This is a genomic window from Burkholderia sp. LFS061, from assembly GCF_047978125.1.
GTDB lineage: Bacteria > Pseudomonadota > Gammaproteobacteria > Burkholderiales > Burkholderiaceae > Burkholderia > Burkholderia pyrrocinia_C.
Map to the genome: position 1 here is coordinate 115344 of NZ_JBFPFS010000002.1, position 217040 is coordinate 332383.

The window sequence follows — 217040 nt, forward strand, 5'->3', positions numbered from 1 at the left end:
TCCGCGAGATGGCCGAGGCCGAGCTGGTCGAGCGCGGTCTGCACGCGGCGCTTCTGTTCGGCGGGTGCGACGCGGCGCAGCTTCAGCCCGTAGCCGACGTTCTCGGCGACGGTGCGGTGCGGCCACAGCGCGTACGACTGGAACACAAGGCCGAGCGAGCGCTGCTCGACGGGCAGGTCGACGCGCTTCGCGCCGTCGAAGAACACGCGGTCGTCGAGCTGGATGCGGCCGTCGGACGGCTGTTCGAGGCCGGCCACCGCGCGCAGCAGCGTGGTCTTGCCGCTGCCCGATGCGCCGAGCAGGCACACGACTTCGCCGGCCTTCAGTTCGAACGACACGCCCTTGAGGATCGGATTGGCGCCGTAGCTGAGATGCAGATCGTCGACGATGAGCTTATCCATGAAGTTTCACTCCGAAACGCAGGGCCACGCCGAGACCGGCGCCGACCATCGCGATGTTGATGACAGAAAGCGCGGCAACCTGGTCGACGGCGCCGGTCGCCCACAGCGACACGAGCAGCGCGCCGATCACTTCGGTGCCGGGCGACAGCAGGTAGACGGCCGTCGAGTATTCGCGCTCGAAGATCATGAAGATCAGCAGCCACGCGGCGAGCAGGCCGAAGCGCACGAGCGGCAGCGTCACGTCGAGCGACACGCGGCTGCGCGTCGCGCCGACGCTGCGGCCGGCTTCCTCGAGCTCGGGGCCGACCTGCAGCAGCGCGCTCTGGATGAGCCGCATCCCGTATGCGAGCCACACGACCGTGTATGCGATCCAGATGCTCCACATCGAGTTCTTCAGCTCGCGCAGGCCGGGGACGAACAGGAAGATCCACAGGAACGCGAGACCGGCGAGCAGGCCGGGCACCGCGCGCGGCAGCAGCACCAGATAGTCGAGCAGCTTGGTCGCCCAGTCGGGGCGGCGATGGCCGGCGAACGCGACGAGCGAGTAGAAGCCGACCGCGAGCGCACCGCCGATCACGCCGATGCCGAGCGTGTTGACGATCGCGCGCACCAGGTTGTCCTGCTCGAACAGCTCGATGAAGTTCGACAGCGTCAGCACTTCGGCGAGCGCGACGCCTTCGCCCCAGTTGGTCACGAACGCGCGCAGCACGATGCCCGAGATCGGCACGATCACGGTCAGCATCAGCCACAGCGCGACGATCGCGAGCGCGACCCAGCGCCACACGCCGAGCGGCAGCACCGTCGCGCGGCCGGCCTTGCCCTTCACCGTGACGAAGCGGTTGGCGGTTTTCAGCAGGCGGCGCTGCAGCAGCACGAGCGGGAACGTGATCGCGACGATGCACACCGCGACCGCGGCCATCAGGTGATACGACGGCACGCCGAGCTTGTTGGTCAGCTTGTACAGGTAGGTCGCGAGCACGAGGTGGCCTTCCGGATCGCCGAGCACGAGCGGCAGCCCGAACACCTCGAAGCCGAGGAAGAACACGAGCACGCCGGCGAACAGCAGCGCGGGCATCGTCATCGGCAGGCTCACGTCGAGCGCGACGCGGAACGGGCGGGCGCCCGTCACGCGCGCGGCTTCCTCGACGTCCGAGCCGAGGTTGCGCAGCGCGGCCGACGAATACAGATACACGTGCGGCACGTGCGTGAGGCCGACGATCACGGTGATCGCTAAGATCGAATAGACGTTCCAGGGCACGTTTTGCACCCCGAACAGTTCCTTGAACCACACCGAGTAGAAGCCGACCGGGCCGGCCGCGACCACGTAGCCGAACGCGAGCACCATCGGCGACACGAACACGGGCGTGAGAAGCAGCGGTTCGAGCCAGCGGCGGCCGGGCAGGTCGGTGCGCACCATCAGGAACGCGAGGATGCCGCCGAGCGGGATCGAGATGAACAGCATCCCGCCGGCGATGATGAACGAGTTCTTCACGGCCGACCAGAAGTCGGGATCGCTGAAGATGAAGCGGAAACCTTCGACGCCGAGCGTCTTGTTCGCGTCGAAGAACGGCGCGGACAGCAGGCTCTGGAACAGGATGAAGCCGAGCGGCAGCGCGACCGCGATGGTCAGTACCGCGACGACGATCCAGCGCAGCATGCCGGCGAGCGGCTGCAGGCTGTTGACCGGCAGCGGGGGAATCGCGCCGCCTTGGCCGGTGGTAGGCGCCACGGCCGGCGCCGTTGAGCGTGTGCTGGTTGAAAGCATGAGTTCGCCCCTGCGGCCATCCGGATGGCCGCCTCTAGGAAGTCGGTAAGGGGAAGCGGCCGCCCGCGCGATGCGTGGCGGGCGGCCGGCAGTCAGCGGATCAGCGCTTGATCGCCTGCTGCCATTGCTTCAGGAAGGCAAGGCGCTTCGACTGGTCGAGATAGACGAGCAGGCCGGTGCCGATCTGGATCGGCTTCAGCGAATCGCCGAGCTCCTTCGTCAGGCTCGCGGCCGACGTTTCGCCCGTAACGTCCGCGCGGATCGCGTACAGGTTCGCCTGGTTCGCGATCAACGTCTGGCCGCGCTTCGACAGCAGGTAGTCGACCCACAGCTTCGCGGCGTTCGGGTTCTTCGCCTTCTTCGAGATCGTCGCGAGGCGGCTTACGACCTGCGTGTAGTCCTTCGGAAACACGTAGCCGATCGACTTGTCCTTCTTCGCCTTCGCGTACGCATACGAACCGATGATGTTGTAGCCGATCAGGTTCTCGCCCGACGAGATCCGCTCCATCATCGCGCCCGTGCTCGACTGCAGCTTCGGGCCGGTCGCGCCGATCGCCTTCACGAGTTCCCACGTGACCTTCTCGTTCACGTGTGCGTCCTGCGTCAGGTAGTTGAAGCCGACGCCCGATTTCTCGATGTCGTAGGTCGTGACCTTGCCCTTGAACTTGTCGGGTTGCGACGTGAGCAGCTTGATCAGGTCGGCGCGCGTTTTCGGCACTTCGTTTTCGGGAATCAGGCGCTTGTTGTAGACGATCGCGAGCGGCTCGAAGGTCGTGCCGTACGCCTGCTTCTGGTATTGCGCCCATTGCGGCACGTTCGGGCTTTCGGGCGAATCGTAGGACGCCATCAGGCCGTCGTTGACGAGCTTGACCTGCAGGTCCATCGCCGAGCTCCACAGCACGTCGGCGCTGGTGCTGCTCGCCGCGTTCTCGCTGATGTAGCGGTTGTACAGCTCGGTGCTGTTCATGTCGTTGTACTCGACCTTGACGCCGTACAGGCTTTCGAAGTCCTTGATCAGCGGACGCACGAGGCCCGTGTCGGTCGTCGAGTAGACGATCAGCTTGCCTTCCTTCTTCGCGGCGTCGATCACGCCCTGGTAGTTACCCGGATACCCGGCCGGAACCTGCGCGACGGCGCTGCCGGCGGCAGTGCCCAGGACGATCGCCAGCGCGGCGGCGAGGTGCTTCGGTGCAAACGGCATGTCTTCCTCCAGTTACCCATAGATGTTGTTCGAGTGACGCGGATGTTAATTGCGAGGCACTTTCAGCCTGCTTTCATTCCGGTTCACAATCGCGTCCTTTGTGTCATGGATTTCCCGAGGTCGAAACGACGGAGGCCGCGGTTTTCGCGGCGCGCGGGGCGGTTTGAAAAGGAAAGGCAGCGGGGTGCCGCCGGACGCGGCAACGATGGCAAAGGCGGCTATGCGGGTTGCGCCAGCAGCTTTGCGAGGATCCGGCCGCCATGCCGCGCGTGCGCGGCCGTCAGTGCCGAATATCCGACGACGACACCCGCTTCGCACTCGGCGCTTCGACAGAATCCGCGGATCGTCTGCAACGCGATGCCGGCCGCGTGGGCCTGCGCGACGTACGATGCGTGGTCCATCCCGGGCGCTGCGGGTTCGCAGGGGCGGCGCAACCGGTGTTTCCGCGAGGCGTCGACATGGAAAGGATCATGTAATGTAGCGGCCTGTCGCTGACCTTACCGGAATCCCCATGCGTGTGCTGCTCGTCGAAGACAATCCGAACCTGGCCCAGTCGCTGAACGACGCGCTGAGCGCCGCGCGCTTCGCGGTCGATCACATGGCGGACGGGGAGGCGGCGGACCACGTGCTGCGCACGCAGGATTACGCGCTGGTGATCCTCGATCTGGGGCTGCCGAAGCTCGACGGGCTGGAGGTGCTGCGGCGGCTGCGCGCGCGGCGCAATCCGGTGCCGGTGCTGATCCTCACCGCGCACGGATCGGTCGAGGACCGCGTGAAGGGGCTCGATCTCGGCGCCGACGACTATCTCGCGAAGCCGTTCGAGCTGACCGAACTGGAAGCGCGCGCCCGCGCGCTGATCCGGCGCAGCCTCGGCCACGAGCACTCGCGCGTCGAATGCGGGCCGCTTTCGTACGACAGTATCGACCGCAGCTTCCACCTCGCGGGCGAACCGCTGTCGCTCACGCCGCGCGAGCGCTCGGTGCTCGAGGTGCTGATCCTGCGCAACGGCCGCGCGATCAACAAGGAAACGCTGTCGGAGAAGATTTTCGGGCTCGACGAGTCGGTCAACGCCGACGCGATCGAGATCTACGTGTACCGGCTGCGGAAGAAGCTCGAGAACACGGGCGTCGCGATCGTCACGCTGCGCGGGCTCGGGTATCTGCTCGAAGCGAAGGCAGTATGAGTTACGACCCCCGCGCTCACTGGCGTTCGCTGCCCCCCAAGGGGGGCGCACGGCTTCCTTGGGGCGGCCCGGCGGGAGCCATGGTGACCCGCCCGAACCTGCGCACGCAGGTCGCGTTGTGGCTGCTGCTGCCGCTGCTCGGCCTGCTCGCGCTCGACTCGTGGCTCACGTACCAGCGCGCGATGAGCGCCGCGCACGTCGCGTTCGACCGCACGCTGTCGTCGTCGCTGAAGTCGATCCGCGAAGGCGTGCGGCTCAACGACGGCGAGATCGAGGTCGACCTGCCGTATCTCGCGCTCGAAATGCTCGAATCGAGCGACGGCGGCAAGATCTACTACCTGATCCGCGAGGACAACGGCCGCACGATCACCGGCTATCCGGACCTGCCGCTGCCGCAGGGGCGCGACGCCGGCGACGGCGCGCTGTTCGTCACGCGCTACTACGACGTCGTCTATCGCGGCGAGCAGTTGCGGATGGCGGCGCTGCGCATACCGGTGCATGACGTGCCGACCGCGCAGTCGCGCATCGTGTGGGTGATGGTCGGCGAAACGATCGAGGCGCGCCAGGCGCTCGCCCGCGAGATCCTGGTGGGCTCGCTGCTGCAGGAAGGGCTGCTCGTCGTGCTCGCGCTCGGGATCGTGTGGCTCGGCGTCGGGCGCGGGCTGCGGCCGCTGAACCGGCTGTCGGCGACGGTCGCCGCGCGCAGCGAGGACGACCCGACGCCGCTCGACACCGGCGCGATGCCGAGCGAGCTTGCGCCGCTCGTCGATTCGATCAACCAGTACATCGGCCGCACGCAGCGGATGCAGGTCGCACGGCGCCGCTTCTTTGCCGATGCGGCCCATCAGTTGAAGACGCCGCTCGCGGCCGTGCAGGCCGGCGTCGAGCTCGCGCTGCGGCCCGACGAGCAGCCGCGCGCGAACGGTCACCTGCGGCGCGCGAACGGCGCGGTGCGGCAGGCCGCGAAGATCGTCCAGCAACTGCTGTCGCTGTCGCGGCTCGATTCGGACAGCGGCCATGCGGTCGCGCACAAGCCGGTCGCGCTGCATCGCGTCGCGCGCAGCGTGACGCTCGACTGGTCGCCCGTCGCACGCTCTCGCGACATCGATCTCGGCTTCGAGCACGAGGCCGACGTCAGCGTGCACGGGCAGTCCGACCTGCTCGGCGAAATGATCGGCAACCTGATCGACAACGCGATCCGCTATGCGGGCGACCATGCGGTGATCACGGTGCGCGTGTCGCGCGACGGCGAACAGGCGCGGCTCGACGTGATCGACAACGGGCCGGGCATTCCGGCGGACGAGCGCGACGCGGTGTTCGAGCGCTTCCATCGCGGCAGCAAGACGCAGACGGTCGAAGGGACGGGGCTCGGGTTGTCGATCGTGCGGGAGATCGCACGCGTGCACCAGGGCAGCGTGACGCTCGCCGATGCGGCGGGCGGCGGGCTGGTCGTGACGATCCGGCTGCCGGCGGCGAACGATGCGGAGCCGCGCGTCGCGTGACGGCGGGTGTTGTACGACGAGGATCCGCGCACCGAGTCACTGCTCCGCAAGCGTGATTTGGCGACCGTTGTCGACCCGTCACGCACGTTCCGGCACGAACCGCCGGCGTCGGCCTGCGAGCCGGATCGTAGGCTTCGCGGCTTCGCAAGCTACAGAATTCCGCGAGCGCGCCTCAATCGCCGAACCCGATCTCCGCTTCGACCGTCTGGCCGACTTCGAGCCACGCGCCGGCGCCTTCGACGACGATCGCGTTGATGCCGAACGTCAGCGCATCGTCGTAGTTCGGGTTCGCGCGATAGGTCTGCATCGTGTCGGTCGGTTCGTGCGGCCATGCGGGATCGGGCGCGCCGGTGACCTGGTCGATCGTCGGCATCGGGCAGCGCGTACACAGCTTCACGAGGCGCAGCCGCACCGGCGTCGCGCCGTCGGTGTCGAGGTGTTCGACGAAATCCTCTTCGTATGCATCGAGATCCGACACGACGATGTTCGGGCGGAAGCGGTTCATCGGGATCGGCGGCGCGCCTTTCGCGACGAGCCGCGCGTTCAGGTCGTCGAGCGACGACTGGCCGATCACGAGCAGCGGATAACCATCCGCGAACTGCGTGTGCGTGTCGATCTCGCCGGTCCATTTGCGGTTGCAGCCGCGGCGTGCGTCAGGCCCGAAGCGCGCGAGCCTGGTGGGCATGCCGAGGAATTCGGTGAGCCATGCGGCCGGTTCGGCGCCCGTGTCGATCGCATCGACCGTGTCGCGCCAGACGGTCGCGGCCATTTTCGGCGTGGCGGGCGTCACGTCGCCGTCGAGTGGCGTGCGGATCTCGCGCATGCCCGGTGCGTTCAGCACGAGAGCATCGCTGTCGAGCGCGGTGCGGATCAGCGCGAGGCGCGGGTGCGTGCGCTGCGTGATCATCTGCCCGTCGGGATCGGTGATCAGCCAGTGGCGGTCGTATGCGAGGCCCGTTTCGAGCAGTTGCGCACGCGGCAGCGCGATGCCGGCGCAGGATTTGATCGGGTAGACGAAAAGTTCGCTGATGGCTGGCATGGCGCTGGCTTCGAATGACGTGGAGGATCAAAGCGCGATTGTGCCAGATCGTGCGGAAGCCGTTCGGGCGGTTGCGTACCGCCGGGCGGCCGGTCATGCGAGCGGGAAACCAGCGTCGAAGGTCGTGCGCACGTCGAGCGGCTGGCGCAGCAGCCCGGCCTTCAGATAGAAGTCGGCCGTGCGCTGCTGTTCGGCGATCACCGTCGCATCGATCGGCAGCCAGCGCGTGTTCCGCCGCTCGAACTGCAGCTTCGCGGCTGCCGGCGGAATGCCGATGATGCGTGCGAGCGCCGCGGAATACGCGTCGACATGCCGGTACGACCAGGCCTGCGCGCGCACGACGCGCCGCAGGAAATCGTGCAGCACGTCGCGCTTCGACGCGATCGCCTCGTCGGTCGCCGCAAGATAGCTGAGGCCCGACCACAGCCCGCGGCCGTTGACGAGCACGCGCGCTCGGCCGCTCGTTTCGGCGAGCGCCGTGTAAGGTTCCCACGTCGCCCATGCGTCGATCGATCCGGTTGCGAGCGCAAGCATCGTGTCGGCCGGCGGCAGGAAGCGGAACGACACGGCATCGGGCGGCAGGCCGGCCGCGTCGAGCGCCTTCAACGTGACGAAATGGCCGATCGAGCCGCGCGTGGTGCCGATGCGCTTGCCCTTCAGGTCGGCCGCGCCTTTCAGCGCCACGTCGGGCCGCACGAGCACGGCCGTGCCGTATGGATCGGAGCGGTTCGCGCCGATCACCTTGATGCGTGCGCCCGACGCGAGCGCGAAGATCACCGGCGCATCGCCGATCGGCCCGCAATCGACGGCGGCCGCGTTCAGTGCTTCGGCGAGCGGCGCGGCGGCCGGGAACTCGGTCCATGCGATGTCGTACGCGAGGCCGTTCAGTTCGCCGGCCGCTTCGAGCAGCGCGCGCAGCCCGCCTTTCTGGTCACCGGCGCGCAGCAGCGGCCGTGCGCCCGATTGCGCGCGCAGCGCGGCTGGGGCCGCGGCGATCGTGGCGAGGGCGCTCGTCTGTGCGAGGAAATGGCGTCGGGTCGGATTCATCGTGAAGTTCGGTCGATCGAAAGAGAGGTTCGGGAACTCAGTGCGGAAGCCCGGCCTGCACGTCGCGTACGGGTTCCGCGTCGACGCGCAGCAGCAGCGCGGTCAGCGGGTCGCCGTTCGCGGCGGCCGCGGCCGGCCGCGCAGCGGCATCGGAACGACACAGTAGGTCGGCATCCGACCAGCCGGCGCTGCCCGGCAGCGCGCGTGCCCGCAGCCAGCCGCGCCGGTCGGCGAGCAATTGCGTGCCGCCGAGCGCGTCGGGCGCGACGCCGGCAATCGTCGCGAACGCGAGCCATGCATCGGGCGTCGACGCGACGCAGTTCGCACGCGTATCGGTTGCCGGCGGCACGGCCGCGCCGTGTGCCGTGACGAGCAAGGTTTGCCAGCGCGCGTCTTCCGGCGGTGGCGTGGCACCCGGCGCGAGCGCGACGATCCGCACGCGCTGGCCGTCGCGCCAGCGATCGAGCGGTTGGGGCGCCGCGCTGCCGCAACGCACGTCGAGCGCCGGCAGCGGGACGGGCACGGGCCACGCGCCTTCGGCCTGCGCGCCGCTGCCTGCAGAGAGCGCTTTCAGGTAGTCGAGCACGGCCCACGTGTCCTGCGGGCCGAGCGTCGCGGCGAAGCCGGGCATCGTCGGTGCGCCGTGTTCGTCGTGCGTGCCGTGGCGCACGCGCCAGAACAGTTCGCCGTCGAGGCGACGGGCGAGCAGCGAGCCGGCAAAGGTCGGCGGCCAGTGCGCGAGCGTGGCCGCGAGCGGGCCTTCGCCACGGCCGTCCGCGCCGTGGCAGGCCGCGCAGTGTTGCGCATACAGATGCGCGCCGCGCATCACGTTCGTCACCGAAAACGGCGCGGGATCGCGCTGGAAACTCGTCGGCACGGCGGGCGCGAGCCACAGCGACGACGGCGGCCACGGTGCGAACCATGCAACGGCGAGCGCGGCGATCGCGGATGCGAAGCGCCGTTTGCGCGAAGCGAGCGCGATGCTGGCGAGCACGACGGCCAGCGCCGTCGCCGCACAGGCGAACGCGAGTTGTCGCGTGAGTCCCGCGTCGATGCGCAGCGTCTCGAGCGCGATCCGGTGTGTCCACGGCCATGCGGCCTGACCGTCGGCGTCGCCGGTCAGGCCGAGTGCGTGCAGCACGCGCGCCAACGCGACTTGCGCGCGATACAGCAGTTGCAGGAATGCGAGCGCCCAGTCGGAGAACGGCGGCGTGTTCATCGCACACGTCTTTGCCGTGCAAAGGCCAAGCGTCGAACGGCACCCTGCATCTACCAGCTCGCATCCAGCCCGAGATGCCGCAGCGCATCGTGGCGCAGTTCGGCGAGGCGCGGGTCGCCGCGATGGCGCGGGTAGGGCAGGTCGACGTGCAATTCGGCGACGATCCGTGCCGGACGCGGCCCGAACACGATCACGCGCTGCGCGAGAAACAGCGCTTCCTCGACATCGTGCGTGACGAGCAGCGCGGAGAACCCGTCGCGTTGCCACAGCGCGGTCAGCTCGGCCTGCATCGTGAGCCGCGTCAGCGAATCGAGCTTGCCGAGCGGCTCGTCGAGAATCAGCAGGCGCGGATCGTTGACGAGCGCACGGGCGAGCGCGACGCGCTGCGCCATCCCGCCGGACAACTGATGCGGAAATACGTTCGAGAATTCCTGCAGCCCGACGCGTGCGAGCGCATCGTCGACGCGATGCTGCGCGACACGCGCCACGCCGCGCGCTTCGAGGCCGAGCGCGACGTTCGCACGCACGCGTCGCCACGGGTACAGCGTCGGGTCCTGGAACACGACGATGCGTGACGGATCGGGGCGCTCGATCGGTACGCCGTCCTGCGCGATCGTGCCTTGCCGCGCGGCGTCGAGGCCCGCGACGAGGCGCAGCAGTGTCGATTTCCCGCAGCCGCTCGGGCCGAGCAGCGCGACGAATTCGCCGGCCGCGACCGACAGCGTGACGTTGTCGAGCACCGGCAGCGGGCCGCCGGGGCCGTCGAACGCATGGCTCACGCGGCGGATGTCGATGCGCGCGCCGCGCGGCGCCGTGATGGTGGACGAAGCGGCGGGCGAAGCGGCAACGGACGGTTCGAGTACGGCGGCGCTTACCATTTGACGGTTCCTTTCTGCCACGCGAGCACGCGGTCGCGCACCGCGAACAGCAGCGCGATCAGCCCGGAAAACAGCAGCGCCATCACGATCAGCGCCGCATACATGTTCACGTACGATGCCCAGCCCTGCGCCCAGCTCAGGTACCAGCCGAGCCCCGACTTGACGCCCATCATCTCGGCGACGACCAGCACCGTGAACGATGCGCTCAGCCCCATGAAGATGCCGACGAACACGTGCGGCAGCGCGGCCGGAATCGCGACGCGCAGCACCAGGAAGCGCGCGTTCGCGCCGAGCGTGCGCGCGACGTCGTAATACTGCTTGTTGACGCTCGCGACGCCCGACCACGTCAGCACGGCGACCGGGAAGCCGGTCGACAGCGCGATCAGGAACGCGGCGGCCGAATAGCTCGACGGGAAGAAGTAGAACGTGAACGGCAGCAGCGCGGTGGCCGGCACGGGGCCGAGCATGCGCAGCACCGGATGCACCCAGTAGCCGATCCGGCGCGACCAGCCGATCGATACGCCGACGGCAAAGCCGACCGCGACGCCGTACGCGAATCCGAGCGCGAGCAGCTTCAGCGTGTTGCCGGCGCTGCCGAGCAGTCGCGGCCAGTCGTCGACATACACCTCGATCAGCGCCTGCGGCGGCGCGAAGAACGGTGTCGGCAGCCAGCCGGTTTTCGCGGTGACGATTTCCCATGCGGCGAGCACGAGCGGCAGCGCGACGAGCCATGGTCCGGCCGGACGCACGCGCGCGAGCCGCGTGCGCGTCGCGGGAACGAAATGGCCGAGCGTCGCGACGACGAGCAGCAACGCGGCGATCGTCCATGCCGCCGCGCCGAACGTGTCCGTATATGCCCAGTCGGTGAAGCCGACGACGCGGTTCGGCCACAGTTGCGTGAGCGCGCCGAGCGCGGCCCACGCGAACGCGGCGACGATGCCGGTCGGCCAGGTGCGTGCGCGGCGGGCGTCGGCGGCCAGCGTGGCTTCGCAGGCCGTGCAGGCGATGCGGGCGGACGCAGTGGACGCAGCGGCGCCGTCGGCCGGTGCCGATGCGGCGCGCGCGGGGGAGGCGTGTTCGATCGTCGACATCGCGTCACCCCAGCACGTTCGCATAGACCTGTTGCGCGAAGCGCTGCGGGTCCGTGCTTTTCTTCAGCACGCTGATGCGGCGGAAATCGTCCGCATAGAACGCGATTTCTCGCTGCAGGTCGACGTTGGTCGGGTGATGCGTGTAGGTGAGCGTCGCGTACAGCTTGCGCAGGTCGTCGGGGCTGATCTTCGGCGAATACTTCGCGAATACCTTCGCGGCTTCGTTCGGGTTGTCGTGCGTGTACTCGGTCGCCTGCACGATTGAACGCGCGAGCGCGGCGGCGGCCGGCCGGTCGTTGCGCACGAGATCGCCGCGCGCGCCGATCACGCAGCACACCTTGCGCGCGTATTCGCCGGACAGGTTGGTCGCGAGTTCCGTATACGCGCCGTTGCTGCGCTTCTCGAGCAGGAAGAGATTCGGGTCGCCGTCGGCGATCGCGTGGATCTCGGCCTTGTCGACCGCGACGCCGAGCAGGTCGGCCGGATACTGCCGCCACGTGATGTCGCGCTCGGGATCGATCCCGTTCTTCGCGAGCAGGATCGAGAAAAAGTGCTTGCCGGGCGCGGCGAGATCGCTGACGCCGACCGTCTTGCCCTTCAGCGCCTGCAGCGTCGTGACGCCGGCCGCCTTCGCGCCGACCAGCCGCACGCAGCCGCCGTGCGAGCTGCCGATGATCTTCACGTCGAAGCCGGCTTCGAGCGGTTTAAGCCAGCGATGGATCATCCCGACCGCCGCGTCGGCCTTGCCGGTCGCGATCGATTCGAGCAACTGGTCGGTCGACCCGCTGTAGTTGATCAGGTCGACCTTCAGGCCGTTCTTCTCGAAGAAACCTCGCTCCTGCGCGACGACGATCGGCGTCAGGCAGAACGCGTTCTGGTTCCACGCGAACGTGAGCCTCTTCAGCGGCGGCGCGGACCAGGCCTTGCGGCCGAGCGTGATCGCCGGCGCGGCGAGCGCGGCGGCGCCGGCCGCGCGCAGCAGCCGACGGCGTTTGTCGTCGTGCGCGATGGCCGGCGCGGGTGCGGTGGGGTGGGTCATGGTCTGGTCTCCGGTCTTGCGGAAAGGCGCTCAGTCGAGCAGGTCGGGTTCGTCGGCGACGACGCGCGCGAACAGGCTGTCGAACGCATGCAGTGCGCCTTCGGGGCCGCCGATCTGGCTATGCGTATGGCGGGCCGTCGCATGATCGATCGGCTGCGGCGTGCCGGCCGCTTCGGCCAGCAACTGCGTGTGCGCGGCGTTGTCGAGCGCGATGTACCACCACGCGGCGGCCTCGACCGTCGGGCCGGCCGTCAGGATTCCGTGGTTCTTCAGGATCACGCCCTTGTGCGTGCTGCCGTCCGGTTTTGAAAGCGCGTGCGCGATCCGCGCGCCTTCGCTCGTGTCGACGACCATCCCCGTGAAGTCGTCGAACAGCGCGTGATCCTCGTAGAACACGCACGCGTCCTGCGTCAGCGGATCGAGCGGGCGGCCGAGCGTCGACCACGCCTTGCCGTAGGTCGAATGCGTGTGCGCGGCGGCGACGACGTGCGGATGGGCTTCGTGGATCGCCGCATGGATCGCGAACGCGGCCTTGTTCAGCGGCCGCGTGCCGATCGCGGTTTCGCCCTGCGCGTTGACGAGCAGCAGGTCGGACACCTTGATCTGCGAGAAATGCACGCCGAGCGGATTCACCCAGAAATGGTCGGGCAACTCCGGATCGCGCGCGGTGATGTGGCCGGCGAGCCCGGACGCGAAACCGTAGCGCGCGAACAGGCGGAATGCGGCCGCGAGCCGTTCCTGCCGGTGGCGGCGTTCGGCGGCGACGTCGTTGCGCGGCGCGGGCGGGTCGAACCAGAAATGCTGGCGCGGCGCTTCGGCGAGCACGAGTCCCGAGGCGGTACGGACGGGCGTGGCGAGGACGGCGGACATGGCGTGCGGCTCCGTTGGCGTCATGCGGCGCGCCGTGCCGCGTCGCGTTCCGCGACAGCGCTGCGCACGCGCGGAATCAGTTCGCGGCCGTAGTCGATCGCGTCTTCGAGCGGATCGAAGCCGCGGATCAGGAACGTCGTCACGCCGAGGTCGTAGTAGTCGAGCAGCGCGTCGGCGACCTGTTCGGGCGTACCGACGAGCGCCGTCGAGTTCGAGCGCGCGCCGGTGAGCTTCGCGATCTCGGTCCACAGCCGCTTGTCGACGCGCGAGCCGCGTTCGGCCGCGGCGAGCAGGCGGCGCGCGCCTTCGCTCTGCTGCGGGCCGCCGGCGCCGAGGCCGGCCGCTTCGCGCAGCCGCCGCGTTTCGTCGAGGATGCGATGCGCGCGCGCCCACGCTTCGTCCTCGGTCGCGGCGAGGATCGGGCGGAACGATACGGAGAAACGTACCTGCCGGCCGTGCCGAGCGGCTTCGGCGCGCACGCGCGCTGTCAGGTCGCGCACCTGGTCGAGCGATTCGCCCCACAGCGCGTAGACGTCCGCGTGCTTGCCGGCCACCGCGAGCGCGGCTTCCGATGCGCCGCCGAAGTAGATCGGTACGTGCGGCTGCTGGAACGGCTTCACTTCCGAAAAACCCTGCTTGAACCGATAGTGCGCGCCGTCGTGATCGAACGGCTGTGCCTCGGTCCAGATTCGCCTCAGGATGCCGAGGTATTCGTCGGTACGCGCATAACGCGCGTCGTGGTCGAGGAAATCGCCGTCGCGCTGCTGCTCGCTGTCCGAGCCGCCGGAGATGAAGTGCACGGCGAGCCGGCCGCGGCTGAACTGGTCGAGCGTCGCGATCTGCCGCGCGGCAAGCGTCGGCGCGGTGAAGCCCGGGCGATGCGCGAGCATGAAGTGGATGCGTTCGGTCGCGGCTGCCGCGAACGCGATCGTCAGCGTCGCCGACGGGCCGGTCGAGTGATGCGGCACGAGGATCCGGTCGAAGCCGGCCGTTTCATGGGCGCGCGCAAAGTCGCGCACATAGTCGGGATCGACCACGGGGCCGGACGGCGGGTGGATTTCCGACTGCTTCTGGCTCTGGATCATGCCGATGAATTCGACGCTCATCTGGGTCTCCGGTGCAGGGATGGCCCGGCGCACGGCCGGGCAGGAATGGAGCGCAGGTTAACGCCGCGATCATGCGGAATGGAAATAATCAATCCCGATTTGAATATCAGATTTGCATGGTTTGGGTGGCTGTGGGTTGCGCATACGCTGTGGGCTCACGAACGATCGGGTGGGCGCGCGTTCAACACCGTTCAACGTCGCCGACTTCACGCGGAACCGAGCCGCGTGACGATCGATCACCGCTATTGCGGCTTTTGTCGCGGTGGCCGCCTTTGTGTCGCCTCTGCGTCGCCTTTGCGTATTACCCAGGGAATCTGTCTCGATGTCCGCCAGCCTTGCCGCTTCCTCACCGACGCCGCAGCCGCCTTCGCTGCGCCTTCTGCCTGCCGACGACGCCGACGATGCAGAAGACGCGCGCGTCGCCGCGCTGCTCGACCGCCTCGCCCCCGAACTCGCCGCCGACGCCACGCGCAACGACGTCGACGGCCGCTTTCCGCACGAGAACTTCGCACGGCTGCATCGCGCGGGGCTGATCGCGCAGGTCGTGCCGCGCGAACACGGCGGCGCGGGCGCGACGCTCGCGCGGGCGAGCCGGATCGTGGCCGCCGTCGCGCGCGCCGATCCGGCGACCGCGCTGGTGCTGACGATGACGTATCTGCAGCATCGCGCGCTCGGCCGTGCCGACAGCCGCTGGCCTGCCCAGGTGCGGCGCGCGGTGTTCGACAGTGCGGTCGCGCAAGGCGCGCTGATCAACGCGCTGCGCGTCGAGCCGGCGCTCGGTTCGCCGTCGCGCGGCGGCCTGCCGGAGACGGTCGCGCGCCGCGACGGCGACGGCTGGCGGTTGTCCGGCCACAAGCTGTACAGCACCGGGATTCCCGCGCTGCGCTGGCTGGCCGTGTGGGCGCGCACCGACGAACCGGAGCCGCGGGTCGGCGTGTTTCTCGTGCCGCGCGACCGTGATGCCGACGGCGACCGCATCCGCGTGATCGAAAGCTGGAATCACCTCGGCCTGCGCGCATCGGGCAGTCACGAGGTGGTATTCGACGATATGCGGCTGCCGGCCGACCACGCGGTCGACGTGCGCGCGCCGCACGCGTGGGCCGTATCGGCCGGGACTCATGCGGATGCCGACGCGCACGCCGACCAGCACGCGTGGATGGTCGCGCTGCTCGGCAGTCTGTACGACGCGGTGGCGCGCGCGTCGCGCGACTGGCTGCTCGGATTCGCGACGACGCGTGCACCGAGCGGGCTCGGTGCGCCGCTCGCGACGCTGCCGCGGGTGCAGGAAGCGGTCGGCGAAATCGAGGGCTGGCTGTACACGAACCGCGTGCTGCTCGACGATCACATCTCACGCGCCGACGCCGGCAACGCGCCGTCGGTCACGACGAGCGGCCTCGTCAAGCGGACCGTGACCGAGCACGCGATCCGCGCGGTCGAGCAGGCGCTGAAGCTGTCGGGCAATCACGGGCTGAGCCGCGGCAATCCGCTCGAACGCCACTATCGCGACGTGCTGTGCAGTCGCGTGCATACGCCGCAGGACGACGCGATCGCGGTGACGGCGGGGCGTGAGGTGCTCGAGGCGGCGAGTCGGGGTGACACGAAAGCGGACGCGCGCGGGGCGTCGCGCAACGAGGTCGAACGCAGCCGAAACGATGCGTGAGCGGTGCAGCGCTGCGGGGGAAACGAACAGGGCGGCGCGAAGCAGACGCCGCCCCGTACGGTCATGCAGCCTTGCCGTGCGCCTGCTCGGGCAACGCGAACGCCGCGCGCGCATGCGCGGCGACGGCCGCGAGCGGCGCGTCGAAGCGCGCGGCATCGTGCCGGCGCAGCAGCCACAGATCGATCTGCGGCTTGAAATCGGCGAGCGGCACGATCTCGAGCGCGTCGCGCAGCGGGCTGCCTTCGACGAGCGGCTGCGGCATCAGCCCGATGCCGAAGCCGTTCGCGACGCTCTGCAGTTGCAGGTCGCGGCCGTAGGCGTCGAGCGTGACCGGCATCGGCAGGCCCTGCGCGTCGAGCGCGCGCCGCAGGCCCGCGCGAAAGCCGCAACCGTCGGGATTGAGCACCCAGCCGCGCGCGTGGCAATCGGCGAGCCGGTAGCTGCGGCGCGGCCAGTCGCCCTTGCGGCCGACCGCGACGAGCCGCGTGGCCAGCAGCCGTTCGCCTTCGACGTACGGCGGCAGCACCATCTCGCGCGCGAGGAATACGAGCGCGGCATCGAGTTCGCGGCGTGCGACGCGCTCGACGAGCATGCCGCCCCACGCGGTCGTGACCTGCGTCGCGAGCGCGGGCCACTGCGCGGTGAGTTCGGCGATGAGCGCGGGCAGCATCAGTTCGCCGAGCCCCTGCGTGAGCCCGATCCGGAATTCGCCGGCGGGCGGCTGCTGGCCGGCCGTCAGTTCGCGCAGCGCATCGACTTCGCGCAGGATCGCGCGACACTGCTCGAATACCTGCCGGCCGATGTCGGTCGGGCGCGGCGGCTTCGTGTTGCGATCGAGCAGGATCACGCCGAGCGCTTCCTCGAGATTCTGCACGCGCCGCGTGATCGCGGGCTGCGTCATCCCGAGCTCGGTAGCGGCCTGGCTCAGGGTCTGGCAGCGGACGACCGCTGCAAAAGCGTCGATATCGCTAATTTTCATGTTTGTTCTGCATGGTCTTTCGGGTGCATCATGACGATCCATCATATTCGGCATCATATTCGAGGAGGCAGCCGATGAGTACGCTTTCGTTGCATCAGACGCCGCTGCGTCCGTTCGTCGACGGTCTGGGCGCGCTGCTCGCGTCCGGCGCGAACGAGGCGCGCATCCTCGACGAGGGCGGCACGCTGCTCGCCGCGCTCGTCGAACACGACGACTGGCTGCCCGACGCATTCGCGCAGCCCGATCCCGCGCGTTATCGGCAGTACCTGCTGTATCTCGACCCGGACGAGCGGTTCTCGATCGTCAGCTTCGTGTGGGGGCCCGGCCAGACGACGCCGATCCACAACCACACGGTGTGGGGGCTGATCGGGATGCTGCGCGGCGGCGAGTTCTCGCAGCCGTACCGGTTCGACGAAGCGGGCAAACCCGTGCCGGCGGGCGAAGCCGTGCGGCTGCAGCCGGGCGAGATCGAGGCCGTGTCGCCGCGCATCGGCGACGTCCATCGCGTGACCAACGCATTCGACGACCAGGTATCGATCAGCATCCACGTGTACGGCGCGAACATCGGCAAGGTCGAGCGCGCGGTGTACCTGGACGACGGCACCGTGAAGCCGTTCGTGTCGGGCTATTCGAACGCCTGATGCAGCGCCCGCCGGCGTGGCCCGTTGCGAGCGTGCACCGGCGGGCCCGAGATTCATCCGTTTCGCTTTCTTCACCGACTTCAACAGAATCCGACAGAGACACCGTGACGCAATCCGCCGATTCCACCTTCCGCTTTCCCGTCGCGTCGTACCAGGATGTACGCACGCGCCTGCTTGCCCGCGACGAGCTCGCGCTGATCGACGTACGCGAGGAAGATCCGTACGCGCAGGGCCACCCGCTGTGGGCCGCCAACTTTCCGCTGTCGAAACTCGAACTCGACGCGTGGACGCGGATTCCGCGCCGCGACACGCCGATCGTCGTGTTCGGCGAAGCGGGCGGCGAGGATCTCGCGCCGCGCGCGGCCGCGAAGCTCGCGCAGCTCGGCTATACCGACGTGCGGCTGCTCGACGGCGGCCTCGCGGGTTGGCTGGCCGCGGGCGGCGAACTGTTCATCGACGTGAACGTGCCGAGCAAGTCGTTCGGCGAATGGGTCGAGGCCGAGCGGCATACGCCGTCGCTGTCCGCGCAGGAAGTGCGGGCGCTGATCGACGCGAAGGCCGATGTCGTGATCGTCGACGCGCGCCGTTTCGACGAATACCAGACGATGAACATCCCGACCTCGACGAGCGTGCCGGGCGCGGAACTCGTGCTGCGCGTGCGCGCGCTCGCGCCGAATCCGCACACGCAGGTGGTCGTCAACTGCGCGGGCCGCACGCGCAGCATCATCGGCACGCAGTCGCTGGTCAACGCGGGGCTGCCGAACCCGGTCGCGGCACTGCGCAACGGCACGATCGGCTGGACGCTCGCCGGCCAGACGCTCGAGCGCGGCGCGGCGCGACGCTTTCCGGACGAGATCGACGCGACGCAGCGCGCCGAGGCTCGCCAGGCTGCACGCGCGGTGGCCGAACGCGCCGGCGTGCCGCGCATCGCGCTCGCGGACGTCGCCGCGCTCGACGAGCCGGGCCGCACGCTGTACCGCTTCGACGTGCGCACGCCGGAGGAATACGAAGCCGGCCACCTGCCGGGCTTCCTGGGCACGCCGGGCGGCCAGCTCGTGCAGGAGACCGACCATCACGCGGCCGTGCGCGGCGCGCGGATCGTGCTCGCCGCCGACGACGGTGTGCGCGCGGACATGACCGCGTCGTGGCTCGCACAGATGGGCTGGGATGTGCGCGTGGTCGAACCGGCCGGCGCGGCGGCGTTCGGCGAGCGCGGCCAGCCGCCGCGCGACGTGCCGGCGCCGCCGCCCGCGACCGACGTGTCGCCCGCGACGCTCGCGGGCTGGTTGAAGGAAGCCGCGCCCGGCGAACTGGCGATCGTCGACGTGACGGCCAGCGCGAACTACGTGAAGCGCCATATTCCGGGCGCCTGGTTCGTCGTGCGCGCGCAGTTGCGCGACGCGCTCGCGGCGATTCCGCCCGCGAAGCGCTACGTATTCACGTGCGGATCGAGCCTGCTCGCGCGGTTCGCGGCGGACGACGCGCGCGCGCTGCTGCCGGCATCGGCCGACATCTTGGTGCTGACCGGCGGCACGGCCGCCTGGATCGATGCCGGATTGCCGCTCGAAAGCGGCGAGACGCGGCTCGCGTCGCCGCGCGTCGACCGCTACCGGCGCCCATACGAGGGCACCGACAATGCGGCTGCCGCGATGCAGGCGTATCTCGACTGGGAATACGGGCTGGTCGACCAGTTGAAGCGCGACGGCACGCACCACTTCAGCGTGATCTGACCGCTGCGGCGGAACCGGGCGCAGCGGCACGCAGTGCGCCGCGCCTGGCTCCGCACGTCCCGTGCATTCAGCGCTTGAACGTATCGACAGCCGTGCGGCCGACTGCCGGATCGTCGGTGAAGAAGCCGTCGATGCCCGCGCGCAGGTAGGCCTGGATCTCGCGCACCGAGCCGGCCGTGTTGCGCGTGGCCGGCGTGCCGCCGTCCTTCAGCGACGCGGGCAGGAAGTTGTTCTCCGGGCGGAACGTGTACGGATGCACGACGAGGCCGGCCTCATGTGCATAGCGCACGTACGGCGTCGGCTGCTGCAGCGTGCCGTCCGCGGCGACCGCGATGATCGACGTCTTGTACGGGCCGACGCCGTTCGCATAGGTCGCGATCTCGCGCATGCCGTCGCGCGTCGACAGGTCGCCGTAGGTGCGCTTGTCGTTCGCCTTCACGAAGTCGTACGGGCGCTGGCCGGCTTCGTCCATCAGCTGCACGAGCTTCCAGTTGGGCTGGCTCGACTTGATCCGGTTGCGGATCGTCTTCAGGTTCGCGACCTCGAACGACTGGATGTAGACGGTCGCCGTGCGCGACGTGTACGAATCCTTCAGCAGCGCGTCGACGAGGCGATCCTCGAGCGGCAGGTCGATCGACTGGAAGTAGGTCGGATGCTTGGTTTCCGGATACAGGTGAATCGTGCGGCCGGTCTGCGCGGACATCTGCTTCGCGAGCGCGACGATCTCGTCGAAGGTCGGAATCTCGAACTGGTCGTTGTATGCGGTGTTCGCGGGGCGGATCTGCGGAATGCGCTCGCGCGCACGCAGCGTCTTCAACTCGGCGAGCGTGAAATCCTCGGTGAACCAGCCAGTCAATTGAGCGCCGTCGATCGTCTTGGTCGCCTTGCGGCTCGCGAACTGCGGCAGCGCCGACACGTTCGTCGTGCCCGAGATTTCGTTCTCGTGGCGCGCGACGAGCACGCCGTCGCGCGTCGACACGAGGTCGGGCTCGATGACGTCCGCGCCGTCTTCGATCGCCTTGCGGTACGACGCGAGCGTGTGTTCGGGGCGCAGCGCGCTCGCGCCGCGATGGCCGACCACCTGGACCTTCGCGGAAATCGGCTGCGTGGGATCGGACGTCAGGTTGTCGTCGCCGCCGCACGCAGCGAGCAGGAAGGCTGCGGCACAGGCGAACGGGACGTAGCGCAGGGCGCTCGGGCGCGTGAAGAACATGTCGATGAACCTTCGAAACGGGAGTCGGAAAAAACGGGAAAGGGTGCTCGCTCCGCCGGCGCGGCTGTCGTGCCGCGTCGTATGGGATCGAACGGGACGCGATCGTCGCATCGAATAATTACATATGTATTACTTCTGCCTTTCCGTTTTGTTCGGGGCTGCGATGACGGCGGCGGGGAGCGGCGCGGCATCGATGTGCGTGCCGCATTCCGGCCGTCTTGGGCAGGCCTTGCGCCGGATGCACTAAACTTGCGGGAATTTTGCATCGCAGCGCCCGGGCCGACGCCCGCGCGGCGCGACGATGCGGCGACTCGCGAGCCGGCGCGGGCGCCCGGCGCCCGTGTGCGTCCGGGGCCCGCGCCGGCCGATTTTTCCCGACCCATGACGACCCGAACCGATTCCGCCTACCTGCTCGGCGACCTGCTGAAGAACGTTTCCCGCTCCTTCTACCTGACGCTGCGCGTGCTGCCCGACGGCATGCGCGACCCGGTCGGGCTCGCGTATCTGCTCGCGCGCGCGGCCGACACGATCGCCGACACCGCGCTCGTCGCGCCCGATCGCCGGGCCGCGTTGCTGACCGACCTGCGCGACGAGATCGAGCGGCTCGGCGACGGCGCGGCGCTGTCGCGTTCGCTCGACGACGTGACGCGGATGCAGACGGATTCGCACGAGCACGTGCTGCTCGGCTCGATGGAGCCGATGCTCGCGCTGCTGCGCGCGCAGCCGGACGCCGACCGGGCGTCGATCCGCAAGGTCGTCGCGACGCTGACGTCAGGCATGGAATTCGATCTGCGCACGTTCCCGGACGAGCAGTCGGGGCAGGTCGCGTCGCTGCCGACGCGCGACATGCTCGATCGCTACACGTACCTCGTCGCGGGCTGCGTGGGCGAGTTCTGGACCGACATGACGGGCGCGCACACGCGTGCCGCGCGCGGCTGGGATTTGCCGGGCATGCGCGAGAAGGGCATCCGTTTCGGCAAGGCGCTGCAGATGACCAACATCCTGCGCGACTGCGCGAAGGACCTGCGCATCGGCCGCTGCTACCTGCCCGACGACGTGCTGCGCACGCACGGGCTCGGCGTCGCCGACCTGATGCAGCCCGACGCGTCGGCGCGCGCGCGCGGCGTGCTGGTCGACCTGCTGCGCATCGCGCTCGACCAGTATCGCGATGCATGCCTGTATACGCTCGCGATTCCGCGCCGCTTCGTGCGGCTGCGGCTCGCATGCCTGTGGCCGATCATGATCGGCCTCGAAACGCTCGAACTGCTGGCCGGCCACGATGCGTGGCTCGCCCCGGCGAAGCCGGCCAAGGTGCCGAGAAAACGTATCTACCGGATCATGGCGTCGTCGCTCGCGCTGGTCGGCTCGAACACGGCGATCCGTGCGCGGATGACCGCGCTCGCCGATGCGGTGAACGCGCGGCTCGTCGCGCCGGCATCGCGTTGAATGTCGCCGGCGCGCCGCGCCGGCATCGTCCTTCGGCCCGCGTTCGCCGGGCCGCTCCCGTCCGATCTCCCGCGCGCGGACTGAAACGTTTTCATGATTTCGTTTCGCGAAATGTGGGTGTCATGAACGTCAGCGATCCTGCGCGGCGGCGTGAATCGCGGCGTCAGCTGCGATCGCGCATTTGTAAGACGATTTTTTGCCGAAGGCGTCTGACGACATGAGGCGGTCGCGTTGCACCCGTAAAAATGTAAAGCTAGGGTTTTCACCGGGAAATGCCGGGAATGCCCGCCGCGTAAGCGTTTTCAGGTGTTATGTAACTGCTTGGTGAACCCGCGCGTTGCGTCGATCATACGATGACCGACTGCGCGTGTTGGGAAATAATCGGTAATCCGTCAGAATTGCGCCGGCATGTACTCGCACATGTGTCAGTCATAAAACCACACCAGAAAAGAAATCATTCTTTGAGGACGGAGAATCAATGAAAAAGCGCGTCGCTTTCGCCATGACGGCAGCGGGCCTTGCAGCCGCTACCGCCGCCCACGCCCAGAGCAGCGTGACCCTGTACGGTATCGTCGATAACGCCATCGCTTACCAGAACAACTCGTCGGCGACCAGCGCGGTCTCGGGTGGTCACTCGAAGGTGCAGATGGCCACCGGCATTTGGGCAGGCAGCCGCTTCGGCCTGAAGGGCAGCGAAGATCTCGGCGGCGGCACGAAGGCGATTTTCCAGTTGGAAGCCGGCTTCAACGCGAACAACGGTTCGTCGCAGTGGACGAACGGCATCTTCACGCGCCAGGCGTGGGTTGGTCTGACCAACGCAACGTACGGTACGCTGACGGCCGGCCGCCAGTACACCGCGTACTACACGCTGCTGTCGCCGTATAGCCCGACGACCTGGCTGACCGGTTATTACGGCGCGCACCCGGGCGATATCGACTCGCTGGATACCAGCTACCGCGCGAACAACTCGCTCGTCTACATGTCGCCGAAGTTCTACGGCTTCACGGTCGGCGGTTCGTACTCGCTCGGCGGCGTGGCAGGCAGCTTCAACCGCGGCTCGACCTGGAGCGCGGCAGTCCAGTACCTGAACGGCCCGGCAGGCATCGCAGTCGGCTATCAGCGCATCAACAACGCGACGCTCGGCGGCGGCGTGTGGGGCGCGAACTCGACGGCACAAAACGGTCTGGATTCGGCCGGCAACGGTGCGGAGCAGGCCGTGTCGTCGATCAACGGCGGCTACAAGACGGCACAGTCGCAACAGCGTCTCGCCGTGACGGCCGGTTACCAGTTCACGCCGGCGTGGGACATCTCGGTGTCGTACTCGAACGTCCAGTACATCCCGGGCACGCTGTCGGCATTCCGCAACACGGCGATCTTCAACACGGCTGGCGCCGTGCTGCACTGGAAGGCATCGCCGCAGTGGGACTTCGCGGCAGGCTACTCGTACACGGCGGCAACGCAGTCGAACGGTGTTTCGAGCTCGGCCAAGTACCACCAGGTCACGCTGTCGCAGTACTACAGCCTGTCGAAGCGCACGGGTCTGTACGCGGTTGAGGCTTGGCAGCACGCTAGCGGCAACACGATCAGCGGCCTTACCGGCGGCATCGTTAACGCAACGACGTCGATCGGCGACGGCGTGGGCGCGGGTTCGAAGCAGAACCAGATCGGCGCCGGCGTCGGCCTGATCCACCGCTTCTGATGTCGCGCGGCGCGCGAGCGCCGCTCACGGCATGCGGTATGAAAAAAACCGGCCTTCGGGCCGGTTTTTTATTTATGTTACGCGTTGCGCGTAGCGTATTGCGGGTTCAGTCATCGGCGGGCATCGAACGGAAGCGGGCGGCGACGGAAGCCGAGCCCGACAAGCACGCCGCTCACGCGGTGCATGGCGTGCAGACCGGCGGTGTCCGGCCGGTGCCAACGCCATCCTGCCGGTCACTTCGCGGCATCATCCACCCAGCTCCCCGCCAGCGCCTGGAACAGCGCCGCCGTATCGGCAAGCCGATCGGCCTGCGCGCGGGTACGGTCGAGCGTCGTCTGCAACGTCTGCCGCTGCGCGTCGAGCAGGTCGAACGTGCTGATCCCGCCCGCCGCGTAACGGCCGCCGGCAATCGCGTTGCGTGCCGCCGCTTCCTGCGCGGCCGTGTCCCGCGCCTGCAGCTCGGCCGCGTCGTGCTCGACCGCGCGCATCGCGTCGGCTACCTGCTGAAGCGCCTGCAGCACGGTTTCCCGATAGCTCGCGAACGCGGCGTCGTACGCCGCTTCGGCCGCGCGTTTCTTCGCGCGCAGCTCGCCGCCGTGAAAGAGTGGCTGCGCAAGACCAAGGCCGACGTTCCATACATTCAACCCCCTCACGATATCCGCGATGCGCGTGCGTTCCGAGCCGATTCCCGCCGAAATCGAAAAACGCGGATACAGGTTCGCGGTGGCCACGCCGACGTTCGCGCTCGCCTGATGCAGCATGGCTTCCGCTGCGCGGATGTCGGGCCGTTCGCGCGCGAGCGTCGACGGCAGCGTGACGGGCAGTGTCCGCGGCAGCACGAGTGCATCGAGCGTGAGGTCGGGCAGCATCGCGCTGGACGGCGGCGCGCCGAGCAGGATCGCGAGCCGGTGGCCGGCCTGCGCGAGGCGGGCCGCGAGCGGCGGCAGCGATGCCTGCGTCTGTGCGAGCAGTGCGCGCTGCGCATGCACGTCGGCCTGCGACACGCCGCCCGCCGCGAAGCGCGCTTCGACGATGCGCGACTGCCGCGCCTGCGCGTCGACCAGTTGCTGCGTGAGCGCGACCTGCTGCGCGAGCGACGCGCGCAGGATCGCGGTGGCGACGACGTTGCCCGCGAGCGTCAGGCGCGCGGCGTCGAGCGTGTACGACTGATAGTCGACCTGCGCGCGCAGCGCTTCGAGCGCGCGCCGGTTGCCGCCGAACACGTCGAGCACGTACGACACGCTGACCGACGCGTCGTACAGCGTGAACGGCCCCGGATTCGGCACGTTGCCCGGCAGCCCGAACGCGGCGATGTCGACCTTCTCGCGCATGGCGGACAGGTTCGCGTCGACACGCGGCAGCATCGTCGCGCCGGCTTCGGCTGCATGGTTCTGCCGCGCTTCGTCGAGCCGCGCGCGGGCCTCGGCGAGCGTCGGGCTGTTTTGCCATGCGGTGTCGACGAGCCGGTTCAGCGGTTCGGAGCCGAACTCGGTCCACCAGCGTTGCGGCGTGTGCGCGGCCGATGCGAACGTCTGCGCGTCGCCGGCCGGGCCGCCGGCGGCCGCCGTCGTGACGGGCGGCTCGTCGCGCGTGTATTGCTGCGTGGCCGGCGCGTCCGGCGTGCGGAAATCCGGCCCGACCGCGCAACCGGCGACGAGCAGCGCAGCGGCGGCCAGCGTAACGCCGCTTGCAGCGATGGTGGCGCGATGCGAAGCCGGTTTCATCGTGCGGCCCCTAATCGAGCGTGCGCCGGTAGAAGCGCAGCGCGATGCCCATCACGACGACGGTGAACAGCGCGACCGGCCACACGGACGGCCACAGGTCGGCCCAGCCGTTGCCTTTCAGCAGGATGCCGCGCACGAGGCGGTTGAAATAGGTGAGCGGCAGCAGGTTGCCGATGAACTGCGCCCACTTGGGCATCCCGGCGAACGGGAACATGAAACCGGACAGCAGGATGTTCGGCAGGAAATAGAACACCGCGAGCTGCATCGCCTGCAACTGGTTCTGCGCGAGCGATGACAGCGTGATGCCGACCGTCAGGTTCGCGGCGATGAACAGCAGCGCGGACAGGTAGATCGCGAACACGCCGCCGACGAACGGCACGACGAACACGAACCGCGCCGCGGCGAGGATGATCGACACCTGGATCAGCCCGATCAGCACGTACGGGACGATCTTGCCCGTCATCACCTCGAGCGGCCGCACGGGCGTCGCGAGCAGGTTTTCCATCGTGCCGCGCTCGCGTTCGCGCGTGATCGCGAGGCCCGTCATCATCACCATCGTCATCGTCAGGATCACGCCCATCAGGCCCGGCACGACGTTGTACTGCGTGATGCCTTCCGGGTTGTACAGCCGGTGCAGCACGACGTCGAACGCGGCCGGGCGGCCGTTCTTCAGGTGCGCGAGCGGCCCCGTCAGGTCCTTGTCCGCGACGGGCTGCACGAGGCCCGGCAGCGCGCCGATCGCGGATGCGGTCGCGACGGGATCGGTGGCGTCCGCCTCGACGAGCAGCGACGGACGCTCGCCGCGCAGCAGCCGCCGCGAGAAATCGGCCGGCACGCTCAGCACGAACTGCACGTCGCCGCGGGCGAGCGCATGCCGGCCGGCCGCTTCGTCCGGCAGCGTCTCGACGATGTCGAAGTACGCGGAATTGCGCATCGCGGCGATGAAGCTGCGCGCGAACGGGCTCGAATCGGCGACGATCACCGCGGTCGGCAGGTGTTTCGGATCGGTGTTGATCGCGAAGCCGAACAGCGCGAGCTGGATGATCGGCACGCCGACGATCATCGCGAACGTCACGCGGTCGCGGCGCAACTGCAGGAATTCCTTCAGCACGATGCTCCACCAGCGCGCGACCGAGAACGATTCGCGCAGGCCCGCCCACGCGTTCATGACGATGCTCCGCCGGGCGGCCCGGACGCGCGGCCCATCATGTAGATGAAGACGTCCTCGAGCCCGGTGTCGATGGGCGCGACCCGCAGCGACGTATCGTCGCTCGCGACCCGCGCGAGCGTCGCGTCGAGCGCGGTGCGATCGCGGCCGCTCACGTGCAGCGCGGAACCGAACACGACGGTTTGATCGACGCCCGGCATCGCGCGCAGCCGTGCGGACAGTTCGGTCAGGTGCTCGCCGGTGATCGTGCGGGTCGACAGGTGCTGCGACGCGATGATCTCCGCCGACGTGCCTTGCGCAAGCAGTTCGCCGGACGCGATATAGGCGAGCTTGTGGCAGCGCTCGGCTTCGTCCATGTAGTGCGTGCTGACGAGCACCGAGATCCCTTGCGCGGCCAGCCGGTGCAGTTCCTCCCAGAAGTCGCGGCGCGCGGCCGGATCGACGCCGGCGGTCGGTTCGTCGAGCAGCAGCAGTTCGGGTTCGTGCAGCATGCACGCGGCCAGCGCGAGGCGTTGTTTCCAGCCGCCCGACAGCGCGCCCGTGAGCTGGTCCGCGCGGCTCGCGAGGCCGAGCCCGTCGAGCGCGCGCGCGACGGCCGCCTTGCGGTCGGGCATCCCGTACACGCGCGCGACGAAATCGAGGTTCTCGCGGATCGACAGGTCTTCCCAGTACGAGAAGCGCTGCGTCATGTAGCCGACGTGCCGCTTGATCTGCGCGCTGTCGCGCACGATGTCGTAGCCGAGGCAGGTGCCGCTGCCCGAGTCGGGCGTGAGCAGGCCGCACATCATCCGGATCGAGGTCGTCTTGCCGCTGCCGTTCGGCCCGAGAAAGCCGAAGATCTCGCCGCGCGCGACGCGCAGCGAGACGTCCTTCACGACATGCTTGTCGCCGAAGCGCTTGTTCAGGCGATCGACGTCGATCGCATACGGAGCGGCCGGCGCGTTCATTGCACCCTCACGGCGACCGGCTGGCCCGGATGCAGCGCCGGCGCGTCCGCGACGGCGGGGCGCGCCTCGATCATGAACACGAGCTTGGTCCGGCTCTCGTTGCTGTAGATCACGGGCGGCGTGTATTCGGCCTCGCTCGACACATAGGTGATGCGTGCGGGCAGGTCGGCCGCGCAGCCGTCGCAGCGGATCGCGACCGCGCGCCCCGGTGCGAGCGATGCGATGGCGGCTTCCGGCACGAAGAAGCGCACCTTCAGGTTCTGCGGCGGCAGCATCTGCACGACCGGATTGCCGGCCTGCACCCATTCGCCGACGCGGTACAGCGTGTCGTACACGCGCCCGGCGGCGGGTGCCGCGACGCGCTTCTGGTCGAGCTTCCATTGCGCTTCGGCGACCGCGGCTTGCGCGGCGTCGACTTGCGCGGCCTGCGCGGCGACCTGCTGCGCGCGGCCCGGCAGGCGCGCGACATCGACCTGCTTCTGCAGTTCGCGCATCTGCGCGGCAGTGGTTTGCGCGGACGTGCGCGAATCGTCGAGCTGCTGCTTCGACAGGCCGCCGGCCGCGTACTGGCGTTCGTCGCGCGCGAGTTGCGCGGCGGCCCGTGCGGCCTGCGCGGTGGCCTGCGCGAGTTGCGCCTGCGTGACTGCCACTTCCGGCGGGCGCTTGCCGGTCTGCAGGTCGGCGAGCTGCGCGCGTGCCGCGGCGAGCTGATGCCGTGCCTGCAGCAGCGCGGCCGTTTCGTTCGCGGCTTCGAGCGAGAACGCGGGCGTGCCGGCGGCGACGGCCTGGCCGCGTGCGACCGACAATTGCGTCAGCGTGCCCGATTGCGATGACGACAGGTACACGAATTCGCCTTCGACATAACCCTGGTAAGTCGTGCCGTTGTCCGTCGATCGTCCGCAACCGGCGAGCAGCGCGAAGGCGGCGAGCGCAAACGGCAGCGCGCGGGCCGCGTTCACGACGGCCTCCGCGGCGAGCGCGTCCGCGCACGCGGCGTGGCGGCCGGCGGCCGCAGGCCGGAACCGAGCAGCGCGCGGACATGCCGGTGCAGCACGTCGCGATCGATCGGCGGCAGGCCGCGCGCGCTTTGCCACAGCTTCGCGGTCGCAAGCGGCAGCATCACGAGCGCGATGATCGAATGGAACAGGAACGCGGGTTCCAGCGCAGGGTTCAGCGCACCGACGTGCTGCGCGGCGCGGATGCGTTCGGCGAAACGCCCGACATGCTCGAGCGGAATGCGCCGCAGCATCCGTTCGCGCAGCAGCCCGCCTTCATGGACGATCTCGCGCAGCCAGATCGACGGCAGCCACGGCATGCGATGCGTGACGTCGAAGAAGCGGTCGACGAGTTCGGCGACGAGCGCGAACGGATCGTTCTCGATCTGCGGCTCGGTCGGCCGCCACACGAACGCGATGACCTGCGCGAGCCGCTCCTCGACGATCGCGTCGAGCAATTGCTCGCGGTTCGTGAAGTAGTAGTGGACCATCGCGGACGTGACGCCGGCGGCGGCGGCGATCTGCGCGACCGTCGTCGCGGCGATGCCGTGCTCGGCGAACAACTGCATCGCGACGTCGAGCATGTGGTCGCGCAGGTCGAAATCGTCCACCGACGGGCGGCGCCCGCGCGGCCTGGCGACGGTGGATTTCGCGTTCATGCAGACGACGCTAATTGATGAGTTAGTTAATTTCAAGGAAGGGTTTTCGCCGGCGTTGATCGAGATCAGACGCGCGTCGAATGGCGGCGCGGACGCGCGGGAAAGCGGCGCGCGCGGCCGAGGGCAGTGTGCCGGCGGCGGAGTGTAGGGAGCGGCTAATGGGGAACGGCGGAGGGGGGCGAAAGGCGTCGGCGAAACCGCACGGAACCGGCGGGAAAACCGGTCGAGAAACGGAGGCACGGACCGCACACGGCACGCACCCCCGAAACGTCGTCACTGATCGATCGGCGACTTCAGCGGCGCGTGTTCGCCGGTCAGCCCGAACACGACGAGCTGCGCGGGCTCGGTCGCACTCGCGTTGCGCGACACCTGGTGGCGCGAGCCGGGCGCCTCGTACCAGCCTTCGCCGGCGCGGTAGCGATGCAGCGGGCCGCCGTTCACCTGCGACAGCACTTCGCCTTTCGACACGACCGCGAACACCGAGCCGAGGTGCCGGTGCGCGTCGGAAGCCTGGCCGGGCGCATAGTCGACGGTCGCGACGACGGCGAGCTTGCCCGGCGCTTCGGGCACCGCCTGCTGCATGATCGCGTGCACGTTGTCGCCGGCGTCGTGCGCATGGGCGGCGGCCGGCAGCGCGGCGCCGAGCGCGAGCCCCGCGCACAGGGCGGCTCGCTGGAGCGTGGAGCGGATCATCGTCGTCTCCTTACTCGGGCATCTTGCGGAACGCGATCGCGAAGCGGTTCCATGTGTTGATCGTCGCGATCAGCATCGACAGGTCGAACAGCTCCTCGTCGCTGAAGTGCGGCTTCACGGCTTCCCAGACGGCGTCGGGCACGTGATTGCCGGCCACTAGCGTCAGCGCCTCGGTCCATTCCAGCGCCGCGCGTTCGCGCTCGGTGAAAAACGGCGTTTCGCGCCACGTGACGACGGTCGCGAGACGGCGGTCGGTTTCGCCGCCCTTGCGCGCGTCGGTCGTGTGCATGTCGACGCAGAACGCGCAGCCGTTGATCTGCGATGCGCGCAGGCGGACGAGTTCGGCGAGCGGCTTCTCGATCGAGCTCTTCGCGATGAAGTCCTCGGCGTTGCGCATCACCTTGATCGCATTCGGGCTGGCGGTATAGAAGTTCAGGCGCGGTTGCATGGCAGGTCCTTTTTCGGTTGGTGCGCACGGCGGCGCGACAGGACCCACTTTAAGATCCGAATTGGCCTGCTTGAATAGCCAATTCTGTGGAAATTCAGGTAACCAGTGCCGGGCGGCCGACACGGCCCGAATCCAGCAGCCCGGCCAGTTGCGCGAGCGCCGTGTCGATGCGCAGCGTGTCGATCCCGCCATAGCCGAACAGCAGCCCCGCACGGACCGGCACGCCGACATGGAACGCAGAGATCCCGTACAGGCCGATGTCCTGCTCGCGCGCCGCGCGCACCAGCGCCGCTTCATCGGGCCCCGGCTTCAGGTATGCCGCGAGGTGGATGCCGGCGGTCGGCACGATCGCGTCGAACCACGGCGCGAGCTCGCCGCGCAGATGCGCGATCAGCATCTTGCGGCGCGCGTCGTAATGTTTCTGCACGCGCTTCAGGTGCCGCGCGAAATCGCCTTCGAGCATGAAGCGCGCGAGCGCCGCCTGCGTCAGCGTGCAGGTGTGCCAGTCGACGATCTGCTTCGCCTTCGTGAGCGCGCCGCGCAGCGCGCGCGGCGGAATCGCGTAGCCGATCCGCAGTTCGGGAAAGATCGTCTTCGAGAACGTGCCGACGTACGCGACGAGGCCCGTGCGGTCGAGGCTCTTCAGCGATTCCACGGGCCGGCCTTCGAAGCGGAACTCGCCGTCGTAGTCGTCCTCGATGATCACCGCGCGGCGGCGCTGTGCCCATTCGAGCAGCGCGATGCGCCGCTCCAGCGTCATCGGCATCCCGAGCGGGAACTGGTGCGACGGCGTCACGTAGACGAGCCGCGCTTCGGCGGGCAGCCGTTCCGTGACGAGGCCGTGCGCATCGACCGGCACGCCGATCACCGTCGCGCCGAGCGACGCGAACGCGGCGCGTGCCGGCGGATAGCCGGGGTCCTCGACCGCGACCACGTCGCCGGGCCGCACGACGACGCGCGCGAGCAGGTCGAGCGCCTGCTGTGCGCCTTGCGTGACCAGCACGTCGTCCCAGCTGCACGCGACCGCGCGGCTGAACGCGACATAGCGTGCGATCGCGCCGCGCAACTGCGGATCGCCGGCCGGGTCGTGGTACTGGCCGGGGCCGCGTGCCTGCTGGCGCAGCGCGTGAAGCAGGCAGCGCCGCCATGCATCGAACGGGAACAGCGTCTTGTCGGTCACGCCGCCGCGGAAGTCGAAGCCGGGCGAGTCTTTCGGCGCGGGCATCGCGAGCGCGTCGGGGAGGTCGTTCCACAGCGCGCGTGCGTCGACCGCGTCGATGCGCGGCGTGTCCTCGACGAGCGACGGCGTCGGCATGGCCGCGGCGTGCGGCACGCGCGCGAGGCCGTCGGCGACGAACGTGCCGTCGCCCGCACGCGTATTCAGGTAGCCCTCGGCGACGAGACGCTCGAACGCGTCGAGCGTCGTCTTGCGCGATACGCCGAGCTGCTTCGCGAGATCGCGCGTCGACGGCAGCCGCGCGCCGCCTGCCAGGCGCCCGTCGACGATCGCGGTGCGCAGTTGCCGGAAGATTTGCCCCGTCAGGTCGTGACGGCCTTCGATGCGGATCGCGATGTCCATCGCAGTGGTTACCTCGATTGATGCTGATTTGCCGGAATCGGTGTACCGCCAGTATGCCGCCGGCGCGCGGACTCGGGTTGGCAGGATGTTGCGCCCGACACCCATCCGCCCATCCGCCGCATCGAACGCCGTCCGATTGGACCGCCTCCCGCCGTTGCCTTACGATCCACGGGAGCCACGACAATCCCAGACTCACCCCGAACCGGAGTGCCCCCATGCTGTCCGAAGACGAACTTGCGCTGCTCGACGCGATCCGCGCCACCGGTAGCCTGTCGCGCGCCGCCGCGCGGCTCGGCAAGGCGCCGTCGACCGTGTCGCACGCGGCGCGCCAGCTCGAAACGCGTTTCGACGCGCTGCTGTTCGACCGGCGCGGCTATCGGCTGCAGCTCACGCCGGCCGGACAACTGCTGGCCGACGAAGCGGCGCGGCTGGCGCTGGACGTCGCGCGGCTGACGCAGCGCGTGCGGCAGGTCGCGAGCGGCTGGGAGGACCGGCTGTGGATCGTCAGCGACGAGGTGCTGGAGTTCGACACGCTGCTGCCGGTCATCCGCGCGTTCGACGCGCTCGATTCGGGCGTGTCGCTGCGCTTCACGCACGAAGTGCTCGGCGGTACCTGGGAAGCGCTGCGCGACGGTCGTGCGGATCTGGTCGTCGGCGCAACCAACGAGCCGCCGGCAATCCCCGGCTTCAAATGGTTCGAACTGGGCGCGATGGAGTGGGTGTTCGCGGTGTCGCCGCGCCATCCGCTTGCATCCGTGAGCGACGTGCTGACGCGCGACGCGATCGGCGCGCATCGCGCGGTCGTCGTCGCCGATTCGTCGCGGCGCGCGGCCGGCCGCGCGTATGGCCTGCTCGGCGGGCAGGCCGTGCTCGCGGTGCCGTCGATGCGCGCGAAGATTCTCGCGCAGCGCGACGCACTCGGCGTCGGCTGGGTGCCGCGCCGGCGCGTGGCGTCGCTGCTCGAGCGCGGCGAGCTCGTCGAGAAACAGACGGCCAACCCGCGCGAACCGAACGTGCTGTATGTCGCGTGGCACGGCGATCGCGACGGCCGCGCGCTGCAATGGTGGCTGGAGCAATTGCGCGAGCCCAGACTCGCGCAGCGCCTGCTCGACGGGATCGACGTGACCGGCTGAGACGGAAAACGACGACGGAGCGCCCGCTCGAACACGTTCGACGATTTCGAACATGTTCGCCGCGCGCGTCGTACGGCAACACAGGTCGCCGCGCGCATCCTGTGTTCACGGTCAACTCACCGGTTCAAAGGAGAACATCATGCAACGCTTCGAAGGAAAGACGGTCCTCGTCACGGGCGGCAACAGCGGCATCGGCCTGGCGGCCGCCAACGCATTCGCGGCAGAAGGCGCGCGGGTCATCATCACCGGGCGCGACGCGCAGACGCTGGAAGCCGCGCGGCAAACGCTCGGCGAAGGGGCGCTCGCGATCCGCAACGAGGCCGGCAGCGTCGCGTCGGCCCGCGCACTGGCGGACGCGATCGCCGCCGCGGGCGCGCGGCTCGACGCCGTGTTCATCAACGCGGGCGTCGCGAAACTCGCGCCGTTCGCCGACAGCGACGAGGCGATGTGGGACCTCGTGTTCAACACCAACGTGAAGGGCGCGTATTTCCAGATCCAGTCGCTGGTGCCGCTGCTGAACCGCGGCGCATCGATCGTGATCAACGGTTCGATCAACGCGCACATCGGGATGCCCGGCTCGTCGGTGTACGCGGCGAGCAAGGCGGCCGTCAATTCGTTCGCGAAGACGCTGTCGACGGAACTGCTGCCGCACGGCGTGCGCGTGAATGTCGTGAGCCCGGGGCCGGTTCAGACGCCGCTGTACGGCAAGCTCGGGCTCGATGCGGCGACGCTCGACGAGACGGCCGGGAAGATCAAGGGCCTCGTCCCGATCGGCCGGTTCGGCACGCCGGACGAAATCGCGTCGACGGTGCTGCACCTCAGCGCGCCGGAATCTGCGTTCATCGTCGGCGCGGAGATCATCGCGTCGGGCGGGATGGGATTGCTCTGAGCCGTAACACCGGCGGGGACCGCACCGGCCGACGCATCGCCGGGCGGACGGTCCCCGTCGCATGCGGGAAGGGCGACGCGCTCTCTCGAACCGCACCTACCGCGCCGCGCAGGCGTTACGCGTATCGCCGCCGGCTTCGAGCTGCGTCACCGTGAGCCCCGAGAACGTCGCGCGGCCGTGCTCGGCAAACACCGCGACGCGGTCCGCGTCGAGCGGCGGAAAGATCAGGTCGGTGAGCGTGACGCGGCCGCCGTTCGCAAACACTTCGACCGACCCGCGATCGACGACGATTTCGAGCCGCAGTTGCCCGTGTTCGAGCGGCAGGTCGACGATATGCTCGCGGCTGAACGTGCCGGCGAAATTCGCTTCGCCGGACTGCGAGCGGTCGAGCGTCAGCGTGCGTTTTGCCGTGTCGTACACGATCCGGGTGCCGGTCGTGCCGTCCGCCGAGCGCCGGACGATCAGGCCCGCGCGCGCCGCGCGCTGCGGCGCAATCGTCACCGTGATGCGTTGCGCGACGCCGCGCGTCGCCGCCGACAGCTCGCGCGTGGCGGACTCGACCGCGAGCTCGCCTTCGTGCACGGCGGGCCTGCCGTCCGCCCACGCGTCGAACGCGGCGGCCGGCGCGGCGACGAGCCGGGGTTCGCCGTCGATCGTCTTCAGCGCCAGCTCGCGCGGCAGGGTCGTCGCGCCGCGCCACGGCGTGGTCGGCACTTTTGCCGCGTAATCCCAGTTGCTCATCCACGCAATCGCGACCGGCCGAGTGCCGGGCGCGCCCGAGAAGGTGCCTGCGGCATAAAAGTCGGCGCCGTGATCGACCCAGCGGAACCGGGCGGGATCGGAACCGGCCGGCGCGACGCGATCGGGCGTGAACGTGCGGCCGTCGAAGTCGCCGACGAAATACATCGCGCCCGAGCCGCCCGCGATCGACCACGGATTCACATTGACGATCATTACCCACTTGATGTGTCGGGGATCGCCGTCGAGCGGCAGCGGCACGAGGTCGGGCATCTCCCACAGTGCGCCTGCATGCGGCACGTCCGGCAACGTGAAGTCGCTCAGGAACGACCAGTGGATCAGGTCGTCGGAGCGATAGAGCTTGACGACCTGCGCGTCGGCGACGACCGTCGTCATCAGCCAGTAGTGTCCCGGCGCGTACCACGACACCTTGGGGTCGCGGAACTGCTTCGATTCGGGATCGAGCGTGAGCACGGGGTTGTGCGCGTAGGGCTGCCACGTCGCGCCGTGGTCGACGCTGTAGGCGAGCGACTGCGCCTGCGTGCCGGGCGCGTGGCCGGAGCCGTCCTTATAGACACTCGTGTAGAGCGCAACCAGCGGTGTCTTGCCTGGCGACCCGAGGCCCGACGTGTTGTGCGTATCGGCGACGATCGAGCCGGAGAAGATTTCCTCGGTGGCGTTCGCGCGCATCGCGACCGGTTGCTCGCGCCAGTGGACGAGATCGGTGCTGGTCGCATGGCCCCACGACATGTTGCCCCAATCGTTGCCGAGCGGGTTGTACTGATAAAACAGGTGGTAGCGGCCATCGTCGTAGACGAGGCCGTTCGGATCGTTCATCCAGTTGCGCTGCGGCGTGTAATGCAGCGCGGGGCGCCATTGCGGCGTGCCGTTTTCGGTCGATGCGGCGCAGGGCGCGGCGGCGGCCTGCGTGCAGGCCGCGCCCGCCGCACAGGCGAGCAGCAGCCGGGCGATCCGGAAGGAAAAGCGGAAAAACGTCGATCTCATGCGGGGTTCCGTGCTCCGACGCGCGAAGCGGGAAAGGAGGGCGCGTGCCGCTTGCAAAGGCGGCACGCGCGATCTGCGGAAGAAAAAAAAGCGGCGCGCACGCGACACGCGCGATATGCGCCGCCTCAACGCTTACGGGCGGTGCCCGCCGCGGCCGTTACGGGCGGGTGCCCGGGCCGTCGTTGTGGTCGGCGCCCGTCGCCGGCAGGTTCGCCGGGATATCGCCGTAACCGCCGAGCCCGCCGCGTCCGTACGCGCGGTCGACCGCCGTCGACGTGCCGTTGATGTTGACCTTCACCGTCGGCGCGAGCGTGCCGCCGCGCCGCGGGCCGATCGCATCGATGAACGACTCGACGAGCCCGCCCGGCATCACGTAGTGCGAATACGACTGGAATTCGCGCGGGTTCTGGTTCGGATCCTGCGAATACGGTGCGCCGGCCGGTGCGGAGAAGTCGGTCGGGTTGCCGAGCACGAGGCCGCTGCCGCCGTTCAGCGGCAGGAAGTCGCTGCGGATGCCGTTGCCGACGAAGCCGTACACGCCGTCCGGCCCGTCGACACCTGCGGCCATCGTCGTCCGATGGCTGATCGTGAACAGGTAGTACTTGCCATCCTTCAGGTAGATCTGCGGGCGCTCGGTCTGGTCGTCGACGCAGTTCGCCGACAGGATCGGCGGCAGGAACTTCCATTCCGTCAACTGCGGGTTCGTCGCGACCGCGAGGCCGACATTGGCCTTTTGATACACTGCGCCCGAATTCATCACCGCGTTGAGATCTTCCTTGTACGGATCGTTCGGCGCGTAGCCGAGATCGGCCTCGTTGCAGGTGCGTGCGCCGCGCTGGCCGCCCGTATTGCCTTCGAACACCATGTAGGTCTTGCCCGGGTGCGCGGGATCGGTGAACACGAACGGATCGCGGAACGAGAAGTAGGTATTCTGCTGGCCGGTCTGGTAGTAGTTGCCGTCCGGCTGCAGCAGCGCCTTGTGATCGTCGAAGCCGCTGAACCACACGTGCTTGTCGTCGGCGTGGATGTGACCGTCGGCGCGCGTGATGATCGCCTGCGGCGGCGTGATGTCGGCACCGCCGGGCGCCGAGCGGTTGAACGACGTCGCGGTGTAGTAGAGGCTGACATTGTCACCGTGCGTGAGGCGCGCCGAACCCGACCATTCGGCGTTGTTGGTCATCGGCGCGGTGCCGAACACCTTGGCGCTCGCGCCGTCCGGGAACAGGTGGCCGCCCCAGGTCCAGCCGCCGTTGGCGGGGCGCTGCGACGCGGGGACGCCCGCGCGGCGGTAGAAGAAGCCGATGCGCGCATGGACGTGGCGGTCATCGAACGTGTAGCCCGCATGCGGATCGGCGGTGAGCGAGAAGATCACCTCCCAGCCCTTGTAGCTGAGCTGGTTCGCGCGCAGGTCGGCCAGCGGCCAGGTATCCCAGACCCACACGTTCGAGTTGATCAGCGGGAAATCCTGCGGGATGTCCGGCATCGTCAGCGCTTGCGGCAGCGAGTTCCTGTCGGCGCCGGCCGTATGCGACTGTGCGACGATCTGGCGGATGTCCGCGCGGGTCCAGCGCATCGTGAAGTTGCCTTCGGGATCGTAGGCCTGCTGCGTATGCGGCGTGGGCGCGGGGGCGCCGGCGCTCTGCGCGTGCGTAACGGACGAAGCGGACGCGAAGGCGGCCAGTGCCGCGCCAGCGAACAGCAAACGTTTGGCCGCAGTCGCGCGGCAAAAAGGAAAGTGTGTCATCTCGGCGTTGTTTCAGTTGACGATGAAAGGGAACGGCTGAAGGTGGCATCGATGTCCAAACCGGTTTGGATACTATTTCAAACCGGTTTGGAACGCAAAAGATATTTATTTGGCGGTAATGCTTACCAAATGGAAATAATTACCCGCTTGAGGCGTCCGGGCATCCGGCGTCCGGGCATCCGGCGTCCGGGTATCCGGGCGGCCGGGCGGACCGGCGAAAACGAGGAGCGACGGTGAAGGTGAATCTGAAGGCGCTGTCGGATGCGCTCGGGCTGTCGCGGACGACGGTCAGCCGTGCATTGAACGGTTACGACGACGTCAGCGAGGCGACCCGGGAGCGCGTGGCGAAGGCCGCACGGGAAATGGGCTATGTGGCGGACCCGACCGCGCGCCGGCTCGCGACCGGGCGGGCGGACGTGATCGGGATCGTCTATCCGTTCGGCGCGGGCGATCTCGGCGATCCGCGTTTCGGCGAGGTCGTCGCGGGCATCACCGAGCGGCTGGCCGAGCGCAATCTCGATTTCATCATCGCGTCTGCGCGACCGAATGCGGAACTGGACACCTATCGGCGGATCGTCGACGGCAAGCTCGTCGACGGGCTGATCGTCGCGCGCACGCTGGTCGACGATCCGCGCATTGCGTACCTGCAGTCGAACGCGTTTCCGTACGTCGCATACGGCCGCACGCAAACGGCCGAGCCGTATGCGTGGTTCGATTTCGACAACGAGGCGGGCGCGCGCGATGCCGTCCGCCGGCTGACCGGTTTCGGACATCGGCGCATTGCGATGATCAGCGCGCCGCTTGCGCTGAATTTCGCTGCGCAGCGTCGCGCGGGCTATCTGTCGGCATTGCGCGAGGCCGGTATCGAGCCGGATCCGGCGCTGCTCGTCGAGTGTACGTTTACGCACGACGGCGGGCTGCAGGCCGCGCGGGCGCTGCTCGCGCGCGCCGAGCGGCCGACGGCGCTGCTGGTCGACAACAACATCGCGGGCGGCGGCGCGTTTCGGGCGCTCGTGGACAGCGGGCTGCGGCCGGGGCAGGACATGTCGTTGATCGTCTACGACGGCGTGCCGCCGGACATCGCGCATCCGCAACGCGTGACGGCCGTCATCCAGCCGACCGGGCACGCGTCGGGACGCGCGCTGGCGGAATTGATGCTGAGGCGGCTGGACGACGGTGCATGCGGGCATCGACTCGAGGCGCCGGTAATCGAGGCCGGCGATACGGACGGTCCGTTGCGCGGCTAGCCGGCGCGACGGACACGGGCGGGGCGCGATCGGTGGCGGACGTTGCCGGATCGCGCCCGGTCGAAAAGGCCATGACGACGGCAGGGGCGAATGGCCATTTACTAGACGACTGGTCTAATCCGTGGATATCATGCGTCCTCGTGAATGCGACGACGTCCGCTGGCGCGTGCAACGAAGACGCGAAATTGCCATTTCGCGCTGCGATGCCGATCGTGCAGGGTACGCCGTCGTTTTATTTGGGATTTTTCTAGACGACTGGTCTAATAGGCGCGCACGGCATTCGGATACGCGAGTCGCACGTTGACGCGCCATAGCGGACTAACCGACAGGCGTGTCGCGCCGACCGCCCCGGTTGCGCGGCAGCGTTCCCGTCCATTTTCGAAGGAGAGTTTCGATCATGAAGATTCTGGTTGTCCTGACCTCGCACGACACGCTCGGCGATACCGGCAAGAAGACCGGCTTCTGGCTCGAGGAGCTGGCCGCGCCGTACTACGCGTTCAAGGATGCGGGCGTCGAGCTGACGCTGGTTTCGCCGAAGGGCGGCCAGCCGCCGCTCGACCCGAAAAGCAGCGATCCGTCCGCGCAGACCGACGCAACGCGCCGCTTCGACGCCGATCCGGCGGCCAAGGCCGAACTCGCGTCGACGCGCAAGCTCGCCGACGTGTCGGCCGACGATTACGACGCGGTGTTCTACCCGGGCGGACACGGCCCGCTGTGGGATCTCGCCGAGGATCTGCATTCGATCGGCCTGATCGAGCGCACGCTCGCGGCCGGCAAGCCGGTCGCGGCCGTCTGCCACGCGCCGGGCGTGCTGCGTCACGTGAAGAACCCGGCAACCGGCGAATCGGTCGTGCGCGGCAAGCGCGTGACGGGGTTCACCAACAGCGAGGAGGCGGCCGTCGAGCTGACGGAAGTCGTGCCGTTCCTCGTCGAGGACATGCTGAAGACCAACGGCGCGGAATTCGAGCGCAGCGCCGACTGGGCGCCGCATGTCGTCACCGACGGGCTGCTGATCACGGGGCAGAACCCCGCGTCGTCGGCGCCCGCGGCCGAGGCGCTGCTCGCGAAGCTCGGCCGCCGGTAAGCATCCGGCGCCGGCCCGGCCGGCGCCGTTCCGTATCCGTCGCCGGGCGCAGCCGCCCCGACGACGGCCCGAATCGTTCCGCCGTGCGCATCGCCCGGCGAGTTCCCAGTCGTTTTGCAGAACCAAGCAAAGGAGTCGTGGATGTCTGCCCTGTTCGAACCGTTCAAACTCAAGGATGTCACGCTGCGCAACCGCATCGCGGTACCACCGATGTGCCAGTACGTCGCCGAAGACGGCGTCGTCAACGACTGGCATCACGTGCATCTGGCCGGCATCGCGCGCGGCGGCGCGGGCCTCGTGATCGCGGAGGCGACCGCCGTGTCGCCGGAAGGGCGCATCACACCGGGCTGCGCGGGGCTGTGGAACGATGCGCAGGCCGAAGCGTTCGCGCCGTCGGTCGCGGCGATCAAGGCGGCGGGCTCGGTGCCCGGCATCCAGATCGCGCACGCAGGCCGCAAGGCGAGCGCGAACCGTCCGTGGGAAGGCGACGACCATATCGCCGATGGCGATCCGCGCGGCTGGCAGACCATCGCGCCGTCGGCCGTGCCGTTCGGCGCGCACCTGCCGAAGGTGCCGCGCGAAATGACGCACGACGACATCGCCCGCGTGCAGGCCGACTTCGTCGCAGCGGCGAAACGTGCGCGCGACCTGGGCTTCGAATGGCTCGAACTGCACTTCGCGCACGGTTATCTCGGCCAGAGCTTCTTCTCGGTGCATTCGAACCACCGCACCGACGAATACGGCGGTTCGGCCGAGAACCGCGGCCGTTTCGTCGTCGAGACGCTTGCGGCGGTCCGCAAGGTATGGCCCGAGCATCTGCCGCTGACCGCGCGCCTTGGCGTGATCGAATACGACGGCCGCGACGAAGAGACGCTCGCCGAGTCGATCGCGCTTACGCAGCGGATGAAGCGGGAAGGGCTCGACATGCTGAGCGTGTCGGTCGGCTTCTCGACGCCCGATGCGCAGATTCCATGGGGCCCGGCGTTCCTCGCGCCGATCGCCGAGCGCGTGCGCCGCGAGGCCGGGCTGCCGGTGTCGTCCGCGTGGGGGATCGACACGCCGCAACTGGCGAACCGCGTGGTTGCGGAAGAACAGCTCGATCTCGTGATGGTCGGCCGCGCGCATCTGGCCGATCCGCACTGGCCGTACTACGCGGCGAAGCAGCTTGGCGTCGAGCGCCCGTCGTGGACGCTGCCTGCGCCGTACGCGCACTGGCTCGAGCGTTACCGGATCGCCGACAAGGTGGCCTGAGCGGACGCGGCAACATTGCGCCGCGGCGGCCCGCGTGTGACGCGCGCCGCCGATCCGGTGCCGATGGATAGAATGGCGGTTCGTGCAGGCCGGTTGCCTGCGCGAACCGCCATTTTTCCATTTCGACAGAGGTGCCATGGACGCACATGTGCCGTCGTCTCACGAGGCCGCCGCGCAGCCGCGCGCGCAGCAGATCGCTCGCGTCGCGCTGTATGCGGCGCTGCTGGTGCTCGCGCTGTGGGTGATCCGCGACTTCATTCCCGCCATCGCGTGGGCCTGCGTGATCGCCATCGCGATGTGGCCGCTGCTGAAACGCTTCGAATCGCACCGGCTGTTCCGCAACCGGCCTACGGTCAACGCACTCGTCATCACGGCGGCGATCTCGCTGCTCGTCGTGCTGCCGATCGCCGTCGCGGCAACCCAGGCGATCGGGCAGGCGCACGACCTGCGCGAGTGGCTGCGTACGATCCAGGACAACGGCATTCCGCTGCCCGACGTCGTCAGCCGGCTGCCTTATGGTTCGGCGCAGGTCACCGAGTGGTGGCAGGCCAATCTCGGTCATCCGCTGCATGCGGCCAGCGCGATGCACGGCGTCAACAGCGAGAAATTCCTCGCGTTCGGCCGGCAGTTCGGCACGAAGCTCGCGCATGCGCTGCTCGAATTCGGCTTCATGCTCGTCACGCTGTTCGTGATCCTGCGCGCGGGCCACAAGCTGTCGGGCGCATTGCTGCAGGGCGGGCAGCGCGCGTTCGGGCGCAACGGCGCGGAACTGATCGAGCGCATGGTCAAGGCCGTGTACGGCACGGTGACGGGGCTCGTGGTCGTCGGGCTCGGCGAGGGTGCGCTGCTCGGCGTCGCCTATGCGCTCGCGGGCGTGCCGCATGCGGCGCTGCTCGGCCTCGTCACGGCAATTGCCGCGATGCTGCCGTTCTGCGCGCCGATCGTGTTCTGCGGCGCGGCGCTGTGGCTGTTCGTGCAGGGCGCGACCGTATGGGCCGTCGTGGTGGCGGTGCTCGGTTTCGTCGTCGTGTTCGTCGCCGAGCATTTCGTGCGGCCGGTGCTGATCGGCAGTTCGGCGCGGCTGCCGTTCCTGCTCGTGCTGTTCGGCATCCTCGGCGGCGCCGAGACGTTCGGCCTGATCGGGCTGTTCGTCGGCCCCGCGCTGATGACGGTGCTGACGATGCTGTGGGCCGAATGGATCGCGTGACGATGCCCGCCGTCGCGCCGATTCGATGGATCGGCGCGAAGGGATGGGGGCGCGTGCAAGCATGCGCCGGCCGCAACGATCGGCAACGATCCGGCTTGCGCACGGGGCATGCCGGGCAGGGGTTTGCATACGGATCTCTACATTTCTTTTCGATCCGGACCCAAAGGTCTAGTAGCATGGGGCTTTCGATCACGCCGGCATGGCGCGGCAGAATTCCCCAAGCATGCGATTGATTTCGATGTCCCGTCCCGCGGCGACGCTATCCCTGGCGGCCGGCTGCCTGATGTTGCACGGCTGCGCGTGGTTCGACCCGTGGCTGCCGTTCTCGTATTCGCGTACGCCGCTCGCGCGGGCCGCGTCGCGGCATGGCGCGACGCGCGCCGATGTCGTACGCGCCGGCGGCAACCCGCGCAGCGTATGGATGGTCCGCAACGGCAGCGGCGTCTGCTACAACTACTTCATCGAGCACGGCAACGATCACCGGCCTTACTTCGTCGTATTCGACAAGGCCGGTGTCGTCACGCAGTACGGCTTCGATACCTGCATGGACGCCGATCGCAAGGGCACGCTTCAGCCGGACAAGGCCGCTTCGCGCTAGCGCGAAGCGGTGCGCCGCGCGTGAGCGGTCAAGCGAGCGTGTCGACCACGCCGCCGTCGACGCGCAACGCCGCACCCGTGGTCGCCGAAGCCTGCGGCGAGCATACGTACACGACCATGTTCGCGACTTCCTCGGGCGTCGCGGGTCGCTGGATGATCGAGCTCGAGCGATGATCGCGCACGAAGTCCACGGCCACGTCTTCGACGCTGCGGCCCGTTTTGTCGGCCGTTTCCTTCAGCAGCGCGCGCACGCCTTCCGACAGCGTCGGCCCCGGCAGCACCGAGTTGACGGTCACATGGGTGCCGGCCGCGAGCTTCGCGAGGCCGCGCGAGATCGACAGTTGCGCGGTTTTCGTGAACCCGTAGTGAATCATGTCGACCGGGATGTTCAGGCCCGATTCCGACGAAATGAACACGATGCGCCCGGCATTGCGTTCGATCATCCCCTTCAAGTAATGCCGCGCGAGCCGCACGCCGGACATCACGTTCATCTGGAAGTAATGTTCCCATTCGGCGTCGTCGATGTCGAAGAACGCCTTCAGGCCGTAGATGCCCGCGTTGTTGACGAGGATGTCCGCATCGGGCGTGTGCTGCGTGACGCGCGCGACGCCGGCCGCGTCGGACAGGTCGGCGGCGACGCCCTCGAAGCTCGCGCCGGGCACGGCGGTGCGCAGTTGCGCGAGCGCGGACTGTACCGATGCGTCGCTGCGGCCGTTGACGACGACGCGCGCACCGGCGCGCGCGAGCCCTTCGGCGCTCGCGAGCCCGATGCCGGCGGTGGAGGCGGTGACGACCGCGGTCTTGCCTTTCAGATCGATGTGCATGAGCGTGACGGGAGAGGAGTGAACGGGAACCGCCGCGCGTGTCGCGGCGGCCGGATTTCAAAGCTTAGGCGAAACGGCGCGATTCGGCTTCGAAGCTGCAAAGCGCGGGTTGCATCGGCCCGCGCAGTCTTGTACGGTGAGCGTTCGCTGCCCGAACCAGGAGCCCGCCGCGTGAGCCGTATCTCCAACCGATCCGCCGTACCGTCGCCGTTCTGGCGCGATGCCGCGCTGCCGTTCATCGAGGCGCGCACCGTCGACGACGGGCGCGCGATCTGCTACGCGAAGCACACGCACGACACGTTTTCGGTGGGCGCGATCGTCGGCGGTACGAGCACTTACGTGAACGGCGCGACGAACGCGCATGTCGGGCGCGGCGTGCTCGTGATCATCGATCCGGAGCAGGTGCACGCGTGCAATCCGTACGGCCCCGACGCATGGGCGTACCGGATGGTCTACGTCGACGTTCCATGGCTCGCGCGGCTGCAGCATTCGCTGGGTCGCGATCCGAACAGCGATTTTCACGGGTTTTCGCCGAAGTTGACGGAGCGGCGCGACCTGTTCGCGCAATTTGGCGTCTTCTACCGCGCGCTCGTGTCGCCCGGCATCGATCCTCTCGGCAAGGAGAGCGCGGCGGTCGAATTCTTCACGCAACTGCACGGCGCGCTCGATCGCGAGCTGCCCGATCCGCGGCCGGGAGACGACAACGCAAAGCTCGCGCGCGCGGCCGACTACATCGCCGCGCATTGCCGCGAGGGCGTGACGCTCGATGCGATCTGCGCGGCCGCCGACCTGTCGCCGTCGTACCTGATCCGTGCGTTCAACGCGCGCTACGGGATGACGCCGCATGCGTTCCTGATCGATCGCCGCGTGCAGTACGGCCGCACCGAGTTGCGCCGCGGCCGGCCGATCGCCGACGTCGCGCTCGACGCGGGATTCGCGGACCAGGCGCACTTCCAGCGCGCGTTCCGGCGGATCGCGGCCGCGACGCCCGGGCAGTATCGTAGCGCGATGAGCTGAGCGCCAGGGCGGCGGAGTGTGGAGTGCGCTTGCGCCGTCGCTGCGCCGAGGCGCCCGATCTGCGGGCCGGCCGGCTAGACGTCGAGCAGGAAAAGCGCGCTGCCCGCGAGCAGCAGCGCCATCAGCCGGTTGAACATGCGCATGCGCCGCGCGTTCGCGAGCCGGTGCCGCAGCGACGCGCCCGCATAGCCCCAGCACGCGATCGACGCGAAACAGATCACCAGATACAGCGCGGCGAATTGCCAGACCTGCGCGCGGTCGCCATCGGCCGCATACGCGCCCATCGCGGCCACGCACGCGAGCCACGCCTTCGGATTCAGCCACTGCATCGCCGCGCCGGCCGCCGCCGACGGGCCGGCTACGTTCGGATCGGCCGACAGCCGGCCGTCGTCGAGCGCGAGACGCAGCGCCATGTACAGCAGGAACGCGATCCCCGACCACTGCGTGGCGGTCGTCAGCACAGGCCAGCGCACGAGCGCCGCGTGCAGGCCGAGGCCGATCAGCAGGAACAGCGCGACGAAGCCGAGCGTCGCGCCGGCCGCATAGCGCAGGCTCGCGCCGAGGCCGTGGCGGGCGCCCGCGCTGAGCGCGACGATGTTGACGGGACCGGGCGTGATCGACGACGCCAGCGCGAACGCGGCCATCGAAACCAGCATGCTCATTGATTGTCTCCATGCGAATGTCAAAGTCGCATCGAGACTAAAGAAGCCGCGCGTGTCGGTATTGAAGAAAACTGCCCTCGGCGTCGCTGTCGGGATTCACGTCACGCTGAACCGGTCGCAGCGCTCACCGGCGACCGAAAGTCGTTGGACGCACCGTTGCAGCCGCAGTCGTCGAGTCTCACGTCACGGACGGGCGGTAGTCGCGAGCGCGTCGAACACGTCGGCTTCCGGAAGCTGCAGCCACGACTCCGGGCCCGCATCGATTTCTTCGACCGTCAGCAGACACGCATCGAGTTCGCGACGCAACCGGACGTGATCGATCGACTGCCCGATGAACACGATCTCCTGCCGGCAATCGCCTGTCGGCTCCTCCCATTTTTTCAGCACGCCGTCGCGACGATAGTCGTCGTGCGGCCAGTCTGATTGAGGAACGAATCGCCACCATCGCCCGACGTAACCCCACTGGAACGCGCCGCCCGTTTGCACGAGCATGGCGATGTCGGCATATCGGTGCGCAGCCCAGACATATCCCTTGCAGCGAAGCAGTCGGCCGTTGGCCCAGGGGCGACGCAGCCACGCGAGCAGGCGCGCCGGATGAAACGGCGCACGTTCGTGATAAATCCACGATGCGATCCCGTACGCATCGGATTCCGAGGGGCGTTCGTCGACCTGCATGCGTTGCATCCATCCCGGCGATTCGACGAGCGCCGGGAGATCGAAACGCCGCGTATCGAGGACGTCTGACGGATCGATCTCGCCGTGCTGCATCGGCAGGATTCGCGCGGACGGATTCAGCGATGCAAGGATGGCGCTCAGCCTGTCGAAACCTGCGTCGCCGATCCGGTCGAGTCGGCTCACGAGGATCACGTTCGCATATTCGACTTGTTCGATCAGCAGGTCCGACAGCTTGCGCGGCGGACCGGAATCGCTGCCGTTCGCGAGCGTGGCGTCGCGCGTGACCGGTTCAGCCGACGCGATCATGTCCTCGAACGTCTCGCCGTTGACCACCGTGACGAGCGTGTCCAGCCGCGCGAGTTCGCTGAGGCTGAAACCGTCGCGGTCGAGGAACGCGAACGTCTCCGCAACCGGCATCGGCTCCGAGATACCGGTCGACTCGATCAGCAGATAGTCGAAGCAACGCTGCCGCGCGAGCGTGCTGATCTGCTCGAGCAGATCGGCGCGCAGCGTGCAGCAGATGCAGCCGTTGCTCATTTCGACGAGTTCGTCCTCGCCTCGACGTAGCTCGACGTTGCGGCGCACGTCGTCGGCGTCGACGTTCACTTCGCTCATGTCGTTGACGATCACGGCGACCTTCAGGCCGGCGCGGTTGCGCAGGATGTGGTTCAGCAACGTCGTCTTCCCGGCGCCGAGGAAGCCGGACAGCACGGTGACCGGAATCCTCGGCGGTGCGGCGGCCGGCGCTTGTCGATTTCCCGGCGTCGTCATGCGCTCTGCCCGGACGCGCGATCCAGGTAGCCTTCGAACAGGTCGACCACAACGTAACCGTCGTCGGCGGCGGCGCCCCACAGATCCTTCACGCGGAACTCGACATGATAGGTCGGCTGATGCGCGGCTCCGGTGTCGCCGTGGCCGATCGCGTCCGGGAAGGGCCACGATTCGGTCGTCCGGTGCAGCACGACGCCTTCCTTGCCGCGAACGTAGCCCGGCGCGCGGATGTGTCCGCTGACGTATTCGTCGCGAACGACGACGCGATCGCCGACCTCGAACCGCGTCGAGTCGGGCGGTGCCGCCCGGCCGCCGGATTTCGGCGGGTTTGCGAGCCGGAAATGCGAACCGAGCGCGCGGTCGAGCTCATCCTGCGTGAGCACGCCGGTTTCGACGAGCAACGTGGCCGTCGCGATCACGTAGCGCTCGTAGTAGCGCGTGCCGACGTGCTGGCGCACGTCGATGCGTTCGACTGCGTGACGTACCTCGTCGACGCTGAATTTTTTCAGTTGGTCCACGCCGACGAACATCAGGCTGTACGCGAGATGCTCCCAGTCTTCCTTGAAGACCGGCTTGTAGCCGAGACTGTCGATCGTGTGCGGCACCGGGCCGAAACCCTGGAATCCGCCGAGGTCGTGAAAGCCGTCCATATGTGACTCCGAGATGAAGGTCGAAAGCGAAACGTGGTGCGAGTCAGTGCACGCGTGGTAGCGCCACGCCGATCAGCACGTCCTTCGTGACGAGCGTGCGCAGTTGTTCCTCGGTCATGTGCTCACTGCCGGCCGGCCGCACCGGCAGCACGAGATAGCGGCTTTCGGCGGTCGTATCCCAGACCTTCACGACGACGTCGTCGGGCAGGTCGGTGCCGAGTTCGCGCAGCACCGTGCGCCCTTCGCGGACGAGTCGCGCACGATATTCGAAGCCCTTGTACCACTCGGGCGGCAGCCCGAGCACCGGCCAGTTCGTGCATGAGCACAGGCTGCAGACGATCACGTTCTTCAGCGCCGGCGTGTCTTCGAGCGCGACGATGTATTCGCCCTGCGGCCCGGTGTAGCCGAACTGCGCGCACGCGGCCGTGCCGTCCTTCAGCAGCAGTTCGCGAAACGCCGGGTCGACCCACGCGCGCGCGACGATGCGCGCGCCGTTGGCCGGATCCCAGGTCGTGGACATCAGCTCGGTCAGGCCTTCGATATAGCCGTCGGGGATCAGGTTCTTCTCTTTCATCACGCGAAACAGCGCCCAGGCACGTTCGCCGGGCGTCGAGGCTGTTTCCGCGGAAGGGATCGCGCTCATCGTGGGGTTCCTTGTGGTGGTTCGGGTTGACCGCCGCCATCGCGTTGGTACTGCCGTGGCGGGGCGTGGAAGCGTGGTGTCGGTCACGCTCGACGAGCAGGGTAAGAAGAGAAAAAGCGCGGTTCTTTGCCGGCACGGATCGGAAACTATGCTGAGACGGCCCCGTGGCGCGGCAGGGGCCGACGCGCAACGGAGGCACGGCGATTCGTGGCATCGACAGCGCGCCCGGCACGCAACCGCGGCGGCCGGCGCACGTTGTGCGACCGCCGTATGGCACGGGTCGCGGAGGTCCGCCACAGCCAATTTCTTGTTCCGCCGGAAAACAGAAATGCGGATTTTGCCTTTCTATTCTCACCCTCAAGCGACGGTCGTTCGATGTCGCGAATCGCCGGTACTCCCGCAGTAACGGCGGAACAACAGTCAGCCAACACCCCGCGATTCCACCGTCCGGCAACGATTCCCGTTCGTCGTACGTCGAGCGCGGCGGTGTCTGCGCATCCAGGTGAGGAGCATGATGGACAACGTCAACAGAATGAAACTGAAGCGAATCGCGCGCTGGATCGGCTTGTCGCTGATGGTCGTCGCATCGCATTACGCGGGCGCGGTCGAGGTCGATCCCGGCGATTACGAGCAGTATCCGGCCGGCGCGACGATCGGCGTGCTGTACTACAACTACTCCGCGACGAACGCCTACTACGCGAACGGCCACCGGACGTCGGATTTCGACCTGCAGTCCAATATCGGCATCGCCCGCCTGCTGCATGTATTCCAGCTCACCGACAGGCTCACGATCGATCCGCAGGTGTTGCTGCCGTTCGGTCACGTCAGCAGCTTCGGCAACGCCGGCGCGCTTGGCAGTACGAACGGTGTCGGCGACGTGATCCTGACCGCACCGTTGAAGTTCCGCCTGAACGACGCGAAGGACGTCGTCGCCGCGACGGTATACGTCTACGCGCCGACAGGGAGCTACGACCAGAACCGCGGTCTCAATCTCGGCGCCAACCGCTGGTCGCTCGATTTCCAGGCGGCCTACATCAAGCACTTTTCGCCGCAGTGGGCGCTCGATCTCGTCGGCGACGCGATCTGGTACGGCAACAACACGTCGTACGGCGCGAGCGGCACGACGCTGCATCAGCGGATGAGCTACAGCGCACAGGCGATGGTGCGTTACATGCCCGATCCGGGCACGTCGCTCGGGATCGGCATCACGCAGCTCTGGGGCGGTGAAACGAGCGTGGGCGGCGCGGACAACAACGACGCGCTTCGCACGACGCGCATGCGGATCACCGCGGCGAAATTCGTGACGAAGTCCGATCAGGTGCAAATCCAGCTCGGCACCGATCTGAGCGTGCGCAACGGCCCGAAGAACAGCCTGCTCGCCGGCCTGCGTTACGCGCACATCTTCTGACGACCCGCGTGCGCCGGGATACGCCCGGTGCATCTCGCTCCGTGTCCCCAACGTCGATACCTCGACATCCGATTCCCTTTCAAGAGAGGTCACGCATGGAATCCGCCATCGACAAACACCTGATCTGCCCGCGGACGCTGTCGCGCCGCGTCGCCGACGATTACCAGCCGCCGTTCCCGATGTATGTCGCCCGGGCCGCCGAAGACCTGAGCCAGGTCGTGATGGGCTATTTCGGCGTGCAGTATCGCGGCGCCGACAAGCGCGCCACGGCGCTGGCCGCATTGCGCCGGATCGTCGCCGATTTCGGTGCGCAGGACGGCCCGAACAACTTCGATCTGACACAACACACCGACGACCAAGGCTACGAGAACCTGATCGCCGTCGGCTACTGGCGCGATCCGGCCGCGTATGCGCGCTGGATTGCGTTGCCGGCACTCGTCGAATGGTGGGCCTCCGACGCGCGTCTCGCGGACGGGATCGGCTACTTCCGGGAAATCGTCGCGCCGCGCGCCGAGCAGTTCGAGACGCTCTACGCATTTACGAGCGATTTCCCCGGCGTCGGCGCGATCATGGACGGCGTCAGCGGCGAGATCGAGGAGCACGGCTACTGGGGATCGATGCGCGACCGGTTCCCGATCTCGCAGACGGACTGGATGCGCGCGGACGGCGAGTTGCGCGTCGTCGAGGGCGATCCGGCCCGTGGCGGCCGCGTGGTCGTACTGGCACACGACAACATCGCGCTGATTCGCTCTGGCCAGGACTGGCGCGCGGCCGAGCGCGACGAGCGCCGACTGTATCTCGAGGAGATCGAGCCGACGCTGCGCAGCGGGATGGAATTTCTGCGCGACAACGGCGCGGACGTCGGCTGCTACAGCAATCGCTACGTGCGCTCGATCGATCTCGACGGCAACGTGCTCGACGAGAGCTACAACATCGGCCACTGGCGCTCGCTCGACCGCCTCGAGCGCTGGGCCGAATCACACCCGACGCACCTGCGGATCTTCGTTACATTCTTCCGCGTCGTGACCGGGCTGTCGAAACTGCGGCTGTATCACGAGGTTTCCGTCTTCGACGCCAAGCATCAGGTTTACGAATACGTGAACTGCCATCCGCGCACCGGACTGATGCGCGACGCCGTCACCCGCTGAATCCCGCCGGCGCCGGCGGTGCCGCTTACCGAACTGGAGAACGTCGATGGCCATCAAACGCCCGACTCGCGAACAACTGTCCGACATTGCAGCCGGTTTCGGCTTTCATGTCGATTCCCGCCAACTCGCCGAATACGACGATGCCCTGCAGGCGAACTTCGATGCGTACGACGCCATCGACGCGCTGCCCGACTATCTGCCCGTCGTCGCGTATCCGCGCACGCCCGGCTACCGCCCGGAAGGCGACGAGAACCGTTACGGCGCGTGGGCGCGCAAGAGCACGATCCACGGTGCCGCGGACGGCAAGCTGCGCGGCAAGACGGTGGTCGTGAAAGACAACATCTGCGTTGCCGGCGTGCCGATGCGCAACGGCGCGAGCACGTTCGAGGGCTACGTGCCCGACGTCGATGCGACCGTCGTCACCCGGGTGCTCGACGCCGGCGGCACGATCGCCGGCAAGTCGACCTGCGAGTACTACTGCTTTTCCGGCGGCTCGCACACGAGCGCGTCGGGGCCGGTGCACAATCCGCGCAAGGCAGGGCACTCGTCCGGCGGCTCGTCGTCAGGCAGCGGCGCGCTGGTCGCGAGCGGCGAGGTCGACATGGCGCTCGGCGGCGACCAGGGCGGCTCGGTCAGGATCCCGTCCGCCTATTGCGGCGTCTACGGGATGAAGCCTACGCACGGGCTCGTGCCGTACACCGGCGCGATGCCGATCGAGGCAACCGTCGATCATCTGGGGCCGATGACGAGCAACGTGCTCGACAACGCGCTGCTGCTCGATGTCATCGCGGGCGACGACGGACTCGATCCGCGCCAACGGGCGTTGCCGCCGCGCGCCGATTATCTCGGCGCGATCCGCGACGGCATCGCGGGACTGCGGATTGGCATCCTGCGCGAGGCGTTCGGGCTCGCGAATTCGGAGAAAGTGGTCGACGAGGCCGTGCTGGCCGCCACGCACCGGTTGCGCAAGCTGGGCGCGAGCGTCGACGAAGTGTCGGTGCCGCTGCATGCCGCCGGCACCGCGATCTGGCTGCCGATTGCGGCCGAGGGTGCGACGCAGCAGATGATGAAGGGCAACAGCCACGGTTTCAACTGGGGCGGCCTGTACGTGACCGGCATGATCGATCATCACGCGGGCTGGCGCGAGCGGGCCGATGAGTTGCCGGATACCGTGAAGGTGACGATGCTGCTCGGCGAATATTTCACGAGCCGGTATCGCGGGCGCTACTACGCGAAGTGCCAGAACCTCGCGCGGCGCTTGCGATCGGCTTACGACGCGGCGCTGCAGTCGTACGACGTATTGGTGATGCCGACCGTGCCGATGCGCGCGTCGAAGCTGCCGGAGCCCGGTTGCGCGATGTCCGAGTCGCTGACGAGGGCGTTCGAGATGCTCGCGAATACCGCGCCGTTCGACGTGTCCGGGCATCCGGCGATGTCGCTGCCGTGCGGGGTAGCCGACGACCTGCCGATCGGGCTGCAACTGGTCGGGCGCCGTTTCGACGAGGCGACGCTCTATCGCGTTGCGTATGCGTATGAACAGTCTTCCGACTGGCGTCGGACGACATGCTCATGACATGCCCGGAGCGGTAGCGCGTCGCCGCCGCGCCGCGTGTCGGTCCGACCGGCAACGCGGCGTACGCGGTCATCGATTGGACAATGCGCTTTTGAACGGGCACGCTACCGGCTGCGTGTTTGCTAACCCATGTGGGGCACGACCATGACGATGCGTCCTTTCCCGCGCGCCGCAAGCGGCGACGCGCCTGGTCTGGCGTCCGACAGCCCGCTGGACGAACGGACGAACGCGGCCATCGAGGTGCCGACCGACGGCTCGGTCAGCCAGCGTATCGAATTCTGGCGCGAGACGATTCTGCGCCTGTTCGCGGACGTGCAGATCGCGGCCGTGCAGAAAGCCGATTTCTTCGGCCGAGTGCGGCAGCGCAAGTGCGAAAAGATGCGAATCTCGGAAATCCACGCGAGCGAGCAGGCCGTGATTCGGCGTTATCGCCAGGCGCGCAGCGAGTATGAGGACAAGTATTTCGGAGTATTGATGCTCGAGGGCAGCCAATCGGTCGAGCAGGACGGCAAGATCGTCACGCTGCGCCCCGGGGATTTTGCGATCTACGACGCGACACGGCCTCACCACCTGCAGTTCGGCCAGTCGTGGCGCGAGATCGTCGTCAGCATTCCCCGCGCGACGCTGAACCAGCTCGTCATCGGGATGGAGCACCGCACGGCGTGCCCGACGCAAACCGGGGAGGGCGTCGGCAGCGTCATGCGTGCGTTTCTCGAGCAGATGTCGTCGCAGATCCGTAGCGTGACCGAGGACGAGATGCGGCAGTTGTCGGATACCGCGATCACGCTGATCGCGATGACGCTAGGGGGCATGCAGCGCAACGACCTCGCGCAATCGAGGATGAAGGCGTTGACACTGACGCGTGTGAAGCGGCATGTGCTCGAGCACCTGCACGATCCGGAGCTGAACCCGATGATGATCGAACGGTCGATCGGGATTTCGTCGCGGTACATCAACAAGCTCTTCGAGGCCGAGGAGACGTCGCTGATGCGTTACGTATGGAACCTGCGGCTCGAACGGTGCGCGCAGGATCTCGCGAATCCGCAATGCGTGGCGCTGCGCGTGTCCGACGTCGCATTGCGCTGGGGATTCAACGACATGTCGCATTTCAGCCGCGTGTTTCGCGAGCGGTTTGCGATGTCGCCGCGGGCGTGGCGCGAGCAGGGTGGCAAGCCACGCGCGTAATGCGTCCCGGGCCGCGTTCGTGGCCGGCAAGCGCCGATCGGAGGCGGCCGGACGTCGACAGGCGCGGCCGCCGTCAATGCAGCGCGCGTGGTGCGTGGGCCGGACGCGAAGCGGCCGAGTCGGCTGCGTCGGCTGCGTCGGCCGCGCGTAGCGGTCCGCCCGCGCGGGGTTCCGTCGACACCGAGAAGCCGAACGTATTGATGCCGCCCGAGCACGCGACGAACACGCCGCCGCCGTGCATCTCGGCCACGGCCTTGACGATCGACAGCCCGAGCCCGTGGTTCTCCTTGCTGTTCGCGCGCGCTTCCTCGAGCCGGTAGAAGCGCTCGAACACGTGCGAGCGCTGCACCGGATCGATCGGCTCGCCGGGGTTCGACACGGCCATCTCGACGAGCGTGTCGCGGCGCGCGATCGTCACGTTCACCGTCGCGCCGGGCGCCGAATGCTGGATCGCGTTGATCAGCAGGTTCGTCATCGCGCGGCGAAACAGCGACGGATCGACGGCAGCGCGCGCATCGCCGTGCAGTTCGGCGCGCAATTGCGCCTCGTCGAGCGGGATCTCGAGGAAATCGAGCATGCGCCGCACCTCGTCGGCGAGCGACACGTCCTTCAGGTCGGTCGCGCGTTCGCCGCGATCGCTGCGCGACAGGAACAGCATGTCGTTGATGATCACGCGCAGCCGCTCGAATTCCTCGAGGTTCGACTGCAGCGTCTGGCGCATCCGGTCGACCGAGCGATCGCGGCTCGTCAGCGCGACCTGGGTCTGGCCGATCAGGATGCTGACCGGCGTGCGCAGCTCGTGCGCGACGTCCGCGTTGAAGGCCTCGAGCCGCGCGTAGGTTTGCTGGATGCGTTCGAGCGCGCCGTTGAACGAGGTGGCGAGGTCGCGCAGCTCGGCCGGCAGCGCGTCGGTGTGCAGCCGCTGGCGGCGGTTCGTGGCGCTCACGGTTGCCGCATCCTGCGACAGCCGGTCGAGCGGCGCGAGCCCGAAGCGCGCGACCGCGCGGCTCAGCAGCAGCGTGATGACGGTGGCGGTGGCGATCAGCGCCGCGAGCGTCAAGCCGAAGCGGCGCAGCATCCGCTGCGTGCGCTCGCACGAACTGGCGACGATCAGCTTCAGCGTCGGACGCTCGCCGTTGCCGGCGACCGTGACGGTCTTCGTCATCACGTCGTAGCTGCTGTCGTTGAGCGCGTAGCGCTGGAACGCGCCGAACGGCGGATCGACGGGCACGCCGTTCACCGGCGTACCGAAGCGAAATGCCGGGTTCGTGCTGTCGACCTGATAGCGCGTCGAGCCGTCGGGCGGTTCCAGGTCGGCCAGCTTTTCCTGCATGAGCCGCCCGCGTGTGGCCGTCGTCGCATGCGACACGATCATCTCGGCGACTTTGGCGCGTGTATCGAGCGTCGCGCGCAGCTCGGCGAACAGCTGGCGTTCCATCATCACGAACAGCCCGCAGCCGACCAGCGTGAACACGAGCAGCGACACGATGCCGAACATCGCAGACAGCCGCAGGACGATCGAGCGTTTCATGCCTGCCTCTCGGTGTCGCCGTCCTCGCGCGCCTCGAGCACGTAGCCCATCCCGCGGATCGTGTGCAGCAGCTTGTCCGCGAACGGGCCGTCGAGTTTCGCGCGCAGGCGCTTGATCGCCGTCTCGACGACGTTCGCGTTGCTGTCGAAGTTCACGTCCCACACGAGTTCGGCGATCGTCGTCTTCGACAACACCTCGCCGCTGCGCCGCGCCAGCACGCCGAGCAGCTGGAATTCCTGCGCGGTCAGGTCGAGCCGCGTGCCGTCGCGGGTCGCGCGGCGGCCGATCAGATCCACGCGCAGGTCGCCGATCGAGATCAGCGTCGATTCCTGCACGCGCGCGCGGCGCGTCAGCGCGCGCAGCCGTTCGATCAGCTCGAGGAACGAGAAGGGCTTGGTCAGGTAGTCGTCGGCGCCGCCGCGCAGCCCGCGCACGCGGTCGTCGACGCGGTCGCGCGCGGTCAGCATGATGACGGGAGTCTGCTTCTGCGCGCGCAATGCACGCAGCACGCCGAAGCCGTCGAGCTTCGGCAGCATCACGTCGAGCACGACCACGTCGTAGTCGAATTCGACGGCCTTCCATGCGCCGTCCTCGCCGTCGAGCGCGGTGTCGACGACCCAGCCTTCCTCGGTCAGGCCGCTCTTCAGGTATTCGACGACTTTCGGTTCGTCTTCGACGATCAGCACTTTCATGTTGTTGTTCCGCGTAACCGGGTTAGGGGCCGACGCCCGCGGTGCGCTGCGGGCCGGCTGCCGCGACGTCGGACGGCGCGGGGCCGCTCGTCGCATCGCCGTCCCAGCCGCCGCCGAGCGCCTTCGCGAGAAAGACGACGAGCGCCGCGCGCTGGCCCTGGATCTGCACGGCCTGGCGCTCGCTCGTCAGCAGTTGCTGCTGGGCCGTCAGCACGTCGATGAACGGCGTCAGGCCGCCCGCGTAGCGGTCCTGCGCGAGCGACACGAGCTTGCGCGCGTCGTCGACGGCCGCCGATGCCTGCCGCGCGGCGTCGGCCAGCACCGACAGGCCCGTCACCGCATTTTGCACCTCCTGGAACGCGGTGAGCACGGTCTGCCGGTAGCTGGCCTGCGCGGCGGCATAACCGGCCTGCGCGAAATCGACGCCGGCCTTCAGCTTGCCGCCTTCGAACAGCGGCTGGCTGACCGACGCGCCGACCGACCACAGCAGCGCCGGCACGGTGAACAGGCTCGCGAAGCGCGTCGCATCCCAGCCGATGTCCGGCGACAGCGCGATGCGCGGGAAATACGCGGCGCGCGCGACGCCGATCTGCGCGTTCGCGGCCGCCATCGCGCGCTCGGCCGACGCGACGTCGGGGCGCCGCTGCAGCAGGTCGCTCGGCATGCCGGTCGGCAGTGCGGGCGCGTTGATCGGCACCACGCGCGGCGGCAGCGAGAATTCGGGGGCCGGCGTGCCGACCAGCGTCGCGATCGCGGTTTCGACCTGCGCGCGCTGCTGGATCAGCAACTGTGCCTGCGTGCGCGTCGCGTCGAGCTGCGAGCGCTGCTGCAGCAGGTCGAGGCCCGACACGGCACCGAGTTCGTGGCGCGCGCTCACGTAGTCGAGCGCCTTTTGCTGCAGGTCGATCGAGCGCTTGACGACGTCGATCTCGCTGTCGAACTCGCGCAGCGCGAAATAGCTCGACGCGAGATCGGCGGTCAGCACGAGGCGCGCGTTCGCGAAATCGTCGTGCGCCTGCTCGGTGCTCGCCTGCGCGGATTCGACGCTGCGCCGCACGCGCCCGAACAAGTCGAGCTCGTAGCTGACGCTCGCGCCGACCTGAATCTCGTTCTGCACGGTCGACATGCTGTGCGTCGCGTAGTTGGTCTGCGGCCGGTCGGCGGAGATCTTGAAGCGCTGGCCGCTCGCGGTCAGGCCGACCGCCGGATACTGCGCGGACGCGACCGATGCGAGCGTCGCCTTCGCCTGGTCGTAGCGCGCGGCGACGGCCTTCAGGTTCTGGTTGTTGCGCAGCGCGTCGGCTTCGAGCGCGTCGAGCTGCGGATCGCCGAACGCGGTCCACCACGCGGGATCGAGCGGCGCCCGGGCCGGCGCGGCCGGGTGCCAGTACGCGTCGGCCGGGTCGAGCCGCCACGCGGCCGGCGTATCGACGGCCGGGCGCCGGTAGTCGGGGCCGACCGTGCAGCCGGCGAGGGCGGCTGCCGCCATGACGGCGGCGAGCGCCGCAGGCCGCACGCGGGCGCGCATCGCGATCACGACTTCGCTCCCGCGACGGCCGATGCGGGTTTGGCCGCCGGCGCCGACACGACGACCGGATCGCCGTTCGCGAGCGCGTCGCTCGGGTTCGCGACCAGGCGGTCGTTCGGCGTGATCGGCCCGTCGACTTCGAGCGTCTGTCCGATCGTGCGCACGACCGTCACCGGTTTCAGGCGGACCTGGCCGTTCGCGTCGACGGTCGCGACCGTCGGGCCTTCGGCGCGGAACAGCAGCGTATTGGCCGGAATCTGCAGGCGGCCGACCGGCGTCATCGGCAGCGTCGCCTGCACGTATGCGCCGGGCAGCAGCCGTGCATCCGGGTTCGGCAGCGTGATCTCGATCTGCAGCGAACGCGTCGCGACATCGATCGACCCGGACGTGCGCGTGATCGTGCCGTCGAAGCTTCGGCCCGGCAGCTCGGCCTGCGCGACGCTCACGTGCTGGCCGACCTTCACCTGCTGCGCGTACGCCTGCGGCACCTGAACGTAGAGGCGCAACCGGTCGGCCTGCACGACCGTGAACAGCGAGCGGCCCGCGTTGCCGGAGCTGACGAGATCGCCGACGTCGACGTTGCGCTGCGTGACGATCCCGTCGATCGGCGCGACGATCCGCTGGAAACCCTTCAGTTCGGTGAGCCGGCGCATGTTCGCATCGGCCGCGGCGAGGTTCGCGGTGCCCTGGTTGAATGCGCCCTGGCGGTCGTCGAGTTCCTGCTGCGACACCGCATCGCGCTGGCGCAACTGCTGCGCGCGGTCGAACGACGTCTTCGCGAGCGCGAGCGCCGCCTGCGCCTGCTGGCGCTGCGCGGTGGCCTGCGCGAGCTCCTGGTTCAGTTCGGGCGTGTCGAGTTCGGCGAGCACTTGCCCCTGCTTCACGTGCGCGCCGATATCGGCCTGCCAGCGCAGCACATAGCCGCTCGCGCGCGCGTAGATCGGCGCCTCGACGAAGCCGCGCAGCGTGCCCGGCAGCGTCAGCTTGCCGCCGGTGGCCGCGTCGGCCGGGCGCACGACGTTCACGTAATGGCGCGTGTTCTGCTCGGCGATCGCGTCGAGCCGGTTGCGGTTCAGCACGTTGACGACGATCGTGCGCGCGGCGCCGGCGGCCAGCAGCACGCCGATCACGATCAGCACGATTCGCCCGCGCCGCGACACCGACGTGCGCGTCGGCAGGTGCATGCCGTGTTCGTCCACCTGGATGCCGACGGAGCTGTGATGTTTCTCTTCCATGAGTTGACCGGGTCTATAGGCGAAAGTCAGTGTCCGGCCTGGCGCGCGCGCCGGCGGGCCAGCCGCGAATGCACGCCGCCGAACACGAGCGGCACGAACAGCAAGGTCGACACGGTTGCGAACAGCAGCCCGCCGATCACCGCGCGGCCGAGCGGCGCGTTCTGCTCGGCGCCTTCGCCGAGACCGAGCGCCATCGGCACCATGCCGATGATCATCGCGAGCGCGGTCATCAGCACCGGCCGGATCCGCGTCGCGCCGGCCTCCAGCGCGGCCGTGAGCGGCGGCGCGCCGGCCGCGAGACGCTGGCGCGCGAACGACACCACGAGAATGCTGTTCGCGGTCGCGACGCCCACCGTCATGATCGCGCCCGTCAGCGCGGGCACGCTCAGGTGCGTGCCGGTGACGAACAGCATCCACGCGATGCCGGCGAGCGCGGCGGGCATCGCGCTGATGATGATCAGCGGGTCGAGCCACGACTGGAAATTGACGACGATCAGCAGGTAGACGAGCACGATCGCCATCGCGACACCCGCGCCGAGGCCGATATACGACGTGCGCATCGTCTCGATCTGGCCGCGCATCGTCAGGTCGGTGCCGCGCGGCAGGCTCGCGCGCATGTCGGACACGATGCGGTCGATCTCGCCCGCGACCGAGCCGAGGTCGCGGCCCTCTACGCTCACGTACAGGTCGATCGCCGGCCGGATGTTGTAGTGCGTGATCACGGCCGGATTCGCGGCGGTGCGCACCTGCACGAGGTTGCCGAGCAGTTGCAGCGGCATGCCCGTGCGGCCGCTGGCCGAGATCGGCGTGCCGAGCAGGTCGTCGACCGACGAGATGTCGTATTGCGGGGTCTGGATCTGCAGCGGGTACTGGACGCCCGTTTTCGGGTTGATCCAGAACGACGGCGTCGTCTGCGAACTGCCGGACAGCGAGATCAGCATGTTCTGCGCGACGTTCTGCGCGGAGAGATTGAGCTGCTGCATGCGCGTACGATCCATGTCGGCCAGCAGGGTCGGCTCGTCGTTGCGTTGCAGCACGTGCACGTCGACGGCGCCGGGGATTTGCCTGACCTTTTTCATCAGGTTGCTCGCGATAGTCATGTTACTCGCGAGATCGTTGCCGAGCACCTGCACGTCGATCGCGGCTGGCTGACCGAAGTTGAGGATCTGCGTGATGATGTCCGACGGCTGGAAGAAGAATTCGACGCCCGGGAAGCGTTCGGGCAGCAGCTTGCGCAGCGTCTGCACGTAGTGCGTGGTCGCGCGGTGGCCGGGCTTCAGCGCGATCAGCAGCTCGCCGTCGAGCGTGCCGATGGTGCCGGCATTGCTGTACGACAGGTTGATGCCGCTGACGGGCAGGCCGAGGTTGTCGACGATCGCGCCGAGTTCGTCGGGCGGCACGACTTCGCGGATCACGCGCTCGACCCGGTCGGCGAGGCGCGCGGTTTCCTCGATCCGGTAGCCGGTCGGCGCGCGCATGTGCAGCCGGATGTTGCCGGAATCGGCATTCGGGAAGAAGTCGCGGCCGAGCGCGAACACGAGGCCCGTCGACAGCACGCAGAAGCCGAGGAAGCACATCGCGTAGAAGCGGCGGCGCACGAGCAGCATGCTGAGCAGCACGATGTACCACGCGCGCAGCCGCTCGAACGCGTTGTTGAACGCATGATGGAGGCGCGCAAAACGCGACGTCGCATGATCGGGGCCGGTGCTTGCCTGCTGCGGGCGGAACAGCAGCATCGCGAGCGTCGGCACGAGCGTGCGCGACAGCACGTACGACGCGAGCATCGCGAACACGACGGCTTCCGCGAGCGGCACGAACAGGAAGCGTGCGACGCCCGTCAGGAAGAACATCGGCACGAACACGATGCAGATGCACAGCGTCGACACGAACGCGGGCACCGCGATCTCGCCGGCGCCTTCGAGGATCGCCTCGTGCAGGTCCGTACCGAGATGCAGGTGCCGCTCGATGTTCTCGATCGTGACGGTCGCGTCGTCGACCAGGATCCCGACCGCGAGCGCGAGCCCGCCGAGCGTCATGATGTTGATGGTCTCGCCGAGCGCCGACAGCGCGATCAGCGACGTGAAGATCGACAGCGGAATCGAGATCGCGATGATCAGCGTGCTGCGCCAGTTGCCGAGGAACAGCAGGATCATCATCGCGGTCAGCACGGCCGCGATCAGCGCCTCGTGGATCACGCCCTGCACGGCCGCGTTGACGAACACCGACTGGTCGAACAGCGGCGTGATCGTGAGCCCTTCGGGGAGCGTCGGGATCACCTTCGGCAGCAGCGCCTTCAGGTCCGACACGACCTTGAGCGTCGACGCGTCGCCGCTTTTCAGGATCGACACGAGCACGCCGCGCTGGCCGTTCTGGCGCACGACGTTGGTTTGCGGCGCGAAGCCGTCGCGCACGGCCGCGACCTCGCGCAGGTAGGTCGTCGCGCCGTTGACGGTCTGGATCGGCAGGTTGTTGATGTCGGCGACCGTATCGGCCGACGCGTTCGTGTCGATCCGGTATTCGGTCTGGCCCATCTTCGCGGTGCCGGTCGGCAGCACGAGATTCTGCGCGTTGACCGCGTTGACGATGTCGGCCGGCGTGAGGCCCTTCGCGAGCAGCGCCTGCGGATCGAGATCGATCGCGACCACGCGCGTGCGGCCGCCGTACGGGAACGGCACCTGGGCACCGGGAATCGTGATCAGTTGCGGGCGCAGGAAGTTCAGCGCGATGTCGGCGAGCGACTGTTCGCTGAGCGTCGTGCTCGACAGCCCGAGCTGGATCACCGGGATGCTCGACGCGGAATAGGTGATCACGAGCGGCGGCGTCGCGCCCTGCGGCATCTGCCGCACGATCGCCTGCGCGGACGAGACCGTCTGCGCGATCGCCGTCTGCACGTTCGCGCCGGGCTGCAGGAACACCTTCACGACCGCGATGCCGGGCAGCGACGTCGACTCGACATGCTGGATGTTGTTGACGGTCGTCGTCAGGATTCGTTCATGCACGGCCGTGATGCGGTTCGTCATCTCCGTCGCGGAGAAGCCGCTGTAATTCCAGATCACGCTGATCACGGGGATGTTGATCGCGGGCAGCACGTCGACCGGCGTGCGCATCAGCGCAAGCGGCGTGGCCAGCACGATCATGATGGCCATCACGATGAACGTGTAGGGGCGCCTGAGCGCGAGATTGACGATCCACATGGAGGCAGCGGGACAGGCGGTGATCAGGCGTCGGTGAGGGGAACCCGAATGATAGGCGTCGGCGTGGAACGGGTTACTGTCGCGAAACTGGCGGGATTGTCAGGTTGGGCGCGCGGACGCCGCCGGCCGATTCCGCAGATGAAATGCGCGCGCATGCCGCGACCGGCGAACCGCCGCGGCACCGGATGCGCGCGTCGTGCCGGCGACGGTTTCGCTCATCGCGCCGCGCTCAGATCTGCTCCATCCCGAAACGCGCGAGCGCGCCCAGATCGACGACCTCGATCTGGTTGTACGCGAGCCGCAGCGCGCCGAGCTTCTCGAGCTGCTGCAGCGCCTGATTGATCCGCTGCCGCGACACGCCGACGAGCATCCCCAGTTCCTCCTGCGAGATCGACAGCGACGGGCCGGTGTCCGGGTACAGGTCCGGATTGAAGAGTTGCGCGAGCGCCTGCGCGACGCGCGCATCGACGTCGAGCAGCCGGCTGTTCTGGATCGACGCGATGAATTCGCCCATCCGGTTGTTCAACTGGTGGATCACGAAGCGCGTGAACGGCAGGCTCGTGTCGAGCAGCGCATGGAACGTGTCGACCGGCACGAACAGCACGGTCGAGCGCTGGATCGCGACGACCTCGTACTTGCGCAGTTCGCGCTTGATCACGCTGCCTTCGCCGAACCAGCCGCCCGACGGCACCCCCGAAAACGTGCAGCCGCGCCCCGACGCGTTGAAGATCGCAAGCTTCAGCAGCCCGCGATGCACGCCGATCCAGTATTCGGACGGCGCGAGCCGGTGCGCGATCACGTCGCCGGCCTCGCACTGCTCGACATGCGACTGCGCGAGCACCAGCGCCTGGTGTTCGGGCGCGAGCGTGCGGAACCACGCGCACTGGCCGAACAGCGTCGACAGCGCCGGCAGCGGGCCCGGTTCGGGAAGCGCGTCGGCCGGGTGGGCGGCCGCGTCGGGCGGCGCAACGTGGTGATCGTGCATGGGTGCGGGTTTGCGAGGTTAGGGATAACGCGCGGTGCTCGAAAGGCACTCTGTCGTTTCGATGACAGACGGCTCACAATAACGCCCGTTAGGCTGTCGGCAATTGAACCACATCAAAGCGATCCGGGGTGCATGCACACCGGTCGACAGAACACGGGAGACAGGATCATGACGCAGATGTTCGAGGCCGGGCTCGGCCGCCGCGATGCCAATTACGTACCGCTCACCCCGATCGACTTCCTGGTCCGGACGGCGGAAGTCTACGGCGAGCGCCTCGCGATCGTGCACGGCGACGTGCGGCGCACGTGGGGCGAGACCTACACGCGCGCGAAGCAGTTGGCGAGCGCGCTCGCGCAGGCCGGCGTCGGGCGCGGCGACACCGTCGCGGCGCTGCTGCCGAACATCCCGGCGATGGTCGAGGCGCACTTCGGCGTGCCGATGGCCGGCGCGGTGCTGAACACGATCAACACGCGGCTCGACGTGCCGTCGGTGATCTTCATGCTGCGTCACGGCGAGGCGAAGGTGCTGATCGTCGACACCGAATACGCGGAGCTCGCGCATCGCGCGGCGCTCGAGGTGCCGGGCCTGAAGATCGTCAGCGTCGCCGATGCGATGCCGGCCGATCCCGAGCGCTTCGCGGGCGCGATCGACTATGAAGCGTTTGTCGCCGGCGGTGACGCCGACTACGCATGGACGCCGCCCGCCGACGAATGGGACGCGATCGCGCTGAACTACACGTCCGGCACGACCGGCGACCCGAAGGGCGTGGTCTACCACCATCGCGGCGCGTATCTGGCGGCGATCAGCAACATCCTCGAATGGGACATGCCGAAGCACGCGGTGTATCTGTGGACGCTGCCGATGTTCCACTGCAACGGCTGGTGCTTCCCGTGGGCCGTCGCGGCGCGTGCGGGCGTGAACGTCTGCCTGCGCAAGTTCGACGCGAAGACCGTGTTCGACCTGATTCGCAGCGAACGCATCACGCACTATTGCGGCGCACCGATCGTGCAGAGCGCGATCGCGAACGCGCCGGCCGAATTCCGCGAAGGCATCGACCATACGGTGCACGCGATGGTCGCGGGCGCGGCGCCCGCGCCGGCGGTGATCGCGAAGATGAAGGAGATCGGCTTCGACCTGCTGCACGTGTACGGGCTGACCGAGGTCTACGGCCCGGCGACCGTGTGCGCGAAGCAGGCGCACTGGGAAGCGCTGCCCGATGAAGAGCGCGCGCGGCTCAATGCGCGCCAGGGCGTGCGCTACCACCTCGAAGCGGGCGCGACGGTGCTCGATCCCGACACGATGGCGCCGGTGCCGGCCGACGGCGAGACGCTCGGCGAGATCATGTTCCGCGGCAACATCTGCATGAAGGGCTACCTGAAGAACCCGCACGCGACCGACGAGGCGTTCCACGGCGGCTGGTTCCATACCGGCGATCTCGGCGTGCTGACGCCGGACGGCTATATCCGCATCAAGGATCGCCGCAAGGACATCATCATCTCGGGCGGCGAGAACATCTCGAGCATCGAGGTCGAGGACGCGCTGTACCGGCATCCGGCCGTCGCCGTTGCGGCGGTGGTCGCGATGCCCGACCCGAAATGGGGCGAGGTGCCGTGCGCGTTCGTCGAGCTGCGCGAAGGCGCGCGCGCGACCGAGGAGGAGATCGTCGCGCACTGCCGGCAACTGCTCGCGGGCTTCAAGGTGCCTAAGGCCGTGCGCTTCGGCGAGCTGCCGAAAACGTCGACCGGCAAGATCCAGAAGTTCCAGCTGCGCAATGCGGTCGGCTCGGACAAGGCGATCGACCTGGCGGGCGACAAGAAGTAGGCGGCGAGCGGCCGCCGCCGGTCGACGTTCATGCGTCGCGTTCGAGCCGGAACACGCTGACGGCTTCCGACAGTTGCGCGGCCTGGTCGCGCAGTGCGACGGCCGCGCGTTCGGCGTCCGAGATCAGCGTCGCGTTCTGCTGCGTGGTCTCCCCGATCTGCGTGACGGCCTGGTTCACCTGCTCGATACCGGTCGATTGTTCTCGCGACGCGGCGCTGATCTCGCCGATCAGCGTGCTGACCTGATCGACGCGCGCGACGATGTCGCGCATCGTGCCGCGCGCCGCGTCCGCGATTCGGTACCCCTGTTCGACGGTCGTCGACGATTCGGCGCTCAGCGCGTCGATTTCCTTGACCGCGGCCGCGCTGCGCTGGGCGAGCGCGCGCACTTCGGCCGCGACCACCGCGAAGCCCTTGCCGTGCTCGCCTGCGCGCGCGGCCTCGACGGCTGCGTTCAGCGCCAGGATGTTGGTCTGGAACGCGATGCCTTCGATCGCGCCCGTGATTTCGGCGATCCGGCGCGTTGCGCGGCCGATTTCGTCCATCGTCGCGACCACGCGCTGCACGGCCTCGTCGCCGTCGGTCGCGGCCGCCGATGCGTTCGCGACCAGCGCGTTCGCTTGCGCCGCGTGCTCGGCGTTCTGCTGCACGGCGGCCGTGATCTGCTCCATGCTGGCCGCCGTCTGTTCGACGCTGCTCGCCTGTGTCGCGATCCGCGCGGCGATGTCGCCGCTGCCGGCCGCGATGCCGACCATGCCGCGCGCGATGTCGGCCGAGCCGCTGCGCACCTGCGCGACGATCCGCGCCAGGCCGTCGCCGATCCCGTCGACCGCCTGCACGAGCCGGCCGATCTCGTCGTTGCGCGTGGCGCCGCGTGTCGTCTCGCCGTCGCGGATCCGCACGCTGAGGTCGCCCGCCGCGTAGCGTTCGGACGCGCGTGCCGCCGCATCGAGCGGCCGGCTCACGACGCGCCTCACGACGACGACGAACAGCGCCGCGAACGCCGCGACGAGCACGGCTGCGATCATCAGGAATCGATCGCGGAGGGTGCGCATGCCGGCCAGCAGTTCGTCGTCGATCGCGATGCCGCCGACCAGCCACTGCCACTGCGGAACCGTCGTGAACGACATGAATTTCGCGGTTGGCCGGCTGTCGTGCGCGGCCGGGTCGGCCGACGTATACGCGAGCCGGCCGTGGCCGGCCGCGAGCATCTGCGTGTACGGCGCGCGCGCGTCGTCGGCGCGTTGGCCGGCTGCATCGGGATGGACGACGAAGGTGCCGCGCGATGCGCCCGGCGAGGCGTCGAGCACGAAGTAGTAGCCGTTCTCGCCGACCTTCAACGCACGGATGCCGTCCTGGACGACTTGCAACTCGGCGCCGACGTCGAGCCCGACGAACAGTGCGCCGATCACGCGGCCGCTTGCATCGGTGACCGGCTTGTACTGCGTGATGTATTGCCGGCCGAACAGTTTGGCAAGGCCCGTGTAGCTGCGCCCGGCGACGAGCGGCGCGTACGCGGGGCTCGCGCGATCGAGGCGTGTGCCGACCGCGCGTGCCCCGTCCTGTTTCTTCAGCGACGTCGTGATGCGCACGAAATCGTCGCCGTCGCGCGCGAAGATCGTCGCGATCGCGCCGCTTTTCTTCAGGAACTGGTCGGGAATCGAGTAATCGAGGTCGAGCGGCTGGCCGCCCGCGGACAGCGTGGGCGCGGCGACGCCGCCGATGTCGACGGTGCGCGCCGGGTCGAGCGAGAAATCGGCCGGCAGGAAACTCGCGAACAGCGACATCGCGCGACTGGCTTCGGCCGACAGCGCCTTGTCGAACATCTCGACCATCGCACGGATCGACTGCTCCTTGTCGGCGATTCGCGCGTGCGCCTCGTCCGCGAGTTGCTGGCTGGCGAAATGGGCGAGCGCCCACGCGAAAACGGTGAACAGCAGTGCGACGAGCGTGCACGCCAGCGCGGCCAGGCGCGCGCCGACGCTCACCCGGCCCAATTGGGTCAATCTCATACGGCATCCTGAGTGGGGTGGGAGAGGGGCGGAACGCACGCGTCACCGCAGACTGTAAGGAATACGGCAGCTTCGGCGGATTCTTTAGCGTTGCGAAGCCGGTGGCGGCGCAAGCGGGCGCCATCGACGGAGGAAAGGTCGCGTCAGTACCGTCAGTACGTCACGAGCCACGCGACGGCCAGGTAGCGGCCGACCTTCGCGAGCGTGACGATCGCGAGAAAGGTCGGCAGCGGCTCGCGCAGCACGCCGGCGATCATCGTCAGCGGATCGCCGATCACCGGCGCCCAGCTCAGCAGCAGCGACCAGCGGCCGTAGCGCGCATACCAGCGTTCGGCGCGTGCGAGCGCGGACGGCTTGACCGGAAACCAGCGGCGGTCGCGGAAGTGCTCGATGCCGCGCCCGAGCGCCCAGTTGATCGCGGAGCCGGCGACATTGCCGAGGCTCGCGACGAGCACCAGCGCCCACACAGGCTCGCGCCCGGCGAGCAGCAGGCCGGCGAGCACGGCTTCGGACTGGAGCGGCAACAGGGTCGCGGCGACCATCGACACGGCGAACAGGCCGCCGTAAGTGAGCAATTCGGACATCGCGCGATTGTACCGGTCGAGCGCCGACCGCTCCGGGTCACACGGTTAGCGGCTCAACGGCTCAACGGCTCAACGGCTCAACGGCTCAACGGCTCACTGGGCCGGCGGTTCACTGGGGCAGGCGGCATCGGCGGTCCCGAACACCAGATTCGAGATCACCGACTTGTCGCCCGGTTCGTCGTTGAGCGTGCTTGCGAGCAGCTCGCCCGCGAGTTGCCGCGGCGAAAACACCGTGTCGGGTTTCGGCAGCCGCAGCCGTTCGAGGTTGCGCTGCTTGCTCAGTTCCAGCCGACCATGATCGCGCCCATCCCGACGAGCAGCCCGCCCGTCACGCGGTTCATCGCGCGCATCCGCGCCGGCCGCCGCAACGCGCGGCTCAGCCGGTGCGAGAACAGCGCCATCGACGCGACGCCGCCCGCGAACAGCAGCGCGAACGTTGCGGCGAGCAGCAGGTATTGAAGGTTCAGGCTCCAGTCGGCGTTCGGGCTGATGAACTGCGGAAAGAACGACGGAAAGAACAGCAGCGTCTTCGGATTCAGGCCCGACGTCGCGACGCCGCGCCAGAACAGCGCGCGTCCGGTGTCGGCGTCCTGCGGGACGATCGTGGCTCCAGCTCCAGCCCTGGCTGCGACTTCCGCCGATGCGGCGGGCGCGTTGACCGGCGAGCGGCCGAGCCATTGCTTGCCGCCGAGCCACACGAGATACGCGGCGCCGGCCCAGCGCAGCACGGTGAGCGCGTGTTCGTCGATGTGGACCAGCGAATTCAGGCACAGCGCGGTCAACGCGAGTTGCAGCAGCACGGCGAGCGTGCCGCCCCACACGCACGGCAGCGCGCGGCGCCAGCCGGCGCGCAGCGCCTGGTTCATCGTGAGCAGGTTGACGGGGCCGGGCGCGTAGATGAGAACGACGGAAGCAGCAAGGAACGACAGATAAAGCCTGAACGACATGACGGGAAGTGCGAGAACGGGGATGCAGGCACCGGCTCCGCACGCGGTCGGATAGGCGTGCGGGCGGCGGGGAATCGCATGCCTGCTTGTCCGGCACCGCAACTCGTGATTGCGGCCGTGCGTCCCGGTGCGAAGGGGTTGTCGCGGGGAGCGTGCCGGGCAACAGGCATGGTGAAAATGTATCAAGCGAGCCGGTTAAAAGGCTTCCTGTTTTCCAGTAAAACGGCCCGAAACCGGAATCTTGTTCAGATAGAATGCTGATTTTCAGTAGAAGATTCTTTTCATCATGGCTATCCGCGAACGCACGCCGAAAACGCTCGACAATCAGGACCGCAAGATCCTTGGTGCATTGCAGAAAAATGCGCGGCTGTCGAACGCCGAACTTGCCGAACAGATCGGCATGTCGACGACCGCGTGCTGGAACCGCACGCGGCAGCTCGAAGTCGACGGCTACATCGACGGTTACGTCGCGCTGGTCAACCAGCGCATGCTCGGCTACGCGGACATCGTGATCCTCGAAGTCACGCTCGATCGCCACGAAGACGACGCGCTCGCGCGTTTCGGCGCGGAACTGGCCGCGCTGCCGGAAGTGCTCGAGGCGTATCTGGTGTCGGGTGAATACGACTACTGGATCAAGGTCGCCGTGGACGGCACGGCCGGCTACGAGCGGTTCCTGCGCGAAAAGCTGTACAAGATCTCGAGCATCCGTCACAGCCGCTCGATGTTCGCGCTGCGCTGCATGAAGGACGTGCCTTCGATCCAGGTGTGAGGGGGCGGAGAAGGGGCGCGGCCGTCGTTGAAACGACGGCGCATGCAACTGCGCGATGGCGCGGAGAAATCCGGCGATCCGCCGCCAGGGACGGCGTTCGGCGTGGAACCGCACGCGGGTAGACAAAACGGATGAATCTTCCGTCCGCAACGATCCGGCGCAATCGCGCGCCGACCGGATAACGGTAGCCGTCCGGGCCGCCTGCGGACAAAACCGCGCCGATACCGATCGGTGCCGGACCTCAAACCGACCTCAACGCTCCCGAGGCGGTGAGCGCATTCAACCCCGGGGCAAGCCCGGCCAGTTTCCGCGTGGCCTGCCAGATATTCTTGTGCCGGACGCAGCGACCTCGCGGCGTGCGTCCGCACAAGCGGATCCGGCAGGTCATCGCGCCGGCTGGCGGCTGATCGTTCCGTTCAGCGCGGAAGGCGCGCGTGTGCTTCGGCGATGACTTCGCAGTTCTCGAGGTGGAGCTGCCAGGCTTCCGCAAGCAGCTCGCCAACACGTGCGAGCCAGCCAGTGGATTGGGTGGAACGATCGGAGACATTAGACGTTTGCATGACGAAGCCCCATATAGGTGGCGAGTTAGGGATAACCCTAATCATAGCGAAACGTCTCCGCGTTGTGAAATGCGATTTCGTTATATGAGAATTACTGACAATTTGTGTTGCCGCTGCGCAACATGAATTGGGGCGGTCCGCCAGGTCGCGGCCACGCGTGACCTGGCCGTGGCAAGCACGGCCTTGCAAGGAGAAAGGAGCGGGAATCGAGCGACGGAGAGGAAGGCGGCGATGCGGCGATTACCGGCCGATCCACCCGAACCGCCACGACAGTCGCCGCGTCGCGGCGAGCAGCGTCTGAGCGAGGTCGCTGTCCGGCCCGCGCGGGAAGCCGCGCGACGAGCCGATGATCGCGATCACGAGCCGGATGCTGCCGGTGTGATCGAACACGGGCGCGGCGACCGTCCCGATGCCCGGCACCGGCGCGTCGAACGCGAAATCGAGCGCGTCCGCGCGGATCGCCGCGAGCCGCGCGCGGAATGCATCGTCGGCCTGGGCGGGGCCGCTGCCGGCGAGGCGTACGGGCTCGTTGGCGAGCAGGTCGGCCAGTACGTCGTCGGACATGCCGGCCGCGAAGATCCGGCCGATCGCCGTATTGACGAGCGACATCACGGTGCCGACCTGCAGGCTCACGTGCTGCGGCCGCGCCGATTCCTCGAGGCGGATCACGGTCGGGCCGAGCGGCCCGAGCGTCGCGGCGGCCACGCTCATGTCGGTCGCGGCGGCCAGCGCGACGATCTCGGCTTCCGCGTCGCGCGTCGGCGACACGCGCTGCATCGCGATCAGGCCGAGCGCCTGCCCGAGCGGGCCGCCGTCGAAGCAGCCGGCGTCGTCGCGGCTCAGCAGGCCGATCTTCTGCAGGCTGACGAGATGCGGAAACGCCTTCGCCGCCGGCATGCCGGCCGCCGCCGCGAGATCGCGCAGCGGCAGCGCACGGCCCGCCGATACCAGCGCGAGCAGCAGCTCGCCGGTGCTGTCGAGCGCGTTGATTCCGCGCTGCGCTTTCGCGTCGTCGGCCAGCGCGGGCGGCACGCGCGGTGCGCCCGCCGAGGGGGCGGGCGGCGGTTCCGAAACTGCCGCGCCGAGCGACGCGGTGGCCTGCCGCGCCGCATCGCGCAACGCGGTCGCGATCGGGCCATCCCAGCCGACATCGATCGACCCGCTCGAACCGATCACCGTCAACGCGAGCTGCAGGCGCCCGTGCGCGTCGAATACCGGCACGCACATCGCGCTGACACCGGGGCTCGGCAGGTCGACGCTGCGTTCGATGCCGCGCGCGCGGATCGCGTCGAGTTCGGCCAGTTGCGCTCCGGCATCCTGCGTGGGTTGCGTGCTTTCGGCGCCCGCGAGCGTATCGCCCGCGCCGGCATGGCTGGCCGCCATCGCATCGGTTTGCGCAGGATCGCCGAACGCGCGGAACACGCGGCCGGTCGCCGTCGTGTCGAGCGACATCACCGAGCCGACGTGCAGGTTCACGTGCAGCGGATAGCCGCCGTGCTCGATGCGCACGATCGTCGGGCCGAGCACGCCCGGCACCGACAGCGCGACGCTCAAGCCCACCGCTTCCGCGAGCCGAGCCGCGTGCGGCAGCGCCGCGCGATAGGCCGGCTGGCGCTCGATCGACATCAGCCCCAGCCGCAGCGACAACGGGCCCGGCTCGTAGTTGCCGGTGATCGCGTCGCGCTTCACGAGCGCGAGCCGCGTCAGGCTGACGAGATAGGTGTGCGCCTGCGCGGTCGACAGGTCGGCTGCCGCTGCCAGCTCCGACAGGCCGAGCGGCTTGCGCCGGCGCGCGAGCGCGTCGAGCAGCCGGCCGCCGACCTCGACACTCTGGATCCCGCGCTGCGCCTTGGGCGGCGCGTCGTCCGCGCTGACTTCGTGGTTCTGCACGCGATGATTCTTCCGTTGACGAAACCCCGCATGGTATCCGACGCCATTTATCGCGCCAGCCCGCAGGTTTACCCGTATTGGACAATAGCAAGTCTATTTGTCATTGACAAATAATCGATCGGGGACGATGATCCGTTCACACCCCTCAACACATGGCTCGCAGCCACGGAACGCAACATGGCCAAAGCATTCGCCTCCCAAGCCGATCTGGAAGAGAAGAAAGTCACGTGGACGAAGCTGTCCGAGAACGCGTACGCGTACACCGCCGAGGGCGACCCGAACTCGGGCGTGATCATCGGCGACGACAGCGTGCTGATCGTCGACACGACCGCGACGCCCGCGATGGCACAGGACCTGATCGCGAAGATCCGCAGCGTGACCGACAAGCCGATCAAGCACGTGGTGCTGTCGCATTACCACGCGGTGCGCGTGCTCGGCGCGTCCGCGTATTTCGACGAAGGCGCGCAGCACGTGATCGCGAGCCGCGGCACCTACGAGATGATCGTCGAGCGCGGCGAGGCCGACATGAAGTCGGAGATCGAGCGCTTCCCGCGCCTGTTCGCCGGCGTCGAGACGGTGCCCGGCCTGACCTGGCCGACGCTCGTGTTCGAGCGCGAGATCACGCTGTTCCTCGGCAAGCTCGAAGTGAAGATCATGCATGTCGGCTCGGGCCACACGAAGGGCGACACGATCGTCTGGCTGCCGTCGCAGAAGGTGCTGTTCTCGGGCGACCTCGTCGAATACGACGCCGCGTGCTACTGCGGCGACGCGCAGCTCGAACAGTGGCCGGCCACGCTCGAGGCGCTGCGCGCGCTCGGCGCCGAGAAGCTCGTGCCGGGCCGCGGCCCCGCGCTGCTGAATCCGGCCGACGTGAACAAGGGCCTCGACTACACGAAGGATTTCGTCACGACGCTGCTCGCGCAGGGCCGCAAGGCCGTGGAGCGCAATCTCGACCTGAAGGCGTCGATGGCGCTCACGCGCGAAGCGATGGATCCGAAGTTCGGCCACGTGTTCATCTACGAGCATTGTTTGCCGTTCGACGTGTCGCGCGCGTTCGACGAGGCGAGCGGCATCGAGCATCCGCGCATCTGGACTGCGCAGCGCGACAAGGAAATGTGGGCCGCGCTGCAGGACTGAGCGGCACACGGCGGCGGGGCGTTCGTCTGAACGCGTCGCCGTTTCCCTGAGGGCTGCGGGTTCCGCTGCGGCGTTGCGCCGCGGTTCCGGCAGCCGTATCCGGTCTCACAAGAAAGCAGGGCGCATGCACGCCCTCGGAGACTGCTGCGCACTCGAATCGCGCGGCCCGTTTGGAGAGAGACATGCCCCAATCGCTTCCCGCCGAAGCGACGCTCGCGCACACGAGCGCTTCGGTATCCTCATCGACGTCGGAATCCGGCGACGCGCTGCTGTTTCGCAAGATCGCGTGGCGGATCGTCCCGTTCCTGTTCCTCTGCTACGTCGTGTCGTTCCTCGACCGCATCAACATCGGCTTCGCGCAGTTACAGATGAAGCACGATCTCGGCTTCAGCGATGCGATGTACGGCCTCGGCGCCGCGGTGTTCTACGTCGGCTACGTGTTCTGCGAAGTGCCGAGCAACCTGCTGCTCGCGCGTTTCGGCGCGCGCCGCACGTTCACGCGGATCATGCTGCTGTGGGGCATCGCGTCGACCGGGATGATGTTCGTGTCGCAGCCGTCGCATTTCTACGTGCTGCGCTTCCTGCTCGGCGTGTTCGAAGCCGGCTTCTTCCCCGGCATCGTGCTGTACCTGACCTGGTGGTTCCCCGCGAACCGGCGCGCGGCGGCGATCTCGGTGTTCTTCGCGGGCGTCGCGGTGGCCGGCGTGCTCGGCGGCCTGATGTCGGGCTGGATCATGCGCGACATGAGCGGCGTGCTCGGGCTGCACGGCTGGCAATGGATGTTCGCGATCGAAGGCGCGCCGGCGATCCTGCTCTCGTTCGCCGCGTTCACGTTCCTCGTCGACCGGCCGCAGGACGCCGCATGGCTCACGTCCGATGAAAAGGCGCGCGTCGCCGCGCTGTGCGCGGACGGCCGCGGGCACGGCGGCGCGCACGACGGGCGCAGCCTGGCGGCCGCGCTCGCGAACCCGCGCGTGTACCTGTTCGCGTTCATCTATTTCTCGCTGACCTGCGCATCGCTGACGCTCAACTTCTGGATGCCGCTGATGATCCGCGACTTCGGCGTGACCGACGTCGTTGCCGTGAGCCTCTACACGGTCGTGCCGAATGCGGTCGGTGCGGTCGGGCTGATCCTGATCGCGCGCCGCTCGGACCGCACCGGCGAGCGCCGCAGGCACTTCGCGTGCTGCACGATCGGCGGCGGGCTCGCGCTCGCGGCGCTGACGCTGCACCTGCACAGCTTCGCGGCGATGCTCGCGTGCCTGTCGATCGCGGCGACGCTGATCTTCGCCGCACTGCCGATCTTCTGGGCCGTGCCGACCCGCTACCTGTCGGGCAACGCGGCCGCGGCCGGGATCGCGCTGATCAGCAGCATCGGGATCACGAGCGGCATCGTCAGCCCGTGGGTGATCGGGATCATTCGCACGCGCACGGGCAGCATGGATCTCGCCGTGTACCTGCTGGCCGCGCTGCTGGTCGCCAGCGGCGTCGCGCTGATGCTCGGCGTGAAGGGCGGCGATGCGCTCGTACGAGCGGAAGCTCAACGTTGATCGTGAGGTCGGGCAATCGCGCGGCTGGTGTTGTCGCCGTCCGGTTCGACGCGGGTGGCCCGTACCGCTTCGATTACGCCCGATATACCTCGATCCGGTTGCGGCCGCGTTGCCCGACAGGGAGCGGGGCGGGCGGCGTCCCGTCGGCCGCCAGCACGTGTTGCGTGCCGGCTTCGGCGTGCGCAACGAAAGCGCCGGCCGTGCCGAAATGCGCACGCGCGACGCGGCAGACGGTCTCCAGCTCGGGCGGCGCAAACGCCGGCTGACCGTCGGCCGAACCACGCGCGGCGGCCGGCGCGTCGCCGGCCTCGGTGATGAACATACGGAACCGCATGGTCGAATTCCGCAACGGACGATTGCCAAGGTGTTCGGCAAGCTTGCCGCCTTCGATCCGCAGGATGTCAGACGCGATCAGCGCGCCGCCGCATAGCGCGGCGCCGGCGTATCGGTCGACAGGTGCGGCGCCATCGTCTGGCGCGCGGCCTCGTACGCATTCCATTCGTCGGCCGCGTGCAGCGACGGAATCGTCACGAGTTCGCCGCGATCGAAGCCGACCAGCGCCGCGTCGACCATGTCGGACGCCGACATCACGATTTCCTTCGGCAGGTGCTCGAGCGGCAGGCCGCCCGTCTGCCAGAAATCGGTGGCCGTCGCGCCGGGCAGCACGGCCTGCACCTGCACGTCCTTGCCGGCGAGCTCGTGGTGCAGCGACTGGCTGAACGCGAGCACGAACGCCTTGCTGCCGCCGTACACGCCGTTCAGCGTTTCCGGCGAGATCGCGACGATCGACGAAATGTTGATTACCGCGCCGCGGCCACGGGCGACGAAGCCGGGCACGGCTGCATAGGTGAGGCGCGTGAGCGCGGTCACGTTCAGGTCGATCATCCGCGTCATCGCGTCTACGTCGCTGTCGAGCAGCGGGGCGTGCGTGCCGACACCCGCGTTGTTCACGAGCAGCGTGATGCTCGCGTCCTGCTTCAGCTTCGTTTCGACGGCGGCGAGTGCCGCGCGGTCGTTGAGGTCCGCATCGACGATCTCGACGCTGCGCCGCGTGTCGTTCGTGATGCGCTCGGCGAGGGCGGCCAGCCGGTCGCGGTTGCGCGCGACCAGGATCAGGTCGTAGCCGCGGCGCGCGAGCCGGTCCGCGTAGATTGCGCCGATGCCCGACGACGCGCCGGTAATGAGGGCGGTACCGCGATGTGCTTGAGTCATGATGTCGCTCCGTTTTCGATGAAGTGGCCGAATGGCGTGAATGCATTCTGGCTTCGAATCGCTGCGACACAAATGACGTAGATGGGTATGATTCAGGACATCGGGCCGAAGACACGCCCGGGACTGGAGAACACGCATGCACCGAATCGGCTTTCTGATCAGCGACGGTTTCCAGATCATGGCGCTCGCCGCGCAGTCGGTGTTCGAGTACGCGAACATGGGAGCTGGCGAGCCGTTCTACGTGATGGACAATTATTCGGTCGATGGCGGCGACGTGCGCTCGTCGCTCGGGCTGTCGGTCGCCACGCGCGCGCTGCGCGGGCGGATCGCCGTCGATACGTGGATCGTCGCGGGCGTCAACGATCCGCTCGCTGCGCCGGCGCCGGCCGGCGTGGTCGCGTTCCTGCGCCGCACGAACGCACGCGCACGGCGGATCGCCGGCATTTGCACGGGCGCGTTCGTGCTGGCCGAGGCGGGGCTGCTTGCGCAGCGCCGCGCGACGACGCACTGGGCGTTCGGCCGCGACATGCAGCGGCACTACCCGGAGATTCGCGTCGAGGAAGACCGGATCTACATCGTCGACGGGCCGATCTGGACGTCGGCCGGGATGACGGCCGGCCTCGACCTCGCGCTCGCGATGGTGGAAAAGGATCTCGGCGCCGATGCCGCGCGCTCGGTCGCGCACAAGCTCGTGATGAACCAGCGCCGGGCCGGCGGCCAGTCGCAGCATTCCGAAATGCTCGATCTCGCGCCGAAATCAGACCGGATCCAGAACGCGTTGAACTACGCGCGGCAGAACCTCGGCCGTGCGCTGACCGTCGAGGATCTGGCCGATGCCGTCCACCTGAGCCCGCGGCAGTTCAGCCGCGTGTTTACGCTCGAAACGGGGCAGTCGCCCGCGAAGGCGATCGAGCGGCTGCGGCTCGAAGCCGCGCGGCTGATGATCGAACAGAGCCGCCATCCGCTCGACGTGATCGCGAAGGAGAACGGTTTTCGTGATCGCCGCCATATGCGCGAGGCGTTCGTGCGCGGGTTCGGCGTGCCGCCGCAGGCCATGCGGCGCGATGCACGGGCGGACGAGCGGGAAACAGGCTGACGCGTGGGCGCGAGCCGTTCGTCGCGGGCCGGAAAAATGGCGCAGAATCTCGCCGATATTCTTCGCGAGGAGAAACGATGCACACCGCCCCGTTCAACATTGCGATTCCCGATCACGCGCTTGATGACCTGCGCCGGCGCCTGCGCGACATGCGCGCACCGATGCTGACACCCGCCGGGCCGTGGCAGCAGGGTGTCGAAGGCGCGTGGCTGCGCGAACTGACCGCGTACTGGGCCGAACGCTTCGACTGGCGTGCGGTGGAGCGTGCGCTGAACCGGCTGCCGCAGTTCGTCGCAGATGCAGGCGGGCAGCGCGTGCATTTCATCCATCGACACGGCGTCGGGCCGAGGCCTTATCCGCTCGTCGTCACGCACGGCTGGCCGGGCTCCGTATTTGAATTCGACGCGCTGATCGATCGCCTCTGCGACCCGGCGGCGTTCGGCGGCGATCCGGACGATGCGTTCGACGTCGTCGTGCCGTCACTGCCGGGCTTCCTGTTCTCGCCGGCGCCCGCGGCACCCGGCATGTCGGCATTTCAGGTCGCCGACCGCTGGGCGGCGTTGATGTCCGGTCTCGGATATCGACGCTTCGGCGCGCAAGGCGGTGATCTCGGCGCAGGCGTGTCGATTGCGCTCGGCGCGCGACACGCCGACGTGGTGGACGGCATCCATCTGAACTACCTGCCCGGCAGCTACGAGCCTCCGACCGACGCGGCTTCGCCGCTGACCGAGGACGAACGGGCCTTCGTGGCGCAGCGCGGCGAGTGGGCCGCGCTGGAAGGCGGATATGCGCATATGCATATGACGAAGCCGCAGACGCTGGCCGTCGCGCTCAACGATTCGCCGGCCGGGCTGGCCGCGTGGATCACCGAGAAATTCCGCACGTGGAGCGATTGCGACGGCGACGTCGCACGGCGGTTTTCGCACGACGTGCTGCTGACCGGAATCTCGCTCTACTGGTTCACCGGCTGCATCGGCTCGTCAATGCAGATGTATTGGGAAAACCGGCTGCAGCCAATGCGCTTCGCGGCCGGGCAACGCGTGGCGGTGCCCGTCGCGTTTGCGCGTTTTCCGAAGGAAATCAGCCACCCGCCGCGCAGCTGGCTCGAACGGGTGTTCGACGTCGTGCAGTGGACCGACATGCCGAGCGGCGGCCATTTTGCTGCGATGGAAGAGCCGGATCTGCTGGCCAACGATATTCGGCGATTTTTCCGGCGTTTTCGGTAATGCGCGGGTAGGCCGGGGAAGCTGGCGAAGTGCGCAGGCGTCCATCCGCGCATTAGCGAGAGCCGGCACCATGCGGATCGTGACGCGACGATGCCGCCTGTCTTACCGTGTGACGAACGGTGCCGCGTCGTCCGGCGCCGTACGCGCATGCTTGCGCTGGCGCAGCAGCGCGACGCGGCAGTTCTCGCGCGCGGTCTCGCGGCCGTCGTCGTCGAGCAGCACGAGATCGCCGCGCATCACGTTGAGCGTGATCACGTCCTCGCCCGGCGCGCCGAGCGTTTCCGGCGTATGCACCGAGCCGGCCGGTTCGAGCACCGTCGAGCCGGCGTGCGCGACCCAGTCGTACTCCAGGTAGCGCCACGCACCCTGCAGCGTATGGACGAACACCTCGCCATCGTGACGATGGCGCGGCAGCGTGCCGCCGGCCGGCATCTTCAGCAGCGCGGTCAGCGTGTCCTCGGCCGCATTGATGTGCAGATACTTGATCGCCAGCCCCGGCAGGTCGGCGCTCATCGGCAGCCACGGCAGCGCATCGCCGGGCAGGCACGAGATCGGCGGCAGGTCGGTGGGGAGCGGGGCGGACGGTTGCGTCATGGCGGGGCGGCGGAGCGGAAATGGGGAGCCCGCATTATCGCAGAGCCGGATCGCGCGGCCGAACGGCGGTGGTTCGCATGCGGCGCACGGCGCTGCCCACGCTGCCCGCGCCGCCGTTCCCGCGCGGCGCGGACCGTCGCGCCGGCTACGCTTTCACGTCGTGCGCGGCTTCCAGGCACGACTGGAACAGCAGCGCGGCCCGCGACGGCCGCGGCGAGCGCCGCAGCAGGCTCACGAACCGGCACCGGTAGTTGAACCGGTGCGGCGCGATCGGCTGCATCAGTCCCTTGTTTTCGAAGCTTTCCGCGTAATGGTCCGGCAGGAAGCCGAGATAACGGCCGGACAGGATCAGCGTCGCGATCGATTCCTGGTCCGACGCGGTCGCGCTGCGCGTGAGCTTCGCGCGATGGCTCAGTTCCATGTTCGGCGAATGGAAGCCGAGCCCCGCGAACGCGTGGTTGCGGATCGTCGTCCACGTGAGCTTGCCGTGCGGCGCATCGTAGAGCGGATGCTGGCGGCCGCAGTACAGCAGCATCCGTTCGTCGAACAGCTCCGAATACACGAGGCTGCCCGAGTTGCGGTGCGCGGGAATGATCCCGACCTGGTAGCTGTCGTCGATGATCCCGCGCTCGACCTCGTTGATCGACGCGACATGCAGGTTCAGCGCGACGTCGGGTGCTTCGTCCGCGAATCGGCGGATCGCGTCGCCGAGCCGCGCGTTCGGGTTGGTGGCCGTCTTGTCGAACACCGCGATGTGCAGTTCTCCGCCCATCCTGTCGTGAATACCGTCTATCCTGCTGCGAAAGGCCTCCATCGACGCGAGCAGCCGCAGCGTCTCCTCGTACACCGTCTGCCCCTCGGGCGTCAGCGTGAAGCCCGCGCGGCCGCGCCGGCACAGCACGAGGCCGACGCGCGTTTCCAGATCCTTCACGTGCCGGCTGATCGTCGAGATGCCGATATTCAGTTCCAGTTCGGCCGCCGCCATCCCGCCGCACTGCACGACGCCCTTGAAGACCCGCAGCAGGCGCAGATCCATGTCGCTGAGCTGCCCGAGCAGCGCGCGGCTCTTCGGTTTCTTTGCTTGCATAGTTGAGCAAGTGAACATTGATATTGCGATATTGAAGAGACTAATTGTCGTCCCGACAATGTGCAACATCATCACAAGAAGGAGGGGCGCGCCGCGCCGACCGACATGACCGACATCACCACCGCGCAGCAGGACGACACGACTATCCGCACCGACGCCGCCTGGCTCGACGCGCACTGGATGCCGTTCACGGCCAACCGCCAGTTCAAGGCCGATCCGCGCATGATCGTGTCGGGCAACGGCGCGTATTACACGGACGCCGAAGGCCGCAAGATCTTCGACGGCCTGTCGGGCCTCTGGTGCACGGGCCTCGGTCACGGCCGCACGGAAATCGTCGAAGCCGTGAGCCGCCAGGTCGCGCAGCTCGACTACGCGCCGGCGTTCCAGTTCGGCCATCCGAAGTCGTTCGAGCTCGCCAACAAGATCAAGGACCTGACGCCGGCCGGCCTCGACTACGTGTTCTTCACGGGTTCGGGCTCGGAAGCGGCCGACACGTCGCTGAAGCTGGCCCGCGCGTACTGGCGCGCGAAGGGCAAGGGCACGAAGACGCGCCTGATCGGCCGCGAGAAGGGCTACCACGGCGTGAACTTCGGCGGCATCTCGGTCGGCGGGATCGGGCCGAACCGCAAGCTGTTCGGCCAGGGCCTCGACGCCGATTTCCTGCCGCACACGCAACTCGCCGAAAACAGGTTCTCGCGAGGGATGCCCGAGCACGGCGCGGAGCTGGCCGACCGCCTGCTCGACCTGATCGCGCTGCACGACGCATCGAACATCGCGGCCGTGATCGTCGAGCCGTTCTCCGGTTCGGCGGGCGTGGTCGTGCCGCCGAAGGGCTATCTGAAGCGGCTGCGCGACATCTGCACCGCGCACGACATCCTGCTGATTTTCGACGAGGTCATCACGGGCTTCGGCCGTGCCGGCGCGATGACGGGCGCCGACGCGTTCGGCGTGACGCCGGACATCCTGAACTTCGCGAAGCAGGTGACGAACGGCGTGCAGCCGCTCGGCGGCGTGATCGCGACGAAGGAAATCTACGACACGTTCATGGCGGCAGGCGGCCCCGAGTACATGCTCGAATTCCCGCACGGCTACACGTATTCGGCGCACCCGGTCGCGTGCGCGGCCGGCGTCGCGGCGCTCGACCTGCTCGTGAAGGAAGACGCGGTGGCCCGCGTGCGCGATCTCGCGCCGCATTTCGAGGCGGCCGTGCACGGGCTGAAGGGCCAGCGCCACATCGCGGACATCCGCAACTACGGCCTCGCGGCCGGCCTGACGATCGCGGCGCTGCCGGGCGAACCGGCACGGCGCCCGTACGAGATCGCGATGCGCTGCTGGGCGAAGGGCTTCTACGTGCGCTACGGCGGCGACACGATCCAGCTCGCGCCGCCGTTCATCTCGGAGAAGCGCGAGATCGACAACCTGGTCAACGCGCTGTCCGACGCACTGAACGAAGTGGACTGAGCCGCGGCCCGCCCCCAAGCGACAACCGAATTGACGAAAGAGCCAGACAGATGAAACATGACAGCAAGGTGACTTCCACCCTCGGCCACCTGATCGATGGCAAGCGCGTCGACGGCGGCAGCCGCGTCCAGCCGGTGTTCGACCCGGCCACCGGCGAATCGGACAAGAGCGTCGTGCTCGCCGACAAGCTGACCGTCGAAGCCGCGATCGCGTCCGCGCAGGCAGCGTTCCCGGCGTGGCGCAACACGCCGCCGCTGAAGCGCGCCCGTGTGATGAGCCGCTTCAAGACGCTGCTCGAGGAGCACGCCGACGAGCTGTGCGCGCTGATCACGGCCGAGCACGGCAAGGTGCTCGCCGATGCGATGGGCGAACTGCAGCGCGGGATCGAGAACGTCGAATACGCCAGCTACGTGCCCGAGCTGCTGAAGGGCGAGCACAGCAAGAACGTCGGCCCCGCGATCGATTCGTGGAGCGAGTTCCAGGCGCTCGGCGTAGTGGCCGGCATCACGCCGTTCAACTTCCCGGTGATGGTGCCGCTGTGGATGTGGCCGATGGCCGTCGCGTGCGGCAACACGTTCGTGCTGAAGCCGTCCGAGCGCACGCCGTCGTCGACGCTGCGCATGGCCGAGCTCGCGCTCGAGGCCGGCCTGCCGCCGGGCGTGCTGAACGTCGTGAACGGCGACAAGGAAGCGGTCGACACGATCCTGACCGACCCGCGCGTGAAGGCCGTGAGCTTCGTCGGCTCGACGCCGATCGCCGAATACATCTACTCGACCGGCTGTGCGAACGGCAAGCGCGTGCAGGCGCTCGGCGGGGCGAAGAACTTCGCGGTCGTGATGCCCGACGCGGACATCGGCAACGCGGTGAACGCGCTGATGGGCGCCGCGTACGGCTCGTGCGGCGAGCGCTGCATGGCGATTCCGCTGGTCGTCGCGATCGGCGACGAGACGGGCGACCAGGTCGTCGCGGGCCTGAAGGCGGAAATCGACAAGATGAAGGTCGGCCCGGGCAACGGCGCGGGCATCGACATGGGCCCGCTCGTCACGCAGCAGCACTTCGAGAAGGTGACGGGCTTCGTCGAAGCGGGCGTGGCAGCGGGCGCGACGCTCGTCGTCGACGGCCGCGGCGTGAAGGTCGACGGCCATGACGGCGGCTACTACCTCGGCCCGTGCCTGTTCGACAACGTGAAGCCCGGCATGCCGATCTACCAGCACGAGATCTTCGGGCCGGTGCTCGGCGTGATCCGCCTGAAGTCGCTCGACGAGGCGATGGCGCTGATCGACGCGCACGAATACGGTAACGGCACGTGCCTGTTCACGCGCGACGGCGAGGCCGCGCGCTACTTCAGCGACAACATCCAGATCGGCATGGTCGGCATCAACGTGCCGCTGCCGGTGCCCGTCGCGTACCACTCGTTCGGCGGCTGGAAGCGTTCGCTGTTCGGCGACCTGCACGCATACGGCCCGGACGCCGTGCGGTTCTACACGAAGCGCAAGACGATCACGCAGCGCTGGCCGTCGGCCGGCGTGCGCGAAGGGACGGTGTTCAGCTTCCCGTCGAACCGCTGACGCGCATTTCGACTGCATGCGTCGCCGGCCTGTCGGCTGGCGATGCAAGGCGGCCGGCGTGAAGATGCGAAGGCCCGCCCCGATCGACGACGATCCGGGCGGGCTTTTTTACGTCCGCGCCGGTTGCGCGGACGGCGGCGCAATAACGCTTACGGCGCGACCACGTGCCACATGTCCTTGAAGTTGTCGCCGTTGCGGTCGCCCTGTTTCATGTCTTTCGAGAAGAAGTACAGCGGCTTGCCCTTGTACGCCCATTGCGGGCTGCCGTCGTCGCGTTTCACGATCGTGTAGGGGCCGACCGGAACGTCGGTCGCGCTGGCCTTGTACGGCGGCCAGAAGGTTTCGCACTGGCCCGTGCACGCGCTGGTGCCGGCGTTGGGCTTGTCCTTGTCGAAGGTGTAGACGGTCATCCCGTTCGCGGCGACGAGCGCGCCGTTTTCGACTTTCGTGATCGAGCCTTGGGCCAAGGCCGAAGCGGATGCAATGGCGAGCAGGGCGGAGCTGACGAGCAACGCGGCTTTCATGAATGCCTCCTGTAATCCGGTGGGCGGCCGCGATCGTGCGCACGGGCGAGCGGGCGCGACGATCGCGATGAATGGTGCCGGAACGCGGTGCCGTTGCCGCCGGTGCGAGCGACTCAGGGTCGGATGGCAGCGAACGGGGCGCTTCATTCACGATAGGCGGTTTTTGGCAGGGCTGCGAGAAAGTCGGGGGCGCGTGTCGGCGACGCGTAGGCGGCGCGCAACGGTGCTGCGAGTGCCGTCGCATCCGGTATTCGGGATCCGTCCCCGAGCCTGCGCGGCGTGTGCCGATGCGTCAGCGCCGTGCGCGATTGATCAGCGCGACGCCCGCGATCACGAGCGCGCGCGGCCGACGATGTCGAACCGTGCGATGACTGGCCAGCAGGCTGATTCAGTGGGTATCGGGCGGGGTGGCGCCGTCAGCGAAACGCCGGTGCCGACGCGAGCGCCGTCAGCACGACCGGCATCGCGAGCGCCGCGGCGACCGTCTGGAATGCGGTGATGCCGGCCATCAGCGGCGCGTCGCCGCCGAGCTGGCGCGCCATGATGTACGACGCCGACGACGTCGGCAGCGCCTGGAACAGCAGCGCGACCGTCAGCGCCGCATCGCCGAGCCCGAACAGGCGGCCGGCCGCGAGCGTAATGAGTGGCATCGCCATGAACTTGAACGCCGACGCGACGCACACCGGCTGCAGCCACGCACGGGCCGCGTCGAATTTCAGCGCCGCGCCCACGCACAGCAGGCCGAGCGGCATCGACGCGGCGCCGAGCGCGCGCACGGCCGGCTCGACGGCACCGGGAAACGCAACACCGCCGGCCTGCATCGAGATTCCGAGCGCGCACGCGACGACGAGCGGATTCGACAGGATCTGCCGCACGAGTGCGCCCGCGCCGAGCCGCGTGTCGCCATACCGCGCGAAGACCAGCACGCACATCAGGTTGACGGTCGGGACGATCGCTGCGACGCACACGGCCGCGAGCGCGATGCCTTGTGCGCCGAACAGCCCGGCGGCGAGTGCGGTGCCGACATAGTTGTTGAAGCGCACCGCACCCTGGAACACGGACGTGAAGCCGGCGCCGTCGACCCGGACGAACCGACGGACCAGCAGAAGAAGCGCAGCGGCGACGGCGGTCGAACCGACCAGCGCGGCCGCGAGCGGTAAAATGGGCAGCGCTTGGAGTCGCGCGTTCGCGAGGCCGTCCGCGAACAGCGCCGGCAGCAGCACGTAGTAGCAAAGGCGCTCGGCCTGCGGCCAGAACACCTCAGCGATGAAACCCGTGCGACGCAGGCCGTGGCCGAACGCGACCAGCAGCGCGACCGGCGCCAGCGCGAGCAGGATCGGGCCGATCATCGGCGCGCCTTCATGCAGGCTGCGTGCAGCGGCTGGCAGGCGGAGCGGCGAAACGACGCGGGAATCCATCCGGCGGGCAACATGGCGACTCGCAATCGAAAGAGTGACGATGCCGCCAAGTTAACACGCGAAATCAACAGGAATAATTGTTAATTATCGGGCGTTCAATGAGAAATTCTCATCGATGACGCGGTGACTTCAGCGGCCAGCGCGCGTGCGAAACGCTCGGCCGGACGCGACTGGTGTTCGAGCAGCACGATCGCGCGCCCCATCTGCGGCTGGCCGAACGGCAAGCGCGTGACGGGCGGCAGGCGCGCGAGCGTCGCATCGGGGAGCGCGACGATCGCGGCGCCGAGCCCGCGTGCCACCATGCGTGCGATCGTTTCCGCGCTGTCCAGCACCATCTCTTCACGCACGCGCACGCCGATGCGGCGCAGCTCGGCCGCGATCATGCGGCCGGCCCAGGCCTGTGCGTCGAAGCGGATGAACGGCAGAGCTTCGAGCAGCGTGCCCGCGTCGCGTTCCGCATGGTCCGGCGGCGCGAGCAGCCAGAAGCGATCCTCGTACAGCGTCGTCCACGTCAGCTCCGCCGGATGCGGGCGCACGGGGCGCGTCGTGATCGCCGCATCGAGTTCGCCGGCCGCGACGCGGTTCGCCAGCTCGGCCGACATACCGGCCGACACGTGCACGCGCAGCGACGGATGTGAGTTGCGCAGCGCGAGCAGCGCGTCGGGCAGCGGGCCGGACAGCGCGGTCTGGATCGCGCCGATCCGCAGGCGGCCGACGAGCTTCTTCTCGTCGCTGAGCGCATCGGGAATCCGGTCGACCATCGCGAGCACCTGCTCGGCCTGCGCGAGCAGGATGTTGCCCGCTTCGGTGAGCACCGGTTGCCGGCGCGAACGGTCGAACAACTGCACGTTGTATTCGCTTTCCAGTGCCTTGATCTGCAGGCTCACCGCCGACTGCGTGAGCCCGATGGCTTCGCCGGCGCGTGCGAAGGTCCGGTATCGTGCGATGGCGACCAGCGTTCTGAATGCGCGTAGTGACATGGACGAAGTGTGGTGGGCGGCGGGGCCGGCATGCGGATTGCTCGCGCGACGGCGGCAGCGTTTGCGTGACACGCTGCACAGGTGCGGCGAGGTCGGCGAGAACCAGCGGAACAAGCGGAACAAGCGGAACAAGCGGAACAAGCGGAACAAGCGGAACAAGCGGAACAAGCGGAACAAGCGGAACAAGCGGCCGGCGAGTTCGCGGACATCATGCCTGTGCCCGTCGAATCGGGCAACCGCGGCATTGCCGGCTTACGATGGAAAGCGCGGGCTGCCGGCCGATTCGGGTTCGCGTGGATGGCCACGGACGCGTTCCGCCGAAACATCTGCACCGGTGCGAGCGAGGCTCACGCCGATTCTTCGAGGAGGGCACGACGATGCTTCAGAACCCGGGCGACGTTGCGCGCGCGAGCTACCGCGCGTATGCCGACAAGAACCGCGACGCGATCGAAGCGCTGATCGCAACGGATTTCCATTTCACGAGCCCGCTCGACAACCGGCTCGACCGCGACACGTATTTCCGGCGTTGCTGGCCGAACAGCGTGACACTGGCGCGCTTCGATTTCGTCGAAGTCGCCGTTCACGGCGAGCACGTATTCGTCGTGTACGTGGCGGAAACGAGTAGCGGCAAGCGGTTCCGGAATGCGGAGCGGTTGCGCGTCCGCCACGGGCGGATCGTCGAGGCGGAAGTGTATTTCGGCTGGAACGTGCCGCACGATGCGCCCGACGGCGGCTTCGTCGAACCGCGCGGTTGAGTGGAGGACGCGAGCGGGCCGTGCATTGCGAAACGGCTCACCAATGCGGGATCGGCCGCCGCCGCGTCACACCCAGAGCCGATACATCCAGAACGATTCGTCGTCGATGAAGCGTTGCGTGAATTCGCTCGGCGAGAATCCCGTGATGCGCTTGACCTCGCGGCTCAGGTGCGCCTGGTCGGCGAACCCTTCGTCCAGCGCCAGCGTGGCCCAGTTGAACGCGGCGCCGGCTTCGAACCGGTCGCGCGCCGCGAAGAATGTGCTTTCCGTCCTGACGAGCGCCTGCCATTCGCGCAGCGATCGGCCGCTGTAGGTTGCGGATTCAACCCGTCGATGCAACACACTTGAGGCTGCATAGCAGCGAGGAGCGTTGCAATGAAACAGAGGCGGCGGATCTACTATACAGACAGTCAGAAGGCGTTAATGTGGGAGCGCTGGCGCAAGGGCGAATCGCTGCAGCAGATCGCCCAGTTGTTTGATCGAAACCATTCTTCGGTACAAGGGATCCTGGCCGAAACAGGCGGCATACAACCGAAGCAACGGCACCGTTCGAGATTGGCACTGACCTTTGCTGAGCGGGAGGAGATCTCGCGCTCAGTGGTTGCTGGTGATTCGATGCGCGCGATTGCAAACCGGCTCGGACGTGCCCCATCCACTGTTAGTCGTGAGCTCAAGCGGAACGGAGGTATGCAGAGTTATCGGGCGCACAATGCTGACGAACTTGCTTGGGAACGAACCCGTCGCCCCCAAGTCTGCAAGCTCGTCAGGAACCGAGAACTCGCCCAGGTCGTGGCAAGCAAGCTCCGGTTGCAGTGGTCGCCCGAGCAGATCGCCGGTTGGCTTAAGCACGTGTACGCGGTCAACAGAGACTATCAGGTGTCGCACGAAACCATATACCGCAGCCTCTACATACAAGCGCGCGGCGCGCTCAAAAAGGAATTGCTCGAGCATTTGCGGCGCTCGCGAGCCATGCGCCGTTCGCGTCATCACACGATGAAGACCGACGATCATGGCCGAATCTGCGACACCGTCCCGATTAGTGAACGCCCCGCGAACGTTGATGATCGTGCGATACCGGGCCACTGGGAAGGCGATCTGCTGTTCGGCAACGCGAACAGCCAGATCGCCACGCTCGTCGAGCGTCAGAGCCGCTTCGTGATGCTGGTGAAGGTCGCCAGCAAGGACACGGAAACGGTCGTCAATGCGTTGATCCGACACGCCGGCAAGCTTCCTGATGAACTATACAAATCACTGACCTGGGATCGGGGCAAAGAGATGGCCGATCACACACGCTTCACCGTGGCCACCGACATAAGGGTCTATTTTTGTGATCCGCAGAGCCCTTGGCAACGTGGCTCGAACGAGAACACAAATGGGCTCCTGAGACAGTATTTCCCCAAGGGGACCGATCTCTCGGCCTATTCGCAGGCCAAGCTCAACGCCGTAGCCAGACGGCTCAATGAGCGTCCGCGAAAGACACTAAACTTCGATACACCGGCTGAGCGATTTCATCAATTCGTTGCATCAACGGGTTGAATCCGCAGTCTTGATGCGCCGTTCGACCTGACGCGGGCTGCGCGTGCCTCGCCACTCGCGCGCTTGCAGCGCGAGCCGCTCGACCCAGCTGCGCCCCGCGTTGCGCAGCGATGACAGCGGCGTCGAGGGCCGAAGCGCCTGCCAGCGGGGCGCGAGGTGGCGATCGATCGCCGCCAGCGCGTCGGCGTCGCGATCCGCGCCGATCAATGCATCGAGCAGCGGGTGCCAATCGCGGCCGAGGCACGCGTGCGCGTCGAGCACGCGGTCGTGAATGCCCGGCAGCGCGATGCCGAACAGCGTCCGCGCCGCATCGGCGGTGAAACAGATCATGCCGATCAGCCCGCCCGTCGGCGCCCACGCGACGGTGGGGGCCGAATGGCTGCCCGACAGCGTCGCGGCCGCGCCAAAGGGGCGCCATTGCGGGCCGTCGGCCGTGGGTTCGATGAAGCCGACGTCGAGATCCCGATACCACGACACGCAGACGAGCGGCGTGGCCGGAAAGTGCGAGAGTCGCTGCGCGTCGCTCAACGCGAGGCCGCGCGTGTCGTACAGGACGATCGCGACCACCGCGCCCTGCAGCGCGGCCGGCGCGGGATGCAGCCGCGCATGCGGCGACTGTCCGCCGCTTTGCACACGGGGCGCGCGCGCAAGCGGATCGGGGCATGACGGCGGGATCGATGGCGGTCCTGAGAACATGACGCCGGAGTATAGGGACCGGCCGCACACGTGTCGATGTCGTTTGCGTTCAAGACCGCCGGCTCGCCGATGCGGACAATCCGGCGCATGAACACACGATCCTCTTCCCAATGTCCATTCCATGCGGGCACCGCTGCGCCGGCGCCCGTGCTTCACCCGCCCGGCGTATGGCCGCCGGGGCCGCGTGCCGGCCTGACGGGGTGGGCGCTGCTGCGCGCGATGTCACGCGACCTGATCGGCACGCTGGCCGGCTGGCAGCGCGATTACGGCGACGTCGTGCACTTGCGCGTGTGGCCCGAGCACGCGGTGGTCGTGACCGATCCGGCGCTCGCGCGCGAGCTGCTGGTCACGCATCACGATGCGTTCGGGCGCTGGGAGCGCGCGATCCGCGTCTTCGCGCAGGTCCACGGCCATAGCGTGCTGGTTGCCGAGGGCGATGCGTGGCGCGACAAGCGGCATGCGTTGCAACCGAACTTCATGCCGAAGCCGGTTCAGGCGTTCGTTCCGGCGATCGCGGCGACGGCTGGTCATGCACTCGCGCAGTGGCCCGCGCGCGATCCGGACTGGCCGATCGAAAGCGCGCTGACGTCGTTGGCGATGGACGTGATCATGCGCACGATGTTCTCCGATACGATCGGCGACGATGCGCGTGCGGCCGAGGAGGCAGTGCGGGCGGTGAGCGCTGCGGCCGACGCAGAGTTCTATCAGCCGGCGAGCACGCCGGACTGGATGCCGTGGAAGCGCGGCAAGGCGCGGGCAAAGGCGGTGCTGAACGGGCTGATCGACCGGCAACTGCGTGCGCGCGTCGACATGCCGGAGCGTACGTGGCCCGACGATCTGCTGTCGCGCCTGTTGCGGCTGCATCGGGCGGATGGTCGGAAATGGCCGCTGCAGGCCGTGCACGACGAATGCATGACGGCGTTCCTGGCCGGCCACGAGACGACGGCCGGGGCGCTGACCTGGTGGGCATGGTGCATGGCCACGAATCCGGCCGTGCAAGCCGCCGCGCGCGACGAGGTGTCCCGCGTGCTGGGCGGTCGAGCGCCGTCCGCCGAGACGCGATCTTCGTTGCGCTATCTGGCGCAGACGCTGGACGAAACGCTGCGCCTGTATCCATCCGCGCCGATCCTGATCAGCCGCCGTGCATCGCGGCCGGTCGCGCTGGGCGCATGGCAGTTTCCCGCGCGCACGCTGTTCATGCTGCCGCTGCAGCTCATGCATCTCGACGAACGATGGTTTCCGGAGCCGCATGCGTTCCGTCCGGAGCGCTTCGCCGAAGATGCGCCGGCACCGCCGCGCGGCGCGTACATGCCGTTCGGCTCGGGCCCGCGCGTATGCCTCGGGCAGCATCTGGCGATGACGGAGATGACGGTTGTGGCCGCAATGATCCTGCAGTGTCATGTGTTGTCGGTGCCGCCCGGCATGACACCGCCGCGCGCGGTGTTGAACGTGACGCTGCGGCCGGAGCGGGCGCTGCATCTAGCGATCGAACCGACGGGGCTGACGGCCCATACGGTCTCCGCATGATGTGGGCATAAGCGGTCGATTCGACCTGGCCTGCATCGCGCGGGCGATTGCCGTTTGTGCGACGCGGGGTCATCGAATCGTCGGAATGTGAATGCGTGCCGGCAACTGCTTGCGGCGCCACTGGCGCGGCGTCGCGTAGCACCTATGCTTGAAGGGCCCAGGCCGGGCGGAGCCCAAGGAGGATGGTCATGCGCATGCTTCTCAACATACGAATCCCTCACGAGCCGTTCAACACGCTGGTGCGCGACGGCAGCGTCGGCGACGTGATCTCGCGAATACTCGACGCGGTCAGGCCGGAGGCCGTGTATTTCACGGAGCAGAGCGGCGGGCGCGGGGCGGTCGTGATCGTCAATCTGGATGACCCGTCGCAGATCCCGGCGCTCGCGGAGCCGTGGTTCCTGATGTTGAATGCGGACTGCGAGTTCCGCGTGGTGATGCTGCCGGACGATCTCCAGAACGCCGGGCTCGCGCAACTCGGCGCGAAGTGGAAGTAGCAGGACGCTGCGCATGACCGTGCCCCTGCCCGAAAACCGGGCGGGCGGCATGGCGCGGCGTTCGCGTGCCGGCTATTGCGCAGACTGTGACGGCTCGACGTTTGCTGCTTGCCTGTCTTTCGGCCGCAGCAGCAACAGCAGGCCGCTCAGCGCAGCCGCGCCCAGGAACATGAAAAAACACCGTTCGTTCCACACGGTCAGACTGTCGGGAGCAACGCCTCCGGCACTCCCGGCCGCGGCACCGGCTTCCAGCAGGAACGTGAAGACCGCCGGCACCGGCGCGGAACCGAGGTAGGCCAGGAACGCGAACTGCAGCCGGCCGCGCGTCAGGATCGACCAGACATCCTTCCCCATCAGGCAGGCGACCAGCAGCAGCGGCGGCACGAGCACGATCGATGTGGCGCTGATGGCACACAGAAGCAACCAGCCGAGTCCGACGAGCGGAATGAGCGACATGGATCGGGATTCCTGTTTCCGGGCAACTTCGTTGTCGATGGAACATCCGCGTGTGCTTCACCGGATGACCACGGATTGCGGCGCTTCACGGATATTGCACGATTCCGCGCCCGTTGCCATCCGTGCTGCACGATGCGCTCATCCCGCCGCATCTTCTCCCAGCGCCTGGATGAACCGCGAAAACAGCTCGGGCTGCGACGAGATCCCGAGCTTCGCGTATAGATGCCGCCGATGCACCTTCACCGTTTCCGGCGAGATCGCCAGCCGCTCGGCAATCGCCTTCGACGAATTGCCGCGCAGCACCATTCTCGCGATCGACATCTCGCGATCGGTCAGCACGCCCGCGCCGAAGCGCGCGAGCGCCTGCTCGACGCGCGCGCCGAGATCGGCGTCGGGCGTCGAGCGCGCGGCGTCGCCCACCAGCCGCCAGTGCTGCCGGATCGTCGCGAGCACCCACGGCATCGCGGCCGTCAGCTTGCCGAGCGGCTCGACTTCGAAGCGCGCGGCCGCGCCGAGCGACAGCGACAGCAGCGTGTCGGCGTTCGGCCGCACGAGGATCTGAATCTCGTCGTCGCCGACCGCATCGCGGAAGTAGCTCAGGAAATACTCGCTTTGCCGGAACAGGTCGGGCGCGACTTCCTCGAGCCGGTAGCAGCCGTCGGCGAGCCCGTCGTGCGCGGCCTGCAGGAACGGGTCGAGCAGATATAACCCGTTCAGGTAAAGCGGCACCGGCGACGCCGTATCGGTGCCGCCGGTGTCGTATTCGTCGAGCACGAGCGGCACGCCGTCGCGGCCGATCGCGGTCGCGAGCGCGTTGTCGAACGGCGCCATTTCATTGAGCAGCAGCACCAGGAACCGCCAGAAACGCGGCTGGCCGAGGTGATCGATTGCGCGGCCAAGCGCCTGGTGCATCGCGATTTCGGAAAAGAGACGATCCATACCACCACCGGAAGGGCGTAACACGAAGGGGGAATAGCGGTCCTGAAATTGGCTTCCTAGACTGCCACGCAATCAATCGGGCCCGAGTATGGGTGTTCAAAAAAGTGCAGCACAGGAGAACGAGATGGCGATGATGTCGGAATCGACGGGCACGCTGCAAGCGGCGCCTGCAACGGAAGACGCGCCGCGCGCGCTGTCGCAGACGCTCGGCGTGCGCGACGCGGTGATGATCACCGTATCGGGCGTGACCCCCGCAAGCTCGATCTTCGTGATCGCGCCGTTCGCGATCCAGCAGGCCGGCAGCGGCGCCGTGCTGTCGTTCCTGCTCGGCGGCGTGCTCGCGCTCGCATTCGCGCTCTGCTATGCGGAACTCAGCGCCGCGCACCGCAGCGCGGGCGGCGAATACGTGATGGCCAAGCGCGTGTTCGGCACGCTGCCCGGCTACCTGACCTTCATCACGGTGCTGTCCGTCAGCGTGTTCATCCCGGCCGTGCTCGCGAGCGGTGCCGCGCCGTACCTGAACAACGCGCTCGGCACGCACTTCGGCAACCAGTCGGTCGCGCTGACGATCGTGCTGCTCAGCTACCTGCTCGGCATGCTGAACATCAAGACGAATGCGTGGATCACCGGCGCGTTTCTCGTCGTCGAGATCGGCGTGCTGATGCTGATCGCGGGGCTCGGTTTCGGCTCGATGCATCGCGGCGCCGACGTGCTGGTCGCGCCGGTCGTCGCGAGCGGCAACGCGCTCGTGCCGGCCACGCTCGCCGCCATCGTGCCCGCGATCGGCACGGCGATCTTCTGCTACAACGGTTTCGGCTCCGCTGCATACCTCGCCGAGGACCTGCGCGGCGGCAACCGCAACGTCGCGAAGGCGGTGATCTATTCGCTGCTCGTGATCCTCGTCGTCGAACTGGTTCCGCTCACCGCGATCGTGCTCGGTGCGCCGTCGCTGACGGAACTCACCAAAAGCGCCGACCCGATCGGCTATGTCGTGCGTTCGCTGAGCAACCCGGCCGTGTCGCGCGTGGTCAGCGCCGGGATCTTCCTGTCGGTGTTCAACGCGATCATCGCGATCGTGATCACGATGGGCCGCCTGTTGTACAGCAGCGGCCGGCACGCGCTCTGGTCGCGCACCTGCAACCGTGCGTTCTCGACGATCCATCCGCGCCTGGAATCGCCGTGGCTCGCGACGATCGCGCTCGCGGTGCCGTCGGCGGGGCTCGTGTTCGTGTCGAGCCTCGACGAGCTGACCGCGTTCACGGTCGACCTGCTGCTGCTGATTTACCTGGTCGTCGGGCTGGCCGCGCTCGCGAGCCGGTTCGTGCGCCGCGACGTCGAACATCACTACCGGATGCCGCTGTGGCCCGCGACGCCGCTCGTCGCGGTGGCGGGTGCCGCGTACACGCTCTACACGACGCTGGCGACGGCGACGAAGCCGACCGACCTGATCATCATCGCGGGGCTGCTGGTTGCCGCACTCGTGATGTATGTCGTCTGGGCACGTCACAGCGAAGCATTCCGCGCGCTCTGAACGCCGGATCGTCACGTTGCAGACCGAAACACCGAACCATTGAAAGACTGGAGGAATTGCATCATGCGCACGAGGGATCTCGGCATCCGCATCGGACTCGGCACGCCGGGCCGCTTCAACGCGATCACGGACGTTCCGGGCGTACGGGTCGGACATTGCACGCTGAACGTCGAGAACGGCGACGCATCGATCCGGACCGGCGTCACCGTCATCGAGCCGCGCGCGGGCGCCGCGCACGATTCGCCGTGTTTCGCGGGCGTGCACGTGCTGAACGGCAACGGCGATGCGACAGGGCTCGAATGGATCCGCGAGGCCGGCCTGCTGACGACGCCGATCGCCTATACGAACACGCACAGCGTCGGCGCGGTGCGCGACGCGCTCGTCGCGAACGAGCGGGAAGCGGCGGCCGGCCGCGTGTACTGGTGCATGCCGGTCGTGATGGAAACCTACGACGGGCTGCTGAACGACATCTGGGGGCAGCACGTGAGCGCCGCGCACGTGCTGCGCGCGCTGGCCGCCGTGCAGTCGGGGCCGGTCGCCGAAGGCGGCGTGGGCGGCGGTACGGGCATGATCTGCCACGAGTTCAAGGGCGGCATCGGCACCGCGTCGCGCGTGCTCGCGGCCGATGCGGGCGGCTGGACCGTCGGCGTGCTGGTGCAGGCGAACTACGGCGTGCGCGAGATGCTGCGCGTGGCCGGTTATCCGGTCGGCGAAGTGCTGCGCCACGTGCATTCGCCGTTCCGCGTGCCCGACGCGACAGGCGAGGCCGGCATGGGCTCGATCGTCGTCACGATCGCGACCGACGCGCCGCTGCTACCGCATCAATGCACGCGCGTCGCGCAGCGCGCGAGCGTCGGGCTCGCGCGCGTCGGCGGCGGCACCGAGGATTCGAGCGGCGACATCTTCCTTGCGTTCGCAACGGGCAACGACGGGCTGCCGGCGGCGAACTACGGCAGCAAGGGCGCGCCGACCACCGGCGTGAAGATGGTCAACAACGACCATATTTCCGCGCTGTTCGTCGCGGCGGCCGAGGCGGTGGAGGAAGCGATCGTGAATGCGCTCGTCGCGGGCGGCGACGTCGAATCGCGCGGTGCGCGGGTCGAAGGGCTCGGGCAGGCGCGCCTGCTGGATGCGTTGCGCGAAGTGGGGTGGCGGCCGGGGCGCGGCGCCTGAAACGGCATGCGCCGCTTCAATCGAAGCGGCGTGGAGCGGGGCGGTGCAGCGATCGGCCGGTCCGCCGCCCGCCCGCGGACTGGATGCGGGCGATGCGGGCCAGGCCGTGACGACGCGGCGTCATGCTCAGCTGCCGAAGTAGATGTTGCAGAAGCTGACGGGGCCGACACAGGCGTTCGGGTCTTCCTGCTTCGACTGCGAACGATCGACGCGGCCTGCGGCCTTGACGGCTTCGGTGCGATTCGCCTGTTGCGGTGCGGCGTCGGCCGGCGCCGGCTGTGCGTGGGCGACAGCGGCGGTCAGCGACAGGGCAACGAGGGCGAGGTGCAGCGGCTTCATTTTGTTTCTCCTGGGTGAGTGCCAGTCTCGCTGGCAGTGAGGAAACTATAGGCTCGCACTGCTTAAAGATTAATCACCGCGCCTGTAGAGCTTATTTCCATTCGGAACAAGGATCCCGTTGCACGCGCATCGATGTTCAATGGCGGCGCCGGTTGAACGGCGCGTCCTTGTCGAGCAGCGCGCTGCGCATGAAGTGCAGGCAGCCGACGATCCGCTGCATGCGGCGTCGCTCGTCGGGCACGGCGTACCACGCCTGCAGCGTGTGCTGAGCGGCGCGGATCGCGAGATTCACCGATTTCAGCGTGCGCGCATGGTGGCCGGGCGTCGGATCGTCGAAGAAGCGCGGCAACTCGTGCAGCACCGCGTCGATCGAACCGGTCCAGCGCAGCATCTGCGGCGGTTTCGCTTCACAGAACGCGTGCAGTTCGTCGCGCAGGTCGATCACCGCATGGCCGACCTCGAGCGTCGACAGCATCCAGCGCAGCGCGTCGCGATGCTGCCGCGTGCGTCGCACGAGCATCGTGCGCAACTGCGCCATCAGGTCGTGCGTGCTCGACTGGAAGCGCTGCGCGAGGCCGTCCGGCGCGCCTTCGCACGCAAGCGTGACCTGGCGGCGCAGATCGTGCGCGATGCGGCCCGTGAGCCAGGGCATGTGGGTGGGGAACACGACCGCGAACACGAGCGAGCACGCGAGCATCGCGACGACGACGGCCAGCCCGTTGTTGATGAGCACCTCGGGCGTATACGCGATTGCGTTGTCGGGGCCCGCGAGCAGGCAGAAGAACACCGCGAAGCCGATCCCGTAACCGGACAGGCCCGGCCGCATCGCGAGAAACGCGCCGAGGCCGAGCACCGGCGCGAGCGTTGCGCACAGCAGCGGGAAGCCGTCGATGTTCGGATACACGTAGCACAGGAACAGGTAGCCGACGGCAGTCGCGAACGCCGCGCCGACGCCCATCTGCGCGACGAACTTCGGTGCGCGCGGCGACGTCGAGCTGAGCGCGCACGCGATCGCGGTGGCGATTACCGCGAGCGAGCCGCTCGGCCACTCCGACGCGATCCAGAACGCGCTCATCGCACCGACGGCGATGACCGTGCGCAGGAACGCGAAGCCGACGAAGAACGAATTGGTCTTCACCGCGTAATGCGTGACGGAGCGCTCGAATGCGTGATCGTCCTGGTCGAGGGATGCGTAGGTATCGGCGTAGCCGAGATACTCGCCGATGAAGCGGTACAGCAGCTCGATCGCGGTATCGAAATCGAGCAGGCCGCCGGCCGCGTGTTCCTCGATGGTCCGCCGCGACGCGCGCGCGGCCTTCGGCAACGCGCCATGGAAGCGGCGCAGTTCGAGCAGCGCACCGGTGGCCGGTGCGATGCCGTGCTGCCGCTCGTCGCGCAATGCGGCGAACCGCTGCGCGAGCGCGTCGACGTGCGGCGCCAGCGCGTCGAGCACCGCGTCGGAGCCGTTCGCGCGCAGGCGCTTGACGAGCTGGTGCAGCGCATGCAGCCGCGTGCATGCGTTCATGAACTCGCTGTTCAGCCGTGCGAGCCGCCGGCTGCGTGCGCGAATGTGCGGATCCTCGAACGACGCGAATGCGCGGTTCGCTTCGAAGCCGACGATGTCGTCGACGAAATCGGCGAAGCGCCGTTCGAAATCGCCGCGTGCGACGTCGCCCGCGAGCGCGCCGGCCGTGAACGCCGCGAACGTCGTGTGGCGCGTGTTCAGCGAGCGCATCAGCGCCTTCGCGGAACTGAGCGGCAGGATCAACGCGCTGACCGCGCCCGAGCATGCGATGCCGAGCGCGACTTCCGCGGCGCGCGTGAGCGCGGACTGGAACAGCGTCTGCGGCGTCATCACCGCCGGCAGGCCGATCAGCGCGGCCGTGTAGCCGGCGAGCACGAAGCCGTACCAGCGGAAGTGGCGGTTGCGCACCGCCAGCGCGATGCAGCCGCCGATCCACAGCGTGATGCCGGCCATGTACAGTTCGGGCTGCTGCGCGAACAGCCCGCCGAGCGCGAGCGCGGCGACGAGGCCGGCCGCCGTGCCGAGCATGCGGTAGAAACTCTTCGCGAACACCATCCCCGACAGCGGCTGCATCAGCACGAACACGGTCGTCATTGCCGTGCGCGGCTGCGACATCTCGAGACGCATCGCGATACCCATCGCAAGGAGGGCCGCGAACACGGTCTTCGCGAGGTGCAGCCAGATCAGCCCGTCGCTGACGGCCCAGTCGCGTGCCGCGTCGCCGAGCGGATCGAGCCATGATCGCCATCGTGCCGGTTCGATGGAAGGTCGCTCGATCGCAGGTTGTGGCTTCATGAAAAGAGGGGGCCCGTGCGGGGCCCGGCGAAGTGCCGCGGCCCGTCGAAACGGGTCCATTCGACTGATGAGGCGCCGATTGTAGGAGTGCGGCGCCCGCGCATTAACGCAGCTATGGGGAAACGATAGTTGCAGCCGGAGTAACAATCTGTCGCATTCAGTGGAGGAAAATAGCGCCTCCGCTACAGGTTGCTCACAGGAATGGATACCCTACAAAACATGCGGGTGTTTTCGCGCGTCGTCGAGACCGGCAGCTTCACGGCCGCCGCACAATCGCTGAATTCGACGACGGGCGCGATGTCGCGCGCGGTGTCGGAGCTCGAGGCGCGCCTGCGCACCCGTCTGATGAATCGCTCGACGCGCCGCCTCGCGCTGACGTCGGCCGGCGAAAGCTATCTGCGGCGCTGCCGCCAGATCCTCGCCGACGTCGACCGCGCGGAAGAAGAGGCGAGCTGCGCGCACGAACGGCCGGCCGGCGTGCTGCGCATGCACAGCTTCGCGAGTGTCGGCCATCACTATGTATTGCCCGCGCTGACGCGCTATCACGCGCAGTTCCCGGGCGTGTCGATCGAACTGTCGCTGTCGCAGCGCATGCCCGACCTGTTCGACGGCACGAGCGACATGGCCGTCGTGACCGCGTCGTCGCTGCCCGATTCGGAACTCGTGTCGCATCTGCTCGGTTCGACGTTTAGCATCCTGTGCGCGTCGCCCGACTATGTGAAACGGCACGGCGTGCCGGCCCGTCCGCAGGATCTCGCCGCACATGCGTGCCTGACGCTGTGTACGCCCGCGTTCCCGACGCACGAATGGGTGCTCGAAGGGCCCGAAGGCGTCGAGCAGATCCACGTTGCCGGGCCGGTGCAGACCAATACGGCCGAATCGCTCGCACTCGCGATCCGCGACGGCATCGGGGTCGGCATGCTGCCGCTGTACTCGGCGATCGACGCACTGCGCGACGGCACGCTCGTGCGCGTGCTGCCCGCGCATATCCTGCAGAAGATGAACGTGTATGCGCTGTATCCGTCGCGCCGCTTCGTCGACGCGAAGGTGCGGACTTGGGTCGAGATGCTGCGCGCGCAGGTGCCGGGGATGATCGCGCGCGACGTCGAGATGCTGAACGCGATCGACCGCGAACCGCAGGCGGCCTGAGCGCCGGGCGCGCAGCGGGAGGTCGATGCGTTGCGTGGGCCGGTGATCAGGCTTCTTCATGCAAACGCGACATGCGCGCCGCCCGCAGCACACGATTCATGCGGGCGGCGCGCTTCATCACATCGTCACAGCGCGGGTTTCGCCGCCGTGCCCGATTCGGTTGCCGGCTCGCCGGCCGGGCCGTATGCGGCCTGCGCAGCCTTCCGTTGCGCGAGACGCTTCGCCTGCAGTCGTTCCTGTGCCGCCATGATGTCTTCCGGATAGTTGCCGGCTTCACCGCGCGCCGGGTTGTAGCCGACCGACTCGAGATCGACCAGTTCCTGCAGCACCTGCGCGCGCGTGACGGGCGACTTCGCCGACTGGGCGAACGACAGGGCCGGTGCGACAAGCAGGACGGCAGCGGCGGCGGTAACGACGAGCGATTTCACGAGGTTCTCCTGGGTGAGGGGTAGACGTTCGGTTCGACGCGCGATGCGCGCCCCGGACCTTCGATACGAGTCTACGCAGCGCTTGTGCGCGCAAAAACCCCGATTCCAGGCAGGCTGCCTTCCAGATGGAACAACATTGACGCGCGCCGCTCGCAGCGACCGAACCCGCGTGCGAACGCGGGTTCGTTGCCGGCGGGCGACGTTGCGTCACATCGGTCAGAACCGCGTGCGCATGCCGATCGCGCCGACGATCTGGTTCGGCGTGCTCGACGCGCCGCCCGAACCGTTGATGAACGCTTGGTAGCCGCGTCCCGACGCATGCTGGTACATCGCTTCCGCATACAGGTCGGTGCGGCGCGACAGCTTGTACACGGCCTGCAGGTCGACCTGATGCCACTTCGGATCGGTACCGTGCTTGCTGTCCGGGTTCGACACGCTGGCGTCCGTGTACACGTAAGCCGCACCGAGGCTGACCGCCGGCGTCACCGCATAACGCACGTTCACGTCGTAGTTGTTGAACGCGACCTGGCCGCTGGAGCCGAACGAGCCCGTGTTGTCGTACTGCGAGCGCGTATAGACGAAGCCGACGGTCGCCGGGCCGAACACGTAGCTGACGCCGCCGCCGTACGAGCGCATGCGGTCCGAGCCGATCGACCAGCCGCCCTGGTTCACGCTCTTCGCCTCGGCAGAATCGGTCGCGCCGGGGCTGGCGCTCGTCGAGCCCTTCGTGCCGTTCATCTGCAGGTACGCGCCGGCCAGCTTCAACGGGCCGTTCGTGTAGCTCGCCGCGACGCTGTACGCGCGGTTCGCGCTGAAGTTCGTCGAGTTGGAGAACGCGTACATCGCGCCGACCTTGAAGCCCGCGACCGTATCGCTCGTGTACTTGACCGCGTTGTTGATACGCAGCGAGTGGTTCAGGTTGTCGTTGTCGAACGGATGCGCGAAGCCCGCATCGCCGAAGTCGCCGGCCGTCGCGGACAGCGGCGCGACGAAGTCGACCATCGTGTCGTACTGGCGGCCGAGCGTCAGCGTGCCGTAGCCGTTACCGCTCAGGCCGACATACGCGTGGCGGCCGAACAGCTTGCCGTCCTGGCCGAGCGCGCCGTTGTTCGCGTTGAAGCCGTTCTCCAGCACGAACAGCGCCTTCACGCCGCCGCCGAGATCCTCGGTGCCGCGCAGGCCGAAGCGGCTGCCGTTGATCGTGCCGGTGGTCAGGCGCCACAGCGATGCGCCGCCGGCGTTGTTGGTATAGGCGATGCCGGCGTCGATCAGGCCGTACAGCGTGACCGAGCTTTGCGCGTGGGCGAGCGGGGCGAACAGCGCGGCCGCGCAAGCGCCGGCGATGAGGGTTTTTTTCATGGTGAAGCTCCTGCGTGTGGGACTGGGAACGAAAGTTCGGCGCAAGTATAGGAATGCACGGCGCGCGCAAGGCCGCCGGCGCGGCGAGCGCACCTTTCCGGATCCGGCAAAAGTCCTTCACAAAACTGACACGACGCGCCGAGCGCACCCGAGGCCGGCCGTTTTTGCGCGATGGCCTGCACGCGGCATTCGCCCGGCGCGACCCGGCTGTCGCGCCGTTGCAACATGCGCGGGACGCGGCACGGCGGTTGATCCGCACGGCCGACGCGCGGAGAATGAGCCGCTCGTGCCCACGACCGGAGACACACGATGCCCCAGCCCGACCGCCATCCGCCGATCAGCGCCGCCGTGTACTACCGCGATCCGGGCGTCGCGCTCGAATGGCTGCAGCACGCGTTCGGCTTCGCATGCGGCATCGTCGTCCGTACGCCCGAAGGCGAGGTCACGCATGCGGAGCTCACGCATCGCGGCGGCGTCGTGATGATCGGCGGACACTGGGCCGATTTCGTTGCGAGCCCTCAAGAGATCGGCGGCAGGAACACGCAAAGCGTGCACGTGCAGCTTGCCGACGGCCTCGACGCGCATTGCGAACATGCGCGGCAGGCCGGAGCGGAAATCCTGCAGGAACCGGCCGACCAGTTCTATGGCGACCGCACCTATCGCGCGCGCGATCCGGAACAGCACGTATGGACGTTCGGCCAGCACGTGCGCGACGTGACGCCCGAGCAGGCGGCCGCCGAAACCGGCCTGACGTTCGAAGGCTGGTCCTGATGCGCGGCGCGTGCGCGCATCGATGCTTTTCATCCATAGATTCGGCGTGAACCGGAGCGCATCGCTTATCCGGATCGACCGGGTTGATGCGGAACGCGGTTGCAAGTTGCTCGCGCTATATATTCATGAAATGCATGAGTCGATTCGAAAAATACGTTTGTCGCATGAGACGCGCGAGCCTACGATGCGGTCCTGATGACGGCGCGCGTGTTGCGCGCCGTCCTTTCGATCCCCGTTCGCCGACCTCATGCGCCTCGATCTCCCGTCCGCTCCCGCATCCGCTTCCCCGCCCGCCAGCCCGTTCGCGCGCGTGGCCGTCGTCACGATCCTGACCGGCGTCGGCGCGGGCTTCGGCGGCATGCTGATCGCGTTGCTGCTGCATGCGATCCAGCACGTTGCGTACGGTTACAGCATCGCGCACGTGATCGGCACCGAGAGCTTCCTCACCGGCGTGACCGGTGCCGATCCGCTGCGCCGGCTTGCGGTGCTGATCGTCGGTGGGATCGTCGCCGGCGGCGGCTGGTGGGCGCTTTACCGGTACGGCCGGCCGCTCGTCAGCATTCGCCGCGCGGTGCGTGCGGCCGATCCGCGGATGCCGTTCGTCAGCACGACGATCCACGCGCTGCTGCAGATCGTCACCGTCGCGCTCGGTTCGCCGCTCGGCCGCGAAGTCGCGCCGCGCGAGATCGGTTCGCTGCTCGCCGGGCAGCTCGCGCATCGCGCGGGGCTCACGCCCGGCGACTGCCGGCTGATGGTCGCGTGCGGCGCGGGCGCGGGCCTCGCGGCCGTCTACAACGTGCCGCTCGGCGGCGCGATCTTCGTGCTCGAAGTGCTGCTCGGCACGTTCGAACTGCGTGCGCTGATCGTCGCGGTCGTGACGTCGGCGATCGCGGCGGCCGTCGCGTGGATCGGCCTCGGCAACGAACACCAGTACACGGTGCCGCCGTTCGTACTGAGCGCGCCGCTCGTCGCATGGTCGATCGTCTGTGGGCCGCTGTTCGGCTTCGCCGCGTACGGCTTCGTGCGGCTCACGACCCGCGCGCGGGCGAACGCGCCGAAAGACGGGCGGCTGCCAGTGCTCGCGCTGGTCAACTTCGCGGTGATCGGCGTGCTTGCGATGCGGTTTCCGCAACTGCTCGGCAACGGCAAGGGGCCGGCGTCGCTCGGCTTCGACGGCACGCTGACGATCGGACTCGCGGCGACGCTGCTCGTGCTGAAGGTGCTGATCGAGGCGGGCAGCCTGCGGGCCGGCGCCGAGGGTGGCCTGCTGACGCCGGGCCTCGCGAACGGCGCGCTGCTCGGCGTCGTGCTCGGCGGGCTGTGGAGTCTCGTCTGGCCGGGCGCATCGATCGGCGGGTATGCGCTGATCGGCGCGACCGCGTTTCTCGCCGCGTCGATACAGATGCCGATCACGGCGGTCGTGCTGCTGCTCGAATTCACGCGCGCGAATCACGACAGCCTCGTGCCGATGCTGCTTGCGGTGGCCGGGGCGCTTGTTGCGTACCGGTTTGCGCAAAGGCAGGCCGAGCGGCGGGCGAAGGCGATTGCGATGGTGGGCGAACACTCGGCGGCGACGCGCTAACTTAGCAACGAGGCGCGCGAGACGTTGGGCGGCCGGTCGCTGACGCTCGACGCGCTGGTGGCGAAGTATCTCGCGCGCGATTACCGGAATCCCGTGGTCGAATCGGAAGTCAAGGATGTGAAGTTCGACTTCCTGAAGTGCGTTGACCTGTATCACGGCAAGGAGCTCGACGCCGCGGCGAAGCAACTCGTCTTGCGCCCGAACAGCACCTATCGCACCGAGAACCCGCGGAAGCCGCAGCAGTGATCGAGCGCCGCTGCGCAATGCAGCGGCGTGCCGTTTCCATATCGCGCTCGCTATTCAAGCGTCCTGATCGAATTGCTGATGCCGCGCGCACAGTCGATCACGGCCGGCGCAAGCTTGCGGCGCGCGTCGTCGAACGTCCAGCGGCTCGTCGGCGCGACCACATGCACGGCCGCGACGGGCTGCCCCTGGCTGCCGAGCACGGGCGCCGCGATCGACATGTCGCCGATGAACAGTTCTTCCTGATTGGTGGCGTAGCCTTCGTGCCGCGCGCTGTCGAGCAGCGCGACGAGTGCGTCGAGCGCCGTGACCGTGCGCGGCGTATGCGGCGTGCGTGCCATGCCGTCGAGCCGCGCGCGCGCATCGTCGGGCGGCAGCGCGCTCAGGAACGCGCGGCCGCTGCCGGTGCAGTACATCGGGATGCGGCTGCCGATCGGCATGTGGATCGGCACGAACTTCGTCGACACGAAACGCGCGACGTACACCATCTCGTCCTCGTCCGGTTCGGTGAGGTTGGTGGTTTCGCCGGTCAGGTTCGTGAGCTCGGACAGGAACGGATTCGCGACGTCGATCAGCGTATCGGCCGCGAGGTAGTTGAAGCCGATCCGCATCACGTGCGGCGTGAGCTGGTAACGCCGCGTGACCGGATGCTTGCGGATATAGCCGAGCTTCTCGAGCGTATAGACCATCCGCTGCGCCGAACTCTTCGTCATCCCCGCCGCGTCGGCCACTTCCGCAAGCGTCATCGTTCGCCGCTTCGCGCTGAACGCGCGCAGCACGTTCAGCCCTTTCTCCAGCGACTGGTTGAACAGCAGGTCGTTCGACTGATCGGGCAAAGTTTCCATGAGCAGGGGCTTGATCGATTCGATATCGAATCATATCGTATCGAATATCGATACGCAAAAATCTATTTGCGATATTTTTGATTCGTTTTAAGATCGGGTCATCGTCGCAACGTCGATCGGCGACTGGCGGCGCACCGGATTATTCGAGAAGGGGACACCATGGTTTCGTTCATCAAGCAGTTCGGCGCACTGGCCGCCGGTTTCGCCACCTGTATCGCAATCTCCGCGGCATCGGCGGGCGCCGTCGCGGCCGAGCCGACGCTGAAGGTCGGCGCGACGGCCACCGGCGTGCCGTTCACGTTTCTCGACGTCAAGAGCAATTCGATCCAGGGAATGATGGTCGACGCGATCACCGCGGCCGGGAAATCGGCCGGTTTTCGCGTCGACGTGCAGCAGACCGTGTTCTCGGCGCTCATTCCGTCGCTCACCACGCAGAAGATCGACATCATCTCGGCCGCGATGCTGAAGACGCCGGCGCGCCAGCAGGTCGTCGATTTCTCCGACACGGTCTATTCGTTCGGCGAAGGCCTGATCGTGAAGGCGGACGACCCGGGCCGCTATACGTCGATGGACGATTTCAAGGGGCAGGTGGTCGGCGCACAGGTCGGCACGGCGTTCGTCGATGCGCTCAACAAGAAGGGCATCTTCAAGGAAGTCCGGACCTACGATTCGATCGCCGACATCATGCGCGACGTCGCGCTCGGGCGCATCAAGGCCGGCTTCGCCGACCAGCCGATCGTCGCGTACCAGATCGAGCACGGCGTCAACCGTCAGGTGCGGCTCGTGCCCGAATACCAGAGCGTCGTGAAGGGGCAGGTCTGCTTCATCGTGCGCAAGGGCGATACCGCGACGCTCGAGCAGCTCAACGGCGCGATCCGCAAGATGAAGGGCGACGGCACGCTGCAGCAGATCCTGCAGAAGTGGCACATGAGCTGAGCGCCGGCCCCCGGTTCCACGCCGGTATCGCCCGCGTCTCGCGGGCACCCGCCGCGGCGGCCCGTTCGGCTGTCGCATAGGAGACCTCATGTTTTTTCAGAATGCGATCGATTTCCTGCCGATCCTGTTGAAGGGGGCGGTGGTCACGATCGAGATCACGGCATGCGCGTTCGTGCTCAGCTCGGTACTGGGGCTGATCCTCGCGCTGCTGAAGGTGTCGCGCAACCGCGCCGTGTCGACGGCCGGCAGCACGATCGTCAACGTGATCCGCGGGCTGCCGATCATCGTGCAGCTGTTCTACATGTACTTCGTGCTGCCCGATCTCGGCGTGCAGCTGTCGGCGTTCCAGGCCGGCGTGCTCGGCCTGGGCATCGCGTACTCGGCCTACCAGGCGGAAAACTTCCGCGCCGGCATCGAGGCGATCGACCGCGGCCAGATCGAGGCCGCGCACGCGATCGGCATGCGCGGGCCGATGATCATGCGGCGCGTGGTGCTGCCGCAGGCGTTCCGCATCGCGCTGCCGCCGTACGGCAACACGCTCGTGATGTTGCTGAAGGATTCGTCGGTCGCGTCGACGATCACGGTCGCGGAGATCACGCGGGCCGGCCAGTTGATCGCGTCGTCGACGTTCCAGAACATGAGCGTCTATACGCTCGTCGCGCTGCTTTATCTCGCGCTCGGCTTGCCGCTGATGTTCGGCGTGAACCGGCTCGGCAAGCGGCTCGCGCTGAGGAGAGGCGCATGATCCGGATCGATTCGATACACAAGCGCTTCCAGCAGCACGCCGTGCTGAAGGGCGTGAGTCTCGACGTGCGGCAGGGCGAAGTCGTGTGCCTGATCGGGCCGTCCGGCTCGGGCAAATCGACCGTGCTGCGCTGTATCAACGGCTTCGAGACCTACGACGAAGGCTCGATCACGATCGACGGCGTGAAGGTCGATGCGCATTCGAAGCGTATCCACGAACTGCGGATGCGGGTTGGCATGGTGTTCCAGCGCTTCAATCTGTTCTCGCACCGCACGGCGCTCGAGAACGTGATGGAAGGCCCCGTGCATGTACGGCGGGTGCCGGCCGCGCAGGCGCGCGAGCGGGCCCGCGCGCTGCTCGACAAGGTTGGGCTCGCGCATCGGATGAATGCATACCCGTCCGAGCTGTCGGGCGGCCAGCAGCAGCGCGTCGCGATCGCACGCGCGCTGGCGATGGAGCCGCAGGCGATCCTGTTCGACGAGCCGACGTCGGCGCTCGACCCCGAACTCGTCGGCGAAGTGCTCGGCGTGATGCGCGGGCTCGCGCGCGACGGAATGACCATGGTGGTCGTCACGCACGAGATGGGGTTCGCGCGAGAGGTGGCCGATCGCGTGTGCTTCCTGCACGACGGCACCATCTGCGAAAGCGGGCCCGCGCGCGACGTGCTCACGCAGCCGACGCATCCCCGCACGCAGGAATTCCTGCGTCGCCTGCTGGCGTCGGACGGCGCCGCCAACCCGGATCGACCATGAGCGAAAGGAAATCGGCACCCGCATGGCCCGACTCACAGTGGCCGGATTCGCTGTGGGCGGCGACCGCCGCGCCGGCGCCTGACACCCCAGCGCTCGATGCGTCCGCGTCGTGCGACGTGGCGATCGTCGGCGCCGGCTTCACGGGTCTGTCGACCGCGCTCCACCTGGCCGAACGCGGCGCCAACGTGCGCGTGATCGACGGCGCGCAGCCGGGCTGGGGTGCGTCGGGCCGCAACGGCGGGCAAGTGATCCCCGGGCTGAAATACGACCCCGACGAACTGATCCGCCGGTTCGGCGACGAGGCCGGCGAGCAGCTTGCCGGCGTTGTCGGCGGCGCGGCCGACACGGTGTTCGACCTGATCGCGCGGCACGCGATCGATTGCGATGCGCGTCGCCACGGCTGGATCCAGCCGGCGCCGACTGTCGCGATGCTCGATACGGTCGCGCGCCGCGCGCAGCAGTGGGCCGCGCGCGGCGCACCGGTCGAAGTGCTCGGCCGCGACGACGTCGCGCGGCGGCTCGGCACGCACGCGTACGCGGGCGGCTGGATCGATCGCCGCGCAGGCAGCGTGCAGCCGCTCAGCTATACGCGCGGCCTCGTGCGTGCTGCGCAGGCGAGCGGGGCGGTCGTGCACGGGCTGACGCGCGCCGTCGGGCTGACGCGTGCCGACGGCCGTTGGCGGATCGCGACGGCCGGCGGTGCGACGCTGTCGGCGGATCGCGTCGTGATCGCGACCAACGGCTACACAGACGGGCTGTGGCCCGGCTTGCGCCAGTCGGTGATCGCCGCGAACAGTTTCATCGTCGCGACGCAGCCGCTCGCGCCGGATCTCGGTCGCGACATTCTCGCTGGCGGCGAGGTCGCATCGGATGCGCGGCGCCTGCTGCTGTATTTCCGCCGCGACTCGGCCGGCCGCCTGCTGATGGGCGGCCGCGGCCCGTTCGCGGAGCCGCGCGCGACGAGCGACTGGCGCCATCTCGAGCGCGCGACGACGCTGCTGTATCCGCAACTGAAGGGTGTCCGGTTCGAATACCGCTGGGCGGGGCGCGTCGCGATCACCGCGGATTTCATGCCGCACGTGCACGAGCCCGCGCCGGGCGTGACGATCGCGCTCGGCTACAACGGCCGCGGCATCGCGATGGCGACGACGCTCGGCAAGCATCTGGCCGCGCACCTGTCCGGCGATGCGCAACTGCCGCTGCCGTTCCGGGTCACGCCGATCCGGCCGATTCCGTTTCACGGGCTGCAGCGCTTCTACATCGCGGCCGGGGTGGCCTGGTATCGGCTGCTCGACAGCCTTTCCTGACGGGCGCGGGCGCGGGTCGCCATCGGTCGTCCGATCGGGCAGAATCGACACTCCCAGTTTCCGACGACGGATGCCGCATGACCGACTCGATCGATTCCCCCGGCCGCCGCGCATACGCGAGCTTTGCGCAACGCTATGCGGACATCGCGCCGACCAAGGCGCACAACGCGCTCTACGAGCGTCCGGCGACGATGGCGCTGCTCGGCGACGTCGACGGCCTGACGGTGCTCGACGCCGGCTGCGGGCCCGGCATCTGCAGCGAGCACCTCGCGCGCCACGGCGCGACCGTGCATGCATTCGACGTCACGCCGGAGATGGTCGCGCTCGCGAGAACGCGCTGCGCGGGCCTCGCGGTCGATGTGGTGGAAGGCGATCTGGAGGCGGCGCTCGACTGGCTGCCCGACCGCCGTTTCGACAAGGTGCTGTGTTCGCTGGCGTTCGATTACGTGCGCGACCTCGAAGCGCCACTACGCGAATTCCGGCGCGTCGCACGGCCGGGTGCGACGCTCGTGTTCTCGATGGCGCATCCGATGCGCGACTGGATGGACGAACGCACGCGCGGCGAGGGCACGTATTTCGACACGTCCCGGTTCGGCTTTCACTGGTCGGGCTTCGGCGAACCGAAGCCGTATGTCGAAGCCTGGCGGCGGCCGCTCGCCGACATTCTGAACGCGGTAGCCGACAGCGGCTGGCGGCTCGACCGGTTCGTCGAACCCAAGCCGCTGCCGGAGATGAAGGCTGTGTCCGAACGACTCCATGCGGAGCTGTCGCTGGCACCGGCCTTCTCCTTTGCATCCGCGCGCGCCGCTGACGCCGCGCGGCGGTCAACCGGCGCTCAATGTTTCACCGGCTCGTCGTTCAGCGTGCCGAGAAACGCTTCGATATCCTTGATATCCTGCGCCGTCATCGCGGGCGTGTCGCCCGGCTTGCGATCGAACGGTGCATCGGTCACATCGACGTTCGCGCGATACTTCGGCGGGATGTCGTCGTACTGGTCGATCTTGCCGTCCGCGCCGCGCGAATAGAACTTCTGCGGCGAGATGCTGCGCTCGTTGTAGAACGCCATCACCTGGTCGAGCGTGTGGAACACGCCGTTGTGGAAGAACACATGGCGCGTCGTCGAGTTGCGCAGCGTCGGCGTGAGGAACATCCCGCAATACTGCGTCTGGTCCTTCAGGTCGTCACGGAACGGCCCGCACACGCCGAGATCGTAGAACGCCGCGTTGCGGTTCTGCGCAAGCTGCTTGTTGCGCGGCGCGCCGAGCGCCTCGTACTGGTAGTCGGTAAACATCGGCGGCAGCCCGTCCTTGCCGGGCTTCGACAGGTGGCAGCCTGCGCAATTCGCCTTGTCCGGATCGTTGAACAGGCGCAGCCCGCGCAGCTCGGCCTGCGACAGGCGCGCACGGCCTTCGAGCCAGCGGTCGTACTTGCTGTTGTACGGATGGAACGACGGATCCTCGACCTGATACCGCGCGATCGCGAACATCGCCTCCGACACCGCGAGCTGCGGGCTGTCGAACACGCGCACCCCGAACAGCTGCTCGAACTGCGCGCGGTGCGACGACTGCGCGAGCTTGTGCGCGACGTCGTCGATGCTCGCGTTCGCCATCTCGACCGGATTCAGCAGCGGGCCGAACGCCTGCTGCTGCAGCGTATCGGCGCGGCCGTCCCAGAACATCCCGCCCTGCGGCACGAGCTGCGGCGCGGCCGACGTACCGGCCACCTTCTGCGCCTTGACGACGCCGGCCGCCGCCGCGGCCTGCTGCGCGACACTCGGCGCGGCGTCGTTTTCACCGGCATCGGGGCCGATGCTGAAGTTCGGCTGGCGGTACAGATACATCAGCGACGGCGGCGGGCGATACCCGTGCTGCGTCATCGCGAGGCCGCCCGGCTGCACGTCGAGCGCGTTCGGCGGGCCGTACGCATGATCGGGGCTGTGGCACGACGCGCACGACTGCTTGCCCGACGCGGACAGCGACGGATCGACGAACAGCGCCCGCCCGAGCTGCGCGACCGCCGACAGCGGCTGCGCGGCGGGCCGCTGCAGCACGACCGGATGCGGATTCGCGCCCGTCCAGTCGGCGACGACGGTGCCGATCGCCGCGGGCACCCGCGCGGGGAACGCGACCGCGAATGCGCCATAGCCGAGCACGGCCGCGCCGAGCACGAACGCCGCGCGGCGCAGCAGGCGGGAAGGGGAGCGTGGCGCGGGGGTGCCGGAGGCGTCGGGAGACGGGAACGCGGGGCGAGCTGTCATGCTGTCAGTCGGAAATCGGGCGCCGCGCGAAGCGGCGCGTTAAATGGAAACGGCCGGCGCGTGATGCGCCGGCCTGCGGTCAACGGAAGCCGATCAGATCGACGGTGCCGCGCTCAATGCAGTACCGAGCGTCGGGTCGAGGTACAGCGGCGTCGTGTTCGGCTTCGACGTGAAGTCGAACAACCCGCGCAGGTCGCCCGCCGTCGCATCGAACGAGCCGCCGCCGATGCGCTGGCCGCCGAGCCAGTTGTCCTCGATGAAGCGTACGACCGATGCCTGGTCGATCATCGTGTGGTCGACGTAGTTCTGCTTCGCGTACGGCGAGATCACGATCAGCGGAATGCGCACGCCCGGGCCGCAGCGGCCGTTCACGGTGCCGCCATTCACGCCGGTGGTGCCGCCCGTGCCGCACTTGCCGTTGCCGTTGACCTGGTCGACGGCGTCGGACGACGAATGGGTCGGCGCCGCGTACACGTGGTCGTACCAGCCGTCCGAGTCGTCATAGGTGACGATCACGGCCGTGTTCTGCCAGTCCGGCTGCTGCTGCAGGAAGTTGACGACCTTCGTCACGAACGCCTGCTCGTCGAGCGGATCCGAATAGCCCGCGTGCGCATCCTGCGCGGCCGGCGCCTTCAGGAAGCTGACCGACGGGAAGTTGCCGGCCTTCACCGCGGCGAAGAAATCGTCGCTGTCGTACTGGTGGTTCGCGGGTTCCGCCGTCTTGCCGTCGGTCTGGACGCTCGAACCGATCGCCGCGATCGAGCTCGGGCGCGTGTGCTGCGGGTTCGACGTCGACGCGTAGTACTGGAACCAGTTGTGGTGCGGGATGTAGTCGGCCGTCGCCGCGTTCACGGCGGTGGCGACCGTGCTGCGGCTGCAGCCCGTCGTGCCGTTGCCGTTGGTCGTCGACAGGTTGAAGCCGCCCATGAAGCCGCCCCACGTGATCTTCGCGCCGTTCAGCAGATCGCCGATGTTCTTGCCCGTCATCATCGCCTGGTCGGTCGTGCTCGAGCACACGTCGAAGCCGGGGTCGACGTCGTTGATCATCGTGAAGCCGCCCTGGCCGTCGTTGATGTAGTACGAGGTGGCTGCGAGCGTCGAGGGCTGCTTCGACGTCTTGACGATCTGCATCCCGTTGGTCTGCCCCGACACGACGTTCAGCGCGCCCGGTGTCGACGGGCCGTAGACCGTCGTGTATGCGTTGTCGCTCATCGCGAAGCGCTGCGCGTAGTTCCACAGCGCGGTCACGGTGTTGCCGTCGAAGTAGCCCATCACCTGGCCCTTCGTGCCGAACGCGCCGGCGCCGCCGGACGAGCCCTTGCCGGTGTATTTCGGGAACAGGTCGGCGAGGCCGTTGTCCTCGGCCTGCTGCTCGGCCGTGTACGCGTGGTTCTGGTCGGCGGTCGCGGCCTGCGTGCGGTCGAGGCGGAACGGGTTCGCTGCATCGGTGCCGTTGGCCGTGTTCGTGAAGTTCGGGTTCGCGGTGAGCAGCGTGCCCGTCAGGCCGTTGGGCGTCGGCGTGCCGGGCTTCGCGGTGAACGCCGGTTCGCCCGACGGGTTCGTCGCGTTCGGGTAGGTGCCGAAGTAGTGGTCGAACGAGATGTTTTCGCCGTAGATCACGACGACGTGCTTGATCGGCGTGGCGGTCTGCAGCGCATCCTGCGACGACACCGCGGGCGTCGACGTCGGATCGTCGCTGCCGCCGCAGGCGAACAGCGCAAGCGCTGCGGCTGCGCAGGCGGTGACGAGCAAGGCTTGACGGAACATCGGGAAACTCCAGGTAAGGCCTTCGATGGTGGAGAGCGGCCCCGTCGCCGTGTCGGTTCGGCGCGGAGCTCGCGAGAGAGCACGCGCATTGGAACAGTCGCGTATGAAGATATGGGGACGGAGCGGTTTCGCGACGGTTGCGCTGCGGTATCGATTCCATTACGGCGCAACGCGGTGCGAAAGAGAACGGAAAGGGGCAGACCGCGCGCAACCACGAAGACACATTTCGCGGCGCGCGGGGCCGTTGCCGTGAATGCCGCGCGAGGCGGGCGAGAGGGTGCCGCCGGCCGGTTCGCGCGTAATGCCGTGGTTACCGCGTTTTTGACAATCGTGTGACGTATTCATACGATGAACGCCCTGAGGCGACGATTTCATGTTGCCGACCGTTACCGAGAATTCAGCATGCCGATCCCCGTTCTGTTTGCTGTCCTGTGTGCGGCGTTCCTGCATGCGTCATGGAATGCACTCGTGCGCAGCAGCGGCGACCGGCTGCGGTCGGCCACGGTGCTGCAAATCGCGATCGGGCTGTTCGCGCTGCTGTTCCTGCCTGCCGCCGCGCCGATCACGCCCATGGGCTGGCTCTGTGTCGTCGCATCGGCCGTGATCCATGTGGTCTATACGTTGCTGCTGGTGCGCGCCTACGAGCACGGCGACCTGACCGTCGCATACCCGGTTGCGCGCGGCACCGCGCCACTGCTCGTCACGCTCGGCGCGGCGGCGTTCGCGGGCGAGCACCTGAACGCCGGCGCGCAGGGCGGGCTCGTGCTGATCTGCGCGGGCATCATGGCGATCGGGCTGGAGGGCGGGCGTGGCGCGAAGCACCGGATGACGCAGGTGCTGCCGACCGCGTTCGCGACCGGCGTGTCGATCGCGGCCTATAGCGTGGTCGACGGGATCGGCGTGCGGGAAAGCGGCAGCACGGTCGGCTATACCGCGTGGATGTTCGTGTTGACGGGCATGATGATGGCCGCGTACTACCGGCTGCGCGCGGGGCCGCTGCGGCTGACGCAGGATGTCGGCGAAACGGCGAAGGCTGCGTGCGGCGGCGTATTCGCGGCGCTCGCGTACGGCATCGTGATCTGGGCGATGGAACGCGCGCCGATGGGGCCGGTGTCGGCGCTGCGTGAAACGAGCGTGGTGTTCGCGGCGCTGATCGCACGCGTGTATCTCGGCGAGCGGCTGACGCCGCGCCGTGCTGCGGGATGTGCGGTGATTGCGGCGGGGGCGCTGCTGATCAGTGCGTTCGAGGCGGTGCGGTGAAGGCGGCTGCCGGGCTCGTCGGGTGCCTGGCGCGCCCGAATCAGCTTTCCACCGGCATCGCGCTCGTGCACTTGATCTCGTCGAGGCACACGCTCGAATGCACGCCGCTCACGCCGGGAATCCGCATCAGCGTTTCGAGCAGGAACTGCGACAGCCCCTTCAGGTCGTGCGCGACGACCTTCAGCACATAGTCGATGTCGCCCGTGACCGAGAAACACTCCTGGATCTGCGCGAGATCGGACACCAGTTTCTGGAACTTCGACAGGTCGCGGATATGCCCGCGCTCCATCGTCACATGCACGAACGCGGTGACGCCGAAGCCGAGCGTGTCGGGGCAGAGCCGGGTTTCGTAGCGGCGGATCGCGCCGATCTCTTCCAGCCGCCGGTGGCGCCGCAACGTCTGCGCGGGTGACAGGCCGACGGCCTTCGCCAGATCGAGGTTCGACGCACGGCCGTTCTCCTGCAGGATCGAAAGCAAGTGGCGATCGATGCGGTCGAGAACCGGTTCAGGCATTTTTATTTCCTCATTTGTCTCCTGGATGCAATCTTATCTCATAATGTAGGGTTTGCATGAACGGGTTACGAAACCCGATTTCGCCGTCGCGACGCTAAACTGACGCCGGATTTTCGTGTGTGGCCGCAGCAATGCGGCGTGGGCGACAAGTCGGCGGCCGGTCTGGCGGGCACGCCGACGCGAATCGGGCGCCGCCACGCGAAGATTGCAGTCCCCAACCCGGCGGCTCCACGAACGCCGCCGGCACAGCGAAAACAGCGCCCGGCACACCGAGGCGCGCCGCACCGCTTCAGGCGGAGGCGGACAGAGTGGAGAAGACATGGTTTCTGGAAACGAGAGCGACGGCCTGAAGCGCGGGCTGAAGAACCGGCACATCCAGCTGATTGCGCTCGGCGGCGCGCTGGGCACGGGGCTGTTCCTCGGCATCGCGCAGACGATCAAGATGGCCGGCCCGTCCGTGCTGCTCGGCTATGCGGTGGCCGGCATCGTTGCGTTCTTCATCATGCGCCAGCTCGGCGAGATGGTCGTCGACGAGCCCGTCGCAGGTTCGTTCAGCTACTTCGCCAACAAGTATTTCGGCCACTTCACGGGCTTCCTGTCGGGCTGGAACTACTGGGTGCTGTACATCCTCGTCAGCATGGCCGAACTGTCGGCCGTCGGGATCTACGTGCAGTACTGGTGGCCGGGCGTGCCGACCTGGGTGTCGGCGCTCGTGTTCTTCGTCGTCATCAACCTGATCAACCTGACCAGCGTGAAGTCGTACGGCGAGACGGAATTCTGGTTCTCGATCATCAAGGTCGCGGCGATCGTCGGGATGATCGGCTTCGGCGGCTGGCTGCTCGCCAGCGGCAGTGCCGGGCCGGAGGCCAGCGTCAGGAACCTGTGGCAGCACGGTGGCTTCTTCCCGAACGGCGTGTCGGGCCTCGTGATGTCGATGGCCGCGATCATGTTCTCGTTCGGCGGGCTCGAACTCGTCGGCATCACGGCGGCCGAGGCCGACGATCCGAAGCACAGCATCCCGCGCGCGACCAACCAGGTCATCTACCGCATCCTGATTTTCTACATCGGCGCGCTCGCCGTGCTGCTGTCGCTGTATCCGTGGGAGAAGGTCGTCAGCGGCGGCAGCCCGTTCGTGCTGATCTTCCACGCGCTGAGCAGCAACCTGGTCGCGAACGTGCTGAACGTCGTCGTGCTGACCGCCGCGCTGTCGGTCTACAACAGCGGCGTGTACTGCAACAGCCGGATGCTGTTCGGCCTCGCGCAGCAGGGCAATGCGCCGAAGGTGCTGTGCTCGGTGAACAAGCGCGGCATTCCGCTCGCTGCGCTCGGCGCGTCGGCGCTCGCCACCGGCGCGTGCGTGCTGGTCAACTACTTCATGCCGGGCAAGGCGTTCGAGGTGCTGATGGGCCTCGTCGTGTCGGCGCTGATCATCAACTGGGCGATGATCAGCCTGATCCACCTGAAGTTCCGCCAGGCCAAGCGCGCAGCCGGGGAGAAGACTTCCTTCCGCAGTCTGGGCTATCCTTTCACGAATTACCTGTGCCTGGCATTCATGGCCGGCATTCTCGTCGTGATGTACCTGACGCCGGATCTCCGCCTGTCGGTGTACCTGATCCCGGTATGGCTCGCGGTGCTCGCGATCGGGTATCGATTCCGTCAGAAGGATGCAGGCTATGCGGTGCGCGACGGCGCGTCCGCAGGCTGACGCAGGCCACCACCGACCATTCTTCCAAACGAGACCGATTCAAGCCATGTTCGAACACATCGACGCGTACCCGGGCGACCCGATCCTGACGCTCAACGAGAACTTCCAGAAAGATCCGCGCGACCGGAAGGTCAACCTGAGCATCGGCATCTACTTCGATGCCGAGGGCCGGATTCCGGTGATGGGCGCCGTGCGCGAAGCCGAAACCGCGCTGCAGCGCGAGAGCGGCCCTAAGCCGTACCTGCCGATGGTCGGCCTGGCCGCGTATCGCGACGCCGTGCAGGCGCTCGTGTTCGGTGCCGATCACCCGGCCCGCGCCGCCGGCCGCATCGCGACCCTGCAGACGCTCGGCGGCTCGGGCGCGCTGAAGGTGGGTGCCGATTTCCTGAAGCGCTACTTCCCGGACGCGCAGGTATGGCTCAGCGATCCGAGCTGGGAAAACCACCGCTTCATCTTCGAGCGCGCCGGCTTCACGGTGAACACGTATCCGTACTACGACGAGGCGACGGGCGGCCTGAAGTTCGACGCGATGCTCGCGGCGATCGACGCGCTGCCGGCGCGCAGCATCGTGCTGCTGCACGCGTGCTGCCATAACCCGACCGGCGTCGACCTCGACGAAGGCCAGTGGGAAAAGCTGATCGACGTGATCGAGGCGCGCGGCCTGCTGCCGTTCGTCGACATGGCATACCAGGGCTTCGGCGCGGGCCTCGATGCGGATGCGTTCGCGGTGCGCGAGCTGGCCCGCCGCGGCGTGCCGGCGCTGGTCGCGAACTCGTTCTCGAAGAACTTCTCGCTGTACGGCGAGCGCGTGGGCGGCCTGAGCGTCGTCTGCGAGGATGCGGCCGCGGCCGAGCGCGTGCTCGGCCAGTTGGCCGGCGCCGTGCGCTCGAACTACAGCAACCCGCAAACCTACGGCGCGAAGGTCGTCGCGGCCGTGCTCGGCACGCCGGCGCTGCGCAAGCAGTGGGAAGAAGAGTTGTCCGCGATGTGCCGCCGCATCGCGCGGATGCGCCAGTCGATCCACGACGGCCTGCGCGACCACGTCAGCGGCGAAGCGCTCACGCGCTACGTGAAGCAGCGCGGGATGTTCACGTACACGGGCCTGACCGAATCGCAGGTCGACGCGCTGCGCGAAGTGCACGGCGTGTACATCCTGCGTTCCGGCCGGATGTGCGTGGCGGGCCTGAACGACTCGAACGTCGGGATCGTTGCCGACGCAATCGGCAAGGTGCTGAAGAGCGGCGTCTGATCGTTGCGCGCCGGGCGCGCAACGCTGTCGGCCGAACCGGCTGTCTCCCGTCGCGGAGGCAGCCGGTTTTTTGTTGCGCGGCCGCGATGCGTGCTGCCAGGCTGACGCGTGGCCAGGCGCGGCGGTACGATCACGGAATCGGACACAGGGCAGAGGAGCGACATGGGCATCCGGATCATCCAGCTCGGCACGCCGCGCGCGGCCGGCGAGGGCCTGCGGATCGGGACGGTGCGGCGGCCGCCGCGCGGCGTTCCGAAGGCGGAATTCGCGTCGCGCAACTACTATGATGTATGGTTGCCGACGCTGTCGCCGAGCCCCGAGCTCGTCGCGCAGGCGCAGGCGGCCGAAACGGACGCCGAATGGAACGCGTTCAAGCGCCACTTCCGCGCGGAGATGGCGCATGGCGATCCGGCAAAGGTGCTGGACCTGCTGGCGGCGCTATCGGCGACCACCGCGTTCTCGATTGGCTGTTACTGCGACGACGAGCGCCATTGCCACCGCAGCGTGCTGCGCGAGCTGCTCGCGGAGCGCGGCGCGGCGATCGAGCCCGATGCGGGCTGAAGCGGGCTGAATCGGACTGACGCGGCGGCACGATACCGCACTGCGATCGTGCGGTGCAGCGAACCGGTTGACGTGGGTCAAGCGGGCGGCCGCGCGCGCCACTATGCTCTCGTCATGGAGTCATCACGACAATGACAGGCGGACAGATGCAGATTACCTTCCCGCCCGAGCCGGCCGAATATTGCGCGCGCGACCTGGTCGTCGCGTTTTCGGCGCTGGTCGACGGACGTTGCGTGCAGTGCGCGGTCACGGCCGAGGCACTGGAAGATCATTTCGGCGCGCCGTCGCTGCTCGAACGCGACCTGCTGGCCGCGTTCGACGCGCACCGGCCGGCGATCGAAGCGATGGCACGACGGATGCTCGAGGAAATCGGCGGCCGGCCGGTGCTGCTGCACAGCGGCCACTTCCGGCTCGGCGATTGACACCGCAGGAGGGGATATGACTCTGCAGGGCAACATTCACGAACGCGACTGGTCGGTCGAAGTCGAGACGCGCCCGTGCGAATCGGGGGAATTCCGCTGCCGCGTGTCGGTCGAGCACGGCAGCGGCGCCGGGCGCTTTCATCATACGTTCGAGCACAGCCATGCGTATCCGACCGAGCGCGAGGCGATGATCGAAGGGCTGCGGGCCGGAATGACGTGGATCGAGATGAAGACGTCGCAGGTATTCAACGTATGAACGGTGCCGCGCCGACAGAGGTGCGGACAGACTTATCGGCAGGCCAGCGATCGAAGAATCCGCGCCACGCCACGGGAAATACGCACCGCCGCCTTTCGGCGCGGGCGGTGCATGCAAGGCGGTCGACGAGCGGGCGGCCCCGTCAGGAGAAACGACATGGGCGTGGGCATGCAGATCGCCTGCCTCGGATTCACGGGTTCGGCCGCGATCGAAGCCGAAGCCGGCGCGCAACTGGTGCGGCTCGAACGGTTTCGCGCGCTGATCGACGGCTGTCATCTCGCAATCGAATCGCGCGTGGCGGCCGACGGCGCGCGCACATACGACGTGCGGCTCGACCTGGTGTTTCATGACGAGGCGCTCAGGCCGCTGCCGCCGTGCAGCGGCGATGACGTGGACGATGCGCTGCACCGCGCGTTCGCCCAGGCCGAACAGGCGCTGATCGCGTGGCAGGCGGGCGGCGGCAGGGTGATGCTGCGCGACGCGGCGACCACCGATGGCACGGCTCGGTGACGCACGGCGCGCGATGCCGCGCGGACGATGCCGGCGCGTACGTCCGACCCGAGTCAGACCCGCGCGAGCGCTTGCGCGTCGATGATGCGCACGCGCTTGCCGCGTGTTTCGACCAGTGCTTCGCGATGGAAGCGCGAGAACATCCGGCTGACCGTTTCCAGCTTCATCCCGAGATAACAACCGATTTCCTCGCGCGTCATCCGCAGGTTGAATTCGGTCGCCGAATAGCCGCGCGCCTCGAAGCGCGACGACAGGTTCAGCAGGAAATGCGCGACGCGCTGTTCGGCCGACATCGTGCCGAGCAGCAGCATCTGGCTCGATTTCCGCACGATCTCGCTGCTCAGCATCTGATAGAGGAAGTGCTGCATCGGCTTGATCTCGCGGCACGCCGCTTCGAGCGCACCGAACGGAATGACGCACACGACGCTGTCTTCGAGCGCGATCGCGTCGCAGCAGTGCTGGCCGCTGCCGATGCCGTCCATCCCGAGCGTGTCGCCGGCGATCTGGAAGCCGGTCACGTGTTCGCGGCCGTCGCGATGCATCATCACCGTCTTGACCGAACCCGCGCGCACTGCATAGATGCTCTGGAACGGATCGTCGGTGCGGAACAGCGCGTCGCCCTGGCGAACCTGCCGGGTCGTGCAGATGATCGCGTCGAGCCGGCCGTATTCGGCGGCCGTCAGTTGCGGCGGCAGGCACACCGAGCGCATCGCGCAGGCCGAGCAGCGTGCGGCGGGATGTTTGGCGGCGTCGGCGCGCGTGACCGCACGAAGCGGAGTCGTCGGCCGGGGCGCGACGGGGACGTCGGCGGGGCAGGCGGTGGCTGTGGACATGAGTCGCTCCGGCACGTCAGGGGCGGTGCACGCGAGCGTGCACCAGGGATTCGATGACACGGCACGCGGCGTCGAATTCGACGGTCTTGTCGAAGAAGTAGTCGGCTCCGGCCGTCGCGCATGCCTCTCTGAATGCCGGCGCCGAATGATTCGTCAGCACGATCGTGACGATGCGCGGCGCGGCCTTCGACAGCATCCCGATCAGGTCGAGGCCGCTGCCGTCCGCGAGCCGCAGGTCGACGATCACGACATCCGCCCGGCTGCCGCGGATCTGCGTCCACGCGTGCTGGCCGTCTTCCGCTTCGCCCACGACGGCGACGCCGCGAATCGCGCCGACGAGCAGCGCGATCCGCTGCCGGACGGCGACGGCGTGATCGACGAGAAACACCCTGAGCGTGGCGGGCGACAAGCTGGCATTCATGCCGGCAGTATCGTGTTGCGCCGCCAAAAATGAAATCGGCCGAATTGGAAGTTGGTGTAGGCCGCTTCGACGCGTTGTAGGGCGTTTCCTACAACGCGTACGGGAAAGTGTCGGAGCGCTCCGGATGTTGCAACGCCGCACCGGCGCCGCGCGCGCGGCCGGTGGGCTTCGCTGCCGGGTCAGCCGGCCCGGCGCGCGTCCAGCGCATCGCGTGCGGTGCGGCACGCGGCGAGATCCCACGCGGCGCAGCCGACGCTCTTGAACAGCAGCGGTCCGCCGACGGCGAATGCGCCGCCCAGCACGTCGGCGAGCGACGCGACCTGCTGCCAGTCGACCTGCGCGACGATCAGGTCGCCGGCCTCGTGGCGCGCGCCGGCCGGATCGTCGACGACGAGCCGGCTGCCGCGCACCGTGTTCGCATCGATCTCGGCCGCATCCGCGGTGAACGCGCCGACGCCGACCACGAGCCGGCCTTCGCGCGCGGCTTCACGGTAGACGGGCGTGCGGCTCGTCGTCAGCGTGACGACGACGTCGATCGCATCGGGAATCGCGTCGCCGTCGAGCGGTGCGAGCCGCGGCGCCTGCGCGCGGTGCGCGGCGCAGAAGGCGGCCGCGCTGTCGGCGCTGGTGCCGCGCACGTGAAGGCGCGCATCGGGAAAGATCGCCGCGAGCGCTTCCGCGTGATTGGCCGCCTGCTTGCCGGTGCCGATCAGCAGGATGTCGCGCGGCGCGGCGCCATGCAGCGCGTCGATGCCGAGCGCGGTGACGGCCGCCGTGCGGCGGCCGGTGACCGTCGGGCCGTCGAGCGCGAAGCGCATCTCGCCGGTGGTCGCGTCGTACGCGGTCACCTGGCCGAGGATCGTCGGCAGCCCGCGCGCGCCGTTGCCGGGGCATACGTTCACGAGCTTGTGGGTGGCAAGGTCGCGCGCGCTCGACGGCATCGACAGCATCACGCCGCCGGCCTGCAGCGGCACGACCAGGCGTTCGGGGCTGACGATCTCGCCCGCCGCGTACTCGGCGACGGCCTGCCTGAGCGTGGCGAGCAGCGCCGGGTAGTCGAGTAGCGCGGCCGTATCGGCCGCATCGAAAACGGGAATCCGGGAAAGGGCGGTCATCGTGTACGTCGCAGGCGTCGGTGAACGTGGACGACGGGCGCATGACGCGCCCGCCAAGGGGGCTGCCGGATACCGTGACACGGTGGCAGTGTGGATCGAATCTATACCACTTTCCATCGCACCGGCAACCCGGAAAATAAACCGAAGCGCCGGTTTTGGTTCTAATATCTGTCCAAAAGGGTCGCCGTGGTCTCGATGCCGGCGCCGCTCCGGTATAGTGCGAACCCATTCCAAGTCCACGCCCGCGACCGGGCAGGAGCCATACGATGATGTCCGCGCGTCCCGAATCACTCGAAGGCGGTTTCAGGCCGCTGCAGATCTACGAGCAGGTCGCCGAGAAGATCCGCGACGAGATTCGCGCGGGGCGCTACGCGGCCGATTCGCGGCTGCCGTCCGAGCGCGAGCTCGCGGTGCTGTTCCAGGTCGGCCGGCCGGCCGTGCGCGAGGCGCTCGGCGCGCTGCAGAACGAAGGGCTGGTGTTCACGAAGCGCAATTCGGGCACCTACGTCGTCGCGGCGCCGCTCGACGTGCTCGCGGAACGCGGCGACACGCGTGCGGCGTCCGAGGCCGACTTCAGCCCGACGTCGACGCTCGACGTGCGGCTGATCCTGGAACCCGCGATCGCGCGCCTCGCTGCCTCGCACGGCCGCGCCGACCCGGGCGCCGAGCGCTATCTCGCGCAGATGGAAACCATCACCGACGTCGACGATCCGCATCAGCGCGCGCTGTGGAACGAGAGCGACCGGCTGTTCCACCGGCAACTCGCGCTGATGACCGGCGACCCGCTGATCGTGAAGATCGCGGACGAGGTCGCGAAGACGATGGACCAGCCGCTATGGAAGCGGCTGAAGGACGACGGCATCTACGACGCGGGCCGGATCCGGCTCTACGTGTCCGAACACCGGCTGATCTACGAGGCGATCGTGTCCGGCGATGCCGATGCGGCTGCGTTCTATGTCGAGCAGCATATCCGCCGCGTGCGGCGCGACATCGCGCCGAAGTGACGTGCACGGCTTCGTTCTGGTCTGAAATATGACCAGAATAGCGAAAATTATTTTGAAATTGCTTGCGATGTGACCACGCGTGTCCTACATTGGTTTCACACAAAACCAATCAGGAGACATCATGCGATACCTCGTTACCGCGCTCTCGGTGGCCGTTGCCGCCGGCGCGCTGACTTCCGCGCACGCGCAGGAAGTCGTGATGATCGGCCATTCGGCGCCGCTGACGGGTCCGCAGGCCGCGAACGGCAAGGACAATGAAAACGGCGCGCGCCTTGCCGTCGACGAACTCAACAAGGCCGGCGTGAAGGTGGCCGGCAAGACCGTCACGTTCAAGCTGATTTCAGACGACGACCAGGCCGACCCGAAGGCCGGCGTGCAGGTCGCGCAGAACCTCGTCGACAAGGGTGTCGTCGCGGTGCTCGGGCCGTACAACTCGGGCGTCGCGATCCCGGCATCGCGCGTGTATTCGAATGCAGGCGTGCCGATCCTGCCGGTTGCGTCGAATCCGGCGCTCACGAAGCAGGGCTTCAAGAACATCTTCCGGATCGGCGCGAGCGACGAGCAGCTCGGCGGCACGATGGCCACGTTCGCCGCGAAGACGCTGAACGCGAAAACCGCGGCCGTCGTCGACGATCGCACCGCGTACGGGCAGGGCGTCGCCGAGCAGTTCATGAACATCGCGAAGGCGAACGGGATCAAGATCGTCGACCAGGAATACACGAGTTCGTCGGCCACCGATTTCCTCGGCATTCTCACCAAGATCAAGGCGGGCAACCCGGACGTGATCTTCTTCGGCGGTTATGCGGCGCAGGGCGCGCCGATGGCCAAGCAGATGAAGCAGCGCGGGCTGCGCGCGAAGCTGCTCGGCGGCGACGGCATCTGCTCGGCCGACATGGGCAAGGTGGCGGGCGATGCGGCATCGATCGTCTACTGCGCGCAGGGCGGCGTCGCGCTCGAGAAGACGCCGGCCGGGCGCGAATTCCTGAAGAAGTACCACGACGCCTATCACACGGACACGCAGGTCTACGGCGTCAACTACTACGACGGCGTGAAGCTGCTCGCCGACGCGATGGTCAAGGCCGGCACGACCACCGACAAGGCGAAGCTGATCGCGCAGCTCGCGAAGTCAAACTATGCGGGCGTCGCGGGCACCTATTCGTTCGACGCGAACGGCGACCTGAAGGGCGCGCCGACGTCCGTCTACGTGATCCGCAACGGCCTGCCCGAGCCGTACGCGAAGTAACGGCCAAGCCCGCCATCGGACGGCGGCCCGGCCGCCGTCCTTCGTTTCAACGCATTCGACCGAACATGAAAATTTCCCGATCCCTTTCCACCGTCGAAGTCCATACGGGCGGCGAAGCGTTCCGCATCGTCACGAGCGGGCTGCCGCGCCTGCCTGGCGACACGATCGTCCAGCGCCGCGCATGGCTCAAGGAGAACGCCGACGAGATCCGCCGCGCGCTGATGTTCGAACCGCGCGGCCACGCCGACATGTACGGCGGCTACCTGACCGAGCCCGTGTCGCCGAACGCCGATTTCGGGGTGATCTTCGTGCACAACGAAGGCTACAGCGACCATTGCGGGCACGGCGTGATCGCGCTGTCGACCGCCGCGGTCGAACTCGGCTGGGTGCAGCGCACGATGCCGGAAACGCGGGTCGGCATCGACGCGCCGTGCGGTTTCATCGAGGCCTTCGTCAGGTGGGACGGCGAGCATGCGGGGCCCGTGCGCTTCGTCAACGTGCCGTCGTTCATCTGGCGGCGCGACGTGTCGGTCGATACGCCGTCGTTCGGCACCGTGACCGGCGACATCGCGTATGGCGGCGCGTTCTATTTCTACGTCGACGGCGCGCCGTTCGACCTGCCGGTGCGCGAAGCGGCGGTGGAAAAGCTGATCCGCTTCGGTGCGGAAGTGAAGGCCGCCGCGAACGCGAAGTACCCGGTCATGCATCCGGAGATTCCGGAAATCAACCATATCTACGGCACGATCATCGCGAACGCGCCGCGCCATCCGGGCTCGACGCAGGCGAACTGCTGCGTGTTCGCGGATCGCGAGGTCGACCGCTCGCCGACCGGCTCCGGCACCGGCGGGCGCGTCGCGCAGCTGTACCAGCGCGGGCTGCTCGCGGCCGGCGACACGCTCGTCAACGAATCGATCGTCGGCACGATCTTCAAGGGGCGCGTGCTGCGCGAGACGACGGTCGGCGACATCCCGGCCGTGATCCCGGAAGTGGAAGGCAGCGCGCATATCTGCGGTTTCGCGAACTGGATCGTCGACGAGCGCGATCCGCTGACCTACGGTTTTCTCGTGCGCTGAGTAGCAGCGCCGATCGGCCGCCGTCGCGCGGCCACCCGGTTGTCGTACCAGGCCTGGCGCGTCGTTCCCGTTGCGGGGGCACGCGCCTTTTTTGCGTGCGGCCGGTCGCGAAGCCGTGCGGTGTGCGCCGGCGCAAGGCCGCCACGGCCGGCGGGCCGCGCGAGTTTTGGTACGATGCACCCTTTTCAGCCGAGCTCCACCCGCGTGAATCGCCGAAACGTGTCGTCAGTGCGTGACTTCTGTGCCAGCTGGGTTGCGCGCGCCCAACCCGTCGCGGCTGCCGCCGTCGCGAGGGTCAAGCCTCTCGCCGCCGCCGCGTGGCAGCATCTCCGTCGTCCCACGCGCCGCGGCGTACTGCTCACGGCGGCCGGCGTGCCGGTGCTGTTCGTGCTGTACGTGATCGCGCTGATCCCGTTCACGCCGGGCATCGGCGACATCCGCAAGGCGCGCGTCGACCAGCCCGCGCAGGTGCTGTCCGCCGACGGCAAGCTACTGGCCGAATTCAAGCCGTCGAACCGCGAGTGGGTGCCGCTCAAGCAGATCTCGCCGCACATGGTCGACGCGCTGATCGCCACCGAGGATCATCGCTTCTACGAGCATCACGGCCTCGACTGGAAACGCACCGCGTCGGCCGCGCTCCATACGTTCTCGGGCAGTCGCCAGGGCGGCTCGACGATCACGCAGCAGCTCGCTCGCAACCTGTATCCGGACGAGATCGGCCGCGCACCGACGCTCACGCGCAAAGTGAAGGAGGCGATCACCGCGCTGAAGATCGAGGCCGTCTACAGCAAGGACCAGATTCTCGAGACCTACCTGAACACGGTGCCGTTCCTGTACAACGCGTACGGCGTCGAGATGGCCGCGCGCACCTATTTCGACAAGTCGGCCGACGAACTCGACGTGCTCGACAGCGCGACGCTCGTCGGAATGCTGAAGGGCAACAGCTACTACAACCCGGTGCTGAACCCCGAGCGTGCGCTGCAGCGGCGCAACACGGTGCTCGGCCAGATGGTGAAGTACGGCAAGCTGTCGACGGCGCAGTTCGCGCAGTTGCAGCGCAGGCCGCTGCGCATCGATTTCGAGCGGCAGAAGGAGCCGCCGGGGCCGGCGCCGCATTTCGCGCAGCAGTTGCGCAAATGGCTGATCGCGTGGGCCGACCGCAACGACTACAACATCTACTCGGACGGATTGATCGTGCGCACGACGATCGATTCGCGGCTGCAGCAGATGGCGACGCAGGCGCTCACGCTGCAGGGCAATCAGTTGCAGGGCATCGCGAACAACGCGTGGAGCGGCCGCGACGGCTGCGGCACCGACAACGAGGTGTTCCGCACCTTCATGCGCGAGTCGCCCGAGTACAAGGCCGCGCAGGACGCCGGCAAGGACGACGCGGCCGCGATGAAGCTGCTCGCGGCCGACCGCGGCTTCATGCGCGCGCTGTGCAAGACGAAGACCGACGTACAGGCCGGCTTCCTCGCGATCGATCCGCGCGACGGGCAGATCCGCGCATGGGTCGGCAGCCGCGACTTTACCAACGAGCCGTTCGACCACGTCGCGCAGGCACGGCGCCAGCCGGGCTCGACGTTCAAGCCGTTCGTCTATGGCGCCGCGTTCGCGGGCGGGATGAAGCCGGAGGACACGTTCATCGACCAGCCGGTCGAGATCCCGCTGAAGGGCGGCGAGATCTGGCGGCCGAACGACGACGTGCCGCCGACGGGCAAGCCGATGACGCTGCGCGACGCGGTCGCGCTGTCGCGCAACCGGATTACCGCGCAGGTGATGGAGAAGGTCGGGCCCACGGCTGTCGCACGGCTCGCGCGCGATATGGGCGTGCGCGAAAGCCCGCTCGAACGCGTGCCGTCGCTGGCGCTCGGCACGAGCCCGGTCACGTTGAAGGAGATGGTCGCGTCGTACGCGACGATCGCGAACGGCGGCCTCTACGTCGAGCCGCAAATGGTGACGCGCATCGAGAACCGCCAGGGCGACGTGCTCGCCGAGTATGCGCCGGCGCCGCCCGAGCGCGCGCTCGACGCCGAAACCGACAAGACGCTGCTCGACGTGATGCGCGATGTCGTGACGCGCGGCACGGGCGGCAGCATCCGCACGCGCTTCGGCATTCGCGGCGATGTAGCCGGCAAGACGGGCACGACGCAGGACAACGCGGACGGCTGGTTCATCCTGATGCAGCCCGGCCTCGTCGCCGGTGCGTGGGTCGGTTTCGACGACGGCCGCGTGACGCTGCGCAGCGATTACTGGGGGCAGGGCGCGCACAGTGCGCTGCCGATCGTCGGCGATTTCTTCCAGCGCGCGCAGCGCGCCCGGATCGTCGACACGAAGGCGAAATTCGATACCGAGCCGTCGCCCGGCTGGTTCGCGTCGCTGCGCGAGCGTGCGACGGATCTGTTCGACACGTGGTTCAGGCCCGAGCCGACGAAGGCGCCCGCGCCGGTCAGGACGCAGCGCATGGAGCCTTCATCGGAGGCCGACGAAGGCGCCGCATCGGCCGCGTCGGCGGCATCGGCGCCCGAAGCGGCGTCCGGCGGCATCGTCGAGGAATGGATACCGGCGTCCGAAGTGGCCGCATCGGCCGCCGCATTGTCGCCAGGCGCATCGCAACCGCAGACAGCGCAGCCCCCGGCAGTGGGCGCAAGTACGACGAGCGACGGCAGTGCGGGCATCGGTGCTGCGCCGGCCGCCACGCCGGCCCAGCCACCCGCGCCGGTCGCTCCCGACGCGACGGGCGCCTCGCAGTAACGAAGCCGTTCAGATTTCGCGCGATGCTGCCGTAATCATGTTGTCACGACAGTTCGCGCGGTCGTTCCGCGCCTCTCCGATGCGACCTCCCACCGACTACGTCGCGCTAGCGCGCGACGACCTCTGCGTTGGCGTTCCGCTCGGCTTCGATCTCTACGATGCCGACGGCGCCGCGCTGCTGCCGGCCGGCACGACGCTGAGCGATGCCGCGCAGCATGCTTTCCTGTTCGACCATTTCCGGCCCGTGCGCATGCGCGATGACGCCGATGCCGAGCCGCGCGCGCATGGCGCGGTGCCGCCCGCCCCGCGCATGGGGCTGTCGGCCGGTGCCGCGATCGGCATCCGCCGCCGGGTCGGCACGACACGCGGACTGCAGCGCTTCCGGCTAATCGGCGTCGCCGCGTCGGGCGCGCTGTTCGTCGAGCCGCAGCCGGCGGCCGTGTTCGACTTCGCGCGCGGCGACGACATTGAAGCGGTAGCGATCGGCCGGGCCGCGGTGTCCCGTTTCGGCGCGACGGTCGAGTCGGTGCAGGAGTCGGGCGCCGCGCGGTTCATGATCCTGTCGCCGCCCGGCTTCGTCGACCGGCTGCGTACGCGCGCGGAGCCGCGCGTGCCGGCGCGGATCGCGGCCTGCTGCACGGGGGGAGCCGACGGGGTGGAAGGCATCGGAATGGTGCACGACATCAGCCTGAGCGGGCTGTCGATCGCGGTCGACCGGACGATCGCCGCAAGCGGAGAGCCGTTGCGCGTGCTGCTGCCGTACGCGGCGGGCGACCGCGTCGAGCAACTGGCGCTCGACGGCACGGTGCGGGCCGTGCATGCCGATCCGGCGGCGCCGGCACTGACGCTGCATCACGCGGCGTTCGGCGAGACCGGCGCCGACGATCTGGTCCGCCTCAAGGCCCTGCTGTTCGACAGGCTGATGGCGTCGGCGGACATCGATCAATCGCGCTGACGCGTGGGCCGCGCGCGCCAGATGCTGTATCGCAGCATTCGGCGTATGAATGTCGACAATCGTCTGATGATTGAGGCTATTCCGGCGAAATTGTACGGTTTCCGTCAACAGTGAATTTGCGATTTAAGTATTTACCCTGATAGTCACCCCTCCTAGACTTCTACTCATGCGCAACGACCCCGAGTCCGAAGCGCCTGACAAAACAATCCTGGAGGTAACGCATCATGAAATCGCTGATCAAGGCAGTTGCACTGGCCGCCCTGGTGGCCGCACCGGTCGTCTCGTTTGCCCAATCGAACCAGCAGCCGCTGACGCGCGCGCAAGTGCGCGCCGAGCTGGTCCAGCTCGAAAAGGCCGGCTACAACCCGAACGACTGGGTGAACTATCCGGAAAACATCCAGGCCGCGCAGGCAAAGATCGCCGCAGCGCAGAACACCGGCGCGCAGGCTGACGCAACGGGCTACGGCGCGAATGCCGCCGCGACGTCGCAGTCGGGCCAGCGCGTGGTCGTGCCGGCCGCCGCCGATCGTTCGTCGGTGTACTTCGGCCACTAAGCGGGCCGGCGCCCGCAACGGTGCCCGGTTTGCGGTTTCCCCAAAACCCGTGCACGGTATCCGTGTACGGGTTTTTCGTTTCCGCATGACCGAATGAGCCGGGGCGAGCGCGGTGCGCCTGCCTGGCATTACGACGCGGTGCCCGCGCGGCGGGCACGAGTCGCGAGCACGACCGCGACGCCACCGAGGATGGCGGCCGATGCGAGCGCGAGCCGCCAGGTCGGCTGTTCGGACAGGAACAGCACGGCGCCGCACGCGGCGATCGGCGGCACGGACAACTGGATTGCCGCGGCGCGCATGGCCGTGAGGTGCCGCAGCGCGGCATACCAGACGACGTAGCCGAGGCCCGAGGTGAGCGCACCGGAAAGCACGGCAAGCGCGACGCCGGCCGGCGTCACGCGCATGCGGGCGGCGAGCGCGACGCTCAATGCGAGCGCCAGCGGTGCGGCACGCAGGAAGTTGCCGGCGGTCGCCGCGACCGGATCGGCAGGCTTGCGGCCGCGTATCGAATAGATGCCCCATGCAATGCCGGCGACGGTCATCAGCGCGGCGCCTTGCGGCGTCGGCGCCGCGAGCCCAGGCGACACGAGATACAGCAGCCCGCCGAGCGCGACACCGAACCCGGCCCAGCCCGCCGGGGCGAACCGTTCGCCGGCGCGCCATCCCGCCGCGAACATCGTCAGTTGCACGGCGCCGAACAGGATCAGCGCGCCGGTTGCGGCACTGACGGTCAGGTACGCGAACGAGAAGCACGCGACATAGGCGAACAGCATCGCCGCCGCGGGCCAGTCCGCGGGCGGGGCGGGCCGTCGCGCACCCGCGCGCGCAACGATCGCGAGCATCAGCGCGCCCGACACGAGGCGCAGGCTGCCGAAGCTGGCCGCGTCGATCCGCCCGGCCTGCAGCGCGAGCCGGCACAGCAGCGAATTCGACGCGAAGGCGAGCATCGCGACGGACGTCAGCGCGGCGACCCGCACGCCCGGCCGTACGTGCAGCGCGAATGCGGAGGCGGGCGGGCGCATCGCGGGCCTCACGCGTGGTTCGCGACGATCAGCATGGCCACGCCGAACAGCGCGGCGCCGAGCGGCGCCGTGAGCTGCCGCCCCCACGCCGCATTCTTTTCGATGGCCATCAGCGCGGCGAGCGACAGCATCCAGCCGAGACTGCCGGCGCCGACGACGAACATCAGCAGCATCAGCGCCCAGCAGCACCCGACGCAGAAGAGCCCGTGGCTTGCGCCCAGCGCAAATGCGTTGCGCAACGGCGTGCGGCCGCGCCAGCGGCTGATCACGAAACTGAAAGGGGTGCGGCACCGGTCCAGGCAGTGTTCCTTCAGCCAACTGAACTGAAATGCGCCGGCGAGCGCAAACACGGCCGCGCCGATCAGCCAGCCGCGCCACGCGAGCGCCGGCACATGCGCGACGCCCGTCAGCACCAGTGCATGCAGGCCGTGCGCGACGAGGCCGAATCCGCTCCACACGACGACGTAGCCTACGCCGACGAGCGCGAGCAGGCGCGCCTGGTCGGGGCGGTTCGCGACGACGCGCGCGAACGCATTGAACAGCGCCAGCGTCGTCGGCAGCATCATCGCAAGGATCATCAGCGTCCAGGCGGCCGCGTCGAGCACGGCCGGCAGCCATAGCGCGCCGCCCGGCAGCGCGCGACAAAGCGCGCTGAACGGTTCGGAGGCGGCACCGTCGCCGTGCTCGAGATAACGCCCGTACGGACTGCGCGTCCACGCCCACAGCGTGATCCACGCGAATCCAACCAGGCTCGTGAGCACGAGCGGAAACAGGCGCCGATGCAGCGACGCTGCCATGGCCGTTTCCGTGCGATCGCGATTCACGCGTCGAACAGGAACGTGCTCTGCAACGCGTTGTGATTCTTCAGATCGACGTCGATGCCGATCGCCGCATTCTTCGACCGGTAGACGGGCGCCTTGCCGACGAACACGGGGGCGCCGGGCACGGTCGAGAACACGGTGTCGGTCAGCGTCGTCTGCGCGCCGCTCGGGCCCAGGTACGGCTCGAGTTCCGCGTGATAGTCGGTGCCGATCGACAGCGTGCCGCGCGCGCCTTCGACGTCGAACCGGATCGGTGCGCGCTCGATCGACACGACCTTGCCGATCAGTTTCGCGAGTTCGGCGATCGGGCCGCCGGCCTGTCCCGTATAGACCTTGAGGAGCGCCTGCTCCTGCTCGTCGGACGCCGTGTCGCTGACGTAGATCGCAGCCGTCCAGTTGCCTTCCAGGATATTGCCCGGCACGCGGCACACCGCGGCGATCGTGTTGCCGCCGACGTCGACGCCGTCGACCGTGCCCTTGTCGACATGCCATGCGACGATGGTGTCGCACACGCCGAAATCCGGATCCTCGCCGATCCAGCACGGGCACAGTACGCGACAGTTGCAGACCTCGAGCAGACGGCCTTCCAGGTGATAGCTCATGATTTCCTCCAGAGAGCGACGGCGATCGCGCGTTGCGCAAGGCAGAGGAAACCGGCTGACGAAACGTCACGCCCGCTCGGCGGCACGAACGCGAAATGCGCTGAGAAATGCGCGGAAGCGGGACGGGATGGACGCGATAGCGCTGGCCTGAAGCGGCGTATCAATTTTTCCAGTGTAGGTGCGCGTGGATGATATGCAAGCCGACGCGCGAGCATGATGCCGGCTGACAAGCGGACGCGCGTGCGCTAGCATCGCGGACGGTGTCGCCGCGCGCCGAGGCGCGGCAGGGGCGTCATGCTCCGCACCGGCTTCCACGACTTCAACGAACAACAAGGAGCATCCATGCGTGTCTTGACCGGTCTGCTGTGCTCGCTGGCACTCGCGGCGAACGTCGCCCATGCACAGGCGAATTGTGCGGACGCAACGGATCAGGCGACGATGACGGCGTGTGCCGATCGCGCGTACAAGAAATCCGACGGGGATTTGAACCGGACCTACCAGGCCGTCACCGCGCGCCTGCGCGATGCACGGCCGCTTGCCGACAAACTCGTGAATGCGCAGCGCGCGTGGATCGCGTACCGCGATGCCGAGTGCAGTTTCTCCAGCGCGAACGCCGAGGGCGGCAGCGTGTATCCGATGGTCGTATCGACCTGCCTCGACGATCTGACGAAAGCGCGTACGGAAACGCTGAAGGCCTATCTGTCCTGCGAGGAAGGCGATCTCGCATGCCCGGTGCCAGCCAGGTAGGAAAAGTCACGAACCGTTACCGGCCGCATGCCGCGCGGCCGGTCAAGCCGCCATCCGCTGCTACACGTCGTCCGTTACACGTCGTCCGTTTCGTCGAGCAGCTTGTGCCGCATCGCGTAACGCACCAGCGCCGCTTCGTGCGGCATCTGCATCTTTTCCAGAATCCGCGTCTTGTAGGTGCTGACCGTCTTCGCGCTCACGCACAGCGCGTGCGCGATCTCGGTCAGCGTCTGGCCGGCGGCGATCCGTCGGAACACGTCGAATTCGCGATCGGACAGCCGCTGGTGCGGCAGCGTCTCGGCCGGCTCGTTCAGGCTCTGCGCGAACTGCTCGGCCATCGCGAGGCTCACGTAGACGCCGCCCGACGCCACCTTCGTGACCGCGCCGACCAATTCGGCGCTCGCGCTTTCCTTCGTCAGATAGCCTGACGCACCCGCGCGGAACGCGCGTACCGCATATTGCTGTTCCGCGTGCATCGTCAGCACGAGCACGCGCAGCGCGGGCTTCTCGTCCTTGATCTGCTTGATCAGTTCGACGCCGTTGCGGCCCGGCATCGACAGGTCGAGCACGAGCACCTGCGCGGGCGTCGAGCGCACGAGCGCGATCGTCGACGGGCCGTCGCAGGCTTCGCCGGCCACCTCGAATCCGCTGGCGTTCTGGAGGATGTGCCGCAGACCGTCGCGCACGAGCGTATGGTCGTCGGCGATGAGCACCTTGATCATGTGATGAGGGTTTCCTGTTGGACGGTACTGAGCGGTAACGCGACGGTAATCGAGAAACCGCGCGCGAGCGCGGTGTCGATCGTCACGGTACCACCGAGCATGTGCGCGCGTTCGCGAATGCCGATCAGGCCGAACGATTTGTCCTCGTGGACCGTGCCGCCCGGCGCCGCGCCGCGGCCGTTGTCCGCGACGCGCAGCACGCAGAAGCCGTCCTCGATGTCGAGCCGCAGCGCGACGCGCGTCGCATCCGCATGGCGCGCGACGTTCGTCAGCGCTTCCTGGACGATCCGGAACAGCGTGGTCGCGCCCGCGCTGGTGAACGTAAGGCCGCCCGTTTCGATGTGACGCTCGACATCGATCCCGTAGCGGTTCGTGAAATCGTTCGCGAGCCATTCGATCGCGGGCACGAGGCCGAGATCGTCGAGCATCACCGGCCGCAGGTCGGCCGCGATGCGCCGCACCGACGCGACCGTCGCGTCGATCAGCCGCCGCATGCCCTGCAGGTGCGACAGCATGCCTTCGTCCGGCTGCGCGCGGCCGGGCACGCGCAACTGCTGCTCGACCACCGACAGGTCCATCTTCAGCGCGGTGAGCTGCTGGCCGAGGTCGTCGTGCAGCTCGCGCGCGATGCGCGTCTTTTCTTCTTCACGCACGTTCTGCAGGTTCGCCGACAGTTCGCGCAATTCCTCGCGCGATTGCTTCAGCGCATTCTCGGCGCGCAGCCGCTCGGTGATGTCACGCAGCATCACCGTATAGAGCTTGCCCGACGCGTCGCGAATCTGCGAGATCGACGCCTCGATCGGAAATTCCTCGCCGCTGGCGCGCAGCCCGAACAGCACGCGCTGGCGGCCCATCTGCCGCTCGGAAACGCCCGTCACGCCGAACTGGTCGACATGCCTCGCGTGCGCGGCGCGGAACCGCTCGGGGATGAAGCGCGACAGCGGCGCGCCGATCGCCTCCATCGCGGACACGCCGAACACCTGCTCGGCCATCGGATTGAAGATCACGACCGTCTGCTTCTCGTCGATCGTGATGATCGCTTCCATCGACGAACGGATAATGCCCATCATCCGCGCTTCGTTGAGGATGCCGCGGCTGCTCGCGCCGGAATCGGCCGTGGCGCCGGACCGGCTGCGCATCAGCGCATGGACGAGCGCCGCGAACGCGAACGACGCGATCAGTCCGGCGGCAAGCACGGTGCCGGCCGCGCGCTGCGCGCCGGTCGCGCTCGGGCGGCCGTCAGCGGAATAGGCGAGCGTCAGCACGGTGCCGCCGAAATTCAGCACGTCGGTGCGCCGTAACAGGTCGGGCGAAGCCAATGCCTCGTCGGTCGTCGTTTCGACGCTGGCGATCGCGCGCGGATCACCGCCGGCGGTCATCCACAGGTCGATTCCGCGTTCCGCGTCGAGTGCGCGCTCGACCAGGCGCCGCGGGCTCAGCGCCGCGAACAGCATCCCGTCGGCGCCGGCTTCGCGCGTGCCGGACGGCGTGGCGGCCGCATGCGGCGAGGTGCTCACGGGCAGGAACAGTGTGAGGGTGCGCGCGTCGCGGGACGTGTCGTCGTCGGCCGGGTGAACGCCGAGCGCGATGTCGCCGGTTTGCAGCGCGCGCGCCAGCGGCGCCGCGTCGGACGTGCCGAAGCGCACGACGGGCGAACTCGACGGGGGCGCGCTGAGCGCCGCGGCCGCGAGCGCGCCGCCCGGCATCGGTTTCGAGCCGGCGAGGGCGCTGCGTGTCGCGGGCGGCAGCGGCACATAGCCGATCTGCCGGACCGGCGAGCGGCCGCTGTCGAGATCGAGCGTCTCCGCATACCGGCGCCATTGCTCGGGCGTCATTTCCGGGACGAGGCTGAATGCGCCGCGCGCGCCTTCGAGCACGGCGACGCCGGACTGCAGCTCGTGGCGCAGCATCGCGGTCACGTGCGTCGTGCGGCGCTCGAAGCGCGTGCGGACGGCGCCTTGCCACTGCTCGCGCACCAGCAGCGCGACGCCGAGCGACAGCACCGCGCCGGCGCACAGCGCGACGATGCCAGCCGCAAGCGGCTGGCGTAACATGCTCTGGAGGCGCGTGGGCCCTCGGGAATCACGCGTCGGGGTTCCACTGGCGGTCATTCGATGGCCATTCTGTTGTCGGGGCGGCCCGCAGCACTCGGGCAGCGCGGCAAAACCGGGCAAAACTCGCACCGGCTGCGTACAGCGTCTATTTTGAAGATGAAATTGTGCGCGTTTTACACGTTTTATGTAATAGGGTCGGCTGAAAATGCGGCAAACGGCACGGAGCAGCGGGTGCGCCGGCCGCGCTTGACGCGCGTCAACGAGCGCGTCGGCACGTGGGGCAGACTGTTCGGCAGGCGAGCCGGCACCGGGCCGGCTTGCGGTAACGGGCCGTCGTCGTACAACGCGCGACGCATGCCCGGTCGGAGGAACGGACCATGTACAAGCGGATTTTCGTCGGGCTCGACGGCGGCCCGAGCGCGCGTCTCGCGCTGAACGAGGCGATCCGGATCGCGGCGGCGTCCGGCGGCGAGGTCACCTGCGCGTATGTCGTCGAGCATCGGCCGCAGCTCGTCGACGTCGACGCGGGCTTCGCAGCCGAGCGCGATGGCGATGCGGCGGCCACCGCCGCTGCGACGCCGGTGCTCGACGCTGCGAAAGCGGAGCTCGCTCAGCAGCACGTGCCGGGCACCGTGCGCGCGCTCGACGCGTACGGCGAGGATGTCGCCACGGTGCTGATGCGCACGGCGGCCGAAACCGATGCCGACCTGATCGTAATGGGCACGAGCGGGCGGCACGGGCTGCGCCGGCTGTTGCTCGGCAGCGTCGCGGAATCGCTGCTGCGCACGGCCGACCGGCCCGTGCTGCTGGTGCGGCACAGCGAGCCGGGCGCGCCGGCGACCGCGTGATGCATGCGGTGCGTTGCTGACGCATGAGCGGTTGCGGGCAGGAGACTGCCGCCCGCCTGTGCCGGATGTCTGCCTGATGGAACGCGCGACGCGCTGATCGGCGCAGCGCGCGTGAGTGCGTCTGTCGCGTTCGACGCATGCGTCGTCCGGACGAGAGGGCGCCCCGGATGCGCACGCATAGGCGCCATTGCACGCCCGCGGGTTGCATCCCGACCCGCAGTTCTGGCAGCATCGACCGTGTCCGCTTCCTCGCCGCGCGCATGGCCGCGGCGATCGACGCAGCGGCATCCGGCGGCACCCGGTCGCATCCGCGACGAACCGGGCCGTAGCCGGATGCCGGTTTCTCACGTTACCGACGTCATCCGCCATGCCGATTTCCGCCACCGACCTGATCCGCCAGTTCGACCTGCAGCCGCACCCCGAGGGCGGCTATTTCCGCGAAACCTACCGTGCGGCCGATTCGGTCGTGCGTCCGGCCGACGGCGCACCGCGCGCTGCATCGACCGCGATCTACTACCTGCTTTGCGACGGCGCCTATTCGTCGTGGCACCGGATCCGTTCCGACGAGGTCTGGCATTTCTACGCAGGCGATCCGCTCGAAGTGTGGGTGCTCGACGAGCGCGACGGGCTGACGATCCACCGGCTCGGCAACCCGCTCACGCATCCGGGCACGGTGTTCCAGACGGTCGTGCCGGCCGGGCGCTGGTTCGGTGCGCGCTGCGCGTCGCCGGAGCATGTCGCGCTGGTCGGCTGCACGGTTGCACCGGGGTTCGAGTTCGCGGAATTCGAGCTGGCCGACGCAGCCGCGCTGGCTGCCGCGTTTCCCGACTACGCGGAGCATGTTGCAAGGCTCGCGCAGCGCCCGGACGCGTAACTTGGTGCAGCCGTCGGCCTGAAGCCCGTGACGGTCGCGTGTGTTCCGCGCGATCCCGGTCAAACCCGTTTAGAATGCCCGTGATGCACAAGGTCTGCTGCGGACGTGCCGCGGCGGCCGTTGCGCAGCCGGTCCGACGGCCCCCGTCGCGCGGCCCGCATGTCTTCCAGGAGCGCCGCCGTGTGGCACTTTCCCATTGCAATTCCATCGTCGCTCGGCCCGTGGGCCGTGTTCGCGAGCGTGTTGATCACGCAGCTCGGCGTGCCGGTGCCGGCCGTGCCGATGCTGATTCTCGGCGGCACGATGGCGGCAATGGGGCAGGCGTCCTGGGCCAGCATGTTCGCGGCGGCGATCGGCGCGACGATGCTCGCCGATTCGCTGTGGTTCTTCATGGGCCGCACGCGCGGCCGGCGCCTGCTGAACGGCCTCGTGCGCTTCTCGCTGTCGCTCGACACGACGCTGCGCTTCGCGCGTAACGTATTCGAAAGATACGGCGCGCCGCTGCTCGTGCTGTCCAAATTCCTGCCGGGCCTCGGCCTCGTGTCGGCGCCGCTGCTCGGCACGACCGCGATCGGCGTGGGCGTATTCCTGTTCTGGGATCTGGCCGGCGCGTCGCTGTGGGCCGCGTTCTGGCTCGTCGGCGGCGCGGCCATTCACGACCAGATCGTCCAGTTCGTGCTGTGGGTGCGCGCTAGCGGCGGCACGATCCTCGACGCGTTCCTCGCGATCTTCATCACGTTCCTGCTGTACCGCTGGGTGCGCCGCGTGCAGTTCCGCCGCTATCTCGCGCAGGTACGCATCTCGCCGCCGCAGCTCGTCGAGATGATGACGTCGGACGAGCCGCCGCTGATCTTCGACGCGCGGCCGCGCGCGATCCGCGAACGCGAGCCGTACCGGATCGCCGGCGCGGTGCCGGTCGATCTCGACTCGCCGGATCTGCTCGACCCGGAAATGCTGAAACGGCCGATCGTCGTCTATTGCGTGTGCCCGAACGAGGCGACCGCGAAGCGCCTGATCGCGAAGATGCAGCGCAAGAAGATGATCCACAACATCCGCGCGCTGAAGGGCGGCCTCGATGCGTGGGAGAAGCACGGCTATCCGGTCGAGCCGCTGCCGGCCGATCTCGATTCGTCGCGCTATTTCGTGCGCCCCGAACACGGCGCGCTCGAAGGCGAATATACGGTGCGCGCGACGCTGTCCAAATAAATGCGTGCGCGGCGTCGCGCGCATTCGAATTCCGCCAGCAGTTACACGCATCGCGATTTTGCGAAAATCGGCTGGCGTGAAACCTCCGATCATTCATATAATCCCGCCTGCATATTGCTGCGCATGATCGCGCACATTCGACGCGCGTTCGTTCGCGCCGAAAGCGATTGATCCCGTTGCCGCTCGTCACGCGCACAGCCGCGTCGCACGGGCCGCACGGGCGTATTCCGTGAAAGGCCCGATCCGTTTTCCGGATTGTTCAGGAGAATACGGATAATCCGCGGCGATTCCAGTCGGATTGACGCAGTATTCGTGTCGTTTCTCATTCTGAAAACGACGGCGGAGATTATTTCGTTTTCGGCTGCCGGGATCGGCATGAACGGTCGCGCATTGACATCGACACAATGACGGCGGCCCGCGCGCGGCTGCCAGGAGACGGACTTGAAACAACCAGAAGACCAGTTGCACCGCGGGCTGGAAGAGCGGCACATCAATCTGATGGCACTCGGCGCGACGATCGGCGTCGGCCTGTTCCTCGGCTCGGCCACCGCGATCCGCACGGCCGGCCCGGCAATCCTGCTGACCTACCTGCTGGGCGGCATCGCGATCTTCCTGATCATGCGCGCCCTCGGCGAGATGGCGATCACCAATCCGGTCGCCGGCGCGTTCAGCCGCTACGCGCGCGACTACCTCGGCCCGCTCGCGGGCTACCTGACCGGCTGGACCTACTGGTTCGTGTGGATCGTCACCTGCATGGCGGAAATCACGGCGGTCGGCGTCTACATGCACATGTGGTTCCCCGGCGTGCCGAACTGGATCTGGGCGCTCGCGGCGCTCATGGCAATGGGTTCGGTGAACTTCATCGCGGTCAAGCTGTATGGCGAATTCGAGTTCTGGTTCGCGTTGATCAAGATCGTCACGATCGTGCTGATGATCGTCGGCGGCGGGTTGATGATCGCGTTCGGCATCGGCAACGGCGGTGTCGCGACCGGCATTTCGAACCTGTGGGAGCACGGCGGCTTCATGCCGAACGGCATCGGCGGCGTGATCGCCGCGCTGCCGATCGTGATGTTCGCGTATCTCGGCGTCGAAATGCTCGGCCTCACGGCCGGCGAGGCGCGCAACCCGGAGAAGTCGCTGACGAAGGCCGTGAACTCGGTGTTCTGGCGCGTGCTGATTTTCTACATCGGCGCGCTGTTCGTGATCATGTCGCTGTATCCGTGGGACCAGATCGGCACGCAGGGCAGCCCGTTCGTGATGACGTTCTCGCGGCTCGGCATTCCGGCCGCCGCCGGCATTATCAACTTCGTCGTGCTGACCGCGGCGCTGTCGTCGTGCAACAGCGGCCTGTTCAGCACCGCGCGGATGCTCTACAACCTCGCCCAGCAGGGCCAGGCGCCGGCCAGCCTCGGCCGCGTGAACCGCAACGGCGTGCCGGTGTACGGCGTGATCGTGTCGGTCGCGCTGCTGCTGATCGGCGTGCTGCTCAACTATCTCGCGCCGCAGCACGTGTTCACGTGGCTCACGTCGGTGTCGACGTTCGGCGCGATCTGGACGTGGTGCGTGATCCTGATCGCGCAGATGCGCTTTCGCCGCACGCTTTCAGCCGACAAGATCGCGCGCCTGCCGATCCGCGTGCCGTTCTATCCGCTGGGTTCGTACATCGCGCTCGGGTTTCTCGCGTTGGTCGTCGTGCTGATGGCGTTCACGCCCGACACGCGCGTCGCGCTCGTGATCGGGCCGGTGTGGATCGTGCTGCTCGGCATCGCGTATGCGCTGTTCTACGCGAACCGTCCGGCGGCATCGGTGCCGACGAAGTCGTAAGCGGTACGGGCAGGGGCTGCGCGATCGTTGATCACGATCATGCGCGCGTGGGCCGGACGCCCTATGCTGAACGCATTGCTTGTCCGCGCTTCGCGTGGTCACCCGGCGATCCCCGCGACCGCGCCAGCCGTTCGGCCGCCCGGCCGTCGCGCGCCGCTTCCGCGCGAAGCTCCCGTCGTCGTTCCGCGACGACGCGCACGCACGGAGGCCTTCGCCATGCAGCCTGCTCATTCCATCCCGACGCTCGCGCGAATCGCGCTGGCCGTCGATCCAACGCCCGAATCGCTGGCCGCCGCGCGCTACGCGCGCACGCTTCTGCGCCCCGGCATGCGATTGCGCATCGTCTGCACGATCGACAACCCGCGCCTCGTATTGCCCGACATCCCGCGCATCGACGCGCTGCTGACGTCGGCGCGCGAGGACATGATCCGCGAGGCGCAAGCCACCAACGCGCGGATCGCGGCGCTGTTCGACGACAGCGGCATCGAGGTCGAGCAGGTCGTCGTCGATACGTCGGTCACGGGCGGCACGGTCGCCGATGCGCTGGTGAACGACACGCTGGCGTGGCGTGCAGACGTGCTCGTGGTCGGCGCGAATCCGCATCACGGGCTGCTGCGGCTCGTCGAAGGCGCGATGTCGGACACGCTGACGACACGCGCGCGCTGCGCGCTGCTGATCGTGCCGGCCGGCTATGCACGTCCGTCGGACGGCACGCTGCAGCGGCTGATGTTCGCGGTCGACGGCAGCGAGCCGTCGCTGCACGCGGTGCGTGTCGGGCTCGGCTTCGCGGCGCCGACGACGTTGCTGTATGCGGCGTACGTGATCGATCGCGCGGTTCGTCTGACGGATTTCGTGCCGGTGCGCGCGCTCGAGGATGCGTACCGGGCGGAGGGCGAGGATGCACTGGCGAAGGTCGGTCCGCTGTTCCATGCGACCGGTAACCCGACCAAGCGCGGTATCGTCGAAACGCGTCCGACCAGCGACGACGTGGCCCATGCGCTGATGCGCGACGCCGTGCACTGGCGTGCGGAACTGCTGGTGGTCGGCTCGCACGGCCGGCGCGGCATCGCCGCCTGGCTGATCGGCAGCGTCGCGCGCCGCGTTGCGCACCTCGCGCAAGTGCCTGTCTTGCTCGTGCGTGGGGCGGAGTGACTGGCGCGCTGTCACGCACGAAGCGGGTTTCGGTTGACCTGCATCAGAAACGTCGTGCGCATCGCGTGAGATATTTATGGAGCATCCGCCGACGCGGCCGGTCTGTCGTGCAAATGTAATGACAGTCGCGCATGAACGCGGGCATCGATCGACGGCGCGTTGGTCGCCGACCCATCCTTTTCAGGAGCCGCGCCTCGCCTTGCATGGCGCATCGTCCGACCCGGAACTCTCTGGCACGAGGGTAGGCAGCGGACCGCTGCCTTGGAGGACGGGCGGGGTGCGAGTCACCCCGTCCGCTTTCCGCATTGCCGGCCCCGTCAGATTTCTTTTCCCCGCAGGAACTGTCGTGAATGCTGCCGTGTGGAACGGCACGTCATGGCACGTCATGGCGCGCGGTCGATGCGGGCCGGCGGATGCTCGCGGCATGCATGGCATCGCCGTACATGCGCGGCACGCTGCAGGCCCTGTAGAAGCCAGGCCATCGCACGGCCCCGTGCCGTGCCTGCTAGAGGGTGCGAAGAATGGACCGCAGAGTGTGCCGGCGGCCGGCACCGCGGCGTACATGCGGATGCGGGCGTCGGCGCACGACATGCAGCGGTGCGCACACGCCGCATGTGCGATTGCGCAGCCGGTTCGCATGCGGCCAGCCGGGGCGCGCCTTGCGGCGCGACTCCGAAACGGCCGGCGCGTCGTCCGCGGCCCGCGCGCAGAGTGCCGCGGCGAACCGTTGCAGCGCGAGTACCGACCCCGCGACGCTCTGGTATTTTTCGCGGCCGATCTGCCCGTCGAGCGTGACGAGCAACCCGGCTTCGCGTGCGAGCGCGAGCAAGGTGTCGAGATCGTCGGACGGACGGATGCCGGCCGACCCGGCCCGGGCGGGCAGGGCGCGCGCATTGCCCGACGCGTGCCGCTGGCCGTCCCGGCCTGCGAAGTTGCGATGTGTCATGGTTGGTCTCCTGCGCCGGACCCCGCATGCCGGCTCGATGGCCGGCTGGGCGATGACCCGGTATGAACGCCTTGTTCATGCCATCAGTATCGGGCGGCGACAACGCGCTGCCAAGCAGCGTGCGCTGAAGTCGCTGTCAGGCATTGCGCGGTGCGTATCGGAATCCGCTGACACGCGTGGCGGCCGATCGGCGGGTGCGGTGCTATCTGCCGTGATCCGCGCGTTCGTTCCGACGAATGAGCGGGGTGCCGCAGACGTCGCTTGACGCATGATTTCGGCCGGTCTAAGTTTCCCAACTGCATCGGCGTCGCGCGGCGTTCCATCGTCAGCCCGTCGACCGGTGCCGCGCCCGGGGTGGCGTGGCAGGGCTTCCAGTTTCGTTCGCGGGCGGTTTGCGCCGCGAACCGGGCGCGGCCGGTCCGGAGACGGATCGGCACGGCGGCACGCAACGTGCCGTTGATCGCGCGCAAATATGCTCCGGCGCATCGCACGCCGCGCAGCCGTCCAGTCTCTAAACTTCCAGTACCGTCTTCTTTTCGTTCCTCGACCGTCAGGAGTTCGTCGATGTCCAAGGACAATTTGCTCGATTCACTCAAGGAAGCCGCCCAACAGCGTGCGATCGGCGCAGACCAGTTGCGCGCGATGCTCGACGACGAAGTGCGCGCGCTGTCGTCCGGCGCGCGTGTGCACGACTACATCCACGTGTTCGCGATCCGGCACCTGCGCGAACGGATGCGCCAGCAGGACGATCTCGACAGCGACACGCGGGCCGATACGTCGCCCGCTGAATCCGATCCGCGCCCGAGCCACCGTCTATGACGGGCGCTCGCCGCGGCTGACGCGGCGGGCGTTACCCGATCCGTCGCCGGGCCGCGGTCAAATCCCGCTCGACCTTCACGCATGCGGTCGACGGCGAGCCGGCCAACCCGAAACGCCCGGCGATTTCCGCGCATGAGGCCGTCGTCACCGTCGACGCGCCCGGCGACCTGCGCGCGGGCACCGGTCAGGCACCGCAGTCTCCTGACGATCCGCCGACAGCCGGCGGCGTTTCGTCATACATTTCGCTGAATTGTCGCAACGGCCTCAAGTAAGCGGCGCGATTGCCGTTTACCCGGTGAACTGGTCCACCGCGCGTTCGCGCTCCCTTACCGAGTCGTTGCCATGTTCTCCTCCATCCGCGCCCGCATCCTTGCCGCGTGCGTCGCCATCGTCGTATTCGCGCTCGTTGCCACCACGCTGATCAACTACTTCATCGCACGCTCGTACAACGACGACGCGATCGATCGCAACCTGACCTCCGTCGCGAGCGGCCACGTGGTCGGGATCGCCGACTGGGTCGCCACCCGGAGCCGGATGATCGCGTCGCTGCAGGATGCCGCGCTGGCGTCCGATCCGCTGCCTGTGTTCAAGCAGATGGCCGCGGCCGGCGGCTTCACGAACGTCTACGCGGGTTATGCCGACAAGGCGTTCCGCTTCTCCGACCCGACCGGCATCCCGCCCGACTACGATCCGACCGGCCGCCCGTGGTACAAGCAGGCCGCGCAGGCCGGCAAGCCGGTCGTCACGCCGCCTTACGTCGACGCCGGCACCGGCAACCTGGTCGTCACGTTCGCGGTGCCGATCCTCCGCGACGGCGCGCTGAAGGGCGTGGTCGCCGCGGACGTCGCAATGGACAGCGTGATCGCGAACGTGAAGTCGATCCACCCGACGCCCGCGAGCTTCGGGATGTTGATCGACAGCAGCGGCCATGTCGTCGCGCACCCGAACCCGAAGCTCACGCTGAAGCCGGTCGCCGACGTGTCGCCCGAGCTCGGCGCGACGAGCGCCGCGTCGATCGCGGCCGCGACCGCGCCCGTCGAGGTCAGTGTCGGCGGCGACGCGAAGCTGGTGCGCGCGCGGCCCGTGCCGGGCACCGACTGGTACGCGCTGGTGCTGCTCGACAAGACCGAGGCGACGGCCGGGATGCGCTCGCTGCTGACCGCGTCGCTGATCACGCTGATCGTGATCGTCGGCGTCGCGTCGCTGATCATCGGCGCGATCACCGCGACCGCGTTCCGCCGCCTGTCGCTGGTGCGTCAGGCGATGGCCGCGATCGGCTCGGGCGCGGGCGACCTGACGCAGCGCCTGCCGGCCGACGGCCGCGACGAAGTCGCCGACATCGCGCGCTCGTTCAACAGCTTCATCGACAAGCTGAACGACGTGATGCGCCAGATCCGCGACGCGAGCGAATCGGTGCGCACGGCTGCGAACGAAATCGCGGCGGGCAACCAGGACCTGTCGTCGCGCACCGAATCGGCGGCGGCGAGCCTCGAGGAAACGGCCGCTTCGATGGAAGAAATCACGGCCACCGTCGGCCAGTCGGCGGCAGCCGCCGGCCAGGCCGACGAACGCGCGGCAGCCGCGTCGCGGATCGCGTCGCACGGTGGCGTGGTCGTGTCGGACGTCGTCGCGACGATGGGGAAGATCGAGGAAGCGTCGGGCCGGATCGGCGACATCATCGGCGTGATCGACGGGATCGCATTCCAGACCAACATCCTCGCGCTGAACGCGGCCGTCGAAGCGGCGCGCGCGGGCGAGCAGGGCCGCGGCTTCGCGGTCGTCGCGCAGGAAGTGCGCAGCCTCGCGCAACGCAGCGCACAGGCCGCGCGCGAAGTGAAGGTGCTGGTCGAATCGACGGTCGCGAGCGTGTCGGCCGGGTCCGGGCAGGTGCGTCAGGCCGGCGACACGATGCGCGAGATCGTGTCCAACGTGTCGAACGTGACGACGATCATTTCCGAGATCACGCACGCGGCGAACGAGCAGACGCGCGGCATCCAGGAAGTGAATCGCGCGGTCACGCAGCTCGACGAAATGGTGCAGCAGAACGCGGCGCTCGTCGAACAGTCGACGGCGGCCGCAACCGCGCTGCAGTCGCAGGCGAACGCGCTGGCGACGACGGTCGGGCAGTTCAAGGTCGCATGACGCGGCACGCCGGATGCGCGGCCGTGCCGCTCAGGAGCGGCCTCGGTCGCGCATCAGCGCGAGCCGGTTGTAGAGCGTCTTCAGGCTGATCCCGAGCGCTTTCGCCGCGCGCGGCTTGTTGCCGTCGAAATGACGCAGCGTCGCCGCGATGAAGCGCTGCTGCGCATGGTGCAGCGTCGCGCCGAGCGGCAGCGCCATTGCGCTCTCCGACGTGCGGTCGGGCGGCATCGCCAGCTTCGGCAGCGCGACGTCGATGCCGTCGTCCGCCAGGATGTACGCGCGCTCGAGCGTGTTGTGCAGCTCGCGCACGTTGCCGGGCCACGAATACGCGCGCAGCGCCGCGATCGCCGCGTCGGTCAGCCGCTTGTGCGAGCGGTGCCGCGCGTTCAGCGTATCGACGAATTCCAGCGCGATCGTCTCGATGTCGCCGTCGCGCTGGCGCAGCGGCGGCACGTACAGTGCGAACGCGGCGAGGCGATAGAACAGATCCTCGCGCAACCGGCCGTCGCGCACGGCGTCGGCCGGATTATGGCGGGTGGCCGACACGATCCGCACGTCGAGCGGAATCGGCTCGGTGCCGCCCACCCGCACGATCGCGTTCGACTCGATTGCCCGCAACAGCTTCACCTGCAGCGCCGCGGGCATTTCCGCGATCTCGTCGAGCAGCAGCGTGCCGCCGCGCGCGGCTTCGAAAAAACCTTCCCGCTGCGCGATCGCGCCGGTAAAACTGCCTTTCTCGTGCCCGAACAGTTGCGACTCGGCAATATCGGGCGGAATCGCGCCGCAGTTCACGGGAACGAACGGGCCGTCCCGCTGCGCGCTGAGATCGTGCAGCCGGCGCGCGACGATATCCTTGCCGACCCCGCTTTCGCCGGCAATCATCACGCTGGCGCGGGTCGGAGCGATTTTCTCGATGCGGCCGAGCAGCGTGCGCATCGCGGAGGACCGTCCGGATAGCCGGCGGCCGTCTGCGCGCTGCTTCGACCGGTTTGCGGGTTCGACCATCGGCGTTAGCGGGCCGTTTTGAAAATCGGCATCACGTGTTCCGTTCATTGCAATATTTATCATCGACAGCGAAACGGCCGCGAAGGTGCCGCTGAATAGGAATTTCCAATGTGTGCGGCGTGAGCGGAAGGAATCGCCCATCGGTCTTTCCGCAAACCCGTGGAACGATCCACCGGCGCCTTTTTACAGAAACCCGATGAAAAAGCCGGTTGCGATTGCATTCCTCCCGGGCGGACCGCGACTTCGACCGGTGCAGGACCGGCTGCGGCCGAACAGACTGCCGCCATGACGCCGGTCCGACCATTCTCGGTCCGGACACCGCCCCAGGTCCGCATCGGGCATGTTGCTTGCTGATACCACCATGCTCGCTCGGCACGCTCGACGACAATGCCGGATGGCCGACAAGCGGCACGATGCCGCGCGACGGGAGCCGGCGCGATGCAAGGATGCAATGAGGACCCTGAACCGTGAGCTGTTACGGCAGGGTGCATGGGTCGTGCTGGCCATCGGGCTGGCGTCCGCGCTGCAGGCGTGGGCGATTCGCGTCGTCGGCGAGCACGCGCCAATTGCGCCGCTGCCTTTCTATGCGGCCGTTGCGGCTGCTGCGTGGCTGACGTCGTTCGGCGGCGGCCTGGCCGCGACCGTTACGAGCGTGGCCGTGATCGGCATGCTGTGGTGGCGCGATGCGCCGCTGGCCACATTGCTCGCGCAGGCCGGCACGTTCGTCGCGATCGGCTTCGTCGAGTGCGTGCTCGTGACGGCCGTGAAGCCATTGCTCACGAACGATCGTCCGCGTCTGCGCGAAATCGACGACGACGGCCACGGCAATGCCCGCTCGCCGCGCCGCGAGCCCGCGCCCGCCGCTCGGGCGCCTGACGACAGCCAGCTGCGCCGTGTGGTCGACGCGTCGCCCGATGCGATCGTCGGGGTCGACGCCGCGCGGCGAATCACCAGCTGGAATCCGGCCGCGTGGCGGATCTTCGGGATCGACGCGGCGCAGGCGACCGGGCGCGACATCGTTTCGATGATCGCGCCGCGCTGGTTGCGGCGGCATCCGGTGCCCGCATCGTTCGCGAACCTGCATGCGCCTGTCGGGCCGCTCGACGTGCTGTGCGTGCGCGGCGACGGCGGCCGCTTTCGTGCGACCTTTGCCGCGTCGCCGATCATCGATGCGCAGGGCAACTGCATGGGCCTGTCGATGACGCTGAGCGAAGCGCGCGAACGCCGCCGCGACGAGCGGCGCGATCTGCGTTCGCTGCGCGGCGCGCGCGACGCGCGTGCGCAGGCCGACTCGTCGAACCGGCTGAAGGACGAACTGCTGGCCACGGTGTCGCACGAGCTGCGCACGCCGGTGAACGTGATCTACGGCTGGGTCGAGGTGCTGCGCAACGTCAACGGGCAGGGTTTCGCGCAACAGGCGATCGACGCGATCGATCGCAGCGCGCGATCGCTGTCTCACATGGTCGGCGACCTGCTCGACGCATCGTCGCTCGCGACGGGCCGGCTGCGCCTCGAACACGTGCCGGTCGATCTCGTGCGCGTCGTGGGCGACGCCACGCGCGAACTCGACGCGACGGTACGGGCGAACGGGCTCGTGCTGTCGACGGAGTACTCGATGCCGACCTGCGTGATTTCGGCGGACGGCGAGCGCGTGCGCCAGATCCTGTCGAACTTGCTGTCCAACGCGATCAAGTTCACGCCGCCGGGCGGGCGCATCACCGTGTCGCTGACGCGAGCGGGCGAGCACGTGCGGCTGTCGGTCGCCGATACGGGGCAAGGCATTGCGGCGGAATACCTGCCGCACCTGTTCGAGACGTTCAACCGGCCCGAAGGCGCGTTCGCTTCGCCGAAACGCGGCCTCGGGCTCGGCCTGTCGATCGTGCGCAACATCGCGCAACTGCACGGCGGCGACGTCGTCGCAACGAGTGCGGGCGCCGGACGCGGGACGACCGTGACGGTCACGCTGCCGGCCGGCTGGGACGCAGACGATCCGGTCGCACAACCGGTGCGCACGACGGGCCGGCCGGCCGCGGCCGCGCTCGACGGCCGGCGCGTGCTCGTCGTCGACGACGACGCGACGTCGCGCGCCAGCCTCGCCGCGGCACTCGAAACGATGGGCGCGCAGGTATCGACCGCGCAGTCGGGGCACGATGCGCTCGACGTGGTGGAACGGCATCCGCCGAGCGTCGTGTTGTCGGATCTCGCGATGCCCGACGGCGACGGCTTCTGGCTGCTCGACCGCATTCGGCATTTGCCGAGCGGCGGCGGACACCTGCCGGTCGTCGCGGTCACCGCGCACGCCGACAAGGCCGACCGTCACCGCGTGCTGGCCGCCGGCTTCGACGCATATCTGTGCAAGCCGGTCGACATGCCGACGCTGGCGAGCGTGATCGTCGACGTCGCGCCGGACGATTCACGCGACGGGAAAGTGCGCGACCGGTAGCAGCGGATACAGCGGGCGCATGGAGCAACGGCGCAGGACCGATTTCCTTACGTCGGCCGAGCGTCCCGAGTGACGGAAAACGCGCGGCCGGCCCGCTCCGTCTCGCATACGGAGGTCCCCGGATGAAAACGAACCGGATGAACCGGGACGAACGCCGGCCGGCGGCAGGCGCGCTGGCCGCCGCCGGCGCACTGGCGTTCGCGCTCTCGCACGCGCAGGCGCCGCCTGCTTCGTCGGTGCAGGTCGCGCCGGGCGTCGTCAGCCCCGGCCCGACCGCCGACGAGGCCGCCATGACGCAGCGGCCGACCGGCATCGATGCCGAATTCGTCGACAAGGCCGCGATGCTCTGCAAGGTCGAACGACAGGCCAGCCAGCTCGCGCTCGACCGCTCGTCGAACCCGGACGTAAAGGCATTCGCGCGCCGGATGATCGACGATCTCACGCGCATCGCCGCCGAATTGCGGCAGCTTGGCGCGCAAAAGGGCGTACCGGTCCAGACGCGGATGCTTGTCGATCCGGCAGTGACGGCATTGCGAACGAAGGATGGCCGCGCGTTCGACACGGCCTATGTCGCGCTGGCGGGCCCGCGCGCGCACGAGGCGGCGATCCGGCTCTACGAAGCCGAGGCGCGCAACGGCCGCGATCCGCAGCTTCGCGCATTCGCGGCCCGCGCGCTGCCGACGCTGAACGCGCATCTGGCCGCCGCGCGGCGGCTCGCGCAGACGGTGGCGGCCGCGCACTGAATGGCGTTGCAGCCGGCCGATTTCAACGCCTGCGCCGGCCGTCGTCCTCGGGGCCGCCCGGCGACGCCTCGTAAGGCGGCGAGTCGAGCGCCGTTTCGCCTTCCTCGATCAGCCAGTACGGCGCACTGCCATAGTACGCATGCAGCGCCTCGGCCCAGGCCGGATCGGCCATGGCCGGCCAGCGGTTCCTGTCGAAGCCGGGTGCTTCGCGCACCTGCTCGGCGGCAACGGGCAGCACGAAGCATTTGCGCTCGACGTCGAGTATCAGCGCGTTCCACGGCACCGCGAGCAGCTTGTCGCCGCTCCCGCTCCCGCTCCCGCCGCGCGACGCGACGACCGCATATGCGATCCGGCCGGAACGCACGTCGAGCATGATGTCGGTGACCTTGCCGATGTCGTCGCCGTCCACCGTCAGCACGCGATCGCCTTCGAGCGTGCGGGCGGCCATCACGTCGGGCCCTGGCCCGCCCGCGGGCGGGCGGCGGCCGGCGCCGACAATGCGCGCGGCGTCGCGCGACGGTTTGTCCGTTGTCATCGAGAACCTCCTGGTCGAAACGGCAACCCGGCGCACGCGCGAAACGCGTGCGTGTGCGTGTGCGCGTCGCACCCGGGCAGCGGGCCGTCGTGCGGAACGAGGGACGCGCGTGTCAGCGCCGACGCGGCAGCGACACGTCCTCGAGCGTATTGGCGAGCTCGTCGCGCTCAGGGCCGCCCGCGCGCGTTGCGATGTCGCCGAGCGACACGATGCCGACGAGCCGCAGGCTGCGGTCGAGCACGGGCAGCCGATGCAACTGCACGTCGGCCATCCGCTGCTGGACATCACCGACGCCGTCGTCCTCGACGCACCACTGCACGGGTGCGGATGCGACCGCAAGCACGGGCGTATCGGACGAATGGCCGCGCGACAGCGCCCGCACCGCGAGGTCGCGATCGGTCACGATCGCGACGAGTTCGGTGCCGTCGCAAACGGGCAGCACGCCGATATCGAAGCGCTGCATCAGTTCGGCCGCATGGCGAATCGTATCGGTCGGCGCGACGCACACCACGTCGCGCGACATGATCTCGTTGACGCGATACATGAAGCCTCCTTCGTGAGCGAATCGATTCGGGAGCAGATACCGTGCCGCACGCGCTCCGCGCACGCCGGCCCTTGTCGGCCGGACGACGGAGAAATTTGCCAGCCCGCTTGTACATCTTCCACGGCGGCAGTCGCGAACGGGCGGCAAGCGATGTCAGTGGCCGATGCCGGTCATCGCGACGATCGCGAGCACCACGGCGCTTTCGATCGCCGCCAGCGTCGCGACGCCGGCGGCGCCGCTGATTTCATGCCATCGGCGTTCAAGGATCTTCATCAGATCGCTCCGGATTTCGCCGGCCCGCCGATGCGCCGCAGCGCATCGCGAGCCGGGTGCCGCCGTCAGCCGTGATCGCGGGGCGGGGAAGGGACGTGCGGCGCACGACGTTCGTGCTTGCCGGACGGCTTGGCGGGGTCGATACGCGTCGCACCGCCGACGGCGGGCGGATCGCTGGCCGGGAACGTCTCCTCGAGCCCTTCGTCGATGCGCTCCTCCGTCTTGTCTTCGGGCGGCGGGCGGGACGTGGCGAGCCTGAGCAGGCCGGCAGCCGGTGACACGGCGTCGCGGCGGCCGGGGGCGTGAACGTTCATGGTCGAACCTCCTTGTTCGTTGATGCGGGCGCAAGCGCCGTGCCTGCGCGGCATTGGCGGCACGACGCTTGCACGCCGGGGGGACGCCGGCCGGTGCGACGGGCATGACCCGCGCGCCGCCGGCGTGGACGAGAGGACATCGTGATGAATGCAACCAAGGAAAGGATACGTTACGACGCAAACGTATGCGGCGGCGATTTCGGCCACGTACGCGAACGGTTCGACGCGTGGAAGCGCGAATCGCTGGTCTATCGGCCCGAACGGCACATGTTCGACGGCAAGGACGAGGTGCGCGAGCTGAACGACGTCGTCTACGACGGTCCCGAACGCGCGCAGCGGGCGCTCGTCGCGCAATGCTCGCCGCCCGATCCGTTCGCGCTCGCGGTGCGGCTGATCGCGGAAGGGCGCACGATGTGGCTGGTGATGGCGGCCTACGACGACTGACCACACGGCAGCGTCAGGCCGGATCGGGCAACGGGCACGCCGCTTGCGCACGGCCGCAGCGCCATCGAGATGTGCGCCGTCGCGCAGGAGTGACATGAAGACGCCATTCACGTTGCACCGCCCCGAACCGACACCTGACGTCGACCCCGATCCGACGCAGCCCGGGCACGACGATCCCGTCGATCCGCCCGTGCCCGAGGGGTTGCCGCACGGCGATCCGCCGTCGCACCCGCCGCCGATACGGATGCCGGGCGGGCGCGGTGCGCCGCAACCGGCCGCACGACCACTGAAAGGAGGACCATCATGGACATTCACGTGCAATCGCCAGACAAGCGCGCGATCGCTCAGGTGCTGGGCCGCTATTTCGAATCGCGCTCGTTGCGTTATCACATCGAGGAGTTGCCGGGCGGCGTGCTGCATATCGGCTTTCGCGCCAGCGGCCGCCCGGTCGCCGTCACCGTATCGTTCGACGATGCCGCATACGACACCTATACGCACTGGGATACCAGCCAGAAACAGCTCGCGCTCGGGCGGCTCGCGGACGGCTTCTCGCGGATGATGTCGACGCGCAGCCCGGCCGCGCTGGCCGGCGACTATCACGTCGAGCGTTTCTGATCCGGCAACGCTTCACCCATCCATTCCGGAAAGCGGCAAAGTGCCCGCGCGCAGCGGGCGCTTTGCGTCTGCGCGCGCGTCGCGTAGGATGTCCGTTAATTCAGCGCACGCTACGTTCGCGCCGCAGGCCGCCCTGCCAGCCGCTGCAGCGGAAGAGGCTGCGATGCGCTTTTCCTCAGGTTCGTTTCGCGCAACCGACGGAGACCGCCTTGATGACCGTTGCCCGCCCGTTACTGTCACCCGGCGCACGCCGGTTCGTATCCGGCTTGTCGGCATGCGCGGCGCTTGCCGCGGCCGGCGCCCGCGACGCGTCGGCCCAGACACCTTCGCCGCTCGGCGAGTGGCAATACTCGGCAGGCGTGCCGCTCGAGAAACTGTTCGATCCGACCGTCTCCACCTGGCAGGTCAGCGTCGGCGCCGCGATGACGCTGCAGCCGCGCTATGCGGGCTCCGACCGCTATCGCGTGATGGGCGGCCCGAATCTCGACATTCGCTATCGCGACCTGTTCTTCCTGTCGACGGGCGAAGGGCTGGGCGCGAACGTGCTGCGCGGGCCGAACTGGCGCGTGAGCCTGTCGGTCGGTTATGACCTCGGGCGCCGCTCGGCCGACGATCTCGGCCACCTGAACGGCCTCGACAACATCAACGCGGCGCCCGTGATGAAGCTGGCGGCCGATTACGTGATCTCGAAGGAATTCCCGCTCGTGCTGCGCGCGGATGTCCGCCGCAGCATCGGCGGCTCGAACGGCTGGACCGGCGATTTCTCCGCGTACATGCCGATGCCCGGCAGTAACGAAAACTTCTTCTGGTTCGCGGGGCCGACCGTCTCGTTCGCCGACTCGCGCTACATGAACAGCTGGTTCGGCGTGAGCCAGGGTGCCGCCGCTCGCTCGGGGCTGCCGGCTTATTCGTCGGGCGCGGGGATCAAGTCGGCTGGCCTGGGCGTGACGATGGTCTGGTTCGTGAACAAGCACTGGTTCGTGACGATGGACGGCGCGATCGAGCAGCTCGTCGGCCGCGCGGCGCGCAGCCCGATCACGCAGCAGTCGACCAACGGCGTGTTCGACATGTCGGTGAATTACCAGTTCTGATCCAGGTGTCTGGCCGGGCGGCGGCGTGCGGCAATTCCCGTCACATTTGATATGATTCCGACCTGTACAAACGTACAGTGATCGATTCCCGTGACGCCTGCTTCGCCGACGCCCCCGGCGTTTTACTACCTGACCAATTTCGAACGCGCGCTGGCCTGGCTCGGCGAGCGTTACGACGATCTGCTCGACCATCGGGAGCAGGCGTTCGTTCGCGATTTTGCGTCGCTGCCGCAGGCGTCGCGCGCGCTGCTGGTACGGATGCTGATGCGCAGCGGGTCCGACTTCCGCGCAAGCAAGCTCGCGTACGACGAAATCGGCTGCACGCTCGATGCGGCCGCGCCGCTCGTCGCGCTCGGCTGGGTCGATCCGGCGCCCGCGCTGACGCTCGACGAGCTGTTCGCGCTGTCGACCAAGGCCGACCTGCTGCGCATCTTCCCGTCGCTGGCCGCGCATGCGGGCGAGCGCAAGCCCGAATGGCTCGAACGGCTGCGGCCCGCGCACGATGCCGCGCAGCCGCTCGACGCGTGGTGTGCGCAGGCCGGCGACCGCGTGCTGCGCGTGACGGTCGGCGCGCTGTGCGACCGGCTGCGCCTGATGTTCTTCGGCAATCTGCATCAGGACTGGAGCGAATTCGTGCTCGCCGATCTCGGCGTGTTCCAGTACGAAAGCGTGCCGATCGCGCCATCGTCGCGTGCGTTCCAGCAGCGCGACGACGTCGACGCGTATCTCGCGCTGCAGATGTGCCGCGACGCGCTCGACGCGTGGCCCGACGATCTGCCGTTCGACGACCTGCTGCGCGCGATCGACGCGGTGGGCTGTGCGCAGCCGTGGCTCGCGACGCGTCGCGCGAAGCTGCTGTTCGCGCTCGGGCAGACCTGCGAGCGCCGCGCCGACTGGGCCGCCGCGCTCGATGCTTACACGCGCAGCGCATGGCCCGGCAGCCGCCATCGGCGCATCCGCGTGCTCGAGCGCTGCGGGCGCGACGACGACGCGCTCGCACTGGCGCTCGATGCGCGCGGCGGTTTCGAGAGCGACGAGGAGCGCCAGCGCGTCGAGCGCATGCTGCCGCGCCTGCAGCGCCGCGTCGGCCAGCGCGTCGAACGCGCGGCCGCCGCGCCGGACGTGCCGCGCGAGACGCTCGTGCTGGCGCGCCCCGACGCGTTCGTCAGCGTCGAATTCGCGGTGCGCGACCATCTCGCGCAGCCGGCGTCGACGGTCCATTACGTCGAAAACACGCTGATCAATTCGCTGTTCGGGCTGCTGTGCTGGGAGCCCGTGTTCGCGGCGGTGCCCGGCGCGTTCTTCCACCCGTTCCAGCGCGGCCCGGCCGACCTGCACGCGCCCGATTTCGCCGCACGCCGCGCGGACGCGTTCGCCGCCTGTTTCGCGCAGCTCGATTCGGGCGCGTATCGCGACACGATCCGCCGGCATTACTCGACGAAGGCGGGGCTGCAGTCGCCGTTCGTGTTCTGGGGCGTGCTGACGGACGAACTGCTCGACGAGGCGCTCGCGTGCCTGCCGCCCGAGCACCTGCGGCTGTGGTTCGCACGCCTGCTCGCGGATATCCGCGGCAACCGCTCGGGGCTGCCCGATCTCGTCCGCTTCTGGCCCGGCGAGCGCCGCTATGAACTGATCGAGGTGAAGGGCCCGGGAGACCGGCTGCAGGACAACCAGACGCGCTGGCTCGCGTACTGCGTCGCGCACGGCATGCCGGTGCGCGTCGTCGATGTCGAGTGGGCCGGCGCGGGCGGCGCGCAAGCCGACGCGGCGAGGCTGTCCGCGTGAGCTACGTCGTCGCGGTGCGGGCAATGTGCGAGTTCACCGCGCGGCGCGGCGATCTCGACCTGCGCTTCACGCCTGCGCCGACCGCGCTCGAAGGCATCGCCGGCCACGGCGCGGTCACGTCGAACCGCGGTGCGCGCTACGAAACCGAGATCGCGCTGACGGGCACGTGGGGCACGCTCACCGTGCGCGGCCGCGCGGACGGCTACGATCCCGTGGCGAACCGCATCGAGGAAATCAAGACCTATCGCGGCAGCCTCGACGCGATGCCGGCGAACCACCGCGCACTGCACTGGGCGCAGGCGAAGGTCTATGCGCACCTGATGTGCGACGCGCGCGGCCTCGCGGAAATCGACGTCGCGCTCGTGTATTTCGACATCGTGTCCGAGCGCGAGACCGTGCTGACTGAAACGCTGGACGCGCACACGCTCGCAGCGTTCTTTGCCGAGCAGTGCGCATGCTTCGTCGGCTGGGCCGAGCGCGAGACGGCCCATCGCGCGGCGCGCGATGCGGCGCTGCGCGCGCTCGCGTTTCCGCATGGGCAGTTCCGCAGCGGCCAGCGCGAGCTGGCGGTCGCCGTCTATCGCGCTGCGCGCGACGAGCGCTGCCTGATGGCGCAGGCGCCGACCGGCATCGGCAAGACGCTCGGCACCGTGTTCCCGCTGCTGAAGGCGTGCGGCGAGGGCGAGCTCGACCATGTGTTCTTCCTCACCGCAAAAACGCCCGGACGCGCGCTCGCGCTCGAAGCGGCGACGACGCTCGGCGCCGGCACGCCTGCGCTGCCGCTGCGCGTGCTGGAGCTGGTTGCCCGCGACAAGGCGTGCGAGCATCCGGACAAAGCGTGCCACGGCGAATCGTGCCCGCTCGCGCAAGGTTTCTACGACCGGCTGCCGGCCGCGCGCGACGCGGCGATCGGCGCCGGGCTGCTCGATCGCGATACCGTGCGCGCGGCCGCGCTCGCGCACGACGTCTGCCCGTACTACCTCGCGCAGGAGCTCGCACGCTGGTCGGACATGATGATCGGCGACTACAACTACTACTACGACGGCAGCGCGATGCTGCACACGCTCGCGCAGCAGAACCAGTGGCGCGTCGGCGTGCTCGTCGACGAAGCGCACAACCTGCTCGACCGCGCGCGCAAGATGTACAGCGCGTCGCTCGATCCGTTCGCGTTCGCGGCCGCGCGCGAAGCCGCGCCCGCGGCGCTGCGCAAGGCGTTCGACCGGCTCGGCCGCGCGTGGGGCGCGGTCAATCGCGCGCAGGCCGAACGCTATGCGGCCTATCCGGACATTCCGGGCCCTATCGTATCGGCCGTGCAGAACCTCGTCGCGGCGATCGGCGAACACCTGACCGACGCGCCGCGCGCGAACGGCGACGCGCTGCTGCGCTTTCATTTCGAGGCGATCCAGTTCGGCGTGCTCGCCGAAGCCTTCGACAGCGCGTCGATCTTCGACGCGACGCTGCACGGCGAGCCGATGCCGCGCCAGCCGGCGCTCGACGGCGTCGCGTCGGCCAGCCGGCGGCGCCGCGTCCAGTCGACGCTGTGCGTGCGCAACGTGATCCCGGCCGGATTTCTCGCGCCGCGCTACGAAGCCGCGCGCGCGACCGTGCTGTTCTCGGGCACGCTGAGCCCGTTCCATTTCTACCGCGACACGCTCGGGCTTCCCGGCGATACGGGCTGGCTCGACGTCGACGGGCCGTTCCGCGCCGAGCAACTGACGGTGCGCGTCGCGAGCCACGTGTCGACACGCTGGCGCGACCGCGACCGTTCGCTCGAACCGATCGCCGACCTGATCGCCGCGCAATACGCGACGCGGCCAGGCAACTACCTTGGTTTCCTGAGCAGCTTCGACTACCTGGGGCGCGTGGTCGCGCTGATGCAGACGCGCCATCCGGACGTGCCGGTATGGGCGCAGGCGCCCGGCATGGCCGAAAGCGAGCGCGATGCGTTTCTCGCGCGCTTCGACGCGGGCGGGCGCGGCGTCGGCTTCGCGGTGCTGGGCGGCGCGTTCTCGGAAGGCGTGGACCTGGTCGGCGAACGGCTGATCGGCGCATTCATCGCGACGCTCGGGTTGCCGCAGGTCAACGATGTCAACGAGCAGATGCGGCGCGCGATGGACGCGCGCTTCGGCAACGGCTACGACTACATGTACCTGTATCCGGGCTTGCAGAAGGTCGTGCAGGCGGCCGGGCGCGTGATCCGCACCGAGCACGACGAAGGCGTCGTGCATCTGATCGACGATCGTTACCGGCGGCGGGAAGTGCGCGATCTGCTGCCGCGGTGGTGGCGGATCGGGTGAAGGGAAACAACCCGGCGGGAGGACTGCCGGATTCGGTGCCGGGGTGTGATCCGTCGCGCAGCAATGTAGCGGTGCAGCAAGCCCGTTCAGCGCGGACGAGACGCTACAGCACGTTCAGCATCGCCAGCGCGGCTTCCTGCAGGTGCGGCAGTACGCGCCGCACGGCAGCATCGGTCGTCTCCGTGCCGATCGGCATGTTCGTGCTCAGCGCGGCGACGACTTCGCCGTGACGATTCTTCAGCGGCACCGCGATCCCGCGCACGCCGACCTGCAATTGCTGTTCGATCGCCGCAAAACCGGCGTCGCGCGCGTGGTCGACCTGTTCGAGCAGGCGCGCCTTGTTGGTGATCGTGTGCGGCGTGAACGGCGGCAGTTCGGTATCGTCGAGCCACGCTCGCACAGCCTCGCGATCCGGATGATGGGCGAGCAGCACGACGCCCGGCGACGTCAGCGGCGCCGGCACGCGCGCGCCGAGCACGAAGCCGGTCGTCATCACGCGCGACACGCCGTTGCGTGCGATGAACACGAGTTCCCAACCGTCGAGCACGCTCACGTAAGCCGATTCGTTCAACGACGCGCTCAGTTGCTGCAGATACGGCTGGACCGTGCGCGGCAGCCGCGCCGAGTCGAAGTACGACCAGCCGACCCGCAGCACACGCGGCGTCAGGCCGTAAAGCTTGCCGTCGGTGTAGACGTAGCCGAGCGATTCGAGCGTCAGCAGGTAGCGCCGCGCGGCCGTGCGCGTGAGGCCGGTCCGCGCGGCGGCCTGCGTGGGCGTCATGCGCGCGTGCTGGCTGTCGAATGCTTCCAGGATCATCAGGCCTTTTTCGAGGCCGGCAATCCAGTCGCGTCGGTCGAGTTCGGGCTTTTTCATCGTCGGGAAGCGGTGCCGTCATGCGCGGTGATCGCGCGGGAGTGGGCGATTATCGCGCAGATCGAACAGGCTGCGGGCACGCAGCCGGTCGCATGGTTCGGGCTTGTATGATTCGGCGCAGGATTCTCGGCACGAGCGTGGGGAAATGAGCGTCGACAACAACCGAATCACGCGCCATCTCGCATACTGCGCCGTGGCGCTGGCGCTGGCGGCATTGCCCGCGCATGCGCAGGCGGCGCCGGCCACGCCGGATGCGTGGGCGCTGGCCGTCAAGGAGACTATCGGAACACGGTTGATCGCGCCGACTGGCCCCGGTCATCCGCAGTCTGGATAGAATCGCCGGTCCGACTGGAACAAAAAATGAAAATTCGCGAATCCGCTCTCGCCGTGCTCGTCGCGGCCATGCCGCTGCTTGCCGCGGCGAACCCTTCGACGGGCGCGGCACTCCCGAAGCCAACCGTCGACATCCGCGCATGGCCACGCATGCCGTCGCCGGCATTCGGCTGCACCCTCGAAAAGACTTTCGACTATCGCGACAAGCGCTTCAATTGCACGCTGAAGAAGTACCGGAATACCGGCGACGCGTGCAGGAACACGACCGCATATTACGAAGGCCCCGCATTCCCCGACCGGCTCGCGGCCCGCGTGCATCCGCTCGCGACGAAAGTCGATCTGGACTGGGAGCATGGCGACCTGCAGATGGTCACCGTGACGCTGAAGGGAACCTGGAACGAAGCGGACGTGCGCAAGGCGTTCGGGTTGCCGCGCGCGGAAGGGCGCAAGCTGACCGAGGCGGAACTGCGCAAGCAGCCGGCCAACCTGATGGACACGAGCATCCAGTATCCGTCGAGCCCGGCCGACGACGGCCTTGGCAGGCGGCCGAGCGATCCCGCGCACGGGACGACAGCCGTGATGCTTTACGGCTTCGACCATATGGGAGCGGGCGACGTCGAGTGCGGGGAGGGAGAGTAACGCCTGGAAGCGAAGCGGCGATCCTTCAACGCGCGCCGCTTGCCGGGCAGTTTGCCGACGCCGGCCGGGGAAGGAGGGAGGACGGATGCGGCGCCGACTTCACGCGAGCCGCACCCGCCGGAGCGGCATTATTCGCTGCTCGTCCACTCGACGTTCGCGCCGACCGAGCGCAGGTTCTCGACGAAATGCGGATGTGCGCGGCGGATCGGCAGCGCGTTCATGATTTCCGAGCGGCCTTCGATGCTCGCGGCCACCATCAGCAGCGCGATCGCGACGCGGATGATGTACGGGCTCTCGACGCGCGCCGGCGTCAGTTGCAGCCCGCCGAACGTGATCAGCCGGTGCGGATCCGACAGCAGCACGTGCGCGCCGAACTTCGACAGTTCGCCGGACCAGCCGAGCGCACCGTCGTAGACCTTGTTCCAGAACATCGCGCTGCCTTCCGCGCGCACGCCGAGCGCGATGAAGATCGGCAGCAGGTCGACCGGCAGGTACGGCCACGGCGCGGCTTCGACCTTGGTCAGGATGTTCTGCGTGAACGGCCGGCGCACGCGCAGCGGGCCATCGCGTTCCGCGCGCGACCAGCCGTCGCGGTGCGTGACGTTGACGCCGAACTTCGCGAACGTGCGGTCGATCAGCGGGAAATGCTCGGGCGACGAGTTGCGCACGGTGATGTCGCCGCCCGTGATCGCGCCGAGCGCGAGGAACGTCGCGATCTCGTGGAAATCCTCGGCGAAGCGGAATTCGCCGCCGCCGAGCTTGCCGCCGCCCGTCACGCAGAGCCGCGACGTGCCGATGCCTTCGATCGTGACGCCGATCATCGCGAGGAACTGGCAGAACTCCTGCACGTGCGGCTCGGACGCCGCGTTCATCAGCGTCGACGTGCCGTTCGCCGCCGTCGCGCACAGCGCGAAGTTCTCGGTGGTCGTCACCGACGCGTAGTCGAACCAGTGATCGTTGGCCGTCAGCGGGCCGTCGGTGCGAACGATCAGCGAATCGGGCGTGCGCTCGATGTGCGCGCCGAAGCGCTCGAACACCTCGACGTGCGGATCGATCTCGCGCACGCCGAGCGTGCAGCCTTTCACGTCGTTCTCGAGGCGCGCGACGCCGAAGCGCGCGAGCAGCGGCGGAATCAGCATGATCGACGAGCGCATCGCCTCGGGCAGCCGGTGGACGGCCGGATCGAACTTCGTGTTGCGATGGTGGAGTTCGAGCAGGCCGGTCGTGAAGTCGACCGACACGTCGCTGCCGAGCGTGCGGAAGATGTCGAGGATCTTGCGCACGTCGGTGATGTCCGGCACGCCGACGAGGCGCAGCGGCTGATCGGTCAACAGGGTGGCGCACAGGATCGGCAGGACGGCGTTCTTGTTCGCGGACGGCTTGATGTCCCCGCGCAGCGGAGTGCCGCCGTGGACGATGAGATTCGACATGATATGGGGGCGTATCGGTGACTGACGTAGGCCCATATGATGCCATTGGTCGGCGGGCGGCGTGGAATGTTCAGCGGGGAAAAGGGGAATCGCCGCGCGTGATTGACGGTGTTTGACGTTGGGCGGGGGACCGCCGCTCGGCCGGCGGCCGACGCGGAGAAATGGCCGGCCGCGGATCGGGCCGGCCACGTGCTCACTTCGTCACTGCGCCGCGCGCATCCGCGCGGCAACCACCAGCGAGATCAGGCAGCCCGCCGCGAGATAGCCGGCGACGAGGTGCCACGAGCCGCCGGCGAGACTGACCAAGCCGACCGCGATGAACGGCGTGAACCCGCCGCCGACGACGCTCGCGAACTGGTAGCCGACGCCCGCGCCGCTATAGCGGTATTCGGCGCCGAACAGCTCGGTGAACAGCGGCTGCTGGACGCTCACGACCATGTCGTGCGCGGCGTTCGCGAGCAGGATCGAGAAGATCACGATCCACGCAATCGACCGCGCCTCCAGCGCGATGAAGAACGGCACCGCGGACGCGAGACCGATCAGCGCGCCGATCAGGTAGATGCGGCGCAGGCCGTAGCGGTCGGCCAGCCACGCGAAGCACGGGATCGTCACGCAGCTCACCGCACCGACCAGCAGGCCGACGTTCAGGAACAGGTCGCGCGACATGCCGAGGTTCGTCGTCGAATAGCTGAGCGCGAACGCGGTGACGATATACATCGTGAACAGTTCGGCGAGACGCAGCGCGACGATCAGCAGGAACGCCTTCGGATGGCGCGTCAGCGCTTCCAGCACCGGCAGGCGCAGCTTGCGGTTGCCGTGCTCGACCTTCTCGACGAACTCCTGCGATTCGTCCATGCTCTTGCGCACCCACAGCCCGACCAGCACGAGCACGATGCTGAACACGAACGGCAGGCGCCAGCCCCACGACTTGAACGCGGCTTCGCCGAGCGTGTGGCTCAGGATCGACACGATGCCCGTGGCCAGCACGAGCCCGACGCCGTAGCCGACCTGCACGCCGCTGCTGTAGAACGCCTTCTTTTGCTTCGGCGCGCTCTCGACGGCCATCAGCGCCGCGCCGCCCCATTCGCCGCCGACCGCGAAACCCTGGATCGCACGCATCAGCACCAGCAGCACCGGCGCCCACCAGCCGATGGTCGCGAAGGTCGGCAGCAGGCCGATCGCGACCGTCGACAGCCCCATCAGCATCACCGTCAGCACCAGCATCCGCTTGCGGCCGAGCCGGTCGCCGTAGTGGCCGAACACGACGCCGCCGAGCGGCCGGAACAGGAAGCCGACGCCGAACGTCGCGAACGCCGCGAGCGTGCCCATCGTCGGGCTGACTTTCGGGAAGAACTCGGAATTGAATACCAGCGCGGCGACGATCCCGTACAGCAGGAAGTCGTACCAGTCGACGACGGCGCCGACGAAGCTGCCGAGCGCGGCCTTGCGGGCCTGGCTGCGCGCGCGGGTGCCGGCGGCGACGTCGAGGGTGTCGAAGGTTGGGGGCATGGCGGTGTCTCCTGGTACGGCGCATCGTGGAATCGTGGCGGCGCCGCGTCCGATGCTGCATTGAAGTCGATGAGTGAACGGAGAATAGGGTGCGCGCCGCACGGCGGCAATCGGCCAATCGGGCAAAGTGCGCGATTATCGTTCAATATCGTGCGATTATCGAACGCTTTTCGGGTTTGCACTAGGCGGCGCGACGATATCCCGTTCGGCCAGGGTGTGCCGTCGTGAACGATCTGGTTAAAATCTGCAGCATGAAAACTCGCCCGCTCGGGGCGGATGCCCGGTCGCCACATCGGCCGCGCATGCCGCCCGCGCGGGGCGCCATCCCCCTCGACCGCATGCCCCCGGAGACTGGAATGCCCGGCAATTCCCACCCCCTGTCCAGCGATACGCCGTCCGTCGTCGATCCGGTCGCCAATCCGCTCGGGATGGCCGGCCTCGAATTCGTCGAATTCGCGGCGCCCGTGCCGGAAGCGCTCGCGCAACGCTTCGAGCAGCTCGGGTTCAAGGCGATCGCGCGGCATGTCAGCAAGAACGTCACGCTGTACCGGCAAGGGCAGATGCATTTCCTGATCAACGCCGAGCCCGATTCGTTCGCCGCACGCTATGCGGAGGAATACGGGATGGGCGTCTGCGCGATCGGCTTGCGCGTGGCGAATGCCCGGCGCGCGTTCGAGCGCGCGATCCAGCTCGGCGCGTGGGCGTTCGAAGGCGAAAAGGTCGGTGTCGGCGAGTTGAAGATCCCGGCGATCCAGGGCATCGGCGATTCGCACCTGTATTTCGTCGACCGCTGGCGCGGGCGGGACGGCCAGCGCGGCGGGGTCGGCGACATCTCGATCTTCGACATCGATTTCCGGCCGATCGACATCGCGACCGCACACACCGATCTCGACTGCGCGGGCGTCGGCCTGCAGCAGGTCGACCACTTCACGCAAACCGTCGGCGCAGGCCGCATGCAGGAGTGGCTGGATTTCTACCACGACCTGCTGCATTTTCGCGAGATCCACCAGATCGACGCGCACTGGCATGTGTCGGAGGAATCGCGCGTGATGGTGTCGCCGTGCGGCGCGGTGCGGATTCCGGTCTACGAGGAAGGCACGCGACGTACCGAGCTGATGCACGCGTATCTGCCCGACCATCCGGGCGAGGGCGTCCAGCACGTCGCATTGTCGACTGACGACATCCTGTCATGCGTCGATGCGCTGCGCGCGAACGGCGTCGAATTCATCGAGCCGCCCGCACGCTATTACGACGACGTCGATGCGCGGCTGCCCGGGCACGGCGTCGATCTCGACGCGCTGCGCAGCCGCGCGGTGCTGGTCGACGGCGAGATCGGCAGCGACGGCGTGCCGCGCCTGTTCTTCCAGACCTTCGTCAAGCGCCGGCCCGGCGAGATCTTCTTCGAGATCGTGCAGCGCAAGGGGCACCACGGGTTTGGCGAAGGGAACCTCGCGGCACTCGCCCGCGCGCGCGACGCGGGCTGAGCGGCTCGCGGCGGCCGTCAAACCTCACGCGGCACTTCCCGCCCCGAGCTTGCGGCTCTGGCGACGCATGCCGTCGAAGATCGCGTCCGCCACGTCCGCCGGAAAATTCGCCGGGATCTGCGCCGCGACTTCGGCAATCGCGGGTTCCGTGCGCGCGGCGACAGCCGCCATCGCCACGCGCACGTCGTCTTCGGTCAGGCCGACGCGCCGCCCCTGCGCGATCCAGTGACGCGGCTGGATCTCGCCGATCACGTAGTGCCGGTTCTTCCCGCACACGGCCATCGCGAGCCGCGCGCGGCGCGGCGGCAACTGGTTGCGGCGTGTACCGATGATCGGATGCGCGGACAGCACGTCGTACAGCGGCGTGCTGCGGTACGTATTGCCGGGCAGGTGCGCGATGCTGAAGTTCTTCGCATGGCCGTCGATCGCCGCCAGCACCCAGAACACGAGCTGTGCGACGAAGAAATTCATCCTGTCGTGCGCGGCGTCGGTCGAATTCGCGAGGATGCCCATGATCGTATCGATGCCGGGGCCGCCGTCGGATTCGTATTTCGCGCCGGACGGCGTGCCGGTCGCCTGGCACATGTCCTCCTGCGGCAGTCGCAGGATCCACGTGCCGTCACGCGAAGGACGCCGGTCGAAGCGCTCGACGATCAGTGCCTTCTGGTCGTCGAACCGGCCGATCTCGCACGGCGCGACCGGCAGGCCGTATGCGGCGACGAGCTTCGAGCACAGCCATTCGTTCTCGACGGACGTCCGCATGTCGGCCTGCATGTTCCCGACGCGCCCGAGCGGCAGCTTGAAAATGTGTGTCGTCGGCGTGCTGCCCGACGGCCGCAACCAGCGGTTGCGTTGACGCAGCAATGCGGTCTTTTCCTGCGCGCCGGCGATCGACAGGCGCAGGTCGCCGTCCGGCTCCGCGCGGCCGGGCAGCGGAGCGGCGGTCGCGTGGCGCAGCACGTCGGCGACGGCTGCGTCGTCGAGCGCCACGCCGTCGATCGTCTCGAGGTCAACGGGCATTTCGCCGGGCGGCAGCATCTGGATCGCGCCGACGCAATCCCGGCCGATCGACGCGAGCAGTTCGAACGGTGCCGTCGATCCGAGCCGGTAACGCTGCGCGATGCGGCGGCGGATCGGCTCGCTGTCCGGCAGCAGGTTGTCGAAGTAGTCGGCGACGATCGCGCCCTGGTGCGGCTGGTTGCCGGGCGTAAAGGGCAGCGACAGCGATAGCGGCCGCCCCTGGGGATCGTCGAGCCAGCCCGGCAGGTAGACGAGGCGCTCGACGCCGCGCCGGATTTCCCAATAGCCGACCGGAATGCCGTTCATCCACAGGTCGAGCCGGTCGTGGCGGGCGCGTGACGCCATCGTCACCAGTCCTCCCGTTTCGAGACCCGTGGCTTGCCCGGCGCTGCTGTCGCCGGCCGCTTGCGCGCGGCGCCGGTCGTGGTTTTGGTTTGAGCTTTTGCTGCCGTTGCGCCGCGCGCCGGGTCCGGCATGCGCTTTTTCGCGGCCGGCTTGGGAGCCGCCGGCCGTGCATCGGTACTGGCTGGTCCCTCCGATTCGTCCTGCGCGCCCAGGTCGAGCGTCATACGAACGCCAAGCGTGTTCAGCACCTTGAAAAGCCGTTCGATGCTCACCGCCGACGGATTGGCTTCGAGCTGCGCATAGGATTGCTGCGTGACGCCCAGGCGGGCGGCCAATTGCGCCTGCGTGAGCCCCGCGGATTTCCGGAAACCGACGAGTATCGGGCGCAACTGGGTCAGGGTCTGGACAGGAAAGGCCATCGGGCGCTCCGCAGGATGACAGGCGATCGTTTGTAATCTGAAAATACAGTCTATGGCATGTATTGTAAAAATACAAACCTGAGGCTGTATTTCGTGAAAACAAGCGATAGCCTGTTACGCGAAAACCGGACCAACCCTCCTGCCGGCACCGCGATCCCGCAGCCGGCCGTATTGATTCGATCGTCGACGGGCTGGTTGGCAACCCAGGCTCGGCCTATTCATCGCCAACCGGGCGCGCGATGGAGGCAAGGAGGGGCCAGCGCGCTTCGATTCCACACGCCACACTGATCTTCGGCCATCTCGACATTATAGAAATAATGTCAAATAAATAGACTGCAAGAATTGGATATTTAACGGTTTACGTTATATTATTTACGAAATTCCCGACGAAACCACACCGTGTCCGATCTCTCCGCCGACGAACCCCGCCTGACCGCCGAAATCGAGCGCCTCAAGGCCGACTTCCCGAAAACCCGCGAGCTATACCGCGAGGTCTGCGCGCTGCTGTTCTTCCGTTTCGGCATCACGCCTACCGCGAACCGCCTGTACCAGCTCGTCCGCAAGGGCAGCATGAGCACGCCGACGGCTGTCCTCGGCGAGTTCTGGGCCGAGCTGCGGGAAAAGAGCCGCGCACGGATCGAACATCCTGACCTGCCGGCCGATCTGCAGGCGGCAGCCGGCGAGCTGGTCGCGGCGTTGTGGAATCGTTCGAGCACCGACGCGGCCGCCGCGCTCGACGTATTGCGCGCGGAAGTCGAAGCCGAACGAACGGCGGCGAAAGCGGAAGTCGCTACGCTGCAGGCCGAACTGGCCCGCACCGAAACCGCGCTCGAACAACGCACGGCCGCGCTGCTGGCCGCGCAGGTGCGCATCCAGGAACTGGAACAGGCGAGGGCGGCCGACGACGCATCGAGGCGCGCGATGCAAGCGGAAATCGAACGCCTGAAAGCCGACAACGCGGAAGGCGACCGCGCACTTGCGCAGGCGCGTGCGGATTTCACGACTCAACTTGACCGGCTGCGCGACGACGCAGGCCGGGCCGAGGAACGCTTGCGCGCATCGGAGAAGCGCGCGCTTCAGGAGATCGATCGCGAACGGCTCGCCGCCGCACGGCTGCAAAAGGAACTCGACGCGACGGCATCGCGCGCCGAGCAGCGCGATGCGCAGCAGCGGAAGGATGTCGCCGCGCTGCAGGCGCAACTCGGCGATGCACTGCATCGATGCGGGGTGCTTCAGGGGCAGCTCGACGGCGCGCAGGCGACCGATGCGGCGCGCGCCAAGGAGCTCGATGCGTTGAGGCGGGAGATGACGGTGCTCGCGCGCCGGGCACCGGTGCGCGGCACGAAGGCGGCTCCGGCCGCGCAGCGAAGCGAGCGGCGGGCGCGCACGAGGAAACGCGCCGACGAAGCGGCGCGCTGACGGCGGTCGATTGTCCGGTCGCGATCGGGTAAAGTGCCGCTCAACATGTCGGTCCGGCGTTGCTAGACGACCGGTCTAATCGTTGCTACCATACGCCATCATGAATGCATCTTCAGGCGCGGAAGTCCGCCAGCACATCCTGAACATCGCGAAGCCGATCATGCTCCACAAGGGGTTCTCGGCGGTCGGTCTGAACGAGATTCTCGCTGCGGCGGGCATCCCGAAGGGCTCGTTCTACCATTACTTCGGCTCGAAAGAAGCATTCGGCGAGGCACTGCTCGAAGCGTATTTCGAAGGTTATCTCGCGCATCTCGACAACCTGCTCAAGCATCAGGCCGGCACGGGCGCCGAACGCCTGATGACGTACTGGGGCAACTGGCTGCACACGCAATGCGCGGACGATCCGGAGGGCAAGTGCCTCGCGGTGAAGCTCGGCGCGGAAGTGTCGGACCTGTCGGAAGCGATGCGCGCGGTGCTGCGGCGTGGCACGAGCCAGATCATCGAACGGCTCGCGGGCGGCATCGAGGCAGGGCTTGCCGATGGCTCGCTGCGTGCGGTCGACGATCCGCCGCACACGGCCGCGATCCTTTACGAGCTGTGGCTTGGCGCAACGCTGCTGGAAAAGATTCACCGCAACCGCAAACCGCTCGAAAGGGCGATGATCGAAACGCGGCGCATGCTGAACCTGCCGCCGGCCGCGCATGACGGAGCGCAGCCGTAACCCGGGCGCGCTTCGGCGCGCCTTGTTTTTGCCCCGATTCTAGACGACTGGTCTACTTATCCACGCATGACGAATACCTCGCTCCGCGTTACGCTGTCCCGATTGTTCCAACCGCACGCGTGCAATCACGCCGGCCTGACCGCCGACGCCGCCACGCGTGCGCGCCTTCTGTCGGTCCATCCCTGATCCGATCGTGCCCACGAAGCACGTTTATTCCTGTTGACGGAGACACTCTTATGCCGCAAAGCAAAACCGCAAACCGCCAGATCGTCCTGACGTCGCGCCCGGTCGGCGCGCCGACGCCGGGCAACTTCCGCACCGAATCCGGCAACGTGCCGACGCCCGGCGCCGGCCAGGTGCTGCTGCGCACGGTCTGGTTGTCGCTCGACCCGTACATGCGCGGCCGGATGAGCGACGCGCCGTCCTATGCCGCGCCGGTCGAACTCGGCGACGTGATGGTCGGCGGCACGGTCAGCCGCGTCGTGTCGTCGAACCTGCCCGCGTTTCGCGAAGGCGATCTCGTCGTTGCCGGCGCCGGCTGGCAGGACTACGCGCTGTCCGACGGCCGCGACCTGATTCCGCTCGGCCGCGATTTCGCGCATCCGTCCTACGCGCTCGGCGTGCTCGGCATGCCGGGCTTCACCGCGTACACCGGGCTGCTGAAGATCGGCGAACCGAAGGCCGGCGAAACCGTGGTCGTCGCGGCAGCCAGCGGCGCGGTCGGCTCGGTCGTCGGCCAGATCGCGAAGCTGAAGGGCTGCCGCGTGATCGGCGTCGCGGGCGGCGCGGACAAGTGCGCGTACGTGACCGACACGCTCGGCTTCGACGCGTGCGTCGACCACCGCGATCCGGCGTTTGCCGCGAAGCTGAAGGACGCCTGTCCGAACGGCATCGACGTCTATTTCGAGAACGTCGGCGGGGCCGTGTTCGACGCAGTGTGGCCGCTGCTCAACGATCACGCGCGCGTGCCGGTGTGCGGCATCATTGCGCATTACAACGACGCGGCATACGACGACACCGCGGTGTCGACCGGCCGTGATCGCGTGCCGGCGCTGATGGGTGCGATCCTGCGCAAGCGCATCCGCGTGCAGGGTTTCATCATCCTCGATCACTATGCGACCGGCTATGCGCCGTTCCTGAAGGAGATGAGCGAATGGGTCGCGCAGGGCAAGGTGAAGACGCGGGAAGATGTCGTCCCCGACCTCGCCGACGCACCGGAAGCGCTGATCGGCCTGCTGGCCGGCAAGAATTTCGGCAAGGTCGTCGTGCGCGTGGGCCCGGACGAACTGGCCTGATGCTGCGGCACGGCAACACAAACACACCGAGGTTGCACGCTGGCGTCACGCGACGCCGGCTTGTGGCATGCTCGATTCCGTTTCGAAAGGAGTGACAAGATGGCGCTTCACGTGATTGCTTCGCTGTTCGTGAAACCCGAACACGCTCAGGCCGCCGAGGCCGAACTGCGCAGCCTGGTCGTCAAGACGCGCACCGAACCGGGCAACCGGCGCTACGACCTGTTCCGCGAGCAAGACGGCTCGCCGAACTTGCACCTGTACGAAATCTACGACGACCAGGCCGCATTCGACGCGCACCTCGCCAGCCCGTATTTCGGCGAATTCCGCACGAAGTCGGCCGACTGGTTCACGGCACCGCCGGTGATCAAGGTGCTGTCGGGCATCGACGTGGCCGAGTAACGACGCAGGACCACCGCCGCGGCTCGTCCCTCCCGGGCCGCGCGGCATCCGTTGCGCACCCGCGACGGCAATGACAACGACGACCCCGCGCGGCGCGCCATGCGCGCCGCTTCCCCAATACAACGGCCCCGGAGGCTGAATGGTCACCCTCAACATCAACGGCGAAACCCGCACGGTCGACGCCCCCGACGACATGCCCTTGCTCTGGGTGCTGCGCGACGTCGTGGGCCTCACCGGCACGAAGTTCGGCTGCGGGATCGCGCAATGCGGCGCGTGCACCGTGCATCTCGACGGCGTCGCTGCGCGCTCCTGCGTGCTGCCGGTCGCGGCCGTCGCGGGCCGCAGGATCACGACGATCGAAGCCGTCGGCGCCACGCCGGCCGGCCACAAGGTCCAGCAGGCGTGGCGCGAGCTCGACGTCGTCCAGTGCGGCTACTGCCAGTCGGGGCAGGTGATGGCGGCCACCGCGCTGATTGCATCGAACCCGAACCCGAGCGACGCCGACATCGACGCGGCGATGGCCGGCAACATCTGCCGCTGCGGCACGTACAACCGGATTCGCGCGGCGGTCAAGCAGGCCGCGAAGGGGGCTTGACATGTCGCGAGGACTGATCGAAGCAGGCAAGGCCGCCGGACAAGCGGCAGGCGCCGGCGTGTCGCGCCGCGGGTTTCTCAAACTCGGCATGTCGCTCGGCGCGGCGGCTGGCGGCGGCTTGCTGCTCGGCTTCAGCCTGCCGGCGGCGGGCGACGACACGCGTCGTTCGGTGATCGGCGGCGACGGCGATGAAACCGCGCGTGCGGGCGTGTTCGCGCCGAACGCGTTCGTGCAGATCGACCGCGGCGGCAAGGTCACGCTGGTGATGCCGAAGGTCGAGATGGGACAGGGCGTCTATACGGCACTGCCGATGCTGATCGCCGAGGAACTCGAAGTGCCGCTGTCGAGCGTGACGCTCGATCATGCGCCGCCGAACGAGAAACTGTTCCTCGATCCGCTGCTCGGCGGCCAGCTCACCGGTGGCTCGACGTCGGTGCGCTACGCATGGGAGCCGCTGCGCCGCGCGGGCGCAACGGCGCGCACGCTGCTGGTCGCGGCGGCCGCGAAGCAATGGAATGTCGATTCGGCATCGTGCCGCGCCGCGAACGGCGAAGTGCAGCATCCGCCGAGCGGCCGGCGCGCGTCGTACGGCCAGTTGGCCGACGCCGCGGCGAAGCTGCCGGTGCCGAAGGATGTCGTGCTGAAGAAGCCGGAGGATTTCAAGCTGATCGGCACGCCCGCGAAGCGGCTCGATTCGCCGGAGAAGGTCGACGGCACCGCGCAGTTCGGGCTCGACGTGCGCCTGCCGGGCATGCTGTACGCGGTAATCGTGAACAGCCCGGTGTTCGGCGGCACGGTTGCGAGCGTCGACGACACGGCCGCGAAGAAAATTCCGGGCGTGCGCCAGGTCGTGCGCGCGGACAACGCGGTCGCGGTGGTCGGCGATCACACGTGGGCCGCGAAGCGCGGCGCGTCGGCGCTCGTCGTGAAGTGGAACGAAGGCGCGGACGCGAAGGTGTCGACGAAGGACATCGTCGCCGATCTCGCGCAGGCCGCCGCGAACGGCAAGGGCGCGGTCGCGCGCAAGGACGGCGACGTCGGCAAGGCGTTCGCGAACGCGAAGACGCGCATCGACGCCGTCTACGAGCAGCCGTTCCTTGCGCACGCAACGATGGAGCCCGTGAACTGTACGGTGCACGTGCGCGGAGACGGCTGCGAGATCTGGGTCGGCACGCAGGTGCCGACGCGGGCGGTCGACACCGTGCAGCGGCTCACGAGCTTTCCGCCGGACAAGATCGTCGTGCACAACCACCTGCTCGGCGGCGGCTTCGGCCGGCGCCTCGAAACGGACATGATTGGCCAGGCGGTGAAGATCGCCAAACAGGTCGGCGCGCCCGTGAAGGTGGTCTGGACGCGCGAGGAGGACATCCAGCACGACATGTACCGGCCGTACTACTACGACCGGATCTCGGCCGGCCTCGACGCGAACGGCAAGCCGGTCGCGTGGCAGCACCGGATCGTCGGCTCGTCGATCCTCGCGCGCTTCGCGCCGCCCGCGTTCAAGAACGGCGTCGATCCCGACGCGGTGGAGGTCGCAACCGACCTGCCGTACGACCTGCCGAACCAGTTGATCGACTACGTGCGGCAGGAGCCGTGCCACGTGCCGACCGCGTTCTGGCGCGGCGTCGGGCCGACGCGCAGCACCTTCGTCGTCGAGAGCTTCATCGACGAGCTGGCCGCGCAGGCCAAGACCGACCCCGTGCAATACCGCCGCTCACTGCTCGGCAAGACGCCGCGCGCGCTCAACGTGCTCGACGTCGCGACGAAGGCAGCCGGCTGGGGGCCGTCGCTGCCGAAGGGGCAAGGGCGCGGCGTGTCGGTGATGCACGCGTTCGGCAGCTTCTTCTCGATCGTCATCGACGTCGCGGTGGACGACGGCGAGGTGCAGGTCAAGCGCGTCGTGTGCGCGGTCGATTGCGGGATGTTCGTCAACCCGAACACGATCGAGGCGCAGGTGCAGGGCGGCATCATCTTCGGGATCACGGGCGCGCTGTACGGCGAGATCACGATCGAGGACGGCCGCGTCGTGCAGAGCAACTTCACCGACTACCGGATGATGCGAATCAACGAGACACCGCCGATCGAAGTCCATCTGGTGAAGAGCGGCGAAGCGCCGGGCGGGATCGGCGAACCGGGCACGGCCGCGACCGCGGCGGCGCTGTCGAACGCGATCTTCGCGGCAACCGGCAAGCGGCTGCGCAAGCTGCCGGTCGGCAACCAGCTGAAGACGGCCTGAGGGGAGGAGACGAACATGCGAAACCTCACCCTGAACACGCTCGGCGTATCGCTGCTCGCACTGTCCGCGCTGCTGGCCGGCACGGCCGCGCACGCCGCGCAAACGGCACCGGCCGACAGCGCGCTCGTGGCGCGCGGCGCATATCTCGCGAAAGCCGGCGATTGCGTCGCATGCCATACCGCGCCGCGCGGCACGCCGTTCGCGGGCGGCCTGAAGATGGTCACGCCGATGGGCGCGATCTACACGACCAACATCACGCCCGATCCGGACACGGGCATCGGCGGGTACACGGAAGCCGAATTCGCGAGCGCGCTGCGCCGGGGCGTCGCGAAGGACGGCCATCGTCTGTATCCGGCGATGCCGTATCCGTCGTACGCGAAGCTGAAGGACGACGACGTGAAGGCGCTGTACGCGTACTTCATGCACGGCGTCGAACCGGTGAAGCAGGCGAACCGGGCGGCCGACATCCCGTGGCCGCTCAACATGCGCTGGCCGCTCGCGTTGTGGAACGCGGTGTTCCTCGACACGACGCCGTATGCCGACAAGCCCGGAAAGGATGCGACGTGGAACCGCGGCGCGTATCTCGTGCAGGGGCTCGGGCACTGCGGGTCGTGCCACACACCGCGCGGTGTCGGCTTCCAGGAGAAGGCGCTCGACGAAGGCGGCTCGGCGTTCCTGTCGGGCGCGGCGATCGACAACTGGTTCGCGTCGAACCTGACCGGCGAGCACAACACGGGGCTTGGCCGCTGGAACGAGGCCGACGTCGCGCAATTCCTGAAGACCGGCGCGAACCGGCACGCGACCGCGTTCGGCTCGATGGTGAGCGTGATCAACCACAGCACGCAGGCGCTGAGCGACGACGATCTGGCCGCGATTTCCCGCTACCTGAAATCGCTGCCGGCCGCGGGCGGCACGGGCGCGCCGCCGTACAGCTACGATCCGAAGCCGACGCAGGTGGTGCTGGGCCGGCCGGCAGCCGACCCGGGCGCGAAGGTGTATAACGCTTACTGCCTGCATTGCCACGGCGTGGACGGGCGCGGTTACGCGCCGCTGCTCGCGCCGCTCGCCGGCAATCCGAACGTGCTCGAAACCGATGCATCGTCGCTGATCAACGTGACGCTGAACGGCAGCGACACCCTCGTGATCGACGGCGTGCCTTCCGCGTATCCGATGCCGGCGTTCTCGAACCAGTTGAACGACCGGCAGATCGCCGACGTGCTGACGTTCATGCGCGCCGGCTGGAACAACGGCGCGCCGGCCGTGCAGGCGGCGGACGTCGCGAAACTTCGCAAGGCGACGGCGGCCGCGCACTGAGCGCGGCCCATGCGGAACGACGGCAGGCCGGTGTGCCTGCCGTCTGCACCGCCGGGTGGTTGTCAGCCCCGGCGGCTTTGCTCTTTCTGTCAACCGGCGCGCGGCCGCTCGCGGCAGCGCGCGTTTTATCGACGCAATGTAGGGGTGTCTGGATGGCTAACGTGACTTATACGGATACGCAACTGCTGATCGACGGCGAGTGGGTCGACGCCGCGAGCGGCAAGACGATCGACGTCGTGAACCCGGCGACCGGCAACACAATCGGCAAGGTGGCCCACGCGGGCATCGCCGACCTCGACCGCGCGCTCGCCGCCGCGCAGCGCGGCTTCGAAACGTGGCGCAAGGTGCCCGCGCACGAACGCGCGGCGACGATGCGCAAGGCGGCCGCGCTGGTGCGCGAGCGCGCCGACGCGATCGCTCAGTTGATGACGCAGGAACAGGGCAAGCCGCTCACCGAGGCACGCGTCGAAGTGCTGTCGGCGGCCGACATCATCGAATGGTTCGCCGACGAAGGCCGCCGCGTGTACGGCCGGATCGTGCCGCCGCGCAACCTCGGCGCGCAGCAGACGGTCGTGAAGGAGCCGGTCGGCCCGGTCGCCGCGTTCACGCCGTGGAATTTCCCGGTCAACCAGGTCGTGCGCAAGCTGAGCGCCGCGCTCGCGACCGGCTGCTCGTTCCTCGTGAAGGCGCCGGAGGAAACCCCCGCATCGCCGGCCGCGCTGCTGCGCGCGTTCGTCGACGCAGGCGTGCCGGCCGGCGTGATCGGCCTCGTGTACGGCGATCCGGCCGAAATCTCGTCGTACCTGATCCCGCATCCGGTGATCCGCAAGGTCACGTTCACGGGTTCGACGCCGGTCGGCAAGCAGCTCGCCGCGCTGGCGGGCCAGCATATGAAGCGCGCGACGATGGAGCTTGGCGGGCACGCGCCGGTGATCGTCGCCGAGGATGCCGACGTCGCGCTCGCGGTGAAGGCCGCCGGCGGCGCGAAGTTCCGCAACGCGGGGCAGGTCTGCATTTCGCCGACGCGCTTCCTCGTGCACAACAGCATCCGCGACGAATTCACGCGCGCGCTGGTCAAGCATGCCGAAGGGCTGAAGATCGGCAACGGCCTCGAGGAAGGCACGACGCTCGGCGCGCTCGCGAACCCGCGCCGGCTGACCGCGATGGCGTCGGTGGTCGAGAACGCGCGCAAGGTCGGCGCGAGCATCGAGACGGGCGGCGAGCGGATCGGCTCGGCAGGCAACTTCTTCGCACCGACCGTGATCGCGAACGTGCCGCTCGAAGCGGACGTGTTCAACAACGAGCCGTTCGGCCCGGTCGCGGCGATTCGCGGCTTCGACAAGCTCGAGGATGCGATCGCGGAAGCGAACCGTCTGCCGTTCGGGCTGGCCGGCTACGCGTTCACGCGTTCGTTCGCGAACGTGCACCTGCTTACGCAGCGTCTCGAAGTGGGGATGCTGTGGATCAACCAGCCGGCGACGCCGTGGCCGGAAATGCCGTTCGGCGGCGTGAAGGACTCGGGCTACGGGTCGGAAGGCGGGCCGGAAGCGCTCGAGCCGTACCTCGTGACGAAGTCGGTGACGGTGATGGCGGTTTGACAACAGGTTGAGCGTAGTGAGGCCGCCGCTTCCACGTATGGGGCGGCGGCGTTTTCTTGGCGCGTTGCCGACGGCGAACCTCAGCGGGCCGGCAGAATGCCTTCAAAGACGCCTTTCACTGCCTTCTGCTGGTCGGGGTTCAGATTTCCGTAGGTTAGCGGAACCCTGCCGCATTCGGCGACCTTCGCGCTTGCGACCTTTCCTTTCGCGACTGCCCATTCGGCCGACAGATTGCCTTCGAATATCATGCCGAAGTCGCTATTGGCACCTGCCGCCTGGCCCCAGCCGTCCACCATCATGGTTTTCTGCGCTCCGCCCCACGCGATCGGGTGCTTGCCGTTCTGCGACTCACCGCGGTTCTGGCAGGACTCGGCATTCGGCACGCAGTGGCCCCCGATGATTTGCGCCGGCGTGGCCTTCTTCACGTCGGCCAGGTCCATCAACATGTAGTTCTCGAGGTTGACCAGATAGTCGCGATTGCTTTCGGCGATCAGGATCGCCGCCATCGCGTTGCCGAGCGCCTGATCGTTCGCGTCGGTTCCACTCAGGCCGCCCGAGTAGACCGTCTTCATCGCGTTGAGCAGGTCCGCCGGCTTCCTGTCTTTGGTGGCCTTGGCAAACATCGTCGGGTAGTCGCTGGCGAAACACGTGCTCGGGTTCCCGTTCGCGCGTCCCCAGAAGTGAATGTAGTTCGAGTATTGCCCGCCTCCACACTGGCGATAATAAATGGCCTGGTTCATCGAGAAGAACTGACTCTGGTTTCCGGCTCCCGCGCATTGAGACGCCGCGAGACGCAGGAACTTCAACGGGCTCACGACATTGCCGAAGTAGTTGCGGGTGCCGGGACCGTCCGCAGGAAGGTGATCGTTCGCCCCGTCGCAACGTTTCGGGTCGGGCGGGGGCTTTACCGGCGTCAACGGCGTACCCTCGATGGAGGCGGTGACTCGCGCGTTCGCGACCTTGAGCGCGGCTTCGCGCAACACCCCCGACGTCACGTAGAGCTGCGATCCGCGCATGTCGACGGCATAGCAGGCGCTCGCCCCCTGCGCCTGCGTGGCGAAAGAAAGTGCGGCGGCAAACGAACATGCGGCGATCCCCAGGGTGCCGCCGATAAAGTTACGATCGATATCCATGAACGGGCTCCAGTGATTTCGTGAATGGGAGAGGGCCCACGAGCGGGCATGCGTCAGCGATAAGCAGGCGCACGTAGACGGCTTATGGGCCGAAAGCGCTGCCCGGCATCATGGGGTGAAGGACACAGGAGGAAGGGACGTTCGGGGCGAGCTGTTGTGATCTGCCCGGGAAGCGGAGAGGCGCTGTGCCGCTGTGCGTTAGTCACGCCCGAGCGGTATTACGGGCCGCCGGCCCATTGGCTATTCTCTGATCGATACGAGTATCGGGATTTCGCGGACGGCAAGGCGCGCGTAATGGAGAAATGACGATTGCGCCATAGGCTATTCAACTGCCTCGCCCACAAAAATGCGGTCAGGTTCGTTCCTTTTTTTGTCGTGACGAGCGACGTCCGCGGTAAAGCGAACCCGGACTAGTCGAGTGACTGTCATTGCGGGGGGGGCGGTCCATCGCCTATTCTCTGACCAGTACGAATATCAGGATTTCACGGACGGCAAAGGCGCCTGTAATAGAAGAACGGAAAATGCGCCATACGAAACGGAGATCATGCTGACAGAACTTGCAACAATCCCCGAGCGACGCCATTTGATTGAAACAGTCTTCCTGTGGTTCGGCGATCGGCTTGAATTGAGCGATCAGCAAACGATCGATACAGCTTTCCGGCACCCAGGTCAAAACCTGGCACTTTCAACAAACAACGAAAAAGAGCAGCGGGACGCAGTTCAGGCATTAACCACCACTACGGAGATATCTTCATGGCCAACTCGATAGCGAATCAATTCGTCGATTGGTGTTCGGAATTTCACAATCCGCCGTGGCAAGCGAACGACAGCATCGCGATTGCCCCCGGCGTGACGACCGTATTCGATCTGCTGACGGCCGACGGCGTGTCGCCCGCTCTCAACCCGCAATGGCAAGGTTCAGGCGCGAGCCTGTTCATTACGGCCTTGGGTGGAGTAGAGGCCAACCAGGGCGGCAACGGCTACTGGTGGGTGTATTTCGTCAACGGCCAGATGCCCGACGTCTCATGTGCGGTCTACACGCTGCAACCCGGCGACAGCGTGGCCTGGGACTACAAGCACTACTCGAGCGGCTTGAAGCAGGCGGTTCATCCGCCGCTGGTTTGACGTTCGTCACGCGATCCATGCGACGCGGCCGGCATCGGCCCCTTCAATGCCGGCCGCTCCCCCGATAGCTTTCCACTTCCGCGTCGTACGCCGCCAGAAACGCCTTGCCGAACACCGACGCGAAATCGTCCTCGATCGCGAACACCGTATCGCGATGGGTCGCCGCGTAGCGATCCCACATCCGCGCCTTGTACAGCGCGGGCACGCGCTTCTCGTACCAGCGCATCGCATCGTCGCGTTCGCGCAGCCGTTGCGGCGAAAAACGCGTCAGCAGATCCATCAGCGCAGCGCGCATGCCGGCGACCATGCCGATCTGGTGCGCGTGCAGATCCTGGAACGCATCGCTGACCGCGCTCTGCGGCGACATGAAGCCCGGCAGCGGCAGCCCGAACATCTGCCGCAGCACCGCGCCGCCGTCCGGCAGCAGTTTCAGCGGATTGTTCTCGCGATCGAGCAGCATCGTCATGTGCGCCTTCACCTCGCGCTTCAGGATGCTGCGCGACGACAGCAGCTCGACCGTGCCGTTGGCGAACAGCGCCAGCAACTGGCCCGCGATGTAGAGCTGTTCGGCCGACCATTGATGCGATTCGGCGGCCGTATCGAGCCCCGCGCCTTCGAAGAACGCGTTCAGCAGTTCGTCGGGTGTCGGCGGCGCCGGCGCACGCGCGGCATGCGGCGCCGGTTCATCGGCCGGACGCACGTCGGCGCGCGCGGCTGCCGGCTGCACGCGCACGTGCTGCGTCCACTCGGGCGCGTGGTCCGCCTGCGTCGCGGACGACGCGTCTCGATCCGCATTGCCGCGCTCGGCCGACGGCGCCGAGCCCGGCGTGCCGATATCGCCGGACGACTGCGCGAACAGATCCAGCGGATCGGTCGATAGCTGATTCAGGTCGCGCTGCGACGGTGCGGATGGCACGGCGTGCTGCGCGGCACGGTTCGCCGGCTGCGCTGCGTCGGCGCGGGCAGGGCCGCCCGGCCTGGCGCCGGTATCCGCCGCCTTGCCGCGCGGGGCGAGACGGTCCTGGAGCAGCCCCCACAGCCGGTTGCCCGCGCCTTTCGTGTCGTCGCGCGAAGGCGAAGGTTGTGCCGATCCGGCGGCCTCCGGCGCGCCGCGCCCGTCGACGTGCACGCCGGTATCGGGCGCCATGTCGATGACCGGCGCGTCGCTGCCGTCGTCGCGTTCCGCCCTCAGCACGTACGGCCCGATGCGGATGATGTCGCCGGTATTGAGCGGGCGTTCCTGCGCATAGCCGACCGGCTCGCGATTCACCTCGATCGTCGACACGCTGCTCAGGTTCTTCAGCAGGCACGCGTCGTCGCCGACCTGCAGCAGCGCCTGCAGCCGCGAAATCTGCCGCGTGTCGTCGCGCAGCACCAGATGGTTGTCGCTGGCCCGGCCGATGGTGCCGCCCGGCGGGTGAAACACGACGGCGTCGTAGGAGTCGTTTTCGACCGGTTCACCGGCATGTTCGATCACGATCAGTTGCATGTCATACGTCGCTCGGTGGATGAAGCGCTCGCGTGGAAACCGGTTCGTTCAGGATGACGACGCATGTCTGCGGCGCGCGAACTCGAACGCGGGCCCCCAGACCGGATGCCCCTTCTCGGCGGCGGACAGGTCGAAGCGCGGGTTGAGGTCGAGAATCTTCGAGAACTCGGCGCGGCACTGCATGACGCGGTTCGTCACGCAATAACTGAACGCGAGGAGCTTGTGCGCGGCAACCTGTGTGTCGGTGTCGGCGCCGTCGATCTCCTTCGCGCGGCTCAGCAGCGCGATCGTGCGCCCGTAGTCGCCGGCGGCGTACGCGGCGCGCGCGCTGTCGACCGTCGCATGCGCGGCCGACCGGGTCGGGGACGTGCTGCACCCGCCGACCCCCAGCAACAAGGCGCCGAGGAAAATAACGAGCAATGAACGGCCTTTCATTTTTGAAATGAAAATTCGGCGTAATTGGAAGGTGGCGCACAAGCGCTGTTGGATTCTAGTGCCAATCATCGGCATCGATGCCGCTGTTACGTTTTGTTTCAACTGGACGATCCGATTCCATTTTAATCTGAAAATAGACTACGAATTTCATCACTTGTTAATCTGGGAAAGCGACCTATAGTTCGCTGTGTTTTTCGGATTCGTCAGTTGTTTTGTCAGCGCTCGGCAATGCACAAAAAACCGGACCGTCCGTTCGGGCGGCACGAACAGCCTGGCACACCATCAGCGTCGCGAGCATCCCTTGCCCGGCGGCCGGCTGGCTTGCGCCCCACGCCCATCCGACAGGTGTCCATGCAATAGAACCGGGCCGCCACGGCGAACCGGCCGGGTAAGTTTTTTCGATTAATAACCAATATCGATTCAATTGCCTTTCATCTCGATAATTCAACTTTCATAAACCCAGGATGATTTGCCCCGGTTTTATAGATAAAAATTTTCCGGAAAAAATTTCAGCGGAAGGATATGCCAACCACACAATTACCGGTCAATTAATTGTCCCTTTTTTAATCCGATCAACCGGTTTCGAACTCGGAAACGGGCGGATGGCTATTGGGTGGCGAGGGTGGAATATGCAATGGCGGCCGAGCAGTTTCATCGTATGGGGATGCGTATTGCTGTTTCCGGGGTGCGGCGCGACGGAGCACGCGGCCGCGGTGCCGTATGCGATCACGGTCGACGTTGCGCCGGACGTCAACCCTGACATGAATCGCAAGCCTTCGCCGATCGTGCTGAAGGTGTTCCAGCTTCGCGCGGCGTCGGCGTTCGACAGCGCGGATTTCTTCTCGCTGCAGGACAAGCCCGGGAACGTGCTCGGCGCGGATCTGCTCGGCACCGACCGCGTGATCCTGCGGCCGGGCGAATCGCGCACGCTGCACTATCGCGGCAACGTCGAGGCCGGCGCGATCGGCGTCGTCGCCGAATACCGGATGCTCGAAAAGAACCGCTGGCGGCTGACGGTGCCGCTGCCGCGCGCGAAGCAGCTCAACCTCTACAAGTTCTGGCAGACGTTGCCGGGCGAGCTGAAGCTGTCGATCGCGGTCCGGAACGGCGGCATCGCACTGAACGACGCGCAGGGGCGCCCATGACCGAACCGACGATGTCCGCGACGCCGGTCGCGGCCCTCCGCCAGCGCGTGGTGTGGACCGAGGGGATGTTCCTGCGGCCGCAGCATTTCCAGCAGCTCGAACGGCACTGGGAACGCTACGTCGCGCTGCGCTGCCTGCCGCTGCAGGGGTTCTACTGGGGCTTCGATGCGCTGGAAATCGATCGCGAGCAGCTCGCGCTCGGCAAGGTCGCGCTGCGCGCCGCGTCGGGCGTGATGCGCGACGGGACGCCGTTCGACCTGTCGCATCCGGACGATCTTCCCGAACCGCTCGACGTACCGGCCGACGCGAAGGATCAGCTCGTCGTGCTCGCGCTGCCGCTGTGGCGCGGCGGCGGCGAGGAGGTGTCGTTCGGTGCAGGCGCAGGCGTAGGAGCACGCGCCGGAAACGTCGCGAACAACGCGAACGGCGGCAATGGCGCAAACGGCAACGCCGACGTCGCACGCTACGTCGTGCGCGAATACGAAGTGGCCGACGCGAACGCGGTCGCGCTCGGCCCCGCGCTGCTGCAGACGGGGCGCCTGAACGTGCGGCTGATGCTCGAAGCCGAGCTGACCGGCGACTGGCATGCGCTCGGCGTCGCACGGATCGTCGAGCGGCGCACCGACGCGCGGCTGCTCGTCGACGAAGGCTACATTCCGCCGCGGCTCGTCGCACAGCGCGATGCGGTGTTGCTGGCGTATGCGCGCGAGTTGCACGGGCTGCTCACGCAACGCAGCGAGGCGCTCGCGGAACGGCTGTCGGAGCCGGGGCGCGGCGGCGTGTCGGAAGTCGCGGACTTCCTGCTGCTGCAACTCGTGAATCGTTATCTCGCGCTGACCTGGCATGCGCAGCAGCACGTGTCGACGCATCCGGAAGCGCTTTTCTGCGACTGGCTGAAGCTCGCATGCGACCTGAGCACGTTCACGGCCGCCGGCCGGCGGCCGCAGTCGCTCGCGGTCTACGTGCACGACGACCTGCGCACGAGCTTCGCGGAACTGATGACGGAACTGCGCCGGTCGCTGTCGACGGTGCTCGAACAGAACGCAATCCAGATCGAGCTGCGCGACGCGGGCAACGGCATCCGCGTCGCGACGCTGGCCGATCCGGCGCTGCGCGACAAGGCCGGCTTCGTACTCGCGGTGCGCGCGGACGTGCCGGCCGACAGCCTGCGCGCGCGCTTTCCCGCGCAGGCGAAGCTCGGGCCGGTCGAGCGGATCCGCGATCTGGTGCAGTTGCAACTGCCGGGCATCACGATGCGCCAGTTGCCGGTCGCGCCGCGGCAGATCCCGTATCACGCGGGTCATACGTACTTCGAGATCGACAAGGGCAGCGACCTGTGGAAGCAACTGGCGCGCTCCGGCGGTCTCGCATTTCATTTCGCCGGCGAATTCCCTGGGCTCTCGATGGAGTTCTGGGCGATCCGCGGGTGAGGGCGGGCATCGCGATGAATAGTTCCTCCGATTCGATCGCCACCGGCGCAGGCGCGGGCGGCTTTGTGCCGCCGAATCCGGGCGGCATGCATCCGGCCGCCGCATCCGGTACCTCCGGCGCGACCGGGCCGACGGCCACGCAGCCGCGGCCCGGCCGCTGGGCCGCGAGCGGCACGAACCCGCTCGTCGCGGCCGCGAACCCGTTGCTCAACCTGGTGCCGCAGATCCGCTCGACCGTCCATCATCCGAATCCGGCGTGGCTGCGCGAGCATCTCGTCGTCGAGATCCGGCAGTTCGAGGCGCGCGCGCAGGAAGCCGGCGTGCCGTCCGAGGCGATCATCGGCGCGCGCTACTGCCTGTGCACGGCGCTCGATGAAGCGGCCGCGCTGACGCCGTGGGGCGGCAGCGTATGGTCGTCGCACAGCCTGCTCGTGTCGTTCCACAACGAGACGTGGGGCGGCGAGAAGTTCTTCCACCTGCTCGAACGCCTGTCGCAGCAGCCGCGCCAGCATCTCGACCTGCTCGAGTTGCTGTATTTCTGTCTCGCGCTCGGTTTCGAGGGCCGCTATCGCGTGCTCGACAACGGCCACGCGCAGCTCGATGCGCTGCGCCGCCAGCTCGCGCAGACGATCCGCTCCGTGCGCGGCGAATTCGATCCCGCGCTGTCGCCGCACTGGCGCGACGTCGTCACGCGCGACGTCGCGCGCCGCTTCACCGTGCCGCTGTGGGTGTGCGTGGCGCTCGCGCTGCTGATCGGCTTCGGCGTGTTCGTCGGGCTGCGCATCGCGCTTGCCGGGCATTCGGATCGACTGTTCGCGTCGATCGACGCGCTGCACGTGCCGAAGCTGCAGCCCGCGCAGGCGCCGCCGCGCCCGGCGCCTGCGCCGCGCATCGCGAAGTTCCTGGCACCCGAGATCGCGGCCGGCCTAGTGTCGGTGCGCGACGACGCCGATCGCAGCGTGATCGTGCTGCGCGGCGACGGGCTGTTCAAGTCCGGTTCGACCTCGGTGATCGACCGCTACGTGCCGGTGCTCGCGCGCGTCGCCGACGCGCTGAACAAGGTGCCCGGCAACGTGCGCGCGACCGGCTATACCGACGACACGCCCGTGCATACCGCGCGCTTCGCGTCGAACTGGGACCTGTCGCGCGAACGCGCCGAAGCCGTGCGCAGCATGATCGCCGCGCGGCTCGACCATCCGGAGCGGCTCGCGGCGGAAGGGCGCGGCACGCTCGATCCGGTCGCGCCGAACGATTCGCCCGCGAACCGCGCGCTGAACCGGCGCGTCGAGATCACGCTGCTGCCGGCGCCCGGCAGCGCCGCCGTTGGCGCGACGCAGGGGGCCAACTGACATGAACCAGGCTGTCGCGCGTTTCGTCCGGCCGTTGCCGTCGCGGGAGATCTGGACCTTCGCCGGTCTCGTCGTGCTCGCGTGCTTCGTGTGGCTCGCGGGCCCGCTGTTCGCGTTCGCCGAGATCCGGCCGCTCGAAAGCGGTTGGGCGCGCGGGCTGACGATCGCGGTGCTGTTCGCCGCGTGGGGCGCGCGCGTCGCGTGGCGAAGCTGGCGCGCGGGCCGCCTCAATGCGCAGTTGCTGAACCAGTTGCGCGAGGCCGCGCCGGGGCCGGCCACCGCCGACGATCCGGCGAAGGCGCAGCTCGACGAGTTGCGCAGCCGTTTCGACGAAGCCGCGACGCTGCTGAAGAAGGTCCGCTTCGGGCAGGCCGATGCGGTGCGCAAGGGCCTGCCGCGCTGGTTCGACCGGATGTCGCGCCAGTATCTGTATCAATTGCCGTGGTACGTGTTCATCGGCGCGCCGGGCTCGGGCAAGACGACCGCGCTCGTGAATTCCGGGCTCAGCTTTCCGCTCGCCGAGCAGTTCGGCCGCGCGGCGATTCGCGGCGTGGGCGGCACGCGGCACTGCGACTGGTGGTTCACGAACGACGCGGTGCTGATCGACACGGCCGGCCGCTACACGACGCACGAAGGCAACCGCGCGCTCGACGAAGCCGAATGGAAAGGCTTCGTCGACCTGCTGAAGAAATACCGCACGCGCCAGCCGCTGAACGGCGCGATGCTGACGATCAGCGTGGCCGACCTGCTCGGCGCGTCGGAAGCCGAACGTACGCAGCACGCGATGGTGCTGCGCAAGCGGCTGCTCGAACTGCGCGCGCAGCTCGGCATCCGGTTTCCCGTGTACCTGCTCGTGACGAAGGCCGACCTGCTCGCGGGCTTCGCCGAGTATTTCGGCGGCTACGGCCGCGCGGAATGCGCGCAGGTGTGGGGCTTCACGTTCCCGCTCGCGCAGAGCGAGGCGCCCGGCTTCGACCTGCGCGCGGCATTCGACCGCGAATACCGGCTGCTGCACCAGCGGCTGAACGACGGTCTGCCCGAACTGCTCGCCGCGCAGACCGATGCACGCCAGCGCGAGATGACCTACCTGCTGCCGCAGCAGATCGCCGACCTGCAGGACATGCTCGGCCAGTTCGTCGCCGAGGTGTTTTCCGTATCGAGCTTCGAGCCGATGCCGATGCTGCGCGGCGTCTACCTGACGAGCGGCACGCAGGAGGGCACCGCGTTCGATCGCGTGATGAGCGGCATCAAGCGCTTCCTGAAGATCGAGGGCGTGCCGCCGGTCGCGCAGGTCGGCTCGACCGGGCGCAGCTTCTTCCTGAAGTCGCTGCTGCAGGAGCACATCTTCCGCGAAGCCGCGCTCGCCGGCAGCGACCTGCGCTGGCATCAGAAGCGGCGCGTGCTGCGGATCGCCGGCTACGCGCTGCTCGCGCTCGCATGCGTGGCCGTTCTGGCCGCGTGGCTGCGCAGCTATTCGAACAATCGCGCGTATCTGGACCAGATCGCCGCCCGCGTGCCGGCCGTCGATTCACGGATCGCCGGCGCGAAGTTCTCCGACGCGGCCGACATCGCGCGGCTGCTGCCCGTGCTCGATGCGCTCGGCGGACTCGCGAATGCGGGCGGCGTCGACCTGCAGCATCCGCCGCTCGCATATCGGTGGGGGCTGTTCCAGGGCGAGAAGATCGACGAGGCCGTCGATGCCGTGTACCGGCGCGCGCTCGACGACGTGCTGCTGCCGATCGCCGCGAGCCGGATGGAGGCCGCGCTGCGCGACGCGCGGCCCGACGAAACCGACTACGCGTATGCGGCGCTGAAGGCGTACCTGATGCTGTACGACAGCGCGCACTACGACCCCGCGTTCGTGCAGGCCGTCGTCGATCTGGAGATGGAGCGCTCGCTGCCGCCCGATTTCTCGCCGGCCGAACGTTCCGCGCTGCGCGCGCATCTCGCCGCGCTGTTCGGCAACCGCGTCGCGGTATCGCCGTATCCGATGAACGAGCGGCTCGTGGCCGACGTGCGCGACCGGCTGCGGCAGGTGCCGTTCTCGCAGCGGCTGTACCGGCAGCTCACGCGCACGCTGCGCCCGGCGACGTCCGCGTTCGACTTCAGCGTCGCGCGCGCGGTCGGTCCCGACGCGACGCTGGTGTTCCGGCGCCAGGGCGGCAAGCCGCTGTCGGAAAGCGTGCCGGGCCTCTATACGCGCAACGGCTATCGCAACGTGTTCGCGCCGCGCCTGGCCGGCGAAGTCGAAGCGTACGGGCGCGAGGAAGTGTGGGTGCTGAACCTCGGATTGTCGGAGATCCCCGGGCCGAACGACGCGGCCGCGTGGGCGCGCGACATCCGCCAGCTCTACCTGAACGACTACCTGAAGATCTGGGACGACTATCTCGCGGACATCAAGCTGCAACGCACGGCGACGCTCGCGCAGAGCATCCAGGTGGCGCGCGCGCTGTCGTCGGCCGATTCGCCGCTTACGCGGCTGATGGTCGCGCTCGCGCGCGACACGGCGCTCGGCGATGCGCCGGGTGGGGCGCGCAATCTCGCTGCGCGTGCGCAGGACAAGGTCGACGAGGCGCGCAGTTCGCTGTCGCAGATCTTCGCGGGCCAGGCCAGCGACGCGAATCCGTCCGCGACGGCGCCCGCGAGCCCCGAGCAGATCGTCGACAGCCACTTCGCCGGCTTGCGCGCGTTCGCGCCGGGCAGCGGCGACCAGGCGCAGGGATTCGACGCGGTGCTGAAGTCGATCGACGCGCTGTACACGTACCTGACGGCCACCGACGACGCGCTGCGCAGCGGCGCGCAACCGCCGCCGTCCGACGCGCCCGCGCGGCTGCGCGCGCAGGCCGGCCGCCTGCCGACGCCGTTCCGCGAAGTGCTCGACGACCTGTCGAACGTCGCGAACGGCAGCGTCGCGACCGTCGAGCAGCGCAGCGTCGCGCTGCGGGCCGGCGCGAATGTCGGCGACTTCTGCCGGCAGGCGATCGCGGGCCGCTATCCGTTCGCGCGCGGATCGTCGCGCGACGTCGCGCCGGCGGATTTCGCGCAGATGTTCGCGCCGGGCGGGCTGATGGACGATTTCTTCCAGAAGAACCTGCAGTCGATCGTCGATACGACGTCGCACCCATGGCGCTTCGCGAACCGCAATGCGGACGCCGATCCGGCGGCGGCCGCGATGCTCGCGTCGTTCGAGAAGGCCGCGGTGATCCGCGACGCGTATTTCGGCGGCGGGGCGCGCACCGCGCAGTTGAAGGTGCAGATCCAGCCGCTCGAAATGGACCCGTCGATCACGGAGATGGTGCTCGACGTCGACGGGCAGATCGTCCGCTACGCGCACGGCCCGCTCGTGCAGAGCGCGGTGGACTGGCCGGGCCCGCGCGGCAGCAACCAGGTGCGGCTGCAGGTGTCGGCGCAGGCCGGCGCGGCCGACGGTTTCACGACCGGCGGGCCGTGGGCGCTGCACCGGCTGTTCGACCGCGCGGCGGTATCGGCCGGGCACGGCTCGGACCAGATGATTGCGCGCTTCACGGTCGACGGCAAACCGATCGTGCTGCAGGTGAATGCGGGCAGCGTCCGCAACCCGTTCAGGCTGGCCCAGATGGAGTCCTTTACATGCCCTCCGAAGCAATGAGCCCCACACCGCCGCTCACGAGCACGGCCGGCGACGCGCCGGCCTGGTACGGGAAGATTCCCGGCGCCGGCGACTTCGTGAACAGCCGGCTGCCGCATGCGCTCGCGCTCTGGTGGGAACGCTGGCTCCAGCAGGGGATGGCCGCGATGCGCCAGCGCGGCGCGGACGAGATCGAGCGCCATTACACGGTCGCGCCGGTCTGGAATTTCCTGATCCCGACGGGCGCCGGCGCGTCGTGCGTGCAGCCGGGCTGCCTCGCGCCTAGCTGCGACCGTGTGGGGCGCTACTACCCGGTGATCGTCACGCTGCCGATGCGCGCGGCCGATTACTGGAACGGGCTGCCGGACGCCGCCGACGCGTTCTACTGGCAGGTCGGCCATGCGCTGCTCGACGCGATCCGCCATGCGCGCGCGCCGGGCGATCTCGAACGGACGCTGGAACGCGTGCGGCTCGTGCCGGGCGGCGGCAGGTACGCGGAACGCGTCGACGGCATGCCGGCCGCGCTGCCGGAGCAGCCGGCGCCGGCCGCGTGGCCGGGGCTGTCCGGCTATTTCGATCCGCACGGCGGCACCAGCTTCTGGTGGACCAACCGCGCCGACGGATCGCCGCTGCGCACGCATGCGCATACGGGCACGCCCGACAACGCGCTGTTCCTGACGCTGTTCGGCGGCGGTCAGCAGCCCGGCTGAAGCGCGGCGGGCAGAAGACACACGGTTTCATGAGGTGGACATGAAGGACGCTGGATCGAGAGACAACGAGTACGACACGGCGACACGCGGCGACGCATCCGAATTCACGGTGCGGCCGCTGCCGCTCGGCCATCGCCTCGGTGAACTGCAGCTCGACGAGGTGCTGGGGATCGGCGGTTTCGGGATCGTCTATCGCGCGTTCGACCGCACGTTGCGGCGCGCGGTCGCGATCAAGGAGTACATGCCGTCGATGCTCGCGACGCGCGGCGGCGACTACACGGTGTCGCTGCGTTCCGAGCGGTTCGCGCAGGCGTTCGACGCGGGGCGCGGCGCGTTCCTCAACGAGGCGCGCCTGCTCGCGCAATTCGATCATCCGGGGCTCGTCAAGGTCCTGCACTTCTGGGAAAGCCACGGCACCGCGTACATGGTGATGCCGTTCTACGAGGGGCGCACGCTCAAGCAGCTGCTCGACGGCGGCATGCGGATCAGCGAGACGCAACTGCGCAACATCGTCGGCGCGCTGCTCGGCGCGCTCGACACGCTGCATCGCGCGCAATGCTTCCATCGCGACGTGGCGCTCGACAACGTGCTGATCCGCCCGAACGGCAGCGCGATCCTGCTCGACTTCGGCGCGGCGCGCAAACGGATCGGCGATCTCGTCGACGACGGCGCGATGATGATCAAGCCCGGTTACGCGCCGATCGAGCAGTACACCGACGATCCCGCGTTCAGCCAGGGGCCGTGGACCGATCTCTATGCGCTCGGCGCGGTGATGCACACGATGATTACCGGCGAACTGCCGCCCGCGGCCGTCGTGCGCAGCATCAAGGACACGTACCGGCCGCTCGCGTCACGCGAGTTGCCGGCCGGCGAGGTGTACAGCCCGGCGTTTCTCGCGGCCGTCGATCATGCGCTGCAGCTGCGGATTCCGGATCGGCCGGAATCGGTCGCGGCGTTCGCGGCGGAACTCGGGTTGCGGGACTTCGACCGGACGGGCGCCGGGTATGGCGCGGCGGTCGTGCCGCCGGTGGGGGACGCGGGCAGCGGCGGGGAAGGGAAGACGGAGGCTTCGGTGGGTTCCGCTGCGGCGGGCATCGCGTCGGCTGCTGCTGGTGCTGCTGCGATTGGCGCGGGCGGGACGGCTTCGGGCAAGACTGTGTCGGATGTGCAGTCGTCGACGCCTGAGCGTCAGGACGGTATGTCGACACCGACGGACACCGCATCTGCTTCATCTGCCGTGTTCGGCGCCAAGCCGGGGGTGGGTGCGCCTTCAACGTCGAAGACCGCTGCGCAGGGTGCCGCGATTGCGGCAACGGGCGCGCTGGCATCGTCGGCCTCGCATGCTTCGCAGCCCGCAGCGAAGCCGGTCGAATCCGGTGCGCCGAACGGAAACGCCGAGCGTGCAACTGAGCCAGCCCCTGCCAGAACCGATACGCACCACGAAGCAGATACGCGATCCACACGTGCCGACGCAGACATCGGCAAGCGCAGCGCAGCGGATTCCGGGAACACGAACGGGAACGCGTATGCGACTGCCGGCGCCGACGATACGACCGCACCGCATTCCGCCGCATCGGCATCGAGCCGGGCATCCGCGCCGTCCGGCACCCAACGCAGCCACTTACTCGCAGGATCGCGCCGCCGCATACCGGCCTACGTCGGTGGCGCGCTCGTCGCGCTGATCGCCGTCGGCCTCGCCGCGACCTATCTGTCGCGTCCCGCGCGCGTTGCCGACGAGGCCGCACCGGGCGCGAGCCAGCCGCAGGCCGGCACGTCGTCGCCCGCCAGCACGCCGGACACCACGCTGGCCCAGCGCGGACCGACGCCGATCGTCGTGCCGCCGTCGAGCCTGCCGGCCGGATCGTCGGCTCAGGTCCCGCCGCCGCCCGTTGCCGCCGCGCCGGCCAGCACATCGGCCGTAGACGCCGCCGCAACCACACCGCAGGTCGCGACCACCGTCACGAACCCGGCCCCGTCGCAATCCGGATCCAGTTCGACCATCGCGCCCGCCGGCAGCCTCGACACGTCGGAGCGCGTCGTCAGCGTGCCGCCGTCGGCAGCGGCCGCATCACCGGCGACGACGCAGGCCCCGGCGCCGAAGCCGCCGTCGGAAACCGATGCGGCCGTCGCCGCCGTGAACGTGCTGCCTGCCGAACAGCGTCCGCCGAAGACGCAGGAAACCGTCCAGGTGCGCTTCAACGTGCGGCCGTGGGGCGACGTGTACGTGAACGGCGCGCGGCGCGGCGCGAGCCCGCCGCTGCGCTCCGTGTCGCTGACGCCGGGCGTCTACCAGATCGAGATCCGCAACGGCTCGCTGCCGCCGTTGCACCGCACCGTTGCGGTCGATTTCGGCAGCAAACCGATCAATATCGACTATGCATTCGAATGACATCAGCCAGGCGGCGCTGGCCGCCGTCGCGCTTTCCCCGGGGCCGCCCGGCGTATCGTGGGCGACGCCGCGCGCCGACCTGATCGGCCGGCTGCTCGCGGACGTCGCGCCCGATGCGCCGTGCGGCGCGAATCTCGAATACGACGCCGAGTTCCTGCAGTTGCAGGAGCGCGCGACGCCGCGCGCCGAGCAGCAGTACGGCGACACCGTGATCCCGGCCGAGGCGCCCGACTGGGGCGCGGTCGAGCGGCTGGCGCTTGCGCTGTCCGCACGCACGAAGGACCTGCGCGTCATTGCGCACCTCGCGCGCAGCTGGATCGAGCAACACGGCGTGCCCGGCTATGCGGACGCGCTCGCGGTCGTCGCGAACCTGCTCGAGCGCCGGTGGGACGACCTGCATCCAAGGCTCGACGCCGACGACGAACCGGACCCGACACCGCGGATGAACGCGCTCGCCGACTTGGCCGGCGCGCACGACTGCGCACGCGCGGCACGCCGCCAGCCGCTGTTCGACGGCGGCCCGAGCGTGCGCGATGCCGAACGGCTGCTCGACGGCCGCGACGAAGCCGGCGGCCGCGCAAGCCTGATTGCCGCGCTGTCGGCCGTGCGTGGCGATGGCACGACGCCACTCGACGCTGCGCGCGCCGCGTTGCAAGCGCTGGACACGATCCGCGCGTGCGTGATCAACAAGCTCGGCCGCGAGTGGGCACCCGATGCGGGCGATGCGGAGAAGGCGTTGCAGCGGATCGCGCGCGAAGTGCCGGTGCCCGAATCGCAGCCAGGCGCGTCGGACGGAGCGAACTTCACGCCGCAGGCCGCATCCGGTGACGCATCGCAGGCCGGCACCGTGCCGGCCGCGCCCGCTGCGATGCCGAACGCGCATGCATGGCGCGATGCCGAGCTAACGAGCCGCGACGACGTACGGCTCGGCCTCGACAAGATGTGCCGCTATTTCGAGCTGCACGAGCCGAGCCATCCGGCGCCGCTGCTGCTGCGGCGCGCGCAGCGGCTGCTCGCGCTCGACTTCTACGAAATCATCCGCGATCTCGCGCCGGAGAGCCTGCCGAAGCTGGACCTGCTGAGCGGCGAGCGAAGCGAATGAACCGAACGAGGGAAGCCGCCACGCGGGCGGCGGCAACGTACCGCGCAACCTGATCGACGTGAAGGAGTGGACGATGACTGACAGAACCAAGGCAGCGGGCAGCGGACAGAAGTTCATCGCGCGCAATCGGGCACCGCGCGTGCAGATCGAGTACGACGTCGAAACCTACGGCGCCGAGCGCAAGGTGCAGCTGCCGTTCGTGATGGGCGTGATTTCGGACCTGGCGGGCAAGCGCGCCGAGCCGCTGCCGGATCTGCCGGAGCGCAAGTTCCTCGAGATCGACGTCGACAACTTCGACGAGCGGATGAAGTCGGTCGCGCCGCGCGTCGCGTTCCAGGTGCCGAACACGCTGACGGGCGAAGGGATGCTCAACGTCGACATGACGTTCGAGCAGATCGACGATTTCTCGCCGGCCGCGATCGCGCGCAACGTCGACGCGCTGCGCCGGCTACTGGAAGCGCGCACCGAGCTGTCGAACCTGCTGTCGTACATGGACGGCAAGCACGGTGCCGAACAGTTGATCGAGCGCGCGATCAACGATCCCGACCTGCTGAAGACGCTCGTGCGCAATCCGCACGAATCCGCGCAGCGCGGCGATGCGACCCAACCGGAGGCCCGCGATGAATGACCCCGTCCAAACCCGCGCCGACACGCGCGACGCCGCGCAGCCGGCCGTCGCGCACGACGAGTTCGCCGCGCTGCTGCAAAAGGAATTCAAGCCGAAGACGGCCGAGGCGCGCGAATCGGTGGAGCGCGCGGTGCGCACGCTCGCGCAGCAGGCGCTCGAACATACGGTCGGCATGACGACCGACGCGTACGGCAGCGTGAAGCAGATCATCGCGGAGATCGACCGGAAGCTGTCCGACCAGATCAACCAGATCCTGCATCACGAGGAGTTCCAGACGCTCGAAGGCGCGTGGCGCGGCCTGCATTACCTCGTCACGCATACCGAGACCGACGAGCTGCTGAAGATCAAGGCGCTGCCGGCATCACGCAACGAGGTCGCGCGGATGCTGAAGCGCTACAAGGGTGTCGCGTGGGATCAAAGCCCGCTGTTCCGCAAGATCTACGAGGAGGAATACGGGCAGTTCGGCGGCGAGCCGTTCGGCTGCCTGGTCGGCGATTTCCATTTCAACCACAGCCCGCCCGACGTCGAGATGCTCGGCGAGCTGTCGAAGATCGCGGCGGCCGCGCACGCGCCGTTCATCGCCGGCGCGTCGCCGGAGCTGATGCAGATGGATTCGTGGCAGGAGCTGTCGAACCCGCGCGACCTGACGAAGATCTTCCAGAACACCGAATACGCGGCGTGGCGCAGCCTGCGGCAGTCGGAAGATTCGCGCTACGTCGGCCTCGCGATGCCGCGGTTTCTCGCGCGGCTGCCGTACGGCGCGCGCACCAATCCGGTCGACGAATTCGACTTCGAGGAAGATACGGACGCCGCGAACCACGCCCGCTACACGTGGGCAAACTCGGCATACGCGATGGCCGCGAACATCAACCGCTCGTTCAAGCAGTACGGCTGGTGCTCGTCGATCCGCGGCGTCGAATCGGGCGGGGCGGTCGAAGGGTTGCCGAGCCATACGTTCCCGACCGACGACGGCGGCGTCGACCAGAAGTGCCCGACCGAAATCGCGATCAGCGACCGCCGCGAGGCCGAGCTCGCGAAGAACGGCTTCATGCCGTTCGTACACCGGAAGAACTCGGATTTCGCGGCGTTCATCGGCGCGCAGTCGCTGTACCAGCCGGCCGAATACCACGATCCCGACGCGACCGCAAACGCACGGCTGTCCGGCCGCCTGCCGTACCTGTTCGCGTGCTGCCGCTTCGCGCACTACCTGAAGTGCATCGTGCGCGACAAGATCGGCTCGTTCCGCGAGCGCGACGACATGGAGCGCTGGCTGAACGACTGGATCATGAACTACGTCGACGGCGACCCCGTGAACTCGTCGCAGGAAACCAAGGCGCGCAAGCCGCTCGCGGCCGCGCAGGTGGTCGTCGACGAGGTCGAGGACAACCCCGGCTACTACACGTCGAAATTCTTCCTGCGGCCGCACTACCAGCTCGAAGGGCTCACCGTGTCGCTGCGGCTGATCTCGCGGCTGCCGACCGCGAAGGCGGCGAACGAATGAGCTGAAAAACGAGCGGAAAGCGGCATTCAACACGGCATTCAACCTGACCTCGAACCGAAACGGAGACGGCAATGGGCGTGGCAATGTTTATGAAGGTGGACGGCGTGACCGGCGAATCGGCGGACGCGCAGCACAAGGGCTGGACCGACATCCAGTCGTTTACGTGGGGCGCGAGCCAGCCGGGCGCGATGGCGAGCGGCAGCGGCGGCAATGCAGGCAAGGCGAGCTTCAACGATCTTGTCGTCGCCGCGTACATGGACAAGGGCGCACCCGCGATCATCAAGAACTGCGCGAACGGCAAGCACCTTTCGTCGGTCGAGATTTCCGCGTGCAAGACGGGCGGCACGCAGGTCGAGTTCATGCGCGTGACGCTGCAGGAGGTGCTCGTCACGTCCGCGCAGGTGGCGGGCGTCGATCCGGGCGACGTCGCGGACCGGCTGATGATGCATTACGGCTTCCAGGCCGCGAAGGTGAAGAAGCAGTACTGGCAGCAGAACGACAACGGCGGCAAGGGCGCCGAAGTGACGGTCGGCTGGAACATCAAGGAAAACACCGAGATGTGACGGGCCGGACAGGCACGGAGACGACGATGGACGACCCGCGAACCCGCGACGGACGCGAGGCCCGGGAAGGCAGCCTGCGCGACCGGCTGCAGCCCGCCTTGCTCGACCGCCTCACCGACGATGCGCCGCAGCGCGCGGCCGAAGCGCCCGGCACGCAATGGATCGGCACCGAGCGGCTGCGCGCGGCCGTGCTGCGCGATCTCGCGTGGTTGCTCAACACGCGCAACGCCGAGGACGGTTTCGTCGACTGGTCGGCGTTCGCGCACGCGCAGGCGTCGGTGCTGAACTACGGGATGCGGCCGCTCGTCGGCAAGCCGATGTCGGGCGTCGAGCGGATGTCGGTCGAGGCGTCGATCCGCGACGCGATCGTTCGCTTCGAGCCGCGCATCGCGCCCGACAGCGTCGAGGTGCGCAGCGTGATCGACGCGCCGGGCGGCCGGGCCGGCGAACGGCGCCACAACGTGCTGCTGTTCGAGATCCGCGGCACGCTGTGGTCGATCCCGCATCCGCTCGAATTCGTGCTGCGCTCCGACCTCGATCTGGAAACGGGCGCGATGTCGCTGCAATCCGTGGCGGGGGCCTGACGCAATGGATACGCGCCTGCTCGACTACTACAACCGCGAACTCGCGTATCTGCGCGAGCTCGGCGGCGAATTCGCGCAGCAGTTCCCGAAGGCGGCCGCGCGGCTGCGGCTGCATGAATCGGGGCCGCCCGACCCGTACGTCGAACGGCTGCTCGAGGGTTTCAGCTTCCTCACCGCGCGCGTGCAGCTGAAGATGGACGCCGAATTCCCGCGCTTCACGCAGGCGCTGCTCGATGCCGTGTATCCCGGTTACATCTCGCCGTTACCGTCGATGGCGATCGTCCGGTTCGCGCCGCTGATGAACGAAGGCAGCCTTGCGCAGGGCTGGCGGCTGCCGGCCGGCACCGCGCTGCGCGCGCGACCGGCGGCGTCCGAGCAGACCGCGTGCGAATTCCGTACCGCGCACGACCTGACACTGTGGCCGCTCGAACTGACCGATGCGACCGTCACCGGCGCGCCGTCGTGGCTGCCGCGCGGCGCCGTCGCGGCGCGACAGGACGTGCGCGCCGCGCTGCGCATCCGGCTGAAGGCGCGCGGCGGCGCCAAACTATCGCAGTTGCCGCTCGACCGGCTGACGTTCCATCTTGCGGGCCCCGAGCGCGACGCGCTGCACCTGCTCGAACTGATCGCCGCGCATGCGCTCGGCGTCGTGTGTCACGATCCGGCGCAGCCGCCGCGCTGGCTGCATACGCTCGACGCCGACGCGATCGTCCACGAGGGTTTCGATCCGGCGCAGGCGATCCTGCCGGACGACGGCCGCAGCTTCCACGGCTACCGGCTGCTGCGCGAGTACTTCGCGTTTCCGGCGCGCTTCCTGTTCTTCGGCATCGGCGGGCTGCGTGCCGCGCTGGCACGCGCGACCGGCGACGAGTGCGAGCTGACCGTGCTGTTCGATCGCCACGACGCGGCGCTCGAAGCGGCCGTCGATGCGCGCCACCTCGCGCTGAACTGCACGCCGGCCGTGAACCTGTTCCCGCGCCGCGCCGATCGGATTCCGCTGCAGCCTGGCGCGCGCGAGCATCATGTCGTCGTCGACCGCAGCCGGCCGCTCGACTACGAGGTCTATGCGGTGCAGCGGCTCGCAAGCGAGCAGCGCGACGACGGCCAGTCGCGCGAATTCCGGCCGTTTCACGCATCGTTCGCCGGCGACGACGGCAATTACGGCGCGTACTACACGGTGCGGCGCGAGCCGCGGCTCGTGTCCGCGCAGGCACGCGCGAACGGCACGCGCACCGGCTACGTCGGCAGCGAGACCTACGTGTCGCTGGTCGACAGCCAGTGCGCGCCTTACGACGAAACGATGCGCTACCTGGCGGCCGATACGCTGTGCACGAACCGCGATCTCGTGCTGCTGCAGCCGCCCGGCGACGCGAACACGTTCACGCTGCGCGTGTCGGCCCCGGTCGAGCGCATCGTCGCGATCCGCGGCCCGTCGCGGCCGCGTCCGCCGATCGCCGATGCGCAAACCGCGTGGCGGTTGATCCGCCATCTCGGGCTCGCGCGCCACACGCTGACCGATCTCGACGACGACGAAGGCGCGCATGCGCTGCGCGAACTGCTCGGCCTGCATGCCGATCCGGCCGATGCCGCGATGCGCCGGCAGATCGACGGCGTGCAGCGCGTCGCGTTCTCGCCGGTGTTCCGCCGGCTGCCGGCGCTCGGGCCGCTGATGTTCGGGCGCGGCGTGCAGGTCGACGTGACCGTCGACGACCATGCATTCTCCGGCGACAGCCCGTTCCTGCTCGGCGCGGTGCTCGAACAGTTCTTCGCGCGCCATGTGTCGATCAACGCGTTCGCCGAATGCGTGCTGACCAGCGCGCAGCGCGGCACGCTCGCACGCTGGCCCGCGCGCATCGGCAGGCGGCCTGCGATATGAAACGCGATACGTCGCCCGGCACTCGGCCGGCCGCCGAAGCCGCACGCCGCGACGCGTGGTGGACACGGCTGCGGGCCGCGCCGCACGGCTACGACCTGTTCCAGGCGCTGCGCTGGCTCGACGCGCTGTCGCCCGGCCGCGCGCCGCTCGGCCATGCCGCGCGACCGCGCGACGAGCCGGTGCGGCTCGGGCAGCAGCCGTCGCTCGCATTCGCGGCGTCGATGCTGGCCGGCGTGCACGAGAACGGCACCGCGCCGCCGCGTATCGCGATCCACGGTTTCGGGTTGTTCGGGCCGAACGGGCCGCTGCCGACGCACCTGACCGAATACGCGCACGAGCGCGCGGCCCAGCACGACGACCCGACGTTCGCCGCGTTCGCGGACCTGTTCCATCACCGGCTGATCCTGCTGTTCTACCGCGCGTGGGCCGACGCGCAGCCGACGGTGAGCCTCGATCGCCCGGAACGCGCACGGTTCGACGGCTATATCGCGAGCCTGATCGGGCGGTCGTCGCATGGCGACACGCCGACCACGCCGACCACGCCGACAGACACCGACACGCTCGCGCCGCATGCACGCTATTTCCATGCGGGCCATCTCGTGCGGCACACACGCAACCCGGAAGGGCTCGTGCAGATCCTGCGCCGGCATTTCGGCGTCGATGCGCGCATCGTCGAGCACGTACCGCAGTGGGTCGCGATCGAACGCTCGCAGCGCTGCACGATCCGCGCGACGCGGCCGACGTTGCGTGTCGGCGCCGTCGCGCTCGGCGTCGCGGTGCGCGATGCGCAGTCGCGTTTCCGGATCGTGCTCGGCCCGCTGTCGCTCGACGCCTACCGCGGCTTCCTGCCGGGCGGGCCGCACGCGCGGCAGCTCGCGCAATGGGTGCGCGAATACGTCGGCATCGAGTTCGACTGGGACGTGCAGCTCGAACTGGCGGCCGACGCGGTGCCGGCGATCGCGCTCGGCGCGCCGCAGGAGATCGGCCGCACCGCGTGGCTTGGGCAGCGTCTCGAACCGGGCCCCGCGCGCGACCTCGTCGTCCGCTACGACGTGCGGCGTGGCGGTGCCCCCCTTCATCGCGAAACCGCCTAAACGGGAGCCGTCATGTCCGATATCGGCCGCGTCAACCTGTTCGGAAAACTGAATCCGTTCCTCTACGAGACGCTCGAGCAGGCGACCGGGTTCTGCCGGCTGCGCGGCAATCCGTACGTCGAACTCGCGCACTGGTTCAAGCAGATGCTGCAGCGGCCTGACGGCGACCTGCAGCGCGTACTGCGCCGCTTCGACATCGACACGGATGTGATCGACCGCGCGCTGGTCACCGCGCTCGACCGGCTGCCGCGTGGCGCGGGCTCGGTGTCGGACCTGTCCGTGCACATCGACGACGCGGTCGAACGCGCATGGGTCTATGCGACGCTGAAGTACGACGCGACACGGATCCGCGGCGCGGTGCTGTTGCTCGCGATCCTGAAGACGCCGCAGTTGCGCAACGTGCTGATTGGTGTCACGCACGAATTCGAGCGCATCGTGCCCGACGTGCTCGCCGACGAACTCGAACCGATCGTCGACGGCTCGCCCGAGGCGCAGCCGGCCGCACAGGCATCGAAGGGCGACGCGTTGCGCGCCGCGCCCGCCGACGGCTCGGCGCTCGCGCGCTTCGCCGTCGACCTGACCGAGCGCGCGCGGGCCGGCGAGATCGACCCCGTCGTCGGGCGCGACGCCGAGATTCGCCAGATCGTCGACATCCTGCTGCGGCGCCGCCAGAACAATCCACTGCTGGTCGGCGAGGCCGGCGTCGGCAAGACGGCCGTCGCGGAAGGCTTCGCGCTGCGGATCGCCGCCGGCGACGTACCGCCGTCGCTGCGCGACGTCGCGCTGTACCTGCTCGACATCGGGCTGCTGCAGGCCGGCGCCAGCGTGAAGGGCGAGTTCGAGAGCCGGCTGCGCGGCGTGATCGACGAAGCGATGTCGTCCGAGCGGCCGGCGATCCTGTTCATCGATGAAGTGCATACGCTCGTCGGCGCGGGCGGGGCGGCCGGCACCGGCGACGCCGCGAACCTGCTGAAGCCCGCGCTCGCGCGCGGCCTGCTGCGCACGGTCGGCGCGACCACGTGGTCCGAGTACAAGCAGTACATCGAGAAGGACCCCGCGTTGACGCGGCGCTTCCAGCTCGTGCACGTACTCGAGCCGGAAGAAGAGGCCGCGCTGACGATGCTGCGCGGCCTCGCCGCGAAGCTCGAGGCCCATCACCGCGTGCTCGTGCTCGACGACGCGCTGCAGGCCGCCGTCACGCTGTCGCACCGGTACATCCCCGCCCGGCAGTTGCCGGACAAGGCGATCAGCCTGCTCGATACGGCCTGCGCGCGCGTCGCCGTCAGCCAGCACGCGGTGCCCGCGCCGATCGAGGATGCGCGCCGCCGCATCGACAGCCTGCGTGTCGAACAGGAGCGGATCGGGCGCGAGTGCGCGCTCGGCACCGGTGATGCCGAGCGGCGCGACGCGATCGACACCGACATTGCGGCCGCGCAGGCGGAACTCGATCAGCTCGACGTGCGCTGGCAAACCGAGCGCAACGCATTGGCGGCGATCGTCGAATCACGCGCCGCGTTGCTCGACGACGATCCGTCGCGCGAACTCGATGCCGCCACGCGCGCCGAAATCCAGGCGCACCTCGCGACCGCGCAACAGGCGCTGGCCGACGTGCAGGGCGATGCGCCGCTCGTGCTGCCCGCCGTCGACACGCACGCCGTGGCGGCCGTGGTCGCCGACTGGACCGGCATTCCGCTCGGCCGCATGGTGCGTGACGAGACGCAGGCCGTGCTGAAGCTCGCCGATACGCTCGGAGAACGCGTCGTCGGCCAGCGGAATGCGGTCGAACTGATCGCGCAGCGGATCCAGACCGCTCGCGCGAAGCTCGATGACCCGACGAAACCGCACGGCGTGTTCCTGCTGTGCGGCCCGTCCGGCGTCGGCAAGACCGAGACCGCGCTCGCGCTGGCCGACACGCTGTACGGCGGCGAGCACAACGCGATCACGATCAACATGAGCGAGTTCCAGGAGGCGCATACCGTATCGACGCTGAAGGGTGCGCCGCCCGGTTATGTCGGCTACGGGCAGGGCGGCGTACTCACCGAAGCCGTGCGCCGCCGGCCGTACAGCGTCGTGCTGCTCGACGAGATCGAGAAGGCGCACCGCGACGTGCACGAGATTTTCTTCCAGGTATTCGACAAGGGCTGGATGGAAGACGGCGAGGGGCGCGACATCGATTTCCGGCACACCGTGATCCTGCTGACGTCGAACGTCGGCGCCGATCGCGTGATGCAGCTCTGCCGCGACCCCGAGCACCTGCCCGACACGCAGACGCTTGCCGATGCGCTGCGCGCGCCGCTGCTCGACGTGTTCCCGGCCGCGCTGCTCGGTCGGTTGACCGTCGTGCCGTATTACCCGCTCACCGATGCGACGCTCGCGCGGATCGTCGCGTTGCAGTTGCGGCGGATCGAGAAGCGAATCGACGCGCATCACGGCATCCGGCTGCGCTGCACCGACGCGGCGACTGCGCTGATCGTCGAGCGGTGCCGGACGATCGAATCCGGCGGCCGGATGGTCGACGCGATCCTCACGCACACCGTGATGCCGCGCATCAGCCGCGCGATCCTGCAGGCCACGCTCGAGGGCCGCACGCTGGCGTCGATCGAGGTGAGCGCGGCCGATGGGGAATTCGCTTACCGGTTCGACGAGGAGGCAACGACGTGAATCGCGTATTCACCCTCGACAGCCCGCACGGCGACGACCTGAAATTCCACACGCTCGACGGCAGCGACGAACTCGGCCGGCTGTTCGAATTCCGGATCGAGGCGCTCGCGGACAGCCACAGCCTGTCGCTGAAGAACATGCTCGGCAAGCCCGTGACGGTCCGCATCGAACAGCAGGACCAGTCGACGCGCTACCTGAACGGGATCGTTGCGCGCGCATCGCTTGCCGGCCGGCGTGCCGAACGGTACTACGGCTACGAGCTGGTCGTGCGCCCGTGGCTGTGGCTCGCGACGCGCCGCTCCGATTGCCGGATCTTCCAGAACAAGACCGTGCCGGAGATCGTGCAGGAGGTGCTGTCGACGTACGGCTTTCCGATCGAGAACCACCTCGCCGAATCGTATGTGCCGCGCGAGTACTGCGTGCAGTACAACGAGACCGACGCCGCGTTCGTGTCGCGGCTGATGGAGTTCGAGGGCATCTATTACTGGTTCAAGCATGCGGAGGACATGCATACGCTGATGCTGAGCGACGCGATGTCGTCGCACATGGCGCTGCCCGGCTACGAGACGATTCCGTACATCGCGCGCGACCGCACCGCGATCGCCGACGAGGAGCACATCGACGGCTGGCTGCCCGCGCAGGAGGTGAGCGTCGGCAAGCATCAGACCACCGACTACGACTATACGAAGCCGCGCGCCGATCTTTCGTCGCAGAAGGTCGATCCGCGCGGTCATGATCACGACAGTTTTGCGTCGTTCGAGTGGCCGGGTGGTTATCGCGACGATGCGCCCGGTGTGCATTACAGCCGCGTAAGGCTCGAGGAACAGCAGGCGGAGCACGAGCGCGCAAGCGCGGATACCGACGTACGCGGCGCCGCGCCCGGGTATCTGTTCACACTCGCGCATTGTCCTCGTGCCGATCAGAACCGCGAGTACCTGATCGTGCGGTGCAACTACCGCTTCCAGGAGAACGCTTATGCGAGTGACCAGGGCGCGGAGGCTGTCGTACATCAGACGATGATGCTCGTGCAGCCGTCGAGTTTGCCGTTCCGGTCGCCGCGTGAAACGCCGCGGCCGCGTACGAACGGGCCGCAGACGGCGACCGTCGTCGGTCCGCCGGGCGAGGAAATCTGGACCGATCAGTATGGGCGCGTGAAGCTGCAATTCCGCTGGGACAGGTATGGGCAGAGCAATCAAGATTCGTCTTGCTGGGTCCGGGTGTCGAGTCCTTGGGCCGGCGGCGGGTTCGGGGGCGTGCAGATTCCGCGTGTGGGCGACGAGGTGGTGGTCGATTTCCTGAACGGCGATCCGGATGAGCCGATCGTGACGGGGCGTGTTTATAACGGCGAGAAGATGCCGCCTTGGGGGCTGCCGGGGAGTGCGACGCAGAGCGGGTTGTTGTCGAGATCGTCGCCGGGTGGAACGACCGAGCATGCGAATGCGTTCCGGTTCGAGGACAAGAAAGGCGCTGAGCAGCTTTGGATGCATGCGGAAAGGAACTTCGATGCAGAGACGGAGGCCGATCACACGCTATCTGTCGGGAACAACCATACGCATACGGTCGGGAATGACGAAACGATGCAGGTGAAGAACAACCGGCAGAGGAGTGTCGGGCAAAACGAGACGGTGAATATCGGCAAGAACCGGGCCGCGCAGATCGGGGTGGATGAAACGCATGAGGTTGGCGGGAACCGGACGCGAACGGTCGGGAAGAAGGAGACCGTGACGATCGCGTCGGATCGCGAGGCGACGATCGGCGGCAGCCACACGGAGTCGGTCACGCATGCCAAGACCGAAACGATCGGCGAAGGCAAGACGCTGAACGTCGGACAGATGTATCAGACGACGTCGCAGGACATGAAGACGCTGGTTGCGTCGGCGCATACCGAGGAGATCGGCACGCGGACCTCGACGATCGCCAAAGCCCATACGCACACGGTCGGCGGCGAACACATCGTCAACGTCGGTGCGAACCATACGACGAACGTGCAGCATCAGGTGACCGTCAACGCCGGCGATCAGCTTTCGCTCGTCTGCGGGATGTCCAGCATCGTGATGAAAAGCGACGGCACGATCACGATCCGGGGCGTCAACGTCGCATCAAGCGGCACGGAAAGCCACAGCGTGAACAGCAAGAAGGTAACGTCGTCGGCGTCGGTCGAGCACACGGTCGAAGGGACGATCCTGAAACTGAATCCGTAACGGAGATCCGCACGAATGCAGAACTGGCAGCCGACCAATCCGGTGGAGCGCAGATTCATGGATGCGCATACGGACTGGATGAGTTTCGCGAAGGAACGCGACGCGCGATTGATGATCTGGCAGACCGACGAGACGGATTCGGAACTCGTGCGGCTGTATTTTCAGGTCCAGGATGAAACTTCGTGTGCGGTCAGGACAATGCGCGCGTCGTTCGTCAATGAAGCGGGGTATGCGAAGGCTTTGACGGATGAGCTTATCGCGTTCTACGACAGTCGGCGTGAGGGGTCCGCTGCGCAAGGTGTGCGGGCGGATTGGCAAGCTCCGTACGACGATGGAAAGAATCCTTTGCTGTATCTGTTCACGGTTGCCGACAGCCTGATGCAGCACCATCCGGACATTTTTCCGGCGATGGTTTTCGTGCTGGCGCCGGCGAAAGTGCGGGATGACGCGGCATGGGTGCAGTGGATGGATGGCTTGCTGACGATCATTGCAGTCGCTCCGCAGCTTGGCGAGCGCGTGCGTTTTGTCGTGCCACGTATCGATATCGCGCCGTTTGCAGCGTTGATGCAACGGCATCGCGCCGCGGTGCGCGTTGTACAAGGCAAATATTCGATGGCGAGCGTGCCGCGCGAATTGCTGGCGGAATCGGGCGAGCGCGGGCCGAGCGGTGAGTTTAGACGGCATTTCGTGATGCTGACCGAGGTGATTGAAGGCGGTAATCCGGTTCGGCTCGAAGAATTGCGTGCGGCGGCGCTGAAGGTAGCTGAACGCGAGCAGTGGTTCGACCAGTGCGTTGTCGTGCATTTGATCGCAGGTGCGGCGTATCTGAAGTGGCGCGATCGGGAGCGTGCGATAGAAGCGTACCGGAGCGCCGCCAGCAGCGGCATGCTCGCGGTCGAGGCAGGGCATCCGGCAGGGCACAAGCTTGTTGCAAACGGGCTGTTCGGCGAGGCGAGCGTGCATCTGACGCACAAGGATTACGCTCACTCGGCGTATTGCTATGAACGCGCAGCAACGTCGACCACGGCTGCAAAGGACGGGCTGATGACGGTCGAGGCGTGGCGCATGAGCGCCGTTTGCTGGGAGCGGGCAGGAGAGCGAGAGCATGCGCTCGAGGCGGGGTTCAATGCGCTCGATGCGGGATTGATGGTCGACGAACCGATGCGGGCGAAAAGTAATCTGCCGATGGTTGTCGAGTGGATGATTTCGCAGTTGGGTGTGCAAGACCGGCGGCGCAACGCGCTCAGCGAGAAGGTCGCCGCGTTGCGCGGCGGACGCTGAGCGGGGAGGATGACGTGGGACTACTGGCCGTCAAGCATCTGGATCCCGTCGTTGGCATCGACGTTCATTCGGTGTTGGTTGCACCTAGCCCGACGCCGGTGTTTCTACCGCATCCCCACGTCGGGTTCATGCTCGACCTGCGGGAGTATGTCGAGGCGGCGAAGGGCGTCGTTGGCAGCATCGCGATGGCGATTGTTCAGGAGAAGGTGACCGAGTATCTCGAGGACCATCCGGATGTCGTGAAGAAGCTCGACGATGCGGCAGCGTTCACGTCGGGAAAACTGACGGATATCCAGGACAACTCGATCGTCGATGAGGGGCTGAAACTCGAACAGCAAGCCGCGGCACTACGGAACAGCATTGGAAGCGTGCTCGGCGCAGGCGTCGGAATGGGCGGAGCCGCCGGCAGGCCGATATTCGTGAACGGCTTGATGCGGGCCACGGTCGGCACGCATTCGTATCACGTTCCGGGGCTGCATTTTCCACTCGGGGAGTCATTCGCACCTCCGCCGGCGCCGGATCCCATGCCTTCGGACGACGCGGAGTCGTACATGGGCAGCCGGACGGTACTGGCCAACAACGATCCGATGTCGTTCATGGCGCTGCCGGCGTTGAGTTGCTGGTCGATTGGGATGGAACCACCGGGGCATAACAGCGCGCATACGGAGCGGACTTATCCGTCGATGCCGAGTTCGGTGATGTTGCCGATTCCGGCGGGAAGGCCGGTGATGGTCGGCGGGCCGCCGGTGTTGAATATGGCTGCGGCGGCGAAGGGGCTGTTCAAGGCGTTTCAGGGGTCGAAGTGGGCGAAGAAGCTCGCGGACAAGCTGAATCTCAAGCCGGGTTTTCTGAAATGCAACATCCTGCATGCGGAACCGGTGGACGTCACGACAGGAGAAGTCATCGTCGCGCAGCACGACTTCACTGTCACCGGACATCTTCCTCTCGAATGGAACCGGCGTTATGCAAGCAGCGACCGGCGCCTCGGTACCATTGGCGTCGGATGGAGTACGCCAGCAGACATTCAATTGAATCTCGTTTCGCGCGACGACGGCATCGGGGCAGCCGTCTACTTCGTCGATCACGCCACGGCATTCGATGAAGTTCCCAGGCATGAGGGGTGGTCGACGCGGGTCTACGATTGGCAATACGGCTATGCACTGTATTCCCGCGACAATCAACTGGTACTGAGAACGGGCGAAGGCATCGAATACGGGTTCTCGTTACCGCAATCGTGGGACGCGGCTGTCGGCAGCCTAGCCAACACGCCCGCGCTAACGCTGATGCTCGACTGGATCGGCGATCTCCATGGTCACGCGTGGCTGTTCGAGCGCAAGCCTTCAGGTCATCTTTCGCGAGTACTCGAACATGACGTCGAGGGTCCAAGCGGACGATGCATCGAATGCGAATCCAGTATCGTCTCGGATGTAGCGTTAACGACGTCGATGACGCTAATCGGTACCGACATGCATGCATATCCGCTCGCAGGGTACGAATACGATCGCGAATTGAATCTGGTCGCAGCACTCGACGCAATTCACAACTCGTGCCGTTTCAACTACGAGAACGGCAATCGAATGACCGGGCATACGAGCGCACGCGGCGTTTCGTTCCATTACAGCTATCTGCAAGGTAGCGACGGCATATGGCGTGTCGATCACGCATGGGGTGATGAGGGCGTGCTTGATTACCGCTTCGCCTACGATCTCGACCGATACGAAACGCGCATTACCGATTCCATCGGACACGTCGCCGTCATCCAGATGAACGGGCGTCACGTTCCGATCGCCGAGATCGACGTACTCGGAGGCATAACCAGCTACGGTTACGACGCCCATGGGCGAACCAGTACCGAGACGGACCCGATGGGCCGTACGTCTCGATGGGAATACGACGTGCACGGCAATCTGACCGCGCAATTCATGCCGGACGGTCAGGCTGTCCGAACCGAATATGATGCGAATCACAAGCCCCGGTTCGTCACCGCCCCGGGGGGGCGCCAGTGGCAATACGAATGGGATTCACGCGGACGCCTTCTCTCTTACATCACCCCATCCCGAGCGATATCCAGATACGAGTACGACAGTCATGGTCGCATCACATCCTGGACCGGGCCGAACGGCGATGCGACGACATTCGGTTACGACCGTCATGGCAATCTCACTTCAATAATCGATGCGCTTGGGAACGCTACGCAATACGAGCGTGACGCGCGTGGATACGTCGTTGGCACTGTCGATGCAGCCGGACATGAAAACCGATACGAACGCGATCCATGCGGCAGGCTCGTGCGAGCCATCGAATCCGACGGACGTGAAACCCACTGTACCTACGACGCAGATGGCTATCTGGTGCGGTATCACGATCCGGCCGGCCATGTGATACGCCTGACCTATACAACGCTTGGTGAGATCGCTAAGCGTATTCAGCCGGATTGCACCGAAGTCCAGTATCACTACGATACTGAAGGACAACTTGTCGAGGTTGTCAACGAGCGAGGAGAGCGCTACCTGATCAAGCGCGACGCGCTAGGAAGAATAGTCGAAGAAATCGACTATTGGGGGCAGTCACGCCGCTACGAATACGGCCCGACCGGTGAACTCCTACGCTCGATCAACCCTCTCGGTCAAACAATCCACTATCGATATGACAGAGTGGGGCGAATCGTCGAGAAACGCATTCCCGATCCGGACCAGCAGAACGGATTTCGTACGGATTGCTTTCATTACGACGAACATGGGGACCTTGTCCGCGCATCAAACCTATCCGTGATCCTTCAGTTCAGATATGACTGCGACGGCCAGCTGATCGAAGAACGGCAGGGTAACAACTTCAGGCTTTTCAATCGATACGACGCTGCCGGTAATCGCGTCGAACGAAAAACACATCTCGTTTCCGGCGGCAAACCTGTCGAGCAATCGATTCGTTACGGCTACAACGCATTGAATGCCGTCGTCCGAATCGAGATCGACGGACACGCGCCGATCGTTATCGAACGGGATGCGCTTGGTCAAATCCGCGACGAACGCCTGGGCGATGTTCTCCGCCGCGAGATGTCGTATGAAGCAAGAGGGCGTTTGTCTCGGCAATCGCTGCTTGCCGAGACCGGGGAAATGTTCGCAATCGAGTATGCGTATAACGCGAACGGCGATCTGATCGAGCGACGCGATTCCCGGTCGGGTATAGAGCGGTTTCAATACGACCCGGTCGGAAACGTCGTTGCGCATATCGATCCCGCGGGTACGGTACGTCGTTTTCTGTACGATCCCGCCGGAAATCTGCTGCGCACCAAGAATTTTCTGACGGGCACTATCCAGAACAGTTCGACGTCGCGCACATGGCTGCGCGAAGGGTGGCACGGCGACAGTCGCTACGTGTTCGACAGAGCGGGCAATCTCACGCACAAGCAAGATGCGGAACAGGATATTGCGCTTCGATGGGACGCCGCAGGGCAATTGACCGAGACGCTAGCGACCCGACACTCAGGAAAAAGCAACCGCAGTCACGATTGTCGTATTCGCGTGCGGTACGAATACGACGCTTTCCAGCGACGAACCAGGAAAATCACGTCGACACTGCGGCGCGAAGTCAGCCGAACGTGTGTCCATCGATTCTTCTGGGACGGCGATATGCTCGCCAGCGAATTACGGTTCGATGCCGAAACGACGGACGAGATCACACCAGAAGCCGAGCAAGCCGCGCGTCGCCCCGGCATGGTCCAACCGGGCATGCGCGACGCGCCAACTCGTCAGGACGTACGGGACTGGATCTATTATCCGGACACATTTCGTCCGCTCGCAATGGTTCATCGGAACTCCAACGTTGATATAGGGCGCACGGCGCGACAAGACGAATATCCAGGCGAGACAGACGAGCCTTTACGAAAACGGTCGCGACCGCCTGCGCTGGTTCCAGACTACGCCACGCAAATCGACACAGCTGATCGGTCGCAGTCCTATCATCCGCGTGGCACAGTCTACTTCTTTTACAATGACCCGAACGGCGCACCAGTCCGCCTGGTCGATGAACATGGCGACGTCGCGTGGGAAGCGAGTTACGCCACATGGACAAGCGATGCCCCGATACAGGGGAAAGACAGAACGAATCTTGATCAGCCCATTCGTCTTCAAGGACAGTACTACGACGAAGAAACCGGTTTCTGCTACAACCGATATCGGTATTTTGACCATGGAATCGGGCAATTCATCAGTCAGGACCCGAGCCGGATCGAGGGCGGTCCAACCCTCTATCAATATGCTCCGAATCCTGCCGCCTGGATCGACCCCTATGGTCTTGCGAACACCATTGACGGACAGGGGAATACGGTCCCGATCGTCGCCCTGGGTATCCCTGATAGGACCTTGTTCAAACCCAAGTCCGGCATCACGACGCCATACTCGCGCAATTCAAAATGCGGACCAACCCCAGCACAAACGAGGGCGGTACAAGGCAAACCATGCGCGGAATGTGGCCAGACGAAGCCCAGGATGATTGCGGACCATATCGATGCACTTGTGGTCGAGTATTATCGAACCGGCGCCAACGACGTCAGCGTGCAATCGTCAGTTGCCGCAGTGCAACCACATTGCCCCAGTTGCTCGCCATCCCAAGGGGGCAAGGCATCTGCATTTTCGAAAGCAATGAACAAGATTCTCGGTATCTGAACGCACATCCGGAAGAGGAAGATGGAATCACGACACGAAGCAGCGATTGCGGAAATGCAGCGCGAAGTATGCGAACGATATGGGTTGCGCCGCGAACCCGTGGAGGACATGGTCGCCTTCGCGACCTCGACTTCGGGTCAGATGCCTGTCTATGGCACGCGCGTTGAACGCGGTGCGGGAGACAATATCAGTTGGTACTTTCATTGTGGTGAATACTCGGACGCCGACGATTTCTATCAGCCGATACATACGGAGCATCTTCAGCAAATGCTGCCGCTCGTCATCAAATATCTCGCGTTACCGCCGGGCACACATTTCATCATCGACGATCAAGGATACGAAGATGTGTGGCAGGAGCCGGCCTGAAATCGTCGCGGCGGTCGACCGCCGGGTCAATGATCGTCGCAACTCGGTTTGCGTGCAATTATGATTTTACATAACGTGAATTATCGAATATTTTGTTGTAGTAGCTTTTTAGAAATGTCGTGTTCTAGCCATTTAGAAATGCCGCGTTTGGACCTCGGTAAGCTTGCCGGCTCCCTGTCAGATCATGGAGCCGGCGATGCACCGAACAGCACTGGTGACATTGAACGTGCGAGAACTCGACCGTCTGAAGGTAATCCAGGCTGTAGTGGATTTGGGCCTGAGGCCTGGCCGCGCGGCCGAACGACTGGGCCTGACGGTCCGGCAGGTCGACCGGTGAACGCATTGCGCGCCGGCACCCCGCCCACGCGCACGCTCGCCGGCCGCCACGAAGCAGCCGGCCGCCGCCCGTTCAAGGCTCGATCACACGCGGCGTCACGAGAAAGAGCCGCTCACTATGGCCGTCCTGCCTGTCGGTCGAGCGGAACAGCGCGCCGACGAGCGGCAGCTTCGACAGCACCGGTATGCCCGATTGCGTGCTCGAGCGCGCATCCACCTTGTAGCCGGCGATCAGCAACGCCTGCCCTTGCTCGATGAACGCCTGCGTGTTGATCTCGTTCGATACGATCACTGGAATGTTGTCGACCGTTTGCTGCGACAGCTCGCCGTCGACGATCCGCACGTCGAGCTTGATCTGCGTGCGCCCGCCCTCCTCGACGACCATCGGCAGCACGCGCAGCGACACGCCCGTCGAGATGCTGTACAGGTCGGCCGACGTGTAGCCCGCGACGCGCACGAAGAACTGCTTCTTGTTGTCCATCACCGCTTCGACGTTGTCGAGCGTCGTGACTTTCGGGCTCGCGTCGGTGCGCGCCTGGTTCGACGATTCGAGCGCGTTGATCCGCGCGAGCAGATAGCGGCCCGCGTCGCCGAGCACGGCCGTCAGCGACAAACCGAGCGGGCTCGCCGGCAAGCCAACCGAATCGTTGCCAGGCAGCGTGATCGAACCGAATGTCGGATTCAGCGAACCGTTCGCATACGAGTTCTGCGACGTGAGCCCCGTGCCCGTCTGCAGATCGAGATGGCTGTTGTGCGCGCGCCAGTCGACGCCGAGCTGCTTGAGCGCGCCTTCGTCGATCTGGATGATGCGCGCCTCGATCTCGATCAAGCGCGGCTTCACGTCGAGGAGCGCGATCAGGTCCGGATACTGCGCCATGTGTTCCGGCACGTCGCGCACGAGAATCGAGTTCGTGCGCGGATCGGCCTGGATCACCGGCAGGTCGGTCGAATCGCTCGCGCCCACCGGTACGCCGTTCGCACCGCCGCTCGCGTCGGGCCAGCCGGCGCCCGACACGCGCGCCGCGCCCGGATTGGCGATCGCGGCGGCAACCATGCCGCTCGGACGCGGATCGCCGCCCTGACCGCCGAGGCCGCCGGCCGGCATGCCCGCGCCATCGCCCGACTGCGCGCCCTGCATGTACGGCGGCAGCGGCGGCAATTGCGGCACGCCGCCGCGCCCGCCGCCGAGATCCGTCATCGGTGCGGCGCGGCTGATCGGCTTGCCGACCGTCGTCTGCGACGCGCGCTTGCCGTCGCCTGGGTGATACATCCGGTTCAGCAGCGACGCGACGCCCGGCATCGTCACCGTCGTGCCGTCGACGTTGACGTCGCGGTCGGCGGCCCACGCGTGCTTCAGCGAGAACACGCGGATCGTCGTGCCGCCCGTGCGCGCGGAATTCTCGTCGAGCCGCGCGGCGACGCTCGTCACGAGCTCGACGTAGCGCGGCGGCCCCGCGACGAGCGCGGTGCGCTGCTGCGCGTTGTAGGTGACCGGATAGCGCGGATCGGCGACCTTCATCTGCTCGAGCAGGTCCCGCAGGTCGCCCATGTTCGCGTGATCGAGCTTGACGAGCGTGCTCTTCATGTCGCTCGCGGGCGTCACGTACAGCACGGTGCCGTCGTAGTACCAGACGAAGCCGAACGACGCGGAGAGCGTGTCGAGGAAGCGCTGCGGCGGCATCTTCATCTTGCCGCTGACGGCGCCGCTCACGCCGGGCGCGACGTTCGCCGCGATGTTCTGGCTCGCGGAGAGGTCGCGCAGGACGTCCTTCACGTCCTTGCCTTCCGCCGCGTACTGGATTTCGGTGCTGCGCCAGCGGATCGGCGCGGCATCGACGGAAAGGCTCGCAAGCGAGCACATCAGGGACAGCAAAATGGAAATCTTGGCCTTCATGGGTCCGTCCGGTGAGGACGCGCGGCCGTCGGTCGGACAGGCGCGCGCCGCGAATGGGAGACCCGTGCAGTTAACCGCATCCGGGCGCGGCGGCGGCCGCGCGCGGCGAAGGTCCGTTCAATAGAACGAATTGATGGTCCAGCCGGTTGCGAGCGGCGTCTGCAGGAAGGTCTGGCCGCCGCCGCAATAGGAGGACGTCCACGGCGTCTTCGCGTAGCCGTCGTACGTCGCCCATTTGCTCGAAAGCCTGACCGTGTATCCGCTGCGCGGCTCGGCGGCCACGTTCAGCGTGACGTTGATCGTCGCGGCGTCTTCGCGCAATTTCGGCGACTGCGCCTCGTTGTGCGCGATCACCTTGTCGCCCTGACGGTCGATGACTTCGACGACCAGGCGCATCTGCCCTTCCCGCCCCTTCAGGTCGCAGGTCGCATAGCTCATGTGCATGTATGCGCTCACCGCAATCAGCCCATTGTTGTCGAGCTTCACCGGCCGGTCGATCGTGTACGTGTACGTGCCGTCCCGTTCGTAGGTGACGAGCGGCGGATTCGGATACCCGCCACGGTAGGTGAACCCGCACGAAAAATCACTCGCGCCAGGCGTCTCCATCAGGATCGCGCATGCCGTGTCGGTGCCGCCGATCTTGATCCCTGACTGCGGCAGCCACTTGCCGTCCTGGCATGACAGCACTTGTCCGTCCTGACCCATCGATATGAGGCCGGCAGTTGGACGATTTTTGTCGGGCGCGCACGGCGTGTTGACGACGACACGCCCGGTGATCTCGTACTGGTTCGCGGAAACGACGCCGGGCACGATCAAGTTGTCGTTCTGATCGACCGCGAGCGCCTGCCAGGCAGCGCCCGTCCACGCATAGGCGCGGAATGTGTCGAGCGTGAGGCGCACGTCGCCGACTTCGTTCGATGCATCGGTGGGCAGATCGTTGGTCCTTTTGACAGGATCCTTCCAGTGGCCGCCCGCGCCGCGCCACACGCCACTCTTGCAGCTCAGCAGATTGCCGAGTGCGTCCGCGCCAAGCTTGCCGTTCGTGAAGTTGCCGGCCGTTCCGCAGTTCGCCGCGTCGGGGTTGCCGTCCGTGAACGTGTGCGTGAGCCAGATCGGCACCTGCATCGCGTTCGCCTCCGGGTGGCCGCCGACGCCAACGCGGTACAGGTAATCGCTGTTGATCTGCTGGCCCGGGCCGTTGAAGAAGATCTCGTTCGCGAGGTGTCCCACATTCGGCGGCGTGGCGCCGTTCGGACCGCAGGTTGGCGAGCTGCCGCCGAGAAACGTGCCGAGCGGCATCCGCCACGCGTCGAATGCGCCGCGCACTTCATTCGGAAACGCCCTGCTGATCGAACCGCCACCCGGCCCCGCACTCGCGGCGACGAGCCCGAGTTCCTTGTCGCCGATCGTCTCGCCGCCGGTCGTCACGACCAGCGCGTCGAGCCCGGTGCCGAGCGCGCTCCGCTTGACGAGTACGCACGTGTTCTGGCCGTATGCATTCGTTGGCCGAAGTGCTGCAGGCAGATCATTCGTCGCCTGCAGATCGGCAAGCTTCATCACGATGGGCGTCTGCTTGTTCGCGCGCTGCAGCCAGGTATCGTAATCGCGCTTCAACGCCCGCGTGGCGGCGGCCGTCACCTGCGCCTGGTATTGCGCGGCCTGCTCCGCACGCACGTCGTCCAGCGACGAATCCATCATCATCGCGATGCCGGCGAGCATCACTGCAGCGATCGCCAGCGCGCCGAGCACCTCGATCAGCGCGATGCCGCGCGCGCGGCGACGGGAAGACTTGAAATGCATCAGTACGCTTGCCCCATCCAGACCGGCATGCCGTTCGCAATCTTCAACCCGGCGGGCAGCGGCACGCCGCTCACCGGCGCGTTCGGATTCGCGTTGCCGGGGCGCACGACCGCATTGCGATACGCGACGCCCGCGAACAGCGAACCGTCGGCGAGCGTCGTGATTTCGCCGGTGATATTGACGGACGGCGCCGCCGACGCATACGCGACAACGGTGCCGTCCATGACGTAGTTGCGCCATAGCGGGTTCGCGCCCGGATACCACGTCGGAAACGGCAGCCGCGTATTCGGCACCGCGCCGCGCGTGCCGGGATGCACGCGCGCGTAGTCGAGCGTCGCCTGCCGGTAGATGGCGAGGTTTTCGGCGAGCGCCTGCGCGGTGCGCGCCGGTTGCAGCGCGGGAATGGCGGACGGGTCTTGCAGCGTCGCATAGACAGCGGCGATCGACGCGAAGGCCAGTGCGGCGGCGAGGGCGTACATAAGTGAAGTGGGTGATGGCGAATGAGTCTGGTGGCGTCAGTTCGACGTCCAGATAATGGTGGCGTTATCGGTGCAAGCGCCTGTCGCAGCGCTCGGCGAGACTGGATAATCGACGGACTTTTCGCCAATCTTCGCCGATTTCCAGTTTCCGCCGGCCGTCAACGTGTTGACGCAGACTTCTCTCGGCACCTGCGTGTAAGTGACTGTGAAAGTCTGGTTCGCACCGGTCACGGTCACAGTCCCTCCCCACGTATTCGAAACACCGCCGTTGCCGTCCGGTGTCAGCGTCCCCGGAAACACCTTCGCCGCACTCAAATTCGCGTTCATCGAACCCGAGCCGTAGTTGTTCACCTGCCCCATGTAAAGCTTTTTTGTGCCCGTCTGAATCGCATTCAGATCCTCAGTCAGCCGATTCGTATTCGCGCTCGAGAACGCCGACCCGAGCAGCGCGATCGCGCCGACGATCACGATCGCCGCGACGCCCAGATACGCGATGCTCTCGAGCAGCGACGCACCGCGCTCCTTGCGGTGCCTCCGGCAGAACGCCGGTGTATGTCGATAGGCGGGAGGGTTGGCGAGTGGTTTCATAGTGTGTTCTCCTGAATTGAAAATGCGCGACGTCAATGCATCGCGCGCGTCATCGCGGCGATTTCCTGCTGAATGCCGAAAAAGCCCGTCACAAGCCAGCCGATCACCATCGCGAGCGCGACGATCGCGACGCCGTTCAGCACGCGCATCTGCGCGGTAATCCGCGCGACGCCCTCTTCGAGCCATTCGTCGGCAAGCATCTTGAGTGCCGCGTCGAAGCCGCCGTATTCGGCGTAGATGCACAAATCCTCGACGATCTCGCGCGACGGAAACTGATAACCGGCGTTGAGCAGCGCCTCGCCGGCGTTGAGGCCCGACTTCACGCCGACCAGCGTGTCGTCGATCCGCTCGCGCAGCCACGGCTCCGCGACAGCGCCGATCTTGAGCAGCGCCCTCTCGACCGTGACGCCCGACGCCTGCAGCGCCGAGAACGCGATCAGGAAGCCGCTGCCCGTGACGAGCCGGTAGATCGAATAAGGCGGCACGCGATCCGCGTAGATGCGCAGCGGCCCGCGCCAGCGCGGCAGCGACCACGCGAGCGCGGCGAGCACCGCGACGAGCGCCGCGACGACGACGAGCATCCAGCCCTGCACGAACAGCGACATCAGGTACAGCGAGCGCGCGGCGCCGCGCCAGTGCGTCGGATCGGCGATCAGAGCGAACTTCGGGATCACATGCGTGCCGAACAGGTACAGATAGCCGATCACCATCACGACGAGCCCGACCGGATACGCGACGCCGCCCGTGACCGCGCGGCGGATCTTGCGGCTCGACTGCACGATGTCGGCAACCGACACGAGCGCGTCCTCGATGCGCCCCGCCTGCTCGCCCGCCGCGACGATCATCTGCTCCGTCGCGGGCACCCATGCCTCCATCGCCTCCGACAGCATCCGGCCGTTCTGCACGGCGAGCCGCCAGTCGGACAGCACGATCGCGAGCGGCTCGCGCGGCTTGCGCCCTTCGCGCGACGCGCGCCATTCGAGTTCCTCCAGCACCTTGAGGAGCGGCAGCCCGTTGCCGAGCATCTTCGCGATCTTCCGATAGACGCGCAGCCGCTCGTCGGCATTCAGGCAGAACTTCGCCCAGCGGCGATTCAGCTCAAGTGCCATAGCTGAATCCGACGAGCGACAGTTGCTGTCGCGCTTCGCCCGCAACCGGCGCGAGCGTGCCGACGACGCGCTCGACGCCGCGCGGATCGACGAGCCCCGCCGCGACCTTGCGCAGCGCGTGCTCGCCAAGCGTCATCCCGCCGCGCGTGCCGGTCCAGTACTCGAGCGCGCCGACCTTGTCGCCGTCGCGCAGGAATTCGAACAGCCGCGCATCGGGCAGGATCACTTCGGCGACGACGGTGCGGCCGATCGTGCCGACCGTGCGGCAGTGCTCGCAGCCGTCGCCTGCGATGCACACGTCGTGCATCCGGCTGTCGAGCGCGAGCCGCAGCCGCGCGAACAGGCCCGGCTCGATCCGGTCCGGATGATCGACGAGCCGCAGCTTGCAATGCGGACACAGCAGCTTCACGAGACGCTGGCTGATGAGCCCCGAGATCACCGTGTGATCGGTGACCATCCGCGCGTGCAGGCCGAGATCGATCAGGCGGTCGGCGATCGCGAGCGCGCTGTTCGCGTGCACCGTCGTCCACACCTGGTGGCCCGTCATCGACGCGCGCAGCGCCGTCTGCCCGGACGCGCGGTCGCGGACCTCGCCGATCATGATCGTGTCCGGATCGAGCCGCATCGCGTTCGTGATCGCCGCCGCGAACGCGAGCGCGCGCGCGTCCTCGGTCGGCGCGTTCGCGACGGGCGTCTGCACCGCGCCGTCGATCGGATATTCGATCGGGTCCTCGACCGTGATCACGTGCAGGCTGCCGCGCGACTCGTCGATCTGCGCGGCGAGCATCCGCTGCAGCGTCGTCGATTTGCCGGAACCCGTCGGGCCGCTGATGATGTTCATCCCGTGCGGCTGTGCGCGCAGCGCACGGAACGCCGCGACGTGCTCGGGCGCGAAGCCGAGCGCCGCGAGATCGGTCGCGTCGCCCGCATCGTTGTACAGGAGCCGCAGCACCATCAGGCTGCCTTCGTTGGTCGGCGTCGTCGCGATCCGCACGCCGTACAGATCGTCCGGCAGCTTGTCGCGGTCGCCAATGCTCGCGTCCTGACGTTCGCTCGGCCGGTAGCTGTTGTCCGATACGGTCGTCATCGCGCCGTACAGCGTCGCAAGCAGCCGCTCGCCGTGCTCGCGCGTGTGCTCGTTCACGCGCATGAGCTCGTTGTGGATCCGGAAGTAGACCTCGGTGCTGAAGCGGCGCACGCGGATATGGATGTCCGATGCGCGCTCGCGGCACGCACGGCCGATCAGCTCCTTCGCGAGCACCTGCATCACCGTGTGATCGAGCCGCTCGCCGCCGCCCGCGGCGTTCTGCCGGTACGCCTCGCGCACCTGCATCAGCGTCGCGGGCGTCGGCCGGTACGGCCGGCCCATCCGGTCAAGCCGCGCGCGATACGACAGCACGAACGGATTCATCTCGTGGCCGTCGGCAATCAGGAGACGCCCGTCGTCGAACAGGCAGACGAACTTGCGTTCCTCGACGCTCGCAGCGAAGTCGCCCGCTTCGCTGACGGCGCGCGGGCCGCGCGGCGGCGCGGCATCGCCGCTGGCGGGCAGCGGCGCGCGCACGGGCGTCGCGTCGGGTCGTTGCGCGGCGTGGCTCATGATCCGCTCGCCGGCAGTGCGGGCAGCATCGGCGGCGGCGCGGCCGGGTCGGCCGGCAGCGGCGGATTGCCCGCGTACGACGGCGACGCCGTCGACAGCCTCGTGGTGCGCCCACGATTCGATACGACGACCGCACGCGGCTCGATCGCGACGACGCGTCCACCGTCCGGCAGCGCGTCGCCGCGCTGCACTTCGAATTCGGCGCCGCCGTTCATCCGCAGCGTCGCGAACGCGCGCTTGCCGACGCCTTCGATCGCCGTCACCGCGAACTGCCCGGCCGGCGCGCCGCCGCGCACGCGCGCGAGCTGCGCGGACCGCTCGGCGACCTGTTGCTCGGTCTCGAGCTTCTTCAACTGCGCCTGCAGCAGCACCGTCTCGCTTTGCAACTGCGTGAGCCGCGCGGCGGTCGCGCCGTCGTCGTCGGACGACACGGGCCCCGCCGCGCGCACGGCGCCGGCGAGCACCGCCAGGCCAAGTGCGCACATCCATCGGACGCGACTATTTCGCATAGAGCACTCCTTCGAGAGTCCACTGATTGTTCTGGTAAGCGAGGCGCTGCACGCGCAGCCCCGGCACGTCGATCGCGCGCACGAACTCGGGCGGCGCGACGCCGCCGAGGCTCGCGTTCAGCCGGTACGCGCGCCACCCGACCGCGGCGGCCGCCTGCTGCGCGAGATTCGCGAGCGGGGCGCGCGCCGCCTGATCGGGAAGTAGCGGGTCCAGTTTAGCCACGGCATCGAGCCATTGGAGACGCGACAGAAGTTGCGTCCTGACAACCGAATCGTCGACGAGCGGCGTGTCGCCCGCCGTCGGTGCGGCGAGCGGCACCTCGAGCGTCGCGCGTTCGCCGTCGGTGTCGACGATCGCGTCGGGCTCCGCGGCGAGCAGGTAGCGCACGTTCGAGCCATTGCGCGCCCACGTGTAGTGCGCCGCGTCCGGCGTGCATTCGTAGCGATCGAGCCGCCAGCCGCCCGGCGCGAGCCGGCCGAAGCGCGTCGCGCACGCGCGCGCGAACCCGACTGCGTCGGGCAGCGCCGCCCACGGCGGAACGACGGGGCCGCTCTTCGCCTGCCGCGCGGCGAGCTCCGCGCGCACGCGTTCGAGCGCCGCCTCGCGTTGCTCGTCCTCGACCTTCGCGCGATGATGCCAATAGGCGAACGCGCCGCCGCCCGCGACGCACACGACCGCCGCGGCGACCAGCGCGGCGCGCGGCGACAAGCGCCGCTCGATGGGCCGCAACGCCCACCAGCGCTCGGTACGCGGCCGGCCGCCACGGCGCGGCAGCAGATCGTCGAGCCGCTTCGGCTGAAAATTCTGGAAGCCCTGCTTCTCGAGCTCCAGCTCGCCGATCACGACGTTCCAGCCGCCCCACGCGTAATCGGTATGCAGCCGTTCCAACGCTTCTTCGCGAGTGCCGACCCAGTCGCCGTTCGGCATGAACGCGTGGTCGCGCACCGCGAAGTACGCCCAGCGTCCGTCGGGCAGCGCGAACGCGCCGAGCCAGTTCGGCGCGGGCTGCCGGCGTCCGTTGTAGAACGCGCCTTCGAGCGCGATCGCGCGCGACACCATCGCGCCGAGCGACAGATGCCCGGGCGCGAAGCCGTCGCGCGTGTTCGCATAGCCCGCCGCCGCGCCGCCGCGATCGATCCGCAGCACCATCAGGTCGAACTTCAGCTTCTTCGCGAGCTCGACTGCTTCGGCGCGCAGCTCGTTGCGCCTCGACAGCGACTGCCAGAACAAGCCGCCGACGAAGCGCTGGCGGCCGATTTGAATCACCTGCGCGCTCATTGCCGGCTCCGTCAGGCGCCGCCGCGCTGCGTGACGGGCGTGATCAGGATCACGATCACCTCGCGCGAGCGTTGCGCCTCGTAGCCGCCGCCGAGCGCGATCATCTTCGGCGTGCCGATGCCGCGCTCGTCGAGCGAATCGTTCGTGCCTTCGTAGCCGCTGATGACGAGCGTCTCGCCCGACTTCATCGCGACTCGCTGCAGGAAGTTGCGCATGTCGACGTCGGGCGTCTGGATCCGCGTCGCGCCGCTGCCCGTGCTGCTCGACACTTCCTTCAGCTGGAGCAGCGACGAGATGTTCGTCGAGAACTGCAGCATCACGGTGCCATCGTCGAGCACGTGCGGCAACAGCGTCATGTTGAAGCCCGTCGTTACGGTGCCCGGCGTGAGCGCGGTCGACGAGCCGACGTTCGCGGTGTTCGTCGTCGACACCGACGCGAGATAGCCCGTCTGCGTCGCGACCTGCACGGGCACCGGCTGGTTGTTGAGCGTCGTGACCGACGCCGACGTCTTGCGCCGCACCGTCCCCTGCTGCGACAACGCGCGAATCAGCAGCTTGGTGCCGTTGAAGCGGCTCGTCGGGCTGAGCACCGTCGCGGACAGGTCGCCGGGCGTCACCGCGGCCGGCGTGAACGGGTTGGAGATCCCGAATTGCGCCGACACCGTCTTATAGACGAGGCTCCAGTCGATCCCGTATGCGTCGCCCGCCTTCAGCGACACGCTGAGCACCGTCACGTTGAGCATCACCTGCCGCGACAGCGAGCGGTTCTGCTGCGTCATGAACGCGGCGACGCGCTCGATCACGTCGGGCGTGTCGGTCACCGAGATCGAGCCGGTCGCGGGCGATGCGACCGAGCTGCCGTAGCGCGACAGCATCGACTGGATCGCGCTCTGCAGCCCGTTGAACACGGACAGCTGCGAATTCACCGCGGTGTTCGCCGTATTGTTCGCGGTGAGGCCCGTCGTGCCGGAGCCCGAGCCGCTCGCGCCGCCGCCCGAGCCGCCGGACTGCGAGCCGCCCGACGTGCCGTCGCTCGTCGCGCCGCTCACCACCGACGCGTTCAGCGACGAGTCGCCGGGAATCGCGTTGACCTGGAACGTGCGGGTATCGGTGAAGAAGAAGCGGATCGTCCCCTGCTCGTATTTCCAGAAGACGCCGAAGCGCGCGCATGCCGCGTCGAGCAGGCCGCGCAGCGTGCCGCCCGTGTACAGGATGCGCGCCGGCGCGAACGACGTGCCGGCGCCGCCGTCCGCGCCGCTGCCCGCCTTGCCGCCGCCGGACGACCCGCCACCCGGCATGCCGGGCG

Annotated in this window: 187 protein-coding genes and 4 pseudogenes (1 of these 191 only partly in view); 101 read left to right on the forward strand and 90 right to left on the reverse strand. The window is 67.8% G+C overall.

Annotated elements, in window-relative coordinates; genetic code table 11:
- The 4 genes and pseudogenes from ACNQQL_RS02085 to ACNQQL_RS02100 all read right to left on the reverse strand — a co-directional run.
- Positions 1-401, reverse strand: the 5' portion of a protein-coding gene (locus ACNQQL_RS02085) for an ABC transporter ATP-binding protein (protein ID WP_105389920.1). Its footprint begins 667 nt before the window's first position; the window shows 401 of its 1068 coding nt (coding positions 1-401); its start codon is at positions 399-401; its stop codon lies off the left edge, out of view.
- A complete protein-coding gene (locus ACNQQL_RS02090; RefSeq protein ID WP_347063029.1) occupies positions 394-2166 on the reverse strand; it encodes an iron ABC transporter permease in 1773 nt (590 codons plus the stop codon). The genes ACNQQL_RS02085 and ACNQQL_RS02090 overlap by 8 nt, the downstream gene beginning before the upstream one ends.
- A gap of 100 nt (positions 2167-2266) precedes the next feature.
- Positions 2267-3367, reverse strand: a complete 1101-nt coding sequence (locus tag ACNQQL_RS02095) for an ABC transporter substrate-binding protein (RefSeq protein WP_347063030.1) — start codon at positions 3365-3367, stop codon at positions 2267-2269.
- A gap of 218 nt (positions 3368-3585) precedes the next feature.
- A pseudogene (locus tag ACNQQL_RS02100) lies at positions 3586-3774 on the reverse strand (PLP-dependent aminotransferase family protein); the annotation flags it as partial.
- Between the two features lie 104 nt (positions 3775-3878).
- Between ACNQQL_RS02100 and ACNQQL_RS02105 the strand changes: the two are divergent.
- The gene (locus tag ACNQQL_RS02105) at positions 3879-4550 is read left to right on the forward strand and encodes a response regulator (protein WP_047903423.1); all 672 of its coding nucleotides are present in this window, start codon (positions 3879-3881) and stop codon (positions 4548-4550) included.
- Between the two features lie 83 nt (positions 4551-4633).
- Positions 4634-6052, forward strand: a complete 1419-nt coding sequence (locus tag ACNQQL_RS02110; protein ID WP_347063157.1) for a sensor histidine kinase — start codon at positions 4634-4636, stop codon at positions 6050-6052.
- A gap of 172 nt (positions 6053-6224) precedes the next feature.
- Here the strand turns inward: ACNQQL_RS02110 and ACNQQL_RS02115 are convergent, their stop codons facing one another.
- The 8 genes from ACNQQL_RS02115 to ACNQQL_RS02150 form a co-directional block, all read right to left on the reverse strand.
- Positions 6225-7091, reverse strand: coding sequence for an MOSC domain-containing protein (locus ACNQQL_RS02115; protein ID WP_347063031.1), 867 nt, complete (start codon positions 7089-7091; stop codon positions 6225-6227).
- A gap of 93 nt (positions 7092-7184) precedes the next feature.
- Positions 7185-8138 carry an ABC transporter substrate-binding protein gene (locus ACNQQL_RS02120; RefSeq protein WP_347063032.1) on the reverse strand — a complete coding sequence of 318 codons (954 nt, stop codon included), beginning with the start codon at positions 8136-8138 and terminating at the stop codon, positions 7185-7187.
- A gap of 37 nt (positions 8139-8175) precedes the next feature.
- The gene (locus tag ACNQQL_RS02125; protein ID WP_347063033.1) at positions 8176-9357 is read right to left on the reverse strand and encodes a cytochrome c; all 1182 of its coding nucleotides are present in this window, start codon (positions 9355-9357) and stop codon (positions 8176-8178) included.
- A 50-nt stretch (positions 9358-9407) separates the two neighbouring features.
- Complete coding sequence (locus ACNQQL_RS02130; RefSeq protein ID WP_347063034.1) at positions 9408-10235, reverse strand: ABC transporter ATP-binding protein; 828 nt, start codon at positions 10233-10235, stop codon at positions 9408-9410.
- Positions 10229-11326 (reverse strand): ABC transporter permease, encoded by a 1098-nt coding sequence (locus ACNQQL_RS02135; RefSeq protein WP_347063035.1) that lies wholly within the window; start codon positions 11324-11326, stop codon positions 10229-10231. The genes ACNQQL_RS02130 and ACNQQL_RS02135 overlap by 7 nt, the downstream gene beginning before the upstream one ends.
- Positions 11327-11330: 4 nt before the next feature.
- A complete protein-coding gene (locus ACNQQL_RS02140; RefSeq protein WP_347063036.1) occupies positions 11331-12365 on the reverse strand; it encodes an ABC transporter substrate-binding protein in 1035 nt (344 codons plus the stop codon).
- 30 nt (positions 12366-12395) lie between these two features.
- A complete protein-coding gene (locus ACNQQL_RS02145; RefSeq protein WP_347063037.1) occupies positions 12396-13235 on the reverse strand; it encodes a class II aldolase/adducin family protein in 840 nt (279 codons plus the stop codon).
- A 20-nt stretch (positions 13236-13255) separates the two neighbouring features.
- Positions 13256-14341: an LLM class flavin-dependent oxidoreductase gene (locus tag ACNQQL_RS02150; RefSeq protein ID WP_204422825.1), complete on the reverse strand. Its 1086-nt coding sequence runs from the start codon at positions 14339-14341 to the stop codon at positions 13256-13258.
- Between the two features lie 322 nt (positions 14342-14663).
- Here ACNQQL_RS02150 and ACNQQL_RS02155 point away from each other — a divergent pair, with 322 nt between their 5' ends.
- On the forward strand, positions 14664-16001 hold the full coding sequence (locus ACNQQL_RS02155) for an acyl-CoA dehydrogenase family protein (RefSeq protein ID WP_347063038.1): 1338 nt from the start codon (positions 14664-14666) through the stop codon (positions 15999-16001).
- A 61-nt stretch (positions 16002-16062) separates the two neighbouring features.
- Here ACNQQL_RS02155 and ACNQQL_RS02160 read toward each other — a convergent pair whose 3' ends face one another.
- Positions 16063-17037: a LysR family transcriptional regulator gene (locus ACNQQL_RS02160; RefSeq protein ID WP_347063039.1), complete on the reverse strand. Its 975-nt coding sequence runs from the start codon at positions 17035-17037 to the stop codon at positions 16063-16065.
- Between the two features lie 17 nt (positions 17038-17054).
- On the opposite strand from ACNQQL_RS02160, the gene ACNQQL_RS02165 reads away from it, so the two are divergent.
- On the forward strand, positions 17055-17621 hold the full coding sequence (locus ACNQQL_RS02165; protein ID WP_347063040.1) for a cysteine dioxygenase: 567 nt from the start codon (positions 17055-17057) through the stop codon (positions 17619-17621).
- A gap of 104 nt (positions 17622-17725) precedes the next feature.
- Positions 17726-19351: a rhodanese-related sulfurtransferase gene (locus tag ACNQQL_RS02170; protein ID WP_347063041.1), complete on the forward strand. Its 1626-nt coding sequence runs from the start codon at positions 17726-17728 to the stop codon at positions 19349-19351.
- Between the two features lie 67 nt (positions 19352-19418).
- Here the strand turns inward: ACNQQL_RS02170 and ACNQQL_RS02175 are convergent, their stop codons facing one another.
- The gene (locus tag ACNQQL_RS02175; RefSeq protein WP_347063042.1) at positions 19419-20564 is read right to left on the reverse strand and encodes a glycerophosphodiester phosphodiesterase; all 1146 of its coding nucleotides are present in this window, start codon (positions 20562-20564) and stop codon (positions 19419-19421) included.
- A gap of 381 nt (positions 20565-20945) precedes the next feature.
- Between ACNQQL_RS02175 and ACNQQL_RS02180 the strand changes: the two genes are divergently transcribed.
- A complete protein-coding gene (locus tag ACNQQL_RS02180; protein ID WP_204422830.1) occupies positions 20946-22010 on the forward strand; it encodes a phytoene/squalene synthase family protein in 1065 nt (354 codons plus the stop codon).
- Positions 22011-22488: 478 nt separating this feature from the next.
- On the forward strand, positions 22489-23709 hold the full coding sequence (locus ACNQQL_RS02185; protein ID WP_347063043.1) for a porin: 1221 nt from the start codon (positions 22489-22491) through the stop codon (positions 23707-23709).
- A gap of 233 nt (positions 23710-23942) precedes the next feature.
- Here ACNQQL_RS02185 and ACNQQL_RS02190 read toward each other — a convergent pair whose 3' ends face one another.
- The 8 genes from ACNQQL_RS02190 to ACNQQL_RS02225 all read right to left on the reverse strand — a co-directional run bounded on the left by ACNQQL_RS02190 (position 23943) and on the right by ACNQQL_RS02225 (position 31922).
- Entirely contained in the window at positions 23943-25433 is a 1491-nt protein-coding gene (locus tag ACNQQL_RS02190) for an efflux transporter outer membrane subunit (RefSeq protein ID WP_347063044.1), read from the reverse strand.
- A gap of 10 nt (positions 25434-25443) precedes the next feature.
- Entirely contained in the window at positions 25444-26601 is a 1158-nt protein-coding gene (locus ACNQQL_RS02195) for an ABC transporter permease (protein WP_347063045.1), read from the reverse strand.
- Positions 26598-27548: an ABC transporter ATP-binding protein gene (locus ACNQQL_RS02200; RefSeq protein WP_347063046.1), complete on the reverse strand. Its 951-nt coding sequence runs from the start codon at positions 27546-27548 to the stop codon at positions 26598-26600. The genes ACNQQL_RS02195 and ACNQQL_RS02200 overlap by 4 nt, the downstream gene beginning before the upstream one ends.
- On the reverse strand, positions 27545-28507 hold the full coding sequence (locus tag ACNQQL_RS02205; protein ID WP_347063047.1) for an HlyD family secretion protein: 963 nt from the start codon (positions 28505-28507) through the stop codon (positions 27545-27547). Before ACNQQL_RS02205 ends, ACNQQL_RS02200 begins: the two co-directional genes overlap by 4 nt.
- Positions 28504-29202: a TetR/AcrR family transcriptional regulator gene (locus tag ACNQQL_RS02210; protein ID WP_347063048.1), complete on the reverse strand. Its 699-nt coding sequence runs from the start codon at positions 29200-29202 to the stop codon at positions 28504-28506. Before ACNQQL_RS02210 ends, ACNQQL_RS02205 begins: the two co-directional genes overlap by 4 nt.
- A gap of 273 nt (positions 29203-29475) precedes the next feature.
- On the reverse strand, positions 29476-29895 hold the full coding sequence (locus ACNQQL_RS02215) for a cupin domain-containing protein (RefSeq protein WP_347063049.1): 420 nt from the start codon (positions 29893-29895) through the stop codon (positions 29476-29478).
- Between the two features lie 10 nt (positions 29896-29905).
- Positions 29906-30343 carry a carboxymuconolactone decarboxylase family protein gene (locus ACNQQL_RS02220; protein ID WP_072436697.1) on the reverse strand — a complete coding sequence of 146 codons (438 nt, stop codon included), beginning with the start codon at positions 30341-30343 and terminating at the stop codon, positions 29906-29908.
- A 94-nt stretch (positions 30344-30437) separates the two neighbouring features.
- Positions 30438-31922, reverse strand: a complete 1485-nt coding sequence (locus tag ACNQQL_RS02225) for a PLP-dependent aminotransferase family protein (RefSeq protein ID WP_347063050.1) — start codon at positions 31920-31922, stop codon at positions 30438-30440.
- A gap of 215 nt (positions 31923-32137) precedes the next feature.
- Between ACNQQL_RS02225 and ACNQQL_RS02230 the strand changes: the two genes are divergently transcribed.
- Both ACNQQL_RS02230 and ACNQQL_RS02235 read left to right on the forward strand, forming a co-directional pair.
- Entirely contained in the window at positions 32138-33055 is a 918-nt protein-coding gene (locus tag ACNQQL_RS02230; protein ID WP_347063051.1) for a LysR family transcriptional regulator, read from the forward strand.
- Positions 33056-33194: 139 nt separating this feature from the next.
- Positions 33195-33944 carry an SDR family oxidoreductase gene (locus ACNQQL_RS02235; RefSeq protein ID WP_111018145.1) on the forward strand — a complete coding sequence of 250 codons (750 nt, stop codon included), beginning with the start codon at positions 33195-33197 and terminating at the stop codon, positions 33942-33944.
- Between the two features lie 96 nt (positions 33945-34040).
- Here the strand turns inward: ACNQQL_RS02235 and ACNQQL_RS02240 are convergent, their stop codons facing one another.
- Both ACNQQL_RS02240 and ACNQQL_RS02245 read right to left on the reverse strand, forming a co-directional pair.
- Positions 34041-35687: a glycoside hydrolase family 32 protein gene (locus ACNQQL_RS02240; protein ID WP_347063052.1), complete on the reverse strand. Its 1647-nt coding sequence runs from the start codon at positions 35685-35687 to the stop codon at positions 34041-34043.
- Positions 35688-35844: 157 nt separating this feature from the next.
- Positions 35845-37431: a glycoside hydrolase family 68 protein gene (locus tag ACNQQL_RS02245; RefSeq protein WP_034179639.1), complete on the reverse strand. Its 1587-nt coding sequence runs from the start codon at positions 37429-37431 to the stop codon at positions 35845-35847.
- Between the two features lie 233 nt (positions 37432-37664).
- Between ACNQQL_RS02245 and ACNQQL_RS02250 the strand changes: the two genes are divergently transcribed.
- The 5 genes from ACNQQL_RS02250 (at position 37665) to ACNQQL_RS02270 (ending at position 42818) form a co-directional block, all read left to right on the forward strand.
- Entirely contained in the window at positions 37665-38678 is a 1014-nt protein-coding gene (locus tag ACNQQL_RS02250; protein WP_347063053.1) for a substrate-binding domain-containing protein, read from the forward strand.
- A gap of 397 nt (positions 38679-39075) precedes the next feature.
- Positions 39076-39762, forward strand: coding sequence for a type 1 glutamine amidotransferase domain-containing protein (locus ACNQQL_RS02255; RefSeq protein ID WP_204422844.1), 687 nt, complete (start codon positions 39076-39078; stop codon positions 39760-39762).
- 141 nt (positions 39763-39903) lie between these two features.
- Positions 39904-41013, forward strand: coding sequence for an NADH:flavin oxidoreductase/NADH oxidase (locus ACNQQL_RS02260; RefSeq protein ID WP_072436917.1), 1110 nt, complete (start codon positions 39904-39906; stop codon positions 41011-41013).
- Positions 41014-41149: 136 nt separating this feature from the next.
- Positions 41150-42220 (forward strand): AI-2E family transporter, encoded by a 1071-nt coding sequence (locus tag ACNQQL_RS02265; protein ID WP_347063054.1) that lies wholly within the window; start codon positions 41150-41152, stop codon positions 42218-42220.
- Positions 42221-42443: 223 nt separating this feature from the next.
- A complete protein-coding gene (locus tag ACNQQL_RS02270) occupies positions 42444-42818 on the forward strand; it encodes a hypothetical protein (protein ID WP_051983619.1) in 375 nt (124 codons plus the stop codon).
- 28 nt (positions 42819-42846) lie between these two features.
- Here the strand turns inward: ACNQQL_RS02270 and ACNQQL_RS02275 are convergent, their stop codons facing one another.
- Positions 42847-43641 carry an SDR family NAD(P)-dependent oxidoreductase gene (locus ACNQQL_RS02275; protein ID WP_347063055.1) on the reverse strand — a complete coding sequence of 265 codons (795 nt, stop codon included), beginning with the start codon at positions 43639-43641 and terminating at the stop codon, positions 42847-42849.
- A gap of 171 nt (positions 43642-43812) precedes the next feature.
- Here ACNQQL_RS02275 and ACNQQL_RS02280 point away from each other — a divergent pair, with 171 nt between their 5' ends.
- On the forward strand, positions 43813-44658 hold the full coding sequence (locus ACNQQL_RS02280) for an AraC family transcriptional regulator (protein ID WP_347063056.1): 846 nt from the start codon (positions 43813-43815) through the stop codon (positions 44656-44658).
- Positions 44659-44732: 74 nt separating this feature from the next.
- On the opposite strand, the gene ACNQQL_RS02285 is transcribed toward ACNQQL_RS02280, so the two are convergent.
- The 4 genes from ACNQQL_RS02285 to nthA form a co-directional block, all read right to left on the reverse strand.
- Positions 44733-45320, reverse strand: coding sequence for a LysE family translocator (locus ACNQQL_RS02285; RefSeq protein WP_204422847.1), 588 nt, complete (start codon positions 45318-45320; stop codon positions 44733-44735).
- A 183-nt stretch (positions 45321-45503) separates the two neighbouring features.
- Complete coding sequence (locus ACNQQL_RS02290) at positions 45504-46766, reverse strand: GTP-binding protein (RefSeq protein ID WP_347063057.1); 1263 nt, start codon at positions 46764-46766, stop codon at positions 45504-45506.
- Entirely contained in the window at positions 46763-47416 is a 654-nt protein-coding gene (gene nthB, locus ACNQQL_RS02295; RefSeq protein ID WP_347063058.1) for a nitrile hydratase subunit beta, read from the reverse strand. Before nthB ends, ACNQQL_RS02290 begins: the two co-directional genes overlap by 4 nt.
- Before the next feature lie 43 nt (positions 47417-47459).
- A complete protein-coding gene (gene nthA / locus ACNQQL_RS02300) occupies positions 47460-48059 on the reverse strand; it encodes a nitrile hydratase subunit alpha (protein WP_072436711.1) in 600 nt (199 codons plus the stop codon).
- A 511-nt stretch (positions 48060-48570) separates the two neighbouring features.
- Between nthA and ACNQQL_RS02305 the strand changes: the two genes are divergently transcribed.
- The 4 genes from ACNQQL_RS02305 (at position 48571) to ACNQQL_RS02320 (ending at position 53373) form a co-directional block, all read left to right on the forward strand.
- Positions 48571-49467 carry a transporter gene (locus ACNQQL_RS02305; RefSeq protein WP_347063059.1) on the forward strand — a complete coding sequence of 299 codons (897 nt, stop codon included), beginning with the start codon at positions 48571-48573 and terminating at the stop codon, positions 49465-49467.
- Positions 49468-49562: 95 nt separating this feature from the next.
- Positions 49563-50615, forward strand: coding sequence for a phenylacetaldoxime dehydratase family protein (locus tag ACNQQL_RS02310; RefSeq protein ID WP_072436713.1), 1053 nt, complete (start codon positions 49563-49565; stop codon positions 50613-50615).
- 46 nt (positions 50616-50661) lie between these two features.
- Complete coding sequence (locus ACNQQL_RS02315; protein WP_347063060.1) at positions 50662-52188, forward strand: amidase; 1527 nt, start codon at positions 50662-50664, stop codon at positions 52186-52188.
- Between the two features lie 144 nt (positions 52189-52332).
- Entirely contained in the window at positions 52333-53373 is a 1041-nt protein-coding gene (locus ACNQQL_RS02320; protein WP_072436918.1) for a helix-turn-helix domain-containing protein, read from the forward strand.
- A 73-nt stretch (positions 53374-53446) separates the two neighbouring features.
- On the opposite strand, the gene ACNQQL_RS02325 is transcribed toward ACNQQL_RS02320, so the two are convergent.
- The 6 genes from ACNQQL_RS02325 to ACNQQL_RS02350 form a co-directional block, all read right to left on the reverse strand.
- Positions 53447-54904 carry a heavy metal sensor histidine kinase gene (locus ACNQQL_RS02325; RefSeq protein WP_347063061.1) on the reverse strand — a complete coding sequence of 486 codons (1458 nt, stop codon included), beginning with the start codon at positions 54902-54904 and terminating at the stop codon, positions 53447-53449.
- Entirely contained in the window at positions 54901-55596 is a 696-nt protein-coding gene (locus tag ACNQQL_RS02330) for a heavy metal response regulator transcription factor (protein WP_034179625.1), read from the reverse strand. Before ACNQQL_RS02330 ends, ACNQQL_RS02325 begins: the two co-directional genes overlap by 4 nt.
- Positions 55597-55618: 22 nt before the next feature.
- Positions 55619-57124 (reverse strand): efflux transporter outer membrane subunit, encoded by a 1506-nt coding sequence (locus ACNQQL_RS02335; RefSeq protein ID WP_347063158.1) that lies wholly within the window; start codon positions 57122-57124, stop codon positions 55619-55621.
- Positions 57125-57129: 5 nt separating this feature from the next.
- A complete protein-coding gene (locus ACNQQL_RS02340) occupies positions 57130-58359 on the reverse strand; it encodes an efflux RND transporter periplasmic adaptor subunit (protein WP_347063062.1) in 1230 nt (409 codons plus the stop codon).
- Positions 58360-58385: 26 nt separating this feature from the next.
- A complete protein-coding gene (locus ACNQQL_RS02345; RefSeq protein ID WP_347063063.1) occupies positions 58386-61553 on the reverse strand; it encodes an efflux RND transporter permease subunit in 3168 nt (1055 codons plus the stop codon).
- A gap of 229 nt (positions 61554-61782) precedes the next feature.
- Entirely contained in the window at positions 61783-62538 is a 756-nt protein-coding gene (locus ACNQQL_RS02350; protein WP_072436719.1) for a Crp/Fnr family transcriptional regulator, read from the reverse strand.
- Positions 62539-62706: 168 nt separating this feature from the next.
- Here ACNQQL_RS02350 and ACNQQL_RS02355 point away from each other — a divergent pair, with 168 nt between their 5' ends.
- Positions 62707-64359 (forward strand): acyl-CoA synthetase, encoded by a 1653-nt coding sequence (locus ACNQQL_RS02355; RefSeq protein ID WP_347063064.1) that lies wholly within the window; start codon positions 62707-62709, stop codon positions 64357-64359.
- A gap of 28 nt (positions 64360-64387) precedes the next feature.
- Here ACNQQL_RS02355 and ACNQQL_RS02360 read toward each other — a convergent pair whose 3' ends face one another.
- The 4 genes and pseudogenes from ACNQQL_RS02360 to ACNQQL_RS02375 form a co-directional block, all read right to left on the reverse strand.
- The gene (locus ACNQQL_RS02360) at positions 64388-66370 is read right to left on the reverse strand and encodes a Cache 3/Cache 2 fusion domain-containing protein (RefSeq protein ID WP_347063065.1); all 1983 of its coding nucleotides are present in this window, start codon (positions 66368-66370) and stop codon (positions 64388-64390) included.
- 152 nt (positions 66371-66522) lie between these two features.
- Positions 66523-66954, reverse strand: coding sequence for a YqaA family protein (locus tag ACNQQL_RS02365; protein WP_072436722.1), 432 nt, complete (start codon positions 66952-66954; stop codon positions 66523-66525).
- A 93-nt stretch (positions 66955-67047) separates the two neighbouring features.
- Positions 67048-67236 (reverse strand): annotated as a pseudogene (locus tag ACNQQL_RS02370) (hypothetical protein); the annotation flags it as partial.
- The gene (locus ACNQQL_RS02375) at positions 67233-67901 is read right to left on the reverse strand and encodes a LysE family translocator (RefSeq protein WP_347063066.1); all 669 of its coding nucleotides are present in this window, start codon (positions 67899-67901) and stop codon (positions 67233-67235) included. The pseudogene ACNQQL_RS02370 and the gene ACNQQL_RS02375, both read right to left, overlap by 4 nt.
- Before the next feature lie 286 nt (positions 67902-68187).
- Between ACNQQL_RS02375 and ACNQQL_RS02380 the strand changes: the two genes are divergently transcribed.
- Complete coding sequence (locus tag ACNQQL_RS02380) at positions 68188-68670, forward strand: Lrp/AsnC family transcriptional regulator (RefSeq protein ID WP_072436724.1); 483 nt, start codon at positions 68188-68190, stop codon at positions 68668-68670.
- A gap of 800 nt (positions 68671-69470) precedes the next feature.
- Here ACNQQL_RS02380 and ACNQQL_RS02385 read toward each other — a convergent pair.
- Complete coding sequence (locus ACNQQL_RS02385; RefSeq protein WP_347063067.1) at positions 69471-71120, reverse strand: IclR family transcriptional regulator; 1650 nt, start codon at positions 71118-71120, stop codon at positions 69471-69473.
- A 177-nt stretch (positions 71121-71297) separates the two neighbouring features.
- On the opposite strand from ACNQQL_RS02385, the gene ACNQQL_RS02390 reads away from it, so the two are divergent.
- Positions 71298-72257 carry an MBL fold metallo-hydrolase gene (locus tag ACNQQL_RS02390; protein ID WP_347063068.1) on the forward strand — a complete coding sequence of 320 codons (960 nt, stop codon included), beginning with the start codon at positions 71298-71300 and terminating at the stop codon, positions 72255-72257.
- Positions 72258-72439: 182 nt separating this feature from the next.
- On the forward strand, positions 72440-73807 hold the full coding sequence (locus ACNQQL_RS02395) for an MFS transporter (RefSeq protein WP_347063069.1): 1368 nt from the start codon (positions 72440-72442) through the stop codon (positions 73805-73807).
- 73 nt (positions 73808-73880) lie between these two features.
- Here ACNQQL_RS02395 and ACNQQL_RS02400 read toward each other — a convergent pair whose 3' ends face one another.
- Both ACNQQL_RS02400 and ACNQQL_RS02405 read right to left on the reverse strand, forming a co-directional pair.
- On the reverse strand, positions 73881-74141 hold the full coding sequence (locus ACNQQL_RS02400) for a hypothetical protein (RefSeq protein ID WP_347063070.1): 261 nt from the start codon (positions 74139-74141) through the stop codon (positions 73881-73883).
- Positions 74142-74218: 77 nt separating this feature from the next.
- Entirely contained in the window at positions 74219-75019 is an 801-nt protein-coding gene (locus ACNQQL_RS02405; protein WP_347063071.1) for an SDR family oxidoreductase, read from the reverse strand.
- A gap of 136 nt (positions 75020-75155) precedes the next feature.
- Between ACNQQL_RS02405 and ACNQQL_RS02410 the strand changes: the two genes are divergently transcribed.
- Positions 75156-76115, forward strand: a complete 960-nt coding sequence (locus tag ACNQQL_RS02410) for a GlxA family transcriptional regulator (protein WP_347063072.1) — start codon at positions 75156-75158, stop codon at positions 76113-76115.
- Between the two features lie 77 nt (positions 76116-76192).
- On the forward strand, positions 76193-77341 hold the full coding sequence (locus tag ACNQQL_RS02415) for an epoxide hydrolase family protein (protein WP_347063073.1): 1149 nt from the start codon (positions 76193-76195) through the stop codon (positions 77339-77341).
- 102 nt (positions 77342-77443) lie between these two features.
- Here ACNQQL_RS02415 and ACNQQL_RS02420 read toward each other — a convergent pair whose 3' ends face one another.
- Together ACNQQL_RS02420 and ACNQQL_RS02425 are read right to left on the reverse strand one after the other, a co-directional pair.
- Positions 77444-77935 carry a 2,4'-dihydroxyacetophenone dioxygenase family protein gene (locus ACNQQL_RS02420; protein ID WP_347063074.1) on the reverse strand — a complete coding sequence of 164 codons (492 nt, stop codon included), beginning with the start codon at positions 77933-77935 and terminating at the stop codon, positions 77444-77446.
- A gap of 145 nt (positions 77936-78080) precedes the next feature.
- Positions 78081-79022: a LysR family transcriptional regulator gene (locus ACNQQL_RS02425; RefSeq protein ID WP_072436732.1), complete on the reverse strand. Its 942-nt coding sequence runs from the start codon at positions 79020-79022 to the stop codon at positions 78081-78083.
- 105 nt (positions 79023-79127) lie between these two features.
- Here ACNQQL_RS02425 and ACNQQL_RS02430 point away from each other — a divergent pair, with 105 nt between their 5' ends.
- Positions 79128-80483: an aspartate aminotransferase family protein gene (locus tag ACNQQL_RS02430; protein WP_347063075.1), complete on the forward strand. Its 1356-nt coding sequence runs from the start codon at positions 79128-79130 to the stop codon at positions 80481-80483.
- A 50-nt stretch (positions 80484-80533) separates the two neighbouring features.
- Positions 80534-82051, forward strand: coding sequence for a CoA-acylating methylmalonate-semialdehyde dehydrogenase (locus ACNQQL_RS02435; RefSeq protein ID WP_347063076.1), 1518 nt, complete (start codon positions 80534-80536; stop codon positions 82049-82051).
- Positions 82052-82200: 149 nt separating this feature from the next.
- Here the strand turns inward: ACNQQL_RS02435 and ACNQQL_RS02440 are convergent, their stop codons facing one another.
- The 3 genes from ACNQQL_RS02440 to ACNQQL_RS02450 all read right to left on the reverse strand — a co-directional run bounded on the left by ACNQQL_RS02440 (position 82201) and on the right by ACNQQL_RS02450 (position 84973).
- Complete coding sequence (locus ACNQQL_RS02440) at positions 82201-82575, reverse strand: hypothetical protein (RefSeq protein ID WP_175959059.1); 375 nt, start codon at positions 82573-82575, stop codon at positions 82201-82203.
- 416 nt (positions 82576-82991) lie between these two features.
- A complete protein-coding gene (locus tag ACNQQL_RS02445; protein ID WP_347063077.1) occupies positions 82992-83924 on the reverse strand; it encodes an AEC family transporter in 933 nt (310 codons plus the stop codon).
- 164 nt (positions 83925-84088) lie between these two features.
- Positions 84089-84973, reverse strand: coding sequence for a LysR family transcriptional regulator (locus ACNQQL_RS02450; protein ID WP_347063078.1), 885 nt, complete (start codon positions 84971-84973; stop codon positions 84089-84091).
- Between the two features lie 377 nt (positions 84974-85350).
- Between ACNQQL_RS02450 and ACNQQL_RS02455 the strand changes: the two genes are divergently transcribed.
- Positions 85351-85728, forward strand: a complete 378-nt coding sequence (locus ACNQQL_RS02455; protein WP_347063079.1) for a nuclear transport factor 2 family protein — start codon at positions 85351-85353, stop codon at positions 85726-85728.
- A gap of 66 nt (positions 85729-85794) precedes the next feature.
- Here ACNQQL_RS02455 and ACNQQL_RS02460 read toward each other — a convergent pair.
- A pseudogene (locus ACNQQL_RS02460) lies at positions 85795-86040 on the reverse strand (AraC family transcriptional regulator); the annotation flags it as partial.
- Between the two features lie 63 nt (positions 86041-86103).
- Here ACNQQL_RS02460 and ACNQQL_RS02465 point away from each other — a divergent pair.
- Positions 86104-87264 carry an IS30 family transposase gene (locus ACNQQL_RS02465; protein WP_347063080.1) on the forward strand — a complete coding sequence of 387 codons (1161 nt, stop codon included), beginning with the start codon at positions 86104-86106 and terminating at the stop codon, positions 87262-87264.
- On the opposite strand, the gene ACNQQL_RS02470 is transcribed toward ACNQQL_RS02465, so the two are convergent.
- Positions 87253-87897 carry a hypothetical protein gene (locus ACNQQL_RS02470; RefSeq protein WP_347063081.1) on the reverse strand — a complete coding sequence of 215 codons (645 nt, stop codon included), beginning with the start codon at positions 87895-87897 and terminating at the stop codon, positions 87253-87255. The two genes, ACNQQL_RS02465 and ACNQQL_RS02470, sit on opposite strands and share 12 nt — an antisense overlap.
- A gap of 150 nt (positions 87898-88047) precedes the next feature.
- Between ACNQQL_RS02470 and ACNQQL_RS02475 the strand changes: the two genes are divergently transcribed.
- Both ACNQQL_RS02475 and ACNQQL_RS02480 read left to right on the forward strand, forming a co-directional pair.
- Positions 88048-89487, forward strand: a complete 1440-nt coding sequence (locus tag ACNQQL_RS02475; protein ID WP_347063082.1) for a cytochrome P450 — start codon at positions 88048-88050, stop codon at positions 89485-89487.
- Between the two features lie 188 nt (positions 89488-89675).
- Positions 89676-89981: a panthothenate synthetase gene (locus ACNQQL_RS02480; protein WP_347063083.1), complete on the forward strand. Its 306-nt coding sequence runs from the start codon at positions 89676-89678 to the stop codon at positions 89979-89981.
- Positions 89982-90053: 72 nt separating this feature from the next.
- Here the strand turns inward: ACNQQL_RS02480 and ACNQQL_RS02485 are convergent, their stop codons facing one another.
- Together ACNQQL_RS02485 and ACNQQL_RS02490 are read right to left on the reverse strand one after the other, a co-directional pair.
- Entirely contained in the window at positions 90054-90437 is a 384-nt protein-coding gene (locus ACNQQL_RS02485) for a hypothetical protein (protein WP_347063084.1), read from the reverse strand.
- Between the two features lie 138 nt (positions 90438-90575).
- Positions 90576-91376 carry a helix-turn-helix transcriptional regulator gene (locus ACNQQL_RS02490; RefSeq protein WP_347063085.1) on the reverse strand — a complete coding sequence of 267 codons (801 nt, stop codon included), beginning with the start codon at positions 91374-91376 and terminating at the stop codon, positions 90576-90578.
- A 124-nt stretch (positions 91377-91500) separates the two neighbouring features.
- On the opposite strand from ACNQQL_RS02490, the gene ACNQQL_RS02495 reads away from it, so the two are divergent.
- Both ACNQQL_RS02495 and ACNQQL_RS02500 read left to right on the forward strand, forming a co-directional pair.
- Complete coding sequence (locus tag ACNQQL_RS02495; protein ID WP_347063086.1) at positions 91501-92907, forward strand: APC family permease; 1407 nt, start codon at positions 91501-91503, stop codon at positions 92905-92907.
- Positions 92908-92970: 63 nt separating this feature from the next.
- The gene (locus tag ACNQQL_RS02500) at positions 92971-94080 is read left to right on the forward strand and encodes a P1 family peptidase (RefSeq protein WP_347063087.1); all 1110 of its coding nucleotides are present in this window, start codon (positions 92971-92973) and stop codon (positions 94078-94080) included.
- A 126-nt stretch (positions 94081-94206) separates the two neighbouring features.
- Here ACNQQL_RS02500 and ACNQQL_RS02505 read toward each other — a convergent pair whose 3' ends face one another.
- On the reverse strand, positions 94207-94419 hold the full coding sequence (locus ACNQQL_RS02505) for a hypothetical protein (protein WP_034179600.1): 213 nt from the start codon (positions 94417-94419) through the stop codon (positions 94207-94209).
- Positions 94420-94555: 136 nt separating this feature from the next.
- Complete coding sequence (locus ACNQQL_RS02510; protein ID WP_204422872.1) at positions 94556-96739, reverse strand: FUSC family protein; 2184 nt, start codon at positions 96737-96739, stop codon at positions 94556-94558.
- Positions 96740-96940: 201 nt separating this feature from the next.
- Between ACNQQL_RS02510 and ACNQQL_RS02515 the strand changes: the two genes are divergently transcribed.
- On the forward strand, positions 96941-97888 hold the full coding sequence (locus ACNQQL_RS02515; protein WP_072436741.1) for a LysR family transcriptional regulator: 948 nt from the start codon (positions 96941-96943) through the stop codon (positions 97886-97888).
- A gap of 125 nt (positions 97889-98013) precedes the next feature.
- Here ACNQQL_RS02515 and ACNQQL_RS02520 read toward each other — a convergent pair whose 3' ends face one another.
- Positions 98014-98316 (reverse strand): DUF4148 domain-containing protein, encoded by a 303-nt coding sequence (locus tag ACNQQL_RS02520; protein WP_347063088.1) that lies wholly within the window; start codon positions 98314-98316, stop codon positions 98014-98016.
- Between the two features lie 216 nt (positions 98317-98532).
- Entirely contained in the window at positions 98533-99675 is a 1143-nt protein-coding gene (locus ACNQQL_RS02525) for a porin (protein ID WP_072436743.1), read from the reverse strand.
- A gap of 309 nt (positions 99676-99984) precedes the next feature.
- Here ACNQQL_RS02525 and ACNQQL_RS02530 point away from each other — a divergent pair, with 309 nt between their 5' ends.
- From ACNQQL_RS02530 to ACNQQL_RS02540, 3 genes are all read left to right on the forward strand, one after another.
- Positions 99985-100446 carry a VOC family protein gene (locus ACNQQL_RS02530; protein WP_072436744.1) on the forward strand — a complete coding sequence of 154 codons (462 nt, stop codon included), beginning with the start codon at positions 99985-99987 and terminating at the stop codon, positions 100444-100446.
- Positions 100447-100693: 247 nt separating this feature from the next.
- Entirely contained in the window at positions 100694-102028 is a 1335-nt protein-coding gene (locus tag ACNQQL_RS02535) for a chloride channel protein (protein WP_347063089.1), read from the forward strand.
- A 24-nt stretch (positions 102029-102052) separates the two neighbouring features.
- Positions 102053-102274, forward strand: coding sequence for a T6SS amidase immunity protein Tai4 family protein (locus ACNQQL_RS02540; protein ID WP_416392499.1), 222 nt, complete (start codon positions 102053-102055; stop codon positions 102272-102274).
- Positions 102275-102324: 50 nt separating this feature from the next.
- Here the strand turns inward: ACNQQL_RS02540 and ACNQQL_RS02545 are convergent, their stop codons facing one another.
- The gene (locus tag ACNQQL_RS02545; protein ID WP_034179587.1) at positions 102325-103116 is read right to left on the reverse strand and encodes an IclR family transcriptional regulator; all 792 of its coding nucleotides are present in this window, start codon (positions 103114-103116) and stop codon (positions 102325-102327) included.
- Between the two features lie 159 nt (positions 103117-103275).
- On the opposite strand from ACNQQL_RS02545, the gene ACNQQL_RS02550 reads away from it, so the two are divergent.
- From ACNQQL_RS02550 to ACNQQL_RS02570, 5 genes and pseudogenes are all read left to right on the forward strand, one after another.
- Positions 103276-104052: an ABC transporter substrate-binding protein gene (locus ACNQQL_RS02550; RefSeq protein WP_105389975.1), complete on the forward strand. Its 777-nt coding sequence runs from the start codon at positions 103276-103278 to the stop codon at positions 104050-104052.
- Between the two features lie 88 nt (positions 104053-104140).
- Positions 104141-104797: an amino acid ABC transporter permease gene (locus ACNQQL_RS02555; protein WP_006482843.1), complete on the forward strand. Its 657-nt coding sequence runs from the start codon at positions 104141-104143 to the stop codon at positions 104795-104797.
- Positions 104794-105549 (forward strand): amino acid ABC transporter ATP-binding protein, encoded by a 756-nt coding sequence (locus ACNQQL_RS02560; protein WP_347063090.1) that lies wholly within the window; start codon positions 104794-104796, stop codon positions 105547-105549. Before ACNQQL_RS02555 ends, ACNQQL_RS02560 begins: the two co-directional genes overlap by 4 nt.
- Entirely contained in the window at positions 105546-106856 is a 1311-nt protein-coding gene (locus tag ACNQQL_RS02565) for an FAD-binding oxidoreductase (RefSeq protein WP_347063091.1), read from the forward strand. The genes ACNQQL_RS02560 and ACNQQL_RS02565 overlap by 4 nt, the downstream gene beginning before the upstream one ends.
- 77 nt (positions 106857-106933) lie before the next feature.
- Positions 106934-107667, forward strand: a pseudogene (locus ACNQQL_RS02570) (class I SAM-dependent methyltransferase).
- Between the two features lie 24 nt (positions 107668-107691).
- On the opposite strand, the gene ACNQQL_RS02575 reads toward ACNQQL_RS02570, so the two are convergent.
- Positions 107692-109113, reverse strand: a complete 1422-nt coding sequence (locus tag ACNQQL_RS02575; RefSeq protein WP_347063092.1) for a cytochrome-c peroxidase — start codon at positions 109111-109113, stop codon at positions 107692-107694.
- 93 nt (positions 109114-109206) lie between these two features.
- Positions 109207-110880: an alkaline phosphatase family protein gene (locus ACNQQL_RS02580; protein ID WP_347063093.1), complete on the reverse strand. Its 1674-nt coding sequence runs from the start codon at positions 110878-110880 to the stop codon at positions 109207-109209.
- Positions 110881-111282: 402 nt separating this feature from the next.
- Between ACNQQL_RS02580 and ACNQQL_RS02585 the strand changes: the two genes are divergently transcribed.
- Positions 111283-112140, forward strand: coding sequence for an EamA family transporter (locus ACNQQL_RS02585; protein WP_347063094.1), 858 nt, complete (start codon positions 111283-111285; stop codon positions 112138-112140).
- Positions 112141-112180: 40 nt separating this feature from the next.
- Here the strand turns inward: ACNQQL_RS02585 and ACNQQL_RS02590 are convergent, their stop codons facing one another.
- Positions 112181-112654, reverse strand: a complete 474-nt coding sequence (locus ACNQQL_RS02590) for an Lrp/AsnC family transcriptional regulator (RefSeq protein WP_065502096.1) — start codon at positions 112652-112654, stop codon at positions 112181-112183.
- A gap of 319 nt (positions 112655-112973) precedes the next feature.
- Between ACNQQL_RS02590 and ACNQQL_RS02595 the strand changes: the two genes are divergently transcribed.
- The 6 genes from ACNQQL_RS02595 (at position 112974) to ACNQQL_RS02620 (ending at position 117357) form a co-directional block, all read left to right on the forward strand.
- Positions 112974-114359: an amino acid permease gene (locus ACNQQL_RS02595; protein ID WP_347063095.1), complete on the forward strand. Its 1386-nt coding sequence runs from the start codon at positions 112974-112976 to the stop codon at positions 114357-114359.
- 46 nt (positions 114360-114405) lie between these two features.
- On the forward strand, positions 114406-115608 hold the full coding sequence (locus ACNQQL_RS02600) for an amino acid aminotransferase (protein WP_347063096.1): 1203 nt from the start codon (positions 114406-114408) through the stop codon (positions 115606-115608).
- Positions 115609-115770: 162 nt separating this feature from the next.
- Positions 115771-116169, forward strand: a complete 399-nt coding sequence (locus tag ACNQQL_RS02605) for a DUF488 domain-containing protein (protein WP_072436759.1) — start codon at positions 115771-115773, stop codon at positions 116167-116169.
- A gap of 131 nt (positions 116170-116300) precedes the next feature.
- Positions 116301-116591: a DUF1488 domain-containing protein gene (locus ACNQQL_RS02610; protein ID WP_152857248.1), complete on the forward strand. Its 291-nt coding sequence runs from the start codon at positions 116301-116303 to the stop codon at positions 116589-116591.
- A gap of 16 nt (positions 116592-116607) precedes the next feature.
- Complete coding sequence (locus tag ACNQQL_RS02615; protein WP_204422882.1) at positions 116608-116847, forward strand: UDP-glucose 4-epimerase; 240 nt, start codon at positions 116608-116610, stop codon at positions 116845-116847.
- 156 nt (positions 116848-117003) lie between these two features.
- Positions 117004-117357, forward strand: coding sequence for a metal ABC transporter ATPase (locus ACNQQL_RS02620; protein ID WP_347063097.1), 354 nt, complete (start codon positions 117004-117006; stop codon positions 117355-117357).
- A 53-nt stretch (positions 117358-117410) separates the two neighbouring features.
- Here ACNQQL_RS02620 and ACNQQL_RS02625 read toward each other — a convergent pair whose 3' ends face one another.
- From ACNQQL_RS02625 to lhpI, 3 genes are all read right to left on the reverse strand, one after another.
- The gene (locus tag ACNQQL_RS02625) at positions 117411-118190 is read right to left on the reverse strand and encodes a helix-turn-helix domain-containing protein (protein WP_347063098.1); all 780 of its coding nucleotides are present in this window, start codon (positions 118188-118190) and stop codon (positions 117411-117413) included.
- A gap of 16 nt (positions 118191-118206) precedes the next feature.
- Positions 118207-118611: a response regulator gene (locus tag ACNQQL_RS02630; RefSeq protein ID WP_072436763.1), complete on the reverse strand. Its 405-nt coding sequence runs from the start codon at positions 118609-118611 to the stop codon at positions 118207-118209.
- Positions 118612-118790: 179 nt separating this feature from the next.
- A complete protein-coding gene (lhpI, locus tag ACNQQL_RS02635; protein WP_347063099.1) occupies positions 118791-119726 on the reverse strand; it encodes a bifunctional Delta(1)-pyrroline-2-carboxylate/Delta(1)-piperideine-2-carboxylate reductase in 936 nt (311 codons plus the stop codon).
- Positions 119727-119992: 266 nt separating this feature from the next.
- Between lhpI and ACNQQL_RS02640 the strand changes: the two genes are divergently transcribed.
- From ACNQQL_RS02640 to ACNQQL_RS02665, 6 genes are all read left to right on the forward strand, one after another.
- A complete protein-coding gene (locus tag ACNQQL_RS02640) occupies positions 119993-120730 on the forward strand; it encodes a FadR/GntR family transcriptional regulator (RefSeq protein ID WP_347063100.1) in 738 nt (245 codons plus the stop codon).
- A gap of 121 nt (positions 120731-120851) precedes the next feature.
- Positions 120852-121973, forward strand: coding sequence for a branched-chain amino acid ABC transporter substrate-binding protein (locus ACNQQL_RS02645; RefSeq protein WP_347063101.1), 1122 nt, complete (start codon positions 120852-120854; stop codon positions 121971-121973).
- Between the two features lie 65 nt (positions 121974-122038).
- The gene (lhpH, locus tag ACNQQL_RS02650) at positions 122039-123046 is read left to right on the forward strand and encodes a trans-3-hydroxy-L-proline dehydratase (RefSeq protein ID WP_347063102.1); all 1008 of its coding nucleotides are present in this window, start codon (positions 122039-122041) and stop codon (positions 123044-123046) included.
- Positions 123047-123220: 174 nt separating this feature from the next.
- The gene (locus tag ACNQQL_RS02655; protein ID WP_347063103.1) at positions 123221-125800 is read left to right on the forward strand and encodes a penicillin-binding protein 1A; all 2580 of its coding nucleotides are present in this window, start codon (positions 123221-123223) and stop codon (positions 125798-125800) included.
- A gap of 79 nt (positions 125801-125879) precedes the next feature.
- Positions 125880-126755 carry a PilZ domain-containing protein gene (locus tag ACNQQL_RS02660; RefSeq protein ID WP_347063104.1) on the forward strand — a complete coding sequence of 292 codons (876 nt, stop codon included), beginning with the start codon at positions 125880-125882 and terminating at the stop codon, positions 126753-126755.
- A gap of 224 nt (positions 126756-126979) precedes the next feature.
- Positions 126980-127309: a DUF4148 domain-containing protein gene (locus ACNQQL_RS02665; RefSeq protein WP_034179562.1), complete on the forward strand. Its 330-nt coding sequence runs from the start codon at positions 126980-126982 to the stop codon at positions 127307-127309.
- A gap of 128 nt (positions 127310-127437) precedes the next feature.
- Here ACNQQL_RS02665 and ACNQQL_RS02670 read toward each other — a convergent pair whose 3' ends face one another.
- From ACNQQL_RS02670 to ACNQQL_RS02680, 3 genes are read right to left on the reverse strand one after another with little or no spacing between them, the layout of a single operon-like run.
- The gene (locus tag ACNQQL_RS02670; protein ID WP_347063105.1) at positions 127438-128331 is read right to left on the reverse strand and encodes a DMT family transporter; all 894 of its coding nucleotides are present in this window, start codon (positions 128329-128331) and stop codon (positions 127438-127440) included.
- Between the two features lie 8 nt (positions 128332-128339).
- Complete coding sequence (locus tag ACNQQL_RS02675) at positions 128340-129128, reverse strand: DUF2182 domain-containing protein (RefSeq protein ID WP_204422889.1); 789 nt, start codon at positions 129126-129128, stop codon at positions 128340-128342.
- 23 nt (positions 129129-129151) lie between these two features.
- Entirely contained in the window at positions 129152-129754 is a 603-nt protein-coding gene (locus ACNQQL_RS02680; RefSeq protein ID WP_072436771.1) for a DUF1326 domain-containing protein, read from the reverse strand.
- 342 nt (positions 129755-130096) lie between these two features.
- On the opposite strand from ACNQQL_RS02680, the gene ACNQQL_RS02685 reads away from it, so the two are divergent.
- Positions 130097-130501 carry a lysozyme inhibitor LprI family protein gene (locus ACNQQL_RS02685; RefSeq protein ID WP_347063106.1) on the forward strand — a complete coding sequence of 135 codons (405 nt, stop codon included), beginning with the start codon at positions 130097-130099 and terminating at the stop codon, positions 130499-130501.
- A 74-nt stretch (positions 130502-130575) separates the two neighbouring features.
- Here ACNQQL_RS02685 and ACNQQL_RS02690 read toward each other — a convergent pair whose 3' ends face one another.
- Together ACNQQL_RS02690 and ACNQQL_RS02695 are read right to left on the reverse strand one after the other, a co-directional pair.
- Complete coding sequence (locus ACNQQL_RS02690; protein ID WP_034179559.1) at positions 130576-131223, reverse strand: response regulator transcription factor; 648 nt, start codon at positions 131221-131223, stop codon at positions 130576-130578.
- Positions 131220-133334, reverse strand: coding sequence for a PAS domain S-box protein (locus tag ACNQQL_RS02695; protein WP_347063107.1), 2115 nt, complete (start codon positions 133332-133334; stop codon positions 131220-131222). Before ACNQQL_RS02695 ends, ACNQQL_RS02690 begins: the two co-directional genes overlap by 4 nt.
- A gap of 320 nt (positions 133335-133654) precedes the next feature.
- Between ACNQQL_RS02695 and ACNQQL_RS02700 the strand changes: the two genes are divergently transcribed.
- The 5 genes from ACNQQL_RS02700 to ACNQQL_RS02720 all read left to right on the forward strand — a co-directional run bounded on the left by ACNQQL_RS02700 (position 133655) and on the right by ACNQQL_RS02720 (position 139181).
- On the forward strand, positions 133655-134125 hold the full coding sequence (locus tag ACNQQL_RS02700; protein ID WP_072436774.1) for a universal stress protein: 471 nt from the start codon (positions 133655-133657) through the stop codon (positions 134123-134125).
- A gap of 367 nt (positions 134126-134492) precedes the next feature.
- Positions 134493-134999 (forward strand): cupin domain-containing protein, encoded by a 507-nt coding sequence (locus ACNQQL_RS02705; protein WP_072436775.1) that lies wholly within the window; start codon positions 134493-134495, stop codon positions 134997-134999.
- A 180-nt stretch (positions 135000-135179) separates the two neighbouring features.
- The gene (locus ACNQQL_RS02710; protein WP_072436776.1) at positions 135180-136205 is read left to right on the forward strand and encodes a DedA family protein/thiosulfate sulfurtransferase GlpE; all 1026 of its coding nucleotides are present in this window, start codon (positions 135180-135182) and stop codon (positions 136203-136205) included.
- Between the two features lie 441 nt (positions 136206-136646).
- Positions 136647-138029, forward strand: coding sequence for an amino acid permease (locus tag ACNQQL_RS02715; protein WP_347063108.1), 1383 nt, complete (start codon positions 136647-136649; stop codon positions 138027-138029).
- A 216-nt stretch (positions 138030-138245) separates the two neighbouring features.
- Positions 138246-139181 (forward strand): universal stress protein, encoded by a 936-nt coding sequence (locus ACNQQL_RS02720; RefSeq protein WP_204422893.1) that lies wholly within the window; start codon positions 138246-138248, stop codon positions 139179-139181.
- A 505-nt stretch (positions 139182-139686) separates the two neighbouring features.
- Here ACNQQL_RS02720 and ACNQQL_RS02725 read toward each other — a convergent pair.
- Together ACNQQL_RS02725 and ACNQQL_RS02730 are read right to left on the reverse strand one after the other, a co-directional pair.
- A complete protein-coding gene (locus ACNQQL_RS02725; protein ID WP_204422894.1) occupies positions 139687-140127 on the reverse strand; it encodes a hypothetical protein in 441 nt (146 codons plus the stop codon).
- A gap of 83 nt (positions 140128-140210) precedes the next feature.
- On the reverse strand, positions 140211-140699 hold the full coding sequence (locus tag ACNQQL_RS02730; RefSeq protein ID WP_347063109.1) for a hypothetical protein: 489 nt from the start codon (positions 140697-140699) through the stop codon (positions 140211-140213).
- Between ACNQQL_RS02730 and ACNQQL_RS02735 the strand changes: the two genes are divergently transcribed.
- Both ACNQQL_RS02735 and ACNQQL_RS02740 read left to right on the forward strand, forming a co-directional pair.
- Positions 140692-140946 carry a DUF3562 domain-containing protein gene (locus ACNQQL_RS02735; protein WP_072436780.1) on the forward strand — a complete coding sequence of 85 codons (255 nt, stop codon included), beginning with the start codon at positions 140692-140694 and terminating at the stop codon, positions 140944-140946. The genes ACNQQL_RS02730 and ACNQQL_RS02735 overlap by 8 nt on opposite strands.
- Before the next feature lie 342 nt (positions 140947-141288).
- A complete protein-coding gene (locus ACNQQL_RS02740) occupies positions 141289-143088 on the forward strand; it encodes a methyl-accepting chemotaxis protein (RefSeq protein ID WP_347063110.1) in 1800 nt (599 codons plus the stop codon).
- 30 nt (positions 143089-143118) lie between these two features.
- On the opposite strand, the gene ACNQQL_RS02745 is transcribed toward ACNQQL_RS02740, so the two are convergent.
- Positions 143119-144156, reverse strand: a complete 1038-nt coding sequence (locus tag ACNQQL_RS02745) for a sigma-54 dependent transcriptional regulator (protein ID WP_347063111.1) — start codon at positions 144154-144156, stop codon at positions 143119-143121.
- Between the two features lie 388 nt (positions 144157-144544).
- Here ACNQQL_RS02745 and ACNQQL_RS02750 point away from each other — a divergent pair, with 388 nt between their 5' ends.
- Both ACNQQL_RS02750 and ACNQQL_RS02755 read left to right on the forward strand, forming a co-directional pair.
- Entirely contained in the window at positions 144545-146536 is a 1992-nt protein-coding gene (locus ACNQQL_RS02750) for an ATP-binding protein (protein WP_347063112.1), read from the forward strand.
- Positions 146537-146658: 122 nt separating this feature from the next.
- On the forward strand, positions 146659-147279 hold the full coding sequence (locus tag ACNQQL_RS02755; protein ID WP_347063113.1) for a DUF4142 domain-containing protein: 621 nt from the start codon (positions 146659-146661) through the stop codon (positions 147277-147279).
- Positions 147280-147301: 22 nt separating this feature from the next.
- On the opposite strand, the gene ACNQQL_RS02760 is transcribed toward ACNQQL_RS02755, so the two are convergent.
- The 3 genes from ACNQQL_RS02760 to ACNQQL_RS02770 all read right to left on the reverse strand — a co-directional run bounded on the left by ACNQQL_RS02760 (position 147302) and on the right by ACNQQL_RS02770 (position 148945).
- On the reverse strand, positions 147302-147814 hold the full coding sequence (locus ACNQQL_RS02760) for a PRC-barrel domain-containing protein (protein WP_347063114.1): 513 nt from the start codon (positions 147812-147814) through the stop codon (positions 147302-147304).
- Positions 147815-147926: 112 nt separating this feature from the next.
- Entirely contained in the window at positions 147927-148358 is a 432-nt protein-coding gene (locus ACNQQL_RS02765) for a CBS domain-containing protein (RefSeq protein ID WP_347063115.1), read from the reverse strand.
- Positions 148359-148696: 338 nt separating this feature from the next.
- Positions 148697-148945 carry a hypothetical protein gene (locus ACNQQL_RS02770; RefSeq protein WP_072436784.1) on the reverse strand — a complete coding sequence of 83 codons (249 nt, stop codon included), beginning with the start codon at positions 148943-148945 and terminating at the stop codon, positions 148697-148699.
- Between the two features lie 144 nt (positions 148946-149089).
- Here ACNQQL_RS02770 and ACNQQL_RS02775 point away from each other — a divergent pair, with 144 nt between their 5' ends.
- The 5 genes from ACNQQL_RS02775 to ACNQQL_RS02795 all read left to right on the forward strand — a co-directional run bounded on the left by ACNQQL_RS02775 (position 149090) and on the right by ACNQQL_RS02795 (position 155177).
- Positions 149090-149389 carry a hypothetical protein gene (locus ACNQQL_RS02775; RefSeq protein WP_347063116.1) on the forward strand — a complete coding sequence of 100 codons (300 nt, stop codon included), beginning with the start codon at positions 149090-149092 and terminating at the stop codon, positions 149387-149389.
- Between the two features lie 303 nt (positions 149390-149692).
- A complete protein-coding gene (locus ACNQQL_RS02780; RefSeq protein ID WP_072436787.1) occupies positions 149693-150004 on the forward strand; it encodes a hypothetical protein in 312 nt (103 codons plus the stop codon).
- Between the two features lie 212 nt (positions 150005-150216).
- Positions 150217-151095, forward strand: coding sequence for a MipA/OmpV family protein (locus tag ACNQQL_RS02785; RefSeq protein WP_072436788.1), 879 nt, complete (start codon positions 150217-150219; stop codon positions 151093-151095).
- A 90-nt stretch (positions 151096-151185) separates the two neighbouring features.
- A complete protein-coding gene (locus ACNQQL_RS02790; protein ID WP_347063117.1) occupies positions 151186-152880 on the forward strand; it encodes a VRR-NUC domain-containing protein in 1695 nt (564 codons plus the stop codon).
- The gene (locus ACNQQL_RS02795) at positions 152877-155177 is read left to right on the forward strand and encodes an ATP-dependent DNA helicase (protein WP_347063118.1); all 2301 of its coding nucleotides are present in this window, start codon (positions 152877-152879) and stop codon (positions 155175-155177) included. Before ACNQQL_RS02790 ends, ACNQQL_RS02795 begins: the two co-directional genes overlap by 4 nt.
- Before the next feature lie 103 nt (positions 155178-155280).
- Here the strand turns inward: ACNQQL_RS02795 and ACNQQL_RS02800 are convergent, their stop codons facing one another.
- Positions 155281-156051, reverse strand: a complete 771-nt coding sequence (locus ACNQQL_RS02800) for an IclR family transcriptional regulator domain-containing protein (protein ID WP_072436791.1) — start codon at positions 156049-156051, stop codon at positions 155281-155283.
- Positions 156052-156196: 145 nt separating this feature from the next.
- Here ACNQQL_RS02800 and ACNQQL_RS02805 point away from each other — a divergent pair, with 145 nt between their 5' ends.
- Together ACNQQL_RS02805 and ACNQQL_RS02810 are read left to right on the forward strand one after the other, a co-directional pair.
- Entirely contained in the window at positions 156197-156385 is a 189-nt protein-coding gene (locus tag ACNQQL_RS02805) for a hypothetical protein (protein WP_143155685.1), read from the forward strand.
- Between the two features lie 26 nt (positions 156386-156411).
- Positions 156412-157023: a hypothetical protein gene (locus tag ACNQQL_RS02810; protein ID WP_347063119.1), complete on the forward strand. Its 612-nt coding sequence runs from the start codon at positions 156412-156414 to the stop codon at positions 157021-157023.
- A 128-nt stretch (positions 157024-157151) separates the two neighbouring features.
- Here the strand turns inward: ACNQQL_RS02810 and ACNQQL_RS02815 are convergent, their stop codons facing one another.
- Positions 157152-158453, reverse strand: a complete 1302-nt coding sequence (locus ACNQQL_RS02815; protein ID WP_034179537.1) for a UDP-N-acetylglucosamine 1-carboxyvinyltransferase — start codon at positions 158451-158453, stop codon at positions 157152-157154.
- 201 nt (positions 158454-158654) lie between these two features.
- Positions 158655-159962 carry a shikimate transporter gene (gene shiA, locus ACNQQL_RS02820; RefSeq protein ID WP_347063120.1) on the reverse strand — a complete coding sequence of 436 codons (1308 nt, stop codon included), beginning with the start codon at positions 159960-159962 and terminating at the stop codon, positions 158655-158657.
- A gap of 356 nt (positions 159963-160318) precedes the next feature.
- Here shiA and ACNQQL_RS02825 point away from each other — a divergent pair, with 356 nt between their 5' ends.
- A complete protein-coding gene (locus ACNQQL_RS02825) occupies positions 160319-161446 on the forward strand; it encodes a 4-hydroxyphenylpyruvate dioxygenase family protein (protein ID WP_347063121.1) in 1128 nt (375 codons plus the stop codon).
- A gap of 24 nt (positions 161447-161470) precedes the next feature.
- On the opposite strand, the gene ACNQQL_RS02830 is transcribed toward ACNQQL_RS02825, so the two are convergent.
- Complete coding sequence (locus ACNQQL_RS02830) at positions 161471-162811, reverse strand: type II toxin-antitoxin system HipA family toxin (RefSeq protein WP_347063122.1); 1341 nt, start codon at positions 162809-162811, stop codon at positions 161471-161473.
- Between the two features lie 2 nt (positions 162812-162813).
- A complete protein-coding gene (locus tag ACNQQL_RS02835; protein WP_347063123.1) occupies positions 162814-163230 on the reverse strand; it encodes a helix-turn-helix transcriptional regulator in 417 nt (138 codons plus the stop codon).
- 399 nt (positions 163231-163629) lie between these two features.
- Here ACNQQL_RS02835 and ACNQQL_RS02840 point away from each other — a divergent pair, with 399 nt between their 5' ends.
- The 8 genes from ACNQQL_RS02840 to ACNQQL_RS02875 all read left to right on the forward strand — a co-directional run bounded on the left by ACNQQL_RS02840 (position 163630) and on the right by ACNQQL_RS02875 (position 172807).
- On the forward strand, positions 163630-164649 hold the full coding sequence (locus tag ACNQQL_RS02840; protein WP_347063124.1) for a DNA-binding protein: 1020 nt from the start codon (positions 163630-163632) through the stop codon (positions 164647-164649).
- Between the two features lie 100 nt (positions 164650-164749).
- Positions 164750-165370, forward strand: a complete 621-nt coding sequence (locus ACNQQL_RS02845) for a TetR/AcrR family transcriptional regulator (RefSeq protein WP_347063125.1) — start codon at positions 164750-164752, stop codon at positions 165368-165370.
- A 236-nt stretch (positions 165371-165606) separates the two neighbouring features.
- Positions 165607-166665, forward strand: coding sequence for an NADP-dependent oxidoreductase (locus tag ACNQQL_RS02850; RefSeq protein WP_347063126.1), 1059 nt, complete (start codon positions 165607-165609; stop codon positions 166663-166665).
- A gap of 99 nt (positions 166666-166764) precedes the next feature.
- On the forward strand, positions 166765-167064 hold the full coding sequence (locus tag ACNQQL_RS02855; RefSeq protein WP_072436800.1) for a putative quinol monooxygenase: 300 nt from the start codon (positions 166765-166767) through the stop codon (positions 167062-167064).
- 139 nt (positions 167065-167203) lie between these two features.
- The gene (locus tag ACNQQL_RS02860; protein ID WP_131948378.1) at positions 167204-167659 is read left to right on the forward strand and encodes a (2Fe-2S)-binding protein; all 456 of its coding nucleotides are present in this window, start codon (positions 167204-167206) and stop codon (positions 167657-167659) included.
- A 1-nt stretch (position 167660) separates the two neighbouring features.
- Entirely contained in the window at positions 167661-169895 is a 2235-nt protein-coding gene (locus ACNQQL_RS02865) for a xanthine dehydrogenase family protein molybdopterin-binding subunit (RefSeq protein ID WP_347063127.1), read from the forward strand.
- A 15-nt stretch (positions 169896-169910) separates the two neighbouring features.
- Positions 169911-171209: a cytochrome c gene (locus tag ACNQQL_RS02870; protein ID WP_347063128.1), complete on the forward strand. Its 1299-nt coding sequence runs from the start codon at positions 169911-169913 to the stop codon at positions 171207-171209.
- A 152-nt stretch (positions 171210-171361) separates the two neighbouring features.
- On the forward strand, positions 171362-172807 hold the full coding sequence (locus ACNQQL_RS02875; protein WP_243566489.1) for an NAD-dependent succinate-semialdehyde dehydrogenase: 1446 nt from the start codon (positions 171362-171364) through the stop codon (positions 172805-172807).
- An 80-nt stretch (positions 172808-172887) separates the two neighbouring features.
- On the opposite strand, the gene ACNQQL_RS02880 is transcribed toward ACNQQL_RS02875, so the two are convergent.
- Positions 172888-173940, reverse strand: a complete 1053-nt coding sequence (locus ACNQQL_RS02880; protein WP_347063129.1) for a hypothetical protein — start codon at positions 173938-173940, stop codon at positions 172888-172890.
- 418 nt (positions 173941-174358) lie between these two features.
- Here ACNQQL_RS02880 and ACNQQL_RS02885 point away from each other — a divergent pair, with 418 nt between their 5' ends.
- Together ACNQQL_RS02885 and ACNQQL_RS02890 are read left to right on the forward strand one after the other, a co-directional pair.
- Entirely contained in the window at positions 174359-174709 is a 351-nt protein-coding gene (locus tag ACNQQL_RS02885) for a hypothetical protein (protein ID WP_347063130.1), read from the forward strand.
- Positions 174694-175065: a DUF4430 domain-containing protein gene (locus tag ACNQQL_RS02890; protein ID WP_347063131.1), complete on the forward strand. Its 372-nt coding sequence runs from the start codon at positions 174694-174696 to the stop codon at positions 175063-175065. Before ACNQQL_RS02885 ends, ACNQQL_RS02890 begins: the two co-directional genes overlap by 16 nt.
- Positions 175066-175108: 43 nt before the next feature.
- On the opposite strand, the gene tagH is transcribed toward ACNQQL_RS02890, so the two are convergent.
- Positions 175109-176554 carry a type VI secretion system-associated FHA domain protein TagH gene (tagH, locus tag ACNQQL_RS02895; RefSeq protein ID WP_347063132.1) on the reverse strand — a complete coding sequence of 482 codons (1446 nt, stop codon included), beginning with the start codon at positions 176552-176554 and terminating at the stop codon, positions 175109-175111.
- Positions 176555-176602: 48 nt separating this feature from the next.
- Positions 176603-176989, reverse strand: a complete 387-nt coding sequence (locus ACNQQL_RS02900) for a TssQ family T6SS-associated lipoprotein (protein WP_175959215.1) — start codon at positions 176987-176989, stop codon at positions 176603-176605.
- 629 nt (positions 176990-177618) lie between these two features.
- Between ACNQQL_RS02900 and tssJ the strand changes: the two genes are divergently transcribed.
- From tssJ to ACNQQL_RS02990, 18 genes are all read left to right on the forward strand, one after another.
- Complete coding sequence (gene tssJ / locus ACNQQL_RS02905) at positions 177619-178134, forward strand: type VI secretion system lipoprotein TssJ (RefSeq protein ID WP_347063159.1); 516 nt, start codon at positions 177619-177621, stop codon at positions 178132-178134.
- On the forward strand, positions 178131-179564 hold the full coding sequence (gene tssK / locus ACNQQL_RS02910) for a type VI secretion system baseplate subunit TssK (protein WP_347063133.1): 1434 nt from the start codon (positions 178131-178133) through the stop codon (positions 179562-179564). Before tssJ ends, tssK begins: the two co-directional genes overlap by 4 nt.
- Positions 179565-179578: 14 nt before the next feature.
- The gene (locus ACNQQL_RS02915; protein ID WP_204422916.1) at positions 179579-180913 is read left to right on the forward strand and encodes a DotU family type VI secretion system protein; all 1335 of its coding nucleotides are present in this window, start codon (positions 179579-179581) and stop codon (positions 180911-180913) included.
- Position 180914: 1 nt separating this feature from the next.
- Positions 180915-184541 (forward strand): type VI secretion system membrane subunit TssM, encoded by a 3627-nt coding sequence (gene tssM / locus ACNQQL_RS02920; RefSeq protein ID WP_347063134.1) that lies wholly within the window; start codon positions 180915-180917, stop codon positions 184539-184541.
- Complete coding sequence (tagF, locus tag ACNQQL_RS02925; protein ID WP_204422918.1) at positions 184523-185230, forward strand: type VI secretion system-associated protein TagF; 708 nt, start codon at positions 184523-184525, stop codon at positions 185228-185230. The genes tssM and tagF overlap by 19 nt, the downstream gene beginning before the upstream one ends.
- 40 nt (positions 185231-185270) lie before the next feature.
- Positions 185271-187619, forward strand: coding sequence for a serine/threonine-protein kinase (locus ACNQQL_RS02930; protein ID WP_347063135.1), 2349 nt, complete (start codon positions 185271-185273; stop codon positions 187617-187619).
- Complete coding sequence (gene tssA, locus ACNQQL_RS02935; RefSeq protein ID WP_347063136.1) at positions 187606-188721, forward strand: type VI secretion system protein TssA; 1116 nt, start codon at positions 187606-187608, stop codon at positions 188719-188721. The genes ACNQQL_RS02930 and tssA overlap by 14 nt, the downstream gene beginning before the upstream one ends.
- A 73-nt stretch (positions 188722-188794) precedes the next feature.
- Positions 188795-189349, forward strand: coding sequence for a type VI secretion system contractile sheath small subunit (tssB, locus tag ACNQQL_RS02940; RefSeq protein WP_034179510.1), 555 nt, complete (start codon positions 188795-188797; stop codon positions 189347-189349).
- On the forward strand, positions 189342-190850 hold the full coding sequence (gene tssC / locus ACNQQL_RS02945; protein ID WP_204422921.1) for a type VI secretion system contractile sheath large subunit: 1509 nt from the start codon (positions 189342-189344) through the stop codon (positions 190848-190850). Before tssB ends, tssC begins: the two co-directional genes overlap by 8 nt.
- A gap of 71 nt (positions 190851-190921) precedes the next feature.
- Positions 190922-191413: an Hcp family type VI secretion system effector gene (locus tag ACNQQL_RS02950; protein WP_072436815.1), complete on the forward strand. Its 492-nt coding sequence runs from the start codon at positions 190922-190924 to the stop codon at positions 191411-191413.
- A 26-nt stretch (positions 191414-191439) separates the two neighbouring features.
- Complete coding sequence (tssE, locus tag ACNQQL_RS02955) at positions 191440-191997, forward strand: type VI secretion system baseplate subunit TssE (protein WP_347063137.1); 558 nt, start codon at positions 191440-191442, stop codon at positions 191995-191997.
- A gap of 4 nt (positions 191998-192001) precedes the next feature.
- On the forward strand, positions 192002-193873 hold the full coding sequence (tssF, locus tag ACNQQL_RS02960) for a type VI secretion system baseplate subunit TssF (protein WP_347063138.1): 1872 nt from the start codon (positions 192002-192004) through the stop codon (positions 193871-193873).
- Positions 193870-194967, forward strand: coding sequence for a type VI secretion system baseplate subunit TssG (gene tssG / locus ACNQQL_RS02965; protein WP_347063139.1), 1098 nt, complete (start codon positions 193870-193872; stop codon positions 194965-194967). Before tssF ends, tssG begins: the two co-directional genes overlap by 4 nt.
- 12 nt (positions 194968-194979) lie before the next feature.
- On the forward strand, positions 194980-197628 hold the full coding sequence (tssH, locus tag ACNQQL_RS02970) for a type VI secretion system ATPase TssH (protein WP_347063140.1): 2649 nt from the start codon (positions 194980-194982) through the stop codon (positions 197626-197628).
- Complete coding sequence (gene tssI / locus ACNQQL_RS02975; protein WP_347063141.1) at positions 197625-199829, forward strand: type VI secretion system tip protein TssI/VgrG; 2205 nt, start codon at positions 197625-197627, stop codon at positions 199827-199829. Before tssH ends, tssI begins: the two co-directional genes overlap by 4 nt.
- A 15-nt stretch (positions 199830-199844) precedes the next feature.
- On the forward strand, positions 199845-201110 hold the full coding sequence (locus ACNQQL_RS02980; RefSeq protein WP_347063142.1) for a hypothetical protein: 1266 nt from the start codon (positions 199845-199847) through the stop codon (positions 201108-201110).
- A 14-nt stretch (positions 201111-201124) separates the two neighbouring features.
- Positions 201125-205774, forward strand: a complete 4650-nt coding sequence (locus ACNQQL_RS02985; protein WP_347063143.1) for an RHS repeat-associated core domain-containing protein — start codon at positions 201125-201127, stop codon at positions 205772-205774.
- 21 nt (positions 205775-205795) lie between these two features.
- The gene (locus ACNQQL_RS02990) at positions 205796-206140 is read left to right on the forward strand and encodes a hypothetical protein (RefSeq protein ID WP_347063144.1); all 345 of its coding nucleotides are present in this window, start codon (positions 205796-205798) and stop codon (positions 206138-206140) included.
- 409 nt (positions 206141-206549) lie between these two features.
- Here ACNQQL_RS02990 and sctC read toward each other — a convergent pair whose 3' ends face one another.
- From sctC to ACNQQL_RS03035, 9 genes are all read right to left on the reverse strand, one after another.
- The gene (gene sctC / locus ACNQQL_RS02995; RefSeq protein ID WP_347063145.1) at positions 206550-208370 is read right to left on the reverse strand and encodes a type III secretion system outer membrane ring subunit SctC; all 1821 of its coding nucleotides are present in this window, start codon (positions 208368-208370) and stop codon (positions 206550-206552) included.
- A gap of 117 nt (positions 208371-208487) precedes the next feature.
- Positions 208488-210170, reverse strand: a complete 1683-nt coding sequence (locus ACNQQL_RS03000; RefSeq protein ID WP_347063146.1) for a type II secretion system protein — start codon at positions 210168-210170, stop codon at positions 208488-208490.
- A complete protein-coding gene (gene pilM / locus ACNQQL_RS03005) occupies positions 210170-210649 on the reverse strand; it encodes a type IV pilus biogenesis protein PilM (RefSeq protein ID WP_072436839.1) in 480 nt (159 codons plus the stop codon). Before pilM ends, ACNQQL_RS03000 begins: the two co-directional genes overlap by 1 nt.
- 36 nt (positions 210650-210685) lie before the next feature.
- The gene (locus tag ACNQQL_RS03010) at positions 210686-211237 is read right to left on the reverse strand and encodes a type 4 pilus major pilin (RefSeq protein ID WP_347063147.1); all 552 of its coding nucleotides are present in this window, start codon (positions 211235-211237) and stop codon (positions 210686-210688) included.
- A 32-nt stretch (positions 211238-211269) separates the two neighbouring features.
- Positions 211270-212346 (reverse strand): type II secretion system F family protein, encoded by a 1077-nt coding sequence (locus ACNQQL_RS03015; protein WP_347063148.1) that lies wholly within the window; start codon positions 212344-212346, stop codon positions 211270-211272.
- Positions 212336-213946 carry a GspE/PulE family protein gene (locus ACNQQL_RS03020; protein WP_072436842.1) on the reverse strand — a complete coding sequence of 537 codons (1611 nt, stop codon included), beginning with the start codon at positions 213944-213946 and terminating at the stop codon, positions 212336-212338. The genes ACNQQL_RS03015 and ACNQQL_RS03020 overlap by 11 nt, the downstream gene beginning before the upstream one ends.
- Positions 213943-214431, reverse strand: coding sequence for a type IV pilus biogenesis protein PilP (pilP, locus tag ACNQQL_RS03025; RefSeq protein WP_174417221.1), 489 nt, complete (start codon positions 214429-214431; stop codon positions 213943-213945). Before pilP ends, ACNQQL_RS03020 begins: the two co-directional genes overlap by 4 nt.
- Before the next feature lie 13 nt (positions 214432-214444).
- Positions 214445-215734, reverse strand: a complete 1290-nt coding sequence (gene pilO2 / locus ACNQQL_RS03030) for a type 4b pilus protein PilO2 (protein ID WP_072436843.1) — start codon at positions 215732-215734, stop codon at positions 214445-214447.
- 11 nt (positions 215735-215745) lie between these two features.
- A partial coding sequence (locus ACNQQL_RS03035; RefSeq protein WP_347063149.1) for a PilN family type IVB pilus formation outer membrane protein occupies positions 215746-217040 on the reverse strand: 1295 nt, incomplete at its 5' end.

Coding starts and splice junctions, on each gene's coding strand:
- ACNQQL_RS02565 (WP_347063091.1), top strand. CDS start 105,546: ATGAGCGAAAGGAAATCGGCACCCGCATGGCCCGACTCACAGTGGCCG.
- ACNQQL_RS02400 (WP_347063070.1), bottom strand. CDS start 74,141: ATGCGGTTCCGTATGTTCATCACCGAGGCCGGCGACGCGCCGGCCGCC.
- ACNQQL_RS02335 (WP_347063158.1), bottom strand. CDS start 57,124: ATGCGCGCCCGCGTGCGGCCTGCGGCGCTCGCCGCCGTCATGGCGGCA.
- ACNQQL_RS02350 (WP_072436719.1), bottom strand. CDS start 62,538: ATGCACGATCACCACGTTGCGCCGCCCGACGCGGCCGCCCACCCGGCC.
- ACNQQL_RS02260 (WP_072436917.1), top strand. CDS start 39,904: ATGTCTGCCCTGTTCGAACCGTTCAAACTCAAGGATGTCACGCTGCGC.
- ACNQQL_RS02435 (WP_347063076.1), top strand. CDS start 80,534: ATGAAACATGACAGCAAGGTGACTTCCACCCTCGGCCACCTGATCGAT.
- ACNQQL_RS02430 (WP_347063075.1), top strand. CDS start 79,128: ATGACCGACATCACCACCGCGCAGCAGGACGACACGACTATCCGCACC.
- ACNQQL_RS02535 (WP_347063089.1), top strand. CDS start 100,694: ATGCGCCTCGATCTCCCGTCCGCTCCCGCATCCGCTTCCCCGCCCGCC.
- pilP (WP_174417221.1), bottom strand. CDS start 214,431: ATGTGCGCACTTGGCCTGGCGGTGCTCGCCGGCGCCGTGCGCGCGGCG.
- ACNQQL_RS02330 (WP_034179625.1), bottom strand. CDS start 55,596: ATGAAAGTGCTGATCGTCGAAGACGAACCGAAAGTCGTCGAATACCTG.
- ACNQQL_RS02555 (WP_006482843.1), top strand. CDS start 104,141: ATGTTTTTTCAGAATGCGATCGATTTCCTGCCGATCCTGTTGAAGGGG.
- ACNQQL_RS02825 (WP_347063121.1), top strand. CDS start 160,319: ATGCCCGGCAATTCCCACCCCCTGTCCAGCGATACGCCGTCCGTCGTC.
- ACNQQL_RS02340 (WP_347063062.1), bottom strand. CDS start 58,359: ATGGAAGAGAAACATCACAGCTCCGTCGGCATCCAGGTGGACGAACAC.
- ACNQQL_RS02180 (WP_204422830.1), top strand. CDS start 20,946: ATGACGACCCGAACCGATTCCGCCTACCTGCTCGGCGACCTGCTGAAG.
- ACNQQL_RS02735 (WP_072436780.1), top strand. CDS start 140,692: ATGTCCAAGGACAATTTGCTCGATTCACTCAAGGAAGCCGCCCAACAG.
- ACNQQL_RS02665 (WP_034179562.1), top strand. CDS start 126,980: ATGAAATCGCTGATCAAGGCAGTTGCACTGGCCGCCCTGGTGGCCGCA.
- ACNQQL_RS02425 (WP_072436732.1), bottom strand. CDS start 79,022: ATGCAAGCAAAGAAACCGAAGAGCCGCGCGCTGCTCGGGCAGCTCAGC.
- nthA (WP_072436711.1), bottom strand. CDS start 48,059: ATGAGCGCGATCCCTTCCGCGGAAACAGCCTCGACGCCCGGCGAACGT.
- ACNQQL_RS02465 (WP_347063080.1), top strand. CDS start 86,104: ATGAAACAGAGGCGGCGGATCTACTATACAGACAGTCAGAAGGCGTTA.
- ACNQQL_RS02695 (WP_347063107.1), bottom strand. CDS start 133,334: ATGACCGCCAGTGGAACCCCGACGCGTGATTCCCGAGGGCCCACGCGC.
- ACNQQL_RS02115 (WP_347063031.1), bottom strand. CDS start 7,091: ATGCCAGCCATCAGCGAACTTTTCGTCTACCCGATCAAATCCTGCGCC.
- ACNQQL_RS02505 (WP_034179600.1), bottom strand. CDS start 94,419: ATGAAGCCGCTGCACCTCGCCCTCGTTGCCCTGTCGCTGACCGCCGCT.
- ACNQQL_RS02415 (WP_347063073.1), top strand. CDS start 76,193: ATGCACACCGCCCCGTTCAACATTGCGATTCCCGATCACGCGCTTGAT.
- ACNQQL_RS02220 (WP_072436697.1), bottom strand. CDS start 30,343: ATGCAACCGCGCCTGAACTTCTATACCGCCAGCCCGAATGCGATCAAG.
- ACNQQL_RS03010 (WP_347063147.1), bottom strand. CDS start 211,237: ATGAAACCACTCGCCAACCCTCCCGCCTATCGACATACACCGGCGTTC.
- ACNQQL_RS02750 (WP_347063112.1), top strand. CDS start 144,545: ATGAGGACCCTGAACCGTGAGCTGTTACGGCAGGGTGCATGGGTCGTG.
- ACNQQL_RS02490 (WP_347063085.1), bottom strand. CDS start 91,376: ATGGATCGTCTCTTTTCCGAAATCGCGATGCACCAGGCGCTTGGCCGC.
- ACNQQL_RS02830 (WP_347063122.1), bottom strand. CDS start 162,811: ATGGCGTCACGCGCCCGCCACGACCGGCTCGACCTGTGGATGAACGGC.
- tssF (WP_347063138.1), top strand. CDS start 192,002: ATGGATACGCGCCTGCTCGACTACTACAACCGCGAACTCGCGTATCTG.
- ACNQQL_RS02890 (WP_347063131.1), top strand. CDS start 174,694: ATGGCCAACTCGATAGCGAATCAATTCGTCGATTGGTGTTCGGAATTT.
- ACNQQL_RS02640 (WP_347063100.1), top strand. CDS start 119,993: ATGATGTCCGCGCGTCCCGAATCACTCGAAGGCGGTTTCAGGCCGCTG.
- ACNQQL_RS02145 (WP_347063037.1), bottom strand. CDS start 13,235: ATGTCCGCCGTCCTCGCCACGCCCGTCCGTACCGCCTCGGGACTCGTG.
- tssA (WP_347063136.1), top strand. CDS start 187,606: ATGCATTCGAATGACATCAGCCAGGCGGCGCTGGCCGCCGTCGCGCTT.
- ACNQQL_RS02585 (WP_347063094.1), top strand. CDS start 111,283: ATGCCGATCCCCGTTCTGTTTGCTGTCCTGTGTGCGGCGTTCCTGCAT.
- ACNQQL_RS02590 (WP_065502096.1), bottom strand. CDS start 112,654: ATGCCTGAACCGGTTCTCGACCGCATCGATCGCCACTTGCTTTCGATC.
- ACNQQL_RS02485 (WP_347063084.1), bottom strand. CDS start 90,437: ATGTCGCTCATTCCGCTCGTCGGACTCGGCTGGTTGCTTCTGTGTGCC.
- ACNQQL_RS02755 (WP_347063113.1), top strand. CDS start 146,659: ATGAAAACGAACCGGATGAACCGGGACGAACGCCGGCCGGCGGCAGGC.
- ACNQQL_RS02595 (WP_347063095.1), top strand. CDS start 112,974: ATGGTTTCTGGAAACGAGAGCGACGGCCTGAAGCGCGGGCTGAAGAAC.
- ACNQQL_RS02680 (WP_072436771.1), bottom strand. CDS start 129,754: ATGAGCTATCACCTGGAAGGCCGTCTGCTCGAGGTCTGCAACTGTCGC.
- ACNQQL_RS02810 (WP_347063119.1), top strand. CDS start 156,412: ATGAAAATTCGCGAATCCGCTCTCGCCGTGCTCGTCGCGGCCATGCCG.
- tssH (WP_347063140.1), top strand. CDS start 194,980: ATGTCCGATATCGGCCGCGTCAACCTGTTCGGAAAACTGAATCCGTTC.
- ACNQQL_RS02245 (WP_034179639.1), bottom strand. CDS start 37,431: ATGACACACTTTCCTTTTTGCCGCGCGACTGCGGCCAAACGTTTGCTG.
- ACNQQL_RS02760 (WP_347063114.1), bottom strand. CDS start 147,814: ATGACAACGGACAAACCGTCGCGCGACGCCGCGCGCATTGTCGGCGCC.
- lhpH (WP_347063102.1), top strand. CDS start 122,039: ATGAAAATTTCCCGATCCCTTTCCACCGTCGAAGTCCATACGGGCGGC.
- ACNQQL_RS02615 (WP_204422882.1), top strand. CDS start 116,608: ATGACTCTGCAGGGCAACATTCACGAACGCGACTGGTCGGTCGAAGTC.
- ACNQQL_RS02685 (WP_347063106.1), top strand. CDS start 130,097: ATGCGTGTCTTGACCGGTCTGCTGTGCTCGCTGGCACTCGCGGCGAAC.
- sctC (WP_347063145.1), bottom strand. CDS start 208,370: ATGAAGGCCAAGATTTCCATTTTGCTGTCCCTGATGTGCTCGCTTGCG.
- ACNQQL_RS02875 (WP_243566489.1), top strand. CDS start 171,362: ATGGCTAACGTGACTTATACGGATACGCAACTGCTGATCGACGGCGAG.
- ACNQQL_RS02655 (WP_347063103.1), top strand. CDS start 123,221: ATGCACCCTTTTCAGCCGAGCTCCACCCGCGTGAATCGCCGAAACGTG.
- shiA (WP_347063120.1), bottom strand. CDS start 159,962: ATGCCCCCAACCTTCGACACCCTCGACGTCGCCGCCGGCACCCGCGCG.
- ACNQQL_RS02230 (WP_347063051.1), top strand. CDS start 32,138: ATGCTGTCCGAAGACGAACTTGCGCTGCTCGACGCGATCCGCGCCACC.
- ACNQQL_RS02255 (WP_204422844.1), top strand. CDS start 39,076: ATGAAGATTCTGGTTGTCCTGACCTCGCACGACACGCTCGGCGATACC.
- ACNQQL_RS02120 (WP_347063032.1), bottom strand. CDS start 8,138: ATGAATCCGACCCGACGCCATTTCCTCGCACAGACGAGCGCCCTCGCC.
- ACNQQL_RS02410 (WP_347063072.1), top strand. CDS start 75,156: ATGCACCGAATCGGCTTTCTGATCAGCGACGGTTTCCAGATCATGGCG.
- ACNQQL_RS02530 (WP_072436744.1), top strand. CDS start 99,985: ATGCCCCAGCCCGACCGCCATCCGCCGATCAGCGCCGCCGTGTACTAC.
- ACNQQL_RS02215 (WP_347063049.1), bottom strand. CDS start 29,895: ATGATCCGCTCCACGCTCCAGCGAGCCGCCCTGTGCGCGGGGCTCGCG.
- ACNQQL_RS02575 (WP_347063092.1), bottom strand. CDS start 109,113: ATGACAGCTCGCCCCGCGTTCCCGTCTCCCGACGCCTCCGGCACCCCC.
- ACNQQL_RS02915 (WP_204422916.1), top strand. CDS start 179,579: ATGAATAGTTCCTCCGATTCGATCGCCACCGGCGCAGGCGCGGGCGGC.
- ACNQQL_RS02135 (WP_347063035.1), bottom strand. CDS start 11,326: ATGTCGACGATCGAACACGCCTCCCCCGCGCGCGCCGCATCGGCACCG.
- ACNQQL_RS02195 (WP_347063045.1), bottom strand. CDS start 26,601: ATGAACGCGTGGGCGGGCCTGCGCGAATCGTTCTCGGTCGCGCGCTGG.
- ACNQQL_RS02865 (WP_347063127.1), top strand. CDS start 167,661: ATGTCGCGAGGACTGATCGAAGCAGGCAAGGCCGCCGGACAAGCGGCA.
- tssC (WP_204422921.1), top strand. CDS start 189,342: ATGAATGACCCCGTCCAAACCCGCGCCGACACGCGCGACGCCGCGCAG.
- ACNQQL_RS02105 (WP_047903423.1), top strand. CDS start 3,879: ATGCGTGTGCTGCTCGTCGAAGACAATCCGAACCTGGCCCAGTCGCTG.
- ACNQQL_RS02360 (WP_347063065.1), bottom strand. CDS start 66,370: ATGAGATTGACCCAATTGGGCCGGGTGAGCGTCGGCGCGCGCCTGGCC.
- ACNQQL_RS02265 (WP_347063054.1), top strand. CDS start 41,150: ATGGACGCACATGTGCCGTCGTCTCACGAGGCCGCCGCGCAGCCGCGC.
- ACNQQL_RS02150 (WP_204422825.1), bottom strand. CDS start 14,341: ATGAGCGTCGAATTCATCGGCATGATCCAGAGCCAGAAGCAGTCGGAA.
- ACNQQL_RS02845 (WP_347063125.1), top strand. CDS start 164,750: ATGAATGCATCTTCAGGCGCGGAAGTCCGCCAGCACATCCTGAACATC.
- ACNQQL_RS02310 (WP_072436713.1), top strand. CDS start 49,563: ATGGAATCCGCCATCGACAAACACCTGATCTGCCCGCGGACGCTGTCG.
- ACNQQL_RS02605 (WP_072436759.1), top strand. CDS start 115,771: ATGGGCATCCGGATCATCCAGCTCGGCACGCCGCGCGCGGCCGGCGAG.
- ACNQQL_RS02700 (WP_072436774.1), top strand. CDS start 133,655: ATGTACAAGCGGATTTTCGTCGGGCTCGACGGCGGCCCGAGCGCGCGT.
- ACNQQL_RS02480 (WP_347063083.1), top strand. CDS start 89,676: ATGCGCATGCTTCTCAACATACGAATCCCTCACGAGCCGTTCAACACG.
- ACNQQL_RS02140 (WP_347063036.1), bottom strand. CDS start 12,365: ATGACCCACCCCACCGCACCCGCGCCGGCCATCGCGCACGACGACAAA.
- ACNQQL_RS02090 (WP_347063029.1), bottom strand. CDS start 2,166: ATGCTTTCAACCAGCACACGCTCAACGGCGCCGGCCGTGGCGCCTACC.
- ACNQQL_RS02900 (WP_175959215.1), bottom strand. CDS start 176,989: ATGAAAGGCCGTTCATTGCTCGTTATTTTCCTCGGCGCCTTGTTGCTG.
- ACNQQL_RS02275 (WP_347063055.1), bottom strand. CDS start 43,641: ATGCACATCGATCTGAAAGGCAAGACCGCGGTCGTCACCGCCTCCACC.
- ACNQQL_RS02210 (WP_347063048.1), bottom strand. CDS start 29,202: ATGAACGCGAAATCCACCGTCGCCAGGCCGCGCGGGCGCCGCCCGTCG.
- tssK (WP_347063133.1), top strand. CDS start 178,131: ATGACCGAACCGACGATGTCCGCGACGCCGGTCGCGGCCCTCCGCCAG.
- ACNQQL_RS02835 (WP_347063123.1), bottom strand. CDS start 163,230: ATGGCCTTTCCTGTCCAGACCCTGACCCAGTTGCGCCCGATACTCGTC.
- tssM (WP_347063134.1), top strand. CDS start 180,915: ATGAACCAGGCTGTCGCGCGTTTCGTCCGGCCGTTGCCGTCGCGGGAG.
- ACNQQL_RS02380 (WP_072436724.1), top strand. CDS start 68,188: ATGGCTATCCGCGAACGCACGCCGAAAACGCTCGACAATCAGGACCGC.
- ACNQQL_RS02515 (WP_072436741.1), top strand. CDS start 96,941: ATGGATACCCTACAAAACATGCGGGTGTTTTCGCGCGTCGTCGAGACC.
- ACNQQL_RS02705 (WP_072436775.1), top strand. CDS start 134,493: ATGCCGATTTCCGCCACCGACCTGATCCGCCAGTTCGACCTGCAGCCG.
- ACNQQL_RS02645 (WP_347063101.1), top strand. CDS start 120,852: ATGCGATACCTCGTTACCGCGCTCTCGGTGGCCGTTGCCGCCGGCGCG.
- ACNQQL_RS02395 (WP_347063069.1), top strand. CDS start 72,440: ATGCCCCAATCGCTTCCCGCCGAAGCGACGCTCGCGCACACGAGCGCT.
- ACNQQL_RS02660 (WP_347063104.1), top strand. CDS start 125,880: ATGCGACCTCCCACCGACTACGTCGCGCTAGCGCGCGACGACCTCTGC.
- ACNQQL_RS02610 (WP_152857248.1), top strand. CDS start 116,301: ATGACAGGCGGACAGATGCAGATTACCTTCCCGCCCGAGCCGGCCGAA.
- ACNQQL_RS02980 (WP_347063142.1), top strand. CDS start 199,845: ATGCAGAACTGGCAGCCGACCAATCCGGTGGAGCGCAGATTCATGGAT.
- ACNQQL_RS02450 (WP_347063078.1), bottom strand. CDS start 84,973: ATGTCACTACGCGCATTCAGAACGCTGGTCGCCATCGCACGATACCGG.
- ACNQQL_RS02200 (WP_347063046.1), bottom strand. CDS start 27,548: ATGAACGCGCCGGCCGCTCCGTATGCGATCGACGTCGATCGCCTGAAC.
- lhpI (WP_347063099.1), bottom strand. CDS start 119,726: ATGACCGCCCTTTCCCGGATTCCCGTTTTCGATGCGGCCGATACGGCC.
- ACNQQL_RS02455 (WP_347063079.1), top strand. CDS start 85,351: ATGCTTCAGAACCCGGGCGACGTTGCGCGCGCGAGCTACCGCGCGTAT.
- ACNQQL_RS02620 (WP_347063097.1), top strand. CDS start 117,004: ATGGGCGTGGGCATGCAGATCGCCTGCCTCGGATTCACGGGTTCGGCC.
- ACNQQL_RS02560 (WP_347063090.1), top strand. CDS start 104,794: ATGATCCGGATCGATTCGATACACAAGCGCTTCCAGCAGCACGCCGTG.
- ACNQQL_RS02095 (WP_347063030.1), bottom strand. CDS start 3,367: ATGCCGTTTGCACCGAAGCACCTCGCCGCCGCGCTGGCGATCGTCCTG.
- ACNQQL_RS02550 (WP_105389975.1), top strand. CDS start 103,276: ATGGTTTCGTTCATCAAGCAGTTCGGCGCACTGGCCGCCGGTTTCGCC.
- ACNQQL_RS02670 (WP_347063105.1), bottom strand. CDS start 128,331: ATGCGCCCGCCCGCCTCCGCATTCGCGCTGCACGTACGGCCGGGCGTG.
- ACNQQL_RS02345 (WP_347063063.1), bottom strand. CDS start 61,553: ATGTGGATCGTCAATCTCGCGCTCAGGCGCCCCTACACGTTCATCGTG.
- pilM (WP_072436839.1), bottom strand. CDS start 210,649: ATGTACGCCCTCGCCGCCGCACTGGCCTTCGCGTCGATCGCCGCTGTC.
- tssB (WP_034179510.1), top strand. CDS start 188,795: ATGACTGACAGAACCAAGGCAGCGGGCAGCGGACAGAAGTTCATCGCG.
- ACNQQL_RS02580 (WP_347063093.1), bottom strand. CDS start 110,880: ATGTTCCGTCAAGCCTTGCTCGTCACCGCCTGCGCAGCCGCAGCGCTT.
- ACNQQL_RS02420 (WP_347063074.1), bottom strand. CDS start 77,935: ATGACGCAACCGTCCGCCCCGCTCCCCACCGACCTGCCGCCGATCTCG.
- ACNQQL_RS02805 (WP_143155685.1), top strand. CDS start 156,197: ATGAGCGTCGACAACAACCGAATCACGCGCCATCTCGCATACTGCGCC.
- ACNQQL_RS03000 (WP_347063146.1), bottom strand. CDS start 210,170: ATGCATTTCAAGTCTTCCCGTCGCCGCGCGCGCGGCATCGCGCTGATC.
- ACNQQL_RS02930 (WP_347063135.1), top strand. CDS start 185,271: ATGAAGGACGCTGGATCGAGAGACAACGAGTACGACACGGCGACACGC.
- ACNQQL_RS02440 (WP_175959059.1), bottom strand. CDS start 82,575: ATGAAAGCCGCGTTGCTCGTCAGCTCCGCCCTGCTCGCCATTGCATCC.
- ACNQQL_RS02375 (WP_347063066.1), bottom strand. CDS start 67,901: ATGTCGTTCAGGCTTTATCTGTCGTTCCTTGCTGCTTCCGTCGTTCTC.
- ACNQQL_RS02745 (WP_347063111.1), bottom strand. CDS start 144,156: ATGATAAATATTGCAATGAACGGAACACGTGATGCCGATTTTCAAAAC.
- ACNQQL_RS02800 (WP_072436791.1), bottom strand. CDS start 156,051: ATGAAAAAGCCCGAACTCGACCGACGCGACTGGATTGCCGGCCTCGAA.
- ACNQQL_RS02990 (WP_347063144.1), top strand. CDS start 205,796: ATGGAATCACGACACGAAGCAGCGATTGCGGAAATGCAGCGCGAAGTA.
- ACNQQL_RS02405 (WP_347063071.1), bottom strand. CDS start 75,019: ATGACTCAAGCACATCGCGGTACCGCCCTCATTACCGGCGCGTCGTCG.
- ACNQQL_RS02720 (WP_204422893.1), top strand. CDS start 138,246: ATGCAGCCTGCTCATTCCATCCCGACGCTCGCGCGAATCGCGCTGGCC.
- ACNQQL_RS02525 (WP_072436743.1), bottom strand. CDS start 99,675: ATGAAAAAAACCCTCATCGCCGGCGCTTGCGCGGCCGCGCTGTTCGCC.
- ACNQQL_RS02155 (WP_347063038.1), top strand. CDS start 14,664: ATGTCCGCCAGCCTTGCCGCTTCCTCACCGACGCCGCAGCCGCCTTCG.
- tssE (WP_347063137.1), top strand. CDS start 191,440: ATGGACGACCCGCGAACCCGCGACGGACGCGAGGCCCGGGAAGGCAGC.
- ACNQQL_RS02130 (WP_347063034.1), bottom strand. CDS start 10,235: ATGGTAAGCGCCGCCGTACTCGAACCGTCCGTTGCCGCTTCGCCCGCC.
- ACNQQL_RS02785 (WP_072436788.1), top strand. CDS start 150,217: ATGACCGTTGCCCGCCCGTTACTGTCACCCGGCGCACGCCGGTTCGTA.
- ACNQQL_RS02390 (WP_347063068.1), top strand. CDS start 71,298: ATGGCCAAAGCATTCGCCTCCCAAGCCGATCTGGAAGAGAAGAAAGTC.
- ACNQQL_RS02545 (WP_034179587.1), bottom strand. CDS start 103,116: ATGGAAACTTTGCCCGATCAGTCGAACGACCTGCTGTTCAACCAGTCG.
- ACNQQL_RS02165 (WP_347063040.1), top strand. CDS start 17,055: ATGAGTACGCTTTCGTTGCATCAGACGCCGCTGCGTCCGTTCGTCGAC.
- ACNQQL_RS02305 (WP_347063059.1), top strand. CDS start 48,571: ATGATGGACAACGTCAACAGAATGAAACTGAAGCGAATCGCGCGCTGG.
- ACNQQL_RS02770 (WP_072436784.1), bottom strand. CDS start 148,945: ATGAACGTTCACGCCCCCGGCCGCCGCGACGCCGTGTCACCGGCTGCC.
- ACNQQL_RS02225 (WP_347063050.1), bottom strand. CDS start 31,922: ATGGACATCGCGATCCGCATCGAAGGCCGTCACGACCTGACGGGGCAA.
- ACNQQL_RS02600 (WP_347063096.1), top strand. CDS start 114,406: ATGTTCGAACACATCGACGCGTACCCGGGCGACCCGATCCTGACGCTC.
- ACNQQL_RS02815 (WP_034179537.1), bottom strand. CDS start 158,453: ATGTCGAATCTCATCGTCCACGGCGGCACTCCGCTGCGCGGGGACATC.
- ACNQQL_RS02190 (WP_347063044.1), bottom strand. CDS start 25,433: ATGAAACCGGCTTCGCATCGCGCCACCATCGCTGCAAGCGGCGTTACG.
- ACNQQL_RS02125 (WP_347063033.1), bottom strand. CDS start 9,357: ATGAACACGCCGCCGTTCTCCGACTGGGCGCTCGCATTCCTGCAACTG.
- ACNQQL_RS03020 (WP_072436842.1), bottom strand. CDS start 213,946: ATGAGCCACGCCGCGCAACGACCCGACGCGACGCCCGTGCGCGCGCCG.
- ACNQQL_RS02500 (WP_347063087.1), top strand. CDS start 92,971: ATGCGCACGAGGGATCTCGGCATCCGCATCGGACTCGGCACGCCGGGC.
- ACNQQL_RS02235 (WP_111018145.1), top strand. CDS start 33,195: ATGCAACGCTTCGAAGGAAAGACGGTCCTCGTCACGGGCGGCAACAGC.
- ACNQQL_RS02240 (WP_347063052.1), bottom strand. CDS start 35,687: ATGAGATCGACGTTTTTCCGCTTTTCCTTCCGGATCGCCCGGCTGCTG.
- tssJ (WP_347063159.1), top strand. CDS start 177,619: ATGCAATGGCGGCCGAGCAGTTTCATCGTATGGGGATGCGTATTGCTG.
- ACNQQL_RS02870 (WP_347063128.1), top strand. CDS start 169,911: ATGCGAAACCTCACCCTGAACACGCTCGGCGTATCGCTGCTCGCACTG.
- ACNQQL_RS02780 (WP_072436787.1), top strand. CDS start 149,693: ATGGACATTCACGTGCAATCGCCAGACAAGCGCGCGATCGCTCAGGTG.
- ACNQQL_RS02950 (WP_072436815.1), top strand. CDS start 190,922: ATGGGCGTGGCAATGTTTATGAAGGTGGACGGCGTGACCGGCGAATCG.
- ACNQQL_RS02365 (WP_072436722.1), bottom strand. CDS start 66,954: ATGTCCGAATTGCTCACTTACGGCGGCCTGTTCGCCGTGTCGATGGTC.
- ACNQQL_RS02475 (WP_347063082.1), top strand. CDS start 88,048: ATGAACACACGATCCTCTTCCCAATGTCCATTCCATGCGGGCACCGCT.
- nthB (WP_347063058.1), bottom strand. CDS start 47,416: ATGGACGGCTTTCACGACCTCGGCGGATTCCAGGGTTTCGGCCCGGTG.
- tagH (WP_347063132.1), bottom strand. CDS start 176,554: ATGCAACTGATCGTGATCGAACATGCCGGTGAACCGGTCGAAAACGAC.
- ACNQQL_RS02185 (WP_347063043.1), top strand. CDS start 22,489: ATGAAAAAGCGCGTCGCTTTCGCCATGACGGCAGCGGGCCTTGCAGCC.
- ACNQQL_RS02285 (WP_204422847.1), bottom strand. CDS start 45,320: ATGAGCATGCTGGTTTCGATGGCCGCGTTCGCGCTGGCGTCGTCGATC.
- ACNQQL_RS02765 (WP_347063115.1), bottom strand. CDS start 148,358: ATGTATCGCGTCAACGAGATCATGTCGCGCGACGTGGTGTGCGTCGCG.
- ACNQQL_RS03015 (WP_347063148.1), bottom strand. CDS start 212,346: ATGGCACTTGAGCTGAATCGCCGCTGGGCGAAGTTCTGCCTGAATGCC.
- ACNQQL_RS02320 (WP_072436918.1), top strand. CDS start 52,333: ATGACGATGCGTCCTTTCCCGCGCGCCGCAAGCGGCGACGCGCCTGGT.
- tssG (WP_347063139.1), top strand. CDS start 193,870: ATGAAACGCGATACGTCGCCCGGCACTCGGCCGGCCGCCGAAGCCGCA.
- ACNQQL_RS02290 (WP_347063057.1), bottom strand. CDS start 46,766: ATGACGACGCCGGGAAATCGACAAGCGCCGGCCGCCGCACCGCCGAGG.
- ACNQQL_RS02675 (WP_204422889.1), bottom strand. CDS start 129,128: ATGGCAGCGTCGCTGCATCGGCGCCTGTTTCCGCTCGTGCTCACGAGC.
- ACNQQL_RS02725 (WP_204422894.1), bottom strand. CDS start 140,127: ATGACACATCGCAACTTCGCAGGCCGGGACGGCCAGCGGCACGCGTCG.
- ACNQQL_RS02495 (WP_347063086.1), top strand. CDS start 91,501: ATGGCGATGATGTCGGAATCGACGGGCACGCTGCAAGCGGCGCCTGCA.
- ACNQQL_RS02880 (WP_347063129.1), bottom strand. CDS start 173,940: ATGGATATCGATCGTAACTTTATCGGCGGCACCCTGGGGATCGCCGCA.
- ACNQQL_RS02775 (WP_347063116.1), top strand. CDS start 149,090: ATGAATGCAACCAAGGAAAGGATACGTTACGACGCAAACGTATGCGGC.
- pilO2 (WP_072436843.1), bottom strand. CDS start 215,734: ATGAGCGCGCAGGTGATTCAAATCGGCCGCCAGCGCTTCGTCGGCGGC.
- tagF (WP_204422918.1), top strand. CDS start 184,523: ATGCCCTCCGAAGCAATGAGCCCCACACCGCCGCTCACGAGCACGGCC.
- ACNQQL_RS02690 (WP_034179559.1), bottom strand. CDS start 131,223: ATGATCAAGGTGCTCATCGCCGACGACCATACGCTCGTGCGCGACGGT.
- ACNQQL_RS02445 (WP_347063077.1), bottom strand. CDS start 83,924: ATGATCGGCCCGATCCTGCTCGCGCTGGCGCCGGTCGCGCTGCTGGTC.
- ACNQQL_RS02355 (WP_347063064.1), top strand. CDS start 62,707: ATGACGCAGATGTTCGAGGCCGGGCTCGGCCGCCGCGATGCCAATTAC.
- ACNQQL_RS02630 (WP_072436763.1), bottom strand. CDS start 118,611: ATGAATGCCAGCTTGTCGCCCGCCACGCTCAGGGTGTTTCTCGTCGAT.
- ACNQQL_RS02315 (WP_347063060.1), top strand. CDS start 50,662: ATGGCCATCAAACGCCCGACTCGCGAACAACTGTCCGACATTGCAGCC.
- ACNQQL_RS02270 (WP_051983619.1), top strand. CDS start 42,444: ATGCGATTGATTTCGATGTCCCGTCCCGCGGCGACGCTATCCCTGGCG.
- ACNQQL_RS02625 (WP_347063098.1), bottom strand. CDS start 118,190: ATGTCCACAGCCACCGCCTGCCCCGCCGACGTCCCCGTCGCGCCCCGG.
- ACNQQL_RS02850 (WP_347063126.1), top strand. CDS start 165,607: ATGCCGCAAAGCAAAACCGCAAACCGCCAGATCGTCCTGACGTCGCGC.
- ACNQQL_RS02510 (WP_204422872.1), bottom strand. CDS start 96,739: ATGAAGCCACAACCTGCGATCGAGCGACCTTCCATCGAACCGGCACGA.
- ACNQQL_RS02325 (WP_347063061.1), bottom strand. CDS start 54,904: ATGAAACGCTCGATCGTCCTGCGGCTGTCTGCGATGTTCGGCATCGTG.
- ACNQQL_RS02175 (WP_347063042.1), bottom strand. CDS start 20,564: ATGTTCTTCACGCGCCCGAGCGCCCTGCGCTACGTCCCGTTCGCCTGT.
- ACNQQL_RS02855 (WP_072436800.1), top strand. CDS start 166,765: ATGGCGCTTCACGTGATTGCTTCGCTGTTCGTGAAACCCGAACACGCT.
- ACNQQL_RS02160 (WP_347063039.1), bottom strand. CDS start 17,037: ATGATGCCGAATATGATGGATCGTCATGATGCACCCGAAAGACCATGC.
- ACNQQL_RS02740 (WP_347063110.1), top strand. CDS start 141,289: ATGTTCTCCTCCATCCGCGCCCGCATCCTTGCCGCGTGCGTCGCCATC.
- ACNQQL_RS02860 (WP_131948378.1), top strand. CDS start 167,204: ATGGTCACCCTCAACATCAACGGCGAAACCCGCACGGTCGACGCCCCC.